A 176928-nucleotide genomic window follows, 5' to 3' on the forward strand; every position below is an offset into this window, starting at 1 on the left:
TCGGCATGGATTTCGAAAACGCCTGGTTGCCGCGTTTCAAGGCCGCCAATCCGAACATGGTCGTCGTGCGCACGGACGCCGGCATCGAAAAAATACCCATGGTCGCCCATGAAGACGAGGACGACCATGGCCACGACGCGCACGCCAAGGAGGAAAAGGGAGCGGGGCACCACGAGGAAGGCCATCACCACGAGGCCGGCGAGCCCGATCCCCATGTCTGGCTTTCGCCCAGGCTCGCCAAGGTGCTGGGTGCGTCCATGCGCGACGCCCTGGTCAAGACCGATCCACAGGGCGCGGCCGACTACGCCGCCGGCTACGAACGCTTCGCGGCCTCTTGCGATGCCCTGGCCGCCGGCATACAACAACAGTTTGCCGATCTGCCCCCGGGCGAGCACAAATTCATGGTGTTTCATCCGTCCTGGGGGTATTTCGCCCGTGACTTCGGCCTGACCCAGGAGCCCATCGAGGCGCTCGGCCGCGAACCCGGGCCCAAGGCCCTGGCGGCGCTCGTGCGCGAGGCCAAAAAGGACGGCGTCAAAGTAGTTTTCGTCCAGCCGCAGATGAGCTCCCGCCAGGCGCAAGCCATTGCCCAGGCCATCGGCGGCGAAGTCGCGGCCCTGGACCCCCTGGCCGAGGACTGGGCGGCCAATCTCGAAAACGCGGCCAAGGCCCTGCGCCAGGGCATGGCCGGACAAACGGAGCACAAGTGACCCGACCGGTCGTTGCAATCCGCGACCTGACGTTTTCCTACAACGGCCAGGCGGCCCTTTCCGGGGTCGACCTGGCCGTTGCGCCCGGAGAGCGTCTCGCCGTGCTCGGCCCCAACGGCGGGGGCAAGACCACGCTTTTAAAGCTCATTCTCGGCATTTTGCGCCCGAGTTCCGGGAGCATTGCCGTCTTTGGCGAGGAACCCGGGCGCAACAGCCGCTATATCGGCTACGTCCCCCAGCGCCTGGAAGGCGCGTCCGCGCGCAAGGACCTGCCCATCCGCGTCCTCGAAGTGACACTCATGGGCCTGCTTGCCCCGGGGCGGCATGGTTTCCGCTATTCCCGGCAGGAGATTCACAAGGCCGAGGAAGCCCTTGCCCGCGTGGAAATGCACGCTTTCAAGGACCGCCGCTTTTGCGACCTCTCCGGCGGCCAGCAGCAGCGGACGCTCATCGCCCGCGCCCTGGTCTCGGACCCGGAGCTCCTCATTCTCGACGAACCCACGGCCAACATCGATCCCCAAGGCAAGTTCTGTCTCTACGAGGTGCTCGCGCGCATCGGCCAGGGCGTGACCTCGCTCGTGGTCAGCCACGACATGAGCATCCTGGCCGCGGGGGTGACGGCCGTGGCCTGCGTCAACGGCCGGCTGCTCCACGCCCCGGAGCCCAGGCTCACCAAGGAAATGGTCGATCTCCTCTACGGGGTGCACAGCCACAGCTGCCCCATGGACGCCTTCCTGCGCCGCATGCCGCCGGATCTCGCGGCCATTGTCCCTCCGGAGCGCCGATGATCGCGGACATCATTTCCCTGCCGTTCATGCAGCACGCCTGTCTGGCGGCGCTTCTGGCCGCACTGTGCTGCGGCGTCATGGGTACCCTGGTCGTTGCCAACCGCATGGTCTTTCTGGCCGGCGGCGCGGCGCACGCCGCCTACGGAGGCGTGGGGCTCGCCTATTTCCTGGTCCTGCCCGTACTGCCCGTGACCGTCGCCTTCACCGTGACCGCCGCCCTGTGCATGGCCGCCCTGACCCGGCGGCGCGTGGAGGACACCGATACCGTCATCGGCGTGCTCTGGGCCGCGGGCATGGCCTTCGGCATCATCCTTCTGGACGTGACCCCGGGCTACAAGCCCGACCTCATGAGCTATCTTTTCGGCAGCATCATCACCGTCCCCGTGGCCGACCTCTACGCCTTGGCCGCGTTGGCCGTCGTGCTGTGCGCCGTGACGCTGCGCCACTACAACGGCTTCGTGGCCATGGCCTTCGACCGGGAGTTCGCCGCGGTGCGCGGCGCGCCGGTCGGCATGCTGCATTACCTGCTTACGGCCCTGGCCGCGGTCACGGTGGTGCTGCTCATCCGCGTGGCCGGGCTCATCCTCGTCATCGCGCTGCTGTCCGTGGCCCCGAGCCTGGCGCTACGGCGTACGGCCTCCATGGGGCGGGCCATGTTCCTGGCCACGGCGCTCAACGTCTTTTTCTGCCTGGCTGGCCTGGCCCTGGCCTACGGCTGCGACCTGACTTCGGGCGCGGCGATCATCGCCGTGGCCGCCGCGACCTACTTCCTGTCCCTGTTGCCGGGCCTGCGCGGCCATGGGCACGGAGCGTAGAGGCGTACGTGGCGATGGACGGGAAGAACATGGCCGCCATGCTGGAGGAGGCCGGAGTGGAGCCCACGGCGGTGCGCCTGGCCGTTGCGCGGGTCCTTGCCGGCGGCGAACACGCCTTGCCCGCCGGGGACATCCTGCGCAAGGTGCGCGAGGCCATGCCGGTCAACAAGGTGACGCTCTACCGCATCCTCGACCTGTTCGTGCGCCAGGGGCTGGCCAGCCGGCACAGCAGCGGCGACCGCGCCTTCCGCTACTGCCTGGGGCCGCGTTTTTCCGGCCGTGCCCATGGCCATGCCTACTGCCTGCGCTGCGGCCGCATGGAGTGCCTGCCCGCCACGGGCGACCTCGTGGACATCACGGCCCTGGGGCGCAGCCTCGCTATGGACGTGATCGGCGTCGAGGTGCGCATCGACGGCATCTGCGCCGCCTGCCGCCGGGTTGCCGGAGCGGGCGGAGAGGGCGTGGCGGCCGAAGACGGCGCGGTTGTTGACGCCGTGCCGGGAAAAAATTAGCCTTCCGGCTTTCCCACGCTGCCTTCCTGGATACCCGCACACATGAAAAAAGCGTTGATTTTCGGAATTTCCGGTCAGGACGGGGCCTATCTGGCCAAGCTCCTTCTGGAGAAGGGGTACCAGGTGGCGGGCACCTCGCGCGACGCCCAGATGGCGTCCCTGCGCAATCTCGACCGCCTCGGCATCCGGGAGCGGGTGACGCTTTCTTCCGTGACCCTGACCGATTTCCGCAGCGTGCTGACCGTGCTGACCAAGGTCGCGCCGGACGAGATCTACCATCTGGCCGGCCAGTCCTCGGTGGGTCTGTCCTTCGAGCAGCCCGTGGAGACGTTCATGTCCATCGGCGTCGGCACGCTCAACCTCCTGGAGGCGGTGCGTTTTCTCGGCGCGCCGGTGCGGCTCTACAACGCTTCCTCCAGTGACTGCTTCGGCGACACCGGCGGCGAGCCGGCCACGGAAGCCACGCCGTTTTCCCCGCGCAGCCCCTATGCCGTGGCCAAGGCCGCCGCGCATTTCGAAGTGGCCAACTACCGCGAGGCCTATGCGCTCCATGCCTGCTCGGGCATTCTTTTCAACCACGAGTCGCCGCTTCGGCCCGCACGTTTCGTGACGCGCAAGATCGTCTCCGCCGCCGCCCGCATCGCGGCCGGGTCGGGCGAACGCCTGCGACTGGGCAACATCGAGGTGGCCCGTGACTGGGGCTGGGCCCCGGAATACGTCGAGGCCATGTGGGCCATGCTCCAGCGAGACACACCCGAGGACCTCGTCATCGCCACAGGCACGACCATCACCCTGGCCGAATTCACGGCCGAGGCCTTCGCCGCCGCCGGCCTCGACTGGCGCGCGCACGTGGACCTGGACCCGGGCCTTTTCCGTCCTTCCGACATCGCCGTCAGCCGGGCCAATCCTGCCAGGGCCGAAAGCCTTCTGGGCTGGAAGGCCGCCAAGCATCCCGCCGACGTGGCCCGGGCCATGGTCGAGCACGAGATGCGTCAACAACCCCTACGGGAGAAGACCGATTCATGAAGAGCAAAGTTGCCCTCATTACCGGCATCACCGGTCAGGACGGGGCCTATCTGGCCGAACTGCTGCTCCAGAAGGGCTACGAGGTGCATGGCATCAAGCGCCGGGCCTCGCTGTTCAACACCCAGCGCATCGACCATCTCTACCGCGATCCCCACGACGCGGACCGCAAGCTGGTCCTGCACTACGGCGACCTCTCGGATTCCACCAACCTGATCCGCATCATGCAGGAGGTCCGGCCCGACGAGGTCTACAACCTGGCCGCCCAGAGCCACGTCAAGGTTTCCTTCGAATCCCCGGAATACACTGCCGACGTGGACGCGCTCGGCACGTTGCGCCTGCTCGAAGCCATCCGCATCCTGGGGCTTGAGAAGCACACGCGCTTCTACCAGGCCTCGACTTCGGAACTGTTCGGCAAGGTGGCGGAGATTCCGCAGACCGAGAACACGCCGTTCTACCCGCGCAGCCCCTACGCCGTGGCCAAGCTCTACGCCTACTGGATCACGGTCAACTACCGCGAAGCCTACGGCATGTACGCCTGCAACGGCATCCTTTTCAACCACGAGTCCCCCATGCGCGGCGAGACTTTCGTCACGCGCAAGATCACCCGGGCCATGGCGCGCATCAAGCTGGGTCTGCAGGACTGTCTCTACCTCGGCAACCTCTCGGCGCTGCGCGATTGGGGCCATGCCAAGGACTACGTGGAAATGCAGTGGCTCATGCTCCAGCAGGACGCGCCCGAGGATTTCGTCATCGCCACGGGCCGGCAGTACAGCGTGCGCGATTTCGTCAAGATGGCCGCCAAGGAGCTCGGCATCGAACTGCGCTTCGAGGGCGAGGGCGAAAAGGAGCAGGGCATCGACGTCGCCAGCGGCAAATGCCTCGTCGCCGTCGATCCGCGTTATTTCCGCCCGACCGAAGTGGAAACGCTGCTCGGCGACCCGAGCAAGGCCCGGGAGCGCCTGGGCTGGCGGCCGCGCATCACCATCGAGCAGATGGTGTCCGAGATGGTGCGCACCGACCTGCGCGAAGCAGAGCGCGATGCCCTGTGCAAGAGCCAGGGCTTTGCGGTTTTCGACTACAACGAGTAGGCCCCGCCCCTTGACACGGGACTGTCCGATATCTAGCTCAAGGCCGGCGCACCGCGCCCCAACCTTCAAGGAGAAACTTCATGGCCTATGACATCCGCCTCGTGAAACTGATCAACGGCGAAACCGTGCTCGGCAAGTGGGACGAAGCCGCCGGCAAGCTGACCGATGTGGCCCTGCTCCAGACCATTCCTTCCCAGCAGGGCGTGCAGATGCTGCTTTTGCCGTTCGGCTACCCCTTCGAGACCGAGGTGGGCGGCGAGATCGAGCTTTCCCATGTGCTCTACCAGTTCAAGAAGTTTCCCGATGAGCTCAAGACCCGCTACCTGGAGGCCACGAGCAACCTGACGCTTTCCACCTCCGGCGATCTCAAGACGTTGTCCAACCTGGCCGGCAAGGGTGGCAACATCTCCAATCTCCTCAAGAAATAACGGCCCGCGCGTTTTTTCCTCCCCCGGCCCGCGCCGGGGGAGGCCTCCCGCCTCCACCTTCTTGACACCGCGCCGCGGCTGCTGCCGGCGGCCGGAGCATCCATGCGTGAATTCGTCGCCGACCTGCAAAAACCCACCCAGTACCTGGGCGCGGAATGGGGTCGCACGGCCAAAGACCCGGCCGGCGTCCGGGCCCGCGTCGCCCTGGCCTTTCCCGATATGTACGAGGTCGGCATGTCCTACGTGGGCGGGCGCATCCTCTACGAAGCCGTCAACCGCGTGGAGGGGCTCGCCGCCGAACGGGTCTTCACTCCTTCCGACGAGGCCGCCGCGCTGTTGCGCCAAAAGGGCGCGCCCCTTTGCACCCTGGAATCCGACACGCCCCTTGCGGCCTGCGACGTGCTGGCGTTCCACATCACCCACGAGCTCTGTTACACCAACATCCTGTACATGCTCGACCTCGCCGGCGTTCCCTTCCGCGCCGCCGACCGGGGCGAGGGGGGGCCGCTGGTCATCGCCGGCGGCGGCTGCGCGTTCAACGCCGAACCCGTGGCCCCGTTTTTCGACGCCATGGTCATCGGCGACGGCGAACAGGCCCTGCCCGCCATCCTCGAGGCCGTGGCCGCCGCGCGCCGGGAAGGCGTTTCCCGCCGCGACCTGCTCACGCGCCTGATTGCCATCCAGGGCGTCTACGTGCCGGAATTTTTTGCGCCCGGTCCGGACGGCGCGCCGCGCCCCCTGGTTGCCGGCTACGACCGGGTGGAGAAAGCCATCTTGCCCGATCTCGACGCCGCGGCGTTTCCCACCTGCCAGATCGTGCCCTTCGCCCAGGCCGTCCATGACCGCCTGGCCGTGGAGATCGCCCGGGGCTGCACGCGCGGCTGCCGTTTCTGCCACGCTGGAATGGTCTACCGGCCTGTTCGCGAACGCAGCCTGGACGTGCTCGAAGGCCTCGTCGCCGAAGGGCTCTCCCGCACCGGCTACGAGGAACTGTCGTTTCTTTCCCTGTCCACGGGCGATTTTTCGGCCCTGGAGAGCCTTTTTTCCCGCAGCATCGACCGCTGCCGTCGGGAACAGGTGGCTGTGTCCCTGCCGTCGCTGCGCGCCGGCACGCTGTCCGATTCCATCCTTTCGATGATGGCCGGCATCCGTCGCACCGGCGCGACCGTGGCCCCGGAAGCCGCGACCCAGCGCCTGCGCGACGTCATCAACAAGGGCATCGGCGAGGAGGACATCCTCGAACACGCGAAAAGGCTGTTCGCCCACGGCTGGCAGCAGGTGAAGCTCTATTTCATGATCGGCCTGCCCACGGAAACCGACGAGGACGTGGAAGGCATTTTCCACCTGGCGAAAAAGGTGCTGGCCGCGGCCCCGCCCGGCACGAAACGGCTGCAGGTCACGGCCGCCATCTCGCCCTTCGTGCCCAAGCCCCACACGCCGTTCCAGTGGGAGGCGCAGATCGGGCTGGAGGCCATCCGCGAGCGGGTAGGGCGGCTGCGTGCGCTTTTTGCCACGGACAAGCGGCTGACGCTGCGCTGGCACGAGCCGGAAATGAGCTTTCTCGAGGGCGTGTTCTCCCGCGCCGGTCGGGAGCTCGCGCCGCTTGTCGAAGCCGCCTACCGCGAGGGCTCGCTTTTTTGCTCCTGGGTGGACCGCTTCGACCTCGCCCCATGGCTGCGCGTCTTCGCGGCCGCCGGCCTCGACCCGGCAACGTGGCTTGGCGCGCGCGACCCGGACGCGCCGCTGCCCTGGGACCATCTTTCCTGCGGCGTCACGCCCGGCTTTTTGCGCCGGGAGCGCGAAAAAGCCCTGCGCGGGGCCGCGACGCCCGATTGCCGCTACGGCGACTGCTCGGGCTGCGGCGTATGCTCCTTCGGCGGCCGCACATCGAGCCTGGATGCGGCCGGAGCAAGGGACATCCGCCCGCGGCTCAACCGCGAAGCCCGTGAACACGACGCCGTTGCCGCCCCGCCGGCCCCGCCGCGCGAGGACCTGACCGTCAAGGCCGTCCACCTGCGCGTCTGGTACGCCAAGACCGGCAGCGCCGTATACCTGAGCCAGCTCGAACTGGCGCGGCTTTTCGAGCGGGCGCTTCGCCGTGGCGGGCTCAAGCCCAGCTTTTCCGCAGGCTACCATCCGCTGCCGCAGATTTCCTTCGGGCGGGCCCTGCCTGTCGGCGTGGCCAGCCGCGCCGAATGGACGGCGATCTTCCTGCGCGAGGCCGTCTCGCCCGAGGAGTTTGCCGCGCGGCTCAATCCCAACCTGCCCGAGGGCATGGCCGTCCTCGGCGTGGACGCGCTGCCGCCGGGGCGCAAGGTCACCCATCCGGTCGCGGAAACTTTCGAACTCCTCGCGCCGGAGGCCCTGGCGGACGGCTGCCTCGACGCCTGGCGCGCCTTCGCCGCCGCTGCGAACTTTCCCGTCACCTGGGAATCGAAGAAAGGGCCACGCGGCATCGATGCCAAAACCCTGGTCACGGGCGTGGAAATCGTCGCCCCTGCCACCGTGCGTTTCACCTGCTCCTTCGAGCAGTCCTACGTAAGCCCCCTGCGTCTGGCCGAGGCGGTCTGCCCGCGCCTCGTGCGGGGCCGCTACGCCATCACCAAGACCGCCGTGGCCTTTGCCGACGGCACGGTCGCCTCCTCGGACACCATGAACCAAAATTAAGTATCCTTTGTGCTCTTGAGGTCGTAGCTCTTCAACGCATGTCCACTCCCGGACGTCGCCCGGGAGCGCCAAACCAAAAGGAGCATCCATGCGCCGGCGTTTCGTTTTCGCCCTGATGACGGCCCTATTCGCCGCTTGCTGCGCCGCTTCGGCCCTGGCCGCCGAGCCGCCCAAAAGCGTCACCCTGCCAAACGGTATGACCATCATGGTCATCGAGGACAACCGCTTTCCCCTGGTCGCCGAACGGCTGTTCGTGCACGCCGGCTCCGGCTACGAGACCGCCAAACAGGCGGGGCTCAGCCACCTGCTCGAGCACATGGTGTTCAAGTCCACGGAAAAGCGCCCGGCCGGGCAGGTCGCGTCGGACATAGAAGGCGCGGGCGGGGAGCTCAACGCCTCCACGAGCTTCGACAGCACCGTCTTTCGCGTGGACCTCCCCGCCGACCGCTGGAAGCTCGGGCTCGACGTCATCAAGGACATGATCTTCGGGGCCAAGTTCGACCCGACCGAGCTCGACAGCGAACGCCAGGTGGTGCTCTCGGAACTGGCCCGGGGCAAGGACAGCCCCGACAACCGGCTGTTCCAGATGACCCAGGCCATGGCCTGGCCCGGGCAGGCCTACGGCTGGCCCATCATCGGCTTTCCCGAGACCGTGTCCGGTTTTTCCTCCGAGGACCTGCGCCAGTACGTGCGCGAGCGCTACCAGCCCCGGGCCATGCAGCTCGTAGTGGTCGGCAAGGTGCGCGTCGAGGACGTGGTCGAGGAAGCCAAGACGCTTTTTGGCGGCATGGAAAACGACCGCCTCCTGACGCCGCCCGCGCCCTATGCGCTGCCTCAGGGAGCCCTGCCCGAGCCGCAGGTCAAGGTGGAGTACGGCCCCTGGAACAAGGTCCGGTTGCAGATCGCCTTTCCCACCCCGGGCCTTCGCGCCGCGGACGAAGCCGGCCTTGAGGTCCTGGCACAGCTGCTCGCCGGCGACGAAACGAGCCGGTTCTACCGCACCTTCAAATACGACAAGAAGCTCGTGGACGATATTTCCTGCTCGTCGCTCACCCTGGAGCGGGCTGGGCTCTTTCTGGTCAGCGCGACCCTCGATGCCGGCAACGTGCAGGCCTTCTGGCAGGGCTTGCTGGCCGAGCTTTCGCGTCTGAAGGGCACATCCTTCACCGACCATGAACTGGAGCGGGTGCGCCTGAACATCGAGGACGGCCTCTATCAGGCCAAGGAAACCCTGCCCGGGCTGGCCATGAAGGCGGGTTTTTTCCATTTCTACGGCTATGACCCCGACGGCGAGGCCCACTACCTGCGCGCCGTGCGCCTGGTGGACCAGAAGGCCCTGTCCGCCGTCATCGAGGCCTATCTGCGCCCCGGGCACATGCTGACCGCCGTCCTGGTCCCCAAGGACGCCGAGAACGCCGTCACGGCCAAGGGCTTGGCCGATACGGCCGCCAAGGTCTGGCCCGCGCCCAAGACGACGACGGCCGCCGCGGCCGGGCAGGGCGGCGCGCAGCCGGCCGCGCCCGAGGTGGTCGAGCTTGGCGGCGGGCACCGGCTGGTGCTGCTGCCCGACGCCACGCTGCCCTACGTGTCCGTGTCCCTGGTCTACAACGGCGGTGACGCCTTGTTGACAAAAGACAGGCAGGGTTTGGCCGAGCTTGCCGCCAACAGCCTGACCACGGGCACGGCCAAACTCTCGGCCAACGCGCTGGAGGATTTCCTCGCCGACCGGGCGGCCTCGCTTTCCGCTTCGTCCGGCCGCGATTCCTTCACCGTGGCCTCGAAGTTCCCCAGCCGCTTCCAGAAGGACCTCTATGGGCTTATCGGCGACGTGCTGCTCGCTCCGGCCTTTCTCAAGACCGAGGTCGCGCGCGAGGTTTCGGACCAGCTTGCCGACATCAAGGACAAGGAAGACCAGCCCATGGCCCTGGCCTTCCGCAAGCTCTTTCCCTTCCTGTTCGCCGACACACCCTATGCCTACACGCGCCTGGGCGAGGCGGCCACGGTGAAGGGCTATACTGCCAAGGATGTTGCCGCCTTCTGGGCCGGCCAGCGGGCCATGCCCTGGGTCATGGCCGTCAGCGGCGATTTCGATGCCGCGGCCGTGCGCTCCCTGGCCGACAAGCTGGCCAAGACCGCAGGTCCGGCCAAGCCGTTCGCCTTTCCCACGCCCAAGTGGGGGGAAAAGCGCGAGGCCTCGGTGACGCTTGCCGGGCGCAAGCAGAGCCATCTGTTCATGGTCTTCCCGGTGCCGGGGCTGGCCGCGTCCGAAACACCGGGGCTTTCTCTTTTAAACGAAGTCCTGGCCGGGCAAAGCGGCCTGCTCTTTTCACGCCTGCGCGATGGCGAGAGCCTCGGCTATTCCGTGACGTCCTTTCTGTGGCAGTCCGACACCACGGGCTTTCTGGCCTTCTACATCGGCACCACGCCCGACAAGGACGCCGCCGCCCTGGACGGGTTCAAGCGCATCGCCGGCGACCTGGGGCAGATGGTGCTCCCGGACGACCTGATGCTTCGCGCCAAGAACGTCATGACCGGCGACTACTACCGCGAACGGCAAAGCCTTGCCGCACGCAGCGACGAAGCGGCCAAGTCCCTGTCCCTGGGCCTGCCGCTCGATCATGAAAAGCAGGTCGTCGAGGCGGCGCAGTCGCTTACTGGCGAGAACCTGCGCGCCTTGGCGCAGAAATACCTGCGCCCCGAAGCGGCGTACGTGTTCAAGGTGGAACCGTAAGCCGCCCTCGAAACGCATGGCAAAGCGCCCCTGTGGTATGACCGCGGGGGCGCTTTTTTTCGCCGGAGCCGCAGTGTCGGGCATTGTGCGCTTGGACTGCCGGGGATACCCTGCCCCGCGCGCGGGCCGCTCTCGCTTGGCATTGCACCCCGGGACCGGTCGTCGTGCAAGCGTCCCTTCATGAATACGGGCGCGGGGAGACTGTACAATGATTCGCTGTCAAAGCCGGGACGCGCGCTATGGCGTGGCCTTTTCCAACGGGAGATTTGAAGGGGTCTGCGATGCGATCCAGGACAAGGGCGGCGCGGGACAGGGCTTCCGGCCCCACGAACTGCTGGAGGCGGCCCTGGGCTCGTGCATGGCCATGATGTTGCGCATGTATGCGGACAACCACGTTATCCCGCTGGAAAGCGCCGCCGTGGAGGTGACGCTCGATCGCCGCGTGCCGGAAACTGCGACGTTCGTGTGCCGCATTGCGCTTACGGGCAACCTGACGCCCGCGCCGCGCAAGCGGCTGCTGCGCGCGGCGCGGGCCTGCCCGGTGCGGCGCCCCCTGTCCGGCAAGCTCCTTTTCGTGGAAGACGAAGCGGGCGGGCCGGCTTCGTCCGGGGCGTAGGCGGAATAAACGGTGCGCCGCGGTCGGGAAACACATCACGGTCGGCCGTTCCCGCGGCGACGACGTGCCGGAGAGGCGGATGTTGCTGGCGCGTTACGGCCGTAGCTTGTCCGTGGTGATGAGGCGCACGAGGATGACGATGAGGCAGGCCGTGAAGATGCCGAGCGCCAGGTAGCCGAAGAGCGCTTCCGAGGCGGCCAGCAGGCGCAGTTGCGGCGTCGGCGTGCAGTCGGCGCAGCCCGTGTTGGTGAAAAGCGACACGCTCAGGTACAGGCAGTCCTTGAACGACTCCGTGAGCCTGCCGCTGCACAGGATCTGGAAGGCCATGAATGTCCTGGCGTAGCCGGCGATGACGCAGACGGCGTAGACGGGGATGGACACGGCCAGGATGACGAGGCTGCGAAACAGCACCAGCGACAGCAGGATCAGCGTCGGGAAGGTGATGGAAAAGGCGAAGGCCAGGAAGATGATCTGGTCCGGTCCCGGCGACTTGGCCTGGCTCAAGTAGACCAGGTAGATCAGGAAGGGCAGGGAAACTGCCAGGCCGATGGCCCCGAGAATGGCGCGAAGGCTCATGCCGCTTGCCCGCCTGCGAGGTCGCACCCGCCGGCCGGCGCGTATCCCCCTGTGCGGCGGCAGGCGGGAAAATGTGCGGGGGCGGCCTGGGTCATAAAATGTCCCTGTCCTTGTCGATGCGTCTGTCCCGGGAAGCCCGCGCCGTGGAGTTCACGGGCATCGTCTCGCGCAACGTACCTTTTTCCTTGAAAAATACCAGCCTATTTTTCGACCTGCGGCCTAGGCGCGGGCCATGAGCGCGTTGACCAGAGCCATGAGCAGCTCGGGCTGGTTGTGCAGGTCGGAATTCTGCAAAAACACGCGGCGCTGGTGGAAGCGGTCCTTGAGCGTTTCGGCGTAGCGGTCGCGGTTCTCGACGTTGGCCGGGTCGTAGGCGTCGGTGTAGCCGGGGAGCAGGCGGTCCACGCTTTCGCGCGTGGGCAACTGCGCGCCGGGGAGCATGTCCCATTCCTTCCAGTCGAGCTGGTCGAGCAGCAGCGCGGTCTGGAGGGTGAGCGACGTGGACAGGGGAATCTTGCGCAGGTCGCGGTCGGAGGATTTCCAGAAGCCCACGGAGTTGAAGGCGTAGCCCACCGCGCCGGCCCGGAATACGTGCAGGAACGCGTCCACGTCCTTCCACAGTTCATAGACGCGGAAGGGGTTGGCGAAGGGTTCGAACACGAGCTTTTTGAGCTCGTCCTCGCTGACATTTTCCGCGAGGTTGCGCCGCGTCATGAGCGAAGCGCCCATGGCCACGCCAAGGGCCTTGTCCGCGAAGCGCACCACAGGCGGCAGGCAGGTGTCCTTCATCAGCCAGACCATGATGTCCGGGAAGGCGCAGCGGTTGACGTAGGCCCCGAGCAGGTCGCGGTCGATCAGCGCCCGGCCGTTGGGGTTGCGCACGTCCTGCCCGAGCGGCAGGATCTTGCCGGCGGCCTCGGTCAGGGCCAGGTTCATGGTCGAAATCATGAAGCGCCAGTCCGGGTGGCCCAGGGGGCGCGAATCGGTCTTGTCGAAAAGCGTGGGTTCCCACACGCGGCAGACCTTGCCCTCGCAGTCGATCTGGAAGGCGTCGTCGTGGAGCACGACCTTGGTGAAGCCCTCGGGCAGGGTGCCGCCGTTGTCCGGGGAGTTGGTGTGCGACGATTTGCCCGTGCCGGAGAGTCCGAAAAAGGCGATGGAGCGCTTGCCCTTTTCTTTCGCGGCGGCGTCCTCGCAGGCGGAGAAGTCGATTTCCTTGATGCCGCCGTGGCAGGCGGCCATGCCCAGGCGCATGCCCGAGGTCCAGGCCAGGGTCAGGGTGCCTTTTTTGCGCTCGCCGAAATAGCGCATGCCCAGGTTGAAGATGACATTGGCGTCCTCGTCCACCAGGGCGAGCTGGGAGCCGCCCTCGTTGTGGTAGTAGGGGTCGGTGGTCTGCCAGTGGTTAAATCCCACGACGAGGATGTCGGGAATGGGCAGGCGGGCGCTTTTGGCGTAGACCTCGGCCAGCTCTTCGTAGGGCGTGAAATTGGCCAGCCAGTTGAACACGTTGACCGCGTCGTCTTCGGTCGCCACGATGGTGGCCTTGATCATGAGGTCCGTGTCGAGGCCCAGGATGGCGTCGGCTTTGATCAGCGGATAACGCTGCATGGCATAGACGGCCTCGCGCAAATCAGCCTCGACCTTGCGCCGTTCCACGGCGTCCATGCGGGTGTAGAAACGCCGGGCCTTGGCCGTGCGGCCGACGATGCGGCCGTGGCAGTTGTTGAGGACCGTCGCGCCCTCGGGCAGGCCCAGGCGCTTGGCCGCGGGCGGGTACACGGGCAGGTCGGTGTCCATGACGTCGTGCTGGCTTTTTGCCAGGGCGTAGGCCTCGGCGGCCGTGACCTTGCGCACCCGCTTGTCCAGGCAAAGCGTCTGGGCGATGGAGCGCAGCGGCGGCATCCGTTTCATGTCGTCGCGATAGTACTCGTGGCTGGCGAGGCTGGCCATGAACCCTCCGGTCGGGACTGTATTGCTTTGTATTGTACGCGGTTGGAGTCTTGCGGTAAACCGTTTTCGTCAAAGGTCAGCCGCGACGCCCCGGGGTGAATCTTTTGGGATCGATGCCGTATTTCTTGACCTTGTAATTGACCACCCGATAGCTCTCGCGCAGGTTGCGCGCGGCCTGGTACATGTTGCCCCGGGCCTTCTTGAGGGCTTCGACCAGCAGTTCCTGCTCGAAGGTGGCCACGGCGTCGCCGAAGGAAAGCGACGGTTCCGTACCCGAGGATTCCCCGGTCTGCAAGGTGGGCGGCAGGTGGTAGGTGCGCACCACGGCTTCGTCGCACACGGTCGCGGCCCGTTCCATGCAGCTTAAAAGCTCCCGCACGTTGCCCGGCCAGTGGTACTGGTTGAGCAGGTCTATGGCCGGCGTGGAGATGCGGCGCACGGTCTTGCCGGTGCGGCGCGAGAAGTCGTCGAGAAAGCGTTCGGCCAGGGGCAGGATGTCGCCGGTGCGGTCGCGTAAGGGGGGCACGAAAAGCAAAAAGACGCCGAAGGCGTAGTAGAGGTCTTCCAGGAAATCGCCCCGGGCCAGGGCGTCTTCCAGGGAGACGCGGCTCGTCGCCACGATGCGGGCGTCCACGGCGACCGGCGTGTCGCTGCCGGCGCGCTGCATGGTGCCTTCCTGGATGACGCGCAGCACCTGCTCCTGGGCGGCCAGGGGCAGTTCGTCGATGTCGTCGAGAAAGACCACGCCACCTTGCGCCAGCTCGAAAATGCCCCGGCGGGAACGGGTGGCCTTGGCGCGCTCGCCTTTTTGCACGCCGAAAAGCGCCTCCAGGGCGGCCTCTTCGGGCATCTCGCCGCAGCCCAGGCGCAGAAACGGCCGGTGGCGGCGGTTGCCCTGGGCGTGCAGGAACCGGGCGAGGGCCTCCTTGCCCGTGCCTTCCTCGCCGCGCAGCAGCACCGGCGCGTTGGCGTCGGCGGCCTGGGCGATCTGGCGCAAAAGCAGGCGCATGCTCTTGGACACGGCCACGGGCGGTGCCAGCAGGGAGGCGGCCACGGCGTCGTCCTCCCGGTTCGCCGGGGCTTCCGCGGCCGGTGGCGTGGACGGACGGCGGCGGGAGCGCGCCAGTTCGTCGCGCAGGCGCAGGGCCGCGTTGCCGATCATGGCCCCGGCCACGAGCAAAAATTCGCGGTGGGCTTCGAGAAAGACCATGGGTGCCTTGGGCAGGTCGACGCTCAGCGCCCCGACCACGTTCGACGCGGTCACGGGCTCGAAGCCTTCGACCTGGCCGTCGGGCTCGGGAATGGTCACGGGCACGCAGATGTAGGACAGCGTGGCCAGCTCCTGGGGCGGCCGGCCGAGGAAGTCGGGGTGGTCCTTGACGTCCTGGAGCACCAGGGAGCGCCTGGAGCCGATGACCTGTCCCGTGGACAGGGGGGCAGGGCCGTAGAGGTGGTCCAGGCCCTGCTCCCGGCCGTGGGAGAGCAGGATGCGCGCCCCGGCCTGGGGCAGGTCGTGGAGTTCCAGGCAGGCCCGGCGGTAGTTGAGCGTTTCGACCAGGATCGTCAGGGCGTCCTCCAGGCCGCGCCGCACGGCGCGGCCCGGCCCGGTCGCCGCGGCGATGCGCGAAAGCGCCCCGTAAAAGGCCGGGCCCGCGCTGTCGAAGGTCGTCAGCGGATCGATCACGCCGCTTGTCCCGCCGCCGCGGCCTGGGCGCCCAGCTCCAGGGCCTTGAGGTTCAAGGGCACGATCTTGGGCTTCAAGTATTTTTCCACCGAGCGCACGAGGGCGGCCACGTCAAAGGGCAGCGCGCCGCAGGCCGCCGCCGCGCCGAGCAGCACGATGTTGGCGGCCTTGGCCGTGCCGGCCTGTTCGGCGAGGCTGATGGCGGGCACCATGACCACGCTCGCGGCGAATCCCCGGGCCGTTTCCAGCACGGCCTCGAGGGGCGGGTAGCACTCCCGGCCCAGGCACACGCCCACGGGCTGGATGGCCTCGGCGTTGCTGACGACGTGCCCGCCGCGCTTGAGCATCGGCAGGGCGCGCAGGGTTTCCAGCAGCTCGAACCCGAGCAGCACGTCGGCCTCGCCCTGGGAGATGCGGGCGCTTCTGTAGCCGCCGATGAGCAGGGTGGATTCCACCACGCCGCCGCGCTGGGCCATGCCGTGGATCTCGCCCGAAGTGACGGGCAGCCCGGCGTCCAGGGCGGTGCGGGCGAGCAGGGTGGTGGCGGTCAGGGTTCCCTGGCCGCCGACGCCGGTGAGGAAGATGCGGGCGCGGTTCATCGGGCCTCCTTCTTGCCGGGCTTGATCGCGGCGGAAAGCTGCACGCAGTACATGCAGCCGTCGCACTGTTCTTCGTTGATGGTGAACACTCCGGCTTCCATGGCGAAGGCCGGACAGGCCAGGTTGTCCCGCACGGCGAGGCAGGTCTCGGGATCGCCGACGACCCGCGCGGGCGGAGTCTTCTTGGCCTGGCCCACGCGCCTGGCGTGGATGGGGCAGGGATATTCGGCCACGAGCACGCGGGGACCTTTTTGCGCGGCAAACGCCTGCAAGGCGGCGACGGTGGCCTTGTGGTTGAGCGGGTTGACCTTGACCGGCTCGATGCCGCAGGCCCGGATCAGGGCCTGCAGGTCCACGGGATTGGGGTTCTCGCCGAAGATGGTGGTGTCCACCCCGGGGTTGGGCTGGTGGCCGGTCATGGCCGTGGTGCGGTTGTCGAGGATCACGACCAGGATGTCGTGGTTGTAGGCCACGGCGTCGATGAGGCCCGTGATGCCGGAATGGAAAAAGGTCGAGTCGCCGATAAACGCCACCACGGGCTTGCCCGAGGCCCGGGCGAAGCCCGCGCCAGCGGAGATGGACGAGCCCATGCACAGCAGGAAGTCGGCGGCGCGAAACGGCGGCAGGAAGCCCAGGGTGTAGCAGCCGATGTCCGAGGAATAGACCGCGTCGTCGCCGAAGACCTCGCGCACGGCGTAGTAGGCGGCGCGGTGCGGGCAGCCGGCGCAGAGGTTGGGCGGGCGTTTGGGCAGGTCGCCGGGCACGGCCAGGGTGTCGGCGGCGGGCGTTTCGCGCCCGAGCACGGCGTTGACCGCGGCCCGGACGTTGGTCGTGGCGTATTCGCCGCGCCGGGGCAGATGCTCGCCCTTGCCGATGATGGCGACGCTGATGCCGCGCTTTTGCGCCAGCGCCCGGATCTCGTTTTCGAGCACGGGTTCGAGCTCTTCGACGATGACGACCGTGCGGCATTTGCCGAGGAATTCGGCGATGCGGTTTTCGGGCAGCGGATAGGTCATGCCCAGTTCCAGCACGCGCACCGTGCCTTCCAGGCCGTCCTCGGCCAGCACGTCGCTTAAATAGTTGCGGGCCACGCCCGAACAGACGAAGCCGATCGCGCCCTGGCCGCGCTCGGTGTTGTAGGGCGAGGCTTCGGCCTTTTCCCGAGCGACCTCGAGCACGCCGAGCAGGCGTTCGTGCATGGGCCGCGCCGAGGCCGGCAGAGGCACGAACCTGGCGGGATTCTTGACGAAGGGCTTTGGCGCGACGTCGCGCGGCAGTTCGCCTGCGACCACGGGGCCGCGCACGTGGTTGATGCGCGTGGTGGTGCGCAGCAGCACGGGCGTTTCGAGCTCCCGGGAAAGGGCCAGGGCGTCGCGGGCCATGTCCTTGCATTCCTGCGCCGTGGCCGGCTCGAAGCAGGGCAGGCCGCCGAGGCGCGCGTAGAGGCGGTTGTCCTGCTCGTTTTGCGAGGAGTGGCAGCCGGGATCGTCGGCGGAAAGCAGCACGAGCCCGCCCGGGGCCGAGACGTAGGCCAGGGTCATGAGCGGGTCGGCGGCCACGTTGACGCCGACATGCTTCATGGTGACGAGGCAGGGCAGCCCGGCCAGGGTCGCGCCGCCGGCCACTTCCAGGGCGACCTTCTCGTTGACCGAGTATTCGAAATAATACGGCGCACCCTGGGACAGCCGGAAAAAGGCGTCCGGCACTTCCGAGGACGGCGTGCCGGGATAGCAGGTCACGAACCGGACCCCGCCTTCCAGCGTTCCCCTGACGATGGCCTCGTTGCCGAGCAGCAGCAGGGTCTCGCCCGCGGCCGCGGTCAAAAGCTCTTTACCCACGAGAAACCTCCGACAAGGAGCGGGACGCCCGCACACGTCCGAAAAGACATCGCGGCGCAAAGCCGGCCAGCGCCGCAGGGATGCGGCGGCAGCAAGAGCGCCGCGTCCGCGCATGCCGCGCGGACGGAATGCAGGCGTCCCGTACCCGCGTACGTATTTTTCCCGGAAAACACGACAGTGCTTTCCGCAAGCGTCCCCTTACCCCTTGCCCTTGGCGGCCTTGGCCTTGATGGCGCCGATGCGGGCATCAATGTAACCGACGTTTTGCACATGGCCGTCGGCCTTCATGCGCTCGAAGGCGGCAAGGGCTTTGTCCCACGCGCCGGCAGCTTCGGCCGCGACGGCAAGCTGGCGGTCCACGGTCATGGCGAAAGGCTTGGGCGCGGAAACAGAAAGGGCTTCGAGCACTTCCACGGCCTTGGCGTCCTGGCCGGCCTTGGACAGCGCGGCAGCGTAGCCGAGCCCGGCCACGGTCTTCATACCGGCCGGGGCGTTCTTGGAAACGGCGTCCCAGGCGGCGGCCGCCTTGGTGAAATCGCCCATGTCCGTGGCGGTCTGGGCGGCGGCCAGCCAGATGCCGTCGCGGGCGGCGGCCGGCGCACCCTTGGCCAGTGCCTCCAGGGCGCTCAGGCGTTCGGCCCCCTTCTTGGCCAGGATGAGGGAACCCAGTTCGTTTTCGGCCTTTTCCACTTGGCTTTTCTGGTACGCGCCGTACAGGGCGTAGCCGCCGGCCGCGGCCACGATGACCAGGACGCCGGCCAGGGTTTGTTTCCAATAGCGCAACGGCAGTTGCAGGAAAGAAGTGGGATCGGTCCGGGAAGTTCCGGTGGATTGCGACGCATTGGTGTCGGTCATGGAATATGCCTCCGAAGCACAAGAATGCATGAAAAAGAGCAACACAGATAAGCACAAAGCCCGGGGCGTGTCAAAAGGGGCGCGTGGCGAAGGATGTTCGGGATGCTGAGAAAACGGCTCAGCGCCCTTCGGGTCGCGGTGCGGCGTCCAGGGCGGTGTGGGCCGCGCCCACGAGCCCCGCGATGGCGGAGGTCTCCTGCAGAAGCGTCAGCTCGACGTCTTCCAGCCCCAGGCTGTGCGGGGAGGCGAAGGCGGCAAATCCGTCGGCCATGGCCGCAAACGCCGCGGAGTCGAGCCTGTTGGCGCGCGACCCGAGGAGCCGGATCGCCGCCAGGGGGCGGTCGCCGTGCAGTGCGTCGGCGAGCATGGCCAGATGTGCGCCGAGGATGCCGTAGACGTGCGCGGCGTCCTGGCGCAGCCCGGGATCGTCGGCTTCCAGGGCGTCGCGGAAAAAGGTGCCGGCTGCGTCCGGGGAAACACGGCGTTTGCGCAACAGCCCGAGTTCCTGGGCGACCATGGCCACGCCGGCATAGGAGAGGTAGGGATGGATGGTGGTGAAGCAGCCCTCGGTCGCGTTTGCGGCACGGTAGCGTGTGACGCACCAGCCGTATTCGTGGAATCCCGCGGTGGTGCGACCGCAAGGATCCAGGCGGTGGACGGCGGGGCAGGCCCCCAGGCGCACGGAGAGCAAGTCGCCCGGCAGGCGGGCCGGTGTCGGTCCAGGGGCTTCGCCGCCGTGGCGATGGGCGAAAACGGCTTGCGCCAGGCCGTCGTTGACCACGGCCAGAGGACAGTTCCCGGCGACTTCCCGGGTGAAGCTTTGCAGCAGGGCCGCGACCGTTTCGGGCGTCCGCGGTCCCTCTCCCGTGATAAGGCCGTATCCGGGCACGGGCAGGACCCTGCCATGCACGGCGGTTGCCGCGATACCGACGCCCACGGCGTCGAGCGCCTCTCCGGCCGTCGCGGCCAGTCCTTTGGCCGCGTCCCGGATTGCGGCGAAAACGTTCGGCAGTTCGGGGACCTTGCCTTCGGGCGCGCTCTTGCGGCGTGACAGGCCCTCCACGGCAAAGCGGCCGTCCGCCTCCACGCGCACCAGGGCAAGGCTCGTGAGGTGCAGCCCGATATTGACCGCAAGGGCCAGCCCGGGACGCGGCATGGCGGGGTCGCCGGCGCATGCGGCCGGGGTTTCCCGCTGTTTTTCCCGCAGGCGCGCCCCATGCTCCGGGTCGGCGTCCAGGCGGAAATCCCGTCGGAAGACCTGCCGGATCAGACCGTGCAAAAAATCGAGGGGCATGGTCGAAAACGGCGCCTGGGGGAGCACGAACAGCCGCAGTACCGCGTCGCGCAGCCACGCGGCGACGGCTTGGCGCGGCGAGACGATGCTGGCCGAGGCGGCTCCGTGGACGCAGAGCGCGTTGTTGAGCAGCGCCGCCACATGGAGTTCGGACAGGCGTTTTTCCCGCGGATTCGGGCAAAGCGGAACCCGCGTGGACACGGCGAGGGGGGGCTCGCTTCCCCTGTCGCACCAGAGCGTGACGGGAACGGACAGGGCCGGGTCGAGGCTGGCGAAATGGCGACGCCACACGGCCGGATAGGGGGACACGGGGCGGCCCGGGGGAAAGACCGCCACGGGCGCGTCGTGGAGCATGCGGGACGCCTTGTTTGCTGGAGGTGGGCGCGCGATGTGGACGCGCAACACGTCGCCCGCGCGCGAACAGCGCATGCGGACCCACAAAATGCGTCGTCGCATCAAGGATGTTGGTTACAAGAACGTAAGACGTGTCTATTCCGCGCAAGCGCAGGAATTTCAAACAGACAGAGGCGCGCCCGAAAATCCGGCGGGGCGGAAACGGGATGCCCTGAAGGCGGCCGGCAGCGGTGGCGCGTTACGCGGCGGACTGCTTGGCCGCTTCGATCCTCTGTTCGATGAGCGCCTTGGCCCGCATGGCCAGCTGGGACACGTCGGGCTTGGAAATCTGGTCGTCCGCGCCCACGGCTTCGCCCTTGTGGCGCAGCTTGTCGGTAATCAGCGAAGAAAAAAGGATCACGGGCAGGCTTTTGAGCAGCGGGTCGCTCTTGATCCGCTTGGTCAGGTTGTGCCCGTCCATGGCCGGCATTTCGATGTCGGCGACCATGACGTGCACGTAGTCGGAAAGCGGGCGGTTTTCGCCCTCGGAATTGGCCTTGATCTGCATGAGCAGCTCGAACGCCTCGCGGCCGTTCTGCACGGCGGTGACGTCGAAGCCCGCCTTTTGCAGCAGGTCTTTGAGCATTTCGCGCACGAGCACGGAGTCGTCGGCGACCAGGGCGCGGTAGCGGCTGGCGGCATTCCATTGGATGCTCATGTCCAGGCGCAGGCCGAGGTTGGGATTGAGGTCGGCCACGATCTTTTCCAGGTCGAGCAGGAAGACGATGCGATCCTCGAGCTTGACCACGCCCGTGATGCAGTCGCCGCTCATCTTGGACACGTAACGGTTGGGCGGTTCCACGGCTTCCCAGCTCATGCGGTGGATGCGCGTGACGCCGGAAACGAGGAAGGACGTGGTCACGTTGTTGAATTCCGTGACGATGACCTTGGGCGAAGCCGTTTCCTGGCGGATCTTGTCGAGCCATACGGAAAGATCGACAAGCGGAATGATATGGTTGCGCAGGTTGAACGCCCCGAGCACGCTCGGGTGGGACACCTCGGGCATGCCCGTGACCTTGGGCAGGCGAATGATCTCCAGGACCTTGGCCACGTTGACGCCGTAATAGCCGCGGTACACGCCCGAGGCTTCGGGGGCGTCGCCGGTGAAGGAGGAGGGGGCGGGCTCGTCGATGTAGAATTCGACGATTTCCAGCTCGTTGGTGCCGGCTTCAAGCAGAATGTTGGTCTGGGACATGGAGGTCTCCCGGCGTCGGGCGGTTGGTCAAAACGATTCCAGCACCTTCTGCACACGGTCAATTATTGTCTTGGGGGTTGAAGCGCCGGCTGTCAAGCCGATTGTGCGTTTGCCCGCGACCATGTCCGGCGTCAGTTCGTCGGCGGTCTCCACGTGCACGCAATCCGTGCCCGCGGCCCGGGCCACCTGCGCGAGCCGGCGCGTGTTCCCTGATTCCCGCCCGCCGACCACGACCATGAAGTCCACGAGCGCGGCCATGTCCATGGCCTCCTGCTGGCGGTTCATGGTGGCGTTGCAGATGGTGGAGAGCACGGTGAGCTCCGCGCCGGGGCGGGCTTTCAGAAAATCGCGGATGCGCAGGAACTCCTGCTCGTCCTGGGTGGTCTGGGCGGCCAGGAAATAGGACGGGCCGTGGGGCAGCTCCAGGCGTTCCAGTTCGTCCATGGAACCGAAGACATGGGCTCCGGCCGTGGCGTAGCTCAAAAGCCCCTTGACCTCGGGATGGTCCTCTTCGCCGAAAAGGAGCAGCACCTTGCCGCGCCTGGCCTGGGAGGCGATCAGCGTCTGCGCCTTTTTCACCTTGGGGCAGGTGGCGTCCACGATGGTCGCGCCGCGCGTCTTGATGCCCTGGCGCACGGGCTCGGGGATGCCGTGGGCCCGGATGACCACCGTGGCCCCGGGCGCGATGTCGGTCGGGTCGTTGACCACGCGCACGCCCTTGGCCGCGTACTCTTCGAGCACCTGCGGGTTGTGGATGATGGGGCCGAAGGTGAGGATGTCCCTGGCCTTTGCGCCGGCTTCCGGCGGCGTATCGATGAGGGAGGCGAGTTTTTTAAGCGCCAGGTCGACCCCCATGCAGAATCCGGCGGTCTGGGCGCGAAGCAGTTTCATGCGGTTTCTCCGGAAGCGGCGGCAAGGGCCTCGGCCGCGTCGATGATGGCGTCGAGTTCCTTCCAGGAAGTACAGTGACAAAGCCTGTCGCGCAAGGCGCGGCAGCCGGGCAGCTCGCGCAGGTAGCGGGGCACGGCCGTGCGCATGCGAAGCAGCGCCCGCCGGTCGTCGGCATGCTCGCGGCAGAGCGCTGCATGGCGGCGCACCACGTCGCAAAGGGGCGGCGACGACAGCGGCGCTTCGCCCCGGGCTGCGCGGAAGTGGTTGACGTGGCGGGTGAAGACGCGCGGGTCGCAAAGCGCCCCCCGGGCGTACATGACCCCGGTCGCGCCGGTTGCGCCAAGGCGCGCCACGGCGTCGGACGCGGTCATGAGGTCGCCGCTGGCGAGCACCGGCAGGGGCGAGGCGGCCACGAAGGCGGCGAGTTTGTCCGTATCGGCCGTACCGGAAAAGCCCTGGCTGGCATGGCGGGGATGCAGCGCAAGCCACGCGATGCCGGCCCCGGCCAAGTGCTCGGCCAGGGGCAGGGCCGTGAAATCGGGCGGTTTCGGCCCCAGGCGCAGCTTGACCCCGACCCGGCCGGGGCCGGCGGCTTCCGCCATGGCCGCGGCGCAGGCCACAAGGCGCTCGGGGTCGCCGAGAAGCGCCGCCCCGGCCCCGGTCTTGACCACCTTGCGCACGGAACAGCCGCAGTTGAGGTCGAAAAAGGCGTAGCCGTCGCCCGCGAGCTCGCGCACGGCGCGGCGCAGGTACTCGGGCTCGGCACCGAACAATTGCACCACGAGCGGCGCGTCGTCCGGGTGGGTGGCGAGCAGCCGCCTGGTGTTGCGTGAGTCGTAGAAAAGCCCCTTGGCGCTGACCATTTCCGTCACGGCCGCGGCTGCCCCGAGCTCCCGGCACAACAGCCGGAAGGGCAGGTCGGAAAAGCCGGCCAGGGGCGCAAGCCACGGGGCGTCGGGGGAAAAGGGCAGGGGCGGCATGGGCGAAAATCCTCGGCGGCCTTTACCCCAAGCCGGGGCGGGGGGCAACGGGCAAGCCTGCGCCGCCCCGGCATAACGGCATCCCCTGCGCCGGCCGCCCGCTAGAACCTGCCGTGGGTCAGGCCCAGGATGCCGATCACGATCAGGTAGATGGCCACGACGAGATTGAGCAGACGCGGCATGATGAGGATCAGGATGCCGGCGATAAGCGCGATGAGCGGTTGCAGCGAAAAGATCATCTGCATGACGCCTCCCTCGGCGCGCGTGCTTTCCGTTCCGGCAGGCGGCCCTGCCTTGGCGCGCGACGCCTGTTTTCTGGAAATGGGCATGTTTTCGGCCGGCGCAAGGGGAAGCCGGGGCAGGCGACGCCCGTTCCCGCGCTCGGATTGTCTTGCCCGCAGCCGGTGCCTACGGTATTCAATCGGGAAATCCGTTTGCCGCCTTGACGGTCAAGGCGCGTTGCCATGCCGGCGCCGCCGAGACGCGCATCCCATTTCATTCATGGCCAAACACCCTCAGGAACATCATGAACAACGCAAGCGGCGCGTCCGCGACCCGCGCGCCCTTCATCGAACAGGCCCTGGCCCCGATCATCCGCTTCAGCCACGTGGAGGCCTCGGGGGGCATCGTGCTGATCGCCTGCACGGTCATCGCCCTCGTCTGGGCCAATTCGCCCTATGCCCCGTCCTATGCCGCGCTTTGGGCTACGCACGTGACCGTGGGCTTTGGCGACTTCGTTTTGTCCAAGACGCTGTTGCACTGGATCAACGACGGGCTGATGGCGGTCTTTTTTTTCACCGTGGGGCTCGAGATCAAACGGGAAATCCTCGTCGGCGAGCTCAATTCCCCAAGCCAGGCCGTCCTGCCCGTGGCCGCGGCCGTGGGCGGCATGGCCGTGCCGGCCGCCATCTACGCCGCCGTCAACCATGGCCTGCCTTCCCTGTCCGGCTGGGGCGTGCCCATGGCCACGGACATCGCCTTCGCCCTCGGCATCCTGTCGCTGCTCGGCAACCGCGTCCCGGCCAGCCTCAAGGTGTTCCTGGCGGCCGTGGCCATCGTGGACGACATTGGCGCGGTGCTGGTCATCGCCGTCTTCTATAGCGGCGACATCTCGCTTTTTTCGCTGCTGCTCGGGGGCGGCATGCTGCTGGCCATGCTCGCGGCCAACGCCATGGGCGTGCGCCATCCCGCCGTGTACACGATTCTCGGCGTGGTGTTGTGGCTGGCTTTTCTCAAGTCGGGAGTGCACGCCACCATCGCCGGAGTGCTCGCGGCCATGACCATTCCGGCCCGCACGCGCATTCCGGCCGGGGCGTTCGCGGCGCGCGCGCGCCGGTTGCTCGGCTGTTTCGAGCGGGCGGGCGACGAGGGACAGCCGCTGCTCGCCAACAAGGCGCAGATCGCCGCCCTGGAGGAGATCGAACTGGCCTGCCGCAAGGCCGGCGCGCCGCTGTCGCGCATCGAGCACGCCCTGCATCCGTTCGTCGCCTACGCCGTCATGCCCGTTTTCGCCCTGGCCAACGCCGGGGTGGCCTTTGGCGGCGAAATCGGCGGCATCCTCGGCGAACCCGTGGCCGTGGGCATCGTGCTCGGCCTCGTCGTCGGCAAGCTCACCGGCATTTTCGGCGTCTGCCTGGCCATGTTCACACTCGGCTGGGCGCGCCTGGCTCCCGGCGTGCGGCTGCGCCATTACGCCGGCGTGGCCTGCCTGGCGGGCATCGGCTTCACCATGTCGATCTTCATCGCCGGCCTGGCCTTCGGCGACCAGAGCACGCTTGACGCCAAGGCCAAGCTGGCGGTCCTGGCGGCGTCCACGGCCTCGGGCGTCATCGGCTTCATCGTGCTGCGTCTGGCCGGCAACGGCGCGGACGGCGGGGAATGCTTGCAGGAACCCGTCGATCCGGAAACGGCCTGCCCCGGCGTCCCCGGCCCCTGCGTGGACCGCCCTTCCTCCTGATTTCCTTCCTTACGGGGTGGTCCAGGAGGAGCCCCCGGCCCCTCCTGGCCGCCGGAGGCATTCGTTCTCCGCTTCCTAGACCTCAAGCCCAGGCCGCGCCCAGGCGGTCTGGCGCACGCCGGAAAGGCCCTTGAAGCAGCTGCCGGCGCGGATGCCGGCCAGGGCCGCCGCAGGGTCGGGCACGGCGCAGCCGGCCAGGACGTCGATGCCGCAGGAGAAAAGCGACGGCGCATACGGCGTGGTCGGGCCGAGCATGACCACGAAGGCGTCTTCCCGGCAATGGCGCAGGATATCGGCCAGGGTGCCGTTGACGAGGGTCGTGCCGGTCACGGCCACCACATCGGCCTGGGGCAGGACCTCGGGCGCCTTGGACGCGTCGGTGTCCCCGGGGCGGGGGCGTTTTTCCAGGACCCAGAGGGTGGCGCAGACTTCGCGCAGGGCGCCCACGAAGGGGAAATGGCCGACCACGGCCACGTTTTTGCCCCGGCCCCGGTCGACCATGAGCGACTGTCCGGGATGTTCGGGGCCTTCGGGGGGCGGCGGGAGCAGGGCGTTTACCGCGGCCATGGCCAGGGAGGCGGCGTCGGTATTGGCGACGCCGGGATCTGCCAGGGTGGCGGCCAGTTCCCGGGCGCTTTGCGGCAGGGCGTCCCGTCTGGGCTGCAGGCGCGCCAGCCCCGGCGCGATATGCGAGACGAGGGAGGCCAGGCCGCAGTACCGGGCCGAAACGGCGGCCAGGCAGGTGCCCACGGTGACGTCGGCCACGGGCGCGTCCTCGGCCGCCAGGGCGTCGCGGACGACGGCCTGGAGGATGTCGTTTTGGGCAAGCGGTGTGCGCATGACTGGCTCCTTAGGCAGAATGTTGGGGGAAGACCGGCTGGGGCGGAGGGAAAGACGACGATGAAAAAAACTATCGCGTTCGAAAATCCGTGTAAAGACATGATGCTCCATCGTATTTTGCATTCGATTTGTCGCATGCGCAGGGTGGCGCGCGTGCAGCGAAGGTGTTGGATATTTCCGACATCCGAGGTATGATGTTCGGGACAGCATGTCCGGAGGAACCATGTCCGCAAAGGCACAAGCCATGGTTTTGGCGTCTTTTATCGGCGATGCGCTGGCCCTTGGCCCGCACTGGGAATACGACGTCGCGGCGTTGCGGGAACGCTTCGGCGAAGTGACGGGATATGTCGCGCCCGACCCAGACGGCTATCATGCCGGGAAAACGGTCGGCGACCAGACCCATTACGGCGACCAGACCCTCGTCCTGCTCCGTTCCCTGGCCGAGCGGGGCGGTTTCGATCTGGAGGACTTCGCCGCGAAATGGGTCGCGCGCATGCGTTCCTACGACGGTTACATCGACGGCGCGACGCGCATGACGCTCAAGATTTTTGATTTCGGCGAAGGCCCCGAGCAGTCGGGGTCCAATTCCAACGACCTCGCCGGCGCCAGCCGCGTGGCCCCGCTGGTCTGCGCGCTGCGCCACGACCTGCCGGGGCTCGTGGCCGCGGCTCGCGCGCAGACCAAGATGACCCACAACCACGCCCAGGTCATCGAGGCCGCGGAATTCTTCGCCCGCGCCGCCTGGGGCGTCCTTGCCGGAAAAACGCCGCGCCGCGCCCTGGAAGAGGCGGCCGAAGCGGGCTACGCCAGCGCCCCCATCGACCGCTGGCTGCGCGCCGGCCTGGACGCGGCCGACGAGGACACGGTCGCGGCCATCGGTCGTTTCGGCCGCACCTGCCACATCGGCGAGGCCATGCCCGGGGTGATCCACCTGATCGCCCGCTACGAACGCGACCTGCCCGCATGCCTGATGCAAAACGTCATGGCCGGCGGCGACAGCGCCGCCCGGGGCATGCTCGCCGGCATGGTCTGCGGCGCGCGCCTTGTGCCGGGGGACATCCCGCAGGCGTGGCTTGCGGGACTTCGCGCCAGGGCGGCCATCGAAAGCGACCTGCGCGCCATCAACCGGTAGCAAACCGGATTTTACAGCGTCGTCCTTGTGATGTATGAGTATGGAATCGTGCCGCGTTGCCGGTTTGCCGACGGGGCGAACACGGCCGTTTCCCGTGCGGCCGGGAAGGGGAAGGGACATGGAAAGCATCAAGGCTTCTTTGCCTGACGTGATCCAGCAGCGGATCGAGGATCTGGTCAACGCCCAGACCACGGACGAAGAGATGGCCGCGCATATCAAGGAGCTCGGTTGCCGCATCGCCGCCCTCGAGGCCTTGGCCCCCGAGGAAAAGGGCGAAGAGGCCGGACAGCTGGGCGAAGCCGTCCACCGCCTGTGCGAGCGCATCCGCAGGGATTACGTCGCCATCGCCTACCGGCAGGGACTCGTGGACGGTATGCGCATGGACAAGCTCGCAGCCGAAGAATAGGGGCTTTTCACGACGGCCGCCGGCGCGGCCGCACCCGCACCAGCCCCGTAACGGAGAGCCATGGCCGCCAAGGACATCAAGGATGTGGCGCACTGTGTCTACATGATCGACCTGGTTTTACGGGAGGTCATGAGTTCGCCGCACATTGCCAACAAGGCCTTCGCCACCCAGTGCCTCATCGACAGCTTCGTGCGCATCCTGCGCGAGGAGGGCTACGCCGTCAGCGACGCCCGCCTCAAGAAGATGCTCGCCTACGCCCATTGATTCCGGACCGAGGCCGTGGCACATGGGGCGGGCCGTTGCCGGGCCGCGCCCCTGCGCGTCGGCCGGCGTCCCATCAATCCTGAGGAGAGTCGTTCGTGTACGAAACCGCCAAACCGGCCTGGATGCTCGGGCCGGTCCGGGAGCCCTTCGACCGCGATGTGTCCCGGCGCATCGATGTTCTGCGCATCATCCTCATCGGCCTGATCGTCCTGGCCCACGGCGCGCGGGGCATCACCGTGCGCGTGCCCGCGACCGGCCCGGTCGCGGGCTGGATGGTCGAAACGCTCAACGGCCACGTCGATTTCGTGGCCGTGCCGCTTTTCTTCACCATTTCCGGGTTCCTGTTCCTGCGCAAGTTCGAGCTTTCCGCCGCGAGCTACGGCGAGATGCTGCGCAAGAAATTCGTCTCCCTGCTCATTCCCTATCTGCTCTTCAATATCGGCCTCGCCGTCTGGTTCTATTTCGTGGGCAGCATCGAGATGATGGGCTCCTGGGGCTACCTCGTGCAGGAAGGGATCGTGACCAAGACCCTGGGCCTTGGCACCACGCCCATCAACTATCCGTTGTGGTTTTTACGCGACCTGCTCGTGGTCTTCATCCTCTCGCCCGTGCTGCTGCTTTTTTTCAAGGAAGCGCCCGGCGTCGGGCTGGCGACGCTTTTTTGCCTGTGGGTCGGCGTCAATCCCGCGCCATATTCCTATTACGGCGATTTCTTCATGTTCTATCTCGGCGGCTACCTGGCGCGCACGCGCTTTCCGTTGCAGGGTATTTCCTGGTGGCAACGCTGGGGCACGCTCCTTTTCATCCTGCTCACGGCCGCGCTCGTGGCCCACAAGCAGCTCGGCATCACCGACGAGCACGCCCGGCTTTTCCTTTTCAAATGCAATCTCATCCTGGGGCTTGCCTGCTTCTGGCGCATCTCCGCCATCCCCTTCGTGCGCGACAGTCGCGTGCTGCACCGCATGGCCCGCCACAGCTTCTTCGTCTACCTGGCCCACGAACCCACGGTCTCCATCCTCCAGACCCGGCTGCTCGCCATCTGGCAACCCGTGGGCAACGCGCAGCAGATCGCCTTCTACTGGCTTTCGGGGCTGACGGTCATCGTGCTGCTGTGGGGCGTGGGCGAGGGCTTGTCCCGGGTGGTTCCCAAGGTGTACGCTGTGGCCACGGGCGCGCGCCTGCCCGCGGCGGTCCTGTCGCGAGGATGAGTTTCCTGTTTTACGGAAAAAGTGGACGACGCTGACGCCGCCGCCTGTTGTTGGAGAAAAATAAAGACCGCTATTTTAAAGGAAAGCCTCTCGAAACGCCCAGGCACGAAAGATGCTGCGCCTGTTGGTGGAGGTCCGCCACCCATGCTGCGAATCCTGCTCGCCGAGGACGATGTCAATCACGCCACCCTGGCCCGACAGGCCCTGGAGGGCGATGGCCACCAGATCATTACCGCGCCCGACGGGCGCGCGGCTCTGGCCGCCCTGGCCCGGCAGGCCTTCGACCTCATCCTGCTCGACATGCGCCTGCCCGATGTGGACGGCCGCGAACTGATCGACCGGGTGCGCGGCGGGCAGGGCCAGCGCCCGGACATTCCCATCGTCGTGCTCACGGGCTACGGCTTGCGCCAGCACCTCGACTTTTTCACCAGCCACGGCGTGCACGACTTCCTGGCCAAGCCCTACGACTGCGACGAACTGGCCACCATCATCCGCGCCTACGACCGCCACAACTGACGCCGTCCCTCCCGCGCCCATCCCTACCGGCACAGTGGACTTTGCCGGTGTTTTTCCGTAGACCCCAAGCGGTAACCCGCGCCCGTGGGCGCGAAAAAGCGAGGGAAGCATGCTTCGCATCGAAGACCTGCATGTCAAAATCGGCGACCGCGAGGTGCTCCGCGGCATCAACCTGCATATCGCCGAGAACGAGACGTTCATCCTGTTCGGGCCCAACGGATCGGGCAAGACCACCTTGCTCATGACCCTCATGGGCTTCGGCAACTACGAAATCACCAGCGGTCGCATCCTCTTTCGCGGCCAGGACATCACCCACGCCAGCATCTACGAGCGGGCGCGCCTGGGCATCGGCATGTCCTTCCAGCGGCCGCCCACCATCCACGGCCTCAAGACCCGCCACCTGGTGACCATGTGCGCCCGGGGCCGGGACATCGACGTGGAAGGCATGGCGCAAAAGCTCAATATGGACGCGTTTCTCGACCGCGACATCAACGCCGGCTTTTCCGGCGGCGAGATCAAGCGCTCGGAACTGCTCCAGCTCATGGCGCAAAATCCCTACCTGCTGCTTTTCGACGAGCCCGAATCCGGCGTGGATCTGGAAAACATGAAGCTTATCGGCGCGACCGTGCGCGACGTGCTCTCCGGCGGCATCGAACCCAGGCCCGAGACCAGCATGAAGCAGCAGCGGGTGCGCAAACGGCCCGTCTCCGGACTCATCATCACACACACGGGCTACATCCTCGAATATGTCAACGCCGACCGGGGGCAGGTGCTCTACAACGGCCATCTGTGCTGCGAGGCCAATCCCCGCGACATCCTGGACCACATCAGCCAGTACGGCTACCAGGAATGCGTGCGCTGCCTCAACTAGCCAAGGGGAGCCTTTCTTATGGATAAAATCGATCTGCACGACTTCCGTTTCAGCGGCGGCCCCCAGCTCGGCGAGATTCCCGACCTGCGCCAGCTCGATGCGGCGGACAAGGCCGAAATGCTCATGTCCGGCGTGGACGTGGAAGAACGCGAACGCGCCGGCACCTACATCCAGGTGGACCACGGCCGCGTGCATTGCAAGAGCCTCCAGCCCGGCGTCGAGATCCTCGACATCAAGGACGCGCTCAAAAAGTACGACGGCCTGCCCGGTTACTTCTGGACGCAGGTGGACAAGGACAAGGACGAATACACCCGTTCGGCCGCGGAAAACCTCCACGGCGGCTATTTCGTGCGCACGGAAAAAGGGGCCAAGATCGCCGAGCCGGTACAGTCGTGCCTGTTTCTCAAAAGCGACATGGTCGGCCAGAACGTGCACAACGTGGTCATCGTCGAGGACGATTCCGAACTGCACATCATCACCGGCTGTTCGGTGGCCCACGGCTCCAAGGGCGCGGCCCACCTCGGCATCTCGGAGTTCTTCGTCGGCAAGAACGCCAAGCTCACCTTCACCATGGTCCACAACTGGGCCGACTCGACCGTGGTGCGGCCGCGCACGGGCGGCGTGGTGGACGAGGGGGGCGTGTTCATCAACAACTACGTGCTGCTCAAGCCCGTCAAGGACCTTCAGTCCTATCCGGCCATACGCTTGAACGGCCGGGGGGCCGTGGCGCGGTTCAATTCCGTCATCGTCGCGCCCAAAGGTTCCTACGTCGATTCCGGCAGCCGCATCGAGCTCAACGCCCCGGACACGCGCGGCGAGATCATCTCGCGCACCATCGCCTCCGGCGGCACCATCGTGGCCCGGGGGTTCATCGGCGGCAACGCCGTGCCGGCCAAGGGGCACCTGGAGTGCAAGGGCCTCATCCTCGGCGGCGGCATCATCCACGCCATCCCGGAACTGCGCGGCGCCATGGACGGGGTTGAGCTTTCCCACGAGGCCGCCGTGGGCAAGATCGCCCAGGAGGAGATCGAATACCTCATGGCGCGCGGCCTCGACGAGGACGAAGCCACCTCCACCATCGTGCGCGGCTTCCTCAACGTGGACATCATGGGCCTGCCCAAGGAACTCAAGGACGTCATCGAAAAGACCATCTCCGAATCGCAAAAGGACATGTTCTAGCGCTTCGAAAAACGTCAGGCATCGCAAACGCCGCCGCCCGCAGGGGCTGCGGCGTTTTTTTTCGCACCAGGGCGATTGCCAAAGGGGAACGCTTTGCGCTATTGCCGGTCCCGGTCGGCAGTTCACCCAGGCGTCGCCGCCCCGCGAGGGGAGCTAAACCTGCCGCGTTCCTCTTGTCCGCGCCGACACCTTGGCCGTGCCGCGTCGGAAGCCGGCGACCACGACATACTCGTTTTTCGGGAAAGGCACGCTTCAAGGGATAAGCGATGTCCAGAATTCCTTTGCCCCTGGCCGTGGACGACATCACGGCCTTCGCGCGCTGCCTGCGCACGCGCCTTACTGCAAGCCAGGCCGCGCCGAGCCACCTCGAACTGCTCAACTGGCTGGCCAAGGCCGCAGGCTACAAGAACTTCCAGCACTTCCGGGCCTCGGTGCATCCGAACCTGCCGGTAGCCGCGACCGAACCCGTCGTCGAGCCCGAGCCGACGCCCGAGCCCCTAAGCGAAACCCGGCTCAAGCGGCTGGCGCGGCTCTACGACGCCGCGGGCCGCCTGACGCGCTGGCCGTCCAAGCGGGGCATGCAGCTCACCTGCCTGTGGACGGTGTGGGCGGCCATCCCCAGCCGCGAGGTCTTTGACGAGCCGGGCGTGACGCGCATCCTCGCCGGGACGCACCTGTTCGGCGACCCGGTGCTGCTGCGCCGGGAACTGTGCGACTTGGGCCTTCTCTGGCGCACTCCGGACTGCCGCGCCTACCGCCGCGTGGAGCGCAGGCCCCCGCCCGAGGCGCTCGAACTCCTGCGCCGGGTGCGCGCCAAGGCGCAAGGCCAGTAAGGTGCGGCCTGAGCGCCGTCCCGCACGACCATTTGCATAACGAAACGCCGCCCGCCATGGCCCAAAGCCTTGGCGGGCGGCGTCTTTTCGTCCAGCGTCGTGGCGCAGTCTACGGCCTGGTCAGCTCGAAATAGTCCGTCTGGTCGATATCCGGGAATTGAAACAGCACGGGCGTGCACGTGCCCTGGCGGATGAGCCGCAGCCGGCAGGCGAAGGTCTTGCCTGGGGCGAGGCCGTATTTGGCCGCGAAACGCGGCCCGGGCGGCATGCCGTTGACCAGCGTCAGATCGTGTTCGATGCCCGGCCGGTAGAGCGGTTCGCCCGTGATGGGCGCGTCCGGCGTGAAGGTGAAGGCCACGGCCAGCGGCGGGTAGGGCGTCGGCGAACCCTGTCCCGGCGCATCGGGCCGCCAGGGCGCGACCGAGACGATCGTCGCCGTCCCGGGAAAATCGTCGTAGAGGCAGGGGCCGCCCACGCGGCCGGGGCCGCCGCCTGCGAACGCGCTTGCGGGAAAGGCGGCCAGGACGGCCAGGGCGCACAGGGAAACAAGGCGCAGGGCGGTCAACATGGGGAGCCTCCTTGCGGCGCTGCCCTATTTGGCCAGAAGCCGCAGATACAGGTCGCCGCGCATGGGTCCGATGCGCCGGCCCATACCCCTCAGGCGTATGGGCCGGCCCACCACGAAATCCGGCGGCAGCGTCACCTCCACCATGGTCGGTTTGGCGTTGCCCAGGCCATGGCGGATGCCCACGCGGATGCGCGTGCCGGGAAAAAGGCTCGTGGTCGGCAGGTGCACGGTCTGCTCGTCGTCGAGTTGCTTGCGGAAATAGTCCTTGAGCGAGCCCCAGAAACCCTTGGAGATGTCCAGGGACACGGCCTTGTCGCCCCAGTGGAACGAGACCTTGCGCGGTCCCTTGGCCGTGACCGGGCCGGAGCGCGGCGCGGCGTTGCGTTTGACCTGCTGGTAGATGTCCTGGAACACCTGCCGGGCGAAGGGATCCTTGAGCAGGTCCTGCAACACTTCCTCGCGGCGGAAATAGAAGCCGGAGTCCGCGTTTTGCTTCGAGGCCTGCGTGTAGGCGGCGCGGCCCTGGCGCTGGCGGTTGGCATCGCCGGCGGTGGGGCCGGGGCGCGGGCCGGCCGCGCCGGGCTTTGGACCTGCGGAGGACCCGGTTGTCGCGCCCGGGCCCTTGGCCTGCTGCGGGCCGGGCTCGGTGTCGCGGTTGGCCAGGAAGTGGCGCAGCAGCAGGTAGGCTTCGTTTAATCGCTGGAATTTGCGCTTGGCCCCGGGGTCGTCGGGGTGCAGATCGGGATGGAGGCTGAAGGCCAGCTTGCGGTAGGCGGATTTGACGGCTTCGAGGTCGGAGGCGGCCGTCACGCCGAGCAGGGAGCGCGCCTCGTCAAGGCGCATGGAATCCGCTTGGCCCATCTTCCGTATCCTCGGTTTGCTCCGGCGCGATGTCGGCCAGCGCCTCCGGCACGTCCTCGCCCCGGGCGCGGGACAAGCTGTGTCGGGCGAGGTATTCCCTGCCCTGCCGGGCGAATTCGGCGTGGGAGACCTCGCGGTTGATGCCCGGGCAGTCCTCGGCCGCCATGGCGTGGCTGCCGGCGTCGATGATGTTGCCCCGAAAGTACGGCCAGGCCCGGCAGACGTCGGGCCGCCCCGGATGCACGCCGCAGCCTTCCGCGTAGAAGACGCAGTATCCGTCCGGGCCCGTCGTAAGGCGGTACTTGCCCGAAACGAAATGGGCGTACCGCGCGAGCATGGCGTCCGGTTCCATCTGGAGATGGGCGGCAAGGCGCGTGATGTCGCCGCGCGACATCACGATGCCGCCTTCGCCATGGCAGCAATGGCCGCATCGACGGCAGGTGAAGGCGAGCTTAAGCGGCATCGCTATCCCTTTAACCCCAAAGGCGGCGGTGTTCAACCATGATGCAACGGTCTTCCACCACAATGACGCCGTGCGGCGATAAAAGTTCGCGCGCTTCGGGACTGGCGATGCCGGATTGCATCCAGAAGCAGCGCGGCCGGCATTCAAGCGCCAGCACTTCCGCGGCATGGGCCGGACAGTGGGCCGGGGCGCGGAACAGGTTGACGATGTCGATGGGCGCGGCGATCTCGGCGAGCGTCTTGCGCGCCGGCAGGCCCCAGACCGAGGATCTGGCCGGATGGACCGGGATGACCGTGAACCCGGCGTCGATCAGGTAGCGCCCGACCATGTCCACTTCGGTTCCGGGCCGGTCCTTGGCCCCGACCAGGGCGATGGTCTTGCCCGGAGCGAGCAGTTCCTTGAGCAGCGAATCGGCGTACAGCATGGGTTGCCCCGAGAGAGGTTTTCGTTTGCGGGAAAAAGGTGTATCCGCTTGGCGGCATCCATGCCCGGAGGTTTCGCGCGCATGTCCGTATCCGCCATCGAACGCCTGAGCGTCAGCCAGGCCATGACCTTGTGGGAAGGCGAGGACGTCTTCTCGCTCGGCAAAAAGGCCCACGCCGCAAGGCTCGCCCTGCATCCCGAGCCGGTCGTCACCTACATCGTCGACCGAAATATCAATTATACCAACGTATGCGCCTGCGGCTGCCGCTTCTGCGCCTTTTTCCGGCCGCCGGGACACGCCGAGGGCTACGTGCTCTCCCGCGAGCAGCTCGCGGCCAAGGTGGCCGAGACCGTGACGCTCGGCGGCTGGCAGATCCTGCTCCAGGGCGGCATGCACCCGGAATTGCCCCTGTCCTTTTACACGGACATGCTGGCGTTTCTGCGCGACCGCTTCCCGGAAGTGGCGGTGCACGGCTTCTCGCCGCCGGAGATCGTCTTCCTGGCCAAAATGGAAGGCCTGTCCATAGCCGAGGTGCTGGCCGAACTCAAGGGCGCGGGCCTTGCCTCCCTGCCCGGCGGCGGGGCGGAGATCCTGGCCGATGCCGTGCGCGGCAGCGTTTCGCCCAACAAATGCCCGGCCGATGCATGGATCGCAGTCATGCGCGAGGCGCATGGGCTGGGGCTTCGTACCACGGCGACCATGGTCCTCGGCCTTGGCGAGAGCCTGGAGCACCGCCTGGAGCATTTGTCGCGCATCCGCGATCTCCAGGACGAAACCGGCGGATTCACGGCGTTCATTCCCTGGACGTTCCAGCCCGGCAACACCGCGCTTTCCGTGCCCGAGACCTCGTCCTGGGAGTATCTGCGCTGGCTGGCGCTTTCGCGCCTCTTCCTCGACAACATCCCGAACATCCAGGCGTCCTGGGTGACGCAGGGGCCGCGCATCGGGCAGCTCGCGCTCTTTTACGGAGCCAACGACCTGGGCTCGACCATGATCGAGGAGAACGTGGTGGCCGCCGCCGGGGTCCATTTCCGCATGGAGGAAGAGGAACTGCGCCGGCTGGCCGTGGGCGCGGGGTTCAATCCCGTGCGGCGCAACATGGATTATACGCCCCACGACCCCGAGCCTGTCCCCCGGAGAAAGCTCGAGCCTCTTTTCTAGGGAACAGGGGAAATCAAAGGTGCGTCTTCTAGGAAAGCCCACGCCTTCCCCGAGGACGTGACGCCTAGGGTGCGCCCGCCTTTTTTTTGCCGCCGGGCCGGGCGGTTAAGCCCACGCCGCCAAGGGCCATGAACCCGCCGATCCATTGCGCGGGGGTGAGGGCCTCGTCCAGCATGACCCGAGCGAGCAGGCAGGCGAAGACGGGAATGAGGTTGATAAACGCCGCCGCCTTGGCCGCCGGGGCGCGGCTGACGCCGTAATTGTAGAGCCCGTAGGCCACGAAGGTGACGCCGAAGCCGAGGAAGACCACGGCCAGGGTGGGGCCGACCGCGAACGTCTGCGGCAGTGGGGCAAAGAGAAGAACCGGCGCGAAAAAGACCGTGCCGGTGAAGCTCTGCACGGCGGTGAGATAGAGCGGTCGATGCCGCGCCGCCAGGCGCTTGGCCGTGACGATGTAGCCTACCGCGCAGCACATGGCGAGAAATTCCAGGAAATTACCGGCGAAGGGATGGGGCGCATCCGCGGACGCCTGGCCCGAGGCGCTCATGACCGCGACCCCGGCCACGGCCAGGGTCAGGCCGGCCACGGCTTTCTTCTCGAGCTTTTCCTTGAGGAAAATTGCCGCCGCCACGGCCGTCAAAAGCGGCAGCAGGGCGGTGACCATGGCCGCCTGGGAGGCCTGGGTGAGCGTGAGCGCCTTGGCCTCGCACACGAAATACAGGCACGGCTCGCAAAAGGCCATGAAGACAAGCGCCGCCCAGTCGCCCTTGGCCGCGCGAAAGCCCCCCAGGCGACGCCACAGCAGCGCGAACACGAGCGACGCCAGGGCCATGCGGCAAAAGACCACCAGCAGCGGGGAATAGCCCTGCATGGCGATCTTCATGGCGATAAACGAACCGCCCCAAAGCAGCGTCGCCCCGACCAGGGCGAAAAAGGCCGGCCAAGCCAGCTGTGTGTTCGGCATCCCTTGCGTCCAACAGGCGAAGTTACGGCCGCCCCTGCAATCGGCCGCCGATTCGCGCGCCGATGCCAGCAACAGCCGGGAGGGCCGCTATACCCGGTTCCTCCCGGAATGCAACCCAAACGAACGGAGTCAGGATGTTTGAAGCTCTGGAACGTCTGCCGATTACTGAAATGCGCTCCCGCCACGCCAAATGCCGCGCCGCCCTGGCGGCGGTCGCGCCCGGGGCCGGGGGCCTGCTCGTTTTTGCGCGCCTGTCCATTTATTACCTGACCGGCTCGTGGGCCAACGGCGTGCTCTGGCTGCCGCTCGAGGGCGAAGCCGTGTTGTGCTGCCGCAAGGGCCGCAAGCGCGCCGAGCTGGAATCACCGCTTACGCATATCGTTTCTTTCCGCTCTTTCGGCGATCTGGCCGGGTTGTGCGCGGCCGCGGGCAGCCCCCTGGCCGATGTCTGCGCCGCCGAGCAGTCGGGCCTGCCCTGGAACCTGGCGCAGCTTCTCACCTCGCGCCTGCCGGACGTCTCCTTCGTGCCGGGCGACGCCGCCCTGGCCGTGGCCCAGGCGCAAAAGTCCGCATGGGAGCTGACGAAAATCCGCCTGTGCGGCGCACGCCACGCCAAAGGGCTCATGGAACTACTGCCCGCGACCATCGCCCCGGGTATGAGCGAGCGGGAGATCGCGCGCAAGTGCTGGGACGCCTTCTTCGACCTGGGACACCAGGGCATGTTGCGCATGGGCAGCGGCGACGAGATTTTTCTCGGACACATCGCGGCCGGGGACAGTGGCAACTACCCGAGCGTGTTCAACGGCCCGGTGGGGCTTCGCGGCGAACACCCGGCCCTGCCGTTTTCCGGCTACGCCGGCAAGGTCTGGAAAAAGGGCGAGGTCCTCACTATTGACAACGGCTTTTCCCTGGAAGGCTACGCCACGGACAAGACACAGGTCTATTTCGCGGGCAAGCAAGCCGACATCCCCGAGGCGGTACGGCGCGGCCACGACCTGTGCGTCCGCGTGCAGCAGGCCGCGGCCGAGCGCCTCAAGCCCGGGGCGATTCCGAGCGAACTCTACGCCCTGGCCTTGTCCATGGCCGAGCAGGAAGGCCTGACCGAAGGGTTCATGGGCCTTGGCGAAAACAAGGTCCGCTTCCTCGGCCACGGCATTGGCCTTCTCATCGACGGCTGGCCGGTTCTGGCCAAGGGTTTCGACACGCCGCTGGAGGCGGGCATGACGCTCGCACTCGAGCCCAAGTTCGGCATCGCCGGGGTCGGCATGGTCGGCGTCGAGAACACCTTCGAGGTGACCGAAGCCGGGGGCGTGTGCCTGACCGGCGACGACTATTCCATTCTCTGCGTCGAATAATCCATGCGGCTGCCGCCGGTCAGACCTTCTGCTCCACGGCCATGAAGCAGGGGATGCACAGGGTCTGGCCGGCGAAGCGCCGCGAACGCGACTCCATCATGGTTTCGCCGCAGTGGGCGCAGGTCAGGCTCGACAGGATGGCAGCGCGGCGCGGGGTCGGCGTTTGCGGCGTGGTGCGGCTGAAGAGTTCCTCGGGATCGCGCGCGAGCATGCGCGCGGCGCAGCGCGCGGCGAGCTCGGGGAGCATGGCCTTGGCCTGCGCGTCGTCCGGCGCGGTGTTCAGTCTTTCGCGCACGGCGGCGAATTCGGGATCGACCAGGGCATGGAGGTCCGGCCGCACGAGCAAGCGCACGCTTTCGCCGTCGCGGCGGCGGAAAAACGTGAAAGCGGCCTTGCCGTAGTCGCGGTGCACGAGGTTGCCCTTGCCGAAGGTGCAGCCCATGAGCGCCTGGATGGCGTCCACGGCGCACATGTCCGTCTCGACCACGGCCACCACGTCCTCGTCGCTGTCATGGCCGCAGACGGCGAGGCCGATGCGCGCGGCCTGGATGCCGATGGCCAGCCCCGGGCACATGTGGCCGTGAAAATCCCGGGCCCGTTCGGTCAGGGCCGCAACATCCGCTCTTTCCATTCCGCTTCTCCTTTCACTTCTTGCCGAAGTCTTCAAGAAACGCCGGCTTCTGTCCCAGGGGGCCGAAATCCTGCGCCATTTGCGCGTAGACCGGCTTGCCGACCAGGAACGTGTAGACAACATTCGCCTTTTGCGCCGGATCGACGTCGGCGAACGCCTCGGGGTACAGGACCTTGCCGGCCGCGTAGGCGTCCACGACGATGGTGTCGAGGTTCGTCAGGTAGTTGGTGAAGGGGTAGAGCACGTAGGTCCGGCCCTGGCGCACGGCGCGCAGTGCGCCGAGAAATTCCGGCTGGCGCGCGGCCTCGTCCGCGACGAGGGACAGCCCGGCCGCGTCGATAAAGAGCACGTCCGGGTCGAAGGCCAGCAGCTGTTCGCGGTCGATGAAGGCGTGGCCGTCATCCGTGACGCGGCCGGCCAGGTTGTCCGCGCCGAGCCAGTCCAGGGGCGCGTAGGGATTGTCGGTGCTGCCCAGGCCATGGGTGCCGCGAAAGCCCGTGCCGCCGACGTAGACCGTGGGCTTGCGGAAACCGGGCTTGGCCATGCCCTTGGCCGCGCGGGCGCGCACGTCGGCTTCGGCGTCCTTGAGAAAGTTCTCCACGGCCCTGGCCCGATCGCCGACGCCGAGGATGGTTCCGGCCAGGAGCAGGGAATCGAAGACCTTCGGGTCGTAGCGGGCGAACTTGCCGTAGCTGAGCGCCACGACCGGAATGCCGATTTTTACCTGCAGAGCCTGGGCCACGGGTCCGTCCATGGCCGAAGTGAAGACGACCTGCGGTTTGACGGCGAGCAGCGCCTCGAGATCGGGTTCCTGGTTGATGCTCTTGGGGCCGCCGGGGCCGATGACGGGCAGGGCAAGCAGCTCGGGATGGGCCAGGCGGTAGGGCCGGCCGGTCTTCTGGGCGATTTCGAAGCGCTCGATGCCAACCACCCGGTTGGTGGCCTCGAGAAAGGCGATCAGGCGCAGGCAGCCCGGCCCCAGGCAGACGATGCGCGACGGATCGTCGGGAACTTCCACCTGCCGGCCTGCCGCATCCGTGACGGATCGCGCGGCCGCCGTCTGCGCGGCCGCAAGCAGGGCAGCGCAAGCCAAAAGACACATAAGCACCCGAAGCATTCGAGACATCACTTCCCTCTCCGATCGGTGTTGCACGCGTCTGGGCCCCATGCCCTTTCCCCCATCGGGGAGGGTCCGGGAGGGGATCATCCCCTCCCGGCCGCCGGAGGCCTCTTCCTTCTTCCCTCTCCCCTTTCCCCCTACGCCGCGTCGGCCACGCGCAGGGGGGCGGCGACGGGATGGCCGCCCACTTCGCCGAGGGCCACTTCCACACCGTAGACTTCGCGCACGATTTCGGGGGTGAGCCCGGCCCGGTCCACCCGGGCCTTGATGCGCCCGGCGGCGAGCAGCACGAAATCGTCGGCGAAGCGCATGGCCTGGGACAGGTCGTGGAGCACGGCCGCCGCGGCCACGCCGTTAGCCGTCACGGCGGCGCGGACGATGTCGAAGACTTCCAGCGTGTTTTTCAGGTCGAGGCTCGCGGTCGGTTCGTCGAGGAGCAGGGCGTCGGGTTCCTGGGCCAGGGCCCGGGCGATGGCGGTCTTCTGGCTCTCGCCGCCGGAAAGCTCGTCCAGGCGGCGGAAAGCCAGGTCGGCGAGATGCAGGGCGCCAAGCACCGCCTCGACCCGGGCGAGGTCGCGCCGCCCCGGCCGCAGCCCCATGTGCGGCCGCCGTCCGAGGAGCACGGCCTCGAACACGGTCAGGCGTTCGGCCTGCTGCGACTGGGGTACGTAGGCGATGGCCCGGGCCGCCTCGCGGCGGGAAAATTCCCGCAGGTCGCGCCCGCCGAGGCGCACGCAGCCGCGACCCGGGCGGACGAGGCCCCCCAGGCAGCGCAGCAGTGTGGTCTTGCCCGCGCCGTTTATGCCCAGGATGGCGGTGACGCGCCCCGGCGTCAGGGCGAGGCTCACGTCGCCGAGGACCGGGCGGCCGTTGTAGGCGAAGCGGACGTTTTCTGCGGCAAGGCTCATGATCGACCTCCGCGAAGCAACAGGAAAAGGAAAAGCGGCGCGCCCATGAACGAGGTGAGCACGCCCACGGGCAGCACGCCCGTCCCGGCGAGCAACCGGCCGGCGGTGTCCGCGCCAAGAAGCAGCAGCGCGCCCCAGAGCCCGGCGTGTACGACCAACGGCCCATGGTCCGCGCCCGTGGTGCGCCGGGCGATGTGCGGCGCGAGCAGCCCGAGAAAGGCGATGACCCCGCACACGGCGACCACCACGCCCGTGCACAGCGCCGCCAGTCCCATGCCCCACAGGCGCAGCCTGCGCGTGGCCACGCCTACGCTTGCGGCCACGTCGTCGCCGGCCAAAAGCGCGTTCAAGTCCTGGCGCGCCAGCAGGCACATGCCGGTGACGCCCCCGGCGGCCGCGGCCATGGCCGCAATTTGCGGCCAGCGCGCCCGGGAGACGTCGCCGAAGGTCCAGAAGACGATGGCCGCGAGTTGCAGTTCGTCGGCGAAGAACTGGATGAGGATCGTGCCGGCGGTAAAAAGCGAGGAAAGGGCCACGCCGCAGAGTATGATGGCCTGGGGCCCCAGCCGACGCAGCAGAGCCAGGGCGGAAACGATGGCCGTTGCGGCAAGGGCTCCGGCAAAGGCGCAAAGCGACGTGGCGAACACGCCGCTTATGCGCGCCGTTTCCCCGGCCGTGGCGAACAGCGCATTGGCCGAGAAGCTCCCCGCACCGAGAAAGACGATGCCGCAGGCCGCGCCGAAAGCCGCGCCGTGGCTGATGCCCAGGGTGAACGGTGAGGCCAGGGGATTGCCGAGCAGGCTCTGGATGACCACGCCGGAAACGGCAAGGCCGAAGCCGCCGGCCACGGCGGCCAGGATGCGCGGCAGGCGGATGCTGCGCACGACCACCGCTCCCGGACCGGTGTCCTGGCTGCACAGCGCGGCGAGCACCCGGCCCGGGGTCAGGTCGTAGCTGCCCGCCGCCAGGGCGTAGAGGGCAAGGAGGGTCAAGGCGGCGCACAGGCCGAGCGCCCGCAGCCCCAGAAGCCGCTGCCGGGCGAGATGCGTCGCGGCCAAGGACGGCACGGCCAGTGTGGAAGACGCCATGGCTTTTCGTATTACGAAATCCTCATCCATGCAACGTGTCGGCTACGTTTTATAATAATAGCCTTCTCGCGTAGGAAAAAAGGATAGGTATTGCCGAGACGTCAGGGTCGGATCCGGCGCGGCGCGGCAACGAGCGCCAGGCACAGGCCGAACAGGGCCAGTGCGGCCGGGAACAGGGGGCTTAAGCCAAGGTGCGGGGCGAAGATCTGCGCCAGCCCCGCCAGCCAGAGGCCGCAGACGAGGGAGGCGGCATGGGGCAGCCTGGCGTCAAGGAGCGCCAGGGCGGGGAAGACGAGCAGACCGGCGTCGTAGAAATAGGCATGGGGCGCGGCCAGGAGCAAGCCGGCGGCAGCCAGTCCCAGGCAGGGCAGGTCGAGGGAGCGTCCGCGCCTGCGCCAAAAAACGACGCCCAGGCAGGCCAGGACCGCGCACGCGGCACCAAGTCCCGCGGCAAGTCCCGCCCGGGGCCAGGCGGCAAGGAGATGGCGGGCGACGCCCGGGAAACTCACGGCCATTTCGCCTTCCATGCCAAGGGACGTGCGCACCACCCAGTCCGCGTAGCCGAGCCAGGCGGCGGGCCAGGACGGGCCGAAGAAGGCGGTGGCGCCGGCAAGGAGGACGGCGAGTCCCAGGCAGGCGAAAAGCGCCATGCGCGTGCGCCCGGCCAGGGCGTAGAGCGCAAGCAGCCCGAGGCCGAGCTGGGGCTTGAAGCACAGTGCCGCCAGGCAAAGCCCGGCGGCGACCATGCGGCCGCGCCGCTCGAAGCTCCAGGCGGCGGCGAAGAGGCACAGCGTCAGAGGCGTGTTCTGCCCGCCGAGCAGGGCGCGCAGGAGCGGATAGAAAAGGATGGCCGCGCAGACGACGGCTGCCGTGTACGGCGTGGCCCAGGGCAGGTCGCGGCAGACGATGCGCACGGCCAGGAAGAGCAGGCCGGCCATGACGGCGAGGTGCGCGGCAAAGGCCGGGCGGTAGGGCAGGGCGGCGAGCAGGGCGTAGGGCAGGGCGAACTGGGGCGGATAAGCGAAGGGCACGAACACGTCGCCGGCGGCGTCCGGCATCAGGTCGCACTCGGCGGCGCGCTGTACGGCCGGGTCGTAGAGCCGCTCCGCCTGGCCGGCAAGCACGATGCGCCCGGCGGCGTAGAATTCGGCGAAATCGCCGCCGAGCCTGCCGGAGACGACCCTGGCCCCGGAGCCGGTGCACAGGACGAAAAGCAGGGCCAGACCCATGGCCGCGAGCAGGAGGCGCGGGTAGACTCGAAGCCGCCAGGGCGTGAGCCAGGACGCGGTCACGGCCGTTCCCGGAGAAAATCCGCCGGTCCGAGCACGGCGCGTACCGGCGAGGCCTCGGCTTCGGGAACGTGCAGCGGCGGGCAGGAAAGCAGGTAGCGTCCTGGCGCGACGTCGGCCAGGAAAAGCCCTTCCAGAATGAGCACGCCGGCTTCGAGGAGGATGTGGTGGACCGGAAAGGCCGGGTCGTCCAGGGGCTCGACGCTTAAGGCGTCGATGCCGACGAGGGCGAGGCCCTGCCGGGCGCAACGCGCGGCCAGCGCCGGGGTCAGGGCGGCGAAGGATTCGGGAAAAGCGGGACCGAGAAAGGCGCGCGTTGCGGAATTGACCGTGCGAAAGAGCACGGCCTCGCCCGGGGCGGCGTCTGCGACGAGGGCGGCGTCCAGCAGTTCCGGGCCGAGCGCCAGGGAGTCGCCGGTGTCGACGACGCGCGCCGGCAGGAAGAACGCCGCAGCCGGATAGTCGCCGGCGCGGCGGCCGCCGGGGAGGAAATGGGCGGGGAAGTCGAGGTGCGTGCCGGCGTGGGCGGAAAGGCTCCAGGACGCGGCCTCGCAGCCGTCGGCCTCACGGGAGAGGAACAGTTCGCGGCGAAACGGCGGGTCGCCGGGGATGCCGGGGAGCGCGGCGGACAGGGGCAGCGAAACGTCGCGCCACAGCGCCCGCCGCGCGGTGTCGTCCCTGCCCGGCATCAGCCTTCCATCTTGAATGTGATCAGCGCCAGGAACGCACCCTGCGGGTCGCCGACAACGCAGAAGCGGCCCACGCCCGGGATGTCCATGGGCTCCTTGTAGACGGAGCCGCCGAGCGCCACGGCCTTTTTCGCCGCGGCGTCCACGTCGTCCACGTTGACGTAGCTGCCCCAGACCGGCGGCATGGGGCCGGCCTCGGGCGGCATGGCCATCATACCGCCGACGGGCGTGTCGCCGACCTTGAGCAGCGTGTAGGTCATGCCCATTTCGGGCATGGGCTTGTCCTCGGCGGTCCAGCCGAGCAGTCCGGTGTAGAAGGCCTTGGCGGCCTCCACATCCGTGGTCATCAGTTCGTTCCAGCTGAAAAAACCCGGTTTCAGATACGGTTCGTCCATGGTCGCGCCTCCTTCGGGGGTGTCGGGGCCAGTCGGCCAGGGTCGCCTTGGCATAGCGGCATCCCGGGCGTCTGGCAACGGTCGGGACAGCATTGTCGCAGCGCCGCCGGAACGCGGGCAAAAAAAAGCCCCCGCACGAGGCGGGGGCGAAAACGGCGGGGTTGTCGAACGTGCGTTACTTCTGGGCGACGTGGCAGCCGTTGTTGGAGCAAGGGGCCACGGAAAGGGGCTTCTGGCCCTTTTCCTTGCGGGCGATGTTGGTCTTCATGTGACAGCCCAGGCAGCTGTTCTCGGCGTTCTTGTCGTGGAAGGCGCGGAAATAGGAAGTGGGTTCCTGACGCTCCTTGAGGTTGTCATGGCAACCCTCGGTGGCGCAGCCCTCGATCTTGCCTTTGCCGTCCCACATGTGGTGGCAGGTGCCGCAGGCGATGTTGCCGTGCTGGCCATGGGAGAACGAAACCGGCGCGAAGCTGGTCTTGAGCACCCCGGACGGACGTTTGAAGGTAAGGGTCAGGGGGTAGCACAGCTCGGACTTGGCGTCGACGATCGGGCTGTACTTGCCGCCATCGGCCACGGCAACGGTAGCCAGGGCCAGGATGAACATCGAACCGACCAACATGGAAAGCATGACCTTGGAACGCATCCAACTCCCTCCTTAAAGCTCCAAGAAACGGTAAAAGGACCTAGCCGCTGCAAATATACAGGCGGCAGCCGCAGGCGTAGCCCCGCCGCCGTAATTCAAGTGAAAAGCGTAAAATTTCACAAATCGGAAGTCAACAGATTTCGCGCAAAAACTGTCGTCCTCATCGGACGCGACGGCCCCCGCGTCCGGGCTGCCGGAAACCGCGGGGGGCCGTGGGAAAGGGCCGAAACAGAGGGCCGGGCGTCAGTCCTGGCAGTCCTGGCAGTCCTGGCAGCCCTGGCAGTCGAGCTTTTCGTTGGCTTCGAGGGCGTCCATGAGGTCGAGGCTCAGGCGAATGAAATCCGACGCGGTGAGGATGCCGACGAGCTTGCCGCTCTCGACCACGGGCAGGCAGCCGTATTTCTGGGTGAGCAACACCTCGGCCGCCTGGCGCAAGGGCAGTTCCGGGGTAGCCATGGCCACGTCGGCGCGCATGACTTCGTGGATGGGAATCCCGCCGTAGATTTCTTCCTGTGTGGCCTGATCGATATCGGCCAAGCGGGAGACGGAGGCGGCCAGGAGGTCGCGGTGGGTTAAAAGGCCCACGAAAGCCCCGGCGGCGTCGACGATGGGCAGGTGGCGGATGCGCGCCTGCTCCATGGCCTTCTGGGCCTCGAGCAGGGAGTCGCTGTCGCGCAGGGCGATGATGTCTTCGGTCATGAGGTCGCGGGTGGTGAGCATGGATGCCTCCTTGATACATCGCAAATGGCATTGCAAACACCCGCCTGTCAAGGCTCGGGCGGTTGACTTGGCTGGCGGATTCTGGTTTCAAAAATGGAGCGTGCCGCCATGCGCGCAAGCCCTGGCGTCGGTTCGGGGAAAGGGCGAAAATGAACGGACCTGGGCCGAAAATCGACTTCAAGCGCAATCGCGACCGCATGGTCCGGGACCAGATCGAGGCGCGGGGCGTCTCCGATCCCGAGGTGTTGCGGGCCATGCGCAAGGTGCCCCGCCACCTTTTCGTGGAAGAGGCGCTCATTCCCCAGGCCTACGAGGACCATCCCCTGCCGCTCGGGCACGGGCAGACCATTTCCCAGCCCTACGTCGTGGCCTGGATGACGGAACTGCTCGAGGTCTCGCGGGGGCTGCGCGTGCTGGAGATCGGCACCGGCTCGGGCTACCAGGCCGCGGTGCTGGCGGAACTGGGCGCGTACGTCTTTACGGTGGAGCGTGTGCGGCCCCTGTACGAGGCGGCGCGGCGACGGCTCGAGGGCCTGCGCTACCTGAAGGTCCGCTTCAAGCTCGACGACGGCACCCTGGGCTGGCCCGACGAAGCGCCTTTCGACCGCATCGTGGTCACGGCCGGGGGGCCGCGCATCCCCGAGCCGCTTCTCGCGCAGCTTGCGGACCCCGGACGCATGGTCATTCCCGTGGGCGCGTCCCGGCGCAGCCAGGAGCTGCATGTGGTGCGCAAGGAAAACGGACGCATCCTTGCGCGCAAGCTCGGCGACGTCATGTTCGTCGATCTCGTCGGCGCCCACGGCTGGTAGGGCCCGACAAGGGAGAAAGGAACCCGGATGCAAACCCTGACCGATTGTTCCGGCCGCGGGGACGACGCCCGCGACGCCCGCGACAGCCGTATCGGTGCGACGCTCGGCAAGATCCGCTACAAACTCTTCGTCATGAGCGGCAAGGGCGGCGTGGGCAAAAGCTCCGTGGCGGTCAACGTGGCCCGGGCCCTGGCCGACGCCGGCTCCCGGGTGGGCCTGCTCGACGTGGACCTGCACGGCCCGAGCGTCGCGCGCATGCTCGGCATCACGGGCGCGCTTGAGGCCGGCCGCGACGCGCCGCTTGCGCCCAGGCGCGCGGGCGGCAACCTGCTCGTGGTCTCCATGCAGTCCCTGCTCGAGGACCCCGATCAGGCGGTCCTGTGGCGCGGCCCCATGCGCACCACGGCCATCCGCCAGTTTTTGGCCGACGTGGACTGGGGCGAGCTCGACTATCTCGTCATCGATTCCCCGCCCGGCACAGGCGACGAGCACCTGACCGTGCTCAAGACCGTGCGCGACGCCCTGTGCCTGCTCGTGACCACGCCCCAGGAAGTGTCCCTGGCCGACGTGCGCAAGACCATCAATTTCCTCCAGTACGCCAACGCCAACATCCTCGGCGTGGTGGAGAACATGAGCGGGCTCGTCTGCCCCTATTGCCACAAGGAAATCGCGTTGTTCAAAAAAGGCGGCGGCGAGGCCCTGGCCCGGGCGTACGGCCTGGACTTCCTCGGCGCGGTGCCGCTCGACCCGGCCACGGTGGTCGCGGGCGACCTGGGGCTGCCGGTGGTGTCCCTGGACGAGGACTGTCCGGCCAAGACCGCGTTTGCGGCCTTGGCGCAAAACGTGGCCGCCGCCTGCCGCGAAAGCCTCGAGGCGGCGTCCTCGCCCTGTCCGTAAGAAAGCGCGGCATCGCTCAAGCGGCGTCCCTCCCGCCGGCAGGCGGGGAGGGCGGCGCGGCGAAAGGCTTTACGCCGGCCGGGGATTGCTTTACACGCCTGCCAGCAAGCCGTAACAAAAAGGCCAAACGACGATGTTCAATCTCGCCAACAACCTGACGCTGGCCCGGATCGGGGCTGTGCCCATCCTGGTCGTGCTGCTGTATTTTCCCGGCAGGGGCACGTGCCTGGCCGCGCTGCTGTTCTTCATCGCCGCGTCGGTGACCGATATCGTGGACGGCGCCGTGGCCCGGCGGCAAAACCTCGTCACGACCATCGGCAAGTTTCTCGACCCCCTGGCCGACAAGCTGCTCGTGAGTTCGGTGCTGATCATGCTCACGCATCTGGGCTGGGTCGAGGCCTGGGTGGCCGTGATCATCATCGGCCGGGAGATCGCCGTGACGGGCCTGCGGGCCATCGCCGTGGACTACGGCGTGGTCATCAGCGCCGACCGCTACGGCAAGCTCAAGACCATCCTCCAGATGCTGGCCCTCTGTCCACTGCTGCTGCATTACCCCTGGTTCGGGCTCGACCCCGTGCCCCTCGGGCGGATCCTTTTGTATCTGGCCCTGGTTTTGACCCTTGTATCCGGGGGCAATTACTTTTATGTGTTCGGGAAGCAAGTGATGTGGTCCAAGGCCGCGGCCGGCAAGCAGTAGCGTTGGCCCCTTGCGGCAGATACGGCCTTTTTTTTAAAAAATAAATTTTGCCGCCATGTTGGCATGCAATAGGGATACCCCGGCTTCGCGAGCGCGCCACGAGGCCTCGCCCGCAAGACCCCACGAAAAAGCGCCATGAAACCCAAGAACACCTCCAAGCTGTCCACCAGGCGCCGGGTGCGCGCCGTGCGCCCGGGCGTGGGCAGGCAGGCGCGCGTCCCGTCGCGCCGCGACGAAAACCTGTCCGCGCGCATCGAGAACTGCCTGCACACCATCCTCGAACTGGAACCGGACCTCGAACGCCTCCAGTTCGGCCATTATCTTTTGCGCGACTTCAATATTCTCAAGATGTTCCTGTCCCATGTCGAGGAAATCGACGTCCAGGAACAGGATGTGGCCCGCATCGAGGCGGCCACGGAAAATTTTCTCAAGGAGCTCAAGGAGCCGCTCGAGCAGCAGGACTACAAACGCATGAAAAAATACGTCGTGCAATGACATGATCTGGCGACGGTTTCTTCTGACGGGGCTAATTTTCTTCAATATATTTCTGCTCTATAATCTCATATGGAGCGACAACGGCATTTTTGCTTATCTGGAGCTCAAATCCCGCCACGAACAGCTCAAGCAGCACCTCGAAACCGTCAACGAACATTCCCTGGACCTCAGCCAGGAGATCCGCTGGCTCAAGACCGATCGGGCCTTTACGGAAAAGATGGCCCGTTCCCAGATGAACTACCTCAAGGAAAACGAAATCCTCTACCAGTTTCCCAAGGACAAGCCGCAGGCCAAGGAAACGGAGGGAGGCAGGGCCGATGGCCAGTAAGATCGAACTCTACCGCGAAGTCCTGGAGATCGAGCCCAATTCCAAGGTGTTCTTTCCGCTGGCACGCGAACTGGCCGCCCTTGGCCGCGAGGACGAGGCCGCGGGCGTGCTGTCGCGCGGCATCGCCCAGCACCCCGACCATCTGGAAGCCAAGTTCTTCCTGATCGAGCTCCTTTCTCGCCTCGGGCGCGCGGGCGAGGCGGACGCGGTCTTTCGCGACGTCGGCAGCCTGCTTTCCCGCTATCCCGCGGTCTGGCTCCTGTGGTCGCGCACGGCCGCGGCACGGTCCCAGGACCCGGCCCTGGCCATGCTTTTTCTGGCCAACTATTTCCAGGACGAATCTCTGACCTGGGCCAAAGTCATGGAGCGGGGGCTGCAAAGCCTGCGCGGGGCCCAGCCCGTCGCCCCGGCCGCAACGCCTGTCGACGCCGGCGCCCAGGCCGCCCCGGAGCCCGCGCCCGCCCCGGCCCCGACAGCGCCGCCGGATGCGGTCGCGGCGGTTGCGTCCGAGCCCCAGGCCGAAGACGCCCCGTCCCTGCGCGGCGCGCGCGAGGTGATGGCGCTCGCCGCCGACCTCGTGGCCGCCGTCCCGGACCACGCCGAGAAAAATCGCAACCGGCCCGCCAAGGCCCGCGACACTGTGGTGCGCACCAAGACCATGGCCGCGCTTCTGGCCGACCAGGGCGATGTTGCCGGGGCGCGCCAAATCTATGACGAATTGCTGGCGCACCTGCCTGCCGGCCCCGAGCGGGACGAAATCGCGGCCCGTGCGGCCGCCCTTGACGCGGGCACATCTCCGGGGCATGCCCCTGAGGCGGACGCCGCGCCTGCCGGGGACGCCACCGGCCCCCGCAGGGCTGCGGGGCCTGCCAAACTGGTCAGCCTGCTCGAAGCCCTGGCCGGACGCCTGGACGCCCGGGCGCGGGGCTAGGGCGGCATCTGCGAAACCTCCATGCGTATTTTGTAAGGGATCGAGAATTTTTTTGTCTCTTGCCTTTAATGCCCATATCACGAAGCGCATGCACAAGACGGCAGGCTTGCACCCGCCGCGACAAGACACCAATCACCTGGAACATCGAGGGGAAACGGCCTTGAAACGAAGCCTGAACACGGCCTTGGCGGCCCTTTGTTGCCTTGTCTTCCTGACCGGGCTGACCGGCTGCGGCACCATGAAGACCACCTGGCGCGACACCAAGAAGCTCTACCGGACCTACGTCAACACCGACCCGACCATCGACTTCAGCGACCAGGGTATCACGGACAAGGGCCTGCAACGCCTCGCCGCTCTGTTCATGCCGGTGGACGAGCGCCTCATGGGCATGATGCGCGTGCTCGGCGCCCAGGACACGCCGCCGGAACCCGAATGGACCCAGGACTTCCTGACCCGCCATGACTGGCTGTCGAGCGTGGCCGTCATCGACACGAGCGGCGCGGTGCTCTCCCAGGTCCCGGCCGTTTCCATGCGTCCCCTGGATTACACCGGGTTGCTGGAATTCGGCGACCGCTACGCCAAGCGCCAGATGGGTGCGCAGGTCAAGACCGACGAGCTCGGCACCGTGGTCATGGTCGCCGCGCCTTATTTCAAGAACAACGAATACGCCGGCCTCGTGGTCGCGAGTTTCGATCCGCGCAATCTCGTCCGCTTCTCGCCCGAACCCGGCGCGCTCGTGGTGGCCTCCACCGAGGGCATGGTCTGGGGGGGCGACGGCGGGCAGGGCGAAGCCCTGGCCGGGCTCAAGTGGCAAGACATCCTCAAAGGCGCGGTGCAGGGCGAGATGAACGCCGCCGGCGGCCAGTACGCCTGGCAGGCCCGCTATGTGGGCCAGATGGAATTCGTCTACCTGACCGACGTGCGCGAGGCCAAGGCCGCCAAGCCCGCGCCCGCCAAACCCGCGCCCGAGGCGGCCCCGCCCGCGCCGGACGCCCAGCCTTCCGAGCCGCTGGGCGTTCCCATCACGCAGCCGGCGTCGTAACCGGACACACATGTACGCCGGCGGCCCGGGCCGCCGGCTTTTTCCTTGCGCAACCGCCGAAAATCTTGTGGGAACCGTGCCGCCATTGTAGAAGAACCGACAGCCGCCTGGAACAAGCGGGGCAACCACGTCGACCAAGCCCCAGGCCAAGGCGTCGGGAGGAGCCAGACATGCCGCAAGTCACCGTCACCGAACATCTCCTGTTGCACCAGAAGGAATCCCCCATGGCCTCGGGCCGGTTCACCCGGCTTCTCAACGAGCTGATCCTCGCGGCCAAGATCATCTCCCGGGAAGTGCGCAAGGCCGGCCTCGTGGACGTCCTCGGCTTCACCGGCGAGATCAACGTCCAGGGCGAGCAGGTCCAGAAACTCGACGAATACGCCAACAAGGTCCTCATCCACCGCATGGAGCGGGCAGGGGTGCTGTGCGCCATCGCCTCCGAAGAAAACGCCGACCTCGTGCGCATCCCGGACCAGTTCCCCAAGGGCGACTATTTTCTCATCTTCGACCCGCTGGACGGCTCGTCCAACATCGACGCCAACGTCAACGTGGGCACCATCTTCTCCATTTACCGCACCAAGCCCGGCTGCTCGGGCGACAACCTGTGCGACCTGCTCCAGCGCGGTTCCGAGCAGGTGGCGGCGGGGTATTTCCTCTACGGCACCTCCACGATGATGGTCTACACCACGGGCAAGGGGGTCCACGGCTTCACGCTTGACCCGAGCGTGGGCGAGTTCCTGCTCTCGCACCCCGACATCAGGATTCCCGAGACCGGCCGGGTCTATTCCGTCAACGAGGCCTACTGGAACTACTGGGACGGGCCGACCAAGGAAATCGTCAACTACTTCAAGGGCTCGGACAACCTGCGCGGCCAGCCCTACGGCGGGCGCTACATCGGCTCGCTGGTCGCGGACTTCCACCGCAACCTGCTCTACGGCGGCATTTTCCTCTATCCCGCCGACAGCCGCGATCCGAAAAAGCCCAAGGGCAAACTGCGGCTTCTGTGCGAGGCCTCGCCGCTTTCCTTCGTGTGCGAACAGGCCGGAGGCGCGGGCAGCGACGGCGAGCGCAACATCCTTTCCATCGAGCCCGAGGAATTGCACCAGCGCGTGCCGCTCTTCATCGGCAGCAAGAACGACGTGGCCAAGGTGACGGAGATCTACGCCCGCGCCCGCAAGGCCTAGCCGGCCGCGCATGCTGTGCCTCGGCATCGAGACCTCCTGCGACGAGACGGCCGTGGCGCTTTGCCGCGACGGCCGTCCCGTCCTGGAAAAGCTCGCCTCGCAGACCGACGTCCATACCCTGTTCGGCGGGGTGGTGCCGGAGCTCGCCTCGCGGGAGCACCTGCGCCGCATGGGGCCGCTTCTGCGCGCGCTTTTCGCGCAGTCCGGGCTTTCCATGGCCGACGTGGACGTCGTGGCCGTGGCCCGGGGGCCGGGGCTGCTCGGCAGCCTGCTCATCGGTCTGGCCACGGCCAAGGCGCTGGCACTTGGCGCGGGCAAGCCCCTTGTCGGCGTGAACCATCTGCACGCCCATCTCCTGGCCGCCGTCCTCGGGCGCGACGACGCGGCCTATCCGGCGCTCGGGCTGCTCGTTTCCGGCGGCCACACCCAGCTCGTACGCCTCGCCGGCCCCCTCGATTTCACGGTCCTCGGCCGCACCCTGGACGACGCGGCAGGGGAGGCCTTCGACAAGGCGGCGAAGTCCTTGAACCTTCCGTATCCCGGCGGCGTCTACGTCGATGTCCTGGGTGCCGGGGTCGAGGCCGACCAAGGCCTTTTCCCGCGCCCCTACCTCGACAACCGGAACCTGGATTTCAGCTTCAGCGGCCTCAAGACCGCCGTGGCCAACCATGTCGCCGCCCACCCGCAGCTGCGCGCGCCGGTCATGCCGACGCAGGCCGGCCCGGCGGATCCGGAATCCTGGCCCATGGAGCTGCGCCGGGTGTGCGCGTCCATCAATTTCGCCATTGCCGACACCTTGCGCGTGAAAGTCGAGCGGGCGCTGTCGGGGCCCGCCAAGGGAGCCGCTTCGCTGCTCGCGGCCGGGGGCGTGGCCGCAAACAGCCGCATCCGCGACATGCTCGCCGGCGTGGCCGCGCGGCATGGCGTGCCGCTTTATCTGCCGCCCAAGGCCCTTTGCGCCGACAACGCCACGATGATCGCGGCCGCCGGCTGTCGCCTTGCGGCGGCGGGGCTTTTTCACGATCTCTCCCTCGACGCCGTGCCGCGGGGCCGCAAGCTGCCCTGGGACTACCACGGGGCGGGGCGCGCGCCCGGCCCGGCATCGGTTGACAGCCGGCCCGAGCCGCAATAGGTTTTCATGGTTGCGGACTGCGCGGGGGTCTCGCTTAAGCGGGTCCCGTGTGTTCGCCTTCCACGGTCAGCGAAAAACCCGGCCGCTTTGCCGGCCGGCCACTACACAAAAGGAGCATGCCCATGGCCATTCAACTCAGCGATGCGAATTTCGAGGCCGAAGCCCTGCAGTGCGACCTGCCGGTCCTGGTGGACTTCTGGGCTCCCTGGTGCGGGCCCTGCCGGGCCATGGGGCCGGTCATCGACGAACTGGCCAACGAGTACACCGGCCAGGTCAAGGTGGCCAAGATGAACGTCGACGAGAATCCGAGCACCCCGAGCAAATACGGCATCCGCGCCATCCCCACCCTGATCCTTTTCAAGGGCGGCGAAGTGGTCGAGCAGATCACCGGCGCGGTCTCCAAGAGCAGCATCAAGGAAATGCTCTCCCAAAAGGCCCTGTAATCCATGAAACGCTATGACGCCGTCGTGATCGGGGGCGGCCCGGCCGGGATCACCGCCGCGCTGTATCTGGCGCGGTCCGACGTGTCCGTGGCCATGGTGGAAAAGCTGTCCCCGGGCGGACAGATGCTCATGACGCATCTGATCGAGAACTACCCGGGCTTTCCGGACGGCATCGAGGGCTGGAAGCTGGCCGATCTCATGGCCGCCCACCTCGGACATTACGACGTGGACCGCATCGGCGACGAGGTCCGGGCCATCGAAACCGTGGACGGCATGCACCGCATCACCGTCGGCGGCGAGACCATCGAGGCCACGGCCCTGGTCCTGTGCACCGGCGCCCGCTACAAGCGGGTGGGCATCCCGGGCGAGAAGGAATTTGCCGGCAAGGGCGTTTCCTACTGTGCGCTGTGCGATGGCAACTTCTTCCGGGGCCAGACCGTGGCCGTCATCGGCGGCGGCAATTCGGCCCTGGAGGAATCGCTGTACCTGTCGCGCCTGGTCAAAAAGCTCTACCTCATCCACCGACGCGACGACTTCCGCGGCCAGAAGTGCTACCAGGACCGCTGTTCCGTCAGTCCCGTCATCGAAATCCTGCGCTCCACCGTCGTGTGCTCCATAAGCGGCAACGACAGCGTGACCGGGATCGAGGTGCGCGACGTCAAGAGCGGCGACTGCCACACCATCCCCGTGGACGGCGTGTTCGTCTTCGTGGGCTTCGAGCCCCAGGGAGATTTCTATCCCGAAGGCCTCGAGCGGGATTCCGGAGGGTTCATCAAGACGGACGCGGAGATGCGCACCTCCGTTGCGGGCATCTTCGCGGCCGGGGACATCCGGTCCAAGTCCTGCCGCCAGGTGGCCACTGCCGTCGGCGACGGAGCCAGCGCCGCCCACGCCGCATACGCCTACATCAGTTCACGCTTCTCGCAAGGTTGACGACGGCCGGACCCGTCCCCTCCCTCGCCATGCGCCATGCGCCTCGCGAGGCGGCCGGACGGGTTCGGTTTTTTCCATTGTGCGCGTAAACCCCATCTGATAAGAGGACGCGCATCAAAACGCCTGACCGGCCGTTGCCCTTTGGCGGCGCCGCGTCCGACGCATGCCGCCCGGACAGCCGGGCTTATCCAGGATCATGCCATGAACGCGATGATGCGCCGCATTTTGCCTTTGTCCTTCCTGCTTCTCTTCCTCGGCGGTTGCGCCGGGCTCATGGACTACTATTTCCTGCCGCCGCCCGAGGACACCGCCCAGGAACTCTATGAAGCCGGGCGCGACGCCATGTCGCAAAAGGATTATTACGGAGCCATCGGCTATTTCATCAAACTCAAGGACCGCTATCCCTTCAGTCCTTATACGCCCATGGGCACCATCGCCCTGGCCGACGCCTATTTCCTGACCGAAGATTACGGTCCGGCCGCCGAAACGTACAAGGAATTCGAATCCGTGCATCCGCGCAGCGAAGAGATTCCCTACGTTCTGTACCAGATCGGCGTCTCCAACTTCAAACGCTCCGAATCCATCGATATGCCGCAAGGCAACCTCCAGGAAGCGCTCCAGTACTTCTACCTGCTCCAGCAGACCTTCCCGGACACCGACTACGGCAAGGAAGCCGCCGAGTACATTCGGCGCTGCCGCAAGCGCATGGCTGAGCACGAACTGTTCGTGGCCGATTTCTACTGGCGCACGGACCAGTACGGCGCGGCCTGGAAGCGCTACATGTACACGGCCGAGAACTTCAAGGACCTCGAAGAGGTTCTGGAGTACGCCAAGCTGCGCGCCGAACTCTCCTACCTCGAGTACCAGAAGACCCTGACCGAGGCCGAGCGGCGCAAGATCGAAGGCAGCTGGCGCAACTGGGCCAAACGCTGGCTGTAACCACCCGGCGCGGGGCGGCGCAATGCGCCCCGCGCCTTTCGTATCCGCCCGTCATGCACACCGAAACGGACGACACCGTCGATCAGGCTTCTCCTTCCTTCTGGCCGCCGGCCATGGAGCGGGGGAGGGTCGCCGACGCCGCCTTCGCCAGGGCCTACGGCCGCGTATCCGATCTGGACCGGGCGCGGATCAAGACGGGTATCGCCGCCGTCTTCGCCGCCTGCGGCGGCCCCATGCCGCGCCTGCGCCGCAGCGAAGCGGCCCTCGGCCACGACCTCGTCCTGACCCGCTCGGATGCGCCTCTCGATTTTGCCGTTATCGTCTGCGGACCGCGCTTTGCTTCGCCGTCGCGCCTTGTCGCCGCCGTGCTGCCGGCCCTGTGCGCGGGCGTGCCCGAGGTCGCAGCCGTGCGCGTGGGCGGGGCATGGCCGCAGGAACTGCTGGTCGCCCTGGAGCTTTGCGGCGTGGAGACAGCCTGCCGCCTGGGGCCGCGCGCCCTGGCCGGCGTGTGGCCGCTGCTTGCCGCAAAAGGCTCCGGCGCGCTCGTGCTCCTCGACGGTGCGCCGCGGCCGGACCTTGCGGCCTGCCCCGAAATCGCTGTCCACGATGCCGTGACGCGCGGCAGGGCGCTTCTGGCCGACGGTCCGCAGGAGCGCCTCGACCGCGAAGCCCTGGCCTTTGCCCAGCCGGATCTCGAGCTCGTCGATGCCGCGTCCCTGTCGGACGATGCGTCGGATTCCCTGGCAAAAGGCGCGATTTCGGGGTATGACGCCGTCTACGCCGGCAGCGGGGCGGACGCGGCTTTCGCGGAAGCGGCCCCCCTGCGCCTGGCCACCGGCCGGGAGACTTTTTGGCTTTGGCCGCAGCTGCCGCCCGAGGCCTTCCGGCGCGTGCGCGTCGCCGCCGCGCGCCAGGGCGACGTCGCCTGACCCGATCCGCGACCAAAGCCACGGAGCGTTTATGAGCGCCAAGAAAGGGGCCGGCAAAAGCAGGCCCCAGAGCCTCCGCAATATCGGCATCATCGCCCACATCGACGCCGGCAAGACCACGCTGACCGAGCGTATCCTCTATTACACCGGCCGCATCCACCGCATGGGTGAAGTGCACGACGGCACGGCCACCATGGATTTCATGCCCGAGGAGCAGGAGCGCGGCATCACCATCACCTCGGCCTGCACCACGTGCGTCTGGAAAGACCACCCCGTCAACATCATCGACACCCCCGGCCACGTGGACTTCACCATCGAGGTCGAGCGGTCGCTGCGCGTGCTGGACGGTGTCGTCGGCGTCTTTTGCGCCGTGGCCGGTGTCGAGCCCCAGTCCGAGACAGTCTGGCGGCAGTCCGTGACGTACGGGGTGCCCAAGCTCGCCTGCGTCAACAAGCTCGACCGCCTGGGCGCGGATTTCGAAGGGACGCTCGCCGCCATGCGCGACAAACTCGGCGCGAACCCCGTGCCCGTGACCATTCCCGTGGGCCAGGGCGCGGATTTCACCGCCGTCATCGACCTCATCGCCATGGAGCGGCTGGATTTCAACGAGGCGACCCAGGGCGAGGAGATAACGCGCCGCGCGCTGACCGACGACGAAGCCGCCCAGGCCGCGCCTTGGCGTGAAAAACTCGTGGAAACGGCCTGCGAATTCGACGAGGCGCTCATGGAAGCCTATCTCGGCGGCGGGGATATCGAGACGGCCCGGTTGGTCGCCGGGCTGCGCGCCGCCACCCTGGGCCATGCCGCCGTGCCGGTCTATGCCGCCTCGGCGCTCAAAAATATCGGCGTGCAACCGTTGCTCGACGGCGTGCTGGCCTTCCTGCCGAGCCCGCTCGATCGGGGCGCGGTGGTGGGGCTCGACCCCAAAACGAAAGAGGAAAAGCGCTTCGAGCCCGACCCCGCCGCGCCCCTTGCCGCCCTGGCCTTCAAGGTCAGCATGGAGACCGGGCGCAAACAGGTTTTCGTGCGCGTCTATTCCGGCCGCCTGGAGGCCGGCAAGGACGTCTACAACGCCACGCGCGACGCCGCGGAGCGCCCGGCAAGGCTTTTCCGCCTGCACGCCGGACACCGTGAAAAGGCCGAAATCGCCGGCCCGGGCGAGATCGTTGCCGTTTCGGGCCTGCGCTACGCGGTCACGGGCGACACCCTGTGCGAGAAGGCCGACCCCATCGTGCTCGAGGCCATCGCCGCGTACAAGCCGGTCATCAGTTTGGCGCTCGAGCCGCGAAACGCCGAGGAATCGGACAAGCTCAAGGATGTCCTGGACAAGCTGCTCCAGGAAGACCCCACCCTGACCCTGGTCCACGACGCCGACACCGACCAGATGATCCTTTCCGGCATGGGCGAGCTGCACCTCGACGTCGTCCTCGAACGGGTGCGCCGCGAATATGGCGTGTCACCGCGCGCGGGCAAGCCGCAGGTGGTCTACCAGGAGACGGTCACGGCCGAGACGGCCGGGGAGGGCGAGTTCGACCGCGAGCTCGGCGACCGCGTCCACCACGGCAAGGTCTCGCTCACCGTCGCGCCGCTGCCCCGCGAGACCGGGCGCGACATCGCCTTCGCCGTGGACAGCGCCCAGTACCCGAGCTCCTGGCTCGAGGCCATTGCCGAAGGCCTGGCGGACGGCCTGCAAAGCGGCCCGGTCAAGGGCTACCCGGTGCAGGACGTGCGCGTGCGCGTGACCGGGATTTTCCCGGTCGAAGGCAAGACCTCGGCCGTGGGCTGCCGCATGGCGGCGTCGCTTGCGCTCAAAAACGCCCTGGCCGCCGCCAGGCCAGCCTTGCTCGAGCCGATCATGGAACTCGAAATCGGCGTGCCCGACGCCTTTGTCGGCGACGTGGCCGGTCTTTTGGGCGCGAAAGGGGCCAAGATCGAGAACATGACCGACCGGGGCGGGCACAAAAGCGTCACGGCGCTTGCGCCGCTGCGCCAGATGTTCGGTTTTTCCACGGACCTGCGCTCGGCCACCCAGGGCCGCGCCGGGCTCACCATGCGTTTTTCCAAATTCGACCTGTTGCAGTAGCTCCGACACCACCGCCCATGTCCACCCGCACTCTGGTTTCTCCGGATATTTCCAGGCGTTTCGACGTGCTGCGCACGCTTCTCGTCATCTTTGTCGTCGGCGTCCATGCCGAGAAGGGCCTGCAGGCCTACTACAAGGAGATTCCCGATGCCTTGCGCGCCGTGCTCATCGTCGTCAACCACAACATCTTCCGCTTGTGCGTGCCGGTCTTTTTCTTCATCTCCGGCTACCTGTTCTACCTCACCTACAAGCCGACCCTGGACGCCTACCGCAAGATGGTGCTCAAGAAAACGCGCACCATCCTTTTTCCGTATCTGCTTTTCAACGCCATCACCATCGCGCTCATCCTCATTTTCAACAAAGCCCCCTACATGGGCGACATCAACGGCCTGCGCGCGGAAGGCATCCTCAAGTACCTCCTTGGCGTCTACCGCTTTCCGGCCGTCTATCCACTATGGTTCCTGCGCGACCTCTGGGTCTATTTCCTGCTCGCACCGGTGTTTTTCTTCGTGATCGAGGAGATCCCGCGGCTCGGCGTCCTGCTCTTCTGGGCCGTGTGGATGTTCGTGCCCCAACAGGGGCTGGCGGTGGAACTGAGCGGCGCATTCTTTTTTTACACGGGTGGCATGCTCGCCCGCACCGGGGTCGACCTCGACGCGGCACGGCGCTATACGTGGCTCGGCCTGCTGCTCGGCCTTGCCGCCCTTGCCGCGGTCAGCTGGGTGGAGTACTTCAAGGGCTATCCGCCATATTACCATATGTTCTACCGCCACGACATGATCTTCGGCACGCTCGCCCTGTGGCTGCTCACCGGCTATCCCTGGCTTGGCCGGTCCAAATTCCTGCTCGAACTGTCCGGGGTCTCGTTTTTCGTGTACCTCACCCATGAGCCGGTGCTCTCCTACCTCATCTACGGGACCCGCTATATCTTCCACCCCACGTCCGGGACCTGGGTCGGCATCGGCTACATGGCGCTGCTCATGGGGGTGACTTTCGCCTTGTGCACGGGCCTGGGGCTGCTCCTTGCGCGCTATGCCCCAGCCGTTTACGCCGTGGCCACGGGGGCGCGCCGGCGATGAGCATGCGCGTCATCGCCGGCCGTTTCGGCGGCCGGCGCATCAAGGTCATGGAAGCGGTCGGGCTGCGCCCGGCCACGGGCCGCGTGCGCGAGGCTCTTTTCTCCATGCTGGCCGCGAGGCAGGCTCTTGCTCCGGGCGCGCGCGTGCTCGACCTCTTTGCGGGCGCGGGCAGCGTCGGCATCGAGGCCCTTTCGCGCGGGGCCGGGGAATGCGTTTTCGTGGAAAAAAATCCCGCCGTCGCGAAGATGCTGCGGGAAAACCTGCGCGCGCTCGGGCTTTCGCCGGCCGAGGCCAAGGTGGTCGAGGCCGATGTGGCGAAAGCGTTGCCGCGCCTTGGCGGCGGGGGGCCGTTCGACCTCATCGCCGTGGACCCGCCGTACGGCTTCGGGCTTCTGCCGCCGACGCTCGCCGGCGTCGTCGCGACCGGGCTCCTTGCGCCCGGCGGCGTGCTCGCGGCGGAAATCGAAGCCGCTGCCGCATTCGACCCGGCCGATGCGCCGGACGCCCTCGCCGTGGTCACCGACCGCGCCTATGGGCAAACGAGGATCATCCTATGGACGCCATGCGAAACTGCGTCGCCGTCTACCCCGGCACCTTCGACCCCCTGACCAACGGCCACGTCTCCTTGGTGCGCCGGGCGGCCAAGGTGTTCGGCTCGGTCATCGTGGCCGTGGCCGGGGATTCCCACAAGACGCCCCTTTTCAGCCTCGACGAACGGGTCGCCATCGCCGAGGACGTCTTCGAGCATGACGAGAGCGTCATGGTGGAGGGATTTCAGGGTTTGCTCGTCAACTACGTCAAGCACCGCCGCGCCAACGTCATCCTGCGCGGCATGCGCGCCGTCTCCGACTTCGAATTCGAATTCCAGATGGCGCTCATGAACCGCAAGCTCGACCGCAGCATCGAGACGGTATTCATCATGACCGACTACCAGTGGCTCTACATCAGTTCCACCATCGTCAAGGAAGTGGCCAAGCACGGCGGCGAGATCCGCGGCATGGTCCCGGAGCTGGTCCGCGAGCGTGTGCTCGAGAAATTCGGCCTCGCCGGAGCGGACAAGGGCGCGTGAGCATGGCCGGCGCAAAGGTCGTGTGCCTGCTCGGGGCCACGGGCACCGGCAAGACCGGGGCGGCCTTGGCCCTGGCCGATGCCTTGGGCGGGGCGGTGGTCAACGTCGATTCCCGGCAGGTCTATGCGGGCCTGGCCGTGCTGACGGCCCAGCCCACGCCCGGGGAGCAGGTGCGCTGCCCGCATTTCCTCTACGGTGACACGCCCATCGACTATGTCGTCACGGCCGGAAGCTACGCCAAACGGGCCCGTTTCGTCGTGCAGTCCGTCCTCGAACGCGGCCTGCTGCCGCTTCTGGTCGGCGGCACGGGGCTGTATTTCCGTGCCATCCTCGGGGGCCTTGCCCCCATTCCCCAGATCGCGGCGGACATCCGTGAGGTCGTGGCCCGCGACTACGACACCCTGGGGCCGGAGGCCATGCACGCGCGTCTGGCCGCCGTCGATGCGGACGCCGCCGCCCGCATCGCCCCGGCCGACCGCCAGCGCGTGACCCGGGCGCTCGAAGTCGAAAAGGCCACGGGGCGCACGCTCACGTGGTGGCATACGCAGCCCGATCCCGACGCGCCCGCCTGGAACGTCTGCAAGATCGGCCTCGAAACCGATCTGGACGCGCTCACGCCGCGTCTGGCCGCACGCATCGAAGCCATGGTCCGGGATGGGGCGGTGGAAGAGGTGCGCGCCGCGCTGGCGCGCTATCCCATCGATGCGCCCGGACTTTCCGGTATCGGCGGGCCGGAACTCGTCGCCCATCTGCGCGGCGCGTGCGACCTGGAAGCGGCCAAGGCCGCCTGGCTCACGAGTACGCGCGCCTATGCCAAGCGTCAATTGACCTGGTTTCGCAAGGAGCCGGGCGTGCGCTGGTTTTCCCCGGACGACGCGGCCGGCATCGTGCGCGCCGTCGCGGCCTGGCGCGGGGAGGGCGGGGCATGAACCGCCGCATGGGCGTTTTCCTCTGTCTGCTCCTGTCTTACAGCCTCGCCTTCGTGACCGTCGCGCGGGCCGAAAGCGCCGACGAACTGGCCCGCGAGGCCCAGGCCGCCCTGACCGGCGGCGAGACCGATGCGGCCCTGTCGCTGCTCAAGGAAGCTCAGGGCAAGGACCCGCGCAACGACCGCGTCCAGGCCCTGCTCGGGCGCGCCTGGCTCCAGCGCGGTGACGCGCGCGAGGCGTTTGCGCATTTCACCATGGCCGTGCGCCTCAATCCCGAGGACACCCTGTCGCGGATCATGGCCGAAACCATCGGCCAGTTCCCGTTGCCCGCCAGGGATGGCAAGTCCGCGGCCGCGCCGCCCGGGCGTTCCCGGGCGCTTTCCGCCGACGCCAAGGCCGAGCGTGAGGCCCTTTTGGCCAAGGGGCCCCGGGCCGGCCGGGAAGGCGCGTTCCGGGTGTGTATCGACGCCGGGCACGGCGGCCTCGATCCCGGCGCGCCCGGGGCCGGGCTTCGCGAGGCGGATGTCAGCCTCGACATCGCCTTGCGCCTGGCCCGGGTGCTCGCCGCCAAGGGCGACGGCGTGGCCGTGACCCTCACCCGCACGGCCGACGTGACCCTGCCGGGTTGGGCCCGTGCGGCCCTGGCCGGTTTTTACGACGCGGACCTGTTCGTTTCCATCCACGCCACACGCGTGCCCGAGTCCGCCGCCGCGGGCTTGGCGTTTTACGCCTTCGCCCGCGAGCCTGCCGACGCCGTGGCCGGCGCGGCCGCGCGCGTGGAAAACGCGGCCCACGAGAGCCTGGAGATGCAGCCGGGACGCCTGGGCGCGCAGTCCTTTTTCGCTGCCGCCAGCCGGGCCGCCGGCACGCCGCAAGTCCTTGCGGCCGGGCGTGCGGCCCGGACCATGGCCGCGTCCGTGGCCGCGGGCTCTCCTTTGCCGGTGCGCGGCGCGGGCGCGGGGCCGTTTCGACTCCTGGACGAAGCCGATGCGCCGGCCGTGTTGGTGGAGGCGGGATTTTTGTCCCATGCGGCCGACGCCGGTGTCCTGGCCGCGCCGGAAAAGCGTCAGGCCCTGGCCGAGGCGCTGGGTCGGGCCGTGCTGGCGGCTGCGGCGCAACTGCGGGGCGGCGCGGCGCAATGACTCTTCCGGGGCGGGAGGCGCGCGACAAAAAAAAGCCCCGGCGGGACTTCCACCGGGGCCTTGCGATCGGGAGGAGGGGGGACTACTGCTTGTCCGGGCCGTCGTCCTTGGGCTTGCCGGGGGTCACGTCGATTTCGTCGGGCTCGTTGGTGGCCTTCTTGAAGTTCTTGATCGCCTTGCCCATGCCGGCGCCAATCTCGGGAAGCTTGTTCGCTCCGAAAATAATGAGCACAATGACCAGAATGATGATAAGCTCGGGGAATCCGATTCCAAACATGCGCTGCCTCCGCGAGTGGGTTGGTCGAGGCTATACACGCGGCCCCATGGCAGGTCAAGGAAGGGCGGACGCCATGGAGGAGACGTAATGGCGGCCAGGATTTCCCGGTTGCCGGGGCACGGCTGCCAATTCTACCGCTCCGGCCGCTGCCTGTACGAGGAGCACCGCAACCCGGGGCTCGACGAAAACTACCGGTGCACCGTGCTGCTGCGCCTGGGCCGGGCGTTCGACGATTTTGCCCTGCGCGCCGAGAACCTGGGCATGACCGAGGAACAGGCCGGACTGGCCTGGAAGGCCCGGTTTCCGGCGGCCCTGGCCCGGGAAGGCTCTTGTCGGATGCGTCCGCCCGGTGATACGACGTCGTTCCCGGATTGCGCGAACGCCACCGGGGATCTCTGCCTGCTGGCCCTGCCCCTCTGCGCCGGCGTCTGTCCGCGTTTCGCACGGCGACAGGATACGTAACGACACAACGCCAAGGACGGTTTCTCCATGAGCGGTCTGCTGTTTTTCCCGCATCTGCATCCGGCCCTGGCCGGCGACGATTTGCCGGCCGGCGTGCGCCTGCTCGACCCGGGGCTTGGCCCCGAGGCTGCGGCGTCGCGGCTGCGGCCGGACGTCCTGCCCCTTGGTGGCGAGGAGCTTGCGGCCTTTTTGCGCGAATTCGACCGGCTGCGCCGTGAAGTGAGAAATCCCAAGGACCTCGCCCTGCTCGGCGGCACGGCCGACGGCCACTTTTTCGCCGAAACCTCCTTTGCCGCGCGCGAGGAACTCGAGGACGCCCTCGATCCCTCCCGCGTGGCCGCCCGCCGGGCCAGGGCGGCCCAGCTCTCCCTGTGCCTGGCCTACATGGTCGAGGAGAGCCTGGGAGAACTCGTCGGAGCAGGGGAGCTCGACGCGCGCTTCCGCAAAGCCATGGCCGAAAGCCTGGGCCTGGAGGCGGACGACGCCGCCGAGGAACTCGCCCACGTCCTGGACGAGGCCGGCGCGCTGCCGCCGCCCGCTGCCCTGGCCGCGGAATTCGCCCCGTCCTGGCGCAGGACCCTGCCTGCGTTCTGGGCCGTGGCCCCGGCCGGAGCCGGGCTTTTCGTCGCCGACGCCGACATCGCCGACACCTGGCGCGACGCCGGTATCCTTTTCGCCCCGGCAAGCGAGGCCGACCTTGCCGTCTGGTTCCCGGACGGCGCGCCGGACGCCGCGTTCGAAGCGGCCCGGGAGACCGGCTGGCGGCTGCTCGGCCGGACCCGTCCCGATCCCGAAGCCCCCTGGCTCGACGCCCCGCGCGCGGTCGTCGTGGCCAAACCCTAAGGAGCCTCCGTGTACGTTTGCAATCCCGCGTCTCCGCCGGACTTCCTGTTCCGGCTCAAGGGCGTCGTCTTCGACTGCGACGGCGTGCTGGTCGATTCTCGCGATGCCAACCGCATGTACTACAACCTCATCCGCGAAGGGATCGGCATGCTGCCCATCACGCCGGAGGAGGAAGACTACGTACATATGCATTCGGTAAACGAATGCCTGGCGCGTATCATTCCGTCTGAGCGCATGGAAGAGGCCCAGGAAGTGCGACGCAACCTCAATTATGCCGATATTTACCCCTACATTTACATTGAGGACGGCCTGACGGACGTACTGGACGCGTTTGCGGCGCGGGGCGTGCGCCTGGCCGTGCACACCAACCGCACCAACACCGTGGACAAGCTGCTTGCGCACCTGGAAATCGACCAGTATTTCCACCCGGTGATCAGCGCCGGCAGCCTCAAGCGGCCCAAGCCCGATCCCGAGGGCGTGCGCATCATCCTGTCCGATTGGGACCTGCCCCAGGACGCGGTGGCCTACATCGGTGATTCGGCCCTGGACGAACGCACGGCCCGTGCCGCCGGCGTCGGTTTCTGGGCCTACAAGAACCCCGGTCTCGCGGCCGCCATGTACGTCCCGGATTTCCCCACACTGCTCGCCTGTCTGGACGGCTTGCCCGCCGGCGCGGCCAAGGATTGCCAGACGGGAAACTCTTCGTTATAATTCAAGTAAATAATATATTCACCAAAGTGACGCGCCGGACTATGGCGCGACTGCGCGCCTACCCGGGCGGCGGCGTGCGACCGGCCGATGACGCCCCGGCAAGCAGCGTTCCCGGGGCCTGCGACGGCCCGTCCGGGCGCGAATTGACTTGATTAATGGCAGGCGCTGTGCCATTTTTGCGCTACGGCACGTTTGCCTGATAGGTGCCGTGTAGAAGGATGATGCATGGATATCATTGGTTATTTTTTCGTCGCCCTGGCCCGGGTTCTGGACATCGTCCTCTCCCTGTATTTCTGGGTCATCGTGATCGCCGCCCTGATGTCCTGGGTGCGCCCCGATCCGTACAATCCCGTGGTACGGTTCCTGCGGGCCGTGACCGATCCGGTCTTCTACCGGGTCCGGCGCTGGTTTCCGTTTCTCACCATCGGCGGCGTGGACCTGTCCCCCATCGTCGTGATCCTGGCCGTGCAGTTCCTGCAATGGTTCCTCGTGCCGACGCTGTTGCGCCTGGGCGGCATGGGCGCCGGCATGGGCGGACGCCTCTAGGCGGAAACCGGGGAGCGTGCATGGACGCACGACACCGCAACGACACGCGCAAACGGGCGGATCTGCCGCCGGGATCACGGACACGATGCTCGTGAATCCCTTGCACGCCGCACCAGCCTCCCGGATGATATTCCCCCTCCCGACCGGAGACGGCCGGCGCGACAAAATCCGCACGACGGCCGGCGCGGGCGCGGCCGGATTTTCCCGTGCGCGGCAGGGAGGGGCGTAAACGTGGCAGCATTGGCGCAGGGGCGGGAAAATCGGACGCGGGAGAGCGCGTTGCCGGTTTTCGTGACGGCCGCCGGAGAAGGGGCCTGGATGCTGCGCGTGGCCGTGACCCCGGGCGGGGCCAAGGATGCCCTGGCCGGACTGCGCGAGGACAGGCTGCGCGTACGACTGCGGGCCAAGGCCGTGGAGGGCAGGGCCAACGCCGCCCTGACGGCGTTTCTGGCCGACTGCCTCGGGCTCAAGACCCGGCAGGTGGCCATCGTTTCCGGCGAGAAATCCCGGAAAAAGACCATTCGCGTCGAAGCGGAGTCCGAACCGGACTGGTCCCTGGCGACCGGTGCGGATTAAGACGAGAACCGTCAACAAGGAGTCTTTGCCATGGACCAACGCGATCTGGAGCTCATTGCCAAGTACGGCGAAGCGGATCCGGAACTCAAGAGCCTCTACGAGGAGCATGTCGCGTTCGAAAAGATTCTGGAAAAGATGGAAGGCAAGCCCTTCCTGACCCCTTCGGAAGAGACCGAACTCAAGGAAATCAAGAAGAAGAAGCTTTCCGGCAAGACGCGCATCGAAACGCTCCTCATGAAATACCGCAAGGCGGAGGACCACTAGCATGGAACTGACCGGGGCCCAGATCCTCCTCGAGTCCTTGCGCCGCGAGGACGTGGACGTCGTTTTCGGCTTTCCCGGAGGAGCGGTCATCGACATTTACGACCAGTTGCCGAACTACCCCCTCAGGCACGTGCTGGCGCGCCATGAACAGGGAGCCATCCACGCCGCCGACGGCTATGCCCGCGCTTCGGGCAGGGTAGGCGTATGTCTGGTGACTTCGGGCCCCGGCGCCACCAATGCCGTGACCGGCATTGCCACCGCCTACATGGATTCCGTACCGGTGGTCATCATCACCGGACAGGTGCCGACGCCGCTGATCGGCAACGACGCGTTCCAGGAAGTCGACATCGTCGGCATCACGCGCCCCTGCACCAAGCACAATTACCTGGTCAAGGACGTGCGCGATCTGGCCGGGGTCATCAAGGAGGCCTTCTACCTGGCGGCGACCGGCCGCCCGGGCCCCGTGCTCATCGACCTGCCCAAGGACGTGCAGCAGGCCAAGTGCGAGTACAAGTACCCCAAGACGATCAAGATGCGCAGCTACAACCCCACCTACACGCCCAACCCCAAGCAGGTGGCCAAGGTGGCGGACGTGTTGCGCAAGGCCAAAAAGCCCATCATCTACGCCGGCGGCGGGGTCATCGCCTCCACGGCGGGCGATGACCTCGTCTGGCTGGCGCGTTCGCAGCAGATGCCGGTCACGGCCACGCTCATGGCTCTGGGCTGCTTTCCCGCAAACGACCCCCTCTGGGTCGGCATGCTCGGCATGCACGGCACCTATGCCGCCAACATGGCCATCAGCCACGCCGACCTGATCCTGGCCATCGGCACCCGCTTCGACGACCGGGTCACGGGCAAGCTCAGCGAATTCGCGAAAAACGCCAAAATCGTCCACATCGACATCGACCCGACCTCCATCCAGAAGAACGTGCCCGTGCACATTCCGGTGGTGGCCGACTGCAAGAGTTTCCTCTCTGCCCTGCGCGGACACCTGGAAGCCGCGCCGGCCGAGGATGCGCCCGCGCCCGGTGAACGCCACGCCGCCTGGCTCGGCACGGTCGCCGAGTGGAAGACGGAAAAGCCCCTGACCTACGACCAGAACGGCGGCGCGATCAAGCCGCAGTACGTGGTCGAGGTCATCTCGCGCCTGACCAAGGGCGAGGCGGTCATCACCACGGAAGTGGGTCAGAACCAGATGTGGGCCGCGCAGTTCTACCAGTTTATCCGGCCGCGCTCGTTCATCAGCTCCGGGGGCCTCGGCACCATGGGCTTCGGCTTTCCCGCGGCCATCGGCGCGCAGATGGCCTGTCCCGACCGCCTCGTCATCGACGTGGCCGGCGACGGCTCCATCCAGATGTGCATCCAGGAACTGGCCACGGCCGTCTGTTACGACCTGCCGGTCAAGATCGTCATCTTAAACAACGGCTACCTCGGTATGGTCCGCCAGTGGCAGGAGCTCTTCTACAAGAAGAACTACTGTGCCACCTGCCTGGACGTGGCTCCGGATTTCGTCAAGCTGGCGGAGGCCTACGGCGCGGCGGGCTACCGGGTGACCGACCCGGCGCAAGTCGAATCCGTGCTGGCCGAGGCGTTCGCCCTGCCCAAGACCGTCATCGTGGACGTGGTCATCGACCGCGAGGAGAACGTCGCGCCCATGGTTCCGGCCGGAAAGTCCATAACCGAGATGATCCTCGTCTAGGAGCCGTCCATGCGCCACATCCTCTCCATCCTGGTCGAAGACGAACCCGGCGTGCTCTCCCGGGTGGCCGGCCTGTTCAGCGGCCGGGGCTACAACATCGAAACGCTCAATGTCGCCCCGACCCTCACCGAAGGCCTGTCCATGATGACCATCACCACCGAGGGCGACGAGGCCATCGTCGAGCAGATCGTCAAGCAGTTGCGCAAGCTCGTGACCACGCTCAAGGTGGTGGATCTGACCGGCGTCAAGTCCGTGGAGCGCGAAATGATGCTCCTGCGGGTGGACGCCGAAGGCAGCAAACGGGCCGAAGTGCTGCGCATCGTCGACATCTTTCGCTGCAAGGTGGTGGACGTGAGCCTCGATGAGCTCATCATCGAGGTCACCGGCACCCAGGACAAGCTCGGGGCGCTGCTCAACCTTCTCCAGCGCTTTGGCATCAAGGAAATCGCCCGCACCGGCGCCGTTGCCATGCGACGCGGCATGCAGGAATAAAAAAGGAGCCCGAATGAAAATCTATTACGACCAGGACGCCGACCTCTCCCTCTTGGCCGACAAAACCGTGGCCATCATCGGCTACGGCAGCCAAGGCCATGCCCATGCCCAGAACCTGCGCGATTCCGGCGTCAAGGTGGTCATCGGCCAGCGTCCCGGCGGCCCCAACTGGCAACTGGCCAAGGAAAACGGCTTCACCCCCATGTCCGCCGCCGAGGCGGCGGCCGCGGCCGACATCATCATGATCCTGGTCCCGGACCAGACCCAGAAGGCGCTGTACGAAAAAGACGTCCTGCCCAACCTCAAGGCCGGCAAGATGCTCATGTTCGCCCACGGCTTCAACATCCACTACCAGCAGATCGTGCCTCCGGCCGACGTGGACGTGACCATGATCGCGCCCAAGGGCCCAGGCCACCTCGTGCGCCGGGTCTACACCGAGGGCGGCGGCGTGCCCTGCCTGGTGGCCGTGCACCAGAACGCCAGCGGCAAGGCCCTGGAACTGGCCCTGGCCTACGCCAAGGGCATCGGCGGCACCCGCAGCGGCGTCCTGACCACGACCTACCGCGAAGAGACCGAGACAGACCTCTTTGGCGAGCAGGCCGTGCTGTGCGGCGGCGTGGCCGAGCTCATGAAGGCCGGCTTCGACACCCTGGTGGAAGCCGGGTACGAGCCCGAGAGCGCCTACTTCGAGTGCATGCACGAGATGAAGCTCATCGTGGACCTGATCTACGAGGGCGGCCTGTCCCGCATGCGCTACTCCATCAGCGACACCGCCGAATACGGCGACTACACGCGCGGGCCGCGCATCATCACCGACGAGACGCGCAAGGAAATGAAGCGTGTGCTCAAGGAGATCCAGGACGGCACCTTCGCCAAGGAATTCATCGTCGAGAACATGTCCGGCCGGTCGCATTTCCTGTCCATGCGCCGCCTCAACGCCGAACATCCCGTCGAAAAGGTGGGCGCGAAACTGCGCGACATGATGGGTTGGCTCAAAAAATAGCCTCAGACGCGGCCGCGCCCCCGGGCGCGGCCGCATTGCAGAGGGAGGAGCCCACCATGCTACGCATCTTAATTCGCCCGGCGGCGATTTTCGCCGCCCTTTGTCTGTGTTTTCTTGCCGCGCCGTCGGCCCGGGCGGACACGACGGCTTCCCCGGACCCGGACGACGCCGTCCAGGCCTTTACCGCGCCCGAATCCTTCGAAACCGTCCTGGCCAAGGCCCAGGCAGGGGAGGCCAAGGCCCAGTGCGCTCTGGGCGTTGCCTACATCAACGGCACGAGCGTCGCCCAGAATTTCGGCCAGGGCCTGCACTGGCTGCACCGTTCCTCGGAAGCGGGCTACGGCTACGCCCGCTACGTGCTGGCCGACCTCTACAGCCGGGGCTACGGCGGCGTGCCCGTCAACGACGCCCAGGCCTACTACTTCGCTTCCCTGGCTGCCGCTTCGTCGTCCCTGCCCGAAAAATTTCGGGAAAAGGCCGTCAAGTTGCGAAACGCCAGCGCCAGACGCCTGAGCCCGGCCGAACTGACCGGCTTGCAAGCCAAGGCCGCCCTGGCCCCCCTGGATGCCGCGGCCGGAAACTGACCGCGCCCCTTTGCCCCTTGACGCGGCCGCGCGGATTTTCCATCAACAAGCCATGCGACGCATCCTCACGGCATGGTCCGGCTCCGGCCGGCCCTGCGTAAAGGCTTCGGGCTGCGAGCCCGCGAACCTTTCCTGGCGCATGGTGTTCGCGGGAACCGTTCTGCCGGCCGCGGCCTTGCTCCTTGTCCTGACCCTGGCCGGTAGCGCCTTTGCCGCCAGGGTCGACACCCGGGCCTTCAACGCCGCTTTCGCCAGCCAGTCCGCCCGGATGTACGACCATCTGCTCAAGGTGCAGGATTACTACGCCTCCCTGGCCAAGGAGGGGAACGATTCCCGCATCAAGGACGCCCTGGCCCTGCGCGCCTCGCTCTCGGCCTGCTGGGAGCTTTTCCTCAATGCCGGGGACATGGTTTACATCTACAATCAGGTTGGTCCAAATTGCGCCGATGACGCCACCAGGATCGGGGGGCTCGTGCATCAGGCGCTCGGGGTCATTGCGGGCAAGCTGGAAAAGGAACTGGAGTGGATGGGGCTGACCGAGAAAAACGTCGGCGACCAGCCCATTAGCGTGGAATTGACGCAGGCCCGCAAGGACATTCTGGCCGCCGTGGCGCTGTTTCGCCAGACGGCCGCGCAGTTCGCCCCGCCTGCAGCGGCTGAAACCCGGCAGCCGGTATCCAAGTAGCGCTCGAACGCGACGTGTGCAGGAACGCGCCTCGCTTCGAGTGGTGCCCTTGGCCTGCGGGTCGTGCTGCGAAGCGTTGGGAAGGGGGATGTTTCGGTCGTTTTGGCCAATGCCGTGACGCCGCTTTTCCCGGCGGCCGTACCGGCCATGAAGATTGGGTATGAACAACCCTGACCCGGCGCGACCCGCCGGATACGGGGAGGCCTCGATGCTGCTTCGCGCCGTCCGTCTCGTGCTCCTGCCGCTGTGCCTCGGCTGCCTGCTCCTTTCCGGCTGCGCCCGCCACACGTATTACGTCGAACTCAACGACGGGGAAATTTTCTATGCAGACCCACCGCTGGTCCTCGACGCCCAGTCCGGGGTCTACCGCATGTGGGTCGCTGGCAAGCGCCACGTTATCCCCATGGACGACGTGCGCTACTTGGATGACGCCGCCGAGATCTGCTACCAGAACGGTGTCACCGACACATTCACCTGCTACGACGCCATGTACCAGTTCTAGGCGTTGGAGAGGCGCGGCACGTGTGGGACGGGACGCAACAAGGCCCCGGTCTTGCCGGGCTCGCCCTGCGGCTGCTCGAACGCGAGCCGCCCCGGGGGCCGGTCCTCGCGCCCGAGGCCTACCTGCCGGGAAGCCTTGCCGGGTGCGTCGCGGCGCTCGCCCGGCCGGAGCGCACGCCTGATCCCGCCGCCCTGGCCGGCCTGTGCCTCAAGTACGCCTACGCCTATGTGTATCCGGACCGCGCCGGCGAGGATATTTCCCTTGCGGAAATCACGCGCCTGTGCGGCTGCTTCGTGCGCCGCCGCGGCGGCTGCCTTGCCCTCGAAGGACAGGATGCCCTGCGCCGGCTGCTTTTGCACCACGGCTTCGCCCTGCAAATGCTGCTTGACCTGCCGAAGACCGTCCACCTGCTGACCGCGCTGCTCGAAAGCGCGCCCCTGGTCCGCCCGGGACCCTCCTTCCTTGGGTTCGACCTCGGCGCGGGCACGGGCATCCTGCTGCTCGGCCAGTACCTGCTGGCCCGGCGGCTCGGGCATGAAGCGCCCTGTCTGCGGGGCGTCGAGCACCTGCCCCATGTGGCCGCACGGGCGGACGCACTGCTTGCGAACCTCGGCATCGGCAGGGTGTTGGCCGGCGATGCCACCACGTCCGCAATCTACAACAACCTTCCGCAAGGCGCAGTTTCCTGCCTGAGTAACGAGACCCTGCCTTCGCGCGGGCGGCGGCTCTGCAAGGAACCCTTTGCGCGCATCAATGCCGCGCTGTTCGGGGCGCTTGGCGCGCGGCTTGGCGGCACGGTCTTTCTGCCCGGCGCGGTCTGGGTCGTGGACGGGGAAGGGCGGTCGTGGCTGCGTCTGGCCCCGGAAAACGCCTTTGCCGGCGAAGGGCTGGGCAAGCCGGCGCGGCTCTACCGCATGGCCGATGTGGAGCTTGCGGGCCGGCGCTTCCCGGCAGACAAGGTGGGGGAGGACTACGCGGACCTGCTCGACCCGCCCTGGCGCGCGGCGCTTGGGCGGCGCTGGTAATCCTTTAAGGCTTGGAGGGCGGCATGTTGCGGGTCAAACGCGTCTACGAGGCGCACCAACCGGAAGACGGCAGGCGGTATCTGGTGGATCGCCTCTGGCCGCGCGGCCTGACCAAGGAGGCCGCGGCGCTCGAGGCCTGGCTCAAGGAGCTCGCGCCGAGCAACGCCCTGCGGCAGTGGTTCCATCACGCCCCGGACAACTGGGAGGAATTCCGGCGGCGGTACCGGGAGGAGTTGGCGGCCGCGGCCGTGTCGCCGCTGCTTGAAAAGCTGCGCGCGGAGAGCCGGGAAGGCGTGGTCACCCTGCTTTTTGCCGCCAAGAATGCGCAGCGCAACAATGCCGTCTGTCTCAAGGACATCCTGGAGGGAAAGGAGGGAATTGCGGCGGCGGATACGTAGCGCGCCGCTAGAGTTGCAGTTCGTAAAAGAGCGCCCCGGGCAGGGGATTTTCGCAGTAGGGGGCGATTTTCTTGAAACCGAGCTTGCCGTAGAGCGCGTTGGCCGCGGTCATGGATGTGAGCGTGTCCAGGCGGACGGCCGCATAGGCGCGCTCCCTGGCTCCGGCCACGGCGGCTTCGGCGAGCTGCCTGCCAAGGCCTTGGCCGGCGTAGGCCGGGCGCACGTAAAGCCGCTTCATTTCCGCAATGCCGTCCCGAAGGGGCCGCAAGGCCACGCAGCCGGCGGGCATGCCTTCCAACCAGGCCAGCCAGACGCCGCCGGCGGGCAGGCTGTAGCAACCCGGCAGCCCGGCCAGCTCCTCGTCGAAACGCTGGAAGCACAGGTCGAACCCCAGCCCGTTCGCGTATTCCTGGAACAGCAGGCGCACGACGGCCATGTCCGTGGCCGGGGCGATGCCCGTGCCCAGGCGCAGGATGGCGGAAGGAACGTGTTCGGTCATGGCGAGCCTCCTGAAAACGTGTCCGTGCTAGACGATCACATGGCGGCGGATGAAGGCCACGGCCTCTTCGGGCGTGTCCATGACCGTAAAGAGCTCCAGGTCTTCCACGGAGAGAAAACCCTGCGCCAACAGGGACTCGCGAAACCAGTCCACGAGGCCGCTCCAGAACGCCTTGCCCAGGAAGATGATGGGGAAGGGCTTGATGCGCCGCGTCTGGATGAGGACCAGGGCCTCGGACAGTTCGTCCAGGGTGCCGAAACCGCCGGGCATGGCGATGTAGGCCGTGGCGTATTTGACGAACATGAGCTTGCGGATGAAGAAATAGCGGTAATCGCTGCGGATGGTCAGGTAGGGATTGGGCTGTTGCTCGAGCGGCAGGTGGATGTGCAGGCCGATGGATTCGCCGCCGGCTTCGCTGGCCCCTTTGTTGGCCGCTTCCATGAGCCCCGGGCCGCCGCCGGTGATGACCGAGAAGCCGGCCTTGCACAGAAGCCCGGCCAGCCGGGTCGTCTCGGCGTAGAGCGGATCCCCAGGCGCGACGCGGGCCGAACCGAAAATGGACACCGCGGGCTTGATCTCCCCGAGCACCTCGAAGCCGTCCACGATTTCGGCCATGATGCGGAAAAGCCGCCAGGACTCGGAAACGGAAAGGTCGTCGATCAGGTATTGGCGCGAACTGCTCAACGGAACTCCTTGGGCGGTTTGTCGCTGCCGGGCCTTTTCAGGCGCGGCCAAACGCAGTACACGGCGGCCTCGACCAACCGCCAGTAACGGGAGCGCATCGTGCTCCCTCGGGCGAGGATAATCAAGCCCCGGCCGCCCTGCGGCCTTTTCGTGGAGGACTCATGAAGGTCAAATTCCTGGGCGCCGCCGGCACGGTCACCGGCTCCTGCCACACCATCACGACGGAGACCGCGCGCTTTGCCGTGGATTGCGGCATGCACCAGGGCAGCGAGCCTATCGAGCGCCGCAACCTGGACGCCTCGGTCTACGATCCCCGGCACATGGACTTCTTCCTGCTCACCCACGCCCATATCGACCATTCCGGGCTCCTGCCGCGCATGGTCCGGACGGGGTTCGCCGGCAAGATCTACTGCACGCCGCCCACGCGCGACCTGCTCGGCATCATGCTCGAAGACAGCGCCCACATTCAGGAAATGGAGGCCGAGTGGGCCAGCCGCAAGAACAAGCGCCACGGCGGCCGGCCGGTCGAGGCCCTGTACACCCGGGCCGACGCCGCCGCTACCGTCAAGCGCCTGGTGCCCGTGCCCTACGGCGAGCCCTTTTCGCCCACCCCGGGCGTGACGGCCATCTACCACGACGCCGGACACATCCTGGGCTCGGCCTTCATCGAGCTTTCCGTCGAGCAGAACGGCCGGCGCACGCGCATGCTTTTTTCCGGCGACCTGGGACGTCCGGACCAGCTGCTCGTCAACGACCCGGACAAGCCTGTGGACGCGGACTACCTCTTCCTGGAGGGCACTTACGGCGACCGCAACCACAAGGACACGGAACAAAGCCGCGACGAACTGGCCCAGGCCATTGCCTACGCCTACCAGGGCGGAGGCAAGGTCATCATCCCGGCCTTTGCCGTGGAGCGCACCCAGGAAGTGCTCTTCTGCCTGCACATGCTGCTCAAGGACGGCAAGATTCCGGCCGACATGCCGGTCTTCGTGGACAGCCCGCTGGCCATCAAGGCGACCGAGATTTTCCACCGCCATCCCGAATACATGGACGCCGAAACCCGTGCCTATTTCGACCGCGGCGAAAACCCGCTGTCCCTGCCGGGCCTGCGCTTCACCGAATCCACGGAACAGTCCCGGGAGATCAACACCCTAAATGGCCCGGCCATCGTGATCGCGGCCAGCGGCATGTGCAACGCCGGGCGCGTCAAGCACCACCTGCGCCACAACCTCTGGCGGCCCGAGTCCTGCGTGGTCTTCGTGGGCTTCCAGGCCATGGGCACGCCCGGGCGCAAGATCGTGGACGGTGCCAAGTCCATCCGCCTGCTTGGCGAGGACATCAATGTGGCTGCGCGGGTGTTCACCATCGGCGGTTTTTCCTCCCACGCGGGCCAGAGCCAGATCCTCGAATGGCTCACCCATTTCAAGGTCAACCATCCGCAGGTGTTCCTCGTGCACGGCGAACAAAAGGCCCTGACGATCCTCGCCGGGCTCATCAAGGACCGTTTCGGGCTCAAGGTGCGCATTCCCCAGTACCTGGAGGAATACACCCTCGAACCCGGAGTCGAGCCCACGGTGGCCGTGGACGAAGCCAAGGCCCGCCCGCGCATCGACTGGGACGTCCTGCTCGGCGAGCTTGCCGGCCGCGTCGCGCGCATGCAGGCCAAAAAGGACGAACTGGCCGCCCGCACGCCCGAGGACCAGGCGGAATGGCGTCAGCGGCTGGCTGCCGTGGACGGGGAACTGCTCAAGCTGCTCTCGGAAATGTGAGCCGGGAAACGGCGCGGTCGGGAAAACCGGCCGCGCCGCCCGCCGCGAAGGGACCGGGCGGCGCTACTTCAGGCGGTAGGTGATGCGGCCGCGGGTCAGGTCGTAGGGGGAGAGTTCGACCTTGACGCGGTCGCCGGGCAGGATGCGGATGTAGAACTTGCGCATTTTGCCGGAAATGTGGGCCAGCACTTCGTGCCCGTTTTCCAGCTCGACGCGGAACATGGCGTTGGGCAGGGCTTCCTGCACCTTGCCGTCGACCTCAATGGCGCCTTCTTTGGCCATAAACGGTATCCTCCTGGCGGCGCGGGAAAAACCCCGGCCGCGGATCATTTTCGCTTGAACGTAGCCGGATAGCCGTTTTTTTCACGCATGGCAAGGGGCGGGGGCACGCCGTCCGCCTTTCCGGGGCGCACGCCTCGCGCCTGGGTTGGCGGTTCTTGCCGCCCGCAGGCCTTTCGGGCTATGATCCCGGGAAAAAGGAAAAAGCCTTGCTTACGCGCGCCCAACTCGACAAATACGCCGATGTCCTGCTCTGGGGCCTGACCACGTCGCGGGTCGAGCCCTACAAGCCCGGCGACGTGGTGCTCGTCCAGTTCGAACTGCCCGCCCTGCGTCTGGCGGAAGCCGTCTATGCCAAGCTCCTGGGGCGCGGGCTCAACCCTGTGCCGCGCCTGGCGCTGACCCCGCGCATGGAGACCGCCTTCTACGGCACGGCCGACGAGGCCCAGCTCGTGTTCCAGACGCCCGGGCAGGCCGTGCTCCACGAAAACATCCACGGCGCCATGCACCTGCTCGCCCCGGAAAGCCTGACCCATTTAAGCGGCATCGACCCCAAGCGCATCGCCGCCGCGGCCGTGGCCAGAAAGCCCCTGCGCGACATCCTGGTCGGCCGGGAGGAAAAGGGCGAGTTCGGCTGGACGCTGTGCCTGTACCCCACCCGGGAGCTCGCCGAAAAGGCCGGCATGACGGCAAGGGAATATGCCGCCCAGGTGACGGCCGCCTGTTTCCTCAAGGACCCCGAGCCTGTCGCCGTGTGGCGCGGGCTTTACGAAAACGCCCGCGAGATCAAGGCCTGGCTCGGCAGCGTCAAGGCCCGGTCCCTGCACATCGAATCCGACAACGTCGACCTCGTGGTCACGCCCGGCGCGCACCGCCGCTGGCTCGGGCTTTCGGGGCACAACATCCCGAGCTTCGAGATCTTCACCTCCCCGGACTGGCGCGGCACCTCGGGCCGCTACTTCGCCGACCAGCCTTCCTACCGCAGCGGCAACTACGTCAAGGGCGTGCGCCTGACCTTCAAGGACGGCGTGGTCACGGACATCGCCGCGGAGCAGGGCGAGGATTTCGTGCGCAAGCAACTGGCCATGGACCCCGGCGCGTCGCGGCTCGGCGAATTCTCGCTCACGGACAAGCGTTTTTCCAGGATCGACCGTTTCATGGCCAACACGCTTTACGACGAAAACTTCGGCGGAGCGCACGGAAACTGTCATGTGGCCGTGGGAAGCTCCTACTCCGACACGTTCGACGGGGACCCGGCGAGCCTCGACGCAGAGCGCAAGGATGCCCTGGGGTTCAATGATTCGGCCCTGCACTGGGATCTGGTCAATACCGAGCCCAAGCGGGTGCGCGCCCGCCTGGCCGACGGCCGCGAGACCACGATTTACGAAAACGGCTGTTTCCTCTATTGACGCAGGGGACAAGGAGCCGTATCGCGGCGGTGCCGAAACGCATTCGGGTTCGGATACGGAACAGTTCCAAGGAGATGCCCATGCGCGCGTTGTTTGTCTCGCTGTTGGCGGCGGTTCTGGTCGTGGCGGCCGCGCCGGCCTTTGCCGGCTCCAAGGCCAACCCGGACATCAAGGGATGGGAGAAGGGCGGCGAGTACGACAAGCTCTTCGACCCCAAGGAGGCCGACGCCTTCAAGGGCCGGGTCGCCAAGATCATGGAGGTCAAGCCCCTGGACGGCATGGCCCCGGGCATCGCCCTGCAAATCGAGGACAAGAAGGACAAGACCCTGGAAATCGTCCATCTGGGGCCCAAGGATTTCGTGGACCTCGGTTCCATCGGCCTCAAGGAGGGCGACCAGGTCAAGGTGGTCGGCGCCTGGGCCGAAGTGGACGGCCAGGATATTCTCATGGCCGTGAAGGTCAAAAAGGACGAGGATGTCCAGCTCAAGGTGCGGCGCACCAAGGACGGCTTTCCGTTCTGGAGCATGACGCCCGAGCAGCGCAAGGCCGAATCCTCCGGCGAATAGCCGCGATTTTCCGATTGATGGGCTTGCCCAAACCGGGCGTATTTGGATAGGTTGGCTTGCATAGGGCCGCATGCGCCGTCGGCGCTGGGGTCACAACCAAAACGGGAGCTTGCCGCATGGAGGAAACCCTCAAAAAACAGGACGCCGAACTGCTCCAGCTCGTCACGTTCAGCATTGGCGAGGAGGAATTCGGCGTCGATATCCTGAGCGTGCAGGAGATTATCCGCATGATGGATATCACCAAGGTCCCGCGCGCCCCGGAATTCGTCGAGGGCGTCATCAACCTGCGGGGCAAGGTCATTCCCATCATCGACCTGCGTCGGCGCTTCGGCCTGTCCACCCGCGACCACGACAAGCACACCCGGATCATCGTCATCGAGATCAATAATATGATCGTCGGATTCGTGGTCGATTCCGTCTCCGAGGTGCTGCGCATACCCGCCAGTACGGTGGAGCCGCCACCACCCGTGGTTTCCGGCCTGGAGTCGGAATACATCAGCGGTGTCGGCAAGCTTGAGGATCGGCTGCTCATCCTGCTCGATCTCAACAAGCTCCTGTCCGGCGAGGAACGCGATATGCTCGGTTCCTTCTAGCGTCGCGCCGCATCCGTCGCATGTATCGGATCGCGGCTGGGGCCTTGCGCGCGGGCTTCGCGGCCCCCTCCGCAGGGTTCCGCCCCGGGGCGCGCGTGCGGCGTCCCGGTATTCGCTTGCGCCGCGTGAGGCGCAAACGCGTCGTGTTTCCCATCGTTCGTTCGGCCGCCGCCACGCCCGTGGCGGCGGCCATCCGGTATTTTTACGAGGCCTGTCTTGTCCCGCACCACTCCCCTTGCCGCACTGCTCGACAATCCGGATTCCGTCTCGGTCTATAAAAGCGGACCGGCCACCCTGGCTTTTCTGGCCGCAGAAGCCCTGGCCCGCCGGCAGTCCGTGGTGGTGGTCGCCCCGGGGCTCAACGAACTGACGCGCATCGCCGCGCTGCTCGAACTGCTCGCGCCGGCCGCGCCTGGCACGCTCTGGGGCAACACGGTCATGACCCTGCCGTCCTACGCACCGGGCCTGCCGAGCGGCGCGTTCTGGGCGCGGCGCATGGCCTTCCTGGCCCACGCCGCCCTGGGCACGGGGCCGCGCGCCTTCCTTTTTTCCGCGGACAACCTTCTGCCCAAATGGCCGGCGCGGGGAGCCCTAGACGGCAACGTCCTGACCCTCGCCGTCGGCGAGGAGCTGCCTCGCGACCTCGTGGCCGAGCAGGCCGTGCTCTGGGGCTACAAACGCGCGCCCATGGTCACGGGGCCGGGGGAATTCTCCCTTCGCGGCGACATCCTGGACATTTTCCCCCCGGGCTACGACGATCCGCTGCGCCTGGAATTTTTCGGCGACACCGTGGAGGCCGCCCGGCGCTTCGACGCCGGCTCCCAGCGCTCCCTGGCGGAGCTGAGCGAGGCCGTGCTCGTGCCCGCGTCCCCGGCCGTGCTCTCGGAAACCTTCAAGGAAGAGGCGGCGAAGCTCTGGGACACCATCGCCGGCACGGGCGAGCTGCACCGCGCGGCCAAGGCGCGCCTGGAAGCCGCCGTGGAGGCGGGCGACGGCTGCATGTGGCCGGGGCTCTACTATGAAAAGGCCGCTGCGCTCTCCGACTGGCTGCCCGAGGACGCGGCCTGGATCGTGTGCGACGCCGTGCGCGTCAAGGAACGCCTGGAAGAGGCCGAACACGCCTGGCGGCGCTTTTTCGAGGCGCAGACCCGGGAGCAGGGCTATCCCTGGCCCAACGCCCGGGTGCTGTGGCCCGAGAACATGGCGCGAAAGGCCCTGGTTTCGGGCCGGCGCATCCTGTTTGAAGACCTGGTCATGGGCCGCGGACGCCACGGCCCGGACCTTCAGGAAAAGGCCTTGGAGCGTTTTGGCGACCTGTTCTGGAAGCCGGGTTCGGACAAGCGCCCCTGGACCACGCTGACGGCCGCGCTCAAGGAATGGAACGGCCACGGCCAGACCATCCTGTCCTTTCACGGCGAGCGTTCGCGCAAGAAGTTCCTCCAGATGATCGAGCCCGAGGGGCTGGTCTTTCGCACGAGCTATCATCCCGGCGAAACCGGGCTGTTCGCGCTCCTGTCGGGACTGCGCCACGGCATGGAGCTCTCCTGGCGCGACACCCGCATCCTGGCCGAGGACATCCTCCATCCCGAATCCTCCGGGGGCGACGCCGGGCGCAAGCGCGACAAGGACTTCAAGGGCCTGAGCTCCTTCGACGACATCCGCCCCGGCGACCTCGTCGTGCACCGCGACTACGGCGTGGCCACGTTCGAGGGGCTCACGCGCATGACCGTGGACGCCACGGGCGGCGACTATCTGCTGCTGGTCTTCGCCGACGAGGACAAGCTCTACCTGCCGGCCGACCGCCTGGGGCTGCTCCAGCGCTACAAGGGGCCGGAGGGTATCTCGCCGCCCCTGGACCGCCTGGGCGGTGCGCGCTGGAAATCCGTGCGCGAGCGGGCGAAAAAGGCCATCGAGCGCATCGCCGCGGACCTCGTCGAGATGTACGCCTACCGCCAGGTGGCCAAGGGCTACGCCTACGGCCCGACCAACGAGCTCTACCTCGAGTTCGAGGCTACCTTCGGCTTCGAGGAGACCCCGGACCAGGAAAAGGCCATTTCCGAGGTCCTGGCCGACATGGAGCGCCCGGAGCCCATGGACCGGCTCGTCTGCGGCGACGTGGGCTTCGGCAAGACCGAAGTGGCCCTTCGCGCCGCGTTTCGCGCCGTGCTCGACGGCAAGCAGGTGGCCATGCTCTGCCCGACCACGGTGCTCGCCGAGCAGCACTACCAGAATTTCGCCGCTCGCCTGGAAGGCTTCCCGGTGCGCGTGGAGATGCTCTCGCGCTTCGTTTCGCCCAAGCGGCGCAAGGTGGTGCTCGACGCCGTGGCCCGGGGCGAGGTGGACATCCTGGTCGGCACCCACCGCATCCTGTCGAGCGATGTGACCATCCCGAACATCGGCCTGCTCATCCTCGACGAGGAGCAGCGCTTCGGCGTCAAGCACAAGGAACGGCTCAAGGCCTTCAAGAAGAACATCGACGCACTGACGCTGACAGCCACGCCCATTCCGCGCACCCTGCAACTGTCCCTTTCCGGCGTGCGCGGCCTTTCGGTCATCGAGACCCCGCCGGCCGAGCGCAAGACCGTGGAGACGGCGCTCGTCGAGCGCGACGAGGCCTTCCTGCGCGAGGTCCTGCGCCGGGAGCTCGAGCGCCAGGGACAGGTGTTCTGGGTCCACAACCGGGTCCAGGGGCTCGAGGACGTGGCGGCCTACGTCAAGACCCTCGCCCCCGGGGCCAAGGTGGCCATGGCCCATGGCCAGATGTCCGAGACGGCGCTGGAGGAGGCCATGCACGGCTTCTGGCACGGCGAAACGGACATCCTGGTGTGCACCTCCATCATCGAGTCCGGCCTGGATTTCCCCCGCGCCAATACGCTGGTCGTGGACAACGCCCACATGTTCGGCCTGGGTCAGCTCTACCAGCTGCGCGGTCGCGTGGGGCGCTCGCCGCGTCAGGCCTACGCCTATTTCGTGGTGCCGAGTCTCGAGCGGGTGCCGGAACTGGCCCGCAAACGCCTGCGCGTGATCCTCGACATGGACTATCTCGGGGCCGGGTTCCAGGTGGCCATGGAGGATCTGCGCCTGCGCGGAGCCGGCAACATCCTGGGCGAGGCCCAATCCGGGCACATCGCGCGCATTGGTCTGGACATGTTCCTCGAAATGCTCGCCGAGGAAGTGGGGCGGCTCAAGGGCGAGCCGGTCAAGGAGCGCACCGAGCCGGAGCTGACGCTCGGCGTTGCCGCGCGCATTCCCGAGCGCTACGTGCCCGAGGCTTCGGACAGGCTGCGGCTTTACAAGGCGCTCTCCACGGCCAGGAGCGAAGCGGGACTCGCCGAGCGCATGGCCGAGATGCGCGACCGTTTCGGCCCGCCGCCCGTGGAAGTGGAGAATTTTCGCGCCGTGCTCGCCTTCAAGCAGATGCTGGCACGCCTGGGCGCGCGCAAGGCCGAAATCGCGCCGACTAAGCTCGTGGTCTCTATCGCTGCCGAGGAAGCGGCCGTCGCGCCGCAGCGCCTGGTGGAATTCGCCGCCGCCGGCGCGGGCCGGGGCGTCAGGCTCCTGCCGCCGGACCGGCTGGCTCTGCCCCTTGACGCCGGATTGCCCCTGGCCGAAGCTGTGTCCGCCTGGACCGCGGAACTGGCCGGTCTGGCCGAGGAGGGCGTCGCGACGTGAGCAGGGGACGGCGGAGCATCCGGCGTGGCCTGGCCCTTTGCGTCGCGGCCATCCTCGGCCTGGGCCTTGCCGGGTGCCGGGGCGACTTGGCCGAGGAACCGGGCGTCGTGGCCGTGGTCGGCGGCACACCCATCCGCCTGGCCGATGTGCGCGCCCGCCACGACCTGGGCCAGATCGGCGCGCCGGCCGGGGAAAATCCCGCCGTGGAGCGGCTGCGCGCCGAATACGGCACGGTGCTGGCCGATATGATCGTCGCCAGGCTCGCCGCTCAGGAACTGGTCCGGCGCGGCCTTGCCGTGACCGGGGCCGAAATCGACGCCGCCGCGGCCAAGGCCCGGGCCGATTATTCCGACGAAGCCTTTTCGCGCATGCTCCTCGAAGAGCGCATCGACCCGGCCCGCTGGCGCGAACTGCTCGCCGACCGGCTCGCCCTGGAAAAATTCGCGCGCGAAGTGCTGCGCCCGGGCGTGCGCGTGGACGTGACCGAGGCCGCCAACTACTACAAGGAACACCGCGACGCCTTTGCCATGCCGGCCCGAGTGCGCCTGCGCCGCGTGCGGGGCGATGCACCCGAGGCCGTAAGGGCCGCCCAGGCGGCCGTGCGCAAATCCGGGGAAGGCGCGCTGGCCGGCTTGTCCGGCGTCACGGCGACCGAGGCGGACCTGCCCGAAGCGAATCTGCCCGCCACCTGGCGTGAGGCCATAAAGGGCGTCAAGCCCGGCGAGGCCACGGCCGTGCTCGACACGGACGGCAAGAGTTGGGAATTTATCATTCTTCTCGGGCGGCAGCCGGCAATGGTCCTCGATCCGGCCAAGGCCTACGCCAGGGTCGAGGCGGCGCTTGCGGCGCATAAGCTCGAGGCCGCCTTCGCCGCCTGGCTTGACGCGGCCGTGGCCGGGGGCGACGTCAAGGTGAGCCGCAAGCTCCTGGCCGGCCGGCAAGAAGCACCGGTGCCGCAACAAGCCCAGGGCCCGGACGAACTCGCCCAGGCCCGAAGCGAGGCCGCAGCCCGGGACGCCCTGGCCCGTGAAGCCAGGAAGGCCCTGGAGGCGCGCCGCGACGCCCCCCAGGTCGCGCCGCAAGAGCCGGTCGTCAAGGAGCCGGCCGAGGCTGCTAAGGCCGCATCCGCGGCACCGGAAAAAGCGGTTCCCGAGGCCGCGCCACAACAGGAAGCTGCACAGGCCGCGCAGGAGCCGCCAGTGTACGGATCAGAGAAAACGCCTGCCCCGGCGGTTGTGCCGCCCGTATCCCCGTCCCCGGAGTCCGCGCCGCCGGCTGTCGCCGCCGCGCCCGAGGCCCCGGAACCGGCCGCCGCGTTTCCCCCGGCCCCTGCCGCATCTGCCGCAACAAAGGGCGAACCCGCGCAACAGCCTGCCGCATCGGCGCAAACTCGGGCTGCCGGAGACACGGAACATGCCGGCGGCGCGGTCGTTTTCACCGCCATAAAGGCCAGCTGGATTCTGTACATTGTGGACGGCGGCGAGGAACAGCGCGTTTACTTGAAGCCCGGCAAGCCGTTGCGCATCGAATACGCGAAAAAACTCGTCGTGCGTCCGGGCTCCCCGAGCGAGGTCTCCTACCGCCAAGGCGACCGGGAAACTACGGTGGTCGTCGCAAAAAAGGAAAGCCGCGTCCTGGAGTTCCCGTAGGGGAAGAGGGCGGACGGCCCGGGGCGCGATTGCCTGGGCTGGCAAAAACGTTTATAGGCCCCGGATACGCTGCGGGTCGGCCTGGGAGTGAGGCGACGCCGCGGCGCAACGTCCCGAAAAGCCGTCGGTCACACGGCCGGGCCGGACTTCCGTCTTGCCCAACGTCTTCACGGAGGATGCCTTGCCTCGTCTTTCCAAACTCAGCGTCATGCTCGTCCTGCTGTTGGCCCTGGCCGCAACCGCCCACGCGGCCGAACTCGTCGACAGGGTGGTGGCCGTGGTCAACGGCAAGCTCATCACCTTGTTCGACCTCGACACCCGCGTGGCCGAACTGGTGCAACGCACCCAGGGCGTGGCGATCAAGCCCGGCGACCCCATGTACGACGACCTGCGCAAACAGGTGCTCGAAGGCATGATCACCGATCTGCTCATCGAATCGGAAGCCGCGCGCCTGAAGATCAATGTTTCGGAAACGGAACTGGACAATCAGCTCGAAGAGCTCAAGAAAAAGAATAACATGAACCAGCAGCAGTTCGTTGCGGAACTGGCCAAGGAAGGCATGACGTTCGCCGATTTCCGCAAGCGCATGCGCCAGGACAACATGAAGAAACGGCTGCTGGGCTACATGGTGCACCGCAAGGTGCTGGTCACGGACGACGAGATCCGCGACTATTACGAAAAAAACAAGGGCAACATCTCGTCCACGAAATCCATCCTCGGGCCCAAGGTCTCGGGCAACATCGGCTTCATCATGGTGTCGAACATCAAGCAGGCCGAAGAAGTGCGCGCCAAAATCGATTCCGGCTCCATCACCTTTGCCGATGCGGCGAAAAAATATTCCATCGGCCCGGGCAAGGATCAGGGCGGCGACCTCGGCGACGTGCAGGCCAAGGATCTGGCCGCGCCGCTGCGTTCGGCCCTGCAGGCCGTGCCGGCCGGCAAGGTCAGCGCGCCGGTCATGCTCGACGGCAAGGCCGTGTTGCTGACCCTGCGCACGCCTTCCGGCCAGACGCCCGCGCCCAAGGCCGCCCCGGCCGCGCCCGCCGGCCCCTCGTACGAGAGCGCCAAGGAACAGATACAGGAAACCCTTTACAAACAGAAATTCGATAAGCTCTTCCAGGAGTACATCGACAACCTGCGGTCCAAGGCGGTCGTCGAGGTCAAGCTGTAGCTTGTCCCGCCCGCCGCCGGGGGGCTCCCGCCCACGGCGTCGCGGTCACGGAGGAATTTCGTTTATGGATTTGCGCGAATTAGGGACCATGCTGCGCGAGGAACGGGAGCGGCAGGGCCTGTCCATCGAGGACGTTTCGGACAGGATCAAGATCACGCGCAGCTGTCTGGCCGCCATCGAAGACGGCAACGAAAGCGTGTTGCCCCATCCGGTGTACGCCAAAGGCTTCATTAAGAATTACGCCAAGCTCCTCGGCGTGGACCAGGAGGATTTCTCCAGGCGCCTGGCCGAGGTCTATCAGCCGGAAGAAAACGCGGTGCGGGACGTCCACTTGGTCAAGGACATCCCGGACGACGATTGCGGCTGCACGCCGACGCCCCGGCGCGGCATCCCCGCGCCGAAAATCCCCCTCGTACCCGCGCTCGTCTGTCTGGCCGTGGTCTTCGTCGTCATCGGCCTGGTCTGGTATCTGTGGACCCACGTCTTTTCCCGCTCCGGCGACGTGGTGGAAAACGCCACGCCGCCGGCCGTGACCGAGCCAGCGCCGCCCGCGAAAAGCGAGCCCGAGGTGCCCGCGCGGCCCGTGCCTGTCGTGCCGCCCCAGAAGCCGGTGGATGCAGAGCCTGTCGTCCCGAGCGCGCCCGTTGCGCCCGCGACGCAGACTCCTGCGCTTAAGGAGCGTCAGCTTCCGGCCGTGGCCGAAACCAAGCCTGCCGCCGAAGCGAGGCCGGCGTCCCCGGCCGCGCTGAGCCCGGACGACCAGGCGACCCAGGACATCGCCACCAGCGGCCCGCCCACGCCCGCCGCGCCGCCGGCCATTCCGCCCGCGCCCGAAGCCGCGGTCGTGCCGAGCGTCCAGCCCGGCAAGACCTTCACCGTGGGCGAGGCCGGCCCCCACGTCGTCTCCATCGTGGCCAATGACCGCTGCTGGCTTCAGGCCGGGGCCGACGGCGGGGCCATGCACGAAACCATGCTGGAAAAGGGCGACGCCTTCACCGGCCGTTTCGCCGACTATCTCCTCGTGCGCCTGGGCAATGCCGGCGCGGTGGAGATCCGCTTCGACAACAAACTCTATCCGCTCCAGGCCGGCAAGGGCTCGGTCAAGACCCTCAAGTTCGTGGCGAAAAAAAGCGACGACGCCGCTGCCAACTCCGCCGCGCCAGCTCCGGCTCCGGCGACGCCGGCCGCTTCCGCCCAGCCGGCGGCGTCCGTGACCGCAAGCACGGCCGCCGCGCCGGCCGCCGGCGGCGAATCGGCTCCGGGCGGTCGCGAGGTCGAAATCTACGGTCAGGACGGCAGCTGGGTCATCATCACCCCGGACAAGGGGCCGGCCAAGGAAATCTACGTCAAGAAGGGGCAACGGATCAGCGTGCCCTTCGGCGAAAAGATCGAGATCAAGCTCGGCAATCCGAGCAGCGTGGTTTTCCGCTACGACGGCAAGGAAACCACGGTCGTCACGGAAAAGGGCGAAAGCAAGACCGTCCGTTTCCCCTAGGCGACCTTGCGTCGCGTCCCTGAACCCCGCGGGGTTCAGGGACGCGACGCGGCCAAGCGGCCGGTTTCGCCGGCGGGAACGATGTGGCGGCGGGGCGGGCATGGAATTTTCCGAACAGGCGCTCGTGCTCAAAGTGGGGCGGTTTCGGGAGATCGACGCCTGGGTGCGCCTTGTGTCCCCGGTGCGCGGGGTCTACACGGCCTTCGCCTTCGGCGGCCTCAAGAGCCGCCGCCGTTTCCTGGGCTGCCTCGATCCCCTCAACCATGTGCGTTTCAAGGTGCGCCGCTCGGGCCACGGCGGCTACCATTGCCTGACCGAGGCCAGGCTTCTCGATGCGCCCATGCGCCTGCGCGGCGATCCGAACCGGCTGGGCATGGCCGTCAACTGCCTGAAATTTTTCGAAGCTGTGCAGATTGGCCCCACGGGCGCGGCCGAGGCCTATGCGCTCCTGCGCGACATGCTCGCCGCCCTGGAAGCGGCCGAAGCCCCGTCGCCGCTTTTCCCCTTGCTCTTTCGGGCGCGGATGGCCTTCCTGCAGGGCATGTTTCCGGCCTGCGGCCGGTGCGCCGCATGCGGCGCGCCCCTTGGCGGCCAGGAAGCCGTGTGCCACGTGGAAGCGGGGCGCTTGACCTGCGCCGCCTGTCGGGACGATAACGCCCCGGGCGTGCGGCAGCGTCTCGGCGCCGGGGCCTTGGGCCTGCTCGAGGCCGCCGTGGGCGGCGACGCCTGCGCCTGGGCGGCCTGCCGCCCCGAAGCGGGCGCGGCGCGGGAGTTTTCCCGCACCGTGGATCTGCTCGTGCGCTATCATATGGGACTGGCCTGGGAGCGGGGCGGCTTCGTGCGCGCCTGACGCTCCCTGCATTTTTGTGCGCTTGCCGGCGTTGTCGCGCCGCGAGCGCCGCTATTCGACGACGGCGTAACCTTGAAATCGGAGCGACCATGCATTTTCAGGATGTCATCTTGACGCTGCAAAACTACTGGGCCAAGTCCGGCTGTCTCGTGGTCCAGCCCTACGACACCGAAGTCGGCGCCGGCACCTTCAATCCGGCCACCTTTTTCCGGGTCATCGGCCCCGAACCCTGGAAGGCCGCCTACGTCGAGCCCTCGCGCCGCCCCACGGACGGCCGCTACGGCGAAAATCCCAACCGCCTGCAGCACTATTACCAGTTTCAGGTCATCCTCAAGCCCTCGCCGGACAACGTCCAGGACCTTTACCTGGAAAGCCTCGCGGCGCTCGGCGTCTCGGCCGCGGACCACGACATCCGTTTCGTGGAGGATGACTGGGAATCGCCCACGCTCGGGGCCTGGGGCCTGGGCTGGGAAGTCTGGCTCGACGGCATGGAAGTGACCCAGTTCACCTATTTCCAGCAGGTGGGCGGCATCGACCTGCATCCGGTGTCCGTGGAGATCACCTACGGCCTGGAGCGCATCAGCATGTATCTCCAGCAGAAGGAATCGGTCTACGACCTGGCCTGGAACGACCGCGTGACCTACGGCCAGGTGCACCAGCGCGGCGAATTCGAGCATTCGCGCTACAATTTCGAGGAATCGGACGCCGCCATGCTGCTTGCCCACTTCAACGACTTCGAGCGGGAATGCAAGCGCCTGTGCGAGCTGGGACTGCCCTGGCCGGCCTATGACTACTGCCTCAAGTGCTCTCATACCTTCAACATGCTCGAAGCCCGGGGGGCCATCTCCATCACCGAGCGCACCGGCTACATCGGCCGCGTGCGCAACCTGGCCTCGAGCCTGGCCCGCCTCTACGCCGCCCAGCGCAAGGAACTCGACTACCCCCTCCTCACGCCCAGCGCATAAAGGACCAAACGACATGCCCCATTTTCTTCTGGAAATCGGATTCGAGGAGATGCCGGCCCGGTTCCTGTCGGGCCTTGTGGACGAGTCCCGGGCGTTTTTCGCCGCAGCCCTTGCCCAGGCCAAGCTCGACGCCCCGGCCGTCACCGCCTTTGCCACGCCCCGCCGGCTGGTGGTCAGCGTGCCGGAACTCGCCGTCACGGCGCGCCAGGAAGAGGAGCTCGTCACCGGGCCGCCCGAGAAGGTCGGCTTCGGCGCGGACGGTGCGCCCACGCCCGCCGCGATCGGCTTCGCCAAGGGCCAGGGCAAGGACGTCGCCGACGTCTTCGTCATGGAAACCGGCAAGGGCCGTTATCTGGCGCTTAAAAAAAACACCGGCGGCGAGTCGGCCCTGGAGTTGCTGCCGGCCATTTGCCTGGACATGGTCAAAAAGCTGTCGTTTCCCAAGCGCATGCGCTGGGGCAGCCGCGATTTCGCCTTCGGCCGGCCGGTGCATTGGTTCGTGGCCCTGCTCGGCGACGCCGTCGTGCCCTTCGCCCTGGACGACATCGTCTCGGGCCGCGAAACCCGTGGGCACCGCATCATGGGGCCGGGGCCGTTTGCCGTGCCCACGGCCGGGGACTATTTCGCCATCATCCGCGACCAGGGCAAGGTGGTGCTCGACGCCAAGGAGCGCGAAGCCATGGTCCGCTCCCAGGCCGAGGCGTTGGCCAAGGAGGCCGGCGGCACGGCCGTGATCAACCCGGCGCTTCTGGCCGAAGTCACGGGGCTCACCGAATATCCCGTGGTCATCCTCGGCAGGCTCGACCCCAAATTCCTGGACGTGCCCCGCGAGGTGCTCATCACGAGCATGGAGACGCACCAGAAGAGCTTCGCCGTGGAAAATGCCGATGGCAGCCTGCTGCCCGTCTTCCTCACGACGCTGGGGCTTGCGCCCGGCAACCTGGAGCTCGTGCGCCGGGGCTGGCAGCGCGTGCTCACCGCGCGCCTGGAGGACGCCCGCTTCTTCTGGGAGGCGGATCTCGGAACGGATATCGAAACCTGGCAGAAAAAGCTCGAAAGCGTGGTCTTCCTGGCCGGGCTCGGCAGCATGCGTGACAAGGCCCGCCGCCTGGAGCGCCTGTGCGGCCTGATCGCCGAGATGGCCGGCAAGCCCGAGGTCATGCTCGAAGCCTCCCAGGCCGGGGGGCTCGCCAAGGTGGACCTCGTCTCGGACATGGTGGGCGAATTCGCCGAGTTGCAGGGCGTCATGGGCGGCATCTACATACGCCGCAAAGGCCAGTCCAAGTCCGTGTCCCGGGCCGTGGCCGAGCAGTACCTGCCGGCCGGGCCGGACAGCCCCGTGCCGCCGACCCTGGCCGGCGCGATCCTGTCCATCGCCGACAAGGCCGACACCCTGGCCGGCTGCTTCGGCCTGGACATGGCGCCCACGGGCGCGGCCGACCCGTACGCGCTGCGCCGGGCGGCGCTCGGCATCTGCCGCATCGTTATCGAACACGGCCTGCGCCTGGACCTCATGGAACTGCTGCAAGCGGCGCTTGACGGCTACGGCGACGCCAAGTTCAAGGTGGACCGCACCCGCGTGCTGGCGCGGCTTCTGGATTTCTTCGGCCAGCGCCTCAAGGCCTACTTCATGGGCCGGGGCTTCGACACCCTGGTCGTTGAGGCCGCGGCCGGCGCGTCGTTTACCGACATCGCCCAGCTCGCCGCCCGCATCGACGCCCTGGCCACGTTCGCGGCCAAGCCGGATTTCGACCAGGCCGTGTTGACCTTCAAGCGCGCGGCCAACATCATCCGCAAGCAGGGCGTGGGCGCCGGCGTGCCCCTGACCGGCGTGGTCAAGGAAGCGCTTCTTGCCGAACAGCCCGACAAGGACTTGGCCGCAGCCTGCGAGGCGGTCTTTCCGCGCTACGACGCCCTGTTCGACACCGGGGACTACGCGGCCGTGTTCGACCTGCTTTATGAGTTGCGCCCCGCCGTGGACGCCTTCTTCGACAACGTCATGGTCATGTGCGACGACATGGACGTGCGCCTCAATCGTCTGAACCTCCTCAAATCCCTGGTCGATCGCCTGGGCCGTGTGGCTGACTTCGCCGCGTTGCAGGTGTAGGGGGCGGGGAGAAAAGAGAAGAGTAGAGAAGAGTGAAGAGGCCTCCGGCGGCCAGGGGGGGCGAGGCCCCTCCTGGACCTCCCGAATGGGGGGAAATATGCGATGAAGGCCGTATTTTGAGTTGACAGAGATGCGTTACCAGTTTAGGTAATTCTGCTTCAGCGAACACTACACGGAGGAACGATCCTTGGCCAACCATAAATCCGCCATCAAACGGCACCGTCAAAGCCTTTTGGCCCGGGCTCGCAACCGGGCGGTCAAGACCCGCGTGCGCAATGTCATCAAGGCCGTGCGCGTCGCCCTTACCGCTGGCGATTCCGCCACCGCCGAAACCGCGCTGCTGGCCGCGACCAAGATCCTGGACAAGGCCGCAACCAAGAAGGTCATCCATTGGAAGACCGCCGCGCGCAACATCTCCCGCCTGTCCACGGCCGTCAATAAAAGCAAGCAGGCCTAAGCGCTTCGCGTTCGGCCGTCTGTTTTTCGCCCGCCGCGGCTTCTGCCGCGACGGGCTTTTTGGCGTTGCCTTGCCTGCCGCTTCTTACAGCAGCGGTTTGATTTCTTCCAGGATCGCCGCGCATTCCCCCTGAAGTTCCGCATCCACGCCGTACAACCGCCACCACAGGTAGCGCGCCGTGCGCGACGCCTCGTCCCGGTCCCCGGCCAGGACAAGCACGCGCACGAGCGCGAAAAGGTTCTCCACGGTCTGCTCGCGGCGAAGCGACGCGGCCAGGGCGGAAAGCGCTTCGTCATGGCGACCGGCCCGGGCCAGCGCCATGCCGCGCAGGCTCCAGGCGGCGCTTTCGGCGTTGTGGGAGACGACGAGCCTGCGGGAAAGCGCCTCGGCCAGTTCGAGCTTGCCGCGCGTAAGGAGCAGGGCGATTTTTTCGGATTCGCCGGCGAAATCCCCTGGCTCCGCCGTGCGCATCGGCCCGCCTTCGAGCACGGCGCGCACTGCCGGGGCGTGGCGCGCGATTTCCGTATCCCCGACGGTGCAATACGTAAGCTGCCTGTCGAAATCGGCCATGGAATGGCGGAACTGCGCCGTGGTCATGTCGCCGCGGCCCCGTTCGATCTTGGCGGCGTACTCCTGGCGGGAACGGTAAAAGTAGTGGTTGAGCTGTAGGCGCGCGTTGTGGTGCGGCCCGTAGGGGCCGGGCAGGGGGAAGCCTTTTTCGCTCACGCAGTGCCGGCCCGGCGCGTAGGCGAAATGGTGCGGCGAAAGCGGGGCGGTTACGTACGCCGGGCGCACGATGCTCTTGATATGGTGGTTGGTGGGGTGCGCGTAGGGCGCGCGTTTGGTGAAGGCTTCGATCTGCAAGCCCGGTGGCGGCGTTTCGTGGCCGGCCGAGCCGAACATGACCCAGTTGACGCCAAGGCCGGCAAACTCCTCGAAATCCGTGAGCATCTCGCGCAGATCGTCCTCGCGGCGGGGGAGCAGGAATTCGTCCACGTCGATAAAGCCGAGCCAGTTCGTGTCCGGGCCGTGGCTTTCCAGGCAATGGGCGTAGGCGGCAAGCTGCCTGGCCGGCCCGGGCATGTCGTGGATGATGATGTTGATGCGGTCGGCAAGGGACGCGAGCGTGTCGCGCAGTGGTAGGCCAGATCCGTTGTCGTAGACGACGAGGCGCTCGACGCCGCGCAGTGCGTGATAGGCCGCCCACTCGCCGATGCGGGCGTTTTCGTCCTTGGCGATGCAGCACAGGGTCAGGTAGCGCATGGGCGGTGTTCTGTGGTTTACGGCTTGATGTAGGCGAATCCCTTGTCCTGGAGGTCCACGAGCTCGACCACGCCTGCGGGGACGATCTCGCACGCGGGCAGCAGCGCCTCCGGGGCCACGTCGAAGTGGCGCATGGCATTGCGGCACACGCGCACGCGCAGTCCCCGCGCAGCCAGTGCGGCGATTTGCCGGGCGTGTTCGCCGTCGGCGGTCATGAGCCGGATCGCCGGGCCGTTGACCAGGAGGACTGCGGTGAAGTCCTCCTGGACGAGGGCATCGAAATAGTTCGTGGTGTTGGTCAGCGCCATGTGAAGCGCCGCCGCGTCCTGGTCCACGTGAAAGACCACGTCGAAATGCATGGCGCCCTCCCGGTTTGGGCGGTCTAAATGATACGCAGCCGCACGGCTTCACCCGTTGCCGCAACCACCCGGCCGATGACCGCAGCAAGGTCTCCCGCGTCCTCGAGCATCCGCCGCGCCGTGGCCACCTTGTCTTCCGGCACGGCCAGCACCATGCCGCCCGAGGTCTGGGCGTCGAAGACGAGGTCGCGCCTGATCGGGTCGCAGCCTGCGGCCACGGAGACCGTTTTCGCGCAGTATTCGCGGTTGGCGAAGCTCCCGGCCGGCAGCATGCCGTAGCCGGCCATCTCCACGGCCTCGGGCAGGAAGGGCACGGCGGCAAGGTGCAGTTCCACGGCCACGCCCGAGCCGGCCGCCATCTCCAGCAGATGTCCGCCAAGGCCAAAGCCCGTCACGTCCGTGGCCGCCTTGAGTCGCAGTTCCCGGATCACCCGCCCGCCGGCGGCGTTGAGCCGGCCGGCCCAGCGGAAAAGCTGGTCCTCGATCGCTGTGGGGTCGCCGAAGCCGCCCTTGAGCGCCGTGGCCAGCACGCCGGTGCCGAGCGGTTTGGTGAGCAGCAGCACGTCGCCCGGCACAAGCCCCGTGTTGGAGGCGAAGGCATGGGCATCGACTAGGCCCGAGACGGCCAGACCGTACTTGATCTCCTTGTCCTCCACGCTGTGCCCGCCGGCCGGCACGGCCCCGGCTTCGAGGATAGCCTCCAGTCCGCCTCGCAGGATTTCGGTCAGGATTGCGCGGTCCATGGTCTTTACGGGGAAGCAGACGATGTTCATGGCGGCAAGCGGTTCGCCGCCCATGGCGTAGACGTCGGACAGGGCGTTGACCGCAGCGATGCGGCCGAACTTGAACGGGTCGTTGACGATGGGCGTGAAGAAATCCACGGTCTGCACGAGTCCCCTGCCGTCCGGAAGGCGCACCACGGCCGCGTCCTCGTTGACGCCGCTTGCGGTCAGCAGCCGAGGATCGGTCACGGGCGGCAAGCCCTGCAAGACGGCCTCCAGGTCCCCCGGGGCGATCTTGGCCGCTCAGCCGGCGGCGGTGACGGTCTTGACCAGTTCGATGCTCACGGGCGCTCCTTGTCCAGAATCATTGCAAGATCATGCACCAGGGCGTCGCGGTCAAGGCCGAAGCGCGCCGCGAGGCCCGTGACCGTTTCGAAAAGCCCCTGGCACAGTACGCAACAGCCGGCTTCGGCGTCGCAGGCGCGGAAGACGGCCTCGGTTTCGGGATGGGCGGCCACGAGGTCGAGGACCGTGGCCGCGTCGGGATCAAAGGGCGTCATGGGACGGCTCCAGCCCGCTTTGCACGGCCCACATGCCGGCGTAGACCCCCCCGGCATGGATGAGCGCCTCGTGGTCGCCGTGTTCGACCACGTAGCCGTCCACGACGACCAGGATCTCGGCGCACTGGCGCACCGTGGACAGGCGGTGCGCCACGGCCAGGGTGAGCCGGCCCTGTCGGAAAGCGTGCAGGTTCTGCTGGATGATCGCCTCGGTGCGGGTGTCCACGGCCGAGGTGGCCTCGTCGAGGATGAGAACGGCCGGGTCGCGCAGGATGGCCCGGGCCAGGGACACGCGCTGGCGTTCGCCGCCGGAGAGCTTCATGCCGCGTTCGCCGATGACCGTGTCGTAGCCGGACGGCAGCTTCATGATGAAGTCGTCGGCCCCGGCCACGGCTGCGGCCCGGCGCACGGCCGCGCGGTCGGCTTCCGGGCGGCCGAGAAGGATGTTTTCCGCCACGGTGCCGTGAAAAAGAAACGCCTCCTGGGACACGTAGCCGAGTTGGCCGCGCCAGCTTTTGAGCGTGAACGCGTCGAGGGGCTCGCCGTCGATGACGATCGCGCCGCCCGTGGGCTCGTAGTAGCGCAGCAGGAGTTTGACCAGGGTGGACTTGCCCGCCCCGGTCGGGCCGACCACGCCCGTGACCTCGCCCTGGCGCAGGGTGAGGCTGACGCCGTTTATGACCGGCCCGCGCGAGGGGTAGGCGAAGCGCACGTCGGCGAAGGCGATCTCTCGCGGCCGGTGGTCGAGGGCCACGGCCCCGGGACGGTCGGCCACGCGGGGCCTCACGGCGAACAGTTCCGCGATGCGGCCGGCGGCGGCCTCGGCGCGCTGAATCTGGTTGATGAGCATGCCGAAGACGAAAAGCGGCAGCACGAGGCGCGCGGCAAAGAGGACGAAGGTGGTGTAGTCGCCCACGGTCGGCCCGTGCCCGGCGGCCACGAGATAGCCGCCGCCGGCAAAGACCGCGCCGAAGGAGATGCCGGCCACGGCGTAGATGGCCGGGATGAAGCGGGCGCGTTCGCCCTCGGCGGCGATGGCCTCGTCGCGGTAGCCGGCCGAGCGCGCGGCCACCGCGGCATGGAGCCGGTCCTCGGCGGTGTAGGCCTGGATGACGCCCATGCCGGCGATGTTGTTTTCCAAAAGCCCTGCGATGGCCCCCACGGCGCGGCGCGTTTCGCGGTAGCGCGGCTGCACGCGCGTGACGAACCGGCGCACGGCGAAGATCGCCAGGGGCAGCGGCGCGAAAAGGAGCAGGGCCAGTCGCCATTCGAGGAAGAAGAGGTAGCCGTAGATGCCGCAGAAGGTGACCACGAGCCGGATGATGGAGGTCAGGGCGTCGGTGAGGAAGCTCTCCAGGGTGTCCACGTCGGCGACGACGACGGACATGATGTCGCCGGTCTGGCGGTCCTCGAAAAAGGCCGGGTCCAGGGACTGGAGGTGGCCGTAGAGGCTCAGGCGGATGTCGTGGCGGGTCTTTTGGGCCATGGCCGCGAGGATGTAATCGGAACCGCTCTGGAAGACGGAGAGGCACAGGAAGCTTCCGAGAATGGCCAGACCGTAGTGCATGTAGGTCATGGCGGCGGCGTTGCCCGAGGCGGCGGCGTCGATGACCCGGCCGGCCAGGGCCAGGGGCAGCAAATCACAGGCCCGGGCCAGGATATTGAGCGCAAGCCCGCCGAGCAGCGCGCCCTTGTAGGGCCGCAGAAAGGCGTAGAGCGTCCAGACGTGGCGGCCGAACAGGGCCTGCGGGCCGCCGGCCGAGGGAGAAGCAGTGTTTTTCATAGGAGCAGGAGCAGGGCGGCGTAGCCGGCGGCACCGGCGGCGAAGGCCGGGTAATTGCCCGAGCCGTCCAGCGGGATTTCATCCTTCATGGTGTTCATGACCACGCCTCCTGCCAGAAAGGCGAAGAGCAAGGCAAGCACGGCCTCGTGCACGTGTAGGACCGCGCCGCAGGCCCAGCCGCAGACGACGGCCAACGCCAGGACCTTGCGGCCGCATTTGCGGTAGTCGTCCGTGAAATGGCGGCGCAGGGCGTGATCGTTGCCGGCCATGTGCAGGGCCATGGCCGCGAAATAGGTAAAAAGGCTCACGGGCCCGGGATGCACGCGGTTGACCAGCAGGTAGCCGATCAGGAAATTGTAGAGCGCGAAGGAGACGAGGTGCAGCCAGAAGACGCCTTGCTGCGACGGCGAAACCGGCGGACCGGAGCGGCCGCCCCGCGCGGCCAGGGCGGTGCGCTCCAGGCCGTAGAAGACGAGCAGTCCGCCGAGCGCGATGAGAAAGACGTGGCGGTCGAGGACGGAGACGATGGCCCAGCCCGTACGGCGCAGGGTTTCCTGGCCTTCGCACAGGCCGGGAAAGATGTGCACGAAGACGTACGCCGCGGCCGCGCCGCCGGCCGCGGACAGCCAGGGGCTGCGCGGCGCGTCCAGGGTCGGGGCGAAAAAGCGTGCCTCGAGATGCAGCGCCGCCAGGCACAATGCGCAGATCCCCGTGGCCAGGAGCGTCACGGCGCGCCCTCCCGGGCCGCGGCGGCGGCCCGGCGCACAAGCGCCTCCTCGTCGGCCCACTGCGACGGGTCGGCGTTTTTGACCACCTTGCTCGCCCGGACAAGTTCCTCCTCGGAAAGCGTGATGCCGAGTTCCGTAAGGCGCAGCGCCAGGGCGGCCCGGCCGGACATCGGCGACAGCGGGAACCTTATGCCCTCGGCCCCGACGGCCTCCGGGCGGAAGGGGAGATAGGTGTCCGGGTGCTTGAGCAGCCCGTCCTGGTGCACGCCAGCCGATGTGGCGAACACGTTGCCGCCGACCACGGCCTTGTTGGCCGGCAGCGGCACGCCGGACAGGCGCGAGACCAGCCGGCATAACGCAGTCAGGCTGGCCGGGTCCACGCCCACCGTGCGTTTGTACTGCTTTCGGTGCAGCTTGAGCGCCATGACCGTCTCCTCCAGGGCGGCGTTGCCGGCGCGCTCGCCGATGCCGCCCACGGTCAGGTGGACGATGTCCGCGCCTGCGGCTGCGGCGGCCAGGGTGTTGGCCGTGGCCAGCCCGAGGTCGTTGTGGAAATGCACGCGCAGCTTGACGCCGCGCGGATGGGCCAGGGCGCACAGCATGCGCACGCGGCGTTTGACGGCCTCGGGGGTGAGTATGCCGAGCGTGTCGGGAAAGCCGATGCCCGTGGCCCCGGCGTCCATGGCCACGGTGTAGGCGCGGCGCAGAAACGCCGGTTCGGTGCGGCTGCCGTCCTCGCAGCTGAAGGTTACCTTGGCGAAGCGCTTGCGCGCAAGCGTCACGGCCGCATCGATCATGCGCAGGCAGTCGTCCTTGCTCTTGCCGAGCTTGTAGCGGCGGTGCAGGGGGCTCGTGCCCAGAAAGACGCCGACGCCCCGGCGGTCGGGCGCGGCCTCGGCCAGGGCCTGCCAGGCGGCTTCGATGTCGCCGGCCACGGTGCGGCACAACACCATGACGCGCGGCACGGCGACCTCGGCGCAGATGCGGCGCACGGCCTCGATTTCGCGATCCGAAACGGCCGGGAATCCGGCCTCGATGACGTCCACGCCGGCTTCGGCCAGGGCCTTGGCGATGGCGACCTTGTCGTCCACGGAAAAACGTACGCCGGGCATTTGCGCCCCGTCGCGCAGGGTGGTGTCGGAAACGATCAGCGGCGTGACGCCGCCTGGGGCTGCTGGGATGAAGGAAGTGGTCATGCGCCTTCTCATGCGCTCATTTCGGCGCAATGGCAACGTGGCGCGTTTATTCCTGTTTTGGTGAACAGGCGGACGGTTTGACGAAGGCCGGAGCAAAGGATAGGTTTCCTGTCTGGTTGGGAGAGAATACCGCTTTGGCTGGGAGGAAGCGTTATGGCCACCATCGGCGTCATGCTGTCCGGGTGCGGCGTTTTCGACGGATCGGAGATTCACGAGGCCACGCTCACCTTGTATTTCCTGGCCAAGGCCGGGGCCAAGGTCGTGTGCCTGGCTCCGGAGACGGATTTCGAGGCTGTGGACCATGGTGCCAAGATCCCGAGCGGGCAGCGGCGCAACGTCCGCGTCGAGGCCGCCCGCATCGCCCGGGGGCCGGTCGCGGACACGGCCACGGTTTCCGCCGCCGACTTCGACGGCTTGATTTTGCCCGGGGGCTTCGGCGCGGCGAAAAACCTTTGCGATTTCGCCGAGAAGGGGGGCAAAGGCACGGTTTTTCCCTCGGTTGCCGCCCTGATTCGCGCCATGCACGCCGCGGGCAAGCCCATCGGCGCAATCTGCATCGCCCCGGCCGTCCTGGCTCTGGCTCTTGGGGAGTTCGCGCCGGAACTGACCATCGGCGACGATCCCGGCACGGCGCAAGCCCTGGAAGCCGCCGGCGCGAAACACGTCGTGCGGGCCGTGGATGCCATCCAGGTGGACGCCAAAAACAATCTCGTCACTACCCCGGCCTACATGTTGGGTCCCGGCATCGCCGACATCGCCAAGGGCATCGAGAAGCTCGTGGACGCTGTGCTTTCCCGGGTTGCGACCGCTTAAGCGGCGGCCGCCCGCAGGTCGTGGAGGGGGCATGCGCCGGCTTTTCGTCAATGCGGACGATTTCGGGCTGACCGAAGGCATAAGCCGCGGCATTGCCGCCGCCATGGCCTCGGGCGTGGTCGGCGGGACCACGGCCATGATCTGCCCGGTGGGCGCGCCGGAGCGCATAGGCCGCTACGGCCGGGAATTCGCCGGCAGGATCGGGCTGCACCTGCAACTGACCGGGGGCACGCCACCGTGCCTGACGCCCCGGGCGGTGCCGAGCCTCGTCGGCGCGGACGGCTCTTTTCCGCGCAAAAAAATCGACGTGACCGACGTTTCGCCGGACGAGGTGCGGCGGGAATGGCGCGCGCAACTGGCCCGGTTTCGGGAAACGGGCCTTGAGCCGAGCCACCTGGATTCCCACCACCACATCCACAAGCGGCCGGAAGTGTTTCCCGTATTCCTGGAACTGGCCCGGGAGCTGGGCGTGCCGGCCAGGGCGCTTTCCGCGGACATGCGCCGGGCCATGGATGCCGCCGGCGTACCGCACGCCGACGACTGCCTGACGCGGTTTTACGGCGAGGACCTCAGCGAGGCGAACCTGCTTTCCCTCGTGGACGAGGCGTTTGCCGCGCAGGGCGGCGCGGGCGTCCTTGAGGTCATGGCCCATCCGGGATACGACGACGCCGCGCTTCGCGCCATCAGCACCTACGCCGCAGGCCGCGCCCAGGAGCTTCGCGTTCTGACCAGCCCGGAACTGGCGCGGCAACTGGCGGCACGGGGCATCGCCGTGGTCGGCCCTTCGCAAGCGGTGCGCTTTCCAGGTCATTTGAACGCCGGGAAGAGTCCCCGGCTGTCGGCAACCTCATAGACGGTGTGGGGGCGGGTTGTCCGCCGGGAGGAGGCATGCCGGAAAAACTTTTGTTGTCCCTGCGCAAATTCATCGCGCCGGAATTCGTGTTCGGCCGGGGGGCACGGGACCTTGCCGGCCGCCAGGCCGCGGGGCTCGGCGTGCGGCGCGCCCTGCTCGTGGCCGATCCGGGCCTTTGCGCAATGGGCCTGCCGGACGAAGTCGCGGAGAGCCTGGAAACGGCCGGCATCGACTACGAGCTGTTCAATGCCCTGTCCTCCAATCCCCGGGACCATGAGGTCATGGCCGGGGCGATGGCGTTCGACGCCTGCGCCTGCGACGCCATCGTCGCCGTGGGCGGCGGCTCGGCCATGGACTGCGCCAAGGCCATCGGCATCGTTTCGGCCAACAGGCGCCACATCCTCGAGTTCGAGGGCGTGGACAACGTGCCACGGCCCGGGCCGCCGCTGTTGTGCGTGCCGACCACGGCCGGCACCGGGGCCGAGGTGTCCCAGTTCGTCATCGTCACGGACACCGCGCGGCGGGTGAAAATCGCCATCGCCAGCAAGTCGCTGATCCCCGACGCCGCGCTCATCGATCCCGAAGTGACCGTCAGCATGCCGCGGGACCTGACGGTCAATACCGGCCTCGACGCCTTGACCCACGCCATGGAGGCCTACGTCTCAAACGCCCACGGCCCCATGACCGACCTGCTGGCCCTGGAGGCGATGGGGCTGATACGCGCCAACCTGGCTGCCGCGGCCGCGCGCCCGGACGACCTCGAGGCCAGGGGCGGCATGATCCTGGCGAGTCTCTATGCCGGCATGGCATTTTCCAACGCCATCCTGGGCGCGATCCATGCCATGGCCCACAGCCTGGGCGGGCTGCTCGACCTGCCCCATGGCCTTTGCAACGCCATTTTGCTTGACCATGTCGTCCGATACAATTACGACGCCGTGCCCGACCGCTACGCAACGCTCGGCCGGCTGCTCGGTGCGGATTTCCCTGACGATGCGCCGCCGGCAATACAGAAAGAAGCCGTGCTTGCGGCCATCGCCGCATTCAAGCGGGAGCTCGGCGTAACCCAGAGCCTGGCCGATATCGGGGTCGCCGCCTCGGATATCGCCGCCCTGGCGCGAAACGCCATTGCCGATCCCTGCCTGTTGACCAACCCCAGACAGCCGACCGTCGGCGAGATCGAATCGATATATGAACAAGCCAGGCGATCCGGCTCCTGACGCCGACGCCCGCCGGGCCCGCCTGCTCGGTTTCGGTGAACAGTCCGTCAGCAAGAGCTATTACCCGGAGCTCAAGCGCCGGCTCGACGAGCTGGAGCGCTTTCGCTCCCTGCTCGACCAGACCGGGGAGGGCATTTTCCTGGTGGACGCCGTCACGGGCCGGATCACGGATGCGGCAGGCGCGGCCGGGGCGATGCTCGGCAGGCGGCGTGAAGAGCTCGTCGGGCGGTTTTTCGCCGACCTGTGGCCGGCGGAGGCCGTGGAACACCTGCGCGGGCTTTTTTCCGGCGATTTCGCGGCCGGACGCATGGAAACGACCCTGCCTCGCCCGGGCAACCGGGGAGGGGGGTTGTCCGTGGAAATCACGTTCCGCCTGGCCAACGGCGATGACGGCTCCATCGCCGTCATCGTGGCCCGGGATGTGACCGAGCGCAAGAAAAACGAACTGGCGCTCAAGAGGGCCGAAGAGAAATACCGCAGCATCGTGGAAAACGCCGCCGAAGGCATTTTCCAGACGTCCACCGATGGGCGCATGCTCAGCGCCAACCCGGCCATGGCCTCCATTCTTGGCTACGCATCGGCGCACGACCTCATGCGCCACATCAAGAATATCATCGACGACGTGGTGGCCAGGGAAGAGGCCCGCCAACGCATCCGGTCCGAGCTCGTGCGCTACGACGAGATCAAAAACCTCGAGATCGAACTGCGCACCAAGTCCGGCGGGCAGATATGGGGGCTTGTCAACGCACGGCGCATCCGCGACGCCGTCGGTGATTCCGACCGTTACGACGGTTCGTTGCAGGATGTCACGGCACGCAAGAAGGCGGAACAGACCCTGCAACGCTACCAGGACGAACTTGAACAGCGGGTGGCCGAGCGTACGGCCGAACTCACCCGGGCCAACGAACGCCTCACCCACGAGGTGACCATCCGCAAACGGGCCGAAGAGGCGGCAGAGGCCGCCAACCGGGCCAAATCCGATTTCTTGTCCATGGTGTCCCACGAGATCCGCACGCCGCTGACCTCGGTGCTGGGATTCGCGGTCATCATCGAGAAACGTCTGGATGCGCTGTTCGAAAAGCTCCTCGACGACGATCCGCGCCGGCGGCGGCAGGCCGCGCAGGTCATGGACAACCTGCGCATCATCGTCTCCGAGGGCGAACGCCTCAAGCACCTCATCAACGACGTGCTGGATCTTGCCAAGCTCGAGGCGGGCAAGATGGAATTCAAGCGCGAGCGCGTGGACCCTTCCGAAGTGGTGCGCCGGGTCATGTCCGCCTCCGCTGGCCTGCTCGCCGCCAGCAAGGATGTCGCCCTCAAGACCTGCATCGAAGGCCGCCTGCCCGAAGTCATGGGCGACCGCGACCGCATCATCCAGGTGCTGGTCAACCTCGTCTCCAACGCGCTCAAGTTCACGGAGCGCGGTTCCGTCACCTGCCGGGCCCGTGCCGACGGACATTACGTGGTGATCGAGGTGACGGACACGGGCATCGGTATTCCCGATACCGAACAGCACAAGGTCTTTGAAAAATTCAACCAGATCGGTGCGACGCTGACCAACAAGCCCAAAGGCACGGGACTGGGGCTTACCATCTGCAAACATATCGTGGAGTCACACGGCGGTCGCATTTTCTTCGTATCAAAGCCCGCAGCGGGAAGCACCTTTACGTTCACCCTGCCGATTGCCTAACGTCGCCCGTTACGGTATGTCCCCGCCCCGGCGTCGGTGTTACTCCGCGTCGGCAACGTTTTTTGAAGGAACCCCCATGAGCCAGAAGATCAAGAACGAATCGCTGCGCAATATCGCCATCATCGCCCACGTCGACCACGGCAAGACCACCCTCGTGGACCACATGTTTCGTCAAAGCGGCCTGTTCCGCCAGAACCAGGAAGTGGCGGACCGCATCATGGACAGCATGGACCTCGAGCGCGAGCGCGGCATCACCATCGCCGCCAAGAACTGCGCCGTCATCTCGGGCGGAGTCAAAATCAACATCATCGACACCCCCGGCCACGCCGACTTCGGCGGCGAGGTGGAACGGGCGCTGTCCATGGTGGACGGCGCGGTGCTTCTGGTCGATTCCTCCGAAGGGCCGTTGCCGCAGACCCGGTTCGTGCTCAAGAAGACACTGGACCGGGGCCTGCCGGTCATCGTCGTGGTCAACAAGATCGACCGCAAGGACGCGCGCATCGAGGAAGTCTTAAACGAAATCTACGACCTTTTCATCGACCTCGACGCCTCGGAGGAACAGCTCGAATTTCCCGTACTCTACGCCATCGGCCGCGAGGGCATGGCCAAGGAGTCCCTGGACGCCGAGGGCAAGAACCTCGAACCGCTGTTTACGCGCATCCTGTCCACGATTCCGGCGCCTTCCCACGATCTCGACGAGCCCTTCCGCATGCTGGTCTCCGACCTCGGCTATTCCGAATTCCTGGGCCGTTTGGCCGTGGGCCGGGTCATCTCGGGCACGGCGCGCATCAACCAGACGCTCGTGCGCATCGACGAATCCGGCGCGGCCAACCCCTTGCGCGTGTCCAAATTGCAGGTCTACCAGGGCCCGAGCCTGACCGAAACCGAGGAAGCCGAGCCCGGCGACATCATCGTGCTCTCCGGGGTCGAGGAAGTGACCATCGGCGACACCATCTGCACGGCCGATTCGCCCAAGGCGTTGCCGCGCATCCATGTGGACGAGCCCACGGTCGCCATGCGCTTCGCCATCAACTCCTCGCCGTTCGCCGGCCGGGAGGGCAAGTTCGTGCAGTCGGCCAAGCTGCGCGAGCGCCTGTACAAGGAGACGCTGCGCAACGTGGCCATCCGCGTGGAGGAGACCGAGGACAAGGACAGCTTCACGGTCAAGGGTCGGGGCGAGTTCCAGATGGCGATCCTGGTCGAAACCATGCGTCGGGAGGGCTTCGAGCTGTCGGTGGGGCGGCCGGAGGTCATCTTCAAGATGGAAGGGGGGGTGAAGAAGGAGCCGATCGAGCACCTTTTCATCGACTGCGACGAGGCGTTCGTGGGCGTGGTCACGGAAAAGCTCTCCATCCGCAAGGGCCGCATGCTCAACCTGGTCAACCACGGTTCGGGCCGCGTGCGCCTGGAATTTTCCATTCCGTCCCGGGGACTTATCGGCTACCGTGACGAGTTCCTCACCGACACCAAGGGCACGGGCATCATGAACTCGTCGCTCGAAGGCTACGAGGAATACCGCGGCGATTTCCCCAGCCGTTTCACGGGTTCCATCGTCTGCGACCGCGAAGGCGTGGGCGTCCCGTATGCGCTGTTCAACCTGGAGCCGCGCGGCCGGCTTTTCATCACGCCGGGCGAGCCTGTCTACGAGGGCATGATCGTCGGCGAGCACAACCGGGACAACGACATCAACGTGAACCCGTGCAAGGAAAAGAAGCTCACGAACATGCGCGCCTCGGGCAAGGACGAGAACGTCATTTTGTCACCGGTGCTGCCCATGACCCTGGAACGGGCCTTGCACTTCGTGCGCGAGGACGAGATGGTCGAGGTGACGCCGGTATCGATCCGTCTGCGCAAGGCCGTGCTTTCGGCCAAGGACAGGCACACCCTGGACGGGGCCAAGAAGAAGGATAAAGGCTAGGCGTCGGCTGGGCCTCTTGGAAAGGAATTGCGAAGCCCGGGGCGACCCGGGCTTTTTTTGTGCATGGCGCGCCCCGGATTACACCATCCTGTCGGCAAAGCGCGCGCCAGCGGACCGTTCTTTTCGCGTGACAAGCGACGGCCGGCGGATCGACAGCGGGCGGGACGTCTCACGAAGCCACGCCAAGGGCTGGCATGGTCTGGGCGATTCTCCTTGGTCAAAGCCTACGCGAGCCGGGAATTTGCCGGGATACCGCAGGACCGAGCGAACGCGGAAAAGGCCTGTGCAAGTCAGGGTTGCCAGAGCAAAGTTAACATAATTTACATTATGGGACATAATTCCGGGGCGGCCGACAGCCGGGAAGCGCCGCCCCGGCCGCTAAGGACGCACTCTGGCATCTTTCCCTGGGATTTTCGCTAAGTTTGGGTTGTTGCCGCGCTACGCGGGCAGCTTCCGCCGTGTCCGCCGCCGTGCCGGACTGCGCCGCCGGCTATGGGTTCGCCCGGCATACGACCGCACTGCGCATGTCGGACACAGCATGCTCCGCAGTCGATTTTACTCAGTCTTGAGGTCGATACTCAAATGACACTACGAATCGTAATACGAAACATACTGGTAATCGTTTACGATCGCAGCTCGCCAGCTAGGCCTCGACAAAGAGTCCCACCCGCGAAAAGGATGTGACGTCGAAAAGCCCCTGGTCCGTGAGCTTGAGTGTCGGGATGACCTCCAGGGACAAAAACGACATGGCCATGAACGGATGCGCCGGCGCATCCGCGGCGGACACCTGCCGGTAGGCTGCTCCCAGGGCGCTCAGCTGTCCCATGACCACCTCGAGGGGCGCGTCGCTCATGAGCCCGGCCACGGGCAGGCGCACCTGCGCCAGAACCTTGCCATCGGCCACGACCGCGAATCCGCCGCCCGAAACCATGAGTGTGCGCGCCGCAAGCAGCATGTCCGCGTCGCCCACCCCGGCCACGATCAGGTTGTGCGCGTCGTGGGCCACGGTGCCGGCCACGGCCCCGCGCGTGAGCTTGAGCCCGCTGACGAACCCCAGGCCCAGGTTGCCCGTGGCCTTGTGGCGTTCGATGACCGCGAGCTTGGCGATGTCGCGCGAAGGGTCGGCCACGGCCAGCCCGTCCCGCACGCTCGCGTCCACGAGGCGCTCCTCGGTGACGATCTGCCCGGGAACAAGCCCGATGACGCGGCAACGCGCCCCCTTGGCGGGAATGGCGAGGCTTCCTTCGGTCAGTTCGCCGCCGACGCGCATGGCCCGGGGTGGCGTCAGGCAGGAATGGTCGGCGAATTCCCAATCGTTCAGGCTTCGCCCGGCCAGGAACACCTCCGAGATGGCGAAGGATTCGAGATCGTCCACGAGCAGGAAATCCGCGCGGTAGCCCGGAGCCACGGCCCCCCGGCGGCGCAGGCCGAAATAGCGGGCCGGATTGATGGAAGCCATGGCCACGGCGCGAAGGGGCGGCACGCCGCGCGAGACGGCCTGGCGCACCAGGGCGTTGAGGTGTCCTTCCCGGCTCAAATCCACCGGGTCGCGGTCGTCGCTGACCAGGGAGAACTGCGCGGCGTTTTCCGCCGTGACCAGCGGGATGAGCGTATCCAGGTTCTGTTCGGTGCTGCCCTGGCGGATCATGATGTGCAGGCCCCGGCGCAGCTTTTCCCGCGCCTCCTCGAGCGCCGTGCATTCGTGGTCCGAACCCGGGCCGGCCGTGACGTAGGCGTCGAGCGCCCTGCCGGTCAGCCCCGGCGCATGGCCGTCGATGACCTTGCCCCGGGCGGCACGCAGCTTGCGCAGCATGTCCTCGTCGCCGGCGACCACGCCCGGATAGTTCATGACCTCGGCCAACCCGAGGATGCGGTCGGGATAACGCGCGAGCATGGCCCCAACGTCCACGGCCCCGAGGCGCGCGCCGGACGTTGCCATGGTCGTTGCCGGCACGCACGACGGCATCATGAAATAGCAGGTCACGGGCAGGTCGCGGCTGCACGCGAGCATGTATTCGATGCCGGACAGCCCCAGCACGTTGGCGATCTCGTGCGGATCGGAAATGACGGCGCAGGTGCCGTGCGGGGCCACGGCCTGGGCGAAGACCGGCGGCGACAGGAGCGTCGATTCGATGTGGATGTGGCCGTCGATGAACCCCGGGCACAGGTAGCGCCCGCCGGCATCGACCACCTGGCGGGCATCGCGGCCGGAAAAACCGACCACGAGCCCGGCGGCGACAGCCACGTCGGCTTCGTGGATCTCGCCGGAAAGCACGTTGAGCACGCGGGCGTTTTTCACCAATACGTCGGCCGGCGCGTCGCCGCGCGCCACGGCCAGCCGCAGCCGGCAGACTTCGAGGCTTTCGGATTCGGGCATGGGAAGCTCCTTGTGCGGGCGTTGAGTCCCGGGAAAAAATTGCTTATATCATGGCACATGAACGTACCAGGAACTTTTATTCCCGGCCCCGGCGACGGCGCGGCCAGGACCGGCCGGCTGACCACGGCCCACGGCGATGTCGAAACCCCCGTGTTCATGCCCGTGGGCACGCAGGGGACGGTCAAGAGCCTGTGCCCGACCGATCTGCATGACCTGGGGGCGCAGATCATCCTCGGCAACACCTACCACCTCTACCTGCGCCCGGGCGACGAGCTTGTGGCCAAGCTCGGGGGCCTGCACCGCTTCATGGGCTGGGACGGGCCGATCCTCACCGATTCCGGCGGGTTCCAGGTTTTCAGCCTGTCCGGCCTGCGGCGGATCACCGAGGAAGGCGTGACCTTCTCCTCCCATATCGACGGCTCCAAGCACCTCTTTTCGCCGGAGAAAGTCATCTCCATCCAGCGTAACCTCGGCTCGGACATCATGATGGTGCTCGACGAATGCGTGCCTTTCGGCGCGGACCGGGCCTATACGGAAAAATCGCTGGCGCTGACCACCCGCTGGGCCGCGCGCTGCCGCAAGGCCCATCCTTCCGGCGACCGGGGACAATTGCTGTTCGGCATTGTCCAGGGCGGCTTTTTCAAGGATTTGCGCGCGGAAAGCGCCCGACAGCTCATCGACCTGGATTTCGAGGGATATGCCCTGGGCGGGCTTTCCGTGGGCGAGAGCCGCGCCGAGATGTACGACATCCTGGACGACGCCACCCCCCTGCTCCCGGCGGACAAGCCCCGCTACCTCATGGGAGTCGGCGCGCCGCGCGACCTGCTCGCCGGCATGGCCGCGGGCATCGACATGTTCGACTGCGTGTTGCCCACGCGGAACGCCCGCAACGGCACGCTTTTCACCACCAAGGGCAAGGTGAACATCAAGCGGGCCGAATACCGCGAGGACGACTCCCCCCTCGATCCCGACTGCCCCTGCTACGCCTGCCGGACCTTTTCCAAGGCCTATCTGCGCCACCTCTATATCGCCAGGGAGTTGTTGTCCTACAGGCTCAACACTCTGCACAACCTGACTTTTTTCTCCCAGATGATGGAGCGCGCCCGACAGGCCATCCGCGAAGGCCGCTTTGCCGCCTTCCGCAGGGAAATGGAAGCCGTCTATCCGGAAAACGAGGAAGAAGCATAGAATCAAGGCACTGCCCAAACGTCAATCTTTCAGATGCGGCGCTTCGACGCCGCCCGACATTCCCGCATCGCTACCGCTCCACCCATTTCTTCGAGGGGTTCCGGGGGGCATCATGCCCCCCGGCCGCCGGAGGCATCTTCTTTTCCCCCTCTCTCCCACCCCCCCTAAAAAAACGTCACAGGCGGCATATCGCGAGGCGGGATGGCCAGGGGGCGCGCGGCGCGGCGGCCGAGCAGCAAGGCGGCGTAGCCCTTGTGCCCTTCCGGGACGCCGAGCAGCGTTCCCAGCGGCGGATGGGCGTCCAGGGCGAAAACGAGGTAGCCGCACCAGCAGGCTCCGTAGCCGGCGGCCGCGGCGACGATTTCCAGCCACGCGCCGGCGATGGCGGCGTCGAGAGCGGGTGTGATGCCCGTATCCGGCGCATGCACGACGGCCACGTGGGGCGCGCCGCGGAAGATGACATCCTTGCCCTTGGCGGCAGCACGGGCCGCGCCGCCAAGGTGCAGTTCCGCGGCGCGGGCGCTTTTCGCCGCGACTTCCATCTCCATCCAGTCGAGCACGCCCTGGCGCGCCACGTCCATGCGCGCCGGCCCGTCCACGATCACGTAGCCGACCTGGCGGGCGTTGTGCCCGGTGGGCGCATGGCGCACGGCCTCGACGAGGCGCAGGAGCTCTTCGCGGGGTACGGACGTGGGGTCGAAGGTGCGGCAGGAACGCCGGCTCCTGAGCAGATGCCGCACGGCGTCGAACTCCGGCAACCGCTTGCGGTCGATGGGCTCGAAGTCCTTTGCGGGCAGCAGCTCGTGGACAAAGGCTCCGGTCGGGCAGGCGATGACGCAGTGGCCGCAGAGGATACAGTGGGCCTCGCGTCCGGCCAGGGGTTCGGGCCTTGCGCCCGGCTCGGCCTGGCGCACGAGGCTCGCCGGGCAGGCGGCCACGCACAGGCCGCAGCCGTTACAGGCGTCGCTTACGGTGAAAAGGGACATTACGCATTATCCTTTGCGGCGGGCCTGCCTCCGAAGCGGGCGTTGAGTACGGCGAGCGCCTGCCGCTCCCGTTCCACATACAGTTCCGGGGCGAAAAGCGCCTTGTGCCCCCCGACGACGTGGCGCAGGCAGGGAGCGAGAGGTACGTGGCCGAAGCTGTGGCCCAGGCGCGCCATGTCCCCGAACCAGGCCACGCCGATGTCCAGGACCCCTTGTCCGGTCTCGGGATTGCCGACGTCGACGTAGGCCCCGATGGGCCGGGCCGGACCGTTCGGGCAGGTGTCCGCGCGCACCTTGGCCATGTTCAGGAGGCAACAGTATTCGTTGAGCCGGCATTCCGGCAGGGGCCAGGGGTGTTCGAGCAGCTCCCGCGTCGGCTCCTCGGTGTAACGCCGTCGATAGATGGCCGGATCGAGCGTATCATACAACCCGCGCAGTGTCTCGAAATCGGGCCGGTATTCCCGGTAGCGCCCGGGGCCGCAGTGCCCCAGGTATTTGGCCGGGCACAGCCAGCACTGGCCGATCTCGCCCACGCCGGAATACGCGCCGAGCGCTCCCAGCAGCAGGCCCACGGCGTCGCCGATGAACTCACAGTCGTTGTGGACGAGCAGCAGGTAGTTCTTCTCCGTGCGCTCGAACGCGTACTGTAGCGCAGGCTGTGCCGGTAGCCCGCATCGCCCAGGCGCGCGGCATCCACGGGATAGCGCCAGTTCATGTGTTGCGGCTTGAAATGGACGAGGCGGTCGCCGAGCAGTTGCCGGATGTCGGCGTGGGCGAAGAGCGTGTTGACCACGTCCGGCTCTTCGATGAAGTAGACCTTGTCGATGAACCGACCGCTGTGCTCAAGGAGGGAAAGCAGGGTCAGGGCCGTCTGCGCCGGTTTGCCGAAGACGTTGATCGCCACATCGACGATGCGTGTTTTCTGGGCCATGCGTCGCCTTGAAGTCGCCGCCGGCAATGGCCGGCCTCCCCGAATTCCGCGTCCTCGAAATGCTGCAACGGGAGGTTGGGGCCGGCCTTAAGCCTGGCCGCTGCCCGCGTGCTCCCCTTCCTTGGCGTGGCTCACGGCCTGCTGGGTACGGGAGGCTTCCAGGCGTTTGACGAAGGCGTCGCGGCATTCGTAGCTGCAAAAGGCGTAGACCCTGTCGCCGTCGCGCACGCGGATGTCGGCGTCGGCCGGCACATAGGTGCCGCACACGGGGTCCTTGACCATCTCGCCGGTGGCGGCCATGCGCTTTTTGGATTCGGCTTCCTGGTCCTTCTTGCGGCCACGGTCGCCGATGAAAAGCTTGTATAAAATGAAGCCTGCAACGATCAATATGAGCCAGCGGTACATGAACGCTCCTTCTCAGCCCTGACGGGGCCTGTCAGTCGCATGTTTTTAGGCTATTTCCGAAGATTTTGAAAGGGATTTTCGAAAGGGCCTCGGCCACGTCGCCGCCCTTCCCGTCCGGGATGGCCGTGTGCGGCGCGATGTCGGCCAGGGGCACCAGGACGAAGGCGCGCTCACGCAGGCGCGGATGCGGCACGACGAGATCCGGTGCGTCGTCGATGCGGCGATCCCCGTAGAGCAGGATGTCGAGGTCGAGGGTGCGCGGGCCGAAGCGACGCGGGCCGCGCACGCGGCCAAGGTCCGCCTCGATGGCGAGCAACGTTTCGAGGAGTTGCCCGGGCGACCAGCTTTCGTCCAGCTCCAGGGCAAGTACCTGGTTTAAGTAGCGCGGCTGGTCCGCATCGCCCCAGGGCTCGGTCTCGTAGACCGGGCTTATCGCGACGAGCCGCGCCCCCGAAAGTGCGCCAAGGCGCTCGCGGGCGGCGCGAAGCGCAGCTTCACGGTCCCCGAGGTTGGACCCGAGGCCAAGGTAGGCCGTGGTTGCGGCTTGCCGGCGATGCGAAATGACGCTTCCTCCCTGCGGACGTCGCGGGGCCGAAACTAGCGGCGGGAAAATCCCCCTGTCAAGGGATGCGCCGCGGCGTGATCCGGGAGAGGACGGCGTTGAAGCCCGGGAGAAATCGTGTCACTGTCGCTGCCGCGCACACCATGAGCACCGAAAAAACCTCCCCCCCCTCTCCTCCGACCCATGCCTGGGTGGAGAGTTACCTGACGCACCTGACCGTGGACAAGGGGCTCTCCGAGCATTCCATCGAGGCCTATGCTCAGGATATCACAGGTTTTTTAATTTTTTTAAACAGTCATGACGCGCGCCTCGAAAGCGTCACCGACGATACGCTCTTCCTCTACCTCGTCCACCTGCGCTCGCGGGGGCTGGCCAGCCGTTCCCTGGCGCGCCACCTCTCCGCCCTGCGCGGTTTTTTCGCCTTTGCCGCGGACGAATCCTGGCTACCCGCGTCGCCGGCGGCGCTGATCGAGAACCCGAAACTGCCGCGCCTGCTGCCCGACGTGCTTTCCCGCGAACAGGTCGAAAAGCTGCTCGCCGCGCCGGACACGGACACGCCGCTGGGCTACCGCGACCGGACCATGCTGGAACTGCTCTACGCCGCCGGGCTGCGCGTCTCGGAACTCGTCGGGTTGACCCTTGGCGATTTCGACGCCCAGGCCGGCCTGCTCCGGGTCTTCGGCAAGGGAGCCAAGGAACGCCTCACCCCCATCCACGCCCTGGCCCGGGATTTTCTCTCCACCTACCTGCAGTCCGTGCGCGGCGCGTTCCATCCGCGCGAACAGTTCATTTTCCTCAATCGTTCCGGCAAGGGACTGACGCGCCAGGCCGTGTGGAAAGGCATCAAGCGCCACGCCACGGCCGCCGGCATCCCGGAGCGCATCTCGCCCCACAGCCTGCGTCACTCCTTCGCCACGCACCTGCTCGAAGGCGGGGCCGACCTGCGCACGGTGCAGATGCTGCTCGGCCACGCCGACATCAGCGCCACGGAGATCTATACCCATGTGCAGGCGGCCCGGCTCGTAGCCGTGCACCGCGCCCACCATCCCCGCTCCGCGCCGTCCAAGCCGGCGGACGAGGACGAAGGTTTGTGAGGCGGGGGATGAAGCATGCCTCCGCCGGCCAGGACGGGCGGCGGCCCCTTCTGGACCTCCCGAAAGGGGATGCTGTTACGGCGTCTGCGCGCCTGTATTTCTTGCGATATTGTATCGTAACCATTTTGGTATACAGTGATTTTTGAATAAACATCAAGTGACGCTTTACTTATGAGTTTTCCTCCGAAACCGCCCCTGCAAAAGGCCCCGGTCATCATCACCGGCCACGCCAACGCCGATTTCGACTGCCTGGCCGCCATCATCGCCGCGGGCAAACTCTATCCCGGCGCAACGCTCATCTTTCCCGGCAGCCAGGAAAAAAATCTGCGCCATTTCTTCATCCAAAGCGCGACGTATTTGTTCAACTTCAAAAACTTCAAGGACATCGACCCGGAAAGCGTCCGGACCCTGGTCCTGGTGGATACGCGTCAGCGTTCCCGCGTGCCGCATATCGAACAGGTCTTCGCCAACCCCGGACTCGTCATCCACTGCTACGACCACCACCCGGACACCGACGAGGACGTCGCGGCGGCGACGAGCGTGGTCAAGCCCTGGGGCTCGACCACGGCCATCCTCATGGAACGCATAATGGCCGAGGACCTGCCCCTGTCCACGGACGAGGCCACGATCCTCGGGCTCGGCATCTACGAGGACACGGGCTCGTTCACTTTTGCCTCCACCACCGAGCACGACCTGGCCGCCGCGGCCTGGCTGCGCTCGCGGGGCATGGACGTCGGGGTCATCGCCGATCTCATGACACGGGAACTGTCCTCGGAACAGATCACCATCATGAGCCAGCTCATCGAGTCGGCGCAGACCCATGACGTAAACGGCGTGGAAGTGGTCATCGCCGAAGCCACGAGCGACCAGTACGTGGGCGACTTCGCCCTGCTCGTGCACAAGTTCCTGGACATGGAGAACCTGCGCGTGCTGTTCGCCATCGGGCTCATGAACGACCGCGTGCACCTGGTCGCCCGCTCGCGCACGCCGGATGTGGACGTGGGCAAGATCTGCGCTTCGCTCGGCGGCGGCGGTCACCCCTACGCCGCCTCGGCCTCGATAAAAAACCGCACGCTCACGCAGGTGCGTGAAGAGCTCTTCGGCCTGCTCTATTCCCAGGTCAATCCGCAAATTCTCGTGCGCCAGCTCATGAGCAAGCCGGCGGTGTCCATCGAGGACACCGCCTCCATGCGCCGCGCCGAGGAGATCATGACGCGCTACGGCTTAAAAGCCCTGCCCGTGGTCACGGGCAAGGGCCAGCGCCGTTGCGTGGGCGTCATCGAGCACGACATCATGGACAAGGCCATCAACCACGGCCTGGGCGATGTGCCCGTGTCCGAATACATGATCCGCGACCCGGCCGTGGTCACGCCGGAAACCGATCTTTATCCGGTGATGGAGATCATCCTGGGCCAGCGGCAACGGCTCGTGCCCGTGGTGGAAAACGGCCGGCTTTCGGGCGTGGTCACGCGCACGGATCTGGTGAACACCCTGGTCAAGGAGCCGGCGCGGATTCCCGAGTCGCTTCTGCCCGAGCGCAAGCGCGACCGCAACATTGGTGGCCTGTTGCGCGAGCGACTCCCTAAGGGACTGCTTGAACTTTTGAAAAAGGCCGGCACGCTCGGCCACGAACTGGGCTACGGCGTGTACGTGGTCGGCGGGTTCGTGCGCGACGTGCTGCTCAAGCACCCGAATTTCGATGTGGACCTCGTGGTCGAAGGCGACGGCATCGCCTTTGCCGCGGCCTTTTCCCAGGAACTCGGCGGCCGCTACAAGGCCCATCCCAAGTTCAAGACCGCCGTTGTCGTGCTGCCGGACGGCCAGCGCGTGGACGTGGCCACGGCCCGGCTCGAATACTACGAATACCCGGCCGCCCTGCCCACCGTGGAGCTTTCCTCCATCAAAATGGACCTCTACCGCCGGGATTTCACGGTCAACGCCCTGGCCGTGCACCTGTCGCCGGAGCGCTTCGGCGATCTGGTGGACTTTTTCGGCGCGCAGCGCGACATCAAGGACCGTGTGTTGCGCGTGCTGCATTCCTTGAGCTTCGTCGAGGACCCCACGCGCATCGTGCGCGCCATCCGCTTCAGCGAGCGTTTCGGCTTCCGCATCGGCGGCCAGACCGACCGGCTGATCAAAAACGCCGTGCGCCACAACTTCTTCCACAAGCTCTCGGGCAGCCGCGTCTTCCACGAACTGCGCCTGATCCTGGAGGAAAAAACGCCGCTCGCCTGCCTGCGGCGCATGCAGGAATACAAGCTCCTGGCCGCCATCCATCCCCTGCTCGCCCTGACCCCGGCCCGGGAGGCGGTGCTGATGGAGGTGGAAAACGTCATCAACTGGTACAGGCTCCTCTACATCGACCCCGCGCCGCAAACCTGGCTCGTCTACTTCCTGGCCCTGTGCTCGGGCATGGACGCCCAGCAGTTCGGCATCATCGGCAAGCGGCTCAACTTCTCCAAGCGCACGGCCGAGGACATCTCGCGCCTGCGCGGGCAGATCCGCGATACGGCGCAGGGGCTTTTCAACTGGGAGTACCACAAGGGAGCGCTGTCGGAACTCTACTTCGTGCTCGAGCACCTGCCCGTGGAAGGCGCGCTGTTCCTCATGGCGCGCAATCCCCGGGAGCCGCTCCAGAAATACGTGTCGCTTTTTCTCACCACGCTGCGCAGCAAGCGCGTGGAGATTACGGGCAACGACCTCAAGGCGCTCGGCATCGAGCCCGGCCCCCGCTACACGGCCATCCTGCGCCAGGTCACGGCCGCGGCCGTGGACGGGCATGCCGCGTGCAGGGCCGAGCAACTGGAGATGCTGCGCCGTCTGGCGCGGGGCGAATCCATTGAGCCGCTGCTTGCCGGCAAAGCAGGCGGGGCACGCTGTGCCCTGCCCGCGCCGCCTCCCGGCTCCGTCGTTGCCGAAGCGGATGTTTCGGAACTTGATCGGCCCGCAGATGCTGGATCAAACGACATGTCTTCCAAGGATGTTAAAGAGTAACTTTAACTCAAAATTTCCCCTATCCCCCCTTCGGGGTGGTCCAGGAGGGGCCGAGGGCCCCTCCTGGCCGCCGGAGGCGTTCTTCTTCCTCTTTTCCCTCCCCCTTCCTCCCTCTCCCACATCTCGACATTCGGGCGGCTTGGGGCTACTCTTGCCGCGCTTTTCCGCTCACCCTCAGCAATGACGTCTTTAAGGATATTCCCTATGCCCTGTCCCAGTTTTACCGTGCGCGGTCCGGAGGATTTCGGACCCATCCGCGCCTTGCTCGCCAATCGCGAGGAAGCCGCCGGGGATGCCGCCGAAAAAGTCGCCCGCATCCTGGCCGACGTGCGCCAGCGCGGCGACGCGGCCCTGGTCGATTTCACCAGCCGTTTCGATTGCAAAAGCTTTGACGCCGACTGTCTGCGCGTCGCCCCCAAAGACATCGCCGCAGGCCTTGCCGCCATTCCCGAAGCCGACGCGGCGATCATCGCCGAGGCCGCGGGCAACATCCGCGCCTTCCACGCCGCCCAGAAGGAGCGCTCCTGGTGGGTGCCCTCCGCCGACGGCACCATGCTCGGCCAGATCGTCACCCCGGTGGACGCGGCCGGCTGCTACGTGCCCGGCGGCCGGGGCGGCGAAACGCCGCTGCTTTCCAGCCTGCTCATGAACGCCGTGCCCGCGCAGGTGGCCGGAGTGCCGCGCATCGTGGTCGTCTCCCCGCCCCGAGCGGACGGCTCGCTCAATCCTTATATCCTGGCCGCCGCCGCCATCCTCGGCATCGAAGAGATCTACCGCGTGGGCAGCGCCTGGGGCATCGCCGCGTTGGCCTACGGCACGGGTTCCATCGCGCCGGTGGACGTCGTGGTCGGGCCGGGCAACATCTACGTGACCACGGCCAAGCGGATGCTGATCGGCACGATCGGCATCGACATGATCGCCGGCCCGAGCGAAATCGCCATCCTGGCCGACGCTTCGGCCAATCCCGAATGGCTGGCCGCGGACATGCTGTCCCAGGCCGAGCACGATCCCATGGCCGCGGCCATCTGCCTGTCCACGGATGCGGCGCAGCTTGAGGCCGTGTGCGCGGCGCTGACGCACCAGCTGGCCGAGTTGCCGCGCAATGAGATCGCGGCGACGTCGCTTGCGCAGTTTGGCGCGCTGGTCGCCGTGCCGGACCTTGAGGTCGGCATGGAACTGATCAACGCCATCGCGCCGGAGCACTTCGAACTGTGCGTGGCCGATCCCTGGGCGCTCGTCGGCAAGGTGCGCCATGCCGGCGCGGTGTTCATGGGCCACCACTGCCCCGAGCCCGTGGGCGATTATTTCGCCGGCCCCAACCACGTGCTGCCGACCATGGGCACGGCCCGGTTCTCCTCGGCCCTGTCCGTGGCGACGTTTACGAAAAAGACCAGCCTCATCGCCGCCGCGCCCGGCTACGTCGCCGCGCACGGCGCGAAGATCGCGCGGCTGGCGCGCCTGGAAAACCTGGAAGCCCACGCCCGCAGCGTGGAATGCCGGCTGAAGAAATCCTAAAACGCGAGGGATCGCCATGCACGCCGTAACCGAAACCGACATCAAGGCCTTTCCCCTGCGTTCGCGGGGCAAGGTGCGCGACATCTACGAGCTTTCGCCCGAGAGCCTGCTCATCGTCACCACGGACCGCATCTCGGCCTATGACGTCATCATGCCCGACCCCATCCCGCAAAAGGGCGTCATCCTCAACCAGATCACGCTGTTTTGGATGGAGATGTTCAAGGCCATGATCCCCAACCACCTCCTGGCCACGGAAACGGCCGCCTTCCCGGCCGGCCTCGCCCCGTACGCTGCCATGCTCGAAGGCCGGGCCGTGGTGGCGAAAAAAGCCAAGCCGCTGCCCATCGAGTGCATCGTGCGCGGCTTCATCACCGGTTCGGGGCTCAAGGACTACAAGGCCACGGGTACGGTCTGCGGCCACGCGCTGCCGGCCGGGCTCGTCGAGTCGGACATCCTGCCCGAGCCGCTGTTCACACCCTCGACCAAGGCGGACCTCGGCGCGCACGACGAGAACATCACGCTTGCCAAGGCCAAGGACATGATCGGCAAGGAGTTGTGTGACAAGGTGGAGGCGGTCAGCCTCGCCATGTACGCCAAGGCCCGCGACTATGCCCGGGCGCGCGGCATCATCATCGCCGACACCAAGTTCGAGTTCGGCCTGACCGACGACGGCCTGATCCTCATCGACGAGGTGCTCACCCCGGATTCCTCGCGCTTCTGGCCGGCCGCAGGCTACGCCCCGGGCAAGTCCCAGCCCAGCTTCGACAAGCAGTACCTGCGCGACTGGCTGACCTCCGTCGGTTTCAACAAGCAGCCGCCCGCGCCGCGCCTGCCCGAGGAAGTCGTGGCCAAGACCCGTGAAAAGTACCTCGCGGCCTACACGGTGCTGACCGGGAAAAAATTGTCCTGACCGGCAGTTTTTGCTTGCAAAGGCAAGGGGGTTAGGATAGATAGACGAGCTCTTGCGGAGAGGTGTCCGAGCGGCCGAAGGAGTACGATTGGAAATCGTATGTACCTTGACGGGTACCGAGGGTTCAAATCCCTCCCTCTCCGCCACAATATGACTTCATTTTGGGGAAGTCGGGCGGCGGTTTCGCCGCCAATCCCGTCAGGTCCGAAAGGAAGCAGCGGTAACGGTTGGAGCCGGGTGTCCGGCTTCCCTTGAAAGCGCGAGGCAACTCGCGCTTTTTTTTTGCCCGCTCGCGCCCCGCGACGCCCCGTGCCGGCGAAGCGGACAGTGGATATCCTCTCCGCCGTACCCTACTCCCCTTCCAGGAACGCCAGCTCCGTCCCGGCCAGGGCGACCGCGTCGCCCGTGATGCGCCCGGTTTCGACGCCGTAGCGCAGAAGCGTCCCGAGCGTGAGCGGCGCGGCCACGGGCAAGGGAAAATCCGTCTTGCGGCCTTGCGGCCGCTTGTCCACGAAAACGAAAAGCGCAACCGACGCTGCGCCGTGCTCGCGAAAGGCCCGGGCGGCGCGTATCGCCGTACTGCCGGAAGTGAGCACGTCGTCGAGGAGGCAAAGGGGCTCCCCGGCGAGAGCGCCGAACACCTGGCCGGCGAGCCCCTTTTCCGAGTCGTCGGCGCGGAAAAGCGCCAAGGGCAGGCCGAACCGCGCCGCGAACGCCCCGGCCAGCATCGGCGAAAGCAGGCTCGCCGCCGTGGCGAGCGCATAGCGCCTCCCGTCCAGCCACTGCCCGAACACGTGGCCGAGCAGCGCGAGGTTGTCCGCGTCGCAGGCGAAATGGCGCAGGGAAACGTAGACATGGCTGACGCGTCCCGATTTGAGGGTGACGGGCTCGGGCGAAACCGTCACGGCCCCGCCGCGCCACAGCGCCTCGCAAAGCGTTGCTGCCGCATCCATGATTCCCTCCCCGCTTCGGTTTTCCGTCACGCCCGGGGAAACGACCGGGCGGCGCTTCCCCGGGTGTCTCTCACTGCGCGGCCTTGTGGCTGTCGTACATGGCGAGATGCTCGCGGAGCATCTCCGGGATCGGCAGGTTGTAGGGGCAGCGCGTGGCGCACTCGCCGCAGTCGATGCAGTTGCGCACCGTCTCCATGGTTTCCGAGGCGAACTGCACGGCCTTGGCCGGGGACATGCGCTTGGCCACCACCCGGTACATCATGGCGTAAGTGATGCGCACGCCCTGCGGACAGGGCTGGCAGTATTCGCAACGCCGGCAGAACCGCGAACCCAGTTCGTCGCGGTATCCCTGCGCCTTGGCCACGTCCTCCTCGCTCCAGGCGGCTTCCCCGGAGAATATTTCCACGGCCTGATCCACCTGCGCCACCGTGTCGCAACCCGGCAGCACGATGAGGTCCGGCTCGCGGCGCAGGAAACGCAGGGCCAGCCCGCCGTCGTCGAGCATGCCGCCGGCAAAGGGTTTCATGCACAGGATGCCCATACCCGCCGTGCGCGCCTCGGGGAAAAGATGCGCAGCGGCCTCGGTTTCGACGATGTTGTAGGGAAACTGGATGGTGGCGAAAAGCCCCGTGGCCACGAGCTTGCGGGCCATCTCCAGACTATGGGAGGTGATGCCGATGCTGCGGACCTTGCCCTGCGCCCTGGCCCTAACCAACGCTTCCATGGCCCCGCCCGGGGCCAGCAGCGCGTCGAGCTCCTCGGGTTTGGACACCTGATGCGGCTGGTAGAGGTCGATGTAGTCGGTCTTGAGGCGCGTGAGGCTCAATTCCAGCTCTTCCATGGCCGCCTTGGCCGTGCGCTGCCCGGTCTTGGTCGCGATGACCACCGTGTCGCGCATGCCGGCAAAGGCCCGGCCCATCTTTTCCTCGCTGTCCACGTAGCGGTTGGCGGTGTCGAAAAGCGTGATGCCCTTGTCCGCGGCGTGGCGCAGGACATGCGCCGCTTCCTCGAAATTCAGGCGGATGATGGGGATGCCGCCGAATCCCACGGCGGAAACCTGGATTCCGGTTTTCCCGAGCGGCACGAGACGCATGCCGACCTCCTTAGGATGCCCGGGACGCGGCTTCGGCCGTTGCCCGGGGTTCGGTTGCGGCCAGCGCGCCGACGCCGAGGGCGCAGATCGCGCCGGCGAGGACCAGCGTCGCCGGCGCGCCGACGAGACTGGCGAGCGTTCCGGCGAAAAGCGAGCCGAAAGGCGCCATGCCGACCAGGGTGACGGCATACAGCGCCATGATCCTGCCACGCAAGTCGTCGGGGCTTCGCAATTGCAGCAGCGTATTGGCGGCGGCGAAAAAAAGGATCAGGCAGAATCCCAGGACCGACGCGAAGGCCAGCGAAAGCCAGAAGTTGCGTGAAAGCCCGAACGCGATCAGGGCCACGCCGAAGCCGACGCCGGCCAGGACACGGATGCGCCCAAGTCCCCGACTTTCGCGCCGCAAGGCCAGGGTCAGCGCGGCGGCCACGCTGCCGACGCCCATGGCCGCCGTAATAAATCCCAGCCCCTGTGCGCCGTGACCGAGGACCGCGTCCACCATCACGGGCAAAACGACCATGAACGAGGCCCCGAACAGGCTCGTCAGGCAAAGTCCGGACAGGATGGCGCGCATGGTCCTGTCGCCCCAGGCATGGCGCAGGGCCGCGGCGATGTGGGCGGCCATGGGCTCCTTGGGCGGGCGCGCGACGGGTGGAGGCAGGCGCATGAGCAGCAGGCTCGCGATGACGGCCAGGTAGCTGACGCCGTTTAAGAGAAAACACATGCCCTCGCCCACCGCGGCCACGAGCAGCCCGGCGAGCGCCGGCCCGAGCACCCGGGCGCTGTTGAACATGGAGGAATTGAGCGCAATGGCGTTGTGCAGATCCTCCTTGCCGACCATCTCCACGACGAAGGCCTGGCGGGTCGGCATGTCCACGGCGTTGACCACGCCAAGGAGCATGGCCAGCGCCCCGACGTACCAGACCGTGGCCGCGCCGGTCAGAGTCAGCGCGGCCAGGGCCAGGGCCTGGCCCATGGCCGCGACCTGGGTGACGACGAGCAGCTGCCGCTTGTCGCGACGATCGGCGAGGCTGCCGCCCCAAAGCCCCAGCACGAAGACCGGCAGGTACGTGACGAACCCGACGATCCCGAGCGCCATGGCCGAACCCGTGAGCCTGTAGACCAGCCAGGAGACGGCCACGGACTGCATCCAGGTGCCGATGAGGGAGATGAACTGGCCGACGAAAAAAAGCCGGAAATTGCGGTGTCGAAACGAGCGGGCAAGCAGGGCGAACGACTGCCGCGAGCGCGGACCGATGCCCGCGCGCCACGCCCCGGTGGTGTGCTGCGCCATGGAAAAACATCATCCTTTGCCGGGCCGGCCGGCCGGGGAAAATTCCCGGACGGCCCGTCCCTTCTTGAAAGAGGGAGCCTCGCGGGCGCGGCGTCCCGACAGACGGCCAGGCGTCGCCGCAGGCCTCACACGCCGGCAGGTTGCGCCGCGGCCCCGGCGGCGATGCCGGTAACGCCGGCATCGGCCGCCGCACACGAGAACAGGCCGCGCAACAACCCAAGCCCCATGGTGACCTTGGCCACCTCATCCGGCCCAAGCTGGGACAGTTTGGCCGTAAAGCCGGCCTTGACCGCCTCGCGGGCCTTCATGAGCAAGGCCATGCCCTCGTCGGTGAGGAAGAGCCGCACCCTCCGACGGTCCCCGGGATCAGGCTGGCGGTCGATCAGGTTGCGCACCGCCAGGGCATCCACCAGTTTGGACATGGATGGCAGGGAGACGCCGATGTATTCCGCCAGATCGGTGAGATTGGAGCCGGGGGAGTGTCGCAAGAAAGCCAGACTGCGCAGTTCGGGCACGCGCAGGTCCGCGCTCCGCTGGCTGCGCATGGTCCGCCGCAGGTCCTGCATGACCAGCGGCATCACATCCAGGAGTTCGCGTGCGCAAGCATCCAGTGTGTCTGCCATGGCGGTTCCCTTCTAATAGTTAGTTAGAGAAAGTATAAGGCACACGCCGAACAGGTCAAGGTGCCCCCTTTCATTTCCTGGGCAAAGCCGCCTCCATTTCCGGCGCAGGCGCTAGGCCCAGGGCCGTGCAGACCGTGGCGGCGAACCGTGTTTGCGCCACCCCCTGCGCGGGAGCGGCCAGGGGCAGATTTGAAAAAAGCGCTCCCGGCACGAACGCCGCATCCACGCAATGGTCCCCGGACCACTTCTGCCGATTGTCGCTGAACACCTCCCCGCCCGCGCCGCCGATGGCCGAGGTCCAGGCCACGCGGTACGGCGGACGCAGCCCCAGCACGAGGTCCGGCGCCTGCGCCAGGCGCGGTCCGTCGTAAAGCGATGCCTTGTCGTGCACGGCGGCGACGGCGGACTTGCCGGCGTCGTCGAGCGTAAGCAGGCGGGCGGCGATTTCCGCACCGAGCTCCCGCGCCTCCCCGCCGTCCGCCACGATACCCTGCGGTTCGCGGCCGGCGATGTTCAGATAGATGGAGCCGAATCCCAGGGCGTAGGCCCGGGTGGCCGACCAGTCCACGTGCTTGAAGAGTTCCCCGGCATCGGCCGGGTCGTGGGGCTTGAGCGTCAGGTAGCCGGCCTGGGCCAGCCAGGCGTTGACGTTGACGGAGCGCGTGTACGAGCAAAACCCGTGGTCGGAGCAGACGAAAAGGGCCGTGTCGTCCCCGGCCGCATCGAGGGCCGCGCCCACCGCCGCGTCCATGCGCGCCATATGATCCTCGATGACCGGCCCCAGGCGCTTGGCCGCGTCCGCGTCGTAGAGCGGGTGCGACGGGTCGTGGAAGCGCCAGAAGCAGTGCTGGATGCGGTCCGAGGTGTCGAAGACGACCGCGAGCAACCCTTCCTTGAAGCGCCCCAGTTCGTAGGCGAGCATGGCTTCCCGCTCCCGGGTCACGTCGTCGCAGAAAGACAGGAAGGCCTCGTCCGTGACCGCGCCGTCGGTGAGGCCCTTGGTTTCCTCGGGCATGCCGAGGGTGCTGTAAGGGCCGCCCAAAGCCTGGGCCAGTTCGGCGGCATAGCCGGCCGGGGCGGCGATGGGCAGATTGGGGGATTCGGGATCGACCTGGATGGGACCGCAGTAGAGGGAAAGCGGTTCGAGACGTTGCAGGAAAAGGCGCGTGACGCCCGTCACGACGCGGCCGTCGCCGCAGGCGAAGCGCAGGCGCAGATAGGGCGACCAGCCGTCGGGGGCGATGCTGCCCGCCGCTTCCTCGCAGGCATATTCGAGCAGCCCGTGGCGGCGCGTCAGCGCGAGGCGGCATACGGCCGGGGCGCGCTTGCCGGCGACCAGGGCGATGGGGCCTTCCACGGCAAGGACCGCACGGCCGTCGGCGAAGCGGACTGCCTCGACCTTGCCGCGCCCCCCGCTTGCGCCCTGGGACCCTTCCTCATAGCGGACGTAGTTGCCGAGGCGGCCTTTCACATCCGGCGCGCCGAGCCCGGAGAGCACGTTCGCGCCGGGAAAGGCCGGCGGATAGGTCACGGGCCAGCGTACGGCCGCAACCGGCATGCCGGCGCGCACGGCGACGTCGAAAAGGGTGGTTGCGTCATAGGCCGGCGCGGGCGGCTCCAGGGGACCGGCAGCGCCGGGCCGCGTCAGGGAGAGCCGGGGCAGGTAGGAACCCGGGTCGCGCACGATGAAGTCATAGACGCCGTGCCGCCCGGGGTTGGCTCCGGTTGCGAGGCAGGTCCAGGCCACGGGGCTTTGGGCGGGGTTGGCGGTGTGCAGCGGCGTGAAGAGGCCGGTCGCGGCCAGCCGGCGCAAATGGGGCAGCCGGCCCTTGGCCATCATTTCCCGGCACAGGCCCGGGTCCAGGCCGTCGATGCCGAGCACGACGGCCTTGCGCAGGGATTTATGCGGAGTCATGGAATACGCGGTCCATCGGGTTTGGGTGTTTCGGACACGGTTCTAGTCGTGACCGGTGCTTAGCATGAAAATGGTTTCCTGCCCAGGCCGGAGACGCTTTGGGCGGCTCCCCACGGGAAACTCGAAAGAAGCAACAAATCCTTCAGGATTTTCCGTGGGGAAGGGACGAAATATGCGCTTCCCCGGAGAAAGGCCATGAAGGACAGGGACCTGAATTCGCGGATTCTGGGGTTGAGCGAATAGTGGTTTCTTGCCGATATCGGCCGCGTGGATATCCATGCCGAGCACGCCGCAGGCAACCTGGTGGCGCACTCCGATCTGTGGCCGCGAACTGGCTTGCCAGAAAGGGGCCGCGCCTCGGGTGTGGCGTCAGTTCGACGCCAGCCAGTTCAGGATCTTTCTCTTTGCCCGGGTCCCGCGTGCGGGAACCGGAACCGGGAGCACTTCAAGACAGCCATTTGCTTCTTCCGCGGCGGCCTGGATTTTTTATCCCAGGCATGCCTGGACGCGGTCACTCCCGGAAAACACGGAAGGGGTTGCCCGAAAGCGGGCAACCCCTTTTTTCTGCAGCAGCCCCGGTTGGGGGACAGCGTCAGGCCATCAGGCACTCGTCCTGCCTATTCCCCTTCCCCCCAGACTTTCGCGCTGCGGGCGATCTTCTTGCGGATGTTCTTCCATTCCCCGTCCACGTTGAACATGGACTCCGGCAGGGCGGCCAGCATTTTCCTGTAAAGGCTCAAAGGCACCGTGAAGGTCAGCTCATCGGGCTTCATGCACTTTCTGGCCGAGGGATCGAAGCCGCCGAGGACGGCTTTCTCCATTCCTTGTTGCTGGTAATACAGAGGCCAGGCGAGCATGTTGGTGCACCCCGCGCCAAAGGGGGAGGCCATGCAGTCCACGTCGCCCGTGGTGAAAACAGTTTGCATGAACAGGCCGGTCAAGACTTCTGGCCGGGCGAAGAAGATGACGAACTCCGGCTCCTGATCGTTTATGAATTGGGACAACGGCTTGAAGATGCAGTACTTGGCCGGTGCTTGGCGCGGGTCGACCTTTGTGAGGAAGTTGCGCACGCTCTCGCGACCCGGCATATATCTTTCGCCATGAATCGGCGTACCTTTGATGCCCGTACCCACGTAATGCTCGATGAAGGCAAGGGGTGGTTTCATCATGGAGCAGTAGTATGCTCCCCCAATGCAGCCGTATTCTTCCGTGGAGATAAAGGCCGCGCGATGTTGTTTTCTGGCCAGCCAGACATTACACATGACGCAGGAGAAGGTCTTGAAGACTTTCTGCATGTCCAACTTCCCCTGATCCTCCAGTTCGCGCGAAATGGGCTCCCCCACTTTCGGCCCGACAGCTTTCTCCGGCTTGGTATCGTCGTAATACACGCCGAATGGCTCTTCCTTCGTGCCGAGATGTTCCAGAAATATTTTGGTGTCATCAAGAACGGACTGCATGGTCATGTCTTTTCACTCCTTTGCTTGGTCGCCGAAACGGTATGTGCCGCGCAACCGTCGTACAGGAGGGGCGTGGCCCCACCGGGGCGTCCCATGAGGACCGCCCTCCAGAAGCCCGGACCTCCTGCCCGTGTCCGAGCCCTCGCCAACGGCCGGCAGCGCCGCCATGCGGTTCTTGCACTCCGCAGTATGCTTTTTTAGCATCCTCAAAAAATAAATAAACAGCCCAAACAGAAAACTCTAATCCAAAAATGGGCATAATCATGCAAGAGTTTCTGACAGACCTGCCACTCCTCGCAGCGGTCTCCCGGCAGAAAAGTTTCTTCAAGGCTGCTGAAATATTGGGGATGAGCGCTTCGACACTCTCAAGACGCATCAAATTGCTGGAAAAGCGGATGGGGGTGCTGCTCTTTTACAGGGACACACGTAATGTAAAGCTGACAGATACCGGCTCGCTCTTGATACAACGGTGCGAATTCATTCTTAGCGAAACGCAAAAGGCCTATGATTCCGTAGTGACAAACATGAGGGAGCCTTCTGGCTTGGTGCGCGTCTGCATGTTCCGGGATATGTACGAGGATCACATGCGGGGTATGTTGCTCGATTTCGCTGCGCGTTGGCCCGACATCCGGATGGACCTGACCTTTGCGGAGCACTCGGTTGACCTGCGCACCGAGCCCTATGACGTCGCCTTTCTCATCGGGCCTTCCATCGCCCCACCGCTTGTGGCCAGAAAGCTCATGACCATCGAGCCTTTTTTGTACGCGTCCCCCGAGCTATTCAAACATCACGCCATGCCGGTGGAGCCGAAGGATCTGCACCGGCTCCCGTGCATCGTGCTCGAACGTTTCGGACGCCGCTGGCCCATGCACAACGGCAACCGGCAGGTCCTCGTCGACATAGAACCCCAATACACCTTCAGTTCCGTGGAGATGTGCCGCGATTTCGCGCTGGCCGGACATGGCATCGCCCTGCTCCGGGACCTGCTGGCCGTGCCGGATGAGATTGCGGGACGTCTGGTACGGGTACTCCCGCAGTGGAGCGGGGGATTCGAGCATGACGTCTATCTGGTGACAGGGCCCGGCCAACTTCCCCAGAGAGTTCGTCTGTTCGTGGATCACATCCAGGTGAACTACGCTTCGCGCGCATGAAATGAGGAAACCGGCTTTGTCATTATAGACGCAGCAATTCTCACTGCCCAAGGTCCCAGATCGTACGACCCGAGGGGGATCTATAGGAAAGATTTCGGAGTGAGAGGAAAGGGGGCTCTTTCGAGGAGGAGAGTTTCTTGGAAATCTCCAACAATGGCGGAAGCGTATAGGAGTCGAACCTACCTGTGACCTCTCGGCCACACACTGGATTTGAAGTCCAGGCGCCACACCGGTGACGAAACGCTTCCGTCCAAACACTTCTTAATAATTGTTTTTGGCGTTCTGAGCAAGTCGTTCGCGCCGTTGGGCGCAGGTGGCGGGCCGCGCCGGAAGCGGCATTCGCTCCCGGCGCGGCGGCGAGAGGTTGCGTGGCCCTTGCACGACAGCGGCAGGGTGCATACCGGGCAGTCGTCAGGACCTGGGCGATCAAGCGAACCCCCGCGCATCGCGCGCGCTCCCTCGCCTCCCTTCCTTAATGAATGCCGCAGTTGTTGAGAAACGGGGCGTACTTCTTGTCCGTGCCCTTGATATGGTTGACGAGCCAGCTGGAAAGAAAGCTCAGGATATCCATGGACATGGCGCATTTTCCCTTGTTGCAGTCGCTTTCGACCTGCACCACCTTGGCCACGAACTTGTCGTGCTCCGTCTTGTGCGCGGCGTAGTCAGGATAGTTGTTGCCCTTCATATACCGCTCTTCCAGCGCGAAGTGCGTGGCCGCGTACTCCTTCATCTCCTTGACGATGCGCATCAGCACGTTTTCCGTTTTGCCTGATTTCATGGCGTCGTGCAGTTCGTTGACCATGTCCACGAGCTTGTGGTGTTGCTTGTCGATCTCGGCGATGTTCACAGAAAGGCGGTCACTCCATGCAAGCAGACTCATGACAAACCTCCTGGAAATCCGGCTGGTTGTTGCCAACCGGTTAAGTAGGATTAATGAAACTAAAATTATCCTATATGCAATACCACGGCAAGATCCGGTCGCGGCCCGTTTCGTTAACATGCCAACAAGTATAGCCTTGTTTTTTTTAGGAACACAATAATGCCCTGCGGCAAGCGTTGCCGCGCTTCTCTTTCCAGGCGCGGCCCGACCTTCTCTTGACTTCCCGGGCGCTCGTGACGACATTGCCCGAAACAGCCCGAGCGCCCTGCGCCGGACGCCACTTATGCCGCGAGCAGCCATGCCCCGACGGATTCTCTCCTGCCTTCTCCTCCTGGCCCTTCTCGGACCGGGTTCGGCCATGGCCGAAAAAATCCGCAAAAACGTCCTCTATTTCAACTCCTACCAGAACGGCTACCAGTGGTCGGACGAGATATTGGCCGGCATCCGCGACGCGTTTTCCCATTCCGATTTCAACGTGGACCTGCAAATCGAGTACATGGACTCGAAGAAGTTCACCGATCCGGTCCTTCGCGGCATGCTCCACGATTTCTACAAGCTCAAATACCGCAACACCCGCTTCGAAGTCATCCTGGCTTCGGACAATTTCGCCTTCAACTTCCTGCGCGAATACCAGGACGAGCTTTTCCCGAACACGCCCGTGGTCTTTTGCGGCGTCAACGATTTCCATCCGCAGTGGCTCGACGGCCACCCCAACTACACAGGCGTGCTCGAGGAACCCGACATCCGCGAGACCTTGGAACTGGCCCTGCGCTTCCATCCGGATCGTCGTCGCCTCGTCATCTTCGGCGACACCTCGGTCACGGGCGTGGCCATCGGCAACCAGTTGCGCGCCGTGGAGCCCGCCTTCGTGGGCCGCCTGGCGTTCGAGTACCAGGACAACCTGAGCCTGCAGGAAATCCTCGACGCGGTGCATGCCCTGCCGGTGGACGCCATGATCTTCCTGATTCCCTTCTACAAGGATACGCAAAAGGACGTCTATTCCGTCAACGAGGTGCTCGCGGCCATACGGGCCAACTCCGACGTGCCCATCTACAGCGCCTGGCGCTTCATGCTCGGCCACGGTATCGTCGGCGGCAAGATGCACAGCGGATTCGAGGAAGGCCGGCTCGTGGCCGAAATGGCGGACAAGCTCCTGCACGGCGTGCCCCTGTCCGCCCTGCCCGTGGTCACGCGCACCGACGACGCCTATGTCTTCGATTACAAGGAAATGCTGCGGCTCGGGATCACCACGGACAAGCTGCCCTCGAACTTCACGCTCATCAACGAGCCCTACCCCTTCTACCACGTCAACATCGCCGTCTTCTGGACGGTCATCATCAGCGTCATCGTCCTCTGTTACGTTCTGGTCCTGCTCATGACCAACATCCTGCGCCGCCGCCGCGTGGAGGAAACCATCAAGGACCAGCTTTCCTTCATGGAGACGCTTGTCAACACCATCCCCATCCCCCTCTACTTCAAGGACGGGACCGGGGCCTACAAGGGCTGCAACCCGGCTTTTCGCGCCTGGTGCGGCCTAGCCGGCGAATCCACGCCCGCTGAAGCCTGCGCCGGCGTCGGCGCCGCGCCGCTGTCGCGCTTCCTCGACGCCGGCGACAGCCTGCTTTTGCGCGAACCCGGCGTGCGCGTGGGCGAAGCCTCCATCATGACCGCCGACGACGAACCGCGCGCGGTCATCCTGCACCGCGCCGTGTACGAAAGCGCCAAGGGCCAGATCGCCGGCCTCGTCGGCGTGCTCTACGACATCTCCGAACTGCGGCGCGCCTCGGAGCAGCTGCGCGAGGCCGAGGAGAAGTACCGCGGCATCTTCGAGAATTCCGCCCTGGGCATCTTCCGCATGACCCCGGACGGCCAGACCGTGGACGTCAACCCGGCTCTCCTGAACATGCTCGGCGTGCGCGACCTGGCGGAACTGGCGGCGCGGCGCGGCGACCTCGTGGAAGTGCTCTTCTCCGGCGGCGAACGCTTCGAAGCCCTACTCGCCTCGGTCGAGGACGAGGAAGCGACCGTCAAGTTCGAAACCCGGTTCGTGCGCCCGGACGCCAGGATCATCACCGTCAACGTCAACATGCGCCTGGTGGCCGACCCGGGCGGTTACCTGGCCTACGTCGAGGGCGTGGTCGAGGACGTGACCATGCGCCACGAGGCCGAGCGGGCCTTGCGCGAATCCCAGGAAATGCTGCGCCTGGTCCTCGACAACATCCCCCAGCTCGTCTCCTGGAAGGACAAGGCGTTGCGCTACATCGGCGCGAACCGGGCCTTTATCGAATTCTTCGGCTTCGCCGACCTGGAGGACCTGCGGGGGCGCGACGACTACGCGTTGCCGCTGCGCCGCGAGGACATGGATGCCGTGCGGGCCACGGACATCGACGTCATGCGCAACAACCGCACCGTGGCCGGCGAACTGGCCGCGCGCAACGTGCGCGGGGCCGACGTGCTGCTCGAGATCAAAAAAGTCCCCCTGCACGACGACAGGGGCGCGGTGGTCGGCGTGCTCTCCACGGCCGAGGACGTGACCCAGAAGGTGAGTCTCGAGCGCCAGTTGCTCCAGTCGCAGAAGATGGAGGCCATCGGCACCCTGGCCGGCGGCATCGCCCACGACTTCAACAACATTCTCACCTCGATCATCAATTCCGCGGAGCTCGCGCTGATGGACCTGCCGCCCGAGACGACCGTGGACGACGACCTGCGCCGCGTGCTCAAGGCAGGCCTTCGCGGCAGCCGGCTCGTCAAGCAGATTCTCTCCTTCACCCGGCCGTCCCAGGCGGGCTTTGCGGCCATCAATGTGGTGGATGTGGTGAGCGAGGCCACGGGCCTGCTCAAGGCGTCCATGCCGCGCAACATCAAGATCGTGCTGGACCTGCCCGACCATGCCGTCACCTGCCGCGCCGACCCCACGCAGTTGCACCAGATCGTCATGAACCTGTGCACCAACGCCTTCCAGGCCATGCGCGAGTCCGGCGGCATGCTGACGTTGACGTTGGCCGAGGATGATTTGAACGAAACCCTGGCCGGGCAGGTCGGCGTGCGCGCCGGCCGTCACGCGCGCATTTCCATCGCCGATACCGGCCCGGGCATCGCGCCGGAGATTCTGGATAAGATCTTCGACCCCTTCTTCACCACCAAGCAGAAAGGCGAAGGCACAGGGCTCGGGCTTGCCGTTGTGCGCGGCATCGTCAAAAGCCACCGCGGCGCGGTGCGCGTTGCCAGCCAGCCCGGGGCCGGCACGCGCTTCGACGTGTTCCTGCCGCTTCTGGCCGAAGGCGACGCGCCCGCCCTGCCGCCTGTCGCGGCCCCCAACAGGGGGCGCGACCGCATCCTCTTCGTCGAGGACGACGAGGACCAGCTGCTGACCATCCCCCGCGTGCTGGCCCAGCTCGGTCACGAGGTCGCGGCCTTCGGCGGCGGCGCGGCGGCCCTTGCGCGCCTGTCCTCCGATCCCGCCGCCTTCGACGTCTGCATCACCGACTTCGACATGCCCGACATCAACGGCCTGGAGTTGGCCGGCAAGATCGCCGCCCTGGCCCCGAACCTGCCCGTCATCCTCGTCTCGGGCCGCCTGGGCGACATCGAGGACCGCGAGATGGCCGGCAACATCAAGAAAATCGTGCTTAAGCCCTACAACCAGGCGATCATCTCCGCGGCCATCCGCGAGGTGCTCGACGCCAAGCCCCAGACCAAAGCCGCATGAAATCCGTCTGCATCATCGACGACGACCCCGAAGTCCGCGACACCATCGCCAGCCTCACACGCAAGATGCGCCTGACCAGCGACTCCGCCGGCACCCTCGCTGCGGGCCTGGAACTGCTTTCGCGCGAGAATTTCGACGTCCTGTTCCTGGACGTGCGTCTGCCCGACGGCAACGGCCTGGCGTCCCTGCCCGAGATCAAACGCCTGCCCGACGCGCCGGAAGTCATCATCCTCACGGGCATCGGCGACCCGGACGGGGCCGAACTGGCCATCCAGGAGGGGGTGTGGGACTATCTGGTCAAGCCCTCGCCCATCAAGCAGATCATGCTGACGCTCCAGCGTGCCTTGCGCTACCGCGAGGAGCGGCGCTGCGACCGCGCGCCGGTGTCGCTGTCCCTGGCCGGGTGCGTCACGGTGAGCCCGCGCATGCAGCCCTGCCTGGACCAGGTCGCCCATGCCGCGTGCTCGAGCGCCGCCGTGCTGGTCACGGGCGAGACCGGCACGGGCAAGGAGCTTTTCTCGCGCCTCATCCATGCCAACAGCGCCCGCGCAAAAGCCCCCTTCGTCACCGTGGACTGCGCCGCCCTGACCGAATCCCTCGTCGAGAGCACGCTTTTCGGCCACAAGAAAGGGGCCTTCACCGGAGCCACGGCCGACCGGGTGGGGCTTGTGCAACTGGCCAACGGCGGCACGCTGTTCCTGGACGAAGTGGGCGAGATGCCGCTTTCCCTGCAAAAGACCTTCCTGCGCGTGTTGCACGAGAAGACCTTCCGCTCGGTCGGGGCCGTAACCGAGAGCAAGAGCGACTTCCGGCTCATCGCCGCCACCAACCGCAACCTCGAGGCCATGGTCGAGGCCGGCCAGTTCCGGCGCGACCTCTATTTCCGGCTCCAGACCATCACCTTGCGCCTGCCGCCGCTGCGCGAGCGGCCCGAGGACATCAAGCCGCTCACGCTCTCCATCGTCGATGCGCTCTGCTCGGAATACGGCCTGCCGCCCAAGGGTTTCGACGCGGAATTCCTGGCCACCCTGGAGGCCCACGACTGGCCGGGCAACGTGCGCGAGCTGCGCAACGTCCTGGAGCGCGCCTGCCTGGCGTCGGGCCGGGAAAAGACGCTCTACAGCATGCACCTCCCCCAGGACCTGCGCATCAAGGTGGCCAAGTCGAGCCTCGGGCGCGGGCTGGCGTTCCAGGAGCGCGCCTTTCCGGCTCTCGCGCCGCTGGTCGGGGAAGCGCCCGCGCCCGTTGCGGGGCGGCAGACGCTCAAGGATTACAAGGAAACCATGGAGCGCCGCTACCTGGAGGAACTGCTTGCCGCGCACGGCCGCGACGTGGCGGTCATGGTCGAAATCTCGGGTCTGTCGCGGTCGCATTTCTACGCGCTGCTCAAAAAGAACAATCTGGCGATTCCGGACTGACCGCAGCTGGCGAAATCCGCGTTTCCATTTATTTCTCGGACGCATTTTGCGTCCGTGCGCCTCCGACTTTGCGTCTTTTGGAACAATCCATATTTCATCCTTTTCCCCGTGCCATTCCTTGCCTGTTGTGGCATGACGAGCCAGGAATCCCATTCCAGGCCGGATCGGCGTTCGGGGTGTCTGATTTTTCGGAATAAAAAATACTGTCTGAAAAAACAGACAAAGCCAAAGTCACGGAATTACTTTACGAACCCTTATATTTCGCGGTATTAGCTCTTTCGCCGATATCCGAAAAATCGGATGCCGCCTGCCGTTACAGCCAGGAGTGGGATTGCCTGAGCGACAACGCATCGAAGTCTTTCCGCCTTTTTACATCTGGCACGAGGATTGCCTAGGGAGGAAGCGTCGACCCGGCCTTCCTTCTTTTCGGTCGAACGACAACCTTCAAGGAGACGCGAGCATGGCCAAGAAGATGAAAAGCATGGACGGCAATACCGCCACGACCCATATCGCTTATGCCTTAAGCGATACGGCAGCCATCTATCCCATCACCCCCTCGTCCACCATGGGCGAGATCGCGGACGAGTGGGCGGCCAAGGGGCTGAAAAACATCTTCGGCCAGACCGTAACCATCCGCGAAATGCAGTCCGAAGCCGGCGCGGCAGGCGCGGTGCACGGGTCGCTCGCCGCTGGCGCCCTGACCACCACCTTCACCGCCTCCCAGGGCCTGCTGCTGATGATCCCCAACATGTTCAAGATCGCCGGCGAACTCCTGCCGGCCGTCTTCCACGTGTCGGCCCGCGCCGTGGCCACCCACGCCCTGTCGATCTTCGGCGACCACTCCGACGTCATGGCCGCCCGCTCCACCGGCTTCGCCCAGCTCGCCTCGGCCTCGGTCCAGGAGTGCATGGACCTCGCGCTCGTCGCCCACCTCTCGGCCATCGAAGGCAGCGTGCCCTTCGTCCACCTCTTCGACGGCTTCCGCACCTCGCACGAGATCCAGAAGATCGAGGTCATCGACTACGAGGACATCAAGGGCCTGGTCAATTACGAGAAGATCGCCGCCTTCCGCGCCAAGGCCATGAACCCCGAGCACCCCGACCTGCGCGGCACCGCCCAGAATCCGGATATCTTCTTCCAGGGCCGCGAGCGCTCCAATCCCTACTACCAGGTGCTGCCCGGCATCGTCTCGGCCATGATGGACAAGGTCGGCGCGCTGACCGGCCGTCCCTACAAGCTCTTCGACTACGTGGGCGCGCCCGACGCCGACCGCGTCATCGTGTCCATGGGCTCCTCGTGCGAAACCGTCGAGGAAGTGGTTAACTACTTGAACGCCAAGGGCGAGAAGGTTGGCCTGGTCAAGGTGCGCCTGTTCCGTCCGTTCGCCCCGGATGCGCTTTTCAAGGTCATGCCCGCCTCGGCCCAAGTGGTTACCGTGCTCGACCGCACCAAGGAACCCGGCAGCCTCGGCGATCCGCTCTACCAGGACGTGTGCGCGGCGTTCATCGAACGCGGCGGCGCGATCCCCAAGCTCATGAGCGGCCGCTACGGCCTCGGGTCCAAGGAATTCCGCCCCGGCATGGCCAAATCGATCTACGACAACATGGCCGCGGCCGCGCCCAAGCGCCACTTCGTCGTCGGCATCAACGACGACGTGTCCGGTTCCTCCCTGCCCATGGGCGGCCCGCTGCCCACGGTTCCCGAAGGCACCGTGCAGTGCAAGTTCTGGGGCTTCGGCTCCGACGGCACCGTCGGCGCGAACAAGTCGGCGATCAAGATCATCGGCGACAACACCGATCTCTACGCCCAGGGCTACTTCGCCTATGACTCCAAAAAGTCCGGCGGCATCACCGTCTCGCACCTGCGTTTCGGCAAAAAGCCCATCCAGTCCACCTACCTGGTCGACGCTGCGGACTACATCGCCTGCCACAAGCCGAGCTACGTGCACGTCTATGACATCCTGGAAGGCGTGAAGGAAGGCGGCACGTTCGTGCTCAATTCCTCCTGGAACACCGCCGAGGAGTTCGAGGCCAACCTGCCCGGCCATATGCTGCGCACCATCGCGGACAAGAAGCTCAAGGTCTACAACATCGACGCCGTGGCCATCGGCGCCAAGACCGGCCTTGGCGCGCGCATCAACATGGTGATGCAGACCGCCTTCTTCAAGCTGGCCGGCGTGCTGCCCATCGATCAGGCCATCAGCCTGCTCAAGGACTCCATCCAGAAGGCCTACGGCAAGAAGGGCGAGAAGATCGTCAAGATGAACGTCGACGCCGTGGACATGGCCATGGACGGGCTGGTCGAGATCAAGGTGCCGGCCTCCTGGGCCAGCGCCGCCGACGCCGCCGAGGCCGCGCCCAACGAGCCCGAGTACTTCAACAAGGTCATCCGGCCCATCCTGGCCCAGAAAGGCGACGAGCAGCCGGTTTCCGCCTTTGCCGAAAACGGCTCCTTCCCCACCGCCACCTCGCGGTACGAAAAGCGCGGCGTGGCCATCAACATCCCGCACTGGATCAAGGAAAACTGCATCCAGTGCAACCAGTGCTCGTTCGTGTGCCCCCACGCCACCATCCGGCCTTTCCTGGCCGACGAGGCCGAAATGGCCAAGGCTCCGGAGTCCTACGAAACCCTGCCGGCCACGGGTAAGGAGCTCAAGGGCCTTGCCTACCGCATGCAGGTCTTCCCCATGGACTGCATGGGCTGCGGCTCCTGCGCCGACGTCTGCCCGGCCAAGCAGAAGGCGCTCGTCATGAAGCCCCTGGAAGAGGAAATGGCGACCCAGGTGGCCAACAACACCTTCGCCATGACGCTTGCCAACAAGGGCGCTCTGGTCAAGCGCGAGAACCTCAAGGGCAGCCAGTTCTACCAGCCGCTGCTCGAGTTCTCGGGCGCTTGCGCCGGTTGCGGCGAGACCCCGTACGTCAAGCTCCTCACCCAGCTCTTCGGCGAACGCATGATGGTGGCCAACGCCACGGGTTGCTCCTCCATTTGGGGCGGCTCCGCGCCCACCTCGCCGTACGCCGTCAACGCCGAGGGCTTCGGTCCGGCCTGGAACAACTCGCTGTTCGAGGACGCGGCCGAGTTCGGCTTCGGCTACAACATGGCCCTCAAGCAGCGCCGCGACAAACTGGCCGACAACGTGCAGGCCGCCCTGGAAGGCTCGCTTTCCGACGCGCTGCGCGCCGCCCTGGCCGGCTGGCTGGCGAACAAGGACGACGCCGCCGGCTCCCGCCAGTACGGCGACCAGATGAAGTCCCTGCTGGACGGCAACGTGCCCGCCCAGGCCGCGATCCTGGCCGACGCCGACATCTTCACCAAGAAGTCCGTGTGGATCTTCGGAGGTGACGGCTGGGCCTACGACATCGGCTACGGCGGCCTCGACCACGTCATCGCCTCGGGCGAGGACGTCAACATCCTGGTCATGGACACCGAGGTCTACTCCAACACCGGCGGCCAGGCCTCCAAGGCCACGCCGCTCGGCGCCATCGCCAAGTTCGCCGCTGCCGGCAAGGTCACCGGGAAAAAGGATCTGGCCCGCATGGCCATGACCTACGGCTACGTCTACGTGGCCTCCATCGCCATGGGCGCGGACAAGAACCAGGCGCTCAAGGCCTTCCTCGAAGCCGAGGCCCACAAAGGCCCCTCCATCGTCATCGCCTACGCCCCCTGCATCAACCAGGGCATCCGCAAGGGCATGGGCAAGTCCATGGAAGAGGCCAAGCTCGCCGTGGAAACCGGCTACTGGCCGCTGTTCCGCTTCAACCCGGACCTCAAGGCCCAGGGCAAGAACCCGCTGACCATCGACTCCAAGGCGCCGGCCGGCGACTTCCAGGGCTTCCTGTCCGGCGAAGTGCGCTACGCCGCCCTGGAGAAGATGCACCCCGAGATGTCGCTGCGCTACCGCACCGAAATGGAAGCGGCCTACAAGAAGCGCTTCAAGGAGCTTGAATACCTGGCCGCCATGCCGGTCTTCGACGGTCCCGCCGGGGCCGGCGCGGCTGGCGCGGCCGACGATCCGGCCTTCTGCGCCACCGCGGAATCCGCCGAACACGCGCGCCCCGAGACCGGCGAGCCTTGCGACGAAGGCCGTTCCGGGAAATAAGCCAAAGCGAGAGGAACCATGGATAACCACCTGTCCCAGAAGTTCGAGGAAATCGTCGGCAAGGAAAACGTCCTGGCCAGCGAGGTGGACCGCCACTCGTACTCCTACGATGCGGCTGTCCTTCCCCCCAAGCTCCCGGCCCTGGCCGTGCGTCCCGAGACGCCCGAGGCTCTGGGACGGGTGGTGAAAACGTGCAACGAACTCGGGCTGCCGCTGACTGTGCGCGGCTCGGGAACCAACCTCTCCGGCGGCACCATCCCCTCTCCGGGGGGGGTGGTCGCCCTGACCGGGGCACTCAACAAGATCATCGAGATCAACGAAGCCGACATGTATGCCGTGGTCCAGACCGGCGTGGTCACGGCCAAGTTCGCGACCGAGGTGGCGAGGCGCGGCCTGTTCTATCCGCCCGATCCGGGCAGCCAGGCCGTGTCCACCATCGGCGGCAACGTGGCCGAAAACGCCGGGGGCCTGCGCGGCCTCAAGTACGGGGTCACCAAGGACTACGTCATGGGCCTCTCCCTCTATGACGTGGACGGGGAACTCGTCAAAACCGGCTCGCGCACCGTCAAGTGCGTGACCGGCATGAACCTGCACGGGCTCATGGTCGGGTCCGAAGGCACGCTCGGGGTGTTCAACGAGATCATCCTCAAGCTCGTGCCGCCGCCCAAGGCCAGCAAGGCCATGATGGCCGTCTTCGACGACCTGGGCAAGGCCTCGGAGACCGTGGCCGCGATCATCGCGGCCAAGATCGTGCCCGCGACCCTCGAGTACATGGACGACTTCACGATCAAGACCGTCGAGGACTTCGCCCATGCGGGCCTGCCCACCGACGCCAAGGCGTTGCTGCTGATCGAAGTGGACGGCCACCCGGCCCAGGTCGAGGAGGAAGCCTCCGAGGTCGAAGCCATCTGCAAACGCGTGGGCGCCACGCGCATCCACGTGGCCACGGACGCGGCCGAACGCAACAAGGTCTGGGAAGCCCGCCGCGCGGCCCTTTCTGCCCTGGCCCGGGTGCGCCCGACCACGGTGCTCGAGGACGCCACGGTGCCGCGCTCCCAGATCCCGGCCATGGTCGGCGCGCTGGAGAAGATCGCGGCCAAGTTCAAGCTGACCATCGGCACCTTCGGCCACGCCGGCGACGGCAACCTGCATCCGACCATCCTCACCGACAAGCGCGACCATGAAGAATGGAAGCGCGTCGAAGCGGCCATCGACGAGATCTTCGACGTGGCCCTCTCCCTTGGCGGCACCCTGTCCGGCGAACACGGCATCGGCACCGCCAAGTCCAAATACATGGCCAAGGAAGTGGGCATGGGCTCCATCCTCTACGCCAGGAAACTGAAAAAAGCCCTGGATCCCAAGGGAATTCTCAATCCCGGCAAGATCACGGGGGAATGATATGAGCGAGATGCGTGAACTGGTCGGCCTGCTCAAGCAGATCGACGACCAGCTTGTGGCCTGCATGCGCTGCGGCATGTGCCAGGCCGTGTGCCCCCTCTACGCGGAAACGGGGCTTGAGGGCCATGTGGCCCGGGGCAAGATCGCCCTGCTCGAATGCCTGGCCGACGAGGTCATCAAGGACCCGGCCGGCGTCAAGGAACGCCTGGACGCGTGCCTGCTGTGCGGCTCGTGCCAGGCCAACTGCCCGAGCGGCGTCAAGGCCCTGGACATCTTCCTCAAGGCCCGCGCCTTCCTTACGGGCTACTACGGCCTGCCGCCGGTCAAGCGGGCGATCTTCCGGGGACTTTTAAAAAATCCCCGACTGTTCGACTCCGTCATGTCCATCGCGGCCAAGTTCCAAGGCATCTTCACCCGTCCGGTCAACGACATGGTGGGCTCGTCGTGCGCCAGGATCTTTTCGAACCTGCTGGAGGGCCGCCATTTCGCGCCCCTGGCCGGTTCCGCCCTGCACGCGACACAGGCCGAGCGCGACACGCCGCGCGGCCCCTCGGGCCTCAAGGCGGCGTTCTTCTACGGCTGCGTGGTGGACAAGATGTTCCCGCGCATCGGCAAGGCCGTCCTCGATGTCTGCGACCATCACGGCGTCGGCGTCTATATGCCCCACGGCCAGGCCTGCTGCGGCATCCCGGCCCTGTCCTCGGGCGATCGCGACACCTTCGAAACCCTGGTCGCCGCGAACATGAAGCTCTTCGGCGACCATGACTTCGACGTGCTGGTCACGCCCTGCGCCACCTGCACCTCGACCATCAAGAAAATATGGCCGCTGATGGCCGAAGGCCTGCCCGAGTCCACCCGGTTCAAGATCCGGGAGCTCGCTAAGAAGGTCAAGGATATCAGCGCCTTTCTGGTCCAGGACGTCAAGGTGGCCCCTGCGGCCGCCGGCGCGGGCGACATCGCGGTCACCTACCACGATCCCTGCCACCTGAAAAAATCCCTGGGTATTTCCGCCGAGCCCAGGGTCTTGCTTGCGGCCAATCCGCGCTACCGCCTCATCGAGATGGAAGGCGCGGATTCGTGCTGCGGTTCCGGCGGAAGCTTCACCTTGCAGCATTACGACCTCTCCAAGCGCATTGGAAAGCGTAAGCGGGACAACATCGTCGCCACGGGTGCCTCCGTCGTGGCCACGAGCTGCCCCGCCTGTATGCTGCAAATCGGGGACATGCTGTCCCAGGCCGGCGACAAGCTGGCCATCCGGCATCCGGTGGAGATCTACGCGGAGACTCTGGCCGGGAAGTAGCCCGGCCGCACCCAAAAAGGCGAGCGAGGTAGCCGAATGAGTTTTAAAGAGAACATCCAGGCGCTATTCGCGCCGAAAACCGTAGCCGTCATCGGCGCCTCCGCGGCGCCGGGAAAGGTCGGCCATACGGTGGTCAAAAACATGCAGGAGGCCGGGTTCAAGGGGACGCTCATCCCCGTGAACCCCAAAGCCGACGAAATCATGGGCCTGCCCGTGACCAAACGCATCGAGGACCTGCCCGTGGGCCTCGACCTGGCCGTCATCGTCGTGCCCGTGGCCGCGGTCGTGCCGTCCATGGAAGCCCTGGCCGCCATCAAGTGCAAGTCCGCCATCATCATCACGGCCGGCTTCAAGGAAGTGGGCAAGGAAGGGGCGGCCCTCGAAAGAAAGCTCATCGAAATCTGCACCGCCCATGACATCGCCATGGTCGGCCCCAACTGCCTGGGCCTTTTAAGCACCCACAACGACAACAACGCGTCGTTCGCCGCCGGCTATCCCAAGCAGGGCTCCATCGCCTTCTTCTCCCAGTCCGGCGCGCTGTGCACGGCCATTCTCGACTGGGCCCTCGGTGAGGAAGTCGGCTTCTCCAAGTTCGTGTCCATGGGCAACATGGCCGTGGTCAACGAAGCCAACATGCTCGAATACCTGCGCACGGACCCCAACACCAAGGTCATCCTCGGCTACATCGAAAACGTCTCCAACGGCGCGGACTTTATCGAGCAGGCCGCCAAGGTCTGCCGGGAAAAGCCCGTCATCATGATCAAGTCCGGCACCACCGCGGCCGGCGCCAAGGCCGCCTCGTCCCACACCGGCGCCATCGCCGGCTCGGACGCGGCCTACACCGCCGCCTTCCGCAAGACCGGCGTCATCCGTGCGGGCGACATGGCCACCCTGTTCGACCTCGCCCTGGCCTTCTCCACCCAGCCCCTGCCCGAAGGGCCGGGCCTTTGCGTGGTGACCAACGCCGGCGGCCCCGGCATCCTGGCCGCCGACGCCACGGAGAAGTCGCCGCTGCTGCACATGGCGCGCCTTAGCAACTCGACCATCGAGCGGCTCAAGGAATTCCTGCCGCCCTACGCTTCGCTGTACAACCCCATCGACGTGGTAGGCGACGCCCCGGCCGAGCGCTACCGCAAGACCCTGGAAGTTGTCATCGACGATCCCCAGGTCAACTCCATCCTGGTGCTGCTGACGCCGACGGCCTCCGCCCAGATCGTCGAAACGGCCGAGGCGATCATCGACATCGCCAAGCTCACGAAGAAGCCCATCTTCGTCAACTACATGGGCGGCATGCGCATCGAGCCCGGCGTGCGGATGCTCGGCGACGCCGGTATCCCCTGCTCCATTTATCCCGAGCCCCTGATCCGCAGCATCGAGACCATGTACCACTACAACCTCTGGCGGCAGACCCCGGCCCAGGAATACCCGGACATCCGACGCAACCGCCAGAAAGCCAGGCTCGTCATCAACGAGGCCCGGGCCAAGGGCGCGACCGAAGTGGTCGAGTTCCAGGCCCAGGAAGTGCTCAGGGCCTACAACCTGCCGACGCCGAACACGGTGCTCGCCCGCTCCTCCGACGAGGCCGTGGCCGGCGCGGAAAAGATCGGCTACCCGGTGGTGCTCAAGATCGCCTCACCGCAGATCTCGCACAAGTCCGACGTGGGCGGCGTCAAGGTCAACCTCGCCGACGCCGAAGCCGTCAAAAACGCCTTCTTCGACATCACGGCCCGTGCGCAGCGCCTGCGCCCCGAAGCCTACATCGCCGGCTGCCTGGTCCAGGAAATGGCGCCCAAGGGCTGCAAGGAAATCATCATCGGCTTCAAGCGCGACGAGCAGTTCGGGCCGCTTCTGATGTTCGGCCTCGGCGGCATCTACGTGGAGATCCTCAAGGACATCGCCTTCCGCCTCGCGCCGCTCGGGCGCGACGACGCGAAAAACATCATCCGCGAGATCAAGTCCTACATGCTGCTCAAGGGCGTGCGCGGCGAGCCTCCGGTCAACTTCCAGGCCATCGAAGACATCCTGCTCACCATGTCCGAACTCGCGCTGGATTTCCCGGAAATCCAGGAAGCGGAGTTCAACCCCGTGCTCGTCAATGCCGAGAAGGCCGTGGTGGCCGACGTGCGCATCACTTTGAGCGCCCAATAAGAACACCAGGAGGAACAATCCTATGATCGGTCTCTACATCGGGTCCACGCAAGGATATTCGGGTAAAAACCTCGTCACCCTGGCGCTCGGGCAGCAGTTCCAGCGCGAGGGACTGCGCGTGGGCTACATGAAGCCCGTGGGCGCGGTGCCGCATAAGGTGGAAAACCAGATCGGCGACGAGGACGCGCATTTCATGCAGCAGGCCCTGGGCCTGTCCGAAACGCCGTCCCTGGTCACCCCGGTCGTCATCACCCGCGATTTCCGCATGCGCGCCTTTCTCGAAGACTGCGCCAACCTGCTGCCCGGCATCGTGGACAGCTACAAGAAGCTCTCCGCCGACAAGGACGTCATGCTCGTCGGCGGCTCGGGCAGCTTCCTGTATTCGGGCAAGTACTGCGGCGTGGACGGCGTGTCCGTGGCCCAGGCGCTTGGCGCCAAGGTCGTGCTCGTGGACCGCTATCTCCAGGAATACAACTATGACTATCTGGCCGCGGCCAAGGAGGCCCTCGGCGACGACCTTGCCGGCGTCATCCTGAACGACGTGCCGGACCACTTCCGGGAAGAGGCCGAGACGCTCATCGTGCCCTTCCTCAAGCGCCGCGGCGTGGACGTGCTCGGCATCATCCCCCACGACCCCATCATGTTCGCGGTGCGCGCCGCCGATCTGGCCCACGGCCTGGGCGGCCGGCTCATCACCTCGGGCGGGCATACCGACAATCTGGTGGTCAATTTCCTCATCGGCACCATGCAGGTGGAGAACTTCGTCACCTTCTTCAAGCGCCATAAGGACGTGGCCATCCTGTGCGGTGGCGACCGCGCCGACCTGCAGCTCGTGGCCCTCGAGGGCAGTTGCGCGGCGCTCATCCTGACCGGCAACCTCTATCCCAACGACATGATCCTGGCCAAGGCCGAGGACAAGGGCATTCCGGTCATCGTCGTGCGCGACGACACCTTCACCGTGGCCAAGAAAATGGAACTCATGCTCACGCGCGAAAAGCTGCGCGACAAGTCGCGCATCGAGCACGGGGCCAAGCTCGTGCAGCAGGGCGTGAACCTGGCCGCGCTCAAAAAGAACCTGGGCATCTAAGCTGCCGTCCTGGCCTGGGGACGCGCCTGTCGCCGGCGCGCCCCCGGGCCGTGGGCGCAGCCCGTAAGCGGTTTCGGCCTGCACCCCCCCTTTTGGCGACGGGACAGGGAGCGGCTGGCGAATATCAACCCAAAAGGAGCGTACAACATGTCGTGGGTCCAACAGTACCAACCGCTTGGAAGCTATGGGCTTTCAGCCCTGGTTGCAGGCATTCCCCTGTACATGCTGTTCTACATGCTGGCCGTCAAACGCATGGCCGGGCACAAGGCCGCGTTCGCCGCCACCCTGGCCGCCGTCATCCTGGCCATCGCGGCCTGGGGCATGCCCGTGGGGCTCGCCCTGGACGCCACGCTCTACGGCGCGGCCATCGGCATCTTCCCCATCATCTGGATCGTCATCACGGCCATCTGGGTGTACAACATGACGGTTGAATCCGGGGAATTCAACATCATCAAGAACTCCCTGGCCCAGATCACCGACGACCGCCGCCTCCAGGCCATTTTCATCGCCTTCGCTTTCGGCTCCTTCATCGAAGGCACGGCCGGCTTCGGCACGCCCGTGGCCATCACCGCTGCCATGCTCGTGGGTCTCGGGTTCAACCCGCTCTACGCCTCGGGCATCTGCCTGATCGCCAACACCGCGCCGGTCGCCTTCGGCGCCATCGGCATCCCCATCGTCGTCGCCGCCCAGGTCAGCGGCCTCGACATGATGAAGATCAGCGCCATCTGCGGCCGCCAGCTGCCCTTTCTGTCGGTCATCGTGCCCCTGTGGCTGTCCGTGACCATGTGCGGCTTCAAGCGGACCACGGAAATCCTGCCGGCCGTCCTCATCGCCGGCGTCTGCTTCGCCGGCTCCCAGTTCCTGATCTCCAACTTCGTCGGCCCCTACCTGCCCGACATCATTTCCGCCGTCGTCACCATCATCGGCCTCGGCGCCTTCCTCAAGGTCTGGAAGCCGAAAAACATCTGGCACTTCCCGGACGAGCCGCCGGCGTCCCAGCGCGTCGTCGAATCCGAGTACTCGGGCGGCGAGATCCTGCGCGCCTGGATGCCCTACATCATCCTGGCCATCATGGTCTTCCTGTGGGGCATCAAGCCCGTCCAGAACGTCCTCAACGCCATTTTCGCCCCGACCTTGGACTGGCCCGGCCTGCACAACGTGGTCGTCAAGGCCGCGCCCATCGTCGCCAAGGACACCCCCTACGCCGCGCAGTTCAAGTTCAACTTCCTGTCCACCCCTGGCACGGCCATCCTCATCGCCGGCCTGCTCTCCGTGATCTTCATGCCGAAATACAGCTACGACAAGGCCATTCCCTGCCTGTTTAGGACCATCAAGCAGCTCAAGTGGCCCATCGTGACCATCGCCCTGATCCTGGGCCTGGCCTACATCATGAACTACTCCGGCATGAGCTCGTCCATGGGCCTGGCCTTCACCGCCACGGGCGCGCTGTTCCCGTTCTTCGCCCCGATTCTCGGCTGGCTGGGCGTGTTCCTGACCGGTTCGGACACCTCCTCCAACGCCCTGTTCGGCTCACTGCAGAAGACCACCGCCCAGCAGATCGGCGTCGATCCGCACCTGACCGTGGCCGCCAACTCCTCGGGCGGCGTCACCGGCAAGATGATCTCGCCCCAGTCCATCTCCGTGGCCACCGCGGCCTCGAACATGGTGGGCAAGGAAGGCGACATCTTCCGGTTCACCCTGCCCCACTCCCTGGCCATGCTCTGCTTCGTGGCCGTGTTGACCCTGCTTCAGGCCTACGCCCTGAAGTGGATGCTGCCCTAGCCCGTCACTTCGATTCATGCGGCCCGGTCCGGCGCATCCGGCGCCGGCCGGGCCGTTCCCGCACCACAAGGAGACCCTTATGTCGACTCCCCCAGCCCTGGTCGACCGCCTCAAGGAAAAGGCCGGCCTCGTTTCGGCCGTCGTCAATACCGTCGCCTCCATGGACGACGCCCTGGCCTATGTGGCCGACGTGTGCGCCAACAAGGAGGCCTGTCAGATCCTTGCCTCGGGCTGCGACGCCCCCCTGTCGGACACGGCCGAAGCCCTGTGCGGGACCAAACAGCAAAAAATCATCTGCGCCCCGGACCTGCCCGAAGAGGAAGTGGCCAAGCTGGCCGCGCTATGCCAGGAACGCGGCATCGCCGTCATCACCAAGGGCATGCGCCAGCGCCTCGGCGGCATCGACATCGCCGTGACCATGGCCGCCGCCGGCATCGCCGAAACCGGCACCGTGGTCGTGCGCTCCACGGACGAGGAAGTGCGCCTGGCCACCATGGTCGCCGAGACGCACATCGCCTTGCTCCCCGAAAGCGCCATCGTGGCCGATTCCTACGATTTCGAGCCCACCCTCGTTGCCTGGATGGGGCAGCCCAACTACACCGCGTTCATCACCGGCCCCAGCCGCACCGCGGACATCGAGCGCGTGCTGGCCCTTGGCGTGCACGGGCCCCTGGAAATGCACATCCTCATCCTGGAGGGCAAGTAGATGCAAGACGCCGCCAACCTGAGCCAATACCGCAAGCAGCTGCGCGAGGCCCTGGACAACGAATTTCAGCGCGAGGCCCTGGACAAGTTCGCCGTGGCCTACCGCACCTCACGGGCCAACGCCTTCGCCGGCATCGACGCACCGGAACTGATCAGCGAGATCGCCGCGGCCAAGGACGCCGCCGTGGACCACCTGATGGAGCTCTACGAGGAGTTCAAGCGCCACGCCGAAGCCGCCGGCACCAAGGTCCACCTGGCCGCCACCGCCCACGAGGCCAACGAGATCATCGCCCGCATCGCCAAGGAAAACGGCGTCAAGACCGTCGTCAAATCCAAGTCCATGACCGCCGAGGAAACGCACCTCAATGACCACCTCGAGGCGCAGGGCCTGGACGTCACGGAAACCGACCTCGGCGAATGGATCATCCAACTGCGCCACGAAGGCCCCACCCACATGGTCATGCCGGCCATCCACCTCTCCCGCTACCAGGTGGCCGACCTTTTCACCGAGGTCACCCACAAGCAGCAGGAGGTGGACATCCAAAAGCTCGTCAAGGTCGCCCGCCGCGAGCTGCGCCCCAAATACTGCCAGGCCGACATGGGCATTTCCGGGGCCAATTTCGCCATCGCCGCCACGGGCAGCATCGGCATCATCACCAACGAGGGCAACGCCCGCCTGACCACCACCCTGCCCCGGGTCCATGTGGTCATCGCCGGCATCGACAAGCTCGTGCCCGCGCTGCACGACGCCCTGCGCATCATCAAGTGCCTGCCCAAAAACGCCACCGGCCAGAACCTGACCTCCTACGTCACCTGGATCACCGGCGCGGTGCCCTGCGCCACCGGCCCGGACGGCAAGAAGGTCCACCACATCGTCTTTGTGGACAACGGCCGCCTGGCCATGGCCCGTGATCCGCTCTTCAAGCAGGCCCTGCGCTGCATCCGCTGCGGCGCCTGCGCCAACGTCTGCCCCATCTACCGCCTGGTCGGCGGACACAAGTACGGCCACGTCTACATCGGGGCCATCGGGCTCGTCGCCACCTACTTCTTCCACGGTCGGGACAAGGCCAGGAACTTGGTGCAGAACTGCCTCAACTGCGGGGCCTGCAAGGCCGTGTGCGCGGCCGGTATCGACCTGCCGACCATGATCAAAGAAGTCCATGCCCGCATCCAGGACGAGGAGGGACATCCGCTGTATTCCTCGGCCGCCGGCATGGTGCTCAAAAACCGCACGCTCTTCCACACCATGCTCAAGTCGGCCCGGCTGCTGCAAAAGCCCGTGTCCGGCGGCGGCTACCTGCGCCACCTGCCCATGTTCCTGTTCAAGGACCACGACTTCCGCGCCCTGCCGGCCATCGCCGACGAGGCCTTCCGCGACCGCTGGGAAAAGATCCGGCCGCGCGTGGCCAAGGCGGACATCAAGGTCGCGCTGTTTTCCGGCTGCGTGCAGGACTTCGTCTATCCCGAGCAGATGGAAGCGGCCGTGGCCGTGATTGCGAGCAAACCCGGCGTGGCCATGGAATACCCCATGGGCCAGTCGTGCTGCGGCTTGCCGCTCATGATGATGGGCGAGAAAAAGGCCGGGCAGGAACTGGCCGCCCACAACATGAACGCCATCGACGCGGCGGGGTTCGACTACATCGTCACCCTGTGCGCCTCCTGCGCCTCCTATCTCAAGCACGGCTACAAGCGCCTGTTCGCGGACGATCCGGCCATGGCCTACAAGGCGGCCCAGTTCTCCCAGCGGGTCATGGACTTCAGTTCCTTCGTCCACGACGTGCTGGGCATGCGCGGGGAGGCCTTCAGCGGCCCGAGCAAGGACGTCACCTACCACGCGCCGTGCCACCTGTGCCGGGGCCTGGGCGTGACCGAAGCCCCGCGGGAGCTCTTGCGCGACGCCGGGCTGAACTACCTGCCGGCCGCCGAAGAGGACGTCTGCTGCGGCTTCGGCGGCACGTTCTCGGTCAAGTTCCCGGAATTGTCCAAGGAGCTTTTGCGCAAGAAGATCGCCAACCTCAAAGCCACCGGGGCCACGGCCATGGCCACGGACTGCCCGGGCTGCATCATGCAGATCCGCGGCGGCTTCGAGCATGACGGTACGGCCTTCGAGGTCCGCCACGTGGCCGAATACCTGGCCGCGCGCCTCAAGCGCGGCTAGCGTCCGTGCCGCGAACAAGCGAAAGGCCGCGTCCATTGGGGCGCGGCCTTTCCTTTTTTTCATGCACGGTTGCCGCGCGGCCCTTGTCCGGGTCCTCCCCCGGCGGTACAAGACCGCAGACACCGCGCATGGAGGTCTCATGTCCGATTCCCTCGCCGCCGCACGCCGCCGCGTCGCCGCCTGCCTCACGGCCGCCTGCGCCGTTTTCCTCCTCGCCCTTTCCGGTTGCGCAAACGACAACGTGCGCGCCAATTTGGCCGTCCTGCAACAGAAACAGCAGCTTATCGGTTCGGTGCGGGCCGGGCTGCTCCTGGCCGTGGACCAGGAAAAAAACGCCCTGCTCTCGCCAAGCCAGGCCGAGGCCAGGCAGTTCCTGGACAGCGCCCGCGACGGCATGGCCGCGGTGAAGCGGAATATGGGGCAGTTGACGTAGCTTGTGGAGGAGACGGAAAACGAGAAGGAAATGGCGGCCCTTGGCGCGGTGGCCGCCGATTTCACGGACATGGCGGCCGTGGACGCGAGCCTGCGCGGTTTGGCCGGGCGCAACACCAATCTGCGCGCGGCGCAGCTTTCGCGCACCGAAGGGGCGCTGGCCGTCAACCGCCTGCAACAGGCGCTCACCCCGGTCATCGACGCCCCGGACTGCCGGGCCGGCCGGGACGCCCTGCGCATCGTCACGGCGGCGCTTTCCGTGCTCTCCCTGCACGCCCAGCACATCGACGAAAAGACCGCCGCCGGCATGGACGGCCTGGAAGCGGCCATGAACCGCCAGCACGCCCGGGCCGAGGCCGCGTTCGACGCACTCGCGGGCCTTGCCGATCCGGCCGTCGTCGGGGCGCTGCCGCCGGCCAAGGCGGCCTATGCCGATTTCTGGCGGGTGACGCAGGAAGTGCTGACCCTTTCGCGGGAAAACACCAACATCGAGGCCGTGGCCCTGTCCATGGGGAAAAAGCGCCTCGTCACGGCCAAGGCCCTGGCCGATCTCGATGCCTTGCAGGCCGTGGTGGCGGAAAAGGAATTCACGGCCACGCGCTGAGATCGCGTCGCCGCCGGCGAGCCGGGATTCCTTGAGCGCCGCGTCGCCTGTCTACGCCCCGGTGCCGCACAGGCGCGCGGCAGGTGTGCGTCAGCCGCGCGCGACCTCGCTTTTGGGGCACGACGCCCGCAGATGGCACACGGCGCAGCCGCCGCCATAGGGTTCGTAGGTCATGACGGCGTACTGCACGCTGACGCTGCCGGCGTCGTTCCAGACCAGCCCCAGGTTTTCCAGGCGGCGCTTGAGGTCGCGGTCCGGCGTCGGCAACGGCGCGCAGGCACCGGCTTCGATTTCCGGCACGCACTGCGCCGCCGCGCCCATGACCATGGACACGGCGAGGTTGTGCAGGGCGAAGCCTTCCGAAGGCGACCGCGCCCAGGCCTCTTCCACCAGCCCTTCGGCCGCAGGCTCCAGAAAGAACAGGACCACGCCCCGTTTGGAACCGGGCGCGGCGAACCGGTAGCCTTTGAGGTGCTCCCGGAAGGCGTCCCAATGGCCAAGGCACAGGTCGCACTGGGCCTGTTCCACCTTGGCCGCCCCGGAAACCTTCAGAAACAAAAAGAGATCGAAATCCGGATTGGGAGAGAGCTTCTCCGCGCGCAACTTGCCCAAGCAAACCTCCAGTAGCGAATTCGCCAGGGGTGTATCCCACGGGCCGCCCGATCACAAGTCCGGGGTGCGTTTTCATGGGGCGCACAGGGGTGCGAATAATTTTTTACGCTTGCATTTGTAGCGCAAGCCGACGTATACTGGAATAGAATTGGTGCCCCGCCTGGTTCCCAGCCGTATCCGAGGCGATTTTAAAAATGGTACATACTGCAACGGAACGCCGTTATCCAGTGGCCTGCGGCTTCTGTAGCACTTGGACTGTCCGGCATATATCCACCTTGTCGTGGAGATGTGCAAAAAACCTGGAGGCAATATGGGATCTCAAATGCGGCTTTCAACCAAACTCATCCTCGCCTTCGGACTTCTTGTCGTTTTACAAGTTTGTGGGAATATTACGGCGTTGGTGCTTATGGGAAACATAAACACAAGTATGAATGATCTCAATACAAATTGGTTGCCGAGCATAGATGCCATATCGACCGCCGATCATGAATTGCAGACATTGCGTAGATGGGAAATATTGCATGTGCTTTCTACAAATGAAGAAGACATGCAAACTTATGACAAGAGGATTGTCAACACGAAGGCTGATCTGAACAAGGTGTTGATCAAATATGAAGCATTGATCAGCTCGGCGGAAGAAAGGAATATATACAATACGTTTCAATCGAATCTCAAAAAATATTCTGAGGTATCGGACAGACTTCTCGTCCTGTCTCGCAAAAACGATACGGAAAATGCGAAAAAACTCACGGAAGGCGAATCGCGCCAGATATTCAATGACGCCATGGATGAGCTGAAGCAGCTTGTCGATATCAACAAGAAAGGCGCGGCCGATTCCGGTATCGCGGGCAACAATGACTACCACCGGGGCCGCATCATTCTCTTCAGCCTCCTCGTGGTTGCGACGCTGCTCGGCGTGGGCGTGTGCATCTTTATCCTGCGCGGGGTTTCCAGCCAGCTCGGCGAGGACCCCGGCTATCTTCACGAGGTGGCCAGCCGCATCGCCAAGGGGGAAATGGACATCCGTTTCAAGGAGCACAAGGGCGAAGGCGGCGTCTTCGCCGTGCTCAAGGAAATGGTGGGCAACCTCAAGTTGAAGATCGAGGAAGCGGACAGGAAGAGCGCGGAAGCCGCCGCAGAGGCCGCCAAGGCCAAGGAAGCGACGGAAGCCGCCGAAGCGGCGCGCCTGGCCGCGGAAAACGCCAAGACCGAAGGCATGCTGCAGGCGGCCGACCGCCTCTCCTCGGTCGTGCACATCGTGTCCTCCGCCTCCGAGGAACTCTCGGCCCAGGTCGAACAGACCAGCCAGGGAGCGGAGCAGCAATCCAGCCGCCTGGGTGAGACGGCCACAGCCATGGAGGAAATGAACGCCACGGTGCTGGAAGTGGCCCAAAACGCCTCCCAGGCGGCCGATACCGCCACCAAGGCCCGGAGCAAGGCTGAGGAGGGCGAAGGCGCTGTGGCCAAGGTCGTCGCCTTTATGGAACGGGTCAATGAAAACTCGCGCCAGTCCCTCGAGGACATGGGCGTCCTGGGCAAGCAGGCTGAGAACATCGGCCAGATCCTCAACGTCATTTCCGATATCGCCGACCAGACCAACCTGCTCGCCTTAAACGCCGCCATCGAGGCGGCCCGTGCTGGCGAGGCCGGGCGCGGTTTTGCCGTGGTCGCCGACGAAGTGCGCAAACTCGCCGAAAAGACCATGACCGCCACCAAGGAAGTCGGCGACGCCATCCGCGGCATCCAGAGCGGCGCCCGCAAGAACTACGACAACGTGGCCCAGGCCGTGACCGCCGTGGGCGAAGCGACGACCCTGGCCGCCACCTCCGGCGACATCCTGCGCGAGATCGTGTCCCTGGTCGACACCTCGGCCGACCAGGTGCGCTCCATCGCCACGGCCTCGGAACAACAGTCTGCCACGAGCGAGGAGATCAACCGCTCCGTGGACGAGGTCAACCGCATCGCGGCCGAAACCATGGATGCCCTGCGCCAGGCGGCCCAGGCCGTGGCCGACCTTTCCCAGCAGGCCCAGGAACTGAACGCCATGGTGCAGGAGATGCAAGCCTCGGGCGGCGGTACGGCCGCCCTGCCCTCCGGCAAACGGCCCCGCGCCCTGACCTGAACATGATCGCCACAACCGGCGGCCGGGGTTTGCGAGGTGGCCCGGCCGCCGATCGAATTATGCCGATTTTCCGAAAATGGCATGGTGCGGGTGACAAGAGCAGCCGCGCCATGTACACAATGCCACCATGGGTCCCCGGCGCACGCGCCGGAAGCCCTTCCATCGCCTGAGGACCGGCCGCCCATCGCATCATACGCAGGCCTTTTTTCTTACGATCCCATTCCCGCAGGAGAAACCATGACCACCAAGGAAGCCCCCACCGGGGCCATCTTGCAACGTGACCAACAGACCTACGCCATCGTGCCCCGCACGCCGGTCGGGCTCATTTCCCCCGAGGTCCTCGAAGCCCTCAACACCGTCGTTAAGAAATACGCCGTCCCCATCGTCAAGATCACTTCCGGCCAGCGTCTGGCCCTGGTCGGCGTCAAGGCAGAGGACGTGGACGCCATCTGGAAGGACCTGGGCACGGACGTGGGGCAGGCGCTCGAGCTGTGCGTGCATTTCGTCCAGGCCTGCCCGGGTACGAGCGTGTGCAAATTCGGCGTCCAGGATTCCCTGGGGCTTGGCCTCGAGATGGAAAAGCTCTTCGTCGGCCGCGATCTGCCGGGCAAGTTCAAGCTCTCGGTCTCGGGTTGCCCGTTTTGCTGCTCCGAGGGCTTTGTCCGCGATCTCGGCGTACTCGGCAAGAAATCCGGCTGGACCGTCATTTTCGGCGGCCATCCCGGAGCCCGGCCGCGCATCGGCGACATCGTGGCCGAGGACCTGGACAAGGAACAGGTCATCGCCCTGACGGAAAAGCTGCTCGCCTACTACGCCGCCAACGCCAAGAAGCGCGAACGCGCCGCCCGGTTCGTCGAACGGGTCGGCATCGAGACCATCAAGCAGGCCGTGCTGGGCTAATCCCGCGCGCGAGAGCAAACGCGAAGCGCCCCGGCCGCCGTATCGCGGCCGGGGCGCTTCGTTTGTACCGGGCAGGCGTTACGCGCCGAGCAGCTTGAGCATGCCCTGCGGGTCGGTCGTCGGCGGCTGGCAGGAGCCGGCGCGGCAGACATGGGCCGCGGCCCGGCCGTCCACGGACTGCTGGTAGCGGGCATAGGGGGCCAGGGCCGCGATGGCTTCCGCGTCGCCGTCCGGGCGCAGGACCAGGGCCACCTCGGGCAGGTAGCGGGAGCACAGGGCCCGGGCCAGGGCATGGGTGTCCGGGGCGTCGGGGTCGCCGGCAATGGTCACTTCCGCCCCCGGGGCGAGCAGTTGCGACAGTCCGCACAGGAAAAAGGTGTAGGCCGAGGGCCGCTCGTCGAGGCTGCCGGCGAATCGCCGGGCCAGGCGGTCGGCGTGCTCCATGAGCGCCTTGTCCCCCGTGAGGCGAAAGAGCGTGGTCAGCACGAAAAAGGCCACGCTGTTGCCCGAGGGCACGGCCGCGTCGTAAAAGGTTTTTTGGCGCAGGAGCAGGGTTTCGCCGTCGTCGGGCGAGAGGAAGAAGCCGCCGTCGGCATCCGCGAAATGCGCGACCATGACCCGGGTGATGTCCACGGCCCGGCGCAGGAGCGCCGGATCGAACACGGTCTGGTAAAGCTCCATAAGGCCCCAGGCCAGGCAGGCGTAATCGTCGAGCATGCCCGCAACGCCGGCGACGTCGCCGCGCAGGCGGTGCAGCAGCCTTCCGCCTTCAAGGCCGAGTTTCTCCAGCAGCGCATCGGCCGCCGTGCGCGCCCTGGCGGCGAGGTCCTCGTCGTCGAAAGCCCGGGCGGCCTTGGCCAGGGCCGCGAGCATGAGGCCGTTGCCGTCGGTGAGGATCTTGTCGTCGCAAAGGGGCCGTACGCGCTTTTCCCGCGCGGCAAGGAGCTTCAGCCGGCACTGCTCCAGCCGCTCGGCCAGGGCTTCGAGGCCAAGGCCGTGGCGCGCCGCGATTTCCGCAGCAGGCTGCGCCACGTACGCGATGTTGGTTCCGGTCGCCTGCCCCGTGGCCTCGTCGTGGAAATTGCCCTCTTCCTCGATGCCGTAGGCCTCGCAAAAAAGCGCGGCGTCGGCCTCGGGCAGGAGGCTGCGGATCTCCGCGGCCGTCCAGACGTAGAATTTCCCCTCGACCCCCTCGCTGTCGGCGTCCTCGGCGCTGTAGAAAAGCCCCTCCGGGCTCGTCAGGTCGCGGCGGACATACTCCAGGACCTCGAGCGCCGTGCGCTTGAACGCCTCCTCGCCCGAAGCCTGCCAGGCCTCGACGCAGGCCATGACGCAAAGCGCCTGATCGTAGAGCATCTTCTCGAAATGGGGCACGAACCAGTGGGCGTCGGTGCTGTAGCGGTGGAAGCCGAGGCCGATCTGGTCGAACACCCCGCCCCGGCGCATGGCGCGCAGGGTTTCGCAGACCATGCGCAGGCACTCCCCGTCACCGGTGCGGCGGTATTCGCGCAGCAAAAAGAGCAGGTTGTGCGGCGCGGGAAACTTGGGCGCGCCGCCGAAGCCGCCGTTTTGCGCGTCGAAGGTCGCGGCCAGTTCGTTTCGCGCGGCCGCAAGCGCCGCCTCGCCCGGGGTTTCGCCCGCCGCCGCGCCTGCGCCGTCGAAGCGTTCGCGCACGGCGGTCAGGATCTGGCCGGCGTTGCCGATGACGGCCTGCCGGTTGCCCTTCCAGGCCATATGCACGCGCTGGAGCAGCTCGCGCATGCCCGTGCGGCCGTAGCCCGACTCCTTGGGAAAATACGTGCCCGCGAAAAAGGGCTGCCCGTCCGGGGTCAGGAACACCGTCAGCGGCCAGCCGCCCCGGCCGGTCATGGCCTGGCAGAAGCTCATGTACAGGGCGTCGAGGTCCGGACGCTCCTCGCGGTCCACCTTGACCGCGATCACGATGGCCCGCATGAGCGCCGCGATGTCCTCGTCCTCGAAGCTTTCGCGCTCCATGACGTGGCACCAATGGCAGGTCGCATAACCGATGGACAGGAAAACGGGCTTGTCCTCGGCGCGGGCGGCGGCAAAGGCCTCCTCCCCCCAGGGATACCAGTCCACGGGGTTGTAGGCGTGCTGTTGCAGGTACGGGCTCGGCTCGTGAATCAGGCGGTTGGCTTGACGCGACATGACGTCCTCCCTGAGCCCTTGTACCAGGGAAAAGCGGTATTGCAACAGCGGCCCCGCACCACGGTGGGGCGATTCCGCTTGAACCTTTGCCGGTTCCAGGGTATCACACGACTAAATTGTGAAATAGGGAGCAATCCATCCATGGCTGGGAAAACGGTGCTTCTGGTCGACGACGAGACGGGACTGACGGCCGTGCTGGCCAAACGTCTCGCGTCCCGGGGATTGGCCGTCTCCACGGCGGCCTCGGGCGAGGAAGGCCTCGCCGCCTTGCGGGGAAACGACGACATCGCCCTGGTCGTGCTCGACATCAACATGCCGGGCATGGACGGCCTGGAAACGCTTCGCGAAATGAAGACCCTGCGCCCCGACGTCGAGGCGCTCATCCTCACCGGATACCCTTCCGTCGAGGCGGCCCTCGAGGGCATGCGCCTCGGCGCGTACGAGTTACTGTCCAAGCCCATCGAACTCGATGCGCTCCATGCGCGGGTCATGGAGGCGCTGTCCCGAAACGCCGGGTAAGCGGCCGGACGCGCGGGCCTTCCCAGGCACAGGCAGACACGGCGACAGACCGGGTCTGCGCCTTTGCCCTGCGCCATACTCCGGGACGCGACGCCGCGCTTGCGGCGCAACACGCAAAACCCGCATCGGCCCCTGCCGCGCCGATGCGGACGGTTTCGTGGAGGTCTGGGGATGAAGCAACTGCAACGCATTCTCGATAACGTCATCGCCCGCACGAACATCAACCTGCGGCGTAGCGCCATCGATGTGGGCCCCTACGTCCATGGCGCGGTCCCCCAGGAAAGCTACGCGCAGTTCTACGCCTTCTACGGCATCACCACAGAGCATCCGCTGTTTTTCAATTTCCAGTGTTCCTCCCTGGCCGGTTCGTACTTTTTCGGCAAATGCGACGTGCAGCATTCCGTGCTCTACAAATGCGACGTACGCGGCGACGAACTCAAGTCCGTGACCAGCGGATTTAGCGTGGACAACGTCTGCCTGCACCTGCACACCGACGAAGTGATCCGCATCGTGGACAGCTTCCTGCACAAGGCGCTCATCCACAGCTTTAGTCACGATCCCGAATTTCCCGAGGAATTCCTCATCAAGAACACCGTCGCCCTGTCCTACGCCAACATCCACGGCTCGCCGGTCATGGGCTCCTTCCTCGGCCCCTTCTGCACCATCGACCTGTGCACCGTGCAAAACAGCTCCATCGGGGCCTACGCCTACGTGCAGGTCTGCGACCTCGCCCCGAGCATCGTCGAGCCGGGGCATATCTGGATCCGCAACAAGACCGGCGACGAATTCAGCTACAACTACGACCCCGAAGTGCTCGCCAAATACGTCTCCATCGCCCCGGGAGAGCGCGCCAAGGGCCTGTTCATGGACTTCGTCGAAGGCCGCAAACGCGATTTCGAACGCGTCTTCGGCTTCCTCTACGCATCCCGGCCCGAAACCTACGCCCCGGGTTCCTTCGTCTCGCGCTACGCCGTGGTCAAGGGCGAAACCAGCATCGGCGAAAACGTGCTGGTGGCCCAGCGCGCCTACCTGGAAAACGCGCGCCTGGGCAAGGGGGCCAATGCCCAGGAAAACAGCTACGTCGTCGATTCCGTGCTCGAAGGCTACGATGTCACCGCCCACGGCGCGAAGATCATCGGCAGCCGGCTCGGCACCAACGTGTTCGTGGGCTTCAACTCCTTCCTGCGCGGCACGCCCGAAGCGCCCCTGACCATCGGCCAGGGCTCGGTGGTGCTGCCCCATACCATCATCGACCTGGAAGAACCCGTGACCCTGCCCCCGCTGCACGTGGTCTGGGGACACGTCAGCCGCCAGTCCGACCTTGCCACGCAGTCCGTGTCCATCGAGGACTTCGCCAAGGTGGACGGCCAGGCGACCATCGGGGCCATGACCTTCACCGGCAACGGCGAACGCTTCATCCGGGCCTTCCAGAACCGCATCCACCACATCCTTGAAGCCAACGGCGCCTACTATGACGGCGTGCAGAACCAGGGGCACGCCCAGAAAACCAAGAACATCACCTACAACCTCATCCAGCCCTACGTGGAAGGCGGCTTCAAGGGGGTCTACCCCAACATGCGCATCTTCCCCCTGTGCTCCGACGATCTCGTCCTCTAAGCACCCGCCTGTCTCAAACCACATCGGACGCCCCGCCGCCGCGCGCGACGGGGCTTTTTCGTTTCCGCCGCCCCGCGTGTTGCCAAATCGTCCGCCCTGTCGCATATGCTGGAGGCAGCCTCGACGTTTCCGTCAAACGCACAAACCTCGGAGCGACGCCATGAACGCCAAGAAAGCCCTGCTCATATCGGCCGACAATTTCGAGGACAGCGAACTGCTCTACCCGCTCTACCGCCTGCGCGAGGCCGGGTTCCACGTGGATATCGCCGCGCCGGCCGCGGGCCCCATCACCGGCATGCACGGCTACGCCGTCACCGCCAACCTGGCCGCGGACGCCGTGGAATCCGCCGGCTCCTGCGGCTACAGCCTGCTCGTCCTGCCCGGCGGCAAGGCCCCGGCAACCCTGCGCACCATCCCCAAGATCATCGATATCGTAAACGATTTTGCCTCCTCCGGTATCCCCATGGCCGCCATCTGCCATGGGCCGCAAATCCTGGTCACCGCCCGCCTGTTGCGCGGCCGCCACGCCACCTGCTACAAGACCGTGGCCGACGAACTCAAGGAAGCCGGTGCGCTTTACGAAGACGCCCCCGTGGTGGTGGACGGCAACCTCGTCACCTCCCGCATGCCCGACGACCTGCCCGACTTCATGCGCGAAGTCATGAAGAAGGTGGGATAGGGAGAGGCGAGGAGAGAAGAGAAGATGCCTCCGGCGGCCGGGGGGCATGATGCCCCCCGGACCCCCTCGACGGGACGGGCGACGGGCACAGTCGGAGAAACGTCGGGCGGCGAGACAGCGGACCGTTTGGTGGCGGAAATGCGGGCAACCCGCAGGCCGCAAAGCCGGCCAGCGGGTTGCCCGCATTTCCGCCACCAAGGGCACCAGCGGCGAAGCGCCGCATTTAAGAAACAGCAGGAGGGAAACCTCTCTGGTCTCCTTTGTCGGGGGCGCGCGATTGCCCGGAATGGCTTTGCATTCCGGACAATCGCGCGCCCCCCGTCAAGGGGGGCCGGGGGGGAGAATCCCTCCCGGCCGCCGGAGGCACTCTTCTCCCATGTCGTACCCCGTCACCGTCACCCTGCGCCGCATTGGCGGCTATGACGATCCTGGCTTGGACGGCGCGGTCGCCGCGTTATTCGAGGCTGCGGATTGCCCCGTAGGCCGGGGCGACCGCGTGTTGGTCAAGCCCAACCTGGTCGGGCCGAGGAACACCGCGTTGTCATGTTCCGAGCCGCATGTCGTTCGCGCGGTTTGCCTGTTCGCGCTCTCCCGGGGAGCCGTCGTCACGGTGGCCGATTCCCCGGCTTTCGGCACCGGCGGCATCATGGCGAGGCTTGCCGGGCTCACCCAGGCGCTGGCCGACCTGCCCGTGGCCGTGGAGAGCCTCGATGCGGCGCGTCCGCTACGCTTGGCGCATGGCGGCAGCATCGGCGTCTCGTCCAAGGCGCTGGACACGGACCACATCCTCAACGTGGCCCGGCTCAAGTGCCATGACCAGATGGGCATGACGCTCGCGACGAAAAACTTCTTCGGCTGCGTCTGCGGTTTCCGCAAATCGTTGGCCCATCAGCGCCTGGGCAGGGACCGGGCGCGTTTCGCCCGCATGATTCTCGACGTGCTGGCCGCCCTGCCGCCGTCCACCTCGCTGCTCGACGGCATCGTGGCCATGCACAAGGCCGGCCCGGTCGGCGGCGAACCGTTTAAGCTGGGGCTGCTCGGCGCTGCCGCGAATCCCCTGGCCCTGGATACGGCCGTGTACGGGCTGCTTAGGCTCGCTCCGGACGCTGTCCCCTTGTGGGCCGAGGCGCTGCGGCAGGACCTTGGCGGCGCGCGTCCCGAGGACGTCGCCTGCGCCGGGGAGCCCCTGGAATCCTTCGACGCGACCGGGTTTCTCACGCCGGCGTCCCTTGCCCCGCTGCACTTCGAACCGAAACGGTTCGTGACGGGGCGGCTGCGCAGCGTTCTGCTCACGTTGCGCGGCGGGCGTTGACACGAAGCGGGCAGCGAGTACACCTTCGCGCCATGTCGCAAAACGAGCGTTGCCGTCACATTGTGGCCGGGCAAGTCCAGGGCGTGGGCTTTCGCCCCTTCGTCTACCGTCTGGCCAGCGAGTTGCAGCTTGGCGGAAGCGTGCGCAACGCACCGGAAGGCGTGGTCATCGAAGTCGAGGGCGCGCCCGGGGCCGTGGCCGCCTTCGGGGAGCGCCTGCCGACGGAGATTCCGCCCCTGGCAAGGCTCACGCGCCACGAGCGCATGCCGCTGCCGCCCTTGGGGGAAACGGTCTTCCATATCGGCGAGAGCGCGGCCGGGGCCGGCCACGACGTGCTCATCAGCCCCGATGTCGCCACTTGTCCGGACTGCCTGGCCGACATGGCCGACCCGGCCAACCGCCGCTACCGCTATCCCTTCACCAACTGCACCAACTGCGGGCCGCGCCACACCATCACCCGGGCCATCCCCTACGACCGGGCAACGACCTCCATGGCCTGTTTTCCGCTCTGCCCGGACTGCGCCGCCGAATACGCCGACCCCGCCGACCGGCGCTTCCATGCCGAACCCGTGGCCTGCCCGGTCTGCGGCCCCCGCGTCTGGCTGGCCGACGCGGCGGGGATGCGCCTGGCCGCGGACGACGCGGCCATCGCGGGCCTGGCCGAGGCCCTGGCCGGCGGAGCCGTGGCCGCGGTCAAGGGCCTGGGCGGATTCCATCTGGTCTGCGACGCCGCAAGCGAGGCAGCCGTTGCGGAACTGCGCCGGCGCAAGCATCGTCCGTCCAAGGCTCTGGCCGTCATGGTCCCCGACCTTGCCGCCGCCGGGAAGCTGGCGCGCCTGGACACGCGCGCGAAAGCCCTGCTTGCCGGCACCGTGCGCCCCATCGTGCTCGCCCCGACCTTGCCTGATAGCGGCCTTGCGGCGGCGATCGCGCCCGACACCGTGGAAATCGGCCTCATGCTGCCCTACACGCCCCTGCATCACCTGCTCCTGGCCGCCTTCGCGACGGCGGTCGGGCCGGACCGGCCGGCCGCCCTGGTCATGACCTCGGGCAATGCCGGGGGCGAACCCATCTGTCTCGGCAACAGGGAAGCGCTCAAACGCCTCGGCGGCATCGCCGACATTTTTTTGCTCCACAACCGCGACATCCTCATCCGCACAGACGATTCCGTGGTCCGGCCGCTGACGCCAGAGGAAGCGCCGGAGGACGGCGACGCGCCGCCGACGCTGTTTTTGCGCCGCGCCCGGGGCTACGTCCCCTCGCCCGTGACCCTGCCCGTGTCCGGACCATCGGTCGTGGGCCTGGGCCCCATGCTCAAGGCCACGCTGTGCGTGAGCAAAGGGCGCGACGCCTTCGTCAGCCAGCATGTCGGCGATTTGGAGAGCCTTGAAACCTTCGGCTTCTACCAGGAGACATTACAGCATATGCTCGGCGTCCTGCACGTGGCGCCGACGGCCTGCGTGGCCGACCTGCACCCGGATTATCCGAGCACGCGCTTCGCCCTGGAGCAGGAACAATGGCCGGTGCTGCGACTCCAGCACCATGCGGCCCATATCTACGCGGTGCTGGCCGAGCACGGCCTGCGCCGACCGGTGCTGGGGCTGGCCTTGGATGGCACGGGCCTTGGCGAAGACGGCACGCTCTGGGGCGGCGAAGGCCTGTTGGTCGATCCCCTGCGCCTTTGCCACGAGCGGCTCGCGCATTTTTCGCCCATGCGACTGCCCGGCGGGGACGCGGCCGTGCGCGAGCCCTGGCGTACGGCGCAGGCCTGCTTCGCCGCCCTGGGCGAAACGCCCGGAAACGGGCGAACCTGGCCCTGGATCGCGGGACAGGAAAGCGCCGTAACCCTGGTCGGGAGCATGTTGGAAAAGGGCTTCAACTGCCCCGTGACGACGAGTTGCGGCAGGCTGTTCGATGCCGTGGCGGCGCTGCTCGGGCTTTGCCGACGCATCGACTACGAGGGACAGGCGGCCATCTTGTTGGAGCGCGCCCAGGAGATGACGGAACACGGGACCTATGCCTGTCCCGTGCTGGCCTGCGAAACGCCCGTGCGCCTGGATACGCTGACGCTGTTCGCCCAGGCCGCGGCCGATGCGGCGCGCGGGGAGCCTGCGGGACGCGTGGCCCGGCGGTTCCATCTGGGGCTCGTCGCCGGCCTTGCCGGGCTCGCGCGGGAGCTTGCCGCGCGCACGGGCGTGCGGCACGTAGCCCTAAGCGGCGGCGTACTGCAAAACAGGACGCTGGCGGCGCTGTTGCCGGCGACATTGCGACGCGCGGGGCTCACCCCGCTGTGCCACCGGTCGCTGCCGCCAAGCGACGGCGGGATCAGCCTCGGGCAAGCGTATTATGGCGTCTTGGCAGCGCTTGTCTGACATAAAGGCAACAAGTTATATTGCTATCCCTTCATATTGTATATTCCATTGGTATAATATTTCTTGACACAGTCGATTCCGCCGCATAGAAAGCTGCCGCTGCGCTTGCGGTAATGAAGCGAAGCCCCATCGAAGCGCCGGCAATCGGCCTTCGCGGCATTGCCGCATCCGGGTGACGTGACGACTGCGCCTCCCGGCCCGCTGTCTGCTCGCCAGGAGGCGAGGGGAAGTTGTTTTGCGTCATTCCGTTCATGCCAGCGGACATGCATTCTTTTTTGCCAGACCAGGGGAGCCTGTAAGGAATGGCAGGCATAGCTACAGGATATGCTCTGCATGTTTAGCGGCTTAGGCAAAATTTTTTGCATTTCTGCGGATGCCGTCAAATGAATTGATAGACATCGATACAATTCGCAAAGTAACGAATTCATATTATGGGCAGCAGCGTTGCTGTGTCATTATTGATATAGCGTTTTATATGGAATATGAAAAATATTTTAACAATATGAATAAATTTTATATTGCAAATTATAAAAAACAATGATATCGAAGAAAAAAGATTGACATATCTTGCAAGCGGAAAAATAATTTGCGACACTCCGCAACTCGGCGCTTCTGTGAGATATGCAATCAAAGAGTGACGGAGGATTCATGACCGAAGCCATCTTGCAGGAAAACACCAACCGCTTTGATGATGCGTTCGATCGCATCAAAAAGTCCACCGGCATGCGGACCCAGGTCGAGATCGCCAAGATGCTCGACATCCGCCAGTCCAGCATTTCCGATGCCAAGCGGCGCCAGTCGATCCCGGACAGCTGGCTCATCAAGTTGTATCAGATATACAACCTCAATCCGAACTGGATCATCGATGGCGAAGATCCGCAGTTTCTCGGCGAACAGCGTGGCGGCGCCCTGCAGGTCCGGGAAGCCGGCGATGCCTACGGACGCAAGCCCAAGCACTACCAGATGCCCGTGAGCGCCATGTCCGTCGAGGACCACAATGGTGATGGGTGGAAGGAGACCAGCATCGAAACCGTCACGGTGCCGGAGCAGTTCCATCGCCCCTCCCTGCTCATTGTGCGCATGGACGAAAACGACATGGAACCGCTTATCGCCCGCGGCGCGTATGTCGGCATCGACAAGGACCGCCGCACCATCCGCTCCGGCGCTATCTACGCCCTGGATATGCCCGTGGAAGGCCTTGTCATCAAACGCCTGCTGCATGACGCCGAAAACGCCCGCTTCATCCTGCGTTCGGACAACTCCGCCTACACCGACCAGACCATTGCCGCCGAGACTGCCGTCGAACGTGTCGTCGGTCGTGTGGCCTGGGTCTTCCAGGAAATCTGAACTATCTTTCTCCCCGCAGGAGGCGTATTTCCCGCGCCTCCCCTTGCGGGGAAAAATCATTCGGCAATTGCACAACAAGCAGTTGCATCTTTGGCATACACCATTCCTGCGGTCGCCGCGTTGACGTACGCTTTAAATCGTTGTATATTGTATTCCGAGTCGTTACGGAGCCTTTGATCGTTATAGATACACTTATTCTTTTCTTTCCTGAAAATGCCGCTTTGCAGGAGGCCACGTGAAGCCGGACGCTTTTGAAGACGCCTATGCCAGGATTCAAGCGGCCACGAGGACACGGACCCAGACGGAGATCGCCCATCTTCTGGGCATAAAGCAATCCAGCATCTCCGATGCGAAGAAAAAGAACACCATTCCTGACGGCTGGCTCATCACGCTTTACCGCTCCCTTGGCTTGGAACCCGACTGGGTCCTCTACGGCCAGGAGCCTATCTCACGCCGCGACGGCTTCACCCTCGGCGCAGCCGTGCGCGAACCCCTGGGCGGTTATGCCGGCGCACCGACGAAAGCCACGGTCTACGCCATGCGCCAGACGGATCCGGACACGGGAAGTTGGCTGCGTGAAGCGCTGGAATCCATTCCCCTGTTCGACGGCCTCAAACGTCCCAACCTGCTCGTCGTCAAAATGGATTCCGCCGGCATGGAGCCCACCATCCGACGCGACGCCTACGTCGGCATCGACTGCGACGACGTCCGCATGCGCAGCGGCGAAGTCTACGCCATGGACATCCCGGGCGAAGGCCTCGTCATCAAGCGCGTCATCCGCGACCTCGAAGCCAAACGGCTGACCCTGCTCGCCGACAATCCCGCCCACCAGGCGCAAAATCTCTCCCTGGAGCATCCGGGAATCACGCCCGTCGGCCGCGCCGTCTGGATCATCCAGGAAATCTGAACAACGCCCGGTACCTGCCCCGGGCGTTTCATTTCAAGCCGTACCCCCACCCATGCCGGCTCCTTTCCCCACGCCTGCCTCGGATCTGATGTTTTTCTCGCTATAATAGATTGTTGCATTATTTTTTATTTACATATAAATAAAATAGGATTATACATGTACGAACTCGGGAGTTCGTATGGAACGACACGCACCACACCCCTTGCTTACACGCCTCCAAGTCGCCCTCGAAGCCAGAAACGAAAACAAGGCGGCCCAAAGGCTGCTCGTGGCGGCTGGGTATTATACGGAAGACGACGCGGAAGGAATCACGTCGCTGGTCATGCGACACTGCCGTGAATACGGCATCGATCCGCGGGAAGTGCTGGGCGACGATGCGCCGCAGTGTCCGCCGCGCATCGTCATGACGCCGGTCTTCACCATGGCCGCCACCCACCCGCGCACGGGCCGCTGGCGGCTTGCCGAAATCGAGCGCATCGCCTTGTCCCCGCGCCTGCTCGGCCCCACGCGCTTCGTCACCCGCATGGACGAACGCGCCCTGGAACCGCGCATCCGCCAGGGGGCCTATCTCGTCGTGGACACGGCGCAGGAACTGCCGCCGGCAGGGGTACGCGCCAATGTACAAGGCATGCCCTTCGCCCTGGACCTTTCCGGGGAAGGCCTCGTCGTGCGCCTGACCTGCTACGATCACAGTCGCGACTGCTTTGAACTGGCGGCGCTCGACAGCGCCCAGCCGCCGCGCACCGTGCCGCGCGAAACCGCCGGCTGCCGCGTTGTCGGCCGTGTGGTCTGGGTGGCGCAGGAGCTTTGAGCCAAGAGCCCTATTCTCCTCGGTCGTAGCGACGGTTTCTCGGATCGAAGCAGAACTGGCAGCCCCTGGGCAGAAACCAGCGCACGAGGACAAGCCCCGCCACGAACCCGCCGGCATGGGCCCAGAACGCCACGCTGGCGGCGTCTCCTCCCGCGACCTTGCCCGAAAGCCCGGAAAGCAGCTGGACGGAAAACCAGATGCCCAGAAACACCACGGCCGGCAGTTCGATGATCCAGGGAATGATGATGATCGGAATGAGCGTCACGACCCTGGCCCGGGGAAAGAGCCGGAAATACGCGCCCATGACCCCGGCGATGGCCCCGGACGCCCCGATCACCGGCACCACGGCGTTCCAGTTGAACAGGATGTGTGTCCAGGCGGCGATGAGCCCGCACAGGATGTAGAACACGGTGAAGCGCAAGGGGCCGAGCGCCTCTTCCACGTTGTCGGAAAAAATCCACAGCACCCACATGTTGAGCAGGAAGTGCAGCCAACCGCCGTGCAGAAACATGTAGGTGACCATGGACTCGTAGCCGCCCTCGGGATAGCCCATGGCCGCCGCGTAGGCCGGATCGGTGTAGCGCGCCGGCACCACGCCGTAGATGTGCATGAATTCGAACAGGATAGAGTTTGGCAGGAGCTGTTCGAAGAGAAAGAGCAGCGTGCACAGCCCGATGATGGTCCAGGTCACGAGCGGCCGGCGCGTGCTCGGCACGTTGTCGCGCAATGGGATCACGGGAGCGTTCCGGTCACGGCCTCTGGTTTGCCGGCATAGCCCTGCGCGACGAGCCAGGCGTAGCGGTCGCGCACGTCACGGCGGCGCAGCCCGGCCAGTTCCCCCAGCACGTCCCGGGCCTTGTCCGCCAGGGCTTCCGGCCCTGCGTCGTTGTCGACCACGAAGTCGCAGCGCGCGAGCTTTTTCGCTTCGGGCCACTGCCAGCCGTCCATGCGGGCGACGAGTTCCCCGGACCAGCCCCGACCCTCCGTAAGCCGCTGCCCCCGCGCCTGCGAAGCACAACGAACCCCAACAACAAAGTCCGCGACGGCTTCCACGGGCCAGCCGGATTCGAGCAAAAGCGGCACCTCGGCAAAGACGGCCCGGGCCTGTCGGTTGGCGGCGTAGAAGGCTTCCAGATCGCCCCGCACCAGCGGATGCACGAGATCCATGACTTCCCGGCGCATGCGTTCGCTGCCGCATATGGCTTCGAGCAGCCATTTCTTGTCCACGCTGCCGTCCGGGGCGAGCGCCGCTTCGCCGAAGCGCCCGGCGAGCATGTGCGCCCCACCGCCGCCTGGGGCGTAGAGCGCGGCCACGGCCGCGTCGGCGGAAAAAACCGGACAGCCGGCCGCCGCGAACGCGTCGAGCAGTGTGGACTTGCCACAGCCCGGCATGCCGATCACACCCACGCGCTGGGGCATGCGCCCGAGCAGGAGCACGAGCCGCCAGAAATCCGGCGGCGGCGGGCAACGAAAGGAAAGCTCCCGGCCCAGGGCCGGATGCGTGAAGGAGAGCTTCCAGGCGTGGAGCATCTGCCGCCCGGCGAGCCGGCCGGCCGCGTCGCCCCGGCGTTTCCACAGGGCATGGGGCGTCGTGCCGTAGACCGCGTCGCCGACGATGGGATGGCCCACGGCCGCGAGGTGCACGCGTATCTGGTGCGTGCGCCCGGTGAAGATGTCCACCTCAAGCAGGCTCGCGGCGGCGTCCGGCGCGCTCCACACCAGGCGCCAGCGGCTCCTGGCTTCGCGCCCGCCCTTGTGGACCACGGCCATCTTGTGCCGGTGGCGGGGGTCGCGGCCGAGGGGCAGGCGGATGTCGCCGCCTGCGCCGTCCGGGCGGCCGTGGACCAGGGCGAGATAGGTCTTCTTCACGCGCCTGGCCGCGAAATCCGCGGCCAGGGCGGTGCGCGCGGGTTCGGCCAGGGCCACGAGCAGCAAGCCGCTCGTGTCCTTGTCCAGGCGGTGCACGATGCCCGGGCGCTCGCCGCTCAAGTCCCGCAACTCGGGAAAATGGTGCAGCAGCCGGTTGACCAGCGTGCCCTCGGGCAGGCCCGGGGCCGGATGCACGGTCAGCCCGGCCGGCTTGTCCAGCACGAGCAGGTGTTCGTCGCGGTAGAGCACGCCGAGGCTGCCGGCTTCCGCCTTGGTTTCGCTGGGATTGTCCGGCAGGCGCAGGGTGAGGCGTTCCCCGCCGCGCAGTTTGGTTCCGGCCTTGCGGCACACCGTTTCGTTGACCGTGGCCAGGCCGGCGTCGATGGCCGCGCGCACGCGCGACCGGGCGACGCCCGCTTCCGCGAACTGCGCGCACCAGAACACATCCAGGCGCGTGCCCGCGCCGCCGTCGTGCTGCGGGTCGAAGACCGCCTCTTTTTCCAACATCCTTTCCGTCATGTTCCTTGTGTCCCGATCCTGCGCTCCGATTGAGCATGTTTCGTCAATACGGTAGGTTGTTTTTCCTCAACGCGCCAGCCCAAAGGAGGAGCCATGCAGGCCGTCGCCTTTCATGCCGGAACCGTTCGTATGGAAACGCGGCCGGACCCCATCCCGGGGCCGGGCGAAGTCCGCATCCGTGTGCGCATGGCCGGCATCTGCAACACGGACCTCGAACTGCTCAAGGGATACATGGGGTTTTCCGGCATCCCCGGGCATGAATTCGTGGGTGTCGTGGATGCGGCCCCGGACCATCCCGAACTGCTCGGCCGCCGCGTCACGTCCGAAATCAACCTGGGCTGCGGCGCATGCCCCACCTGCCTGACCACCGGCCCGCGCCATTGTCCCAACCGCACAACCCTCGGCATCGCCGGCAAGGACGGCGCGTTCGCCGAGTTCCTCACCGTGCCGGCCTCCCTGGTCCATCTTCTCCCCGACACCGTACCCGATACCGCCGCAGTCTGCATCGAGCCGCTCGCCGCCGCGCTGGAGCCCGGCCAGCAGCTCCACCTCACGGCAGCAACGTCGCTGCTGGTCCTCGGCGACGGCAAGCTCGGCATTCTCTGCGCCTGCGGCCTGCGTATGCTCTGCCCGGACGTCGTGCTGGCCGGCCGGCACGAAGCGAAGCTTTCCATCGCCGCCGCCCAGGGCGTGACCGTGCGCCACGCCGACCGCGACGCCCTGCGCCGGGAATACAGCCCCTTCGACGTGGTCGTCGAAGCCACGGGGCGGCCGGACGGCCTGGCTTTCGCCCTGGACCTCGTGCGCCCGGAAGGAACCGTCGTGCTCAAGACCACCACCTTCGCCCCGACCTCCATCAACATGGCCCGGGTGGTGGTGGACGAAATTGCCCTCGTCGGCTCGCGTTGCGGCGATTTCAAGCTGGCCGCCGCCTATCTGCGCGACGGGCTCGTGGACGTCTCGCCGCTCATCCAGGCCGTTTTCCCGTTCGCGGCCTTCCCCGATGCCCTCGCCGCCGCCGCGCGGCCCGGGGCCATGAAGGTGCTGGTGGAATTTGGGAAGGAGTAAAAGAGGCCTCCGGCGTCCAGGAGGGGATGATCCCCTCCTGGACCTCCCCGAAGGGGGGAAAGGGGTCAGGCATCGAGGAGGGAGCGGCGGGATTGGACCGTTGCGCCGGCAGCGGCGAGGAGCGCGTGGAATTCCTCGGGGGACAGAATGCGCACCCCGAGCGCCTGCGCCTTGGCCAGCTTGGAGCCGGGCTCGGCCCCGGCCACGAGGTAGTCGAGCTTTTTCGAGACGGCCGACACCACCCGCCCTCCGGCCGCTTCCACCAGCTCCTGCGCCTTCTCCCGGGACATGTCCGGCAACGTGCCGGTGAAAAGGAACTTCTTGCCCGCAAGCGCCGTGGTCGCCGCCGGTTGCGCCGGTTTGGGCGCGGCGACCGGCCACAGGCCGATTTCCTTGAAGCGCGCCACGAGCGCCCGGTTGGCGTCGTTGCCGAAAAACTCCCGGATCGAGGCCGCGACCTCCGGCCCGATGTCCGGCAAAGCGGTCAGCTCCTCGGCCGTGGCCGCGCCCAGTGCGTCGAGGTCCGTGAAATGCCCGGCCAGGGTGCGCGCCGTGCGCGTGCCCACCTGCCGGATGCCGAGCGCGGCGATGAGCTTGGAGAGCGTGGCGTTTTTTCTGGCCGCGTCCACGGCGGCCACGAAATTGGCCGCGGATTTCTCGGCCATGCGCTCAAGCGGCACGAGGTCCGCCTCGGTCAGGCCGAACAGGTCGGCAGGGGTTCGCACCATGCCCTTGTCGATCAGCGACTCCACCCATTTGCGGCCCAGGCCCTCGATGTCCAGGCCCGACTTGGACACGAAATAGGCGATGCCCCGGCGCAGCATGGCCGGGCAGGCGAAATTGACGCAGCGCCAGGCCGCCTCCCCTTCCGCGCGCACGGCCGGCGAGCCGCACGAGGGGCAGATATGGGGGAATGCGTATTCCCGCGCGTCCGCCGGCCGTTTCTCCGTGACGACCCGGACCACCTCGGGGATGACGTCCCCGGCGCGGCGCACCACCACCGTGTCGCCGGCGCGCAGGTCCTTGGCCTTGATCTCGTCTTCGTTGTGCAGCGTGGCCCGCGACACCGTCACCCCGGCCAGGGATACGGGTTCGAGGATGGCCACGGGGGTAAGCACCCCCGTGCGCCCCACCTGGACGTCGATGGCGGTCAGCGCCGTCTCGGCCTCGTGGGCCGGAAACTTGAGCGCGATGGCGAAGCGCGGGGCGCGGTCCGTGAAATCGAGCTCCCGTTGCAGCGCCAAGCTGTCCACCTTGACCACCACGCCGTCGATCTCGAAGGGCAGCTCCTGGCGGCGCGCGCCCATGGCCGTGAAATACGGGTAGACTTCCGCCTCGGAAACGGCTTTGCCTTCCCCTGCCACGGGCAGGCCCAGGGCGGCGAGGCCGCGCATGACCCCGGAATGGGTCGCCCAGCCCGGATCGGCGTCGCCGAAGTCCGTCGTACCCACGCCGTAGGTGAAAAAGGTCAAAGGCCGCGTGGCCGAGACCGCGGAATCGAGCTGGCGCACGGAGCCGGCGGCGGCGTTTCGCGGGTTGGCGAAGACCTTGCCGCCCTGCTCGCGCTGGCGTTCGTTGAGCTCGTAGAAATCCTGGCGGGTCATGACCACTTCGCCGCGCACTTCCAGCAGCCGTGGCACGGGCAGGCCGCTCCGCGCGGCATGGGGCCGCAGGTCGAGGGGCACGTTCTTGACCGTGCGCACGTTTTCCGTCACGTCCTCGCCCGTTTCGCCGTCGCCGCGCGTGAGCGCCCCGGCGTAGACGCCGTTTTCGTAGATGATCTCCAGCGCCAGACCGTCGAACTTGGGATCGACCCAGAACGTGCGCTCGAAAGGCACGCCCTCCTTTTCGAGCTTATTGGCGGCCCGGGTCACGAAATCGAGCCACTCGGCCTCGGTCATGGCGTTGTCGAGGCTGTACATGCGCATCCGGTGCGGCTTGGACGTAAAGGCCGGCAACACCGTGCCGCCCACACGCCTGGTCGGCGAATTGGGGTCGTCGAGCTCGGGATGGGCCGCTTCCAGGGCCTTCAGTTCCCGGTAAAGCGTGTCGTAGGCCGCGTCCTCGATTTCCGGATCGTCCAGGACGTAATAGCGGTAGTCGTGGTAATGAATTTTCTCGCGCAGTTCGCGAAGGCGCGCGGCGTCCTTGTCCTGGCTCATGGCTGCCCTTCCTTGTCGCTTGCCTCGCCCGGGTCGTGGCGGGCCAACCAGATGGCCTTTTTGCGGATGTCGGTCAACAGGCGGTTGCGCTGCTCGCGCCGCAGCCGCTTCAGGTCGCCCGCATCATATTTGCCCTGGAGCTTCAGCATGTTGCCGTGGGCATTGGCCCCGGCCGCACGCTTTCGCGCCGCGTCGCCGCCGCTTGCGCGCACGTGCCCCACGGCCAGATGGCCCTGGTAGACGGCGAAACGGCCGGCCAGGGCCGCGCGCAGGTCGCGGTCGAAATCGTCGAACTGGGACGGCGAAAAACGGATGTCGAAATCGCCGCCCTCGCAAAGCGCCGACATGGGGAAAAGATGGCAGCAGCCCGTGACCGAAAGCGTCGGCCGGCAGTAGGCGAACTGCCCCACATCCGGGGCTTGCAATTGCAAATCCGAGGCAGCGATAGCCTCGCCATCGGGCTCGAGGGGAAATTCGGCGGCCTGCAACACGCTCGGGCTCCCGGCGTCGTGGATGCGGCAGCCGTACGCCCCGGCATCGGGACACGCGGCCACGGCCGCGCCGAAGCGCAGCGCCCAGTCCCGGGGCAGGCGCACGTCGTCGTCGATGTAGGCCGCGAAATCGAAGGCCCGGACCTCGGGCAAATGCTTGAGCCAGTTGCGCCCGGCCGGCGCGCCGACATTGACCGGCGCGCGCAGGGCCGTGAAGCGCGCCGGCCCCAGGCGCGCGGCAAAGGCGGCCACTATGTCTGGCGTGGCGTCCGTGGAGCCGTTGTCCAGGGCGAAAATATGAAACTCCGGCAGCTCGCTTGCCAGGATGTCTTCCAGGGTCTGCCCCAGGTCCGCGGCCTTGTTCCAGGAATAGAGCAGGATGGCCAGACGCCCGGGGAGAGCCTGCCGCGCGCCGTCGCGGCCGCGCGCGAGGTCGTGCAGGGCAAGGAGCGTCTGCGCGCACCAGGGATAGCGGCGCAGGGAATCCCGCAGCGCCGCCATGCCGGCCTCGCGGCCATCAAGAAAGATCGCTGCGCGGGCATGCAGAAAGGCCAGCCCAGGCGTCAGCGGCGCGGCGGCAAGTCCCTCGCGCCAGGCGGCGATGCGACCTTCGTCCCGGCTCGCCAGGGCGGCAAGCCCGGCGATCCGTGGGGCAAGCGGTGCAACGGCCTGGGGAAAGCCGCTTTCCATGCGCCGGCAAAGCGCTTCCCAGTCGCCCGTGCGCCCGGCCGCCGCGATCCTCTCGCGCCATTCGCGGCCCAGCCCCTCTCCGGCGGCCAGACGCAGGGCCTGCACCTCGTCGCTGGGGAGGCCCGCGCCCTGCGGCCCGATCATGGCCAGGAGGCCCTGGGCCAGGGCGGCGTTTGCGGGGTCGAGGTCGAAGGCGAGCAGCGACAGCTCCAGGCCCAGCCGGGCGAGTCGCGCCCCCTGCCCGCCGCCAGCGGACGGAGCCGCGCGCAGGGCGGCAAGGCCGGTCTGAGCCGCCTGCTTGCGCCCGAAAACACCCATGAGCAGACGGTCGGCCACGGCCTCGGGCAGGGCGTCGAAGGCCGGGGGTAAAAAGAACGCGTAGGGACCCATGGCTAGGCGTCCCCCTGTTGCGCCGGGACCGCCTCGGCCTGCCAGGCGGCGATGCGCGCCCGGTAGTCCGGCCCGAGCCGCGCCGTGAGGTAGGCAGCCTCGGCCCGGGCGGCGACGTCCAGGAATCCCGGCACGTCCCGGGCCGCCGTATGGTGGCGGTGGCGCAGGGTCAGGCTGTCGTCGACCACCAGGGCGTACCCGGCGTCATAAAGCCGCGCCGCAAGCCAGATGTCCACGCCGTAGCCCCGGGGATTGTCCGTGGCGTCGAGCCCCCCCACGGCCTCCAGGGCGTCTAGGGACACGAGCGGCGCGACGCCGTCCAGGACGCGCACGAGCCGCCAGTCGCCGCCCGGGCGCGCGATCATTTGCGGATGGTAGGGGCTGGTCGCAAACGTCGGGGAATAGAGGCCCACGCGGCGGCCAAGCGCGGCTTCGAGCTGCGCCAACCGCCCCAGGGCGCGACCGAGATGCGGCGGACGCGAGGTGAAGAGCATGTCGTTGTTGCAAAACCACACATGCGTGCGGCCCATGTCCCGCACGGCCCGGACGGCATAGTCGAACGCGCCGGCCCAGAAGCGGTTTTCCGCCAACCGGACCCAGGCATCGGGATACGGCTCGGGCGCGGCGTTATCGAGCACGAGCACCGGCGCATCCGTGGCTTGCGCTTCAGGAAGCAGCTGTTCGTGCAGGCGGCGGGTCAGGCGCGGGTCGCCGTAGTGGAGGATGACCGCCGCGATGCGGGGAAGCGTGCGGCTCAAAGGATCGCCTGAAGGCTGTCGAGGTTGTCCCGGCTGCCCACGAGGATCATGGTGTCGCCGGCCTCCAGCATGGCTTGCGCCTGCGGGTTGAACTGCATCTCGCCGCTCGCTTTCTTGATGGCGATGACGATGAGGTTGAAGCGCGGGCGCAGGGCGGCGTCAATGAGGCTCTTGTCGACGATTTCGGAATGCTCGGTGACTTGCAGTTCTTCCATCTGCAGGTCGATGGCCCCGCCCCGGCCGGCCAGCTCCAGGAAGTTCGTGACCGTGGGGCGCAGCACGGACTGGGCCATGCGCACGCCGCCGTAGAGGTGCGGCACGAGCACCTGGTCGGCCCCGGCGCGTTGCAGGCGCTGGGTATGGCCCTGGGCGTCGGCCCGGGCCACGATGCGGATGGTGGGGTTGAGCTGGCGTGCGGTAAGGGTCACGTAGACGTTGGCCGCCTCCAGGGTCAGGGCGGCGACAAGGGTCTTGGCGCGCATGAGCCCGGCAGCGAGCAGGGTCTCGTCGGCCGTGGCGTCGCCCTGGACGTAGGGGATGCCCTGCTCGTCCAGGCTGTGGATCACTTCGGCGTTGTTTTCGATGATGACCGCGGCCACGTTCTCGGCCAGTATCTCGCGGGCGACGACCGCGCCGATGCGGCCGTAGCCGCAGATGATGACGTGGTCGCTCAGGCCGTCGATGATCTTTTGCATGCGCCGCCTCCCGAGGTACTGTTGCAGCCGGCCCTCCACCAGCACCTGGGTGAAGGAGCCGACCAGGTAGGCGAAGGTGCCCACGCCCGAGACGATGAGCACCATGGTAAGGATGCGGCCGTCCCGGGTCAGGGGGTAGACTTCCTGGAAGCCCACGGTGGAAAGGGTGATGATGACCTGGTAGAGGCTGTCGAAAAAGCTCCAGCCCTCCACTTCCATGTAGCCAAGCACGCCCAGGCAGAACACCGTGGCCATGGCCACGAAGCCGCCGATGAGCGGCCCCCAGCTTCCCAGCCGGTGGTGCAGGCGCACCGTCCGGCTGTGCAGGCGCAGGATGCGCCTGGAACGATGGGCGTTCATGTTCAGCCCATCTCCAAAAGCCGCGCCCGCAAGGCCGCCACGCGGTCGCGCAGCTCCGCCGCCTTCTCGAACTCCAGGGCCTTGGCCGCCTCGCGCATCTCCCGCTCCAACATCTTGATTTTCTTTTCCAGGGCCTTGCGGGACATGCCGTCGCCGTACGCTGCGGCGTCCTCGCGCACAGCCGCCTGCGCCCCCGGTGCCGGCGCGGCGTAGCGACCGGCCGCGGCATAGCCGCCCGAACTCCTGCCCGAACTCCCCCCCTCGCCGTACAGGCTGTCCAGCACGCTGTCCATGCCCTTGATGATGGAGCGCGGCACGATGCCGGCTTCCCGGTTGAAGGCTTCCTGTTTTTCGCGCCGCCGGGCCGTTTCCTCCATGGCCGCGCGCATGGAGCCGGTGACCGTGTCGGCGTAGAGAATGACCCGGCCGCCGGCGTTTCGCGCGGCGCGGCCGAAGGTCTGGATGAGCGAGCGCGCGGAGCGCAGGAACCCTTCCTTGTCCGCGTCCAGGATGGCCACGAGCGACACTTCCGGGATGTCCAGGCCCTCGCGCAGGAGGTTGATGCCGACCAGCACGTCGAATTCGCCCTGGCGCAGGGCCTTGATGATGGCCACGCGTTCCAGGGTGTCGATGTCCGAGTGCAGGTAGCGCGCGCGCACGCCCATGGAGTTGAAGTACTCGTTGAGCTCTTCGGCCATGCGCTTGGTGAGCGTGGTGACGAGCACGCGTTCGCCCGCCGCGGCCCTGGCGCGGCATTCGGCCATGAGGTCGTCCACCTGCCCCTTGGTCGGGCGCACTTCCACTTCCGGGTCGAGCAGGCCCGTGGGCCGGATGATCTGCTCCACGACCACGCCCTCGCTGCGGCGGACCTCCCAGTCCCCGGGCGTGGCCGAGACGAAGACCGCCTGGCCGATGTGGTTCAGAAACTCCTCGAAATTGAGCGGCCGGTTGTCCAGGGCCGAGGGCAGGCGGAAGCCGTAATCCACGAGCGTCTGCTTGCGCGAGCGGTCGCCGGCGTACATGCCGCCGATCTGCGGCACGGTGATGTGGGACTCGTCCACGAACAGGATGAAGTCCTCGGGAAAGTAGTCGAGCAACGTATACGGCGGCTCGCCGGCCTTCCTGCCGTCGAGGTGGCGCGAATAGTTCTCGATGCCGTTGCAGTAGCCGAGCTCCTCGATCATCTCCAGGTCCTGCATGGTGCGCATTTCCAGGCGCTGGGCGGCGAGCAGGTCGTTGGCCGTCTTCAGTTCCGTCAGGCGCAGGCGCAGTTCCTCGCGGATGTCGGACACGGCGCGGTTCAGGTTGTCGCGGTCGGAGACGTAGTGGCTGGCCGGGAAGATGATGGCCTTTTGCATGGAGCCGAGCACCTCGCCGGTGAGCGGGTCGGTCTCCAGGATGGCCTCGAGTTCGTCGTCGAAAAATTCCAGGCGCAGGGCGCGTTCACGACTGTAGGCCGGGATCACCTCGATGACGTCGCCGCGCACGCGAAAGACGCCACGGTGGAAATCGTAGTCGTTGCGCTCGTACTGGATCTCCACCAGCCGCGCCAGCACGGCTTCCATGCCGATGCGCTCGCCCACGGTCAGCGAGAGCACCATGCGCTCGTAGTAATCGCGCGAACCCAGGCCGTAGATGCAGGACACCGAGGCGACGATCAAGACGTCGCGGCGGGTGAGCAGCGAATGCGTGGCGGCGTGGCGCAACTTGTCGATGTCGTCGTTGATGGAAGCGTCCTTCTCGATGTACGTGTCCGTGCGCGGCAGGTAGGCCTCTGGCTGGTAGTAGTCGTAATAGCTGACGAAATACTCCACGGCGTTTTTCGGGAACAGTCCCTTGAACTCGCTGTAGAGCTGGGCGGCCAGGGTCTTGTTCGGGGCCATGACCAGGGCCGGGCGGTTGAGCTTGGCCACGACCTGGGCCATGGAAAAAGTCTTGCCCGTGCCCGTCGCGCCGAGCAGCACCTGGCTCGGCACGCCCTGGGACAGGTTGGCGGCCATTTCGCCGATGGCCCGGGGCTGATCGCCCTGGGGGGTATATTCGGATTCCAACTGGAAAAGCATGGTGGTTTCTTGTACATCCCTGCGCAGCGCAACGAAAGCGAAAACCCCGAGGCGTCCCGCGACGGCGCGTGCCGCGCCGCAAGCCGGGGACAGCCGCGACGGGCAAGGAGACGCTCATGGAAATCGACGTCGTTCCGGCGGATTTCACCCTACCCGTGGACCGGGCCTGGACCGTGTCCATGGTGATCAAAAGCTTCAAGGGCCGCAAGGACGTCACCGTCCACCTGTTCCGCCCCACCTGGGACCCGGAAGAGGAGGAAATCTACGACTGGGACGTCCTCGTCGGCGATCCGGTGCAGCCGGACCTGCCGGTCAGCTACGAAAGTTGCCACCGCATCCTGCTCGAGGCCTTCAACGAGCAGGAGCGCGACGCGCTCGTGGAGTACCTCAAGACCCGGTACAAGGACAAGCTTTCGGAGATCCACGCCTGCGCCCTCAACTTCCCCATTCCGCTGGGCCTGACCGCCCTGTCGGAACTGGCCGAGGGCAAGGATCTCGGGTTTATTCATTTCGACAAGATCCCCAACTACACCCTGCCCTTTGCGGTGCGGGGCTTTTTCGACTTGAGCCAGCACAAGCCGATCATCGAGGGGTTGGACTAGCGCAGGCCCCGTCGCCGTTTCCCTTCGTCAGACCGGGGCCGCGCGTCGGCCCCTTGGAGCGCGTATGTTGAGCGTTTGTGTTTTTTGCGGTTCATCGTCCGGGTTCGACCCGGCGTATGTCGATACGGCGAACGCCTTGGGCCGGCTGCTCGCCGCCGAGGGGCTGACGCTCGTCTACGGCGGGGCCTGCGTGGGTCTCATGGGCGCGATGGCCGACGCCACCCTCGCCGCCGGGGGCAAGGCCGTGGGCGTGCTGCCCGATTTCCTGCGCCGCAAGGAGCTGGCGCACCCCAAACTCACGGAACTGCATGTGGTGTCGTCCATGCACGAGCGCAAGGCGCGCATGGCCGAGCTCGCCGACGGCTTCATCGCCCTGCCCGGCGGCATGGGCACGCTCGAGGAGTTCTGCGAGATCATCACCTGGGCGCAGCTCGGGCTGCACAAGAAGCCCTGTGGCCTGCTCAACGTGCAGCACTACTACGACCCGCTCCTGGAATGCGTCTCCCGCATGGCCGAAGAAGGCTTTCTGCGCGTGGAGCATAAGGGGCTGGTGCTACACAACGACACGCCCGAGGGCCTGCTTGAAGACATGCGGGCGTTCGAGCCGCTCCGGGTGGAAAAGTGGGTGGACAGGAAGGAGAAGGCGTAACCATGGCCGCCCAGGACAGGAAACGTCCCCGCTCCACGCAAATCGACTTCACACCGCCGCTCGCCTTTGCCGATGCGGCGGAGGAGCTCGCCTACTACAAGGCCGAATGCCACCGCCTCAAAGCCATCATCGCCTTGCAGAAGCAGAAGATCCGCAAGCTCGTGGGCCACAAGGCGTCGTGACCGCCATGAGGCGCGGTTCCGGAATGCGCCGTCCGGCGCGTCAACCGGCCCCGGATGCCTTCCCCTGGACCAGGGCTGCATACCTTTCCGGGGACAAGACGTGGTACGTCCCCGTGGCCCGCATGCACACCGCGCCGCCGGCATCGGTCAGTGCGGCCGTCATATGGACCTTGGGGCCTTGCCGCCCCGTGACGCGGCAGACGGCGCGCACGGGTTTGCCGGCAATGCGCAGGGGCCGCAAAAAGCGGCAGCGCAGGTCCGCAGTGACCGCCATCTCGCCGGTGTGCACGACGCAGGCCCAGCCCATGAGTTCGTCGAGCAGCCCCATCTGAATCGCGCCGTGCATGATGTCGCCCTGGCCGACGAAGCGTTCCTCGGGCACGTACTGCGTCGAAATCTCGCCCGTCGCGTCGTCGTGAAAGAATCTGAGGCCCAGGCCTTGCGGATTGTCCGCGCCGCAGAAAAAGCAGCGGCGATCCGGAAACGGGTTGGCGATTTCCCTTTGCATGGCACTCTCCCGCGAACGGCTACGGCCGATGTCTTTCGCCCGGGCGGCACCCGCAGGCATCGGGAGCGTCCACGTCGCTGCCGCGCAACGCTTCCACGTCCGCGTCCAGGGGCGCGAACGTCCATTTTCCCGGCTCGCCGCCCTCTTCCCGGGCGACATCCAGGCGCTTGAGGAATTCCCCGCGCCGCACCTCCACCGCGCCGAAACGGCACAAATGGCCCGTCGCCTGCTGGCAGTCGATGAAATGGAAGCCCATGGCGTCCAGGCGGCGGCACAAGCTCACGAACGCCACCTTGGAGGCGTCCGTCACCGTGTGGAACATGGACTCGCCGAAAAATGCCTTGCCCATGGCCACGCCGTAGGCCCCGCCGACGAGCTCCCCATCCAGCCAGGTCTCGACGCTGTGGGCGTAGCCGGCGGCATGAAGCCTTTCATACGCCTGGATCATTGCGGGAATGATCCAGGTGCCGTCGCCGGCGTCGCGCGGGGTGGCGGCGCACCCCCGGATGACGCCGGCGAAGTCCGTATCGAAGGTCACGCGGAATTTTCCCGAGCGCAGCGTGCGCATAAGCCGCCGCGACACGTGGACCTGCCCGGGAAACAAAATCGGCCGCGGGTCCGGCGACCACCACAGGATCGGCGTCTCGTCGTCGTACCAGGGGAAGATGCCGCGCCGGTAGGCCGCGATCAGGCGCTCCAGGCGCAGGTCCCCGCCGACGGCGAGCAGGCCCCCGGGTTCGGCCAGGCTCGGCCGGGGAAAGCGCGTGGCCTCCTCCGTCAGATAAAAAACCGGCATAGCGCTCCCATCTGCTTTCTCCATCTCCCTTCTCCCCCTCATGCAGCGGGCGGCTGGACGCGGCAGGGC

Annotated in this window: 164 protein-coding genes, 2 tRNA genes and 1 other RNA gene (1 of these 167 cut by a window edge); 106 read left to right on the forward strand and 61 right to left on the reverse strand. The window is 66.5% G+C overall.

Annotation, left to right across the window (positions count from 1 at the left end; genetic code table 11):
• From Q368_RS0109745 to Q368_RS0109790, 10 genes are all read left to right on the forward strand, one after another.
• A protein-coding gene (locus Q368_RS0109745) for a metal ABC transporter solute-binding protein, Zn/Mn family (RefSeq protein ID WP_029458881.1) crosses the window boundary here: on the forward strand, positions 1-710 show its 3' portion. The gene continues 232 nt to the left of window position 1, outside the view; 710 of the gene's 942 nt are visible here — the last part of the coding sequence; its start codon lies beyond the left edge, outside the window; the stop codon is at positions 708-710.
• Positions 707-1498: a metal ABC transporter ATP-binding protein gene (locus tag Q368_RS0109750; RefSeq protein ID WP_029458882.1), complete on the forward strand. Its 792-nt coding sequence runs from the start codon at positions 707-709 to the stop codon at positions 1496-1498. Before Q368_RS0109745 ends, Q368_RS0109750 begins: the two co-directional genes overlap by 4 nt.
• Positions 1495-2313, forward strand: a complete 819-nt coding sequence (locus Q368_RS0109755) for a metal ABC transporter permease (protein WP_029458883.1) — start codon at positions 1495-1497, stop codon at positions 2311-2313. The genes Q368_RS0109750 and Q368_RS0109755 overlap by 4 nt, the downstream gene beginning before the upstream one ends.
• 29 nt (positions 2314-2342) lie before the next feature.
• A complete protein-coding gene (locus tag Q368_RS0109760) occupies positions 2343-2825 on the forward strand; it encodes a Fur family transcriptional regulator (RefSeq protein ID WP_245611316.1) in 483 nt (160 codons plus the stop codon).
• A 42-nt stretch (positions 2826-2867) separates the two neighbouring features.
• Entirely contained in the window at positions 2868-3851 is a 984-nt protein-coding gene (locus Q368_RS0109765) for a GDP-mannose 4,6-dehydratase (protein ID WP_029458885.1), read from the forward strand.
• Positions 3848-4939: a GDP-mannose 4,6-dehydratase gene (gene gmd, locus Q368_RS0109770; RefSeq protein ID WP_029458886.1), complete on the forward strand. Its 1092-nt coding sequence runs from the start codon at positions 3848-3850 to the stop codon at positions 4937-4939. The genes Q368_RS0109765 and gmd overlap by 4 nt, the downstream gene beginning before the upstream one ends.
• A gap of 80 nt (positions 4940-5019) precedes the next feature.
• Positions 5020-5367 carry a hypothetical protein gene (locus Q368_RS0109775; RefSeq protein WP_029458887.1) on the forward strand — a complete coding sequence of 116 codons (348 nt, stop codon included), beginning with the start codon at positions 5020-5022 and terminating at the stop codon, positions 5365-5367.
• A gap of 102 nt (positions 5368-5469) precedes the next feature.
• Positions 5470-8034 carry a TIGR03960 family B12-binding radical SAM protein gene (locus Q368_RS0109780; RefSeq protein WP_043785500.1) on the forward strand — a complete coding sequence of 855 codons (2565 nt, stop codon included), beginning with the start codon at positions 5470-5472 and terminating at the stop codon, positions 8032-8034.
• 88 nt (positions 8035-8122) lie between these two features.
• Positions 8123-10765, forward strand: a complete 2643-nt coding sequence (locus Q368_RS0109785) for a M16 family metallopeptidase (RefSeq protein ID WP_029458889.1) — start codon at positions 8123-8125, stop codon at positions 10763-10765.
• 208 nt (positions 10766-10973) lie between these two features.
• Positions 10974-11381, forward strand: a complete 408-nt coding sequence (locus Q368_RS0109790; protein ID WP_029458890.1) for an OsmC family protein — start codon at positions 10974-10976, stop codon at positions 11379-11381.
• A gap of 93 nt (positions 11382-11474) precedes the next feature.
• Here Q368_RS0109790 and Q368_RS0109795 read toward each other — a convergent pair whose 3' ends face one another.
• From Q368_RS0109795 to Q368_RS24500, 11 genes are all read right to left on the reverse strand, one after another.
• Entirely contained in the window at positions 11475-11957 is a 483-nt protein-coding gene (locus Q368_RS0109795; RefSeq protein WP_029458891.1) for an ion channel, read from the reverse strand.
• 219 nt (positions 11958-12176) lie between these two features.
• Positions 12177-13910: a phosphoenolpyruvate carboxykinase (ATP) gene (locus tag Q368_RS0109800; protein WP_029458892.1), complete on the reverse strand. Its 1734-nt coding sequence runs from the start codon at positions 13908-13910 to the stop codon at positions 12177-12179.
• A gap of 76 nt (positions 13911-13986) precedes the next feature.
• Positions 13987-15594 carry a sigma 54-interacting transcriptional regulator gene (locus tag Q368_RS0109805; RefSeq protein WP_029458893.1) on the reverse strand — a complete coding sequence of 536 codons (1608 nt, stop codon included), beginning with the start codon at positions 15592-15594 and terminating at the stop codon, positions 13987-13989.
• On the reverse strand, positions 15591-16193 hold the full coding sequence (locus Q368_RS0109810) for an indolepyruvate oxidoreductase subunit beta (protein WP_029458894.1): 603 nt from the start codon (positions 16191-16193) through the stop codon (positions 15591-15593). Before Q368_RS0109810 ends, Q368_RS0109805 begins: the two co-directional genes overlap by 4 nt.
• Positions 16190-18031 (reverse strand): indolepyruvate ferredoxin oxidoreductase subunit alpha, encoded by a 1842-nt coding sequence (gene iorA / locus Q368_RS0109815; RefSeq protein WP_029458895.1) that lies wholly within the window; start codon positions 18029-18031, stop codon positions 16190-16192. Before iorA ends, Q368_RS0109810 begins: the two co-directional genes overlap by 4 nt.
• Before the next feature lie 198 nt (positions 18032-18229).
• On the reverse strand, positions 18230-18886 hold the full coding sequence (locus Q368_RS0109820; protein ID WP_029458896.1) for a tetratricopeptide repeat protein: 657 nt from the start codon (positions 18884-18886) through the stop codon (positions 18230-18232).
• Positions 18887-19004: 118 nt separating this feature from the next.
• Positions 19005-20534, reverse strand: coding sequence for a hypothetical protein (locus tag Q368_RS0109825; protein WP_043785504.1), 1530 nt, complete (start codon positions 20532-20534; stop codon positions 19005-19007).
• Positions 20535-20772: 238 nt separating this feature from the next.
• Positions 20773-21768: a chemotaxis protein gene (locus tag Q368_RS0109830; protein ID WP_029458898.1), complete on the reverse strand. Its 996-nt coding sequence runs from the start codon at positions 21766-21768 to the stop codon at positions 20773-20775.
• A 27-nt stretch (positions 21769-21795) separates the two neighbouring features.
• Positions 21796-22659, reverse strand: a complete 864-nt coding sequence (ispH, locus tag Q368_RS0109835; RefSeq protein ID WP_029458899.1) for a 4-hydroxy-3-methylbut-2-enyl diphosphate reductase — start codon at positions 22657-22659, stop codon at positions 21796-21798.
• The gene (locus Q368_RS0109840; protein ID WP_029458900.1) at positions 22656-23639 is read right to left on the reverse strand and encodes a tRNA dihydrouridine synthase; all 984 of its coding nucleotides are present in this window, start codon (positions 23637-23639) and stop codon (positions 22656-22658) included. The genes ispH and Q368_RS0109840 overlap by 4 nt, the downstream gene beginning before the upstream one ends.
• A gap of 101 nt (positions 23640-23740) precedes the next feature.
• Positions 23741-23884 (reverse strand): DUF3096 domain-containing protein, encoded by a 144-nt coding sequence (locus Q368_RS24500; protein ID WP_084158726.1) that lies wholly within the window; start codon positions 23882-23884, stop codon positions 23741-23743.
• Positions 23885-24165: 281 nt separating this feature from the next.
• On the opposite strand from Q368_RS24500, the gene nhaA reads away from it, so the two are divergent.
• Positions 24166-25596 carry a Na+/H+ antiporter NhaA gene (gene nhaA, locus Q368_RS0109850; protein ID WP_052360097.1) on the forward strand — a complete coding sequence of 477 codons (1431 nt, stop codon included), beginning with the start codon at positions 24166-24168 and terminating at the stop codon, positions 25594-25596.
• A gap of 75 nt (positions 25597-25671) precedes the next feature.
• Here the strand turns inward: nhaA and Q368_RS0109855 are convergent, their stop codons facing one another.
• Positions 25672-26436: a Rossmann-like domain-containing protein gene (locus Q368_RS0109855; RefSeq protein ID WP_029458902.1), complete on the reverse strand. Its 765-nt coding sequence runs from the start codon at positions 26434-26436 to the stop codon at positions 25672-25674.
• A 223-nt stretch (positions 26437-26659) separates the two neighbouring features.
• Between Q368_RS0109855 and Q368_RS0109860 the strand changes: the two genes are divergently transcribed.
• From Q368_RS0109860 to Q368_RS0109895, 8 genes are all read left to right on the forward strand, one after another.
• On the forward strand, positions 26660-27568 hold the full coding sequence (locus Q368_RS0109860; RefSeq protein ID WP_029458903.1) for an ADP-ribosylglycohydrolase family protein: 909 nt from the start codon (positions 26660-26662) through the stop codon (positions 27566-27568).
• A gap of 118 nt (positions 27569-27686) precedes the next feature.
• Positions 27687-27974, forward strand: coding sequence for a hypothetical protein (locus Q368_RS0109865; protein WP_029458904.1), 288 nt, complete (start codon positions 27687-27689; stop codon positions 27972-27974).
• A 60-nt stretch (positions 27975-28034) separates the two neighbouring features.
• A complete protein-coding gene (locus Q368_RS0109870; protein WP_029458905.1) occupies positions 28035-28238 on the forward strand; it encodes a hypothetical protein in 204 nt (67 codons plus the stop codon).
• A gap of 95 nt (positions 28239-28333) precedes the next feature.
• Positions 28334-29446, forward strand: a complete 1113-nt coding sequence (locus Q368_RS0109875; protein WP_029458906.1) for an acyltransferase family protein — start codon at positions 28334-28336, stop codon at positions 29444-29446.
• A 144-nt stretch (positions 29447-29590) separates the two neighbouring features.
• Positions 29591-29962, forward strand: coding sequence for a response regulator (locus Q368_RS0109880; RefSeq protein WP_029458907.1), 372 nt, complete (start codon positions 29591-29593; stop codon positions 29960-29962).
• 109 nt (positions 29963-30071) lie between these two features.
• The gene (locus Q368_RS0109885) at positions 30072-30833 is read left to right on the forward strand and encodes an ABC transporter ATP-binding protein (RefSeq protein WP_029458908.1); all 762 of its coding nucleotides are present in this window, start codon (positions 30072-30074) and stop codon (positions 30831-30833) included.
• A gap of 18 nt (positions 30834-30851) precedes the next feature.
• Positions 30852-32012 (forward strand): SufB/SufD family protein, encoded by a 1161-nt coding sequence (locus Q368_RS0109890; RefSeq protein WP_029458909.1) that lies wholly within the window; start codon positions 30852-30854, stop codon positions 32010-32012.
• Between the two features lie 266 nt (positions 32013-32278).
• Positions 32279-32845, forward strand: a complete 567-nt coding sequence (locus Q368_RS0109895; RefSeq protein WP_029458910.1) for a DUF2087 domain-containing protein — start codon at positions 32279-32281, stop codon at positions 32843-32845.
• Positions 32846-32954: 109 nt separating this feature from the next.
• Here Q368_RS0109895 and Q368_RS0109900 read toward each other — a convergent pair whose 3' ends face one another.
• The 4 genes from Q368_RS0109900 to Q368_RS0109915 are packed head-to-tail and all read right to left on the reverse strand — an operon-like array spanning position 32955 to position 35161.
• The gene (locus tag Q368_RS0109900; RefSeq protein WP_029458911.1) at positions 32955-33413 is read right to left on the reverse strand and encodes a hypothetical protein; all 459 of its coding nucleotides are present in this window, start codon (positions 33411-33413) and stop codon (positions 32955-32957) included.
• A 24-nt stretch (positions 33414-33437) separates the two neighbouring features.
• Positions 33438-34274 (reverse strand): J domain-containing protein, encoded by an 837-nt coding sequence (locus Q368_RS0109905; protein ID WP_029458912.1) that lies wholly within the window; start codon positions 34272-34274, stop codon positions 33438-33440.
• Positions 34246-34737: a YkgJ family cysteine cluster protein gene (locus tag Q368_RS0109910; protein ID WP_029458913.1), complete on the reverse strand. Its 492-nt coding sequence runs from the start codon at positions 34735-34737 to the stop codon at positions 34246-34248. Before Q368_RS0109910 ends, Q368_RS0109905 begins: the two co-directional genes overlap by 29 nt.
• A gap of 10 nt (positions 34738-34747) precedes the next feature.
• A complete protein-coding gene (locus Q368_RS0109915; protein ID WP_029458914.1) occupies positions 34748-35161 on the reverse strand; it encodes a CoA-binding protein in 414 nt (137 codons plus the stop codon).
• Between the two features lie 81 nt (positions 35162-35242).
• On the opposite strand from Q368_RS0109915, the gene mqnC reads away from it, so the two are divergent.
• A complete protein-coding gene (gene mqnC, locus Q368_RS0109920) occupies positions 35243-36322 on the forward strand; it encodes a cyclic dehypoxanthinyl futalosine synthase (protein ID WP_043785508.1) in 1080 nt (359 codons plus the stop codon).
• Between the two features lie 64 nt (positions 36323-36386).
• Here mqnC and Q368_RS0109925 read toward each other — a convergent pair whose 3' ends face one another.
• On the reverse strand, positions 36387-37286 hold the full coding sequence (locus tag Q368_RS0109925; protein ID WP_029458916.1) for a DMT family transporter: 900 nt from the start codon (positions 37284-37286) through the stop codon (positions 36387-36389).
• A gap of 134 nt (positions 37287-37420) precedes the next feature.
• Between Q368_RS0109925 and Q368_RS0109930 the strand changes: the two genes are divergently transcribed.
• Complete coding sequence (locus tag Q368_RS0109930; RefSeq protein ID WP_029458917.1) at positions 37421-38641, forward strand: M24 family metallopeptidase; 1221 nt, start codon at positions 37421-37423, stop codon at positions 38639-38641.
• A 19-nt stretch (positions 38642-38660) separates the two neighbouring features.
• Here the strand turns inward: Q368_RS0109930 and Q368_RS0109935 are convergent, their stop codons facing one another.
• From Q368_RS0109935 to Q368_RS0109975, 9 genes are all read right to left on the reverse strand, one after another.
• Positions 38661-39272, reverse strand: coding sequence for an FmdE family protein (locus Q368_RS0109935; protein ID WP_029458918.1), 612 nt, complete (start codon positions 39270-39272; stop codon positions 38661-38663).
• A 13-nt stretch (positions 39273-39285) separates the two neighbouring features.
• A complete protein-coding gene (locus Q368_RS0109940) occupies positions 39286-40398 on the reverse strand; it encodes an ABC transporter substrate-binding protein (protein WP_029458919.1) in 1113 nt (370 codons plus the stop codon).
• 131 nt (positions 40399-40529) lie between these two features.
• Positions 40530-41300 (reverse strand): ABC transporter ATP-binding protein, encoded by a 771-nt coding sequence (locus Q368_RS0109945; protein WP_029458920.1) that lies wholly within the window; start codon positions 41298-41300, stop codon positions 40530-40532.
• Positions 41297-42388 (reverse strand): FecCD family ABC transporter permease, encoded by a 1092-nt coding sequence (locus Q368_RS0109950; RefSeq protein WP_029458921.1) that lies wholly within the window; start codon positions 42386-42388, stop codon positions 41297-41299. Before Q368_RS0109950 ends, Q368_RS0109945 begins: the two co-directional genes overlap by 4 nt.
• A gap of 101 nt (positions 42389-42489) precedes the next feature.
• The gene (locus Q368_RS0109955) at positions 42490-43680 is read right to left on the reverse strand and encodes a glycosyltransferase family 87 protein (RefSeq protein ID WP_029458922.1); all 1191 of its coding nucleotides are present in this window, start codon (positions 43678-43680) and stop codon (positions 42490-42492) included.
• A complete protein-coding gene (locus Q368_RS0109960; RefSeq protein ID WP_029458923.1) occupies positions 43677-44366 on the reverse strand; it encodes a cyclase family protein in 690 nt (229 codons plus the stop codon). The genes Q368_RS0109955 and Q368_RS0109960 overlap by 4 nt, the downstream gene beginning before the upstream one ends.
• A complete protein-coding gene (locus Q368_RS0109965) occupies positions 44366-44761 on the reverse strand; it encodes a VOC family protein (RefSeq protein ID WP_029458924.1) in 396 nt (131 codons plus the stop codon). Before Q368_RS0109965 ends, Q368_RS0109960 begins: the two co-directional genes overlap by 1 nt.
• Positions 44762-44936: 175 nt before the next feature.
• Positions 44937-45404, reverse strand: coding sequence for a cytochrome c3 family protein (locus tag Q368_RS0109970; protein ID WP_029458925.1), 468 nt, complete (start codon positions 45402-45404; stop codon positions 44937-44939).
• A gap of 243 nt (positions 45405-45647) precedes the next feature.
• A complete protein-coding gene (locus Q368_RS0109975; protein WP_029458926.1) occupies positions 45648-46124 on the reverse strand; it encodes a CBS domain-containing protein in 477 nt (158 codons plus the stop codon).
• A gap of 149 nt (positions 46125-46273) precedes the next feature.
• On the opposite strand from Q368_RS0109975, the gene Q368_RS0109980 reads away from it, so the two are divergent.
• The 19 genes from Q368_RS0109980 to Q368_RS0110070 all read left to right on the forward strand — a co-directional run bounded on the left by Q368_RS0109980 (position 46274) and on the right by Q368_RS0110070 (position 63185).
• The gene (locus Q368_RS0109980; RefSeq protein WP_029458927.1) at positions 46274-46933 is read left to right on the forward strand and encodes a protein-L-isoaspartate(D-aspartate) O-methyltransferase; all 660 of its coding nucleotides are present in this window, start codon (positions 46274-46276) and stop codon (positions 46931-46933) included.
• 27 nt (positions 46934-46960) lie between these two features.
• Positions 46961-47830, forward strand: a complete 870-nt coding sequence (locus Q368_RS0109985) for an Mrp/NBP35 family ATP-binding protein (RefSeq protein WP_052360098.1) — start codon at positions 46961-46963, stop codon at positions 47828-47830.
• A 133-nt stretch (positions 47831-47963) separates the two neighbouring features.
• The gene (pgsA, locus tag Q368_RS0109990) at positions 47964-48527 is read left to right on the forward strand and encodes a CDP-diacylglycerol--glycerol-3-phosphate 3-phosphatidyltransferase (protein ID WP_029458929.1); all 564 of its coding nucleotides are present in this window, start codon (positions 47964-47966) and stop codon (positions 48525-48527) included.
• Positions 48528-48662: 135 nt separating this feature from the next.
• Positions 48663-49022: a hypothetical protein gene (locus Q368_RS0109995; protein WP_029458930.1), complete on the forward strand. Its 360-nt coding sequence runs from the start codon at positions 48663-48665 to the stop codon at positions 49020-49022.
• Position 49023: 1 nt separating this feature from the next.
• Positions 49024-49350: an FtsB family cell division protein gene (locus Q368_RS0110000; RefSeq protein WP_029458931.1), complete on the forward strand. Its 327-nt coding sequence runs from the start codon at positions 49024-49026 to the stop codon at positions 49348-49350.
• A complete protein-coding gene (locus Q368_RS0110005) occupies positions 49340-50281 on the forward strand; it encodes a tetratricopeptide repeat protein (protein WP_029458932.1) in 942 nt (313 codons plus the stop codon). The genes Q368_RS0110000 and Q368_RS0110005 overlap by 11 nt, the downstream gene beginning before the upstream one ends.
• Before the next feature lie 160 nt (positions 50282-50441).
• Complete coding sequence (locus Q368_RS0110010) at positions 50442-51323, forward strand: hypothetical protein (RefSeq protein ID WP_029458933.1); 882 nt, start codon at positions 50442-50444, stop codon at positions 51321-51323.
• A 170-nt stretch (positions 51324-51493) separates the two neighbouring features.
• Complete coding sequence (gene fbp / locus Q368_RS0110015; RefSeq protein WP_029458934.1) at positions 51494-52507, forward strand: class 1 fructose-bisphosphatase; 1014 nt, start codon at positions 51494-51496, stop codon at positions 52505-52507.
• 10 nt (positions 52508-52517) lie between these two features.
• Positions 52518-53639, forward strand: a complete 1122-nt coding sequence (tsaD, locus tag Q368_RS0110020) for a tRNA (adenosine(37)-N6)-threonylcarbamoyltransferase complex transferase subunit TsaD (RefSeq protein WP_029458935.1) — start codon at positions 52518-52520, stop codon at positions 53637-53639.
• A 122-nt stretch (positions 53640-53761) separates the two neighbouring features.
• Positions 53762-54082: a thioredoxin gene (gene trxA, locus Q368_RS0110025; RefSeq protein ID WP_006918681.1), complete on the forward strand. Its 321-nt coding sequence runs from the start codon at positions 53762-53764 to the stop codon at positions 54080-54082.
• A 3-nt stretch (positions 54083-54085) separates the two neighbouring features.
• Positions 54086-55015 (forward strand): thioredoxin-disulfide reductase, encoded by a 930-nt coding sequence (trxB, locus tag Q368_RS0110030; RefSeq protein WP_029458936.1) that lies wholly within the window; start codon positions 54086-54088, stop codon positions 55013-55015.
• Positions 55016-55216: 201 nt separating this feature from the next.
• Positions 55217-55954 (forward strand): outer membrane protein assembly factor BamD, encoded by a 738-nt coding sequence (locus Q368_RS0110035; protein ID WP_029458937.1) that lies wholly within the window; start codon positions 55217-55219, stop codon positions 55952-55954.
• Between the two features lie 53 nt (positions 55955-56007).
• Positions 56008-56883, forward strand: coding sequence for a histidinol dehydrogenase (locus tag Q368_RS0110040; RefSeq protein ID WP_029458938.1), 876 nt, complete (start codon positions 56008-56010; stop codon positions 56881-56883).
• A gap of 31 nt (positions 56884-56914) precedes the next feature.
• Positions 56915-58966, forward strand: a complete 2052-nt coding sequence (gene fusA, locus Q368_RS0110045; RefSeq protein WP_029458939.1) for an elongation factor G — start codon at positions 56915-56917, stop codon at positions 58964-58966.
• A 17-nt stretch (positions 58967-58983) separates the two neighbouring features.
• Entirely contained in the window at positions 58984-60045 is a 1062-nt protein-coding gene (locus Q368_RS0110050; protein WP_029458940.1) for an acyltransferase family protein, read from the forward strand.
• 2 nt (positions 60046-60047) lie between these two features.
• Positions 60048-60653: a 16S rRNA (guanine(966)-N(2))-methyltransferase RsmD gene (gene rsmD / locus Q368_RS0110055; RefSeq protein WP_029458941.1), complete on the forward strand. Its 606-nt coding sequence runs from the start codon at positions 60048-60050 to the stop codon at positions 60651-60653.
• Entirely contained in the window at positions 60599-61114 is a 516-nt protein-coding gene (coaD, locus tag Q368_RS0110060; RefSeq protein WP_029458942.1) for a pantetheine-phosphate adenylyltransferase, read from the forward strand. Before rsmD ends, coaD begins: the two co-directional genes overlap by 55 nt.
• A 2-nt stretch (positions 61115-61116) precedes the next feature.
• Complete coding sequence (gene miaA, locus Q368_RS0110065) at positions 61117-62043, forward strand: tRNA (adenosine(37)-N6)-dimethylallyltransferase MiaA (protein WP_029458943.1); 927 nt, start codon at positions 61117-61119, stop codon at positions 62041-62043.
• Positions 62040-63185 carry an N-acetylmuramoyl-L-alanine amidase gene (locus Q368_RS0110070; RefSeq protein WP_029458944.1) on the forward strand — a complete coding sequence of 382 codons (1146 nt, stop codon included), beginning with the start codon at positions 62040-62042 and terminating at the stop codon, positions 63183-63185. Before miaA ends, Q368_RS0110070 begins: the two co-directional genes overlap by 4 nt.
• An 82-nt stretch (positions 63186-63267) precedes the next feature.
• On the opposite strand, the gene Q368_RS0110075 is transcribed toward Q368_RS0110070, so the two are convergent.
• A complete protein-coding gene (locus Q368_RS0110075; protein ID WP_029458945.1) occupies positions 63268-63462 on the reverse strand; it encodes a twin-arginine translocase TatA/TatE family subunit in 195 nt (64 codons plus the stop codon).
• 87 nt (positions 63463-63549) lie between these two features.
• Here Q368_RS0110075 and Q368_RS0110080 point away from each other — a divergent pair, with 87 nt between their 5' ends.
• The 14 genes from Q368_RS0110080 to Q368_RS0110145 all read left to right on the forward strand — a co-directional run bounded on the left by Q368_RS0110080 (position 63550) and on the right by Q368_RS0110145 (position 73252).
• Positions 63550-63924: a hypothetical protein gene (locus Q368_RS0110080; protein ID WP_029458946.1), complete on the forward strand. Its 375-nt coding sequence runs from the start codon at positions 63550-63552 to the stop codon at positions 63922-63924.
• A gap of 27 nt (positions 63925-63951) precedes the next feature.
• Complete coding sequence (locus tag Q368_RS0110085; RefSeq protein WP_029458947.1) at positions 63952-64767, forward strand: hypothetical protein; 816 nt, start codon at positions 63952-63954, stop codon at positions 64765-64767.
• A gap of 9 nt (positions 64768-64776) precedes the next feature.
• Positions 64777-65478, forward strand: coding sequence for an HAD family hydrolase (locus tag Q368_RS0110090; RefSeq protein WP_043785517.1), 702 nt, complete (start codon positions 64777-64779; stop codon positions 65476-65478).
• Between the two features lie 225 nt (positions 65479-65703).
• The gene (locus Q368_RS0110095) at positions 65704-66024 is read left to right on the forward strand and encodes a YggT family protein (protein WP_029458949.1); all 321 of its coding nucleotides are present in this window, start codon (positions 65704-65706) and stop codon (positions 66022-66024) included.
• Between the two features lie 279 nt (positions 66025-66303).
• Positions 66304-66600, forward strand: a complete 297-nt coding sequence (locus Q368_RS0110100) for a DUF167 domain-containing protein (RefSeq protein ID WP_043785519.1) — start codon at positions 66304-66306, stop codon at positions 66598-66600.
• 30 nt (positions 66601-66630) lie between these two features.
• Entirely contained in the window at positions 66631-66864 is a 234-nt protein-coding gene (locus Q368_RS0110105; protein WP_029458951.1) for a DUF465 domain-containing protein, read from the forward strand.
• A 1-nt stretch (position 66865) separates the two neighbouring features.
• Complete coding sequence (gene ilvB / locus Q368_RS0110110) at positions 66866-68563, forward strand: biosynthetic-type acetolactate synthase large subunit (RefSeq protein WP_029458952.1); 1698 nt, start codon at positions 66866-66868, stop codon at positions 68561-68563.
• Positions 68564-68572: 9 nt separating this feature from the next.
• Complete coding sequence (gene ilvN, locus Q368_RS0110115; protein WP_029458953.1) at positions 68573-69055, forward strand: acetolactate synthase small subunit; 483 nt, start codon at positions 68573-68575, stop codon at positions 69053-69055.
• A gap of 13 nt (positions 69056-69068) precedes the next feature.
• Positions 69069-70058, forward strand: coding sequence for a ketol-acid reductoisomerase (ilvC, locus tag Q368_RS0110120; protein WP_029458954.1), 990 nt, complete (start codon positions 69069-69071; stop codon positions 70056-70058).
• 56 nt (positions 70059-70114) lie between these two features.
• The gene (locus tag Q368_RS0110125) at positions 70115-70642 is read left to right on the forward strand and encodes a tetratricopeptide repeat protein (protein ID WP_029458955.1); all 528 of its coding nucleotides are present in this window, start codon (positions 70115-70117) and stop codon (positions 70640-70642) included.
• A gap of 52 nt (positions 70643-70694) precedes the next feature.
• Complete coding sequence (locus Q368_RS0110130) at positions 70695-71327, forward strand: hypothetical protein (protein ID WP_245611317.1); 633 nt, start codon at positions 70695-70697, stop codon at positions 71325-71327.
• A gap of 208 nt (positions 71328-71535) precedes the next feature.
• A complete protein-coding gene (locus Q368_RS0110135) occupies positions 71536-71829 on the forward strand; it encodes a hypothetical protein (protein ID WP_029458957.1) in 294 nt (97 codons plus the stop codon).
• A gap of 20 nt (positions 71830-71849) precedes the next feature.
• A complete protein-coding gene (locus Q368_RS0110140) occupies positions 71850-72854 on the forward strand; it encodes a hypothetical protein (RefSeq protein WP_052360100.1) in 1005 nt (334 codons plus the stop codon).
• 23 nt (positions 72855-72877) lie between these two features.
• Positions 72878-73252, forward strand: coding sequence for a DUF488 domain-containing protein (locus Q368_RS0110145; RefSeq protein ID WP_029458959.1), 375 nt, complete (start codon positions 72878-72880; stop codon positions 73250-73252).
• A 7-nt stretch (positions 73253-73259) separates the two neighbouring features.
• On the opposite strand, the gene Q368_RS0110150 is transcribed toward Q368_RS0110145, so the two are convergent.
• On the reverse strand, positions 73260-73751 hold the full coding sequence (locus Q368_RS0110150) for a GNAT family N-acetyltransferase (protein WP_029458960.1): 492 nt from the start codon (positions 73749-73751) through the stop codon (positions 73260-73262).
• 27 nt (positions 73752-73778) lie between these two features.
• A complete protein-coding gene (locus Q368_RS0110155) occupies positions 73779-74435 on the reverse strand; it encodes an LOG family protein (protein ID WP_029458961.1) in 657 nt (218 codons plus the stop codon).
• A gap of 161 nt (positions 74436-74596) precedes the next feature.
• On the opposite strand from Q368_RS0110155, the gene Q368_RS0110165 reads away from it, so the two are divergent.
• Complete coding sequence (locus Q368_RS0110165) at positions 74597-76204, forward strand: MBL fold metallo-hydrolase RNA specificity domain-containing protein (protein WP_029458962.1); 1608 nt, start codon at positions 74597-74599, stop codon at positions 76202-76204.
• A 63-nt stretch (positions 76205-76267) separates the two neighbouring features.
• On the opposite strand, the gene infA is transcribed toward Q368_RS0110165, so the two are convergent.
• Positions 76268-76486 carry a translation initiation factor IF-1 gene (infA, locus tag Q368_RS0110170; protein ID WP_005990299.1) on the reverse strand — a complete coding sequence of 73 codons (219 nt, stop codon included), beginning with the start codon at positions 76484-76486 and terminating at the stop codon, positions 76268-76270.
• A gap of 206 nt (positions 76487-76692) precedes the next feature.
• Here infA and Q368_RS0110175 point away from each other — a divergent pair, with 206 nt between their 5' ends.
• The 11 genes from Q368_RS0110175 to rpsT all read left to right on the forward strand — a co-directional run bounded on the left by Q368_RS0110175 (position 76693) and on the right by rpsT (position 91417).
• Positions 76693-77892: an aminopeptidase gene (locus Q368_RS0110175; protein ID WP_029458963.1), complete on the forward strand. Its 1200-nt coding sequence runs from the start codon at positions 76693-76695 to the stop codon at positions 77890-77892.
• 80 nt (positions 77893-77972) lie between these two features.
• Positions 77973-78458, forward strand: a complete 486-nt coding sequence (locus Q368_RS0110180; protein ID WP_029458964.1) for a MamS/MamX family magnetosome protein — start codon at positions 77973-77975, stop codon at positions 78456-78458.
• A 116-nt stretch (positions 78459-78574) separates the two neighbouring features.
• Positions 78575-79051 carry a chemotaxis protein CheW gene (locus tag Q368_RS0110185; RefSeq protein ID WP_029458965.1) on the forward strand — a complete coding sequence of 159 codons (477 nt, stop codon included), beginning with the start codon at positions 78575-78577 and terminating at the stop codon, positions 79049-79051.
• Positions 79052-79267: 216 nt separating this feature from the next.
• Positions 79268-82723 (forward strand): transcription-repair coupling factor, encoded by a 3456-nt coding sequence (gene mfd, locus Q368_RS0110190; protein ID WP_029458966.1) that lies wholly within the window; start codon positions 79268-79270, stop codon positions 82721-82723.
• Complete coding sequence (locus Q368_RS0110195; RefSeq protein WP_029458967.1) at positions 82720-84372, forward strand: peptidylprolyl isomerase; 1653 nt, start codon at positions 82720-82722, stop codon at positions 84370-84372. Before mfd ends, Q368_RS0110195 begins: the two co-directional genes overlap by 4 nt.
• A gap of 181 nt (positions 84373-84553) precedes the next feature.
• On the forward strand, positions 84554-85543 hold the full coding sequence (locus Q368_RS0110200; protein ID WP_029458968.1) for a SurA N-terminal domain-containing protein: 990 nt from the start codon (positions 84554-84556) through the stop codon (positions 85541-85543).
• A gap of 64 nt (positions 85544-85607) precedes the next feature.
• Entirely contained in the window at positions 85608-87038 is a 1431-nt protein-coding gene (locus tag Q368_RS0110205; RefSeq protein ID WP_029458969.1) for a RodZ domain-containing protein, read from the forward strand.
• Between the two features lie 100 nt (positions 87039-87138).
• Positions 87139-87888 (forward strand): DNA repair protein RecO, encoded by a 750-nt coding sequence (gene recO / locus Q368_RS0110210; RefSeq protein ID WP_029458970.1) that lies wholly within the window; start codon positions 87139-87141, stop codon positions 87886-87888.
• A gap of 89 nt (positions 87889-87977) precedes the next feature.
• Positions 87978-88853 (forward strand): glycine--tRNA ligase subunit alpha, encoded by an 876-nt coding sequence (locus tag Q368_RS0110215; RefSeq protein ID WP_029458971.1) that lies wholly within the window; start codon positions 87978-87980, stop codon positions 88851-88853.
• A gap of 13 nt (positions 88854-88866) precedes the next feature.
• The gene (gene glyS / locus Q368_RS0110220; protein ID WP_029458972.1) at positions 88867-90960 is read left to right on the forward strand and encodes a glycine--tRNA ligase subunit beta; all 2094 of its coding nucleotides are present in this window, start codon (positions 88867-88869) and stop codon (positions 90958-90960) included.
• 187 nt (positions 90961-91147) lie between these two features.
• Positions 91148-91417 (forward strand): 30S ribosomal protein S20, encoded by a 270-nt coding sequence (rpsT, locus tag Q368_RS0110225; protein WP_029458973.1) that lies wholly within the window; start codon positions 91148-91150, stop codon positions 91415-91417.
• 84 nt (positions 91418-91501) lie between these two features.
• Here the strand turns inward: rpsT and Q368_RS23845 are convergent, their stop codons facing one another.
• Genes Q368_RS23845 through Q368_RS0110260 form a run of 7 tightly spaced genes read right to left on the reverse strand, consistent with a single transcriptional unit; the run spans position 91502 to position 98028 of the window.
• Positions 91502-92680 carry a glycosyltransferase family 92 protein gene (locus Q368_RS23845; RefSeq protein WP_052360101.1) on the reverse strand — a complete coding sequence of 393 codons (1179 nt, stop codon included), beginning with the start codon at positions 92678-92680 and terminating at the stop codon, positions 91502-91504.
• 17 nt (positions 92681-92697) lie between these two features.
• Positions 92698-93039 (reverse strand): DsrE family protein, encoded by a 342-nt coding sequence (locus Q368_RS0110235; RefSeq protein WP_029458975.1) that lies wholly within the window; start codon positions 93037-93039, stop codon positions 92698-92700.
• 23 nt (positions 93040-93062) lie between these two features.
• Entirely contained in the window at positions 93063-94106 is a 1044-nt protein-coding gene (gene selD, locus Q368_RS0110240; protein ID WP_084158728.1) for a selenide, water dikinase SelD, read from the reverse strand.
• On the reverse strand, positions 94103-94321 hold the full coding sequence (locus Q368_RS0110245; protein WP_029458977.1) for a hypothetical protein: 219 nt from the start codon (positions 94319-94321) through the stop codon (positions 94103-94105). The genes selD and Q368_RS0110245 overlap by 4 nt, the downstream gene beginning before the upstream one ends.
• Positions 94308-96104 carry an ABC transporter ATP-binding protein gene (locus Q368_RS0110250; protein WP_029458978.1) on the reverse strand — a complete coding sequence of 599 codons (1797 nt, stop codon included), beginning with the start codon at positions 96102-96104 and terminating at the stop codon, positions 94308-94310. The genes Q368_RS0110245 and Q368_RS0110250 overlap by 14 nt, the downstream gene beginning before the upstream one ends.
• Positions 96101-96832, reverse strand: coding sequence for a hypothetical protein (locus tag Q368_RS0110255; protein ID WP_029458979.1), 732 nt, complete (start codon positions 96830-96832; stop codon positions 96101-96103). The genes Q368_RS0110250 and Q368_RS0110255 overlap by 4 nt, the downstream gene beginning before the upstream one ends.
• Positions 96829-98028 carry a LeuA family protein gene (locus Q368_RS0110260; RefSeq protein ID WP_156955679.1) on the reverse strand — a complete coding sequence of 400 codons (1200 nt, stop codon included), beginning with the start codon at positions 98026-98028 and terminating at the stop codon, positions 96829-96831. Before Q368_RS0110260 ends, Q368_RS0110255 begins: the two co-directional genes overlap by 4 nt.
• A 153-nt stretch (positions 98029-98181) precedes the next feature.
• On the opposite strand from Q368_RS0110260, the gene elbB reads away from it, so the two are divergent.
• From elbB to typA, 5 genes are all read left to right on the forward strand, one after another.
• A complete protein-coding gene (gene elbB / locus Q368_RS0110265) occupies positions 98182-98841 on the forward strand; it encodes an isoprenoid biosynthesis glyoxalase ElbB (RefSeq protein ID WP_029458981.1) in 660 nt (219 codons plus the stop codon).
• A gap of 31 nt (positions 98842-98872) precedes the next feature.
• A complete protein-coding gene (locus Q368_RS0110270; RefSeq protein WP_043785525.1) occupies positions 98873-99694 on the forward strand; it encodes a carbohydrate deacetylase in 822 nt (273 codons plus the stop codon).
• A gap of 35 nt (positions 99695-99729) precedes the next feature.
• The gene (gene ercA, locus Q368_RS0110275) at positions 99730-100911 is read left to right on the forward strand and encodes an alcohol dehydrogenase-like regulatory protein ErcA (RefSeq protein WP_029458983.1); all 1182 of its coding nucleotides are present in this window, start codon (positions 99730-99732) and stop codon (positions 100909-100911) included.
• Positions 100883-102601: a PAS domain S-box protein gene (locus Q368_RS0110280; protein WP_029458984.1), complete on the forward strand. Its 1719-nt coding sequence runs from the start codon at positions 100883-100885 to the stop codon at positions 102599-102601. Before ercA ends, Q368_RS0110280 begins: the two co-directional genes overlap by 29 nt.
• Positions 102602-102677: 76 nt before the next feature.
• Positions 102678-104519 carry a translational GTPase TypA gene (typA, locus tag Q368_RS0110285; RefSeq protein ID WP_029458985.1) on the forward strand — a complete coding sequence of 614 codons (1842 nt, stop codon included), beginning with the start codon at positions 102678-102680 and terminating at the stop codon, positions 104517-104519.
• 643 nt (positions 104520-105162) lie between these two features.
• Here typA and ade read toward each other — a convergent pair.
• On the reverse strand, positions 105163-106896 hold the full coding sequence (gene ade, locus Q368_RS0110290) for an adenine deaminase (protein ID WP_029458986.1): 1734 nt from the start codon (positions 106894-106896) through the stop codon (positions 105163-105165).
• Between the two features lie 57 nt (positions 106897-106953).
• On the opposite strand from ade, the gene tgt reads away from it, so the two are divergent.
• Complete coding sequence (tgt, locus tag Q368_RS0110295; protein ID WP_029458987.1) at positions 106954-108084, forward strand: tRNA guanosine(34) transglycosylase Tgt; 1131 nt, start codon at positions 106954-106956, stop codon at positions 108082-108084.
• A 164-nt stretch (positions 108085-108248) separates the two neighbouring features.
• Here the strand turns inward: tgt and Q368_RS0110300 are convergent, their stop codons facing one another.
• On the reverse strand, positions 108249-109070 hold the full coding sequence (locus tag Q368_RS0110300; RefSeq protein WP_029458988.1) for a nitroreductase family protein: 822 nt from the start codon (positions 109068-109070) through the stop codon (positions 108249-108251).
• The gene (locus tag Q368_RS26955) at positions 109070-109642 is read right to left on the reverse strand and encodes a hypothetical protein (RefSeq protein WP_245611318.1); all 573 of its coding nucleotides are present in this window, start codon (positions 109640-109642) and stop codon (positions 109070-109072) included. Before Q368_RS26955 ends, Q368_RS0110300 begins: the two co-directional genes overlap by 1 nt.
• An 86-nt stretch (positions 109643-109728) precedes the next feature.
• Between Q368_RS26955 and Q368_RS26960 the strand changes: the two genes are divergently transcribed.
• Positions 109729-110013: a hypothetical protein gene (locus Q368_RS26960; RefSeq protein ID WP_245611319.1), complete on the forward strand. Its 285-nt coding sequence runs from the start codon at positions 109729-109731 to the stop codon at positions 110011-110013.
• Between the two features lie 75 nt (positions 110014-110088).
• Here the strand turns inward: Q368_RS26960 and Q368_RS0110310 are convergent, their stop codons facing one another.
• Both Q368_RS0110310 and folK read right to left on the reverse strand, forming a co-directional pair.
• On the reverse strand, positions 110089-110406 hold the full coding sequence (locus tag Q368_RS0110310; RefSeq protein WP_029458989.1) for a YHS domain-containing protein: 318 nt from the start codon (positions 110404-110406) through the stop codon (positions 110089-110091).
• A gap of 31 nt (positions 110407-110437) precedes the next feature.
• Positions 110438-111019, reverse strand: coding sequence for a 2-amino-4-hydroxy-6-hydroxymethyldihydropteridine diphosphokinase (gene folK, locus Q368_RS0110315; RefSeq protein WP_342665698.1), 582 nt, complete (start codon positions 111017-111019; stop codon positions 110438-110440).
• Between the two features lie 92 nt (positions 111020-111111).
• Between folK and xerD the strand changes: the two genes are divergently transcribed.
• The 6 genes from xerD (at position 111112) to ffs (ending at position 117738) form a co-directional block, all read left to right on the forward strand.
• Entirely contained in the window at positions 111112-112062 is a 951-nt protein-coding gene (gene xerD / locus Q368_RS0110320) for a site-specific tyrosine recombinase XerD (protein ID WP_029458991.1), read from the forward strand.
• 171 nt (positions 112063-112233) lie between these two features.
• On the forward strand, positions 112234-115056 hold the full coding sequence (locus tag Q368_RS0110325; protein WP_052360103.1) for a CBS domain-containing protein: 2823 nt from the start codon (positions 112234-112236) through the stop codon (positions 115054-115056).
• A gap of 204 nt (positions 115057-115260) precedes the next feature.
• Positions 115261-116571 (forward strand): histidinol dehydrogenase, encoded by a 1311-nt coding sequence (hisD, locus tag Q368_RS0110330; protein WP_029458993.1) that lies wholly within the window; start codon positions 115261-115263, stop codon positions 116569-116571.
• Between the two features lie 16 nt (positions 116572-116587).
• Positions 116588-117481, forward strand: coding sequence for a phosphoribosylaminoimidazolesuccinocarboxamide synthase (locus Q368_RS0110335; RefSeq protein WP_029458994.1), 894 nt, complete (start codon positions 116588-116590; stop codon positions 117479-117481).
• Positions 117482-117537: 56 nt separating this feature from the next.
• A tRNA-Ser gene (locus tag Q368_RS0110340) sits at positions 117538-117627 on the forward strand.
• Between the two features lie 15 nt (positions 117628-117642).
• An RNA gene (gene ffs, locus Q368_RS24505) (signal recognition particle sRNA small type) lies at positions 117643-117738 on the forward strand.
• Positions 117739-117831: 93 nt separating this feature from the next.
• On the opposite strand, the gene Q368_RS0110345 is transcribed toward ffs, so the two are convergent.
• The 6 genes from Q368_RS0110345 to Q368_RS0110370 all read right to left on the reverse strand — a co-directional run bounded on the left by Q368_RS0110345 (position 117832) and on the right by Q368_RS0110370 (position 124822).
• Entirely contained in the window at positions 117832-118434 is a 603-nt protein-coding gene (locus tag Q368_RS0110345) for a phosphoribosyltransferase family protein (protein ID WP_029458995.1), read from the reverse strand.
• 70 nt (positions 118435-118504) lie between these two features.
• The gene (locus tag Q368_RS0110350) at positions 118505-119527 is read right to left on the reverse strand and encodes an aldo/keto reductase (RefSeq protein ID WP_029458996.1); all 1023 of its coding nucleotides are present in this window, start codon (positions 119525-119527) and stop codon (positions 118505-118507) included.
• 10 nt (positions 119528-119537) lie between these two features.
• Positions 119538-120821: an MFS transporter gene (locus tag Q368_RS0110355; protein ID WP_043785532.1), complete on the reverse strand. Its 1284-nt coding sequence runs from the start codon at positions 120819-120821 to the stop codon at positions 119538-119540.
• Between the two features lie 125 nt (positions 120822-120946).
• The gene (locus tag Q368_RS0110360; protein ID WP_084158729.1) at positions 120947-121444 is read right to left on the reverse strand and encodes a MarR family winged helix-turn-helix transcriptional regulator; all 498 of its coding nucleotides are present in this window, start codon (positions 121442-121444) and stop codon (positions 120947-120949) included.
• A gap of 70 nt (positions 121445-121514) precedes the next feature.
• Positions 121515-123359, reverse strand: coding sequence for an alkaline phosphatase family protein (locus Q368_RS0110365; protein ID WP_029458999.1), 1845 nt, complete (start codon positions 123357-123359; stop codon positions 121515-121517).
• 617 nt (positions 123360-123976) lie between these two features.
• Positions 123977-124822, reverse strand: coding sequence for a DUF169 domain-containing protein (locus Q368_RS0110370; protein WP_029459000.1), 846 nt, complete (start codon positions 124820-124822; stop codon positions 123977-123979).
• Between the two features lie 257 nt (positions 124823-125079).
• Here Q368_RS0110370 and Q368_RS0110375 point away from each other — a divergent pair, with 257 nt between their 5' ends.
• A complete protein-coding gene (locus Q368_RS0110375; protein ID WP_029459001.1) occupies positions 125080-125967 on the forward strand; it encodes a LysR family transcriptional regulator in 888 nt (295 codons plus the stop codon).
• A gap of 154 nt (positions 125968-126121) precedes the next feature.
• Here the strand turns inward: Q368_RS0110375 and Q368_RS0110380 are convergent.
• Positions 126122-126215: transfer RNA gene (locus Q368_RS0110380), tRNA-Sec, on the reverse strand.
• Positions 126216-126439: 224 nt separating this feature from the next.
• Positions 126440-126847 (reverse strand): bacteriohemerythrin, encoded by a 408-nt coding sequence (locus Q368_RS0110385; RefSeq protein WP_029459002.1) that lies wholly within the window; start codon positions 126845-126847, stop codon positions 126440-126442.
• A gap of 298 nt (positions 126848-127145) precedes the next feature.
• On the opposite strand from Q368_RS0110385, the gene Q368_RS0110390 reads away from it, so the two are divergent.
• The 12 genes from Q368_RS0110390 (at position 127146) to Q368_RS26970 (ending at position 147690) form a co-directional block, all read left to right on the forward strand.
• Positions 127146-130556, forward strand: coding sequence for an ATP-binding protein (locus tag Q368_RS0110390; protein ID WP_029459003.1), 3411 nt, complete (start codon positions 127146-127148; stop codon positions 130554-130556).
• Positions 130553-131974 carry a sigma-54-dependent transcriptional regulator gene (locus tag Q368_RS0110395; RefSeq protein ID WP_029459004.1) on the forward strand — a complete coding sequence of 474 codons (1422 nt, stop codon included), beginning with the start codon at positions 130553-130555 and terminating at the stop codon, positions 131972-131974. Before Q368_RS0110390 ends, Q368_RS0110395 begins: the two co-directional genes overlap by 4 nt.
• Positions 131975-132434: 460 nt before the next feature.
• Positions 132435-136076: a pyruvate:ferredoxin (flavodoxin) oxidoreductase gene (gene nifJ / locus Q368_RS0110400; protein WP_029459005.1), complete on the forward strand. Its 3642-nt coding sequence runs from the start codon at positions 132435-132437 to the stop codon at positions 136074-136076.
• Between the two features lie 18 nt (positions 136077-136094).
• The gene (locus tag Q368_RS0110405) at positions 136095-137474 is read left to right on the forward strand and encodes an FAD-binding oxidoreductase (RefSeq protein WP_029459006.1); all 1380 of its coding nucleotides are present in this window, start codon (positions 136095-136097) and stop codon (positions 137472-137474) included.
• A gap of 1 nt (position 137475) precedes the next feature.
• A complete protein-coding gene (locus tag Q368_RS0110410; protein WP_029459007.1) occupies positions 137476-138774 on the forward strand; it encodes a (Fe-S)-binding protein in 1299 nt (432 codons plus the stop codon).
• 36 nt (positions 138775-138810) lie between these two features.
• A complete protein-coding gene (locus Q368_RS0110415) occupies positions 138811-140922 on the forward strand; it encodes an acetate--CoA ligase family protein (RefSeq protein WP_029459008.1) in 2112 nt (703 codons plus the stop codon).
• Between the two features lie 22 nt (positions 140923-140944).
• The gene (locus tag Q368_RS0110420) at positions 140945-142009 is read left to right on the forward strand and encodes a phosphotransacetylase family protein (protein ID WP_029459009.1); all 1065 of its coding nucleotides are present in this window, start codon (positions 140945-140947) and stop codon (positions 142007-142009) included.
• Positions 142010-142156: 147 nt separating this feature from the next.
• Positions 142157-143791, forward strand: coding sequence for an L-lactate permease (locus Q368_RS0110425; RefSeq protein WP_029459010.1), 1635 nt, complete (start codon positions 142157-142159; stop codon positions 143789-143791).
• Between the two features lie 79 nt (positions 143792-143870).
• A complete protein-coding gene (locus tag Q368_RS0110430) occupies positions 143871-144497 on the forward strand; it encodes a LutC/YkgG family protein (protein ID WP_029459011.1) in 627 nt (208 codons plus the stop codon).
• On the forward strand, positions 144498-146654 hold the full coding sequence (gene ldhH, locus Q368_RS0110435; RefSeq protein ID WP_029459012.1) for an L-lactate dehydrogenase (quinone) large subunit LdhH: 2157 nt from the start codon (positions 144498-144500) through the stop codon (positions 146652-146654).
• A gap of 139 nt (positions 146655-146793) precedes the next feature.
• Positions 146794-147087: a hypothetical protein gene (locus tag Q368_RS26965; RefSeq protein WP_245611320.1), complete on the forward strand. Its 294-nt coding sequence runs from the start codon at positions 146794-146796 to the stop codon at positions 147085-147087.
• A 30-nt stretch (positions 147088-147117) separates the two neighbouring features.
• Positions 147118-147690: a hypothetical protein gene (locus Q368_RS26970; RefSeq protein WP_245611321.1), complete on the forward strand. Its 573-nt coding sequence runs from the start codon at positions 147118-147120 to the stop codon at positions 147688-147690.
• Positions 147691-147780: 90 nt separating this feature from the next.
• Here Q368_RS26970 and Q368_RS0110445 read toward each other — a convergent pair whose 3' ends face one another.
• Positions 147781-148302: a hypothetical protein gene (locus Q368_RS0110445; RefSeq protein ID WP_029459013.1), complete on the reverse strand. Its 522-nt coding sequence runs from the start codon at positions 148300-148302 to the stop codon at positions 147781-147783.
• Positions 148303-148624: 322 nt separating this feature from the next.
• Between Q368_RS0110445 and Q368_RS0110450 the strand changes: the two genes are divergently transcribed.
• Positions 148625-150424 carry a methyl-accepting chemotaxis protein gene (locus tag Q368_RS0110450; RefSeq protein ID WP_245611325.1) on the forward strand — a complete coding sequence of 600 codons (1800 nt, stop codon included), beginning with the start codon at positions 148625-148627 and terminating at the stop codon, positions 150422-150424.
• A 237-nt stretch (positions 150425-150661) separates the two neighbouring features.
• Positions 150662-151324: a nitrite/sulfite reductase domain-containing protein gene (locus Q368_RS0110455; protein ID WP_029459015.1), complete on the forward strand. Its 663-nt coding sequence runs from the start codon at positions 150662-150664 to the stop codon at positions 151322-151324.
• Between the two features lie 78 nt (positions 151325-151402).
• Here Q368_RS0110455 and Q368_RS0110460 read toward each other — a convergent pair whose 3' ends face one another.
• Positions 151403-153493, reverse strand: coding sequence for a thioredoxin domain-containing protein (locus Q368_RS0110460; protein ID WP_029459016.1), 2091 nt, complete (start codon positions 153491-153493; stop codon positions 151403-151405).
• Positions 153494-153634: 141 nt separating this feature from the next.
• Here Q368_RS0110460 and Q368_RS0110465 point away from each other — a divergent pair, with 141 nt between their 5' ends.
• From Q368_RS0110465 to Q368_RS0110500, 8 genes are all read left to right on the forward strand, one after another.
• Positions 153635-154012 carry a response regulator gene (locus tag Q368_RS0110465; RefSeq protein WP_029459017.1) on the forward strand — a complete coding sequence of 126 codons (378 nt, stop codon included), beginning with the start codon at positions 153635-153637 and terminating at the stop codon, positions 154010-154012.
• Positions 154013-154183: 171 nt separating this feature from the next.
• Positions 154184-155629, forward strand: coding sequence for an LbetaH domain-containing protein (locus Q368_RS0110470; RefSeq protein WP_029459018.1), 1446 nt, complete (start codon positions 154184-154186; stop codon positions 155627-155629).
• A gap of 160 nt (positions 155630-155789) precedes the next feature.
• On the forward strand, positions 155790-156308 hold the full coding sequence (locus Q368_RS0110475) for a type 1 glutamine amidotransferase domain-containing protein (RefSeq protein WP_029459019.1): 519 nt from the start codon (positions 155790-155792) through the stop codon (positions 156306-156308).
• A gap of 376 nt (positions 156309-156684) precedes the next feature.
• Entirely contained in the window at positions 156685-157620 is a 936-nt protein-coding gene (locus Q368_RS0110480; RefSeq protein ID WP_029459020.1) for a DUF362 domain-containing protein, read from the forward strand.
• Positions 157621-157652: 32 nt separating this feature from the next.
• Entirely contained in the window at positions 157653-159992 is a 2340-nt protein-coding gene (hypF, locus tag Q368_RS0110485) for a carbamoyltransferase HypF (RefSeq protein WP_029459021.1), read from the forward strand.
• Between the two features lie 648 nt (positions 159993-160640).
• On the forward strand, positions 160641-161339 hold the full coding sequence (locus Q368_RS0110490; RefSeq protein WP_029459022.1) for a LexA family transcriptional regulator: 699 nt from the start codon (positions 160641-160643) through the stop codon (positions 161337-161339).
• Positions 161340-161574: 235 nt separating this feature from the next.
• Positions 161575-162246 (forward strand): LexA family transcriptional regulator, encoded by a 672-nt coding sequence (locus tag Q368_RS0110495; protein ID WP_029459023.1) that lies wholly within the window; start codon positions 161575-161577, stop codon positions 162244-162246.
• Positions 162247-162424: 178 nt separating this feature from the next.
• Positions 162425-163057 carry a S24/S26 family peptidase gene (locus tag Q368_RS0110500; RefSeq protein WP_156955680.1) on the forward strand — a complete coding sequence of 211 codons (633 nt, stop codon included), beginning with the start codon at positions 162425-162427 and terminating at the stop codon, positions 163055-163057.
• A 10-nt stretch (positions 163058-163067) separates the two neighbouring features.
• Here the strand turns inward: Q368_RS0110500 and Q368_RS0110505 are convergent, their stop codons facing one another.
• Together Q368_RS0110505 and coaE are read right to left on the reverse strand one after the other, a co-directional pair.
• Positions 163068-163793 carry a rhomboid family intramembrane serine protease gene (locus tag Q368_RS0110505; RefSeq protein WP_029459025.1) on the reverse strand — a complete coding sequence of 242 codons (726 nt, stop codon included), beginning with the start codon at positions 163791-163793 and terminating at the stop codon, positions 163068-163070.
• Positions 163790-165445, reverse strand: coding sequence for a dephospho-CoA kinase (gene coaE / locus Q368_RS0110510; protein WP_029459026.1), 1656 nt, complete (start codon positions 165443-165445; stop codon positions 163790-163792). Before coaE ends, Q368_RS0110505 begins: the two co-directional genes overlap by 4 nt.
• A 93-nt stretch (positions 165446-165538) precedes the next feature.
• On the opposite strand from coaE, the gene Q368_RS0110515 reads away from it, so the two are divergent.
• Positions 165539-166513 carry an MDR/zinc-dependent alcohol dehydrogenase-like family protein gene (locus Q368_RS0110515; protein WP_029459027.1) on the forward strand — a complete coding sequence of 325 codons (975 nt, stop codon included), beginning with the start codon at positions 165539-165541 and terminating at the stop codon, positions 166511-166513.
• Between the two features lie 65 nt (positions 166514-166578).
• Here Q368_RS0110515 and ligA read toward each other — a convergent pair whose 3' ends face one another.
• The 5 genes from ligA to uvrB are packed head-to-tail and all read right to left on the reverse strand — an operon-like array spanning position 166579 to position 174122.
• Positions 166579-168675: an NAD-dependent DNA ligase LigA gene (gene ligA, locus Q368_RS0110520; RefSeq protein WP_029459028.1), complete on the reverse strand. Its 2097-nt coding sequence runs from the start codon at positions 168673-168675 to the stop codon at positions 166579-166581.
• Positions 168672-170246 (reverse strand): glycosyltransferase, encoded by a 1575-nt coding sequence (locus tag Q368_RS23850; protein ID WP_052360104.1) that lies wholly within the window; start codon positions 170244-170246, stop codon positions 168672-168674. The genes ligA and Q368_RS23850 overlap by 4 nt, the downstream gene beginning before the upstream one ends.
• Positions 170247-170248: 2 nt before the next feature.
• Positions 170249-171004 (reverse strand): glycosyltransferase family 2 protein, encoded by a 756-nt coding sequence (locus tag Q368_RS0110530; protein ID WP_029459030.1) that lies wholly within the window; start codon positions 171002-171004, stop codon positions 170249-170251.
• Positions 171001-172059 carry a potassium channel family protein gene (locus Q368_RS0110535; RefSeq protein WP_029459031.1) on the reverse strand — a complete coding sequence of 353 codons (1059 nt, stop codon included), beginning with the start codon at positions 172057-172059 and terminating at the stop codon, positions 171001-171003. Before Q368_RS0110535 ends, Q368_RS0110530 begins: the two co-directional genes overlap by 4 nt.
• Positions 172060-172061: 2 nt before the next feature.
• Positions 172062-174122, reverse strand: coding sequence for an excinuclease ABC subunit UvrB (gene uvrB, locus Q368_RS0110540; protein ID WP_029459032.1), 2061 nt, complete (start codon positions 174120-174122; stop codon positions 172062-172064).
• A gap of 116 nt (positions 174123-174238) precedes the next feature.
• On the opposite strand from uvrB, the gene Q368_RS0110545 reads away from it, so the two are divergent.
• From Q368_RS0110545 to Q368_RS0110555, 3 genes are all read left to right on the forward strand, one after another.
• Positions 174239-174724: a hypothetical protein gene (locus Q368_RS0110545; protein WP_029459033.1), complete on the forward strand. Its 486-nt coding sequence runs from the start codon at positions 174239-174241 to the stop codon at positions 174722-174724.
• Positions 174725-174788: 64 nt separating this feature from the next.
• On the forward strand, positions 174789-175373 hold the full coding sequence (locus Q368_RS0110550; protein ID WP_029459034.1) for an LOG family protein: 585 nt from the start codon (positions 174789-174791) through the stop codon (positions 175371-175373).
• Positions 175374-175375: 2 nt separating this feature from the next.
• Positions 175376-175555 (forward strand): hypothetical protein, encoded by a 180-nt coding sequence (locus Q368_RS0110555; RefSeq protein WP_029459035.1) that lies wholly within the window; start codon positions 175376-175378, stop codon positions 175553-175555.
• 40 nt (positions 175556-175595) lie between these two features.
• On the opposite strand, the gene Q368_RS0110560 is transcribed toward Q368_RS0110555, so the two are convergent.
• Both Q368_RS0110560 and aat read right to left on the reverse strand, forming a co-directional pair.
• On the reverse strand, positions 175596-176063 hold the full coding sequence (locus Q368_RS0110560) for a PaaI family thioesterase (RefSeq protein WP_029459036.1): 468 nt from the start codon (positions 176061-176063) through the stop codon (positions 175596-175598).
• 19 nt (positions 176064-176082) lie between these two features.
• The gene (gene aat / locus Q368_RS0110565; RefSeq protein ID WP_084158730.1) at positions 176083-176859 is read right to left on the reverse strand and encodes a leucyl/phenylalanyl-tRNA--protein transferase; all 777 of its coding nucleotides are present in this window, start codon (positions 176857-176859) and stop codon (positions 176083-176085) included.
• Positions 176860-176928 lie beyond the last annotated feature (69 nt).

This window comes from Solidesulfovibrio alcoholivorans DSM 5433 (assembly GCF_000702665.1).
GTDB classification, from domain to species: Bacteria; Desulfobacterota; Desulfovibrionia; order Desulfovibrionales; family Desulfovibrionaceae; genus Solidesulfovibrio; species Solidesulfovibrio alcoholivorans.

Coding starts and splice junctions, on each gene's coding strand:
- Q368_RS0109790 (WP_029458890.1), top strand. CDS start 10,974: ATGATTCGCTGTCAAAGCCGGGACGCGCGCTATGGCGTGGCCTTTTCC.
- mqnC (WP_043785508.1), top strand. CDS start 35,243: ATGTCCGTATCCGCCATCGAACGCCTGAGCGTCAGCCAGGCCATGACC.
- Q368_RS0110555 (WP_029459035.1), top strand. CDS start 175,376: ATGGCCGCCCAGGACAGGAAACGTCCCCGCTCCACGCAAATCGACTTC.
- Q368_RS0110325 (WP_052360103.1), top strand. CDS start 112,234: ATGAGTTTTCCTCCGAAACCGCCCCTGCAAAAGGCCCCGGTCATCATC.
- Q368_RS0109930 (WP_029458917.1), top strand. CDS start 37,421: ATGTTTGAAGCTCTGGAACGTCTGCCGATTACTGAAATGCGCTCCCGC.
- Q368_RS0110080 (WP_029458946.1), top strand. CDS start 63,550: ATGGCGGCCAGGATTTCCCGGTTGCCGGGGCACGGCTGCCAATTCTAC.
- Q368_RS26970 (WP_245611321.1), top strand. CDS start 147,118: ATGGCGGCCCTTGGCGCGGTGGCCGCCGATTTCACGGACATGGCGGCC.
- Q368_RS0109960 (WP_029458923.1), bottom strand. CDS start 44,366: ATGCCGGGCAGGGACGACACCGCGCGGCGGGCGCTGTGGCGCGACGTT.
- Q368_RS0110480 (WP_029459020.1), top strand. CDS start 156,685: ATGTCGTACCCCGTCACCGTCACCCTGCGCCGCATTGGCGGCTATGAC.
- tsaD (WP_029458935.1), top strand. CDS start 52,518: ATGCTGTGCCTCGGCATCGAGACCTCCTGCGACGAGACGGCCGTGGCG.
- Q368_RS0110395 (WP_029459004.1), top strand. CDS start 130,553: ATGAAATCCGTCTGCATCATCGACGACGACCCCGAAGTCCGCGACACC.
- Q368_RS0110370 (WP_029459000.1), bottom strand. CDS start 124,822: ATGACCATGCAGTCCGTTCTTGATGACACCAAAATATTTCTGGAACAT.
- Q368_RS0110260 (WP_156955679.1), bottom strand. CDS start 98,028: ATGACCACTTCCTTCATCCCAGCAGCCCCAGGCGGCGTCACGCCGCTG.
- Q368_RS0109885 (WP_029458908.1), top strand. CDS start 30,072: ATGCTTCGCATCGAAGACCTGCATGTCAAAATCGGCGACCGCGAGGTG.
- ilvN (WP_029458953.1), top strand. CDS start 68,573: ATGCGCCACATCCTCTCCATCCTGGTCGAAGACGAACCCGGCGTGCTC.
- Q368_RS0109865 (WP_029458904.1), top strand. CDS start 27,687: ATGGAAAGCATCAAGGCTTCTTTGCCTGACGTGATCCAGCAGCGGATC.
- Q368_RS0109890 (WP_029458909.1), top strand. CDS start 30,852: ATGGATAAAATCGATCTGCACGACTTCCGTTTCAGCGGCGGCCCCCAG.
- Q368_RS0110310 (WP_029458989.1), bottom strand. CDS start 110,406: ATGTACCGCTGGCTCATATTGATCGTTGCAGGCTTCATTTTATACAAG.
- ercA (WP_029458983.1), top strand. CDS start 99,730: ATGCCGGAAAAACTTTTGTTGTCCCTGCGCAAATTCATCGCGCCGGAA.
- Q368_RS0110430 (WP_029459011.1), top strand. CDS start 143,871: ATGTCGACTCCCCCAGCCCTGGTCGACCGCCTCAAGGAAAAGGCCGGC.
- fusA (WP_029458939.1), top strand. CDS start 56,915: ATGAGCGCCAAGAAAGGGGCCGGCAAAAGCAGGCCCCAGAGCCTCCGC.
- Q368_RS0109895 (WP_029458910.1), top strand. CDS start 32,279: ATGTCCAGAATTCCTTTGCCCCTGGCCGTGGACGACATCACGGCCTTC.
- Q368_RS0110145 (WP_029458959.1), top strand. CDS start 72,878: ATGTTGCGGGTCAAACGCGTCTACGAGGCGCACCAACCGGAAGACGGC.
- Q368_RS0110560 (WP_029459036.1), bottom strand. CDS start 176,063: ATGCAAAGGGAAATCGCCAACCCGTTTCCGGATCGCCGCTGCTTTTTC.
- Q368_RS0109965 (WP_029458924.1), bottom strand. CDS start 44,761: ATGGACGAACCGTATCTGAAACCGGGTTTTTTCAGCTGGAACGAACTG.
- Q368_RS0109760 (WP_245611316.1), top strand. CDS start 2,343: ATGGCCGCCATGCTGGAGGAGGCCGGAGTGGAGCCCACGGCGGTGCGC.
- Q368_RS0109775 (WP_029458887.1), top strand. CDS start 5,020: ATGGCCTATGACATCCGCCTCGTGAAACTGATCAACGGCGAAACCGTG.
- Q368_RS0110500 (WP_156955680.1), top strand. CDS start 162,425: ATGGAACGACACGCACCACACCCCTTGCTTACACGCCTCCAAGTCGCC.
- Q368_RS0110085 (WP_029458947.1), top strand. CDS start 63,952: ATGAGCGGTCTGCTGTTTTTCCCGCATCTGCATCCGGCCCTGGCCGGC.
- Q368_RS0110365 (WP_029458999.1), bottom strand. CDS start 123,359: ATGACTCCGCATAAATCCCTGCGCAAGGCCGTCGTGCTCGGCATCGAC.
- hisD (WP_029458993.1), top strand. CDS start 115,261: ATGCCCTGTCCCAGTTTTACCGTGCGCGGTCCGGAGGATTTCGGACCC.
- Q368_RS0110550 (WP_029459034.1), top strand. CDS start 174,789: ATGTTGAGCGTTTGTGTTTTTTGCGGTTCATCGTCCGGGTTCGACCCG.
- Q368_RS0110350 (WP_029458996.1), bottom strand. CDS start 119,527: ATGCGTCTCGTGCCGCTCGGGAAAACCGGAATCCAGGTTTCCGCCGTG.
- Q368_RS0109800 (WP_029458892.1), bottom strand. CDS start 13,910: ATGGCCAGCCTCGCCAGCCACGAGTACTATCGCGACGACATGAAACGG.
- Q368_RS0109950 (WP_029458921.1), bottom strand. CDS start 42,388: ATGGCGTCTTCCACACTGGCCGTGCCGTCCTTGGCCGCGACGCATCTC.
- Q368_RS0110390 (WP_029459003.1), top strand. CDS start 127,146: ATGCCCCGACGGATTCTCTCCTGCCTTCTCCTCCTGGCCCTTCTCGGA.
- Q368_RS0109855 (WP_029458902.1), bottom strand. CDS start 26,436: ATGCGCACACCGCTTGCCCAAAACGACATCCTCCAGGCCGTCGTCCGC.
- Q368_RS0110005 (WP_029458932.1), top strand. CDS start 49,340: ATGGCCAGTAAGATCGAACTCTACCGCGAAGTCCTGGAGATCGAGCCC.
- Q368_RS24500 (WP_084158726.1), bottom strand. CDS start 23,884: ATGCAGATGATCTTTTCGCTGCAACCGCTCATCGCGCTTATCGCCGGC.
- Q368_RS0110270 (WP_043785525.1), top strand. CDS start 98,873: ATGCGCCGGCTTTTCGTCAATGCGGACGATTTCGGGCTGACCGAAGGC.
- coaD (WP_029458942.1), top strand. CDS start 60,599: ATGGACGCCATGCGAAACTGCGTCGCCGTCTACCCCGGCACCTTCGAC.
- Q368_RS0110360 (WP_084158729.1), bottom strand. CDS start 121,444: ATGGCAGACACACTGGATGCTTGCGCACGCGAACTCCTGGATGTGATG.
- Q368_RS0109820 (WP_029458896.1), bottom strand. CDS start 18,886: ATGACCGACACCAATGCGTCGCAATCCACCGGAACTTCCCGGACCGAT.
- Q368_RS0110515 (WP_029459027.1), top strand. CDS start 165,539: ATGCAGGCCGTCGCCTTTCATGCCGGAACCGTTCGTATGGAAACGCGG.
- Q368_RS0109795 (WP_029458891.1), bottom strand. CDS start 11,957: ATGAGCCTTCGCGCCATTCTCGGGGCCATCGGCCTGGCAGTTTCCCTG.
- Q368_RS0110490 (WP_029459022.1), top strand. CDS start 160,641: ATGACCGAAGCCATCTTGCAGGAAAACACCAACCGCTTTGATGATGCG.
- Q368_RS0110375 (WP_029459001.1), top strand. CDS start 125,080: ATGCAAGAGTTTCTGACAGACCTGCCACTCCTCGCAGCGGTCTCCCGG.
- Q368_RS0110075 (WP_029458945.1), bottom strand. CDS start 63,462: ATGTTTGGAATCGGATTCCCCGAGCTTATCATCATTCTGGTCATTGTG.
- Q368_RS0110470 (WP_029459018.1), top strand. CDS start 154,184: ATGAAGCAACTGCAACGCATTCTCGATAACGTCATCGCCCGCACGAAC.
- Q368_RS0109840 (WP_029458900.1), bottom strand. CDS start 23,639: ATGCCGCCCCTGCCCTTTTCCCCCGACGCCCCGTGGCTTGCGCCCCTG.
- Q368_RS0110450 (WP_245611325.1), top strand. CDS start 148,625: ATGCGGCTTTCAACCAAACTCATCCTCGCCTTCGGACTTCTTGTCGTT.
- Q368_RS0110420 (WP_029459009.1), top strand. CDS start 140,945: ATGATCGGTCTCTACATCGGGTCCACGCAAGGATATTCGGGTAAAAAC.
- Q368_RS0109970 (WP_029458925.1), bottom strand. CDS start 45,404: ATGCGTTCCAAGGTCATGCTTTCCATGTTGGTCGGTTCGATGTTCATC.
- ade (WP_029458986.1), bottom strand. CDS start 106,896: ATGCCCGAATCCGAAAGCCTCGAAGTCTGCCGGCTGCGGCTGGCCGTG.
- Q368_RS0110040 (WP_029458938.1), top strand. CDS start 56,008: ATGCACACCGAAACGGACGACACCGTCGATCAGGCTTCTCCTTCCTTC.
- infA (WP_005990299.1), bottom strand. CDS start 76,486: ATGGCCAAAGAAGGCGCCATTGAGGTCGACGGCAAGGTGCAGGAAGCC.
- Q368_RS0110535 (WP_029459031.1), bottom strand. CDS start 172,059: ATGAACGCCCATCGTTCCAGGCGCATCCTGCGCCTGCACAGCCGGACG.
- ilvB (WP_029458952.1), top strand. CDS start 66,866: ATGGAACTGACCGGGGCCCAGATCCTCCTCGAGTCCTTGCGCCGCGAG.
- Q368_RS0109935 (WP_029458918.1), bottom strand. CDS start 39,272: ATGGAAAGAGCGGATGTTGCGGCCCTGACCGAACGGGCCCGGGATTTT.
- Q368_RS0110475 (WP_029459019.1), top strand. CDS start 155,790: ATGAACGCCAAGAAAGCCCTGCTCATATCGGCCGACAATTTCGAGGAC.
- trxA (WP_006918681.1), top strand. CDS start 53,762: ATGGCCATTCAACTCAGCGATGCGAATTTCGAGGCCGAAGCCCTGCAG.
- Q368_RS0110150 (WP_029458960.1), bottom strand. CDS start 73,751: ATGACCGAACACGTTCCTTCCGCCATCCTGCGCCTGGGCACGGGCATC.
- Q368_RS0110300 (WP_029458988.1), bottom strand. CDS start 109,070: ATGTCCCTTTTCACCGTAAGCGACGCCTGTAACGGCTGCGGCCTGTGC.
- typA (WP_029458985.1), top strand. CDS start 102,678: ATGAGCCAGAAGATCAAGAACGAATCGCTGCGCAATATCGCCATCATC.
- Q368_RS0109860 (WP_029458903.1), top strand. CDS start 26,660: ATGTCCGCAAAGGCACAAGCCATGGTTTTGGCGTCTTTTATCGGCGAT.
- Q368_RS0110345 (WP_029458995.1), bottom strand. CDS start 118,434: ATGGATGCGGCAGCAACGCTTTGCGAGGCGCTGTGGCGCGGCGGGGCC.
- Q368_RS0109905 (WP_029458912.1), bottom strand. CDS start 34,274: ATGGGCCAAGCGGATTCCATGCGCCTTGACGAGGCGCGCTCCCTGCTC.
- Q368_RS0110130 (WP_245611317.1), top strand. CDS start 70,695: ATGCGACGCATCCTCACGGCATGGTCCGGCTCCGGCCGGCCCTGCGTA.
- ligA (WP_029459028.1), bottom strand. CDS start 168,675: ATGAGCCAGGACAAGGACGCCGCGCGCCTTCGCGAACTGCGCGAGAAA.
- Q368_RS0110050 (WP_029458940.1), top strand. CDS start 58,984: ATGTCCACCCGCACTCTGGTTTCTCCGGATATTTCCAGGCGTTTCGAC.
- coaE (WP_029459026.1), bottom strand. CDS start 165,445: ATGACGGAAAGGATGTTGGAAAAAGAGGCGGTCTTCGACCCGCAGCAC.
- Q368_RS0109785 (WP_029458889.1), top strand. CDS start 8,123: ATGCGCCGGCGTTTCGTTTTCGCCCTGATGACGGCCCTATTCGCCGCT.
- Q368_RS0110250 (WP_029458978.1), bottom strand. CDS start 96,104: ATGAAAAACACTGCTTCTCCCTCGGCCGGCGGCCCGCAGGCCCTGTTC.
- uvrB (WP_029459032.1), bottom strand. CDS start 174,122: ATGCTTTTCCAGTTGGAATCCGAATATACCCCCCAGGGCGATCAGCCC.
- Q368_RS0110035 (WP_029458937.1), top strand. CDS start 55,217: ATGAACGCGATGATGCGCCGCATTTTGCCTTTGTCCTTCCTGCTTCTC.
- fbp (WP_029458934.1), top strand. CDS start 51,494: ATGCCGCAAGTCACCGTCACCGAACATCTCCTGTTGCACCAGAAGGAA.
- hypF (WP_029459021.1), top strand. CDS start 157,653: ATGTCGCAAAACGAGCGTTGCCGTCACATTGTGGCCGGGCAAGTCCAG.
- Q368_RS0109910 (WP_029458913.1), bottom strand. CDS start 34,737: ATGCCGCTTAAGCTCGCCTTCACCTGCCGTCGATGCGGCCATTGCTGC.
- Q368_RS0110405 (WP_029459006.1), top strand. CDS start 136,095: ATGGATAACCACCTGTCCCAGAAGTTCGAGGAAATCGTCGGCAAGGAA.
- Q368_RS0110355 (WP_043785532.1), bottom strand. CDS start 120,821: ATGGCGCAGCACACCACCGGGGCGTGGCGCGCGGGCATCGGTCCGCGC.
- Q368_RS0109985 (WP_052360098.1), top strand. CDS start 46,961: ATGCAAACCCTGACCGATTGTTCCGGCCGCGGGGACGACGCCCGCGAC.
- gmd (WP_029458886.1), top strand. CDS start 3,848: ATGAAGAGCAAAGTTGCCCTCATTACCGGCATCACCGGTCAGGACGGG.
- Q368_RS0110545 (WP_029459033.1), top strand. CDS start 174,239: ATGGAAATCGACGTCGTTCCGGCGGATTTCACCCTACCCGTGGACCGG.
- ispH (WP_029458899.1), bottom strand. CDS start 22,659: ATGAAACTGCTTCGCGCCCAGACCGCCGGATTCTGCATGGGGGTCGAC.
- Q368_RS23845 (WP_052360101.1), bottom strand. CDS start 92,680: ATGCGCTACCTGACCCTGTGCTGCATCGCCAAGGACGAAAACGCCCGC.
- ilvC (WP_029458954.1), top strand. CDS start 69,069: ATGAAAATCTATTACGACCAGGACGCCGACCTCTCCCTCTTGGCCGAC.
- Q368_RS0110425 (WP_029459010.1), top strand. CDS start 142,157: ATGTCGTGGGTCCAACAGTACCAACCGCTTGGAAGCTATGGGCTTTCA.
- Q368_RS0109765 (WP_029458885.1), top strand. CDS start 2,868: ATGAAAAAAGCGTTGATTTTCGGAATTTCCGGTCAGGACGGGGCCTAT.
- Q368_RS0109780 (WP_043785500.1), top strand. CDS start 5,470: ATGCGTGAATTCGTCGCCGACCTGCAAAAACCCACCCAGTACCTGGGC.
- Q368_RS0110105 (WP_029458951.1), top strand. CDS start 66,631: ATGGACCAACGCGATCTGGAGCTCATTGCCAAGTACGGCGAAGCGGAT.
- trxB (WP_029458936.1), top strand. CDS start 54,086: ATGAAACGCTATGACGCCGTCGTGATCGGGGGCGGCCCGGCCGGGATC.
- Q368_RS0109940 (WP_029458919.1), bottom strand. CDS start 40,398: ATGTCTCGAATGCTTCGGGTGCTTATGTGTCTTTTGGCTTGCGCTGCC.
- Q368_RS0109975 (WP_029458926.1), bottom strand. CDS start 46,124: ATGCTCACCACCCGCGACCTCATGACCGAAGACATCATCGCCCTGCGC.
- Q368_RS0109925 (WP_029458916.1), bottom strand. CDS start 37,286: ATGCCGAACACACAGCTGGCTTGGCCGGCCTTTTTCGCCCTGGTCGGG.
- aat (WP_084158730.1), bottom strand. CDS start 176,859: ATGCCGGTTTTTTATCTGACGGAGGAGGCCACGCGCTTTCCCCGGCCG.
- Q368_RS0110465 (WP_029459017.1), top strand. CDS start 153,635: ATGGCTGGGAAAACGGTGCTTCTGGTCGACGACGAGACGGGACTGACG.
- miaA (WP_029458943.1), top strand. CDS start 61,117: ATGGCCGGCGCAAAGGTCGTGTGCCTGCTCGGGGCCACGGGCACCGGC.
- nifJ (WP_029459005.1), top strand. CDS start 132,435: ATGGCCAAGAAGATGAAAAGCATGGACGGCAATACCGCCACGACCCAT.
- Q368_RS0110180 (WP_029458964.1), top strand. CDS start 77,973: ATGCGCGCGTTGTTTGTCTCGCTGTTGGCGGCGGTTCTGGTCGTGGCG.
- Q368_RS0110095 (WP_029458949.1), top strand. CDS start 65,704: ATGGATATCATTGGTTATTTTTTCGTCGCCCTGGCCCGGGTTCTGGAC.
- nhaA (WP_052360097.1), top strand. CDS start 24,166: ATGAACAACGCAAGCGGCGCGTCCGCGACCCGCGCGCCCTTCATCGAA.
- Q368_RS0109830 (WP_029458898.1), bottom strand. CDS start 21,768: ATGTCCCAGACCAACATTCTGCTTGAAGCCGGCACCAACGAGCTGGAA.
- Q368_RS0110235 (WP_029458975.1), bottom strand. CDS start 93,039: ATGCATTTCGACGTGGTCTTTCACGTGGACCAGGACGCGGCGGCGCTT.
- Q368_RS0110455 (WP_029459015.1), top strand. CDS start 150,662: ATGACCACCAAGGAAGCCCCCACCGGGGCCATCTTGCAACGTGACCAA.
- Q368_RS0110135 (WP_029458957.1), top strand. CDS start 71,536: ATGCTGCTTCGCGCCGTCCGTCTCGTGCTCCTGCCGCTGTGCCTCGGC.
- Q368_RS0109755 (WP_029458883.1), top strand. CDS start 1,495: ATGATCGCGGACATCATTTCCCTGCCGTTCATGCAGCACGCCTGTCTG.
- ldhH (WP_029459012.1), top strand. CDS start 144,498: ATGCAAGACGCCGCCAACCTGAGCCAATACCGCAAGCAGCTGCGCGAG.
- elbB (WP_029458981.1), top strand. CDS start 98,182: ATGGCCACCATCGGCGTCATGCTGTCCGGGTGCGGCGTTTTCGACGGA.
- Q368_RS0110245 (WP_029458977.1), bottom strand. CDS start 94,321: ATGACGCCCTTTGATCCCGACGCGGCCACGGTCCTCGACCTCGTGGCC.
- rsmD (WP_029458941.1), top strand. CDS start 60,048: ATGCGCGTCATCGCCGGCCGTTTCGGCGGCCGGCGCATCAAGGTCATG.
- Q368_RS0109915 (WP_029458914.1), bottom strand. CDS start 35,161: ATGCTGTACGCCGATTCGCTGCTCAAGGAACTGCTCGCTCCGGGCAAG.
- Q368_RS23850 (WP_052360104.1), bottom strand. CDS start 170,246: ATGGGTCCCTACGCGTTCTTTTTACCCCCGGCCTTCGACGCCCTGCCC.
- Q368_RS0110335 (WP_029458994.1), top strand. CDS start 116,588: ATGCACGCCGTAACCGAAACCGACATCAAGGCCTTTCCCCTGCGTTCG.
- Q368_RS0110385 (WP_029459002.1), bottom strand. CDS start 126,847: ATGAGTCTGCTTGCATGGAGTGACCGCCTTTCTGTGAACATCGCCGAG.
- Q368_RS0110165 (WP_029458962.1), top strand. CDS start 74,597: ATGAAGGTCAAATTCCTGGGCGCCGCCGGCACGGTCACCGGCTCCTGC.
- Q368_RS0110415 (WP_029459008.1), top strand. CDS start 138,811: ATGAGTTTTAAAGAGAACATCCAGGCGCTATTCGCGCCGAAAACCGTA.
- Q368_RS0109995 (WP_029458930.1), top strand. CDS start 48,663: ATGAAACCCAAGAACACCTCCAAGCTGTCCACCAGGCGCCGGGTGCGC.
- Q368_RS0109810 (WP_029458894.1), bottom strand. CDS start 16,193: ATGAACCGCGCCCGCATCTTCCTCACCGGCGTCGGCGGCCAGGGAACC.
- Q368_RS0109880 (WP_029458907.1), top strand. CDS start 29,591: ATGCTGCGAATCCTGCTCGCCGAGGACGATGTCAATCACGCCACCCTG.
- Q368_RS0110185 (WP_029458965.1), top strand. CDS start 78,575: ATGGAGGAAACCCTCAAAAAACAGGACGCCGAACTGCTCCAGCTCGTC.
- Q368_RS0110205 (WP_029458969.1), top strand. CDS start 85,608: ATGGATTTGCGCGAATTAGGGACCATGCTGCGCGAGGAACGGGAGCGG.
- pgsA (WP_029458929.1), top strand. CDS start 47,964: ATGTTCAATCTCGCCAACAACCTGACGCTGGCCCGGATCGGGGCTGTG.
- glyS (WP_029458972.1), top strand. CDS start 88,867: ATGCCCCATTTTCTTCTGGAAATCGGATTCGAGGAGATGCCGGCCCGG.
- recO (WP_029458970.1), top strand. CDS start 87,139: ATGGAATTTTCCGAACAGGCGCTCGTGCTCAAAGTGGGGCGGTTTCGG.
- Q368_RS26965 (WP_245611320.1), top strand. CDS start 146,794: ATGTCCGATTCCCTCGCCGCCGCACGCCGCCGCGTCGCCGCCTGCCTC.
- Q368_RS0110460 (WP_029459016.1), bottom strand. CDS start 153,493: ATGTCGCGTCAAGCCAACCGCCTGATTCACGAGCCGAGCCCGTACCTG.
- Q368_RS0110410 (WP_029459007.1), top strand. CDS start 137,476: ATGAGCGAGATGCGTGAACTGGTCGGCCTGCTCAAGCAGATCGACGAC.
- Q368_RS0109825 (WP_043785504.1), bottom strand. CDS start 20,534: ATGCTCCACGACGCGCCCGTGGCGGTCTTTCCCCCGGGCCGCCCCGTG.
- Q368_RS0110215 (WP_029458971.1), top strand. CDS start 87,978: ATGCATTTTCAGGATGTCATCTTGACGCTGCAAAACTACTGGGCCAAG.
- Q368_RS0109900 (WP_029458911.1), bottom strand. CDS start 33,413: ATGTTGACCGCCCTGCGCCTTGTTTCCCTGTGCGCCCTGGCCGTCCTG.
- Q368_RS0110000 (WP_029458931.1), top strand. CDS start 49,024: ATGATCTGGCGACGGTTTCTTCTGACGGGGCTAATTTTCTTCAATATA.
- Q368_RS0109980 (WP_029458927.1), top strand. CDS start 46,274: ATGAACGGACCTGGGCCGAAAATCGACTTCAAGCGCAATCGCGACCGC.
- tgt (WP_029458987.1), top strand. CDS start 106,954: ATGAACGTACCAGGAACTTTTATTCCCGGCCCCGGCGACGGCGCGGCC.
- Q368_RS0110125 (WP_029458955.1), top strand. CDS start 70,115: ATGCTACGCATCTTAATTCGCCCGGCGGCGATTTTCGCCGCCCTTTGT.
- Q368_RS0109945 (WP_029458920.1), bottom strand. CDS start 41,300: ATGAGCCTTGCCGCAGAAAACGTCCGCTTCGCCTACAACGGCCGCCCG.
- xerD (WP_029458991.1), top strand. CDS start 111,112: ATGAGCACCGAAAAAACCTCCCCCCCCTCTCCTCCGACCCATGCCTGG.
- Q368_RS0109870 (WP_029458905.1), top strand. CDS start 28,035: ATGGCCGCCAAGGACATCAAGGATGTGGCGCACTGTGTCTACATGATC.
- Q368_RS0110070 (WP_029458944.1), top strand. CDS start 62,040: ATGAACCGCCGCATGGGCGTTTTCCTCTGTCTGCTCCTGTCTTACAGC.
- Q368_RS0110280 (WP_029458984.1), top strand. CDS start 100,883: ATGAACAAGCCAGGCGATCCGGCTCCTGACGCCGACGCCCGCCGGGCC.